212 protein-coding genes and 1 pseudogene (1 of these 213 running past the window's edge) are annotated in these 227,477 nt (G+C 60.9%); 111 read left to right on the plus strand and 102 right to left on the minus strand.

Annotated elements, in window-relative coordinates:
* Positions 1-349 precede the first annotated feature (349 nt).
* On the plus strand, positions 350-2,572 hold the full coding sequence (locus CLV41_RS00815) for a putative bifunctional diguanylate cyclase/phosphodiesterase (protein WP_103220392.1): 2,223 nt from the start codon (positions 350-352) through the stop codon (positions 2,570-2,572).
* Positions 2,573-2,649: 77 nt separating this feature from the next.
* On the opposite strand, the gene preA is transcribed toward CLV41_RS00815, so the two are convergent.
* The 5 genes from preA to CLV41_RS00840 all read right to left on the minus strand — a co-directional run bounded on the left by preA (position 2,650) and on the right by CLV41_RS00840 (position 10,018).
* Complete coding sequence (gene preA / locus CLV41_RS00820; protein WP_103220393.1) at positions 2,650-3,963, minus strand: NAD-dependent dihydropyrimidine dehydrogenase subunit PreA; 1,314 nt, start codon at positions 3,961-3,963, stop codon at positions 2,650-2,652.
* Positions 3,964-3,998: 35 nt separating this feature from the next.
* Positions 3,999-5,345: an NAD(P)-dependent oxidoreductase gene (locus tag CLV41_RS00825; RefSeq protein WP_103221450.1), complete on the minus strand. Its 1,347-nt coding sequence runs from the start codon at positions 5,343-5,345 to the stop codon at positions 3,999-4,001.
* A gap of 301 nt (positions 5,346-5,646) precedes the next feature.
* Positions 5,647-7,320, minus strand: a complete 1,674-nt coding sequence (locus tag CLV41_RS00830; RefSeq protein ID WP_103220394.1) for a CRTAC1 family protein — start codon at positions 7,318-7,320, stop codon at positions 5,647-5,649.
* Positions 7,317-8,756 (minus strand): di-heme oxidoredictase family protein, encoded by a 1,440-nt coding sequence (locus CLV41_RS00835; RefSeq protein WP_103220395.1) that lies wholly within the window; start codon positions 8,754-8,756, stop codon positions 7,317-7,319. The genes CLV41_RS00830 and CLV41_RS00835 overlap by 4 nt, the downstream gene beginning before the upstream one ends.
* Positions 8,753-10,018, minus strand: coding sequence for an ROK family protein (locus CLV41_RS00840; protein WP_103220396.1), 1,266 nt, complete (start codon positions 10,016-10,018; stop codon positions 8,753-8,755). Before CLV41_RS00840 ends, CLV41_RS00835 begins: the two co-directional genes overlap by 4 nt.
* Positions 10,019-10,290: 272 nt before the next feature.
* On the opposite strand from CLV41_RS00840, the gene xylF reads away from it, so the two are divergent.
* From xylF to xylA, 5 genes are all read left to right on the plus strand, one after another.
* Positions 10,291-11,322, plus strand: coding sequence for a D-xylose ABC transporter substrate-binding protein (gene xylF / locus CLV41_RS00845; RefSeq protein ID WP_103220397.1), 1,032 nt, complete (start codon positions 10,291-10,293; stop codon positions 11,320-11,322).
* Between the two features lie 178 nt (positions 11,323-11,500).
* Positions 11,501-12,790 (plus strand): sugar ABC transporter permease, encoded by a 1,290-nt coding sequence (locus CLV41_RS00850; protein ID WP_103220398.1) that lies wholly within the window; start codon positions 11,501-11,503, stop codon positions 12,788-12,790.
* Between the two features lie 3 nt (positions 12,791-12,793).
* The gene (locus tag CLV41_RS00855) at positions 12,794-13,582 is read left to right on the plus strand and encodes an ATP-binding cassette domain-containing protein (RefSeq protein ID WP_208987221.1); all 789 of its coding nucleotides are present in this window, start codon (positions 12,794-12,796) and stop codon (positions 13,580-13,582) included.
* Between the two features lie 152 nt (positions 13,583-13,734).
* The gene (xylB, locus tag CLV41_RS00860; protein WP_103220399.1) at positions 13,735-15,186 is read left to right on the plus strand and encodes a xylulokinase; all 1,452 of its coding nucleotides are present in this window, start codon (positions 13,735-13,737) and stop codon (positions 15,184-15,186) included.
* 12 nt (positions 15,187-15,198) lie between these two features.
* Positions 15,199-16,518, plus strand: a complete 1,320-nt coding sequence (gene xylA, locus CLV41_RS00865; protein WP_103220400.1) for a xylose isomerase — start codon at positions 15,199-15,201, stop codon at positions 16,516-16,518.
* Positions 16,519-16,734: 216 nt separating this feature from the next.
* Here the strand turns inward: xylA and CLV41_RS00870 are convergent, their stop codons facing one another.
* Positions 16,735-17,244 carry an MmcB family DNA repair protein gene (locus CLV41_RS00870; RefSeq protein ID WP_103221452.1) on the minus strand — a complete coding sequence of 170 codons (510 nt, stop codon included), beginning with the start codon at positions 17,242-17,244 and terminating at the stop codon, positions 16,735-16,737.
* A gap of 170 nt (positions 17,245-17,414) precedes the next feature.
* On the opposite strand from CLV41_RS00870, the gene CLV41_RS00875 reads away from it, so the two are divergent.
* The gene (locus CLV41_RS00875) at positions 17,415-17,900 is read left to right on the plus strand and encodes a hypothetical protein (protein WP_103220401.1); all 486 of its coding nucleotides are present in this window, start codon (positions 17,415-17,417) and stop codon (positions 17,898-17,900) included.
* A 14-nt stretch (positions 17,901-17,914) separates the two neighbouring features.
* Here the strand turns inward: CLV41_RS00875 and CLV41_RS00880 are convergent, their stop codons facing one another.
* The 6 genes from CLV41_RS00880 to CLV41_RS00905 form a co-directional block, all read right to left on the minus strand.
* A complete protein-coding gene (locus tag CLV41_RS00880) occupies positions 17,915-19,699 on the minus strand; it encodes a SulP family inorganic anion transporter (RefSeq protein ID WP_208987222.1) in 1,785 nt (594 codons plus the stop codon).
* A gap of 301 nt (positions 19,700-20,000) precedes the next feature.
* Positions 20,001-21,671, minus strand: coding sequence for a TIGR01244 family sulfur transferase (locus CLV41_RS00885; protein ID WP_408013347.1), 1,671 nt, complete (start codon positions 21,669-21,671; stop codon positions 20,001-20,003).
* Positions 21,672-21,801: 130 nt separating this feature from the next.
* Positions 21,802-22,695, minus strand: a complete 894-nt coding sequence (locus CLV41_RS00890; RefSeq protein ID WP_103220403.1) for an MBL fold metallo-hydrolase — start codon at positions 22,693-22,695, stop codon at positions 21,802-21,804.
* A 62-nt stretch (positions 22,696-22,757) separates the two neighbouring features.
* Positions 22,758-23,192: a DUF6691 family protein gene (locus CLV41_RS00895; protein WP_103220404.1), complete on the minus strand. Its 435-nt coding sequence runs from the start codon at positions 23,190-23,192 to the stop codon at positions 22,758-22,760.
* Positions 23,193-23,196: 4 nt separating this feature from the next.
* Positions 23,197-23,625, minus strand: coding sequence for a YeeE/YedE family protein (locus CLV41_RS00900; protein WP_103220405.1), 429 nt, complete (start codon positions 23,623-23,625; stop codon positions 23,197-23,199).
* A gap of 143 nt (positions 23,626-23,768) precedes the next feature.
* Complete coding sequence (locus CLV41_RS00905) at positions 23,769-25,823, minus strand: bifunctional DedA family/phosphatase PAP2 family protein (protein ID WP_103221454.1); 2,055 nt, start codon at positions 25,821-25,823, stop codon at positions 23,769-23,771.
* A gap of 185 nt (positions 25,824-26,008) precedes the next feature.
* Here CLV41_RS00905 and pap point away from each other — a divergent pair, with 185 nt between their 5' ends.
* Complete coding sequence (gene pap, locus CLV41_RS00910) at positions 26,009-27,475, plus strand: polyphosphate:AMP phosphotransferase (RefSeq protein WP_103221455.1); 1,467 nt, start codon at positions 26,009-26,011, stop codon at positions 27,473-27,475.
* A gap of 20 nt (positions 27,476-27,495) precedes the next feature.
* Here the strand turns inward: pap and CLV41_RS00915 are convergent, their stop codons facing one another.
* Both CLV41_RS00915 and CLV41_RS00920 read right to left on the minus strand, forming a co-directional pair.
* Complete coding sequence (locus CLV41_RS00915) at positions 27,496-29,220, minus strand: Na/Pi cotransporter family protein (protein ID WP_103220406.1); 1,725 nt, start codon at positions 29,218-29,220, stop codon at positions 27,496-27,498.
* A gap of 58 nt (positions 29,221-29,278) precedes the next feature.
* Positions 29,279-30,457, minus strand: a complete 1,179-nt coding sequence (locus tag CLV41_RS00920; RefSeq protein WP_103220407.1) for a pyridoxal-phosphate-dependent aminotransferase family protein — start codon at positions 30,455-30,457, stop codon at positions 29,279-29,281.
* A gap of 391 nt (positions 30,458-30,848) precedes the next feature.
* On the opposite strand from CLV41_RS00920, the gene CLV41_RS00925 reads away from it, so the two are divergent.
* The gene (locus tag CLV41_RS00925) at positions 30,849-31,871 is read left to right on the plus strand and encodes an N-formylglutamate amidohydrolase (RefSeq protein WP_103220408.1); all 1,023 of its coding nucleotides are present in this window, start codon (positions 30,849-30,851) and stop codon (positions 31,869-31,871) included.
* Between the two features lie 154 nt (positions 31,872-32,025).
* On the opposite strand, the gene CLV41_RS00930 is transcribed toward CLV41_RS00925, so the two are convergent.
* Both CLV41_RS00930 and CLV41_RS00935 read right to left on the minus strand, forming a co-directional pair.
* Positions 32,026-33,207: an NAD(P)/FAD-dependent oxidoreductase gene (locus CLV41_RS00930; RefSeq protein ID WP_103220409.1), complete on the minus strand. Its 1,182-nt coding sequence runs from the start codon at positions 33,205-33,207 to the stop codon at positions 32,026-32,028.
* Between the two features lie 98 nt (positions 33,208-33,305).
* Positions 33,306-34,523 (minus strand): acyl-CoA dehydrogenase, encoded by a 1,218-nt coding sequence (locus CLV41_RS00935; RefSeq protein WP_208987223.1) that lies wholly within the window; start codon positions 34,521-34,523, stop codon positions 33,306-33,308.
* 157 nt (positions 34,524-34,680) lie between these two features.
* On the opposite strand from CLV41_RS00935, the gene gcvA reads away from it, so the two are divergent.
* Both gcvA and yegS read left to right on the plus strand, forming a co-directional pair.
* The gene (gene gcvA / locus CLV41_RS00940) at positions 34,681-35,604 is read left to right on the plus strand and encodes a transcriptional regulator GcvA (protein ID WP_103220410.1); all 924 of its coding nucleotides are present in this window, start codon (positions 34,681-34,683) and stop codon (positions 35,602-35,604) included.
* A 64-nt stretch (positions 35,605-35,668) separates the two neighbouring features.
* Entirely contained in the window at positions 35,669-36,577 is a 909-nt protein-coding gene (yegS, locus tag CLV41_RS00945) for a lipid kinase YegS (protein ID WP_103220411.1), read from the plus strand.
* Between the two features lie 28 nt (positions 36,578-36,605).
* Here yegS and CLV41_RS00950 read toward each other — a convergent pair whose 3' ends face one another.
* The 8 genes from CLV41_RS00950 to CLV41_RS00985 all read right to left on the minus strand — a co-directional run bounded on the left by CLV41_RS00950 (position 36,606) and on the right by CLV41_RS00985 (position 43,375).
* Entirely contained in the window at positions 36,606-37,397 is a 792-nt protein-coding gene (locus CLV41_RS00950; protein ID WP_103220412.1) for a cephalosporin hydroxylase family protein, read from the minus strand.
* Complete coding sequence (locus CLV41_RS00955; protein WP_170107078.1) at positions 37,394-38,221, minus strand: NAD-dependent epimerase/dehydratase family protein; 828 nt, start codon at positions 38,219-38,221, stop codon at positions 37,394-37,396. The genes CLV41_RS00950 and CLV41_RS00955 overlap by 4 nt, the downstream gene beginning before the upstream one ends.
* A complete protein-coding gene (locus CLV41_RS00960) occupies positions 38,218-38,709 on the minus strand; it encodes an acyltransferase (protein ID WP_103220414.1) in 492 nt (163 codons plus the stop codon). Before CLV41_RS00960 ends, CLV41_RS00955 begins: the two co-directional genes overlap by 4 nt.
* 101 nt (positions 38,710-38,810) lie before the next feature.
* Entirely contained in the window at positions 38,811-40,052 is a 1,242-nt protein-coding gene (locus CLV41_RS00965; protein ID WP_103220415.1) for a class I SAM-dependent methyltransferase, read from the minus strand.
* Entirely contained in the window at positions 40,052-40,594 is a 543-nt protein-coding gene (rfbC, locus tag CLV41_RS00970; protein ID WP_103220416.1) for a dTDP-4-dehydrorhamnose 3,5-epimerase, read from the minus strand. The genes CLV41_RS00965 and rfbC overlap by 1 nt, the downstream gene beginning before the upstream one ends.
* On the minus strand, positions 40,591-41,637 hold the full coding sequence (gene rfbG / locus CLV41_RS00975) for a CDP-glucose 4,6-dehydratase (RefSeq protein ID WP_235867031.1): 1,047 nt from the start codon (positions 41,635-41,637) through the stop codon (positions 40,591-40,593). The genes rfbC and rfbG overlap by 4 nt, the downstream gene beginning before the upstream one ends.
* Before the next feature lie 6 nt (positions 41,638-41,643).
* Entirely contained in the window at positions 41,644-42,408 is a 765-nt protein-coding gene (gene rfbF / locus CLV41_RS00980; protein ID WP_103220418.1) for a glucose-1-phosphate cytidylyltransferase, read from the minus strand.
* 97 nt (positions 42,409-42,505) lie between these two features.
* On the minus strand, positions 42,506-43,375 hold the full coding sequence (locus tag CLV41_RS00985; RefSeq protein ID WP_103221457.1) for a glycosyltransferase family 2 protein: 870 nt from the start codon (positions 43,373-43,375) through the stop codon (positions 42,506-42,508).
* A gap of 275 nt (positions 43,376-43,650) precedes the next feature.
* Here CLV41_RS00985 and CLV41_RS00990 point away from each other — a divergent pair, with 275 nt between their 5' ends.
* Genes CLV41_RS00990 through CLV41_RS01000 form a run of 3 tightly spaced genes read left to right on the plus strand, consistent with a single transcriptional unit; the run spans position 43,651 to position 46,282 of the window.
* On the plus strand, positions 43,651-44,391 hold the full coding sequence (locus CLV41_RS00990; RefSeq protein WP_103220419.1) for a sulfotransferase family protein: 741 nt from the start codon (positions 43,651-43,653) through the stop codon (positions 44,389-44,391).
* A 23-nt stretch (positions 44,392-44,414) separates the two neighbouring features.
* On the plus strand, positions 44,415-45,566 hold the full coding sequence (locus CLV41_RS00995; RefSeq protein ID WP_208987224.1) for a glycosyltransferase family 2 protein: 1,152 nt from the start codon (positions 44,415-44,417) through the stop codon (positions 45,564-45,566).
* An 8-nt stretch (positions 45,567-45,574) separates the two neighbouring features.
* Positions 45,575-46,282 (plus strand): FkbM family methyltransferase, encoded by a 708-nt coding sequence (locus tag CLV41_RS01000; protein WP_103220420.1) that lies wholly within the window; start codon positions 45,575-45,577, stop codon positions 46,280-46,282.
* A 40-nt stretch (positions 46,283-46,322) separates the two neighbouring features.
* Here CLV41_RS01000 and CLV41_RS01005 read toward each other — a convergent pair whose 3' ends face one another.
* Positions 46,323-47,387, minus strand: coding sequence for a glycosyltransferase (locus tag CLV41_RS01005; RefSeq protein ID WP_103220421.1), 1,065 nt, complete (start codon positions 47,385-47,387; stop codon positions 46,323-46,325).
* Complete coding sequence (locus CLV41_RS01010; RefSeq protein WP_103220422.1) at positions 47,377-48,324, minus strand: glycosyltransferase family 2 protein; 948 nt, start codon at positions 48,322-48,324, stop codon at positions 47,377-47,379. The genes CLV41_RS01005 and CLV41_RS01010 overlap by 11 nt, the downstream gene beginning before the upstream one ends.
* 172 nt (positions 48,325-48,496) lie before the next feature.
* Between CLV41_RS01010 and CLV41_RS01015 the strand changes: the two genes are divergently transcribed.
* The 4 genes from CLV41_RS01015 (at position 48,497) to CLV41_RS01030 (ending at position 53,330) form a co-directional block, all read left to right on the plus strand.
* Positions 48,497-50,119: a long-chain fatty acid--CoA ligase gene (locus CLV41_RS01015; protein WP_103220423.1), complete on the plus strand. Its 1,623-nt coding sequence runs from the start codon at positions 48,497-48,499 to the stop codon at positions 50,117-50,119.
* A gap of 11 nt (positions 50,120-50,130) precedes the next feature.
* Positions 50,131-50,952, plus strand: a complete 822-nt coding sequence (locus CLV41_RS01020) for an SDR family oxidoreductase (protein WP_103221459.1) — start codon at positions 50,131-50,133, stop codon at positions 50,950-50,952.
* 108 nt (positions 50,953-51,060) lie between these two features.
* Positions 51,061-52,296 carry an acyl-CoA dehydrogenase family protein gene (locus CLV41_RS01025; protein WP_103220424.1) on the plus strand — a complete coding sequence of 412 codons (1,236 nt, stop codon included), beginning with the start codon at positions 51,061-51,063 and terminating at the stop codon, positions 52,294-52,296.
* Between the two features lie 2 nt (positions 52,297-52,298).
* The gene (locus tag CLV41_RS01030) at positions 52,299-53,330 is read left to right on the plus strand and encodes a phosphotransferase family protein (protein ID WP_103220425.1); all 1,032 of its coding nucleotides are present in this window, start codon (positions 52,299-52,301) and stop codon (positions 53,328-53,330) included.
* A 45-nt stretch (positions 53,331-53,375) separates the two neighbouring features.
* Here CLV41_RS01030 and CLV41_RS01035 read toward each other — a convergent pair whose 3' ends face one another.
* Positions 53,376-55,541, minus strand: a complete 2,166-nt coding sequence (locus CLV41_RS01035; protein WP_328590027.1) for a 3-hydroxyacyl-CoA dehydrogenase NAD-binding domain-containing protein — start codon at positions 55,539-55,541, stop codon at positions 53,376-53,378.
* A 60-nt stretch (positions 55,542-55,601) separates the two neighbouring features.
* The gene (gene tsaA, locus CLV41_RS01040) at positions 55,602-56,066 is read right to left on the minus strand and encodes a tRNA (N6-threonylcarbamoyladenosine(37)-N6)-methyltransferase TrmO (RefSeq protein ID WP_103220426.1); all 465 of its coding nucleotides are present in this window, start codon (positions 56,064-56,066) and stop codon (positions 55,602-55,604) included.
* Positions 56,067-56,648: 582 nt separating this feature from the next.
* On the opposite strand from tsaA, the gene CLV41_RS01045 reads away from it, so the two are divergent.
* The 16 genes from CLV41_RS01045 to CLV41_RS01120 all read left to right on the plus strand — a co-directional run bounded on the left by CLV41_RS01045 (position 56,649) and on the right by CLV41_RS01120 (position 74,554).
* On the plus strand, positions 56,649-57,743 hold the full coding sequence (locus CLV41_RS01045) for an ABC transporter ATP-binding protein (protein WP_103220427.1): 1,095 nt from the start codon (positions 56,649-56,651) through the stop codon (positions 57,741-57,743).
* A gap of 84 nt (positions 57,744-57,827) precedes the next feature.
* A complete protein-coding gene (locus tag CLV41_RS01050; RefSeq protein ID WP_103220428.1) occupies positions 57,828-58,928 on the plus strand; it encodes an extracellular solute-binding protein in 1,101 nt (366 codons plus the stop codon).
* 72 nt (positions 58,929-59,000) lie between these two features.
* Positions 59,001-60,266 carry an ABC transporter permease gene (locus tag CLV41_RS01055; protein WP_103220429.1) on the plus strand — a complete coding sequence of 422 codons (1,266 nt, stop codon included), beginning with the start codon at positions 59,001-59,003 and terminating at the stop codon, positions 60,264-60,266.
* A gap of 8 nt (positions 60,267-60,274) precedes the next feature.
* A complete protein-coding gene (locus CLV41_RS01060) occupies positions 60,275-61,129 on the plus strand; it encodes an ABC transporter permease (protein ID WP_103220430.1) in 855 nt (284 codons plus the stop codon).
* A 237-nt stretch (positions 61,130-61,366) separates the two neighbouring features.
* Positions 61,367-62,596, plus strand: a complete 1,230-nt coding sequence (locus CLV41_RS01065) for a M24 family metallopeptidase (RefSeq protein ID WP_103220431.1) — start codon at positions 61,367-61,369, stop codon at positions 62,594-62,596.
* Between the two features lie 107 nt (positions 62,597-62,703).
* The gene (locus CLV41_RS01070) at positions 62,704-65,898 is read left to right on the plus strand and encodes a DUF2169 family type VI secretion system accessory protein (protein WP_103220432.1); all 3,195 of its coding nucleotides are present in this window, start codon (positions 62,704-62,706) and stop codon (positions 65,896-65,898) included.
* Positions 65,895-66,968: a pentapeptide repeat-containing protein gene (locus CLV41_RS01075; protein ID WP_103220433.1), complete on the plus strand. Its 1,074-nt coding sequence runs from the start codon at positions 65,895-65,897 to the stop codon at positions 66,966-66,968. Before CLV41_RS01070 ends, CLV41_RS01075 begins: the two co-directional genes overlap by 4 nt.
* 76 nt (positions 66,969-67,044) lie before the next feature.
* Entirely contained in the window at positions 67,045-67,446 is a 402-nt protein-coding gene (locus tag CLV41_RS01080) for a hypothetical protein (protein WP_146048469.1), read from the plus strand.
* 20 nt (positions 67,447-67,466) lie between these two features.
* A complete protein-coding gene (locus CLV41_RS01085) occupies positions 67,467-68,342 on the plus strand; it encodes a hypothetical protein (protein ID WP_103220435.1) in 876 nt (291 codons plus the stop codon).
* A 21-nt stretch (positions 68,343-68,363) separates the two neighbouring features.
* Positions 68,364-69,269 (plus strand): hypothetical protein, encoded by a 906-nt coding sequence (locus tag CLV41_RS01090; protein ID WP_103220436.1) that lies wholly within the window; start codon positions 68,364-68,366, stop codon positions 69,267-69,269.
* Positions 69,270-69,281: 12 nt separating this feature from the next.
* Positions 69,282-70,130 (plus strand): hypothetical protein, encoded by an 849-nt coding sequence (locus CLV41_RS01095; RefSeq protein WP_103220437.1) that lies wholly within the window; start codon positions 69,282-69,284, stop codon positions 70,128-70,130.
* A 49-nt stretch (positions 70,131-70,179) separates the two neighbouring features.
* Entirely contained in the window at positions 70,180-70,791 is a 612-nt protein-coding gene (locus tag CLV41_RS01100) for a DUF3540 domain-containing protein (RefSeq protein ID WP_103220438.1), read from the plus strand.
* 39 nt (positions 70,792-70,830) lie between these two features.
* On the plus strand, positions 70,831-72,681 hold the full coding sequence (locus CLV41_RS01105) for a tetratricopeptide repeat protein (protein WP_103220439.1): 1,851 nt from the start codon (positions 70,831-70,833) through the stop codon (positions 72,679-72,681).
* 76 nt (positions 72,682-72,757) lie between these two features.
* A complete protein-coding gene (locus CLV41_RS01110; protein ID WP_103220440.1) occupies positions 72,758-73,153 on the plus strand; it encodes an SH3 domain-containing protein in 396 nt (131 codons plus the stop codon).
* Positions 73,154-73,301: 148 nt separating this feature from the next.
* Positions 73,302-73,721, plus strand: coding sequence for a hypothetical protein (locus CLV41_RS01115; RefSeq protein ID WP_146048470.1), 420 nt, complete (start codon positions 73,302-73,304; stop codon positions 73,719-73,721).
* Positions 73,722-73,780: 59 nt separating this feature from the next.
* Positions 73,781-74,554, plus strand: a complete 774-nt coding sequence (locus CLV41_RS01120; RefSeq protein WP_103220442.1) for a MinD/ParA family ATP-binding protein — start codon at positions 73,781-73,783, stop codon at positions 74,552-74,554.
* A gap of 130 nt (positions 74,555-74,684) precedes the next feature.
* Here CLV41_RS01120 and CLV41_RS01125 read toward each other — a convergent pair whose 3' ends face one another.
* The 4 genes from CLV41_RS01125 to CLV41_RS01140 form a co-directional block, all read right to left on the minus strand.
* On the minus strand, positions 74,685-76,235 hold the full coding sequence (locus tag CLV41_RS01125; protein ID WP_103220443.1) for a serine/threonine-protein kinase: 1,551 nt from the start codon (positions 76,233-76,235) through the stop codon (positions 74,685-74,687).
* Positions 76,236-76,342: 107 nt separating this feature from the next.
* Positions 76,343-77,944 (minus strand): sigma-54-dependent Fis family transcriptional regulator, encoded by a 1,602-nt coding sequence (locus tag CLV41_RS01130; RefSeq protein ID WP_170107079.1) that lies wholly within the window; start codon positions 77,942-77,944, stop codon positions 76,343-76,345.
* Positions 77,945-78,070: 126 nt separating this feature from the next.
* Positions 78,071-80,719 (minus strand): type VI secretion system ATPase TssH, encoded by a 2,649-nt coding sequence (tssH, locus tag CLV41_RS01135; RefSeq protein ID WP_235867032.1) that lies wholly within the window; start codon positions 80,717-80,719, stop codon positions 78,071-78,073.
* Between the two features lie 249 nt (positions 80,720-80,968).
* Positions 80,969-81,484, minus strand: a complete 516-nt coding sequence (locus CLV41_RS01140) for an Hcp family type VI secretion system effector (RefSeq protein ID WP_103220446.1) — start codon at positions 81,482-81,484, stop codon at positions 80,969-80,971.
* A 494-nt stretch (positions 81,485-81,978) separates the two neighbouring features.
* Here CLV41_RS01140 and CLV41_RS01145 point away from each other — a divergent pair, with 494 nt between their 5' ends.
* The 3 genes from CLV41_RS01145 (at position 81,979) to CLV41_RS01155 (ending at position 85,710) form a co-directional block, all read left to right on the plus strand.
* Positions 81,979-83,508, plus strand: coding sequence for a type VI secretion system Vgr family protein (locus tag CLV41_RS01145; RefSeq protein WP_103220447.1), 1,530 nt, complete (start codon positions 81,979-81,981; stop codon positions 83,506-83,508).
* A 137-nt stretch (positions 83,509-83,645) separates the two neighbouring features.
* Entirely contained in the window at positions 83,646-83,996 is a 351-nt protein-coding gene (locus CLV41_RS01150) for a hypothetical protein (protein WP_103220448.1), read from the plus strand.
* Positions 83,997-84,000: 4 nt separating this feature from the next.
* Positions 84,001-85,710: a type VI secretion system contractile sheath small subunit gene (locus CLV41_RS01155; protein ID WP_103220449.1), complete on the plus strand. Its 1,710-nt coding sequence runs from the start codon at positions 84,001-84,003 to the stop codon at positions 85,708-85,710.
* Here CLV41_RS01155 and CLV41_RS01160 read toward each other — a convergent pair.
* The 14 genes from CLV41_RS01160 to tssA form a co-directional block, all read right to left on the minus strand.
* On the minus strand, positions 85,686-86,666 hold the full coding sequence (locus CLV41_RS01160; protein ID WP_170107080.1) for a serine/threonine-protein kinase: 981 nt from the start codon (positions 86,664-86,666) through the stop codon (positions 85,686-85,688). The genes CLV41_RS01155 and CLV41_RS01160 overlap by 25 nt on opposite strands.
* A complete protein-coding gene (locus CLV41_RS01165; protein ID WP_170107081.1) occupies positions 86,659-87,357 on the minus strand; it encodes a PP2C family protein-serine/threonine phosphatase in 699 nt (232 codons plus the stop codon). The genes CLV41_RS01160 and CLV41_RS01165 overlap by 8 nt, the downstream gene beginning before the upstream one ends.
* A gap of 11 nt (positions 87,358-87,368) precedes the next feature.
* Entirely contained in the window at positions 87,369-88,121 is a 753-nt protein-coding gene (gene tagF, locus CLV41_RS01170) for a type VI secretion system-associated protein TagF (RefSeq protein ID WP_103220452.1), read from the minus strand.
* A gap of 128 nt (positions 88,122-88,249) precedes the next feature.
* Entirely contained in the window at positions 88,250-91,813 is a 3,564-nt protein-coding gene (gene tssM, locus CLV41_RS01175) for a type VI secretion system membrane subunit TssM (protein ID WP_103220453.1), read from the minus strand.
* A 9-nt stretch (positions 91,814-91,822) separates the two neighbouring features.
* Positions 91,823-92,728, minus strand: coding sequence for a type IVB secretion system protein IcmH/DotU (icmH, locus tag CLV41_RS01180; protein WP_103220454.1), 906 nt, complete (start codon positions 92,726-92,728; stop codon positions 91,823-91,825).
* A gap of 8 nt (positions 92,729-92,736) precedes the next feature.
* Positions 92,737-94,074: a type VI secretion system baseplate subunit TssK gene (tssK, locus tag CLV41_RS01185; protein ID WP_146048471.1), complete on the minus strand. Its 1,338-nt coding sequence runs from the start codon at positions 94,072-94,074 to the stop codon at positions 92,737-92,739.
* Positions 94,075-94,203: 129 nt separating this feature from the next.
* Positions 94,204-94,689, minus strand: a complete 486-nt coding sequence (gene tssJ, locus CLV41_RS01190; RefSeq protein ID WP_170107082.1) for a type VI secretion system lipoprotein TssJ — start codon at positions 94,687-94,689, stop codon at positions 94,204-94,206.
* Between the two features lie 2 nt (positions 94,690-94,691).
* Positions 94,692-96,554, minus strand: coding sequence for a type VI secretion system-associated FHA domain protein TagH (gene tagH, locus CLV41_RS01195; protein WP_103220457.1), 1,863 nt, complete (start codon positions 96,552-96,554; stop codon positions 94,692-94,694).
* Positions 96,551-97,675 (minus strand): type VI secretion system baseplate subunit TssG, encoded by a 1,125-nt coding sequence (gene tssG / locus CLV41_RS01200; protein ID WP_103220458.1) that lies wholly within the window; start codon positions 97,673-97,675, stop codon positions 96,551-96,553. Before tssG ends, tagH begins: the two co-directional genes overlap by 4 nt.
* Positions 97,672-99,420 carry a type VI secretion system baseplate subunit TssF gene (tssF, locus tag CLV41_RS01205; RefSeq protein WP_103220459.1) on the minus strand — a complete coding sequence of 583 codons (1,749 nt, stop codon included), beginning with the start codon at positions 99,418-99,420 and terminating at the stop codon, positions 97,672-97,674. The genes tssG and tssF overlap by 4 nt, the downstream gene beginning before the upstream one ends.
* Before the next feature lie 24 nt (positions 99,421-99,444).
* Positions 99,445-99,858, minus strand: a complete 414-nt coding sequence (gene tssE / locus CLV41_RS01210) for a type VI secretion system baseplate subunit TssE (protein WP_170107083.1) — start codon at positions 99,856-99,858, stop codon at positions 99,445-99,447.
* 87 nt (positions 99,859-99,945) lie between these two features.
* A complete protein-coding gene (tssC, locus tag CLV41_RS01215) occupies positions 99,946-101,430 on the minus strand; it encodes a type VI secretion system contractile sheath large subunit (protein ID WP_103220461.1) in 1,485 nt (494 codons plus the stop codon).
* A gap of 75 nt (positions 101,431-101,505) precedes the next feature.
* Positions 101,506-102,027, minus strand: a complete 522-nt coding sequence (gene tssB, locus CLV41_RS01220) for a type VI secretion system contractile sheath small subunit (RefSeq protein WP_103220462.1) — start codon at positions 102,025-102,027, stop codon at positions 101,506-101,508.
* A 153-nt stretch (positions 102,028-102,180) separates the two neighbouring features.
* Positions 102,181-103,890, minus strand: coding sequence for a type VI secretion system protein TssA (tssA, locus tag CLV41_RS01225; RefSeq protein ID WP_103220463.1), 1,710 nt, complete (start codon positions 103,888-103,890; stop codon positions 102,181-102,183).
* Positions 103,891-104,076: 186 nt separating this feature from the next.
* Between tssA and CLV41_RS01230 the strand changes: the two genes are divergently transcribed.
* Positions 104,077-104,442 carry an STAS domain-containing protein gene (locus CLV41_RS01230; RefSeq protein WP_146048472.1) on the plus strand — a complete coding sequence of 122 codons (366 nt, stop codon included), beginning with the start codon at positions 104,077-104,079 and terminating at the stop codon, positions 104,440-104,442.
* A 303-nt stretch (positions 104,443-104,745) separates the two neighbouring features.
* A complete protein-coding gene (locus tag CLV41_RS01235; protein ID WP_103220465.1) occupies positions 104,746-105,174 on the plus strand; it encodes an ATP-binding protein in 429 nt (142 codons plus the stop codon).
* 1 nt (position 105,175) lies between these two features.
* Here the strand turns inward: CLV41_RS01235 and CLV41_RS01240 are convergent, their stop codons facing one another.
* Entirely contained in the window at positions 105,176-106,102 is a 927-nt protein-coding gene (locus CLV41_RS01240) for a PP2C family protein-serine/threonine phosphatase (RefSeq protein ID WP_103220466.1), read from the minus strand.
* Between the two features lie 323 nt (positions 106,103-106,425).
* On the opposite strand from CLV41_RS01240, the gene CLV41_RS01245 reads away from it, so the two are divergent.
* From CLV41_RS01245 to CLV41_RS01280, 8 genes are all read left to right on the plus strand, one after another.
* Positions 106,426-106,890, plus strand: a complete 465-nt coding sequence (locus CLV41_RS01245) for a ubiquinone biosynthesis methyltransferase UbiE (RefSeq protein WP_146048473.1) — start codon at positions 106,426-106,428, stop codon at positions 106,888-106,890.
* Complete coding sequence (locus tag CLV41_RS01250) at positions 106,887-108,065, plus strand: class I SAM-dependent methyltransferase (protein WP_103220468.1); 1,179 nt, start codon at positions 106,887-106,889, stop codon at positions 108,063-108,065. The genes CLV41_RS01245 and CLV41_RS01250 overlap by 4 nt, the downstream gene beginning before the upstream one ends.
* Positions 108,062-110,446, plus strand: a complete 2,385-nt coding sequence (locus CLV41_RS01255; RefSeq protein WP_103220469.1) for a SpoIIE family protein phosphatase — start codon at positions 108,062-108,064, stop codon at positions 110,444-110,446. Before CLV41_RS01250 ends, CLV41_RS01255 begins: the two co-directional genes overlap by 4 nt.
* Before the next feature lie 3 nt (positions 110,447-110,449).
* On the plus strand, positions 110,450-110,995 hold the full coding sequence (locus CLV41_RS01260; RefSeq protein WP_103220470.1) for a slr1658 superfamily regulator: 546 nt from the start codon (positions 110,450-110,452) through the stop codon (positions 110,993-110,995).
* Between the two features lie 31 nt (positions 110,996-111,026).
* Positions 111,027-111,365, plus strand: coding sequence for a slr1659 superfamily regulator (locus tag CLV41_RS01265; protein ID WP_103220471.1), 339 nt, complete (start codon positions 111,027-111,029; stop codon positions 111,363-111,365).
* Between the two features lie 32 nt (positions 111,366-111,397).
* Positions 111,398-111,850 (plus strand): hypothetical protein, encoded by a 453-nt coding sequence (locus CLV41_RS01270; protein WP_103220472.1) that lies wholly within the window; start codon positions 111,398-111,400, stop codon positions 111,848-111,850.
* A 103-nt stretch (positions 111,851-111,953) separates the two neighbouring features.
* The gene (locus tag CLV41_RS01275) at positions 111,954-112,940 is read left to right on the plus strand and encodes an amidoligase family protein (RefSeq protein ID WP_103220473.1); all 987 of its coding nucleotides are present in this window, start codon (positions 111,954-111,956) and stop codon (positions 112,938-112,940) included.
* The gene (locus CLV41_RS01280) at positions 112,937-113,650 is read left to right on the plus strand and encodes a gamma-glutamyl-gamma-aminobutyrate hydrolase family protein (protein ID WP_103220474.1); all 714 of its coding nucleotides are present in this window, start codon (positions 112,937-112,939) and stop codon (positions 113,648-113,650) included. Before CLV41_RS01275 ends, CLV41_RS01280 begins: the two co-directional genes overlap by 4 nt.
* Positions 113,651-113,664: 14 nt before the next feature.
* On the opposite strand, the gene CLV41_RS01285 is transcribed toward CLV41_RS01280, so the two are convergent.
* From CLV41_RS01285 to CLV41_RS01310, 6 genes are read right to left on the minus strand one after another with little or no spacing between them, the layout of a single operon-like run.
* On the minus strand, positions 113,665-115,536 hold the full coding sequence (locus CLV41_RS01285) for a CocE/NonD family hydrolase (protein WP_235867033.1): 1,872 nt from the start codon (positions 115,534-115,536) through the stop codon (positions 113,665-113,667).
* Between the two features lie 5 nt (positions 115,537-115,541).
* Positions 115,542-117,113, minus strand: coding sequence for an ABC transporter substrate-binding protein (locus CLV41_RS01290; RefSeq protein ID WP_103220475.1), 1,572 nt, complete (start codon positions 117,111-117,113; stop codon positions 115,542-115,544).
* A gap of 2 nt (positions 117,114-117,115) precedes the next feature.
* Positions 117,116-118,147 (minus strand): ABC transporter ATP-binding protein, encoded by a 1,032-nt coding sequence (locus CLV41_RS01295; RefSeq protein WP_103220476.1) that lies wholly within the window; start codon positions 118,145-118,147, stop codon positions 117,116-117,118.
* Entirely contained in the window at positions 118,147-119,109 is a 963-nt protein-coding gene (locus tag CLV41_RS01300; RefSeq protein ID WP_103220477.1) for an ABC transporter ATP-binding protein, read from the minus strand. The genes CLV41_RS01295 and CLV41_RS01300 overlap by 1 nt, the downstream gene beginning before the upstream one ends.
* Positions 119,106-119,999, minus strand: a complete 894-nt coding sequence (locus CLV41_RS01305) for an ABC transporter permease (protein WP_103220478.1) — start codon at positions 119,997-119,999, stop codon at positions 119,106-119,108. The genes CLV41_RS01300 and CLV41_RS01305 overlap by 4 nt, the downstream gene beginning before the upstream one ends.
* Positions 119,996-120,967: an ABC transporter permease gene (locus CLV41_RS01310; RefSeq protein ID WP_103220479.1), complete on the minus strand. Its 972-nt coding sequence runs from the start codon at positions 120,965-120,967 to the stop codon at positions 119,996-119,998. Before CLV41_RS01310 ends, CLV41_RS01305 begins: the two co-directional genes overlap by 4 nt.
* 139 nt (positions 120,968-121,106) lie before the next feature.
* Here CLV41_RS01310 and CLV41_RS01315 point away from each other — a divergent pair, with 139 nt between their 5' ends.
* From CLV41_RS01315 to nifA (CLV41_RS01325), 3 genes are all read left to right on the plus strand, one after another.
* A complete protein-coding gene (locus CLV41_RS01315) occupies positions 121,107-122,021 on the plus strand; it encodes a LysR family transcriptional regulator (protein WP_103220480.1) in 915 nt (304 codons plus the stop codon).
* A gap of 296 nt (positions 122,022-122,317) precedes the next feature.
* Entirely contained in the window at positions 122,318-123,127 is an 810-nt protein-coding gene (locus tag CLV41_RS01320; RefSeq protein ID WP_103220481.1) for an SDR family NAD(P)-dependent oxidoreductase, read from the plus strand.
* 338 nt (positions 123,128-123,465) lie between these two features.
* Positions 123,466-125,247 carry a nif-specific transcriptional activator NifA gene (gene nifA, locus CLV41_RS01325; protein ID WP_408013368.1) on the plus strand — a complete coding sequence of 594 codons (1,782 nt, stop codon included), beginning with the start codon at positions 123,466-123,468 and terminating at the stop codon, positions 125,245-125,247.
* Between the two features lie 201 nt (positions 125,248-125,448).
* Here the strand turns inward: nifA (CLV41_RS01325) and nifV are convergent, their stop codons facing one another.
* The 9 genes from nifV to CLV41_RS01370 form a co-directional block, all read right to left on the minus strand.
* Positions 125,449-126,669 (minus strand): homocitrate synthase, encoded by a 1,221-nt coding sequence (gene nifV / locus CLV41_RS01330; RefSeq protein WP_103220483.1) that lies wholly within the window; start codon positions 126,667-126,669, stop codon positions 125,449-125,451.
* A gap of 211 nt (positions 126,670-126,880) precedes the next feature.
* Positions 126,881-127,423 carry a peroxiredoxin gene (locus CLV41_RS01335; protein ID WP_103220484.1) on the minus strand — a complete coding sequence of 181 codons (543 nt, stop codon included), beginning with the start codon at positions 127,421-127,423 and terminating at the stop codon, positions 126,881-126,883.
* A 130-nt stretch (positions 127,424-127,553) separates the two neighbouring features.
* On the minus strand, positions 127,554-128,000 hold the full coding sequence (gene irrA / locus CLV41_RS01340) for an iron response transcriptional regulator IrrA (RefSeq protein ID WP_103220485.1): 447 nt from the start codon (positions 127,998-128,000) through the stop codon (positions 127,554-127,556).
* Positions 128,001-128,062: 62 nt separating this feature from the next.
* Positions 128,063-128,356, minus strand: a complete 294-nt coding sequence (locus CLV41_RS01345; protein ID WP_235867076.1) for an iron-sulfur cluster assembly protein — start codon at positions 128,354-128,356, stop codon at positions 128,063-128,065.
* Positions 128,357-128,430: 74 nt separating this feature from the next.
* Positions 128,431-129,660, minus strand: coding sequence for a cysteine desulfurase (locus tag CLV41_RS01350; protein WP_103221462.1), 1,230 nt, complete (start codon positions 129,658-129,660; stop codon positions 128,431-128,433).
* 19 nt (positions 129,661-129,679) lie between these two features.
* Positions 129,680-130,972, minus strand: coding sequence for a Fe-S cluster assembly protein SufD (gene sufD, locus CLV41_RS01355; RefSeq protein WP_103220487.1), 1,293 nt, complete (start codon positions 130,970-130,972; stop codon positions 129,680-129,682).
* 13 nt (positions 130,973-130,985) lie between these two features.
* Positions 130,986-131,735, minus strand: a complete 750-nt coding sequence (gene sufC / locus CLV41_RS01360; RefSeq protein ID WP_103220488.1) for a Fe-S cluster assembly ATPase SufC — start codon at positions 131,733-131,735, stop codon at positions 130,986-130,988.
* A gap of 2 nt (positions 131,736-131,737) precedes the next feature.
* Positions 131,738-133,204: a Fe-S cluster assembly protein SufB gene (sufB, locus tag CLV41_RS01365; protein WP_103220489.1), complete on the minus strand. Its 1,467-nt coding sequence runs from the start codon at positions 133,202-133,204 to the stop codon at positions 131,738-131,740.
* 199 nt (positions 133,205-133,403) lie between these two features.
* Entirely contained in the window at positions 133,404-133,928 is a 525-nt protein-coding gene (locus tag CLV41_RS01370; protein WP_103221463.1) for a hypothetical protein, read from the minus strand.
* Between the two features lie 326 nt (positions 133,929-134,254).
* On the opposite strand from CLV41_RS01370, the gene CLV41_RS01375 reads away from it, so the two are divergent.
* From CLV41_RS01375 to CLV41_RS01385, 3 genes are all read left to right on the plus strand, one after another.
* Positions 134,255-134,488, plus strand: a complete 234-nt coding sequence (locus CLV41_RS01375; protein WP_103220490.1) for a BolA/IbaG family iron-sulfur metabolism protein — start codon at positions 134,255-134,257, stop codon at positions 134,486-134,488.
* A gap of 72 nt (positions 134,489-134,560) precedes the next feature.
* Complete coding sequence (gene grxD, locus CLV41_RS01380) at positions 134,561-134,950, plus strand: Grx4 family monothiol glutaredoxin (RefSeq protein WP_103221464.1); 390 nt, start codon at positions 134,561-134,563, stop codon at positions 134,948-134,950.
* 35 nt (positions 134,951-134,985) lie between these two features.
* Positions 134,986-135,339: a (2Fe-2S) ferredoxin domain-containing protein gene (locus CLV41_RS01385; protein ID WP_103220491.1), complete on the plus strand. Its 354-nt coding sequence runs from the start codon at positions 134,986-134,988 to the stop codon at positions 135,337-135,339.
* A 56-nt stretch (positions 135,340-135,395) separates the two neighbouring features.
* Here CLV41_RS01385 and CLV41_RS01390 read toward each other — a convergent pair whose 3' ends face one another.
* Together CLV41_RS01390 and CLV41_RS01395 are read right to left on the minus strand one after the other, a co-directional pair.
* A complete protein-coding gene (locus tag CLV41_RS01390) occupies positions 135,396-135,764 on the minus strand; it encodes a rhodanese-like domain-containing protein (protein ID WP_103220492.1) in 369 nt (122 codons plus the stop codon).
* 42 nt (positions 135,765-135,806) lie between these two features.
* A complete protein-coding gene (locus tag CLV41_RS01395) occupies positions 135,807-136,241 on the minus strand; it encodes a response regulator (RefSeq protein ID WP_103220493.1) in 435 nt (144 codons plus the stop codon).
* 452 nt (positions 136,242-136,693) lie between these two features.
* Here CLV41_RS01395 and nifH point away from each other — a divergent pair, with 452 nt between their 5' ends.
* The 10 genes from nifH to CLV41_RS01445 all read left to right on the plus strand — a co-directional run bounded on the left by nifH (position 136,694) and on the right by CLV41_RS01445 (position 146,084).
* Entirely contained in the window at positions 136,694-137,578 is an 885-nt protein-coding gene (gene nifH / locus CLV41_RS01400) for a nitrogenase iron protein (RefSeq protein ID WP_103220494.1), read from the plus strand.
* Between the two features lie 87 nt (positions 137,579-137,665).
* Positions 137,666-139,168: a nitrogenase molybdenum-iron protein alpha chain gene (gene nifD, locus CLV41_RS01405; protein WP_103220495.1), complete on the plus strand. Its 1,503-nt coding sequence runs from the start codon at positions 137,666-137,668 to the stop codon at positions 139,166-139,168.
* A gap of 74 nt (positions 139,169-139,242) precedes the next feature.
* Positions 139,243-140,802 carry a nitrogenase molybdenum-iron protein subunit beta gene (gene nifK, locus CLV41_RS01410; RefSeq protein ID WP_103220496.1) on the plus strand — a complete coding sequence of 520 codons (1,560 nt, stop codon included), beginning with the start codon at positions 139,243-139,245 and terminating at the stop codon, positions 140,800-140,802.
* A gap of 114 nt (positions 140,803-140,916) precedes the next feature.
* The gene (gene nifE, locus CLV41_RS01415; protein ID WP_103220497.1) at positions 140,917-142,593 is read left to right on the plus strand and encodes a nitrogenase iron-molybdenum cofactor biosynthesis protein NifE; all 1,677 of its coding nucleotides are present in this window, start codon (positions 140,917-140,919) and stop codon (positions 142,591-142,593) included.
* 11 nt (positions 142,594-142,604) lie between these two features.
* Positions 142,605-143,993: a nitrogenase iron-molybdenum cofactor biosynthesis protein NifN gene (nifN, locus tag CLV41_RS01420; RefSeq protein ID WP_103220498.1), complete on the plus strand. Its 1,389-nt coding sequence runs from the start codon at positions 142,605-142,607 to the stop codon at positions 143,991-143,993.
* 19 nt (positions 143,994-144,012) lie between these two features.
* A complete protein-coding gene (nifX, locus tag CLV41_RS01425; protein ID WP_103220499.1) occupies positions 144,013-144,429 on the plus strand; it encodes a nitrogen fixation protein NifX in 417 nt (138 codons plus the stop codon).
* On the plus strand, positions 144,422-144,892 hold the full coding sequence (locus CLV41_RS01430) for a NifX-associated nitrogen fixation protein (protein ID WP_103220500.1): 471 nt from the start codon (positions 144,422-144,424) through the stop codon (positions 144,890-144,892). Before nifX ends, CLV41_RS01430 begins: the two co-directional genes overlap by 8 nt.
* A gap of 16 nt (positions 144,893-144,908) precedes the next feature.
* A complete protein-coding gene (locus CLV41_RS01435; RefSeq protein ID WP_103220501.1) occupies positions 144,909-145,106 on the plus strand; it encodes a CCE_0567 family metalloprotein in 198 nt (65 codons plus the stop codon).
* Between the two features lie 16 nt (positions 145,107-145,122).
* Positions 145,123-145,428, plus strand: coding sequence for a ferredoxin III, nif-specific (gene fdxB, locus CLV41_RS01440; protein WP_103220502.1), 306 nt, complete (start codon positions 145,123-145,125; stop codon positions 145,426-145,428).
* 23 nt (positions 145,429-145,451) lie between these two features.
* On the plus strand, positions 145,452-146,084 hold the full coding sequence (locus CLV41_RS01445; RefSeq protein WP_103220503.1) for a nitrogen fixation protein NifQ: 633 nt from the start codon (positions 145,452-145,454) through the stop codon (positions 146,082-146,084).
* Between the two features lie 18 nt (positions 146,085-146,102).
* On the opposite strand, the gene CLV41_RS01450 is transcribed toward CLV41_RS01445, so the two are convergent.
* Both CLV41_RS01450 and CLV41_RS01455 read right to left on the minus strand, forming a co-directional pair.
* Positions 146,103-146,417 (minus strand): hypothetical protein, encoded by a 315-nt coding sequence (locus tag CLV41_RS01450; RefSeq protein ID WP_103220504.1) that lies wholly within the window; start codon positions 146,415-146,417, stop codon positions 146,103-146,105.
* Positions 146,418-146,517: 100 nt separating this feature from the next.
* Complete coding sequence (locus CLV41_RS01455) at positions 146,518-146,976, minus strand: hypothetical protein (protein ID WP_103220505.1); 459 nt, start codon at positions 146,974-146,976, stop codon at positions 146,518-146,520.
* A gap of 186 nt (positions 146,977-147,162) precedes the next feature.
* Between CLV41_RS01455 and CLV41_RS01460 the strand changes: the two genes are divergently transcribed.
* On the plus strand, positions 147,163-148,773 hold the full coding sequence (locus tag CLV41_RS01460) for a flavin monoamine oxidase family protein (RefSeq protein ID WP_103220506.1): 1,611 nt from the start codon (positions 147,163-147,165) through the stop codon (positions 148,771-148,773).
* Positions 148,770-149,201, plus strand: coding sequence for a Rieske (2Fe-2S) protein (locus CLV41_RS01465; RefSeq protein ID WP_235867034.1), 432 nt, complete (start codon positions 148,770-148,772; stop codon positions 149,199-149,201). The genes CLV41_RS01460 and CLV41_RS01465 overlap by 4 nt, the downstream gene beginning before the upstream one ends.
* A 76-nt stretch (positions 149,202-149,277) precedes the next feature.
* Here the strand turns inward: CLV41_RS01465 and CLV41_RS01470 are convergent, their stop codons facing one another.
* The gene (locus CLV41_RS01470) at positions 149,278-149,868 is read right to left on the minus strand and encodes a hypothetical protein (RefSeq protein ID WP_103220507.1); all 591 of its coding nucleotides are present in this window, start codon (positions 149,866-149,868) and stop codon (positions 149,278-149,280) included.
* Between the two features lie 325 nt (positions 149,869-150,193).
* Between CLV41_RS01470 and CLV41_RS01475 the strand changes: the two genes are divergently transcribed.
* The 29 genes from CLV41_RS01475 to CLV41_RS01615 all read left to right on the plus strand — a co-directional run bounded on the left by CLV41_RS01475 (position 150,194) and on the right by CLV41_RS01615 (position 169,774).
* The gene (locus tag CLV41_RS01475) at positions 150,194-150,514 is read left to right on the plus strand and encodes an iron-sulfur cluster assembly accessory protein (RefSeq protein ID WP_103220508.1); all 321 of its coding nucleotides are present in this window, start codon (positions 150,194-150,196) and stop codon (positions 150,512-150,514) included.
* Positions 150,515-150,592: 78 nt separating this feature from the next.
* Positions 150,593-150,886 (plus strand): NifU family protein, encoded by a 294-nt coding sequence (locus tag CLV41_RS01480; RefSeq protein WP_103220509.1) that lies wholly within the window; start codon positions 150,593-150,595, stop codon positions 150,884-150,886.
* Positions 150,887-150,903: 17 nt separating this feature from the next.
* Positions 150,904-152,124 (plus strand): cysteine desulfurase NifS, encoded by a 1,221-nt coding sequence (gene nifS / locus CLV41_RS01485; RefSeq protein WP_103220510.1) that lies wholly within the window; start codon positions 150,904-150,906, stop codon positions 152,122-152,124.
* 109 nt (positions 152,125-152,233) lie between these two features.
* Positions 152,234-152,983: a serine O-acetyltransferase gene (gene cysE / locus CLV41_RS01490; protein ID WP_235867035.1), complete on the plus strand. Its 750-nt coding sequence runs from the start codon at positions 152,234-152,236 to the stop codon at positions 152,981-152,983.
* A 37-nt stretch (positions 152,984-153,020) separates the two neighbouring features.
* Positions 153,021-153,374, plus strand: coding sequence for a nitrogenase stabilizing/protective protein NifW (nifW, locus tag CLV41_RS01495; RefSeq protein WP_103220512.1), 354 nt, complete (start codon positions 153,021-153,023; stop codon positions 153,372-153,374).
* A 184-nt stretch (positions 153,375-153,558) separates the two neighbouring features.
* A complete protein-coding gene (locus CLV41_RS01500; protein WP_103220513.1) occupies positions 153,559-154,437 on the plus strand; it encodes an electron transfer flavoprotein subunit beta/FixA family protein in 879 nt (292 codons plus the stop codon).
* Positions 154,430-155,524 carry an electron transfer flavoprotein subunit alpha/FixB family protein gene (locus tag CLV41_RS01505; protein WP_103220514.1) on the plus strand — a complete coding sequence of 365 codons (1,095 nt, stop codon included), beginning with the start codon at positions 154,430-154,432 and terminating at the stop codon, positions 155,522-155,524. The genes CLV41_RS01500 and CLV41_RS01505 overlap by 8 nt, the downstream gene beginning before the upstream one ends.
* Before the next feature lie 11 nt (positions 155,525-155,535).
* Positions 155,536-156,840 carry an FAD-dependent oxidoreductase gene (locus tag CLV41_RS01510; RefSeq protein WP_103220515.1) on the plus strand — a complete coding sequence of 435 codons (1,305 nt, stop codon included), beginning with the start codon at positions 155,536-155,538 and terminating at the stop codon, positions 156,838-156,840.
* Positions 156,837-157,142, plus strand: a complete 306-nt coding sequence (locus CLV41_RS01515; RefSeq protein ID WP_103221466.1) for a ferredoxin family protein — start codon at positions 156,837-156,839, stop codon at positions 157,140-157,142. Before CLV41_RS01510 ends, CLV41_RS01515 begins: the two co-directional genes overlap by 4 nt.
* 288 nt (positions 157,143-157,430) lie before the next feature.
* Positions 157,431-159,185, plus strand: coding sequence for a nif-specific transcriptional activator NifA (nifA, locus tag CLV41_RS01520; protein WP_103220516.1), 1,755 nt, complete (start codon positions 157,431-157,433; stop codon positions 159,183-159,185).
* Between the two features lie 416 nt (positions 159,186-159,601).
* Complete coding sequence (locus tag CLV41_RS01525; protein WP_103220517.1) at positions 159,602-159,796, plus strand: 4Fe-4S dicluster domain-containing protein; 195 nt, start codon at positions 159,602-159,604, stop codon at positions 159,794-159,796.
* 41 nt (positions 159,797-159,837) lie between these two features.
* Positions 159,838-160,338: a hypothetical protein gene (locus CLV41_RS01530; RefSeq protein WP_103220518.1), complete on the plus strand. Its 501-nt coding sequence runs from the start codon at positions 159,838-159,840 to the stop codon at positions 160,336-160,338.
* Complete coding sequence (nifT, locus tag CLV41_RS01535; RefSeq protein WP_103220519.1) at positions 160,335-160,556, plus strand: putative nitrogen fixation protein NifT; 222 nt, start codon at positions 160,335-160,337, stop codon at positions 160,554-160,556. The genes CLV41_RS01530 and nifT overlap by 4 nt, the downstream gene beginning before the upstream one ends.
* A 2-nt stretch (positions 160,557-160,558) precedes the next feature.
* On the plus strand, positions 160,559-161,431 hold the full coding sequence (locus tag CLV41_RS01540) for an SIR2 family NAD-dependent protein deacylase (protein ID WP_103220520.1): 873 nt from the start codon (positions 160,559-160,561) through the stop codon (positions 161,429-161,431).
* 317 nt (positions 161,432-161,748) lie between these two features.
* Positions 161,749-163,311, plus strand: a complete 1,563-nt coding sequence (nifB, locus tag CLV41_RS01545) for a nitrogenase cofactor biosynthesis protein NifB (protein WP_103220521.1) — start codon at positions 161,749-161,751, stop codon at positions 163,309-163,311.
* Positions 163,312-163,350: 39 nt separating this feature from the next.
* Positions 163,351-163,575, plus strand: a complete 225-nt coding sequence (locus tag CLV41_RS01550; RefSeq protein ID WP_103220522.1) for a 4Fe-4S binding protein — start codon at positions 163,351-163,353, stop codon at positions 163,573-163,575.
* 23 nt (positions 163,576-163,598) lie between these two features.
* On the plus strand, positions 163,599-163,916 hold the full coding sequence (locus CLV41_RS01555; RefSeq protein ID WP_103221467.1) for a HesB/IscA family protein: 318 nt from the start codon (positions 163,599-163,601) through the stop codon (positions 163,914-163,916).
* A 24-nt stretch (positions 163,917-163,940) separates the two neighbouring features.
* A complete protein-coding gene (locus CLV41_RS01560) occupies positions 163,941-164,486 on the plus strand; it encodes a hypothetical protein (protein ID WP_103220523.1) in 546 nt (181 codons plus the stop codon).
* Positions 164,479-165,246, plus strand: coding sequence for a 4Fe4S-binding leucine-rich repeat protein (locus CLV41_RS01565; protein ID WP_103221468.1), 768 nt, complete (start codon positions 164,479-164,481; stop codon positions 165,244-165,246). The genes CLV41_RS01560 and CLV41_RS01565 overlap by 8 nt, the downstream gene beginning before the upstream one ends.
* Positions 165,243-165,581, plus strand: a complete 339-nt coding sequence (locus CLV41_RS01570) for a nitrogen fixation protein NifZ (RefSeq protein WP_103220524.1) — start codon at positions 165,243-165,245, stop codon at positions 165,579-165,581. Before CLV41_RS01565 ends, CLV41_RS01570 begins: the two co-directional genes overlap by 4 nt.
* Positions 165,578-165,853, plus strand: coding sequence for a nitrogen fixation protein NifZ (locus tag CLV41_RS01575; protein ID WP_103220525.1), 276 nt, complete (start codon positions 165,578-165,580; stop codon positions 165,851-165,853). The genes CLV41_RS01570 and CLV41_RS01575 overlap by 4 nt, the downstream gene beginning before the upstream one ends.
* A gap of 15 nt (positions 165,854-165,868) precedes the next feature.
* The gene (locus tag CLV41_RS01580) at positions 165,869-166,228 is read left to right on the plus strand and encodes a DUF3024 domain-containing protein (RefSeq protein WP_103220526.1); all 360 of its coding nucleotides are present in this window, start codon (positions 165,869-165,871) and stop codon (positions 166,226-166,228) included.
* A gap of 22 nt (positions 166,229-166,250) precedes the next feature.
* The gene (locus CLV41_RS01585; protein ID WP_103220527.1) at positions 166,251-166,520 is read left to right on the plus strand and encodes a DUF6129 family protein; all 270 of its coding nucleotides are present in this window, start codon (positions 166,251-166,253) and stop codon (positions 166,518-166,520) included.
* A complete protein-coding gene (locus CLV41_RS01590) occupies positions 166,517-167,710 on the plus strand; it encodes a DegT/DnrJ/EryC1/StrS family aminotransferase (RefSeq protein ID WP_103220528.1) in 1,194 nt (397 codons plus the stop codon). Before CLV41_RS01585 ends, CLV41_RS01590 begins: the two co-directional genes overlap by 4 nt.
* 35 nt (positions 167,711-167,745) lie before the next feature.
* Positions 167,746-168,051 (plus strand): 2Fe-2S iron-sulfur cluster-binding protein, encoded by a 306-nt coding sequence (locus tag CLV41_RS01595; protein ID WP_103220529.1) that lies wholly within the window; start codon positions 167,746-167,748, stop codon positions 168,049-168,051.
* A gap of 82 nt (positions 168,052-168,133) precedes the next feature.
* On the plus strand, positions 168,134-168,352 hold the full coding sequence (locus CLV41_RS01600) for a hypothetical protein (protein ID WP_408013377.1): 219 nt from the start codon (positions 168,134-168,136) through the stop codon (positions 168,350-168,352).
* Positions 168,353-168,534: 182 nt separating this feature from the next.
* On the plus strand, positions 168,535-168,990 hold the full coding sequence (locus CLV41_RS01605; protein ID WP_103220530.1) for a Rieske (2Fe-2S) protein: 456 nt from the start codon (positions 168,535-168,537) through the stop codon (positions 168,988-168,990).
* 4 nt (positions 168,991-168,994) lie between these two features.
* Positions 168,995-169,306: a DUF6156 family protein gene (locus CLV41_RS01610; RefSeq protein ID WP_235867036.1), complete on the plus strand. Its 312-nt coding sequence runs from the start codon at positions 168,995-168,997 to the stop codon at positions 169,304-169,306.
* Positions 169,307-169,345: 39 nt separating this feature from the next.
* The gene (locus tag CLV41_RS01615) at positions 169,346-169,774 is read left to right on the plus strand and encodes a group II truncated hemoglobin (protein WP_103221471.1); all 429 of its coding nucleotides are present in this window, start codon (positions 169,346-169,348) and stop codon (positions 169,772-169,774) included.
* 26 nt (positions 169,775-169,800) lie between these two features.
* Here the strand turns inward: CLV41_RS01615 and CLV41_RS01620 are convergent, their stop codons facing one another.
* The 16 genes from CLV41_RS01620 to CLV41_RS01695 form a co-directional block, all read right to left on the minus strand.
* A complete protein-coding gene (locus CLV41_RS01620) occupies positions 169,801-170,040 on the minus strand; it encodes a hypothetical protein (RefSeq protein WP_103220531.1) in 240 nt (79 codons plus the stop codon).
* A 30-nt stretch (positions 170,041-170,070) separates the two neighbouring features.
* On the minus strand, positions 170,071-170,316 hold the full coding sequence (locus tag CLV41_RS01625; RefSeq protein WP_103220532.1) for a hypothetical protein: 246 nt from the start codon (positions 170,314-170,316) through the stop codon (positions 170,071-170,073).
* Between the two features lie 105 nt (positions 170,317-170,421).
* Positions 170,422-171,570, minus strand: a complete 1,149-nt coding sequence (modC, locus tag CLV41_RS01630) for a molybdenum ABC transporter ATP-binding protein (protein ID WP_103220533.1) — start codon at positions 171,568-171,570, stop codon at positions 170,422-170,424.
* Positions 171,567-172,244, minus strand: a complete 678-nt coding sequence (modB, locus tag CLV41_RS01635; RefSeq protein ID WP_103220534.1) for a molybdate ABC transporter permease subunit — start codon at positions 172,242-172,244, stop codon at positions 171,567-171,569. Before modB ends, modC begins: the two co-directional genes overlap by 4 nt.
* A gap of 31 nt (positions 172,245-172,275) precedes the next feature.
* Entirely contained in the window at positions 172,276-173,043 is a 768-nt protein-coding gene (gene modA / locus CLV41_RS01640) for a molybdate ABC transporter substrate-binding protein (protein WP_103220535.1), read from the minus strand.
* 39 nt (positions 173,044-173,082) lie between these two features.
* Positions 173,083-173,898 (minus strand): TOBE domain-containing protein, encoded by an 816-nt coding sequence (locus CLV41_RS01645; protein WP_103220536.1) that lies wholly within the window; start codon positions 173,896-173,898, stop codon positions 173,083-173,085.
* Between the two features lie 415 nt (positions 173,899-174,313).
* Positions 174,314-175,777, minus strand: coding sequence for an NAD-dependent succinate-semialdehyde dehydrogenase (locus CLV41_RS01650; RefSeq protein ID WP_103220537.1), 1,464 nt, complete (start codon positions 175,775-175,777; stop codon positions 174,314-174,316).
* 12 nt (positions 175,778-175,789) lie between these two features.
* Positions 175,790-176,767 carry a phosphate acetyltransferase gene (gene pta, locus CLV41_RS01655; RefSeq protein ID WP_103220538.1) on the minus strand — a complete coding sequence of 326 codons (978 nt, stop codon included), beginning with the start codon at positions 176,765-176,767 and terminating at the stop codon, positions 175,790-175,792.
* A gap of 95 nt (positions 176,768-176,862) precedes the next feature.
* Positions 176,863-177,885, minus strand: coding sequence for a YeiH family protein (locus CLV41_RS01660; RefSeq protein WP_103221472.1), 1,023 nt, complete (start codon positions 177,883-177,885; stop codon positions 176,863-176,865).
* 58 nt (positions 177,886-177,943) lie between these two features.
* Positions 177,944-179,728 carry a sulfoacetaldehyde acetyltransferase gene (gene xsc, locus CLV41_RS01665; RefSeq protein WP_103220539.1) on the minus strand — a complete coding sequence of 595 codons (1,785 nt, stop codon included), beginning with the start codon at positions 179,726-179,728 and terminating at the stop codon, positions 177,944-177,946.
* 215 nt (positions 179,729-179,943) lie between these two features.
* Complete coding sequence (locus tag CLV41_RS01670) at positions 179,944-180,711, minus strand: SDR family NAD(P)-dependent oxidoreductase (protein ID WP_103221473.1); 768 nt, start codon at positions 180,709-180,711, stop codon at positions 179,944-179,946.
* Between the two features lie 196 nt (positions 180,712-180,907).
* On the minus strand, positions 180,908-181,756 hold the full coding sequence (locus CLV41_RS01675; RefSeq protein WP_103220540.1) for an IclR family transcriptional regulator: 849 nt from the start codon (positions 181,754-181,756) through the stop codon (positions 180,908-180,910).
* 70 nt (positions 181,757-181,826) lie between these two features.
* Positions 181,827-183,539, minus strand: coding sequence for a thiamine pyrophosphate-binding protein (locus tag CLV41_RS01680; RefSeq protein WP_103220541.1), 1,713 nt, complete (start codon positions 183,537-183,539; stop codon positions 181,827-181,829).
* 385 nt (positions 183,540-183,924) lie between these two features.
* Positions 183,925-184,656, minus strand: coding sequence for an IclR family transcriptional regulator (locus CLV41_RS01685; RefSeq protein ID WP_170107084.1), 732 nt, complete (start codon positions 184,654-184,656; stop codon positions 183,925-183,927).
* Between the two features lie 365 nt (positions 184,657-185,021).
* Entirely contained in the window at positions 185,022-185,960 is a 939-nt protein-coding gene (locus CLV41_RS01690) for an NAD-dependent epimerase/dehydratase family protein (RefSeq protein WP_103220543.1), read from the minus strand.
* 396 nt (positions 185,961-186,356) lie between these two features.
* Entirely contained in the window at positions 186,357-188,054 is a 1,698-nt protein-coding gene (locus CLV41_RS01695; RefSeq protein ID WP_103220544.1) for a thiamine pyrophosphate-binding protein, read from the minus strand.
* 237 nt (positions 188,055-188,291) lie between these two features.
* Here CLV41_RS01695 and CLV41_RS01700 point away from each other — a divergent pair, with 237 nt between their 5' ends.
* The 3 genes from CLV41_RS01700 to CLV41_RS01710 are packed head-to-tail and all read left to right on the plus strand — an operon-like array spanning position 188,292 to position 191,007.
* On the plus strand, positions 188,292-189,272 hold the full coding sequence (locus CLV41_RS01700) for a LacI family DNA-binding transcriptional regulator (RefSeq protein WP_170107085.1): 981 nt from the start codon (positions 188,292-188,294) through the stop codon (positions 189,270-189,272).
* Between the two features lie 26 nt (positions 189,273-189,298).
* The gene (locus tag CLV41_RS01705; protein WP_235867037.1) at positions 189,299-190,249 is read left to right on the plus strand and encodes a 3-hydroxyacyl-CoA dehydrogenase family protein; all 951 of its coding nucleotides are present in this window, start codon (positions 189,299-189,301) and stop codon (positions 190,247-190,249) included.
* Positions 190,246-191,007, plus strand: coding sequence for an SDR family NAD(P)-dependent oxidoreductase (locus tag CLV41_RS01710; protein ID WP_103220546.1), 762 nt, complete (start codon positions 190,246-190,248; stop codon positions 191,005-191,007). The genes CLV41_RS01705 and CLV41_RS01710 overlap by 4 nt, the downstream gene beginning before the upstream one ends.
* 68 nt (positions 191,008-191,075) lie before the next feature.
* Here the strand turns inward: CLV41_RS01710 and CLV41_RS01715 are convergent, their stop codons facing one another.
* The 4 genes from CLV41_RS01715 to CLV41_RS01730 all read right to left on the minus strand — a co-directional run bounded on the left by CLV41_RS01715 (position 191,076) and on the right by CLV41_RS01730 (position 196,468).
* Complete coding sequence (locus CLV41_RS01715) at positions 191,076-192,161, minus strand: acyl-CoA dehydrogenase family protein (protein ID WP_103220547.1); 1,086 nt, start codon at positions 192,159-192,161, stop codon at positions 191,076-191,078.
* A 12-nt stretch (positions 192,162-192,173) separates the two neighbouring features.
* Positions 192,174-193,334 (minus strand): acyl-CoA dehydrogenase family protein, encoded by a 1,161-nt coding sequence (locus CLV41_RS01720; RefSeq protein ID WP_103220548.1) that lies wholly within the window; start codon positions 193,332-193,334, stop codon positions 192,174-192,176.
* Positions 193,331-195,538: an acetate--CoA ligase family protein gene (locus CLV41_RS01725; protein WP_103220549.1), complete on the minus strand. Its 2,208-nt coding sequence runs from the start codon at positions 195,536-195,538 to the stop codon at positions 193,331-193,333. Before CLV41_RS01725 ends, CLV41_RS01720 begins: the two co-directional genes overlap by 4 nt.
* Before the next feature lie 132 nt (positions 195,539-195,670).
* The gene (locus CLV41_RS01730) at positions 195,671-196,468 is read right to left on the minus strand and encodes an IclR family transcriptional regulator (protein ID WP_170107086.1); all 798 of its coding nucleotides are present in this window, start codon (positions 196,466-196,468) and stop codon (positions 195,671-195,673) included.
* A gap of 224 nt (positions 196,469-196,692) precedes the next feature.
* Between CLV41_RS01730 and CLV41_RS01735 the strand changes: the two genes are divergently transcribed.
* From CLV41_RS01735 to CLV41_RS01745, 3 genes are read left to right on the plus strand one after another with little or no spacing between them, the layout of a single operon-like run.
* On the plus strand, positions 196,693-197,094 hold the full coding sequence (locus CLV41_RS01735) for a Zn-ribbon domain-containing OB-fold protein (protein ID WP_103220551.1): 402 nt from the start codon (positions 196,693-196,695) through the stop codon (positions 197,092-197,094).
* A complete protein-coding gene (locus tag CLV41_RS01740) occupies positions 197,091-198,254 on the plus strand; it encodes a thiolase (protein WP_103220552.1) in 1,164 nt (387 codons plus the stop codon). Before CLV41_RS01735 ends, CLV41_RS01740 begins: the two co-directional genes overlap by 4 nt.
* A gap of 20 nt (positions 198,255-198,274) precedes the next feature.
* Positions 198,275-200,329, plus strand: coding sequence for a 3-hydroxyacyl-CoA dehydrogenase NAD-binding domain-containing protein (locus CLV41_RS01745; protein ID WP_103220553.1), 2,055 nt, complete (start codon positions 198,275-198,277; stop codon positions 200,327-200,329).
* Positions 200,330-200,406: 77 nt separating this feature from the next.
* Here CLV41_RS01745 and CLV41_RS01750 read toward each other — a convergent pair whose 3' ends face one another.
* The 3 genes from CLV41_RS01750 to CLV41_RS01760 form a co-directional block, all read right to left on the minus strand.
* Positions 200,407-201,693, minus strand: a complete 1,287-nt coding sequence (locus CLV41_RS01750) for a TRAP transporter large permease (protein WP_103220554.1) — start codon at positions 201,691-201,693, stop codon at positions 200,407-200,409.
* Positions 201,690-202,208, minus strand: coding sequence for a TRAP transporter small permease (locus CLV41_RS01755; protein WP_170107087.1), 519 nt, complete (start codon positions 202,206-202,208; stop codon positions 201,690-201,692). The genes CLV41_RS01750 and CLV41_RS01755 overlap by 4 nt, the downstream gene beginning before the upstream one ends.
* 149 nt (positions 202,209-202,357) lie before the next feature.
* Positions 202,358-203,395 carry a TRAP transporter substrate-binding protein gene (locus tag CLV41_RS01760; RefSeq protein WP_103220556.1) on the minus strand — a complete coding sequence of 346 codons (1,038 nt, stop codon included), beginning with the start codon at positions 203,393-203,395 and terminating at the stop codon, positions 202,358-202,360.
* A gap of 676 nt (positions 203,396-204,071) precedes the next feature.
* On the opposite strand from CLV41_RS01760, the gene CLV41_RS01770 reads away from it, so the two are divergent.
* A complete protein-coding gene (locus CLV41_RS01770) occupies positions 204,072-205,466 on the plus strand; it encodes a tyrosine-type recombinase/integrase (protein WP_103220558.1) in 1,395 nt (464 codons plus the stop codon).
* Here the strand turns inward: CLV41_RS01770 and qatD are convergent.
* The 7 genes from qatD to CLV41_RS01805 form a co-directional block, all read right to left on the minus strand.
* Positions 205,463-206,212, minus strand: coding sequence for a Qat anti-phage system TatD family nuclease QatD (qatD, locus tag CLV41_RS01775; protein WP_103220559.1), 750 nt, complete (start codon positions 206,210-206,212; stop codon positions 205,463-205,465). The genes CLV41_RS01770 and qatD overlap by 4 nt on opposite strands.
* Before the next feature lie 2 nt (positions 206,213-206,214).
* Complete coding sequence (gene qatC, locus CLV41_RS01780; RefSeq protein WP_103220560.1) at positions 206,215-207,582, minus strand: Qat anti-phage system QueC-like protein QatC; 1,368 nt, start codon at positions 207,580-207,582, stop codon at positions 206,215-206,217.
* A complete protein-coding gene (qatB, locus tag CLV41_RS28320; protein ID WP_103220561.1) occupies positions 207,579-208,460 on the minus strand; it encodes a Qat anti-phage system associated protein QatB in 882 nt (293 codons plus the stop codon). The genes qatC and qatB overlap by 4 nt, the downstream gene beginning before the upstream one ends.
* Positions 208,460-210,388 (minus strand): Qat anti-phage system ATPase QatA, encoded by a 1,929-nt coding sequence (gene qatA / locus CLV41_RS01790; protein ID WP_103220562.1) that lies wholly within the window; start codon positions 210,386-210,388, stop codon positions 208,460-208,462. The genes qatB and qatA overlap by 1 nt, the downstream gene beginning before the upstream one ends.
* Positions 210,385-213,366 carry a TrlF family AAA-like ATPase gene (locus CLV41_RS01795; protein ID WP_103220563.1) on the minus strand — a complete coding sequence of 994 codons (2,982 nt, stop codon included), beginning with the start codon at positions 213,364-213,366 and terminating at the stop codon, positions 210,385-210,387. The genes qatA and CLV41_RS01795 overlap by 4 nt, the downstream gene beginning before the upstream one ends.
* Positions 213,367-213,427: 61 nt before the next feature.
* Entirely contained in the window at positions 213,428-214,297 is an 870-nt protein-coding gene (locus tag CLV41_RS01800; protein WP_103220564.1) for a nucleotidyl transferase AbiEii/AbiGii toxin family protein, read from the minus strand.
* A complete protein-coding gene (locus CLV41_RS01805) occupies positions 214,290-214,907 on the minus strand; it encodes a type IV toxin-antitoxin system AbiEi family antitoxin domain-containing protein (RefSeq protein ID WP_103220565.1) in 618 nt (205 codons plus the stop codon). The genes CLV41_RS01800 and CLV41_RS01805 overlap by 8 nt, the downstream gene beginning before the upstream one ends.
* Before the next feature lie 389 nt (positions 214,908-215,296).
* Between CLV41_RS01805 and CLV41_RS01810 the strand changes: the two genes are divergently transcribed.
* Complete coding sequence (locus CLV41_RS01810; protein WP_103220566.1) at positions 215,297-216,493, plus strand: DUF932 domain-containing protein; 1,197 nt, start codon at positions 215,297-215,299, stop codon at positions 216,491-216,493.
* A gap of 69 nt (positions 216,494-216,562) precedes the next feature.
* On the opposite strand, the gene CLV41_RS01815 is transcribed toward CLV41_RS01810, so the two are convergent.
* The 3 genes from CLV41_RS01815 to CLV41_RS01825 form a co-directional block, all read right to left on the minus strand.
* Entirely contained in the window at positions 216,563-216,916 is a 354-nt protein-coding gene (locus CLV41_RS01815) for a VOC family protein (protein ID WP_103220567.1), read from the minus strand.
* Positions 216,917-217,027: 111 nt separating this feature from the next.
* Positions 217,028-217,522, minus strand: coding sequence for an SRPBCC family protein (locus CLV41_RS01820; RefSeq protein WP_103221475.1), 495 nt, complete (start codon positions 217,520-217,522; stop codon positions 217,028-217,030).
* The gene (locus CLV41_RS01825) at positions 217,515-217,886 is read right to left on the minus strand and encodes an ArsR/SmtB family transcription factor (protein WP_103220568.1); all 372 of its coding nucleotides are present in this window, start codon (positions 217,884-217,886) and stop codon (positions 217,515-217,517) included. Before CLV41_RS01825 ends, CLV41_RS01820 begins: the two co-directional genes overlap by 8 nt.
* Before the next feature lie 233 nt (positions 217,887-218,119).
* Between CLV41_RS01825 and CLV41_RS01830 the strand changes: the two genes are divergently transcribed.
* From CLV41_RS01830 to CLV41_RS01850, 5 genes are all read left to right on the plus strand, one after another.
* Positions 218,120-220,177 carry a ParB/RepB/Spo0J family partition protein gene (locus tag CLV41_RS01830; RefSeq protein ID WP_103220569.1) on the plus strand — a complete coding sequence of 686 codons (2,058 nt, stop codon included), beginning with the start codon at positions 218,120-218,122 and terminating at the stop codon, positions 220,175-220,177.
* Between the two features lie 97 nt (positions 220,178-220,274).
* Complete coding sequence (locus tag CLV41_RS01835) at positions 220,275-221,315, plus strand: DUF7146 domain-containing protein (RefSeq protein ID WP_170107088.1); 1,041 nt, start codon at positions 220,275-220,277, stop codon at positions 221,313-221,315.
* A 320-nt stretch (positions 221,316-221,635) separates the two neighbouring features.
* Positions 221,636-222,574, plus strand: coding sequence for a DUF2493 domain-containing protein (locus CLV41_RS01840; protein WP_103220570.1), 939 nt, complete (start codon positions 221,636-221,638; stop codon positions 222,572-222,574).
* A gap of 121 nt (positions 222,575-222,695) precedes the next feature.
* The gene (locus tag CLV41_RS01845; RefSeq protein WP_103220571.1) at positions 222,696-223,160 is read left to right on the plus strand and encodes a hypothetical protein; all 465 of its coding nucleotides are present in this window, start codon (positions 222,696-222,698) and stop codon (positions 223,158-223,160) included.
* A 538-nt stretch (positions 223,161-223,698) separates the two neighbouring features.
* Complete coding sequence (locus CLV41_RS01850; RefSeq protein ID WP_103221476.1) at positions 223,699-224,031, plus strand: DUF736 domain-containing protein; 333 nt, start codon at positions 223,699-223,701, stop codon at positions 224,029-224,031.
* Between the two features lie 64 nt (positions 224,032-224,095).
* Here the strand turns inward: CLV41_RS01850 and CLV41_RS01855 are convergent, their stop codons facing one another.
* The gene (locus CLV41_RS01855; RefSeq protein WP_146048476.1) at positions 224,096-225,013 is read right to left on the minus strand and encodes a hypothetical protein; all 918 of its coding nucleotides are present in this window, start codon (positions 225,011-225,013) and stop codon (positions 224,096-224,098) included.
* A 45-nt stretch (positions 225,014-225,058) separates the two neighbouring features.
* Entirely contained in the window at positions 225,059-225,280 is a 222-nt protein-coding gene (locus CLV41_RS01860) for a helix-turn-helix domain-containing protein (protein ID WP_103220573.1), read from the minus strand.
* Positions 225,281-225,452: 172 nt separating this feature from the next.
* On the opposite strand from CLV41_RS01860, the gene CLV41_RS01865 reads away from it, so the two are divergent.
* The 4 genes and pseudogenes from CLV41_RS01865 to CLV41_RS01875 form a co-directional block, all read left to right on the plus strand.
* Positions 225,453-225,728, plus strand: a complete 276-nt coding sequence (locus CLV41_RS01865) for a DNA -binding domain-containing protein (protein WP_103220574.1) — start codon at positions 225,453-225,455, stop codon at positions 225,726-225,728.
* A gap of 131 nt (positions 225,729-225,859) precedes the next feature.
* Positions 225,860-226,012 (plus strand): annotated as a pseudogene (locus CLV41_RS28370) (transcriptional regulator domain-containing protein); the annotation flags it as partial.
* A 112-nt stretch (positions 226,013-226,124) separates the two neighbouring features.
* On the plus strand, positions 226,125-226,574 hold the full coding sequence (locus tag CLV41_RS01870) for a DUF2285 domain-containing protein (protein ID WP_170107089.1): 450 nt from the start codon (positions 226,125-226,127) through the stop codon (positions 226,572-226,574).
* Positions 226,575-226,717: 143 nt separating this feature from the next.
* On the plus strand, positions 226,718-227,477 hold the 5' portion of the coding sequence (locus CLV41_RS01875; protein WP_103220576.1) for an abortive infection family protein. Its footprint extends 20 nt past the window's final position; only the first 760 of its 780 coding nucleotides appear in the window; the start codon lies at positions 226,718-226,720; its stop codon lies beyond the right edge, outside the window.

A 227,477-nucleotide genomic window follows, 5' to 3' on the forward strand; every position in this document is an offset into this window, starting at 1 on the left:
GCAGGACATTGTCTGAACGGTTTGGTGAAGGCTTCGATGAAAGGCTGACGGTACGCGGGCGAACATCGGGAAGAAGTTGCTGAAACCACTACCGGACGGAGGCCTGGGTCCGGTTATCGCCAAGGAGCCGGAAAGTGCGGCGACAACTATTGTTACAGAAAGAATATAGTTAAAAATACCTACAAAAACGGAATTCCCGGTCCAGTTTCTTTTCGAGTTAACGTATTTAACCCTCCAGAAATTATTTCATGGTTCTCTCCAAAATAGATATGCAGATCTAAACTGTGAATATGATTTTGGAAGGCGCGTTTTGTCTGAAAAAGCAGACATCCTTAACTTGGCGGAAGGGATGGATAAGCGGGCTCTGACCGGGCAAAAGCATCCAAAGCCAGCAATTCTGGGCATTCCTTCCGGCTTCATCATCTTCCTCATGTTCTGTGCGGTCATTTTCTCTTTCGGAGCCGTTCTGTTCAAAGTCCTGGTGGCCGAAAGGCAAGCGGCGGCCCGGGAAATCAAGTCGGTTTCGCGCGTCTTTGAAAATCACAAGCACGCTCTCCTGAAGGAAATGGAGCGCTACGCCGCTTCGAACGCGGCTTATGAAAACACCGAGACCCACCCTTCGATCGATTGGATCGGGTCCCGCTTCGGTGTGGATATGGCGCTGGATTTCAAGCACGATTACACGGCGGTCCTGGACAAGGACCGGAACGTCATATTCGCGACTGATTTACATGGGCACACGAATGCGGACATTTACACCCGCCAGATCGACGAGCAACTGGAAGCTACGTTAACCGTCATCCGGAAAAAATACCGGCAGGGCCTGGTCCGGTCCGCGGGTCAGGTCCGTTTTGCAGGTGAGCTGAGCGACATCTCGGGCGTCGACATCGTCGAAATCGACGGCAGACCCAACATCGCTGCCGCATTTGCGATCGTGCCGGATCCGGGCGGGATCGACATGACGTACGGCCCGCCGAACATTCTGCTCACCATCTTCAAAATCGACACGGTTCATCTCGGCAACCTGCTGGCGAGCCTGTCGCTGGACAACCTGAAATTCGTCACCGAAGTCCCGGACGAAATGATCTCGGTTCCACTCGCCAACAATGCGGGTGAGGTTCTTGGCTACCTTGCCTGGTATCCCATGAGCCGGGCGTCCTCGATTATCCTGTCCTCGATCCCGATCCTGCTGATCTCGCTCGGCATCATACTGACGATCGCGCTGGTCACGATGCGCCAGAATGCGCATGCCCGGCGGAGCCTTGCCCGGCGGGAAAAGGAAGCACGACACACGGCAAATCACGATTCCATGACCGGATTTGCATCCAGGGGCTATTTTCACACCTTGGCCGCGAACTGGCTGATGGTGCGTGCAGCGCTGCGCAATCGCGCCTCCGTCATTTATCTCGATCTCGATAATCTGAAGCAGGTGAACGATATTCATGGCCACGCCGCCGGTGACCAATTGATTGTCGAACAAGCACGCCGTATTCGCCAGGTGCTGGGTTCGAACGGGCTGATCGGCCGTATCGGTGGTGACGAATTCGTCATTCTGACCGACCGGTGGGGTGCCGGGAAACCGCAGCAGTCGGAAATCGAGGAACTGTTCCGGATCCTGAGCTTGCCGGTCTCCTTTGAAGACAAGCAGATAGAAACCTCGTGCAGCGCCGGCATCGCGCGTTTCCCGGAACACGGACGCAAGCTGCCCGAGCTGATCCGCGCGGCGGATATCGCCCTCCACCGATGCAAACAGGAACAGAAAAACTCTTTCCGTTATTATGACGAACGCATGGATGACCAGTTGCGCGAGCAGCGCGAACTCCGGATAGACCTGGTTTCCGCAATTCGGGAAAACGAGCTTGAGCTTTTCTATCAGCCGATCGTCACGGCCCGGACCGAAGTAGCCGTCTTCTATGAAGCCCTGATCAGGTGGCGTCATCCAAGGCGCGGGCTGGTTTCTCCCGGTGTCTTCCTGCCTGTTGCCCGTAACGCGCGCATGATGCCGGAAATCGGCACCTGGGTGCTTGAGCGCGCCCTTGGCGAGGCTCGTGGCTGGGAAACCGCCGGGGTGTCCATAAACGTCTGCACCAGCCAGATCCGGATGCCTGGCTTTGCCGAACAGGTCGGAGACCTGTTGGCGCGAAATGAGTTTCCCGCCGACCGCCTGATACTGGAAATCACCGAAGACCTGTTGATGGAAGAAGGCGCTGAGACGCTTCGCACGATCCGGAAACTCCGCGATCTCGGGGTCCGGCTTGCCATCGACGATTTCGGAACCGGATACTCAAGCCTGAGCTATCTGCACAAATTCCGGTTCGACAAGATGAAGATCGACCGCAGTTTCGTCTCCCGTATCGGTCAGGAAGACGAAGCCGACACGCTAGTCCGCTCCATGTTGGGACTTGCGAAGGCAATGGGCATGCAAACCGTCGGCGAAGGGGTTGAAACCACCGCGCAGAAGGAATTTCTCGTCGATGCCGGTTGCGAATATCTGCAGGGCTATCTGTTCGGAAAACCCGCGCCTCTGAGCGAACTGGACCTTTCGCAATTCCGCCAAAGTGCCACCGCCTGACGGTTGGCGCCTTTGCGTCTGAAAAAGACGCAGGCAGATCCCGGCCTGCCTGCGGCCCCTATTGAGTACAGCCGGTATTATTCGGCGGCTTCTTTGACGGCCATCGGGTTGTTCGGATGCGTCGTCCAGTTGGCATAGTCTTTCTCGACCGGCCGCTTTGTGCGCGGATCGATGCTGCCCGCGGCCATCGGCTCCAGGGTAATGCAGTTCTCGACCGGACAGACATTGACGCAGAGATTGCAGCCGACGCATTCCTCGTCGATCACCTCGAACTTGCGTGCACCGTCCACCATGCTGGTGATCGCCTGGTGGGACGTGTCCTCGCAGGCGATGTGGCAGCGGCCGCATTTGATGCACAGATCCTGATCGATCTTGGCCTTGGCGATGTAGTTGAGGTTGAGATATTGCCAGTCGGTTACATTCGGCACGGCAGCACCGGTGAACTGATCGACGGATGTGTGGCCCTTCTCGTCCATCCAGTCGCCGAGGCCGTCGATCATGTCCTGAACGACCTTGAATCCGTAGGTCATGGCCGCGGTGCAGACCTGAACCGTGCCGGCGCCGAGCGCCATGAACTCGGCGGCGTCGCGCCATGTGGTGACGCCGCCAATGCCGGAGATCGGCAAGCCGCGGGTTACCGGATCGCGGGCGATCTCCGCCACCATGTTGAGCGCGATCGGTTTGACGGCGGGACCGCAATAGCCGCCATGAGCTCCCTTGCCATCGACAGTCGGAGACGGCGACATCATGTCGAGATCGACACCCGTGATCGAATTGATGGTGTTGATCAGCGACACAGCGTCCGCCCCGCCGGCGTGGGCGGCCTGGGCAGGCTTGCGGACATCGGTGATGTTCGGTGTCAGCTTGACGATGCAGGGCATGCGCGAATGCTGTTTCACCCAGCGTGTCACCATCTCGATATATTCGGGAACCTGACCGACGGCCGAGCCCATGCCGCGTTCGCTCATGCCGTGGGGACAGCCGAAATTGAGCTCGACACCGTCCGCGCCGGTGTCCTCCACCTTGCGCAGGATGTCGATCCAGCTCTGCTCCTCGCACGGGACCATCAGCGAGACAACCAGCGCCCGGTCCGGCCAGTCGCGCTTGACCTGCTTGATCTCGCGAAGATTGACCTCCAGCGGCCGGTCGGTGATCAGCTCGATATTGTTGAGACCGATCAACTGCCGGTCCTTGCCGTGGATGGCGCCATACCGTGGTCCGTTGACATTGACGACGGGAGGATCTTCGCCCAGCGTTTTCCAGACGACGCCGCCCCAGCCGGCCTTGAAGGCCCTGACGACGTTGTATTCCTTGTCGGTCGGCGGCGCGGAGGCCAGCCAGAACGGGTTCGGCGATTTGATGCCGATAAACTCTGTTCGCAAGTCAGCCATGTCGGCTCTCCCTCAAATGCGTAACGCCGGGCGCTTCAGGCGCTCAGGGCGGCGTTGATGCTTTCAGCGGCAATCTTTCCGTCTTCGACGGCGGCGACCGTCAGGTCCTCGCCGCCAAGCACGCAATCGCCGCCGGCCCAGACATCGGCGAGGCTCGTCTTGCGGTCCGCGTCGACCACGATACGGCCCTTCTCGAGGGACAGGGCACCGCCCAGATCCGCCTGCACCAGTGTCTGGCCGACCGCCTTGAACACCATGTCCGCGGGCAGGGTGACGGTCTCGCCGGTGCCGGTGAGGGAGCCATTCTGCTCCCGGGTCCGCTCCAGTTCAATGGAGGTGACGGCGCCGTTTTGTGCGACGAGCGCCTTCGGCTGCATCCATGTCATGATCCGCACGCCGCTGGTCTGAGCCAGGTGCTGCTCATAATCGGAGGCATTCATCCGGTCCTGGCCGCGCCGGTAGGCAATGGTGACATCCTCCGCCCCGAGCAGCTTGGTCTGAACGGCGATATCGACCGCGGTCATGCCGCCGCCGATCACGACGATGCGGCGGCCCACCGGAAGGGTGGAGAGATCGTCCGCCTGGCGCAGGTCGGCAATGTAGTCGACCGCATCCAGGGAGCCGCTCTTGTCTTCGCCGTCGATGCCGAGTGCATTGACGCTGCCAAGGCCGATGCCGAGAAACACCGCGTCAAAGCCGGCCCGCAATTCGGCCAGGTCCAGATTTGCGCCGACGCGCATCCCGGTCTTGAGCTCGATGCCGCCGATGGAGAGGATGAAATCCACTTCGCGGGCAGCGAATTCGTCGACCGATTTATAGGAGGCGATGCCGTATTCGTTCAGGCCGCCGGCTTTTTCCCTGGCGTCGAACAGGGTGACGTCGTGACCGTGAACGGCAAGGCGGTGAGCACAGGAAAGACCCGCCGGCCCTGCTCCGACCACGGCGACCTTCTTGCCCGTCGGCGCGCCGCGCGTGAAGGGCGATGCCCCGTGTTCGCCCATATAATGATCGGTGGCGTAGCGTTGCAGCTCGCCGATCTTCACCGGCTTGCCTTCCGCCACCTCCCGCACGCACACCTCTTCGCACAGGGTTTCCGTGGGGCAGACTCGGGCGCACATGCCCCCGAGGATATTCTGCTCGAAGATTGTCTTTGCCGAACCGGTGGGGTTGCCGGTCGAAATCTGGCGGATGAATTGCGGAATGTCGATACTGGTCGGGCAGGCCTGCATGCACGGCGCGTCGTAGCAGAAGTAGCAGCGGTCGGCTTCCACCAGGGCTTCATGCGGGTCCAGCAGTGGGTGCAGGTCGCTGAAATTCTCTGCGTACGCGTCGTCGGGCAAACGCCCGGTGGCAATATCCGGACCGGCGGTGGTCTGGGTCATGGAGATCTCCGGAAGGTTGGCGATCATTTTCGGATGGCTTCCTTCATTTGGCGAGGGAGCTCGAAATCCATTGGAAGAAAATTTGAACAGTTAGTCAAATATTTTTAGAACGATTATAAAGTTGAGGGAAAAATTCAGAAATAAAATTGCTGAAAAAACAGAAAGTTAGACCTAAAAGGCAATGTGATTAAAATAGCATCATGGTGCAAAATAGGGCCATGAGGAGCCTGCGGCACGTTGAATTCCGTCCGTGGATGTCTCGTCCGGGCGGCAGCAGGCGCGTCTTCAGCCGCCGCGTGGCTTATTCCGGATACCAGAGCCGGGCTTTTTCAGCGCCGCGATCGATAATCACATGGCCGTTGGCGAACACCCGGTAAGTGTGGCTCCAGTCCCCGTCGGGCCATTTGATGCGCACATTGGCGCGCTCCGCGACCCCAAGGCCGAAATGAACGAAACCCGACTGGCCCGATGCGTGACCCGCGCCGACCTGAACGTCCTTCACCATCGAGCGCGTTCCGGTCCGGACGCTGATTTTAGCTCCGACCGCGCGGCGGTTGGGCTTGCCCGGCTGACGGATATCGACGGCGAGCCAGTTCCCGAGCGGTTTCGGATTGTCCGCCGTTCCCTGCCCGAGATTGCGGAACAGGCTGACCGGAGCCCCCCTGTTGACCACGACGATGTCCAGTAACCCGTCGGCGTTGAAGTCCGCAAGGCCCGCACCGCGGCCCCGCCGGTTGAGGCCTATCCCGGCCTCGCCGCCGGCTTCCGTGAACCTGCCGTCCCACTGGCCCATCAGCAGGTTGTCCGGGTCATAGGCGGCAAAATCCGGCATGGCTTCCACATTGCCCTTGGCGATGAAAAGGTCCCACAGACCGTCATTGTTGACGTCCTGAAATTCCGAATGCCAGCCCGTGGACGGCTTCAGGTCCTCGCCCGCATAGGGGCGGTGCGCGGTGATCCCGAGATCGAAGGCAACGTCCTGATAGACGGGAACCGTCTCGTCGGAGCCCGCGTCCAGCTTCTGCAGCTTCGTGTCGCCCATGCTGGTCAGCGCGTATTCCGGGAACCCGTCGACATCGAGGTCGATGGAGGCGATGCCCATGCCCCAGATCTTCAGATGCTGCCAGCCGTCAGACTTGCGGTAGGGGCGCGGCGGACGGCCCGGGGGTACGGCCCAGAGCTGCTCTTCGCCACCGCGGTAATACTGCCGGTCGTTGGAAATCCGCAGCGCCGGTTCTCCGGAGCGGTTCCAGTCGGTGAACAGCATCGACAGGCTGCAATATCCGGGTGAAAGACGGGTCGCTTCGCGATAGCTGACATCGCCATCCCCGGTCTTTTCGGGCCGGAACAGAAAGTTGTCGTGGCAGGTGCCCCAGGGCGAGCCGGGAGCGGACCGGTCAACATAATTTCCGAACGCCAGCGTTGGAAAATCCAGGTCCGGTTCGAAGACCGCGGAAAAGGCGGTCGTCCATTCCCGCCCGCCGTCAAAGGCAAGCGCGCGGTTGGCCACGTCGAAACGGCAGGAGCCCTTGCCTTCAAGAAGGAGGTTTTCACCAAGGCGCAGCAGAACGAGATCCAGCACGTCGTCGTTGTTGAAATCAAGCGGGTAGGCGCCGAGAATGCTGGCGGATTGCCTGTCGCTCAGTCCGGTGTCCACGGGCTCGAATTTCAGCGGCCCCGCCGTCGGGCTGGCATTGCGGAAGAGCTGCGCCGGATTTTTGCCGCCGGCCAGGAAAAGGTCCGGCCGCCGGTCGCCGTCGCAGTCGAAAATGGCGGTGCCGCCGCCGACAAAAAATTCCCACGCCCCGTCGTAAACGTGGTTGATCCCGGCGGATTGCGCCTCTTCGACGAAGACCGGCACCGGCGCGACGGAGCCCCCGCCCGAGGTATCGCCCGAACTATCGTCGGCAAACGCCGCACAAGCGGGCATGGCTACTGTCAGCAGGGTACGGACAAGGAAACCGGCCTGTCTCATTCGGCAATCTCCAGGCTGCGCAGGAAGGCGATGATCGACTTGCGGTCCGGCTCTTCCAGGCCGGAATAGGCCTTCCGGCTCTCCGTCGCTTCACCGCCATGGGCAAGGATCACCTCGTTGAGGGTGGTCAGGTCTCCCCGGTGGCCATAGGGGGCCGTGCTGCCGATGCCCCACAGTTCGGCGGTCATGAAAACGTCCCGGGCGACGAAACGCTGGGCCAGCAATTCGTTACCGAAAGTGTCGTTGGCGGCGTCCGCGATCTTGTGGCGTTTGAGATCGCCGAACAGCGGCACAAGGACCCGGCCCTGATCGTCGCGCGGCAGCGCCTTGACCCAGTCCAGTGTGCCGAGGTCAAGGGCCAGAGGGCCGGCAACATCGCTTTGCCTCAAGGTACCGGCGGTGTCGAAGGGGCCCGGATCCTGAAAAACCAGACTGTCCAGCGGAAGCTCCGGAATATGGCACGAGCTGCAGCCGACCTCGCCAAACAGCGTCTCTCCCCTTTGCGCGGCCTGTCGCCAGGTTTCCGGCAGGTCGGCCCTGCGGGTCGGCGCGGGCAGTGTGGCCTGCCAGGCGACAAGCGCGGAGACCTGTCCCGGTGTCAGTTCGTCCGCATGGCCGTCGCCATCGAAATCGTCCGTGCCGGTCCAGGCGGCCCCGAACCTTTCGCTCGCCTGCATGCCGTGATGATCGTTCATGGCGTTGACGGTGAACTGGCGCAGGGAGGCGAACACCCCCTTCTGGCTGAAGGGGCGCAAGGTCAGGTCGTCATCGATTCCGTCGAGCCCGGAAACATCCAGCGTACCGTCCGCATAGGCGGTCAGGGATCCGAAGGATATCCCTTTGGTCTCCAGCAGGACCTTTGCCGCGTCGCCGCTGCCGCGCGCCTTTGCCAGCACGTCCTGCCGTTGCCGGCGCAGGTCGGCCGTCATTTCCCGGGCCAGCAGTTCGATCAGTCCGGCGCCCTGGATCGCATTGGTGTTGCGTTCGTTGGAAAATTGCGGGTCGATCGTGTCGAAATCCGCGCTTTCGAAGCCTTCGGAAACGAACACATTCGCGGTGAAGGCGCCGGCGCCGCCGTCGACCGGTTCGTTGTGGCAGGAGGCGCAGGCATTGGCGTCCATGCCCGCGAGCCGCTGAAAGGGCAGATGAGACCGGCGGCGGGCCTTGGTCGGCACGATGGCGCCGGTCGCATCCGGACGCCCGGCACCGTCCAGAGTGGTGAACTTGGCGGCAAACAGCCGTTTTCCAAGCGGTTGCAGAACCGCAATCGGGTCTTCGCCCGAAGCGGCAAGGGCGGTTATGTCCACGTCTTCGCGAATGGCGCGTTCGCTCCACGGCTCAGGATCCGGATCGGCGAGAACGGCCGCCGGCAGGGGGATCGACAGGGCGATTGCCAGCGCAAATGGGATGACCGCCGGTCTGAAAATCTGGATCATGCTGTCAGCTCCGGCGTGTCGGGCCGCGCGCCGCGGTCGGACTTCGGCGTTGCGTTGCCCAGAAAGTCCTTGTCGAGACGTTCCATCGACTGCGCGATCAGGCCGCTGCGGATGAAATCCTCGTTCCAGGGCATCACGTCGAGCGAAAAATTGTTGCGCAGGTCCGCGACCAACGCCTCCTCCAGACCTTCCCGCATGCCATTTTTCATGAAGGTGAAGGCCCGCACGGCAGCACCTGTCAGCACCAGACGTTTCGGGTCGATCATGGCGATCACCCGGGCGATCCCGTATCCGAGCACACGCCCGGCCTCGTGAAATGTCTTGCGCGCATCGTCGTCGCCGGAACCGGCACGCTCGATCAGCCGGGCGAGGCCGCTCACGCCGGCCTCGATCGTGCCCGGATCCGTATCCTCCGGCAGATGCGTGGCGGCCCGCACAAGGGCATAGTCGGAAAGATAGGCTTCCAGGCAGCCCTTCTTGCCGCACCGGCAAAGTGCGCCGCCGGGAATGTGGTTGGCGTGGCCGAATTCGGCTGCCCTTCCACTCGCGCCGGAAAACAGCCGGCCGTTGAGATAGAGCCCCATGCCGACACCGTAGTCGAGCATGACCACGGCGAAGGTGCCGTTGTACCGGTTCGGATCGGACCAGTGCAGGGCTTCGGTGATCATGTTGGTGTCGTTGGAGATGTAACAGTCGGCGCCGAAAGCCGACTGCAGCGGCTTGACGATCGGAATCTTCCGTCCGGCAAAGGCCGGGCTCCAGGCGACAAGGCCGGTTTCGGTCTCCACGACCCCCTGAGCCGCGACACCGATTTCCCGGACCTGCGACGGCTCGACTCCGGCTTCGTGCAGAAACTGCCGGATGGCCTCTACAAGCGTCTGGGGAAAGCTGTCCGCGTCGGCGCAGGCGCTTTCGAAATGGACGCGCGTATCCCGTGTGACCTCACCGGCGAAATCCACCAGCGACAGGTCGATATTGTTGACCGACAGCCGGACGCAAAGCGTGAAGACCGCATCCGGATTGAGCTTCAGCAAGGTGCGCGGCCGCCCGCGCGCCTGGGGTGTTTTCGGCTCCTCGCTCTCCAGACTGAGGATCAGTCCCTGGTCCAGAAGGTCGGAGGTGATGGCCGTCACGGTTGCCGGACTTAGCCGTGTCGTCAGGCCGAGATCGATCCGTGCCGTGGGACCGTTCCGGCGCAGGGCCTGGAGTATGATACTTCTGTTTTGCCGCCGGATCTGATCCCGGTCCGCCTTGCGTTTCATGCTCGCTCAGCTCTTCCCAAGGTGTTTCCTCTGTCCCGGGTTTCTCCCGGTTTTTCCGCCCTCATCCGGGTTTTTTCGATCCCGCGGAGCAGAGTTTTGCAAAACCATGTTGACAGGAGCGGCGCTTTAGAGCAACTTTTTTTCGGACGCCAAAAAAAATAACAACAAGGTTGTCCTAATTTTAAGGCGCCTCGAAAAGGTGCCGGTCGAACAGACGCATATTCAGGTGCAGCCGCTTGACGCGGGTTGTGCCAACTGGAGGAAAAATCGCAATGCGTAAAATCACCACTTTGCTGGCGGGCGCCCTGCTGTCCGCGACCGCTCTTAATGTCGCCCATGCGGCAGATCTAGTTGTCGGTGTGAGCTGGTCCAATTTTCAGGAAGAGCGCTGGAAAACCGATGAAGCCGCCATCAAGGGCGCTTTGGAGGCTGCCGGTGCGAAATACATTTCCGCTGACGCGCAGAGCTCGTCCGCGAAACAGCTTTCCGACATTGAAGCCCTGATCTCGCAGGGCGCGAACGCCCTGATCATTCTGGCGCAGGATTCCCAGGCGATCGGCCCGGCTGTCCAGGCCGCTGCCGACGAAGGCATCGCGGTTGTCGGCTATGACCGTCTGATCGAGGATCCGCGCGCCTTCTACCTGACCTTCGACAACGTCGAAGTCGGCCGCATGCAGGCCGCCGAGGTTCTGGCTGCGGCGCCGAAAGGCAACTACGTCATGATCAAGGGATCTCCGACCGACCCGAATGCGGATTTCCTCCGCGGCGGTCAGCAGGAAGTCCTGCAGGCCGCGATCGACACGGGCGACATCAAGATCGTCGGTGAAGCCTACACCGATGGCTGGCTGCCGGCCAACGCTCAGCGCAACATGGAACAGCTCCTGACCGCCAACGACAACAAGGTCGATGCGGTTGTGGCTTCCAACGACGGTACGGCCGGCGGTGTTGTCGCGGCTCTGACCGCTCAGGGCATGGACGGCATTCCGGTGTCCGGCCAGGATGGTGACCACGCTGCCCTGAACCGCGTCGCCAAGGGAACCCAGACCGTTTCCGTCTGGAAAGATGCCCGTGAACTCGGCAAGGCTGCCGGTGAAATCGCGGTGTCCCTGGCAGGCGGCACCAAGATGGCCGACATCGACGGCGCGGCTGCCTGGACGTCTCCGTCCGGAACCGAGCTGACCGCCAAGTTCCTGGCTCCGATGCCGATCACCAAGGACAACCTGACCGCTGTTGTCGATGCTGGCTGGATCTCGAAGGCAGACCTGTGCCAGGGCGTCGAAAACGGTCCGGCTCCTTGTAACTGATAACAATACGCATGACGCAGGGCCCCGGTTATAACGACCGGGGCCTTTGAGCAGGGATTTCGCAGTGGAACGGTTTTTGAGGGTGCGGTTTCCGTATTCCCAAGGAGTGTTCCGGCAGTTCCCCGGGATAGGCCGCCCGATGCGTAAGCGTGATGGTCTCCAAGCAGGAGTGACCTTGATGTCCGAAACCGCTCTGTCCGGGCAAAAAAGCCCGACAGCACGTAGTATTTTTGCCGCTTTGCAGCTCGACACCCGCTTTCTGGGAATGATCGGGGCGTTCATCGTCCTGTGTCTGGTTTTCAATGTGTTCACGGACGGCCGGTTCCTGACACCGCGCAACGTTTTCAACCTGACGATCCAGACCGTGTCCGTCGCCATCATGGCGACCGGAATGGTATTCGTCATTGTGACCCGCCATATCGACCTGTCGGTCGGCTCGGTCCTTGCCACCATCGCGGCGGTCATGGCGGTCGTGCAGACCGACGTCCTGCCCGACATCCTGGGTCTCGGGCATCCCGCCAACTGGATCCTGGCGATCCTGGCCGGGGTCGTCGTCGGCGTCCTCATCGGGGCGTTTCAGGGCTGGATGATCGGCTACCTGAGCATTCCGGCGTTCATCGTGACACTCGGTGGCTTGCTGGTCTGGCGAAACGTCGCCTGGTTTATCACCTCCGGTCAGACGATCGGTCCGCTCGACGACACCTTCACCATGATCGGCGGCATCGGTGGCACCATGGGTGAAACCGGTTCCTGGATTTTCGGCATTGTGGCCGTTGCGGCCGCGTTGTGGCTGCAGGTGGCCTCGCGCCGCCGCAAAGCCTCCCACGGTTTTCCGATCAAGCCGGCCTGGGCCGAGATTACAATGGCGACGATTACCATCATTGCGATTTTCGGTTTTGTCTGGGTGCTCAACTCGTATGACATTCCCAAGGCGCGGCTGATGCGCATTTTCGAGGCCAGCGGTGAAACCCTGCCGGAGGGCCTGACCATGGGCTACGGCATTCCCTATTCGGTGGTTCTCCTGATTGTCGTGGCGATCGTCATGACCGTGGTCGCCCAACGCACCCGTCTCGGCCGCTACATCTTCGCAACCGGCGGCAATCCGGACGCGGCTGAACTCTCCGGCATCAACACCCGTCTCCTGACGGTCAAGGTCTTCGCCATCATGGGCGGTCTGGCGGCGCTGGCCGCCGCTGTCGCCGCGGCCCGGCTCGGATTTTCAACAAACGACATCGGCACGCTCGACGAGCTGCGAGTCATCGCCGCCGCTGTGATCGGCGGGACCGCCCTGGCAGGCGGTGTCGGCACGATCTACGGCGCCATTCTCGGCGCGCTGATCATGCAGTCCCTGCAGTCGGGAATGGCGATGGTCGGCGTCGACGCGCCGCTCCAGAATATCGTGGTCGGCACCGTTCTGGTCCTTGCCGTCCTGGTCGACATCATCTACCGCAAGCGCACGGGAGACTGAGCGATGGCAACACCTCTCGTAGAACTGAAGGACATGTGCATCGCCTTTGGCGGCGTGCAGGCCGTGGATCGCGTCTCCGTCGATCTCTTCCCTGGCGAAGTGGTCGGCCTGCTCGGCCATAACGGTGCCGGAAAGTCGACGCTGATCAAGATGCTGTCCGGCGCCTACAAGGCCGATGCCGGCGAAATCCGCATCAACGGCGAGCAAGTCCACATTCACTCGCCTCGGGACGCGCGGGCGCATAACATCGAGACCATCTACCAGACACTGGCGCTGGCGGACAATCTCGATGCCGCGTCCAACCTGTTCCTCGGCCGTGAACTCACCTCGCCGCTAGGCTTTGTCGATGACGATGCCATGGAAGCGGAAACGCGCAAGATCATGGGCCGGCTCAATGCGAACTTCAGCAAGTTCCATGCGCCGGTAAAGGCCTTGTCCGGCGGTCAGCGGCAGTCGGTTGCCATTGCCCGCGCGGTCTATTTCAACGCCAGGATCCTGATCATGGACGAACCGACCGCGGCGCTCGGGGTTCATGAAACCCAGATGGTGGCGGAACTGATCCAGGAGCTGAAGAAACAGGGCCTCGGCATCTTCCTGATCAGCCATGACATTCATGACGTGTTCCAGCTTTGCGACCGGATTGCCGTGATGAAGAACGGCCAGCTTGTCGGGACGGCGCTCACCGCGGATGTGACCGATGACGATGTGCTCGGCATGATCATCCTCGGTAAATGCCCTCCGGGGGCGGTCCCCGGTCCGGGCGCTTTCGTGGAAGGCGTTCCGGCCGGCTAGAGACCTCGTGCTCCTGCGGGCGGTCACCCGCGGGAGCCTCCTGTTTGCGCAGGAGCGGGCAACCAACGATGGTCAGTCAGTGCGACGGACACCGAGCCGAATCTCCTGACGGGGACCGGCATTCTTTTTCAAGAAGTTGAGGAACGCACCTCATGTATATCGGTCTCGATATCGGCACGAGTTCGGTCAAAGCCATTCTCCTGAACGAGGACCAGTCGCTGATCTCCTCGGCTACGGCTGAACTGTCAGTACAGCGTCCTCACCCCGGTTGGTCGGAACAGGACCCGGACAGCTGGTGGACGGCGTGTCAGACGGTCCTCGATGCGTTGAAAACCCAGGCGCCGAAGGAAATGGCCGCGGTCCGGGGCATCGGGCTTTCAGGCCATATGCACGGTGCGACCCTGCTGGACGATGCCGGCCGCCCCCTGCGCCCGTGTATTTTGTGGAATGACGGCCGGTCCGGCAAACAATGCGCCGAACTGCAGGCGGCCGAACCGAAGTTTCTGACGCTGGGGGGCAATCTGGTGATGCCCGGCTTCACCGCGCCGAAGTTGCAGTGGGTGCGGGAAAACGAGCCGGACATCTTTGCCAGGACGGCGATGGTCCTGCTGCCGAAAGACTATGTCCGCTTCAAGCTCACCGGTGAATATGCGGGTGATATGTCCGACAGCGCCGGTACGCTCTGGATGGATGTCGCGAAGCGGGACTGGAGCGACGAACTGCTGGCCGCAACGGGGCTCACGCGCAAGCACATGCCGCGCCTTGTGGAAGGCTCGGAAAGTTCCGGCATTCTGAAACCGGGCCTGTGTGCCCGTTGGGGTGTCGATGGCGCTCCCGTCGTTGCCGGCGGCGGCGGCGACAACGCCGCCTCGGCCTGCGGCGTCGGTGCGGTTGACCCCGGTTCGGCCTTCGTGTCGCTCGGCACGTCCGGCGTTCTGTTTGTCACCAACGACAGATTCTCCCCGAATGTGGAGGGCGCCGTGCATGCCTTCTGCCATGCCGTGCCGGATACATGGCACCAGATGGGCGTCATCCTGTCGGCGACCGACAGCCTGAACTGGCTGGCCGGGACCTTGAAAAAATCTCCGGCGGAACTGACAGGGCTGCTGGACAAGGTGTCCGGCCCATCGGCGGTTTCCTTCCTGCCGTATCTCGGCGGAGAGCGCACGCCGCATAACGATGTCGATATCCGCGCCGGCTTCATGGGTATTTCGCATGAAACCGACGACGCGGAATTGACCCATGCGGTGCTCGACGGCGTCGCCTTCGCACTGAAGGACTGCCTGCAAGCCTTGAGTGTTGCGGGTACGAAAATCGACCGGGTGCTTGCCGTCGGCGGTGGATCGCGGTCGCAACTCTGGCTGGAGATCATTGCCAGCCTTCTCAACGTCACTGTGGATGTGCCGGTGGATGGCGATTTCGGAGCATCGCTCGGCGCCGCCCGGCTCGGTCACGCCGCGGCGCTCGGCACGACGGAAGGGATTTTTTCCAGGCCGCGGCTCAAGGCCAGCATCGATCCCGTTCCGGCCCTGACTGAAACCTACGCCGAAGCCTATGGCCAATGGCGGAAACTGTATCCGGCGCTCAAACATGCCGGTTTTTGAGGAGACAAAAAGATGAGCACTGGGTTCTTCGGCGATCTGCAGCCGATTCCTTTCGCCGGTCCCGATAGCCGCGATCCCCTGACCTACCGCCACTACAACAAGGACGAGATCGTTCTCGGCAAGCGCATGGAAGACCATCTGCGCCTGGCCGTCTGCTACTGGCACAGTTTCTGCTGGCCGGGCACCGATCCCTTCGGCGGCGAAACCTTCAACCGCTCCTGGATGGCCGCCGGCGGCGACCCGATGGAACAGGCGAAACTGAAGGCGGATGTCGCCTTCGAAATGTTCCAGATCCTGGGGATGCCGTTCTTCACCTTCCACGATCGCGATATCGCGCCGGAGGGCGGCACCCTGGCGGAAAGCAACGCCAATGTGAACGCCATTGCCGATATCTTCGAAAGGAAGATGGACGATACCGGCATCAAGCTGCTCTGGGGCACGGCGAACATGTTCTCCAACCGCCGGTTCATGAGCGGCGCGGCGACCAATCCGGACCCGGACGTTTTCGCCTATGCCGCGGCGCAGGTGAAAAACGCCATGGACGTCACCTACCGCCTGAAAGGCCAGAATTATGTCCTGTGGGGCGGCCGGGAAGGCTATGAGACCCTGCTCAACACCAGCATGAAGCACGAGCTGGACCAGCTCGGCCGTTTCCTCAACATGGTGGTCGAGTACAAGCACAAGATCGGGTTCAAGGGAACGATCCTGATCGAACCCAAGCCGCAGGAACCGAGCAAGCACCAGTATGATTTCGATGTCGGCACCGTCTTTGGTTTCCTGAAGGCCTATGGTCTGGAAAACGAAGTCAAGATGAACATCGAACAGGGACACGCGATCCTGGCGGGCCATTCCTTCGAGCACGAACTGCACCACGCCCGTTCGCTGGGTATTCTCGGTTCCGTCGACATGAACCGTAACGACTATCAATGCGGTTGGGACACGGATCATTTCGCCATGAACGTGCCGGAACTCGCGCTGGCCTACTACGAGATCCTGATGGACGGCGGCTTCACGACCGGCGGCACCAATTTCGACGCCAAGCTGCGCCGCCAGTCCATCGATCCGGTCGATCTGATCCATGGTCATGTAGGCTCGGCGGACGCCCTTGCCCAGGGTCTCAAGGCCGCCGCCGCGATCATCGAGGACGGCCGCCTGAAGGGATTTGTCGATGAACGCTATGCTGGCTGGTCCCGGCCGGAAAACGCTGAAATCCTGAACGGCGGCTCCTCGCTCGAAGCACTGGCTGACCGGGTTCATGCAAGCGATCTGGAACCGCAGCCGAAATCCGGCAAGCAGGAATATCTGGAAAGTCTGGTGAACCTGTTCGTCTGAACCGGCGCGTGTTCCGCCTGGCCCGGATGACCCGGTTACCTGGCGAAAACGCAACTATACCCCCGTGCTGTCCCGGCCTTGAGCCGGGACCTGAGATGCGGCCCCGGCTCAAGGCCGGGGCGGTGAGCCGTCAGTGGTTCGTCTGAAGCAGGAAGACTTGGGGTGAAGACGCCCTGAAGGGTCGCCCATAATTGAGAGCAACTGGCGGCCGACACGTCAAACTCGGTCGAAGAACCGCAGGCCATCTGGATCGGACAGGTCATGCAGCCGGTTTGCGGCATTGCGGGCGAACCGCAGGGTCACCGATTTGCGGGTTGCGGCGGCGAGTTTGTGTTCCGGGGCCTCCCTGAGGATTTCCGCACCGAATCCATCGGCAAGAATGAGCCCGGCGTCGTCGGGGAAAATGTCGGCCGGCACATCCGGATGGGTGGCGAAATAAAGCCGGTCGCAATGCAGGCGGTAGTCCGGCCACTTCGTGTCCGCCCTGAAATCGGCGATCGAGGATTTGACCTCGATAATCCAGAGCTCGTGCTTCGGTCCGAGCGCCAGAAGGTCCGCCCGGCGGGCGGAGGCAAGCGTCACTTCCGGCATGCACGCGAAATCGAGCTGGCGCAGCAGCCGGGCGGTGCCGCGCCAGACCTTGAGCGCGGTTTCCGATTGCCGGCCGTCTTTCAAAGGATCGTCCAACTGAAGACGGCCGGAAGGCTGCTGGATCCTGTTGGTCATCGGAATTTTGTTCCACATTTGTTCGTTATTGACAAGTCGCTCAATGCAAAAGTTGACGCCGGGCCGGAAATTGCGTGTTCTATCGGAAGCGATTGAACATCCAGAAGTTGATCGATCCGAAAGTGGTTGAGCAACGCTGGAAAACGGACCGGGCAATCCGGGAGGGGTGAATGAGGCTGGAATTGTTGAGGGGATACGTCTTGCTGGCCGCACTGTGTGCTGTCGCCGGTGGGCCTGCATATGCGGAAAAGGGGGATCTTAAATTCCAGGTTCCCAAGTCCGCACCACTCCTGCAGGGAAAAACGCTCGATCTGAGATTCGCCAAATTCGCGCAAGGGATCTGGGTGACGGATCTCGACTATTGTCCGGCGCCGAGTATCGACCGGAGCGTTCCGGGCACAACGCTCGCGATTTACCGCGGTCTGCTCGAAACGCCTGGCCGGATCTGCCAGGTCTATGGCGCTGAACAAAGCGACGGCAGAACCCAGCGTGCCGCGATCAACTGCCTGCTCACCGACGGCGGAGAAGCGATCGAACTGGTGACGGTTCAGCCCCGCGGGACGAATGTGCTGATGGTGCAGGAGGGGGAAGATCCCCCTGTCCAGTTTCGCTTCTGCCGGAAGATAATCCCGATTCTGCAGGCGGCCAGCAACTGATCGGAAAATGTTCTCTAGATTTCCGGGCCGGACCACATGTTGGATCGGGCCGGTTTTTTTGGTGTCCGTGATTCCGAAATATGCGTGGTCTCCGGGTCCAGCGTACACAGGGCTTCATACTGGCTGAGGAAGATACGGCCGGTCAGGTGTTTCAGGAAATCCGTTTTCTTCAGCCGGTCCATCACCGGACCCTTGATCTCCGACAGGTGGAAGGTCACGCCGGAATCCGACAGACGGTGATTGATTTCCTCAAGGCTTTCCAGCGCGCTGGCGTCGATCTCGTTCACCGCTGTGCACATCAGCACCACATGTTCGATATTTTCGCGTTCCGCCACAAGCGCATAGATGCGGTCTTCCAGAAACCGGGAATTGGCGAAGAACAGGCTTTCATCCACGCGAAGGGAAAGCACGCGCTCGCCCGTCACCACGGTGTGCCTGTCGATATTGCGGAAATGCTCGCTCCCCGGCACGATGCCGACGATTGCCATATGCGGGCGGCTGCTGCGGTAGAGATAAAGCGCGATGGAAAGCGCGACTCCGGAGACCACGCCCTGTTCGACACCGAAAAACAGAGTGATCAGGATCGTCGCCGCCATGGCGGCGAAATCGCTTTTCGAATAGAGGAAGGTGCGCTTGACCGCGCCGAGATCCACCAGCGACAGCACCGCGACGATAATCGTCGCGGCAAGCGTTGCCTGCGGAAGATGTGTCAGAAGCGGGGTCAGGAAAAGCGTGGCCAGAGCGATGCCGACGGCCGTGAACGCGCCGGCCGCCGGGGTGGCGGCACCGGCGTCGAAATTGACGACCGAACGCGCGAAACCGCCGGTGACGGGATAGCCACCGGAAATGGCCGAGGCGATATTCGACGCCCCGAGGCCGATCAGTTCCTGATCGGGTTCGATCCGCTGGCGCTTCTTGGCGGCCAGGGTCTGGGCGACGGAAACGGATTCCACGAAACCGATAACGGAGATCAGCAGCGCGGGACCGGCCAGCGCCAGCCACAGCTCGCTGTCGAAGGAGGGCAATTGCGGCATCGGCAGGCCGGAGGGGATGTCACCGACGATCCGCACGCCCTTTGCGCCCAGATCAAAAAACGCGGCGATGAGAGTGGTGACGGCAACGGCCGCCACGGGACCGGCCTTGGTCAGGATATCCGCGAGGAAAGGTTTGAAACCGAGGCTCAGCAGCAGCTTTTTCAGGCCCTTGCGCACCCAGAATAAAAACACCGTCGCGGAGCCCCCGATGGCGAAGGTGATCCAGTTTATCTCCGCCAGATTGCCGCCGATCGATACCAGGATGTCGTAAAGCGTGTGCCCCTGCGCGGGAACGCCGAGAATATGCTTGAGCTGACTGGAGGCGATCAGCAGGCCCGACGCGGTGATGAAGCCGGATATCACCGGATGGCTGAGAAGGCTGGCGAGAAAGCCGAGCCGGAACAGCCCCATGGCGACCAGCATCAGGCCGGACAGGAAGGCCAGCACGATCGCCGCGCCCAGATATTCCGGGGTGCCCTGCTGGGCGAATTCGCCCACGGCGGAGGCCGTCAGCAGCGACACGACCGCCACCGGACCGACCGCCAGCGCCCGGCTGGTGCCGAAGATCGTGTAGGCTACAAGCGGCAGGATGGAGGCGTAAAGCCCGACTTCCGGCGGCAATCCGGCCAGCAGCGCATAGGCGAGCGATTGCGGGATCAGCATGATGGTGACGATGATCGCGGCGACCAGATCGCTGGTCGCCGTTTCCTTGTCGTACTGCTTCCCCCAGGCAAGAATGGGCAGATAGCGCTGAAGCCGGATCATTGCATGACCTTTGTCTTGTTTGACGAATTACGAGCCGGGAAGCCGCTTCGACAGATCGGGATCATTTGATCTCTCTATCGTCATCCCGGTCAAGCGTAGCGCGAACCGGGATCGGAGAGCCCCACACCTTGCCGTTAAATCGAATTGCGGCAGAGAAGCCTCGGCTCACCGGTCCCGGATCTCCGCGTAGCGTCGTCCGGGATGACCGATGGAGGGTCTGTCGGTTGCCCAAGCCGGTCGCCCGGCTTGGGGATTTTGTCTTGGTGTCCGTGTGTTCGGGCCGTCCAGATCATCTGGCGATTTAGGACGCCGAGATTTTTTCAGGTTTCGCCAGCCATTCCTTGCCGCGCAGCATGGCGCGCCAATAGATGGGGGGCAGGATGCGTTCCTTCAGGAGCCATGCGGCCCGCGTTGGCCTGGTCCCGTCCACCAGCCAACGCGGGAAGCTCGGCAACAGCGTTCCGCCATAGCCGAATTCAGCAAGAACGATCTTTCCGCGCTCGACGGTGAGCGGGCAGGACCCGTAGCCGTCATACTGCGCCGTCGCACTGTGGCCGCGAATGTCGGAAACAATATTTTGAGCGACGACAGGCGCCTGCTTGCGCGCGGCGGCGGCGGTTTTGGCATTGGGTGCGTTCATCACGTCGCCCAGCGACCAGATGTTGTCATAGGTCGTGTGGCGCAGCGTCGACTGGTCCACATCGACCCAGCCGGCGGGGTCGGCAAGCGGCGAGACACGGATGAAATCCGGTGCGGTCTGGGGCGGCGTCACATGGATCATGTCGAAATCGACCTCCATCCGACGGATGTCCTTGTCCGGTTCCTTGACTTCAAACACCGCTTTCTTCGCGGGCCCGTCGATGGAAATCAGATTGTGGAAGAAGTTCAGGTCGATGCCGTAGCGCTCCACATATTCCATCAGCGCCGGGACATAATCCTTCACCCCGAAGAGGACTCCACCCGCATTCATGAACTGGATGTCGATATTGCCGAGGCTGCCGGTTCTCGTCCAGTGATCGGCCGAAAGATACATGGCTTTCTGAGGTGCGCCGGCGCATTTGATCGGCATCGGCGGCTGGGTGAACAGCGCCCGCCCGCCCTGCATCTCCTGAACGAGCTGCCAGGTATAAGGCGCCAGGTCGTAACGGTAGTTGGATGTCACGCCGTTCTTGCCGAGGGTCTCGACGAGTCCCTCGACGCGGTGCCAGTCCAGCTTCAGCCCGGGGCACACCACCAGACGTCCGTATTTGACCACTCGGCAGCCGTCCAGAATGACGGCATTGTCCTTCGGCTCGAACGCGGCGACCGCCGACTTCAGCCAGTGCACGCCCTTGGGGATGAGCGATCCCATTGTCTTGGCGGTGTCCGCGGCGTTGAAGATGCCGCCACCGACCATGGTCCAGCCGGGCTGGTAGTAGTGCACGTCCGCCGGGTCGATGATGGCGATGTTCAGATCGGTCTTGCGCGCCAGAAGACTGGAGGCGACCGAAATGCCGGCTGCGCCGCCGCCGACGATGACCACGTCGTAGCGGGCGTCTTCGGCCGTTTCCGTCGGTGTACGCCCGCCATTGGCGATGCGGCGCACCACGCCCGCCATGTCGTAGCCGGCGGCTTTGGTCTGTGACAGGATATCCGCCAGAGGCTGCTTTTCCGCCTGGGAGAGGGACCAAAGCGTCGCCGAGCGCGTTCCTGTCCTGCAGTAGGCCAGAACAGGTTTCGGCAGCGTCTCCATAAGCGCGCCGAAGTCCGTTGCGTCCTCGTCCCGGACCTTGCCGGCGACAATGGGCAGATACCGGATTTCAAGGTCGAATTTCTTGGCCGCCGCTTCGATTTCCTCGAACGTGGGCTGGTCCGCGCCTTCCCCGTCCGGCCGGTTGCAGATGATGGAGCGGAACCCCTGCTGGGCTATCTCCGCCAGGTCCTGCGGGTGGATCTGCGGAGACACGAATATCTGTGTGTTGATTGGCTTCATATTCACAGCCGTTTCCTCCCGGCGGGTTCAATTTCCGGATCGCTTGTTGGGCTGACCCGCTCCCGCGTCTTGCGGCGTGGGGCGGGTCAGTCTTCCTCCCGATCCTGCTATGTTTTGGGGAACGTTTACGTCAGAGGGTGTTTACCGGCACCTTCAGGAAGGTCTTGCCGTTTTCGTCGGCAGGCGGCATCTTGCCGCCGCGCATGTTCACCTGCAGCGAGGGAATGATCAGCTTCGGCATATCAAGCTGAGCGTCTCGCTCTGTGCGGAACTTGACGAAGTCTTCCTTCGTCTTGCCGCCGCCAACGTGGATATTATGCTCCTTCTCGGCGCCTACCGTGGTCTCCCAGGCGATGTCTCGGCCGTTGGGGCCATAGTCGTGGCACATGAACAGGCGCATCTCGTCCGGCAGGGCGAGCACCTTCTGGATGGAATCGTAAAGCGTGGCGGCGTCGCCGCCCGGGAAGTCGGCGCGGGCCGAACCGCCATCCGGCATGAACAGGGTGTCGCCGACAAAGGCGGCATTGCCGATCACATGCACCATGCAGGCGGGCGTGTGCCCGGGGGTATACATGGCAAAGGCCGTCATTCCCCCGACCTGGTAGGTGTCGCCGTCCTTGAACAGCCGGTCGAACTGGCTGCCGTCACGCTGGAACTCGGTGCCTTCGTTGAAGACCTTTCCGAACGTATCCTGAACGACGGTGATCTTGTCGCCGATGCCCAGTTTGCCACCGAGTTTCTGCTGGATATAGGGCGCGGCGGACAGATGGTCGGCATGAACATGCGTTTCGATCAGCCATTCCACCTCAAGGCCCTTGTCCCGGACATGGGCGATGATGGCATCGGCATGGTCATAGGTGATGCGGCCGGCCGCATAGTCGATGTCCATGACACTGTCGACAACGGCGCAGGAATTGGACGCCGGGTCCTTGACCACATAACTGATCGTGTTGGTCGCCGGGTCGAAGAATGCTTTGACATCCGGCTTGACGGTCATATCGACCGGGTAATTCGAACTGCTCATTCGTCTCTCCCTGGTTTCAGTTGGTGCCTGAAAGTACAATTTTATGTGTCCGTACCCTAGTCTCAAGCTTCAGCAGCTGTCTTGCGATAACTCAATTGGATCATCCATCTGGCCGCCAGAATGCCGGCCAGAATGGCGGCGCCGGTCATGAGGGGGGCCGTTCCCAGACCGAGGACCGGGACGAGCCCGCCCGGGCAGAAACCGGTCAGCGCCCAGCCAATCCCGAAAACGGCGGAACCGCCGATCAGCCTGATATCCAGATCCTGTTTCGTGGGCAGGCTGAAGGAGCTTGCAAGCAGCGGCCGGCCCATCCGGAAGGCGAGGCGGTAGCCGATGGCGGTCACCAGTAGGGCGCCGCCCATCACGAAGGCAAGGCTCGGGTCCCATGTACCGGCGATGTCGAAGAAATTCAGGACCTTGGCCGGGTTGCCCATGCCGGAGATCAGGATGCCGCATCCGAACACAAGGCCGAAGGCGAATGCGAGAAGAGGTTTCATGCGATCAGCCTCCGAAAACGTGACGGGTCAGGAAAACGGTCGCTATGGCCGTCGTCATGAAAGTGAGAGTGGCGACGATCGAGCGAGCCGACAGGCGCGATATTCCGCACACCCCGTGGCCGCTTGTGCAGCCCGAGGCGTATGTGGTGCCGATCCCCGTCAGAAATCCACCGATCAGAAGAAGGGGAGCGGGCGAGGGGACGGAGATTTCGGGCATCTGGCCGCTCAGCACGAGCAGGACCAGCGGGCTGGCGATCATTCCGCCGAGAAAGGCGGCGCGCCAGGCCCAGTCCTGATTGAACTGCGTGGTCAGGAAGCCGCTCAAAATACCGTTGATACCGGCGATCCGTCCGTGCACGGCCATCAGGGCGACAGTGGCAAGTCCGATCACCATTCCGCCTGCGAAACTGAGTAGAGGTGTGAATTCAGTCATGATAGGCCTCTTGTTACTATATATTCGAATATATGAATATAAAAGAAAATATCAAGGGTGATCTGCTCGAACCATGCGCGAAAATCTTCTGGTCGGACCGGGAGAAAATATTTGGGAAAGACTCCCGGCCGGCGCGGCCGTTTCTATCGGCTCCGCGAGGCGGCGGCGCCGGTCTCAGGGCCGGCGGGCGCGGGAGCGCCGGGTCCGGAACCGAGCACAACTTCGGTGCCGTCAGCGCGTTTTCGGGTCACTGCCCCCGCCATCAGCAAGCCGGGATTGTCCGACGGGCCGGGGACATCGACATTTGTTCTCGGACCTGAAAACTCGCCCATCGGCCGCAGGATGTTTTCATGAACCACGCTGCCGAGATATAACGCCTGCAGCTTTCCGTCCTGCACGATCTCGTAGCGGCTGGGCCAGAGGCGCAACACCCATCGGCCGCCTTCGCTGCCATCCGGGTCCTGGCGGATCAGCACCAGGGCAGGCTGGCGCCCGTTCTGGGTGCGCGGCAGGATGGGCAACGAGCCCGGGGATGTCTTGCCTTCCACGAATCCGGTTGCTGTCGACAGCGACCATTTCGGAGGCTGCTGCCATCCGGCCTTGCCGGCAGTGTCCGCGAACCGGTTCAGTGCCCCGGCATACTGGATGACAAGCGGTTCTTCGATGTCGCCGTTGAGCTCGATCCGCCGCGCGGGCAGCAGCCGCCAGCTCCCTTCCTTCCATCCCGAAGCCGTCAGGACTTCCTTGCTAGAGCGGGGTTCGTAGGTCTTGAGCGCCTGCTGATAGGTTTCCGAAAGATGCCAGCCGCCGAAAAAGGTGAGCGTCAGGACGGCAATGGCCGCAACTGTCGCCCGCCCGATTTTCTCGTTGTGAATGGGACCGAAGACGAAGGCGAAGGCGGAGACCATAGCCGTTCCGAAGAATAGTCCCGCCAGAACATCCGACATCCAGTGAGCGCCCAGATAAACACGGGAAAAGCCGATGGCGATCACCAGCGTCGTGGTGACAGTAAAGATGCTCGCCTTGGCCCATCGGCTGAGGTCGTGGGCAATCAGCACAGCGCAGATACCGAAGAGGACGGCATTCAGCGTCGCATGGCCGCTCGGGAAACTGTAGGCGTCCGCTCCGGCATAAAGCTCGATCGGCCGCGACCGGTGCAGAACCAGCTTGAACAGCGGCACGAAAAGCGCCGTCCCGGCCATGGCGATGACAAAACCCGTCCCCCGCCTCCAGGCCTTGCGCAGGAACAGATAGGCGGCAACCGCCACTGTTACGGCCGTCACGACGATCCCGTCGCCCAGCGTGGTCAGGAAGACCATGATCCTGTCCCCAAGCGGGGTGCGCAGGCTGTCGAACATGTTGAGGATGGCGAGATCCGCCCGCACCATCGGCTCGCCCGGCGCGACCTCGCCGACAATCCAGAAAAAGGCAGGCATGGAGATCAGCAGCAGCAGGGCGGAGGCAAGCATGCCGACGGAGCGGGGATGGGCCGGATCGAAATTGCGTGCGATCCATTGCGAGATCCGGTCCGGACGTTTGACGAACCAGGAGACGATGGCCGCATGCGCATTGGGAAACAGCGGCAGGATGATCACGATCAGCCACCGCCCCAGCATAACCGTCAGGAAGACGATGAGCAGCAGGGCGCCGAGGACCAGCGCCAGGCGTCCGCTGATCTGGCCGATGGCACCGAGGGCCGATCCGGCGAGGATGCCGGGCCCCAGATGGGCAATTGTCCAGGCGAAGGCGGAAGTGATGTTTACGACCGAGAAGCGGGAGAAATTCATGCCCGCCATGCCGGCGATTCCGGGAACGACGGATTTGACCCCCGGTACGAAGCGGCCGAAGAAAACGCTCTTGCCGCCGTGTTTGGCGAAGAATCTCTCACCACTTTCGATCATGTGGGCATATTTGCTGAGCGGCCACATGTTCTTGATTTTGTCCTTGAACGTGTAGCCGATCCAATAGGAGACCGCATCGCCCGCCGTCGCGCCGAGTGTTGTCCAGATGAAGATCGGCGCAAGATCGAGTTTGCCGAGACCAACCAGCGTTCCCGCGCCCACCAGGACCACCGTGGACGGCACGAACAGGCCGATGAGGAACAGCGCTTCGCCCATGGCGGCCAGGAAACAGATCAGGCCTGCCAGCGACGGGTTATCTGCGATGAAAGTCAGGACAGGGTCAAAATATTCGGTCACGGATATCGGTCGGTTGATGAAAAAAGGCGTTTCCACGGTCAATTGCCGGGCGGTTCGATCACCCGATTTATTTGATTACCGCTTCATATAGGCGTGCATCCTTCCATCCAATAGCGAAAAAACGGTTTCTCCGGGCCTTAAGCTGTTTCACAATGAGAGAGGCATTGCGTCTCATGGAGGTTTTTATGTTTGAATCGGCCCGGTTGCCGCAGAAAATGAACAAGAAGACCTTCAAGAAGCTCGAACCGGAACTCAGGGAAGCCTTGTTGGCGGCGCAACTGCCAGTGATCGAGAAGCAGCCGTTTTCAACGCTGATCCTGGTGGACGGTCTCGACGGCGCCGGCAAGGGCGAGGCCGTTGCCCGGCTTTACGGATGGATGGATGCGCGCCATCTCGTCTGCAACGCCTATGGCGAGCCGTTGGACGAGGCGCGCCGGCGGCCGCCGCTGTGGCGCTACTGGCGGGACCTGCCCGCCAAAGGCGATACGGCGATCGTCTTCGGCAGCTGGTATCAGTCGGTCCTCAGGGACTGGATCTACAAGAAGATCGATGAAGACGCCTTCGAAAAGGCGCTTGTCCGCATCCGCCGCTTCGAGGAAATGCTGGCCAATGAAGACGTGCTGATCCTGAAATTCTGGTTCGTTCTGCCGAAGGAGGTCCAGGAGGAACGGCTGAAGCACATCGAGAAAAAACACGCGGCCCGTCACGTGCTTGCGGACTGGGCCGCCTTGAAACATCACAAGAAGGCCAGTGAGGCGGGCGAGAAGATCATTCTGGAAACCAGCAAGGGATCTGCGCCCTGGTTCGTCATACCCTCTCAGGACCCGGAGTACCGCGACGCCGCGCTCGCCCAGACGGTGGCGGGCGCCATGAAGCTGAAACTGGAAGACGGAGAGACGCATTCCGTTTCCGCTCCGCCCGTTGTCGGCGGCCTGAAACGGGAAACCGCGGTCGATATGATCGATCTCACCGAAAAACTGGGCAAAGCCGAATATGAAGAGCAGCGGGACAGATACCAGAAGATACTGTCCGACCTTTCCGACCGCAAATCCATGTCGAAATCCGGTGTTGTGCTGGTGTTCCAGGGCAATGACGCAGCCGGAAAGGGTGGGGCAATCCGGCGGGTGATCCGGCCGCTTGATCCGCGCATCTACAAGGTCCATCCGATTTCGGCGCCGACCGACGAGGAGAAGGCGCGGCCCTATCTGTGGAGGTTCTGGCGCCGGGTCCCGGCCAAGGGGCATATCGCGATTTTCGACCGGTCCTGGTATGAGCGCGTGCTGGTCGAACGGGTGGAAGGTTATGCCGGGCATGAAGACTGGCTGCGGGCCTATAACGAGATCAACGAGTTCGAACAGGAGCTGACGGATTTCGGCTATATCGTCTGCAAGTTCTGGCTGGCGATTTCCGAGAAAGAGCAGCTGCGCCGGTTCAAGGCCCGGGAAGACACCGCCTACAAGCAGCACAAGATCACCGACGACGACTGGCGCAACCGGCTGAAATGGGATCAATACGCCATTGCCGCGGGCGACATGATTGACCGGACCTCGACCCATTACGCTCCCTGGACGCTGGTTTCCGCCGAAAACAAGCGCCATGCCCGCATCAAGGTTCTCAGGACACTTTGCGACAACCTTGAGGAAAGGCTCTAAACGCGATTGGCTGCGGGCCGTCAGGCCGGGATGCTGTGAAAATCGCTGTAGAGTGTACGGGCGGTCTTCACCAGATCGCGCGACATATGTTTACAGATGGAGCTCGCGTTGATGAGCGTTGCGCCTTCCGCGGGCGTGATCTTCCGGCTGCGGATCAGCTCGTCCGCTTCACGGAAGATTTTCCCGTCAAGGAATCGCGCATCCCGCCGCAGCGCCTTGAATGCCTCCCGGGTCCGCAATTCCGGATCCTGGCTGAACAGCTCGAAAAGCGAGCGCAGCAGCTTTGCGATCATCAGACGGATCGAATCCATTTCCTGACGAAATTCCGGGCTCCTTTCTTCCGTTGCCCGGGTCGCGATCATGTTGAGAACGGCGCTGTTCTTGACGATGTCCAGCATCCGGCGGTCGGCGAGCCGGATGGCCTGGATCTGGTGATCCTGATCCTCCGACAGATCGTGATTGGCCAGAATTTCCGACGAATAACGCAGCATCTCCTCAAAAAGCGGCTCGATCCGGCTCAGGAAATGCGCTTGCGTGTCATAGGGCTGGATGGGGCCTGCCTGCCTGAGCCAGGGCTCGAAGGGGTCCTTTGACTGTATCTGCCGCCGCGACAGGGACAGACTGTGCGCGACGCTCTCAAAGAGGGCGTTGTTGAAGAGCCGCCGGGATTCCTTCAAAAAGGCATCCACGGCTGTTTCAGGATATTTGATCGCGGAAGCGGTGAGATATTTCGGAACCACGAACTCCAGTCCCGGCTGGGGCTTTTCCTGAATGATCCGCGTTACCAGGTCTGCGAGCCGGGTGACGAACCCGATCTGCAGCGAGACGTTCAGTATATTGAAAATGCTGTGAAACAGGGCGAGACCGAGCGGAATGGCCGCCGGGTCATGGAGGGGCGACCCGCCGCCGCCCCAGATCACCATCTCGTTCACTAGGCCGATCAGCGGCCGCAGCAGCAGCAGCGCCCAGGTCACGCCGATGACATTGACGAAAAAATGCGCAAGAGCGGCCCGTCTGGCATTTGCGTTGGCGACCAGTGCGGCAAGATTTGCGGTGATGGTGGTGCCGATATTTTCGCCCAGGATGATCGCGGCGGCTGCCTCGAAGGGCAACCAGCCCTGGCTCGCCGCGACGATGGTGATCGCCATCGTCGCGCTGGAGGATTGAAGACCGACGGTCAGTGCCGTTCCGATCAGGAGAAACAGCAGCGTCGAGAAGAAGCCGTAGCCGGAGACGGTTTCGATGAACGCATAGACGGCGGGATTGTTCTGCAGATCCGGCACCGCGTCCTTCATGAATTCAAGGCCGATGAACAGCAGGCCGAAGCCGATGATGATGCCGCCCCATTTGCGCGCCTGGCCGGCCGGCGTTGAAAACAGCGCGAAGCCAAGCGCCATCAGCGGGATGGCAATGGCGGTCATGGACACACCGAAGCCCAGAAGGGCGATCAGCCAGGCGGTGAAGGTGGTGCCGATGTTGGCGCCCATGATGACCGGGATCGCCCCCGTCAGCGGCAGCAGTCCCGCATTGACGAAGCTGACGACCATCACGGTCGTCGCCGACGAGGACTGGATGACGCAGGTGATGAAGACGCCGATGGAGAGCGCCTTGAAGCGGTTGGAGGTCAGTTCGCCGAGTGTGGTCCTGAGGCCCCGGCCCGCAAGCTCCGACAAGGCGTCGCTCATGACCTTCATTCCATAAAGGAACAGTCCGAGCGCGCCGGCCAGGTTCAGCAGTACAGTCATGTCTCACCCGGGTTCAAGGGACATGCCCTTCTAGCACGGTTAGGCGTTCCGTTTGTTGTCAAACGGCTTCTGCCAGGTAATCCATGGCGGCCTGAACGCCGCCCCGGCCATGCGGGATGTGCAGCTTGGTCAGCCCGAGTTCGATGGCGGCAAGCGTGCCGAGCAGCATGACCGCGTTCACATGGCCCATATGGGCGATCCGGATGCCCTTGCCGGACAATTCGCCGATGGTGCCGCCGATGGTGACGCCGCAGACTTCCTTTGTGAAGCTGCGCAGCGCCGCGACGTCGCCCTGGTCGATGCGCACCACGCTTACGCTGTTGGAGCGGGCATGCGGTTCGCTGATGCTGAAGTGAATAGCGCCGTCCCGGGACCACTCGGCCACGGCCCGGCGGGTGGCTTCGGCCAGCAGCGCGTGCCGGTGCCAGACCTTCTCCAGTCCTTCCTCGAACAGCAGTTCCAGCGCCCTGCGAAAGGCGAACAGCAGGTGCTCGGGAGGCGTGCCGCAGTATTTCTGGTAATGCTCGGGGCCCTGACGGAAGGTCCAGTCGGTGTAATTGGTTCTCAGGTCGGCGGTTTCATGGGCCTTGTCGGCCTTGGGTCCTGCCGCGACGAAGGAAAGACCGGGAGGGCACATCAGCCCCTTCTGCGAGCCGGTCAGGGCGACGTCGACACCCCATGCATCCATCTCAAAGGGCATGCAGCCGAGCGATGCGATCGTGTCGACCATGTAGAGTGCCGGATGACCGGCGGCGTCGATCGCCTTGCGAAGCGCGGCGATATCGTTCCAGACACCGGACGCCGTGTCGACCTGGACGACGAGGATCGCGGCAATCTCGTGGGCGGTGTCCTGTTTGAGCCGCGCTTCCAGGCGGGCGGGGTCGACACCCTTGTCCCATTGGCCGGGCAGGACCTCGACGTTGAGACCGGCGATGCCGCCGGCCTCGCCCCAGCCGAGCGCGAAGCGGCCCGATTCCAGCACCAGGATCCTGTCACCCCGTTTCAACGTGTTGCACAGCGCCGCGTCCCAGGCGCCGTGGCCGTTCGCTGCGTAGATGTAGGTTTTGCCTTCCGTGCGAAACAGCCGCCTGAGGCTGCCGATGCAAAAATCGGTGGTTTCGAGAAGCGGCCCCTCGTAAATGTCGACAGCGGGCCGGTGCATCGCCCTGAGGACTTCGTCGGGGACATTGGTCGGCCCCGGAATCATCAAAAACTCTTTGCCATTGCGAAGGGACATGGCGGGTTCCTTGTTCAAAGTGCGTATCTGGGGCTGGAAGGATGGTTCGGCACTGCCTGCCGCAAGAGGGGTTCAACCGGAAAATTGCCTGCTATGCCATTTCCGTCAAGCAGGGAAGGTGAATTCTCCGGCATTGGCGGGTCGCCCGCCGTCTCCGACACTGCGGTGGCCGGGACAATAATTAACGTTGCGGCAGAAAAATCGGTGGTTGCAGGCGCGATTGCAGCCTAGGGTTAATTTCGATAGTGTGTTGATTTATATGGTAAAAATTATCCTTATCGATTACAGTATGCATTGTTGTGTCACTCAAAGAATCAGAAAATGTCTTGTTTCCGTTAAGTAATTTCGCCAAGTTAGCCGTCAATCGCTATCGTCGGTTAGGCGTCGTAACATGATCCTGGTTGAAGAAGGACAAAGTCCGCTCATTCTGTGCCTGCCTCACAGCGGGACAGAAATCCCGAATGCTGTGCTCAACCGGCTGAACGCAACGGGGCGGCTCCAGACCGATTTGTCCTGGCGGCTCGAGCGCGTCTTCGGGTTTCACAAGGATCTGGATGCGACGCTGCTGCGCTCCTCGATTTCCCGGTATGTCATTGACGTCGACAAGGATCCCCAGACGCCGGTCAGCGCGGCTCGGGACCCGGCGGTTGCCCTGTGCCCTGTCACCACTCTCGACGGCAAGAGGATCTACCAGCCAGGCGAGGAACCCGGCCCGACGGAGATCGAACAGCGCTCGCTGCTGTTTTGCATGCCGTTTCACCGGGCCTTGCGCAAACAGATCGACCGGCTGCTGCGCAAACACCGCAAGATCGTCATCATCAACTGCCAGTCCATGCGCTCCCACATCAAGGGCGTGACGGACACGGGATTGCCCCTGATCAGCATCGGCAGCGCCCACGGAACGTCCTGCGATCCGGACCTCCGCAATCAGCTTGTCGGCACCTTCAGGGGGCTTGAGGACTATTCTGTCGGTGTGGACGGATTTGCCGGTGGCGGCTTTATCGAACGCTCTTACGGCCGGCCGGACCGGGGCATTCATGTGGTGACCCTGCTTCTGGCGCAGCGGGCCTATCTGCGCCATGAATCCCCGCCTTTCGAGCCGGACAAGACTAGGATAGCCCGATTGAGCGCGGTTCTCGCGGAAACGATGTCCGGCGTTGTCGACTGGACCGGGCGTCCGGGAACGGCCGGTGCGACGCCTGCGTCCTTGCGGCCGGAAATGGCTCCGGACACGGCGCTGGATACCGGTGGGCCGGAGAAGACCGTTCAGCATGAGGCCGGCGCGAGCGGCGTCCCTGCGGACCGCAAGGCGGAGATCATACCCGTCGATCCCATGACGCTGCCGAAGGTTGCCGGCCTGCGGCTCGCGGATGTGAACGAAGGTCCGGTTACACCGCTTCTTGTCGCTGAATAAAGCGCAAATCTCTTCGAGACGCGGCGGATTTCGGTCCCGACTGCGTCGGAAAGTCCTTGTGGTGGGCGGCACCACTGCGGACTTTCCTCCTGTTCGGATACCGAAATCCGGCTCGCGCCGCGACCCAAACCTAATTGTCCCCAGACCCTAGTGATCAGACGACATTTCTTTCAATGATCGGCCTTCGCGCCGCAAGCCGCTCGATTGACAGGGGCGACAGATCCAGGCTCTGGTAGCCGCCGGTCGCGATAAGTTCCGCCAGACCCCGGCCGACGGCCGGTGACTGCTGCAATCCGTGACCGGAAAATCCAAGCGCCAGATAAAAGCCCCCCAGGCCAGGTACCGCACCGATGAAGGCATTGTGGTCGAAGAGGTTCATGTCATAGCTGCCCGCCCAGGCCGGGCCTGGACGGATGGCCTCGAAAGCGGGGACCCGCGCGGCAAGAACAGGCCAGATATGCTCTTCGAACAGGACATGGTCGACCTCGAAATCGGAACAGTCCGGATCCCGGTCTGCGGGTGGAGCCGACCCGCAGATATAGCCCGTTCCTTCCGGACGCACATAGGTGCCGGACGGGTCGATCAGCAGCGGGAAATTTTCCAGCTTCTCGCGGCAGTCGAAGGTGAAGACGCAGCGTTTGCGCGGTACGACCGGAACCTTCAGTCCCGCCTGTCTGCAGATCTCCGCGCCGCCCGACGCCCCGGCGCAATTCACGACCACCGGAGCCGATAGGGTTTCTCCGTTCGACAACCTTATGCGCCAGCCCCCGGCCCCGCCGGCTTCCACCGAGGCTTGCGCCGCGACATATTCTGCTCCGAGGGCGCGCGCCTTCTTCCGGAAGGCCTGCATCAGGCCGTAGCCGTCGAACCAGCCTTCCCCGGTCAGTCCGTGACAGCCGGCGGCAAGGTCGGAGACTTCCAGCCACGGGAATTTCCGCTTGAGCCCGGCTGGATCGTAAAAACCGATATCCGCACCGAGGTCCTGCTGCAGCCGGTGGTTCTCTTCAAGGATGCGGATTTTCTCCGGCGTTGCCAGGAACAGATAGCCGCCCTCGTGCAGGTCGATTGCAGGGCGCTCCGCGTTCACCTCGAGCGTCGAGCCGATCTCCCTCAGGAAACGGATGCCATACAGCGAGATTTCGATATTAATTGCCGTGGAGAACTGCTGCCGGATGGACGCCGCGGACCGGGCGGAGGCGCAGGTCTCATAGGCTGGATCGGCTTCAACGACGATTATGCGGCCGGTGAAATCATCGCGCCCGGCAAGGTGGCAGGCAACGGAGGAGCCCATGACGGCTCCGCCAATGACGACGACATCCGCAGTCCGCTCTGCCATGCAGCCTCCGTGGGCATCCCGCGTTCAGGACAACGCTGAAAAGGTGGGGCGGACGGGAACCTGGCCCGTCCGCCGGGTTTTCCGGATCGGAAGCCCGATCAGAAGAAAGCCTGCAGGCCGGTCTGGGCGCGCCCGAGGATCAGCGCATGAACGTCATGCGTGCCTTCATAGGTGTTGACCGTTTCCAGGTTCTGGGAGTGGCGCATGACATGATATTCCTCCTGGATGCCGTTGCCGCCATGCATGTCGCGCGCCTGGCGGGCGATATCCAGCGCCTTGCCGCAATTGTTGCGCTTGATCAGCGAGATCATTTCCGGCGAGGCCTGACCGGCGTCGAAGAGCTGGCCGACCCGCAGGGCGGCCTGAAGCCCGAGCGTGATCTCGGTCTGCATGTCGGCGAGCTTTTTCTGGAAAAGCTGCGTCTGCGCCAGCGGGCGCCCGAATTGTTCGCGGTCGAGGCCATACTGGCGGGCCCGCATCCAGCAATCCTCCGCCGCACCCATCGAACCCCAGGCAATGCCGTAGCGGGCGCGGTTGAGGCAGCCGAACGGCCCCTTGAGGCCGGAGACATTCGGCAGCAGCGCGTCCTCGCCGACCTCGACGCGGTCCATGACGATTTCGCCGGTGATCGAGGCGCGCAGAGAAAGCTTGCCGCCGATCTTCGGTGCGCTGAGGCCCTTCGTGCCCTTCTCCAGCACGAAGCCGCGAATGGCGCCGTCATGGGCTTCAGACTTCGCCCAGACCACGAAGACATCTGCGATCGGCGAATTGGAGATCCACATTTTCGAACCGGTCAGCCTGTAGCCGCCGTCGATTCTCTCCGCGCGGGTACGCATCCCGGCCGGGTCGGAGCCCGCGTCCGGTTCGGTCAGGCCGAAACAGCCGACGAATTCGCCGGAGGCCAGTTTGGGCAGGAATTTCTGACGCTGTTCCTCCGACCCGTAAGCATATATCGGATACATGACCAGCGAGGACTGCACACTCATCATCGAGCGGTAGCCGCTGTCGACGCGTTCGATTTCACGGGCAACCACGCCATAGGCGACATAGGAGGCGCCCGCACAGCCGTAATCCTCCGGCAGGGTGACGCCCAGCAGGCCGAGCGCGCCCATTTCGTTGAAGATCGACCGGTCGGTCTTCTCTTCCCTGTAGGCCTCGACAACGCGCGGCTGCAGCTTTTCCTGCGCATAGGCCCGGGCGGTGTCCTGGATGAGCTGTTCGTCTTCCTTGAGCTGGTCGCGCAGGTGGAACGGATCCTGCCAGTCGAATGTTCCGCCGCCGGAGGGCGAGGATTCTATATGTGCCGGAGCGTTCATGAGTTCTCTCCCGGGCCCGTCGCTTCAGCCCATGTCTGTCGGCCTGTCACCAGCCTGGGTCATTCTGTATTCTCCAATCTTGCCGCAATTTCAATTGCGGAAAAGCGAAAGCTGCTCCATCATTCATGACAAAATGGAATGAAGTGGAGGAGAATTCGTGCGACGCGCCTTCGTCCCGCCGGCGGACACCCTGATCGCTTTCGAGTGCGCTGCCCGGCACTTGAGTTTCACCCGCGCGGCGGAGGAACTTCATCTGACGCAAGGGGCGGTGTCCAAACAGGTCCGCCATCTGGAGGACCGGCTCGGCGTTGAGCTGTTCCGCCGTGTGCGCCAGCGCATCGTCCTGACCGATGCCGGCCGGATCTATCTGCATGACATCCGCGGCGCGCTGGAGCAGATGACCGCCGCGACACGGCAGGTGATGTCTTATGCCGGTAGCGCCGATGTTCTGAACCTGGCCGTCCTGCCGACGTTCGGGACCCGTTGGCTGGCGCCGCGCCTGGCGGATTTCGCCCGCCGCCATCCGGATGCGGGCCTGAACCTGAGTGTCCGTCTGCAGCCCTTCGATTTCGAGGAGGAGCCGTTCGACGGGGCCATTCATCACGGCGATCCGGTCTGGGCCGGAGCCATCGCGGAACGATTGTTCGACGAAGAGGTTATTCCAGTATCCTCGCGCGCTTTCCGCGACAGGCACGAGATCCGGGCGCCGGCCGATCTGGCGCGCGTTCCGCGCCTGCAGTTGGCAACCCGGCCGCTCGCCTGGCGGCAATGGTTCGATCTGGCGGGTGTTGAAACGGACACGGCATTCCAGGGAGCGCGGTTTGAGCAGTTTGTCATGATCTCCGAAGCGGCCATCCATCACGCCGGCGCGGCGCTGATCCCGAGGTTCTTTGTCGAAACCGAACTGGCCTCGGGACGTCTGGTGCGTCTGTTTGATCTGTCGCTGGATCAGCAGACGGCCTATTATTTCGTTTATCCGGAGGGACGGACCATCCGGCCCGTGGTGGCGGCCTTCCGAAAGTGGCTGATGGAAGAAGCCAGAACGGCCCGGGCAGGCCGCGAAGCCATGCTGCCGGGTTGAGCGATTTGAAAGTGGTAGAACGTCCGCTGTTCATCCGAGCACGGGACTTTCCAGGGAGAAGCAATTGGACAAGCAGCATTTGCGCCTGATCCTCAACGGCAAGTCGGCGGGCCGGAACGATGTGCGTGAGGCCGTCGATGCGGTGCGGTCCATGGGACACGAAGTGTCCGTGCGGACGACCTATGAGCCGGGGGACATTCCCCGTCTTGTCAGGGAGGCGTTGCGCGATCACGCAAGCGAGCGGATCGACACGCTTGTGAGCGGTGGCGGCGACGGCACCTTGAACGAGGTGGTGGATGCGACGCTGCATGAATTGGGCGAGGGCGAAAAACCGCCCTTCGCCTTTGCGGTGCTTCCCCTCGGCACGGCCAATGATTTCGCCGGCCAGATAGATCTGGATGCCGACGACATTCTGTCCTGCCTGCGCTTTGCCGCGCGTGCGGACGCCAAGCCGACGGATATCGGCGAGGTGAACGGCTGCGTGTTCGTCAATATGGCCACCGGCGGTTTTGGGACACGCGTCACATCAGAGACCGATCCGAGTCTCAAGAAGGTTCTGGGTGGGGCCGCCTATCTGTTCACCGGCCTGCAGCGCTTTTCCGAACTGGCGGCCTGTGAAGCCCGGATCGAGACTGAGGATTTCACCTGGGAAGGCGCTTTCCTGGCGCTGGCCGTCGGCAATGGCCAGCGTGCGGGCGGCGGCATCCGGCTGTGTCCCCGCGCCAAGCTCGACGACGGCTTCCTGGACCTGACCATCCTGCCGTTCCCCACCTCGGGCCGGGCGATCGACCTGCTGACCATGTTGCTGGACAGCGGCGCGGAGGGCCTGAACAACGCCCTTATTCAAAAGAAGGTGCGCAAACTGACCATCCAGACCCAGGAAAGCGTGCAGTTCAACCTGGACGGCGAGCCGATGAACGGCCAGTCCTGGGAAATCGGCATCAGGCACCACCAGATCGACCTGCGGCGCTGACGCGGATCCCTCTGTCTGTTTCGCCCGTCTATTTCACCCGTTTCAGCCAGCCGTCGGGAGCCGCCGAGATCAGCAGCTTGTTGTTGATGCTCTGGTCGATTGAAAATTCCGGATGCGATTTCAGGAATTCGTGAACGGCTGTCTTGGCATTGTTGCCCGGCGCCCACGGCCGGTCCGGAAAAGTCCCTGCCGGCAGATCCTCGATCACCGTATCGAAGACGAGACAATAGCTGTCTTTCGTGGCCAGTCCGGCATAGGCATTCATTTCGGCCAGCACATGCTCATGGGTGTGATTGCTGTCGAGGCACACCAGGACGCGCTCGTAGTCTCCGGCATATTTGGCCACCCGCTGGATCATCGCGTCTTCAATGGAGGATCCTTCGAACATGTCGATCTTGGACGACATGGGATGTGCCTCGATCGCTTCCCTGTTATGCGGCCTGATGTCGATATCAATCCCGAGTACGCGCCTTTTGGCGGCTTTGGGATCGACGACACCACCGGTTTCAACCGCCTCGCAATAATCCAGCATCGCCAGCAGCGAGGCACTCATGATCAGCGAACCGCCATGTGCGATCCCTGTCTCGATGATCAGATCCGGTTTTGTCGCCCAGACGATTTCCTGGAAGACGACCATGTCCGTCGGAAGCTGTATGATTGGCCGCCCGCCCCAGGCGAAATTGTACATGTATTTTTCGTCGAAGGCGGTCTTCATCCAGTCGCGGGAAAGGGTCTTCCACTCTTCCTGTCCGGCATAGCCGGAAATCCGGTTTTCCCGCTCGCTCTCGAATTCTGTGACCGGATTGTTGTCGTTGTTCATTGTTCAACTCCTGAATAGGTCGGGCCGTTGCCCGCCGCGCGCAGCAGCGAAGGCAGGTCCTCGATGAGTTTTCTTGGCGAGAAATCAAACTCGCTCTGAAGTCTGGCGATGTTGATCGCGGGAAAGGCTCTGCATTCGCCGCCGTGCCGGAAGGAGCAGGAATAGCCTTCCTGCTTGAGTGTGCGGGCAATGTCGCCGTGACGGGTCTGCGTGCCGCTGGCGATATTGTAGATCCGCTGCCGGCCCGATTGCGCGATCCTCTCGGCCATCGCCACGACGTCTTCGACGGAAACATAGTCCTTTGAAGATCCGGCGGATTCCAGAATCTCCGCACGTCCCGCCGTTACAAGATCCCGCAGAAGGGATCCGAGGAAAGTGCTTTTGCTCTGGTCCGGTCCGTAGACATTCGACAGACGGACAACGCGAACCCCCGGCGTGGCAAGGCAAAGTGCCTCGCCCAGCATTTTCGAAAGGTCATAGGTCGTATCGGCCGACGGCGTCACGCCGATCGGGGCGTCTTCCGCGGTCTCTTCGCATCCGCTGGCCTGGCCGTAGATCCGGGTGCTCGAAAAATAAAGGAACGACTCAAACGACGTCGTTTCCAGCAGCCTTGCCAGAAGACCCGCGTGGGCCTCCACCGTTGCGAGAGGGTATTTCCTGAAATTGCCGGTCATGCCGATGCAGTAAAAGACATGGCCCAGATCGCCTGTGAGCGTTGCCAGCTCCGCCCGTCCCGGCATTGTCACGTCATAGCTCTTCCCCCGAAGATGCCGGACGATATTTCGGCCGATGAATCCGCTCGCGCCTAAAACAGTGGCCTTCATGTCCTCGTTCCGATTGTGCGCATCGGATTGCCGGTAACGATCGTATAGGCCGCAACGGTGCCCCTGACGACGGTTCCCGCCCCAATGACACATCCGCTGTTGACGACCGCGCCGTCGAGAAAGACGCAGTTCGCACCGATCCACACGTCGTCGCCGATCGTGATGCCGCCACGGCTCGGCTGAAAGCCCTGCTCGACAATCAGCCGGCTGCGGTCCGCAAAGGCATGATTGACCGGTGCGAACGTGCAGTTGGCCGCGATGGCGACATTGTCGCCGATCTTGAGGCCATGGCCGGTATAAATCACACAGCCGGAATTGAGGGTGACATTCTCGCCGATCTCGACGTCGCCGGAGCCTCCGGCTGGTTTGATCTTCACGAAACTGTCAACTGTGGAACGGGCGCCGATCCGTATGACCGAGCCGCGCACGCTGTCTTCGATATCGGCCAGTTTCGATATTCGGGCTGTCGGGTCGATCTCTAGGGTCATGGAACGGTGTCGCAAGCTTCTTTCAGGAGGTCTGTGTCTGTCGCAGCAGCATGCCGGAAGTCCGCGCCCTGTCAAAGGCGCGTTTGCCGCGAACCGGTGCGTCAGGGGCTGCCTTCAAGCACCCGCACTTCGGGAATGAAGGTGACGAACCTGGTGCCGGATACGGCGAGATCCGCGTTCTGCTTTCTGATTTCCTCCGCGATGTTCCACGGCAGTATGATCAGATAGTCCGGCCGCCGGTCTTTCAGCGCCTCCGGCGGCAGGACCGGAATGTGGCTGCCCGGCAGGAACTTTCCCTGTTTTGCCGGTGCCCCGTCGCAGACGAAGGGCAGCAGATCAGGTCTGACGCCCGCAAAGTTCAAAAGCGTGTTGCCTTTGGCGGCCGCTCCGTAACCGGCCACGGTCCTGCCGTCCCGTTTGGCGTCCAGCAGAAAACCCAGGAACCCGTTTTTCACCTGTTCCGCGCGCTGCTGGAAAGAGGCGTAGAATTCCGGTGTCTCCATGCCCCGCCGCCTTTCTTCCGACAGCAGGTTCGCAACCGCGCCGCTTTCCGCATGCGGGGCGTCCTCGAGGCAACCATAGACCCTCAGGCTGCCGCCGTGGGTCGGTAACTCCTCGACATCGAAGACCCTGAGGCCCGCGGTGGCAAAGATGCGGGAGACGGTTCCTAGGGCCAGATAGGAGAAATGCTCGTGATAGACCGTGTCGAACTGGCAGAACTCCACCAGGCGCATGAGATGCGGAAATTCCAGTGTCACGACACCGGAAGGTTTCAGCAGCCGGGCGAGGCCAAGTGTGAAATCATTGATATCCGGGACATGGGCATAGACATTGTTGCCGATAATGAGATCGGCCTGCTTTCCGGAAGCCGCGAGCTCTTCTGCCAGAGCCGCACCGAAGAATTCGCGCATCACCGGAACGCCGAGAGCTTCCGCCGCCGCGGCAGTGGAATCTGTCGGCTCGATGCCGAGACAGGGGATTCCGGCCGCGACGAAATTCTTCAGGAGATAGCCGTCATTCGAGGCGGTCTCAACCACGAAGCTGTTGTCGTCGAGGCCCAGCCGCGCGGTAATCTTGCGGCAATAGTCGGCCGCGTGCACCAGCCAGCTTTTCGATGTCGACGAGAAATAGGCATAGTCCTTGTCGAACAGGCTGCCGGCGTCGGTATAGTCCTGTGTCTGCACCAGAAAACATCCGTCGCAGACCATCAGGCGCAGCGGATAGGTCAGTTCCGGAGCCGAGAGATCCTCTTCCGCAAGATAGGCGTTCGACGGCGGTGCATAGCCGAGGTCGAGGAATTGCCGGGTCAGGTCGCGTCCGCAATGACGGCAGGTCTGGCTCATTAAATCGGGTCCACATTCTTCAGGGGCGGCAGGGTTCGGTCACGTTCGGAAAGCGTGCCGATTTCCAGAGGCCAGGCGATGGCGACGTCCGGATCTGCGTGATGCAATCCGCCTTCATGTTCGGGGCTGTAGCTGTCGGAGTGGAAATAAAGCAGCTCCGCATCTGGCGTCAGCGTCTGGAAGCCATGCGCGAACCCGGCGGGGATGTAGATCATCTCTCCGCCATTGGCCGTGAGCGTCACCGAAGCCCATTGCCCGAAGGTCTCCGATCCCCTGCGAAGATCGACGATCACGTCGAAGACAGTGCCGCGCATGCATTTCACCAGCTTGGCGTCCGCTTTCGGCGGCCGCTGAAAATGCATGCCGCGCAGGGTGCCTTTTTCCGCGCTATAGGACACGTTGCACTGGGACCAGGCCTCGGACAGGCCGAGCTGGCGGAACTCATCGCGGCAGAACAATCGCGCGAAAAACCCCCGGCTGTCGCCCCTGCGCTCCAGGTCGACGCGATAAGCGCCGTCAAGGGTAAGCGGCGTGAACTTCATCTGTCGGCCTCGAACGCGGCGATCTGGTCGCGGGTAACCTGAAGCGGATCGGCGCCTTCCGCGACCTGGCGGTACCAGGTAACTGTTTTTTCAATCGCGTCCGCGAACCGCCAGACAGGTGCCCAGCCGAGGTCGCAGCGCGCCTTGTCGATCGACAGCGACAGGCGTCCGGCCTCGTGGACGGCACCGGTTTCCGACGCGCCGGTCCAGTCTCCGGGCCAGTGCTTCAGGATGGTATCGGCCAGGTCCCGGACGGAAAAGACATCGGCCAGTTCGGGGCCGAAATTATAGCCGCTCTGGAACCGCGCATCCGCCGCCAAGTGCACGCGCTCGGCCAGCGTGAGATAGCCTTCAAGCGGATCGAGAACATGCTGCCAGGGACGGATTGAGGCGGGATTGCGGATTTCCGCCGGCTTTCCGGCTTGCAAGGACCGGATGATATCCGGAACCAGACGATCCTCCGCCCAGTCTCCGCCACCGATGACATTGCCAGCCCGGGCCGTCGCGATCTTCAAACCAGCGCCGCCGAAGGACCGGCGCCAGCTTGAGGACACGAGTTCGGCGGCCGCCTTGGAGGCCGAATAGGGATCGTAACCGCCCAGAGGGTCGTTCTCCCGGTAGGCATACGCCCATTCGTGATTTTCGTAGACCTTGTCGGTGGTCACGACGATGGCCGTCACCTGCCGGTCAAGCCTGTGCAGCGCGTCCAGAAGATGGACGGTGCCCATGACATTGGTCGCCCAGTTGCCGACTGGATCCTTGTAGGAGCGCCGGACCAGGGATTGGGCGGCAAGATGGAGAACGATGTCCGGGGCAATCGCGGCGACTTCCTTCCGCAACGCATCCGCATCGCGGATGTCGAGAAGGGTGCTTCTCATCCGGGTGTCAAGTTTCAGATCGGCGTAAAGGCTGCTTTCTCCTTCCGGGGGAAGCGCGATGCCGGAAACCTCGGCGCCCCGTCCGACCAGCAGTTCGCTCAGCCAGGCTCCCTTGAAACCCGTATGCCCGGTCAGGAGAACTTTTCTGTCTTGCCAGAAGCTCATCGCCATCTACCAGATCTTCCAGGGCGCTGTTCCGGACTGCCACAGCTTTTCAAGCTGGTTCTTGTCCCTGAGCGTGTCCATGGCGGCCCAGTAGCCGTCGTGACGGAAGACGCCCAGTTGGCCGTCTTTCGCAAGACTTTCCAGAGGGCTCGCCTCCCAGGGGGTGTCGTCGTCGTCGATACGCGAGAGAACGGAAGGCTCGCAGACAAAATAGCCACCATTGATCCACTGGCCGTCGCCAAGGGGCTTTTCAAGGAAGTTGACCACACGGCCATCCGATATTTCCAGAGATCCGTAGCGTCCCGGCGGCTGAATGGCGGTCACGGTCGCCTCAAGGCCGCTGGTCTTGTGTTGCGCGACCAGCCGGTCGACCCGGATATCGGCGACGCCGTCCCCGTAGGTGAGGCAGAACGTGTCATCGATATAATCCGCCACCCGCTTGATGCGCCCGCCCGTCATCGTGCTTTCGCCGGTATCGACCAGCGTGACCTTCCAGGGTTCCGCCTGACGGCGATGCACTTCCATGCGGTTCTCGTCCATGTGGAAGGTGACGTCCGACATATGCAGGAAGTAGTTGGCGAAATACTCCTTGATCACATAGCCCTTGTAGCCGCAGCAGATGACGAATTCGGTGATCCCGTTGGCCGCGTAGATCTTCATGATGTGCCAGAGAATGGGCCGTCCGCCGATCTCGATCATGGGTTTGGGTTTGAGATGCGATTCCTCGCTGATGCGGGTTCCCAATCCACCGGCCAGAATAACTGCTTTCATTTTTATACACCGTCAAAGGACTGAAATAAGCACGCCGGCCCGGTTATTGTTTGCGACGTATCTATCAAGGTCGGGACCGGCTGCAAACAGGTTTGGCTTACTTTCTGAGTCTCATGGCTTTCAGAAAATGATCTTCCAGATCGTAGCGGGTCTTTATCCTCGAGTCGCGCCAGAGCCTCCGGAACAGTTTTATCCGGGTGCGCAGCGAGACGCCCGGCAGCTTGTGGACGACCTTGTAGCAGCCAATCGTGTAGTTCAGCCGCTGCTGCAGTTTGCCAAGGAAGGTTTTCGCGCCGTATTTTTCGAACGATCCCGAGCCTTCGACAAAGATGAACTCGGCATCCTCGGCCCAGACAGCCAGATCGCGCATCACGAATTCCGCAACCACATAGGATGCGACGCACCAGGCATGCGGATATTCACTCCAGCGCCGGATGAGTATATCCGCGCCGCCCTCGGCACGGCAGAGCCCGTAGCACCATTCCGAAGGATAGGCGAGGCTGCGCGGCACAACGCCTCCAGCGAGTGACTCGGTATATCCGAAAATGATCGGGTCGGGCCGCAGAACGCGTTCGACGTCTCCATTGACCCTTCTGACTGTCGTCGCCGCAAGCAGCTTGTCCGGATTGTCATCCAGCGCTTTCACCAGCTCGGACAGGAAGTTCGCGCTCGACAGGTCGTCGCAGGCACGCAGGCAGAAATAATCCGCGTGCTCCTTGCCGTATTTCATGCAGAAAATGAAATTGTCCACCGCGGAAAGATGCTCGTCCTGCGTCAGCACCTCGAAGCGGGGATCCTTTTCGCAATAGGCCCGCGCAATCTCCGCGGTTCCGTCCGTCGACTTGTTATCGACGATGACTGCCCGGAAGTCCGTGAAGTCCTGATTGGCGATGCAATCGAGGCTTTCCCGCATGGTTTTTTCGCCATTATAGATGGGAAACAGGACTAGGACTTTGGGTTTGCTCAACGGTTCCATCCGTAATTCGTCGTCTGGCGATACAGCCGCAGCGATCCCGATTCAGGAAAAGCGTGCTGTTAATTAGACTCGCTGACTTGTGCGGTCAACGAAACGCGAAATAGCGCGGCCGAGCTGACCCGGCTTCCCGCTTGAAAATTGGACAGGCTCTGCGCTTTCCGATAAGGCACCACCGGGTCGGCCGCCGCGATGAGATCCTCGAGTTAAAGTGTTCCGGATTTGCAGTCGCGTTCCGGCAGGCGGGGCCAAGTGGTAGCACGGAAAGCATGGACGAATATCAGCTCAGGAATTTTCTCAAGTTCGCACCCGCGCGGCTGGGGCTGACGCCCAGGAAACACCTCTTCATCCATATTCCCAAAAATGGCGGGATGGCCATTCGCGAAGCTCCCCAGCTCCAGGGAAAACTGGTGCTCGCCAACCGCAGGCGTCTCAAGAGCAAGGCCTATGCGGATGGGCTCAAGAGCCACATGGAGCAAAAAGGCGCCAACCCGGGATACGAACACGCCAGGTTGAGGGATGTCGATCTTTCGGTCCGCAGGGCAACGAAAGCCTTTGCAATTGTGCGTAATCCGTGGTCTCGCACAGTTTCAAGGTTCAAGTTCGCGCTGCAGACGCGGGAATATTCCGGCGTGGCGCCGGAGTTTTCGAAAGATGAATTCGAAACATTTCTGGAGGAGCGCCACCAATGGGGCGCTGAGCCGTATTTCTGGCACCGTGCGGTCGGAGGCTGGTATCCGCAGGAGGACTATGTGCTGGACGAGCGCAATGAAGTTGCCGTCGATGTCCTGCGGCAGGAGCGGCTCGGCGTGGAACTGAAAGACTATTTGAACTTCGAAAGCGAGCTGGAGAGACGCAACATCAGCAAGGCCTCCCGCGCGGACTACCGGGACATCTATAACCCCCGCACGATCCGCATCGTCGCCGACTGGTACGCGGCGGATATCGATCGCTTCGGATTCGATTTCGACACACCGGCGTCGAAGAACACGTATTTTTCAGACACTTGAAACCAGGTGAAGGCAGGACGGTGGTGAACCAGATCAGCGACCGGTTGATGGAAGCGTTCGGCACGCCGATCGCGGACAGTTTGAAGCTGCCCGCGGATGGCGTGATCGCCGTGATCCTCGCCTACAACGAAGCGCTCCGGTTTCCGTATTTCCTGGAGCACTACCGGGCGCTGGGCGTTCGTCATTTCATCGTCATCGACAACAATTCAACGGACGGAACGGGCGTTTTGCTGGCGAACCAGTCCGATGTCAGCGTCATCCCGACGGAAAAGCCCTACAAGGACCACAAGTCCGAATGGCGGCAATTGCTCTGCGACCGGTACCTTGAGGATCGCTGGGTTCTATTTCCCGATGTGGACGAGCTTTTCGTCTATCCGGGATGGCCGGATCTTCCGGTCGGAAGTCTCGCGGCCTATCTGGATGAAGGCGGCTACAGGGCGCTCTTCTGTCCGATGGTGGACATGTATCCGCAAGGCCCGCTGAAGGAGCTTTCCTACCGGGCGGGCGAGAGTTTCCTGAAAACATGCCCCTGGTTCGATGCCGAGGGTTACCGTTACAATCCGCTGAAGGGCAGTCACGCCAAGCGCTACAGGACGCCTGAAAGGCACGTCTTCGGCGGCACGCGCGAGCGGCTGTTCCATCAGGCCGCCAAACGGCCGAAGACCCTTCTCGACAAGCTGCTGCTGTCGACGTTCTTCTCGCTTCGCGCCACCGCGCCTCAAGGAGGGGCAGGCAGGAAGCTCGACCACCTGCTGTTCAAGCCGGTCAAGAACGCTCTCCCGAGCCCGGCGGCCGTACAGAGCAAGATCCCTCTGCTCAAATGGGAGAAAGGTTACAGGTTCTCCGGCGGCGTCCACGGCATCGACAGACAGATCGCGGTAGCCCCCGATTGGGGCGCCCTGTTGCACTTCAAGTATCTCGACGACTTCGAAAGCAAGGTTTCAGAAGCCCTGGAGCGCAAGCAGCACACCGACAATGCCGGGCATTATCTCGACTACAACGCCCAGATGAGCAGGTTGCTCACCGAAGGGCTGCATTATTCCGGCAGTGCCTTGTTTTCCGGCGATCAATCCCTTATCGGCTGTGGTCTGATGCGCGAAAGCGACGCCCTCAGACGCTGGCGGTCCGAAAACTCTTCGGCCTCTGACCAAGACCCGGACATTGAAAATCTTTGAAACAGGTAATGACCCACATGCTCGGACATTTCGGACGTCGGCTCGCCTACAAGATCAGGCGGAAACTCGCGCCAAAAACGATCAAGCTGCACGGTATTACGCTGACAGCTGACCTGCAGGACGTTCCCAAGGGCATCCGCAAGCAGCTCTACCAGAAAAACTACGAGCATCAGGAGTTCCTTCTTGTCCGCGAGGCCTTGATGCCGGCAGACCGGGTTCTGGAAGTTGGGGCCGGGATCGGCTTTATCGGCATTGCCTGCGCCCGCATATGCGGTCAGGACAACATCCTGTCCTACGAACCCAACCCGGCCATGAAGCCGGTGATCGAAAAGAACTATGCCCTCAACGGCATGCGGCCGAATTTGCGCAACAAGGTTCTCGCGACGAAGCCGGGCGAAGTCGAATTCTTCTTTGACGAAGGGGTGCTGTCATCCTCGCTGATCGACCGCAAGCATGGCGGCGCGACACGGGTTGCCGCCGACGCGATTTCCGAAGTGGTTGAAAGCTACGGCCCTTCGGCTCTTGTCATGGATGTCGAAGGGGCGGAGGTCGATCTGCTCAGAAACTGCAATCTGCGCAAGATAAACAAGATCATCATAGAGATGCATCCGCACGTCGTGGGCGCGGACAAGATCGAGGATCTTTGCAATTATCTGTCCGGGAACGGTTTTTCGATCGTAAGGCGCATCGGCAAGAGCTACTATTTTTCAAAGTGAAGGCCTGGGTCCGTACCCTGGGCCGGTCGGTCTTGGGCCGCTAGCGCGAAACGCCCTGCCTGAATAAATTCAGGTACGAATCCACGATGGCGTCCTCGGAATAATTTTCTTGAAGAAACGCGCGCGCGTTCGCCGCAAGATCGTTTCGAAGGTTCCCCGCCTCCAGGATACTGAGAACGGAAGCGGCCAGTTCCTCGGCATCCCCGCACGGCGACAAAAGCCCCGTTTTTCCGTCTTCTATCAGCCAGCTCGGGCCGGGGGAAGCTGTTGCGACAACGGGCAGGCCTGCGTTCCAGCCTTCCAGGACGACATTGCCGAGCGGCTCCGCGTCGGTCGGGCACAGCAGAATGTCGGCGGCCTTCAGAAAAGGCGCGGGATCGCGCTGCCAGCCGAGAAAATGAACGCGTCTTTCGACACCTTCGGTTTTCGCGAGCGCCTTCATGTCGTCCAGAAGATCTCCGTCACCGATCAGCCAGGCGTGCACATGCTCCGGCAGGCGCGCCACCGCATGGATGGCCAGATCGAAGCGCTTGCGCTCGACAAAGCGGCCCAGGTGAATCAGCACGGTGGCGTCTTCCGGCGTGTTGTAATTCGCGCGTGTCACCGGTTTGAGATCTTCCGGCAGCGGATCGACGAAATTGCTGATCACGTGTGCCCGGGTCTCGGGCCAGCCCATCTCGACCGCCTGCCGGATGATTTCCGGCGTGTTGCCGATCAGGTCCTCGACATTGCCGTAGGTGTGAAAGCCGTCCGGCCAATCGCCGAGACGCAGGAAGGTGCGCATCGAGGGGCCGGGTTTCGGCATCCATTTGCTGGCCGGGCTCATCCAGCCCAGGGTGGCGGTGGCGCCGAAGGCGCGGATCTGCCGGGAAATGCTCCAGCGGACGAAATGGCGCTTCAGATGTGAGCGGCTGAAGCGGATCTCGCGGACGTCGCAATGCCGCGCCAGCTCGTCCCGCCAGGGCCGGTCCTTGCGGACGAAGGCGACCTGCTCGACCCCCCGGCGCGCCAGGGCGGCTGAAAGGCGCACGAAAAAACGTTCCGCGCCGCCGTCGACACCCAGATGGATATGCGCGAGTTTTCCGGGCTTGCCGTCAGTGGCCATCGATCACATCGTAGTAATTATGCGCCCGGCCGAAGAGGCCGCGCAGGTTGCCTGAACCCTTCATCAGCCGGATCAGGCCGTAATAAAAAAGTTTCTCTCCCCGCTTGCGGGCGAAAGGTCTCACAACGAAGCCGATGACGGTCGCCAGCAGGCCGAAGACCATCCGCCGTGTGCTCTTGGGGATGAAATGCAGCGCCGACTGCAGCCGGCCCTCGCGCAGCACCATGTTGAAGGCGCCCGATGTCGCCGCCATGTGCATGCGGCTCAACAGCCTGCCGGTGGTGACGCGGGAGGCGGGGATATCCTCTTCCACGAAAGCGTCGTCCACCCAGATCATCTTTGCGCCGGCCGCATGGGTGCGGCGGAAGAAGTCGATGTCTTCGCTGCCGAAGGTCAGCCGCTCGTCGAAACGCAGGCCCAGCCCGTCCTTCGAGACGATCCGGGCACTCATCAGAATATTGTTGGTCGGGGCCTCGGTGATCACCGTGCCGGTTGGGCGGGATTTCAGAAGCTGGGATTTCCACCAGTGGGGCGCGGGCTTTTCATAGATCCGCCGTACGGGGCCGTTGGCGACTTCAGCATTATGTTCGGTGCAGGCCGTCAGAAGCTTTTCGATCCAGTCGGGTTCGGCGCGCTCGTCGTCGTCGATCAGCGCGACCCAGTCCGGATCGTGCTCAAGCGCCGCCTCCAGGGCGGTGTTGCGGGCAAAGGGAATGCCCTTGCGCCTTTCATGATGGAAGAACACCGGCAGCGACAGCCGGGTTTTCACCTCATCGGCGGCCTTGCCGGCAAAATGCGGTTCCGGATCGTTCTCGACAACGACGATGGACAGCTCGGTGTTTTCCGGCTGGTTCAGATTGTCGAGGCTTTCAAGGCAGGACTGCAGCATTTTCGGCCGCTGCGCCGTGCAAACGGCAATGACCAGTTTCTGGGTCATCAAGGGGTCTCGGTCTCTTCATTCTGCGGCGGATCGGATCCGGCAGGGTTTGGCGCAAGTCCGCTGCGCTGTCAAAGGGTTTCGCGGAAAGGGGCCTTTCCTCGCCTTGTCAGCCGCGCTACGGTTTACCGCTAACCCTTTGAAGGGCTAGCCGTGTTCTGGGAGGAAACACATGAAGGGAATGATGATGCACCGTCCGCTGAAAATCGCGGACCTGATCACGTTCGCGGCAGAAAAATATCCCTCGGGCGAAATCGTCTCCGTGCGCACGGAAGGCGATATCCACCGCACCACATACCGGGAAACGGCCAGACGCATCGCCCGGCTCGCGCATGGGCTGAGGAAGCTTGGCGTGAAGGAAGGCGACAGGATCGCAACGCTTGCCTGGAACGGCTACCGGCATTTTGAACTCTACTACGCGATTTCCGGTATCGGCGCGGTCTGCCATACGATCAATCCCCGCCTGGCGGCGGCGGAAATGACTTATATCGTCAATCATGCGGGAGACAGCCTGCTTTTCTGCGATCTCACCTTCGTTCCGCTCCTGGAAAAGCTGCGCCCTCAACTGCCGGAGAATCTTCGGATCGTCATCATGGCCGATCCGGGCCACATGCCGCAGACCTCCCTGGACGGTGTGCTGTGTTACGAAGATCTTCTGGAAGGCCAGCCGGAAGAGATCGACTGGCCGGATCTGCCGGAAGATCAGGCGGCGGGGCTCTGTTACACCTCCGGTACGACCGGCCATCCCAAGGGTACGCTCTATTCGCACCGCTCCACGGTGCTGCATGCCCTCAGCATGTGCGTGACCATTCCCGATGCTCTGAGGGAAGGCAGGCGGATCCTGCCCGTGGTGCCGCTGTTTCATGTCAACGCCTGGGGCCTGCCCTACGGCGCGCCGCTTTCCGGCGCCAGCGTGATCTTTCCGGGCGGGGCGCTGGACGGCAAAAGCCTGTTCGAACTGATGGACAGCGAGAGGGTCTATTCCGCCTGGGGGGTGCCGACCGTCTGGATCGGACTGATGGCGGAAATCAACCGGCGCGGCCGCTTGCCGGAAGGTTTCGGCGACGTTGTAATCGGCGGGTCCGCCGCCCCGCGCTCGCTGATCGAGGCTTTCGAGACGAAAGGGATCAATGTCTGCCATGCCTGGGGCATGACCGAGATGAGCCCGCTTGGAACCCAGTGCAACCTATCGCCGGATCTTGCCGGCCTTCCCCTTGAAAAGCGCATTGACCGCAAACAGTCGCAGGGCCGCCGGATATTCGGCGTCGAGATGAAAATCGTCGACGACGCCGGCAACCGTCTCCCGCATGACGGCAAGACACCCGGGCATCTCCATGTGCGCGGCAACACGGTGACGTCCGGCTATTACGAAAACACGGAAGCGTCGAAGCCGGCCTTTGACGGCGAAGGCTGGTTCTGTACCGGCGATATCGCGTCCATCGATCCCGATGGCTTTCTGATGATTACCGACCGGTCCAAGGATCTGATCAAGTCGGGGGGTGAATGGATCAGTTCGCTGGCTCTGGAAAACATCGTCATGTCCCATCCGGGCGTCGCCAATTGCGCGGTGATCGCCGTGCCTGACGCCAAATGGGATGAGCGTCCGCTGCTGGTCGTGCAGGCCAAGGACAGTGGGGAACCTCGTAAGGAGGACCTCCTGGATCTGCTGGCGGAGCACGTCGCCAAGTGGCAATTGCCCGATGACGTCGTCTATGTGGAAGCGCTGCCGCTGACGGCGACCGGCAAGGTGTCCAAACTGACCTTGAGAAAAGAATTTAAAGGGACGCCCGCATGACGACAGAAAGCATGAGACCGGACAGATTGTTCAGCCTTTCAAGCAAGACCGCTCTTGTGACCGGCGGCGCGACGGGCATCGGCAGGATGGCCGCCGAGGGCCTTATCGCCGCAGGGGCCCGGGTCCTGATCGCCAGCCGCAACGAAGACACCTGCAAAAGCGCCGCCGAAGAGCTGAATGCCCTGGGCTATGAGGGAAAGGCGGAAGGCTTCGGCGGCGATGTCGCCAGCGAGGAAGGAATTACCGCGCTGGTCGAGGGCGTCGGCGAACGCTGCAGTCGTCTCGACATTCTGATGAACAACGCCGGGACAAGCTGGGGCATGCCGCTCGGCGAATTTCCCTATGCCGCCTGGGATCGCGTGATGCGTGTCAATGTCACCGGGCTATTCCAGCTGACTCAGGGCCTGTTGCCGCTACTGGAACGGGCGGCGAGCGACGACGACCCCGCCCGGGTGGTCAATGTCGGCTCGGTGATGGGTGAAACGCCTCATGGTGACAGGGCCTACAGCTATGCGGCCTCCAAGGCCGCCGTGCATCATCTCACCCGGATACTCGCCGGCGAACTCGCGCAAAGACGCATCACGGTCAATGCGCTGGCGCCGGGACCGTTCGTCAGCAAGATGACCGCATTCGCCACCGCGGACGAGGAGGTCCGCTCCCGTGTCGGAGCGCAGGTGCCGCTCGGCCGTGTCGGCCGGCCGGAGGATATCGCCGCCGCGATGCAGTTTCTGTGCGGACGCGGCGGTGCCTATGTCACCGGCGCGATCCTGCCGCTCAGCGGCGGGATCAATGTCGAAACGGGGCCGGATCTGTTCCAGGAAGCCTATGAGTGAGGGCTCATGCCGCAGTCCGGGCGCCCGGATTGCGTGAAAGCGTATACACGCCGGTATCCGGCGGATGCGCCGAAGAATTTTTGAAGGGACAAGCACTTGGGAGAAAACATGGATCTTGGTATTTCGGACAGGGTGCGCCCGCTTGTCGAAAAGGTCCGGCATATGGTCGAGACCGAGATCGCACCGCTGGACGTCGAATTTCACCGTGAGGTGGGCCGTCATCCCTCCGGGGACCGCTTTCAGCTGACAGACAGGCAAGTGGAAATTCTCGATGGGTTGAAGGCGAAGGCCAGGGAACGCGGCCTTTGGAATTTCTGGCTGACCGGCAGCGAACGCGGCTACGGACTGACAACCGTCGAATACGCCTATCTCGCGGAGGAAATGGGCAAGGTCGGCATCGCGGCGGAGATTTTCAACTGCAACGCGCCGGATACCGGCAACATGGAAGTGCTGGAACGCTACGGTACCGAGGCGCACAAGGAACGCTGGCTGAAGCCTCTGCTCGAAGGCGACATCCGCTCCGCCTATCTGATGACCGAACCCGACGTCGCCTCGTCCGACGCGACGAACATATCCCTGACCGCCGTCAGGAGAGGTGGCGACTGGGTTCTTAACGGCGAGAAGTGGTGGTCGAGCGGGGCGGGCGACCCGCGCTGCAAGCTCTATATCGTCATGGCTCTGACGGATCCGCAGGCGCACAAGCACAGCCGTCATTCCATGTTCCTGCTGCCGGCGGGCACGGAAGGGATAGAGGTTCTGCGGCCGATGCAGGTCTTCGGGTCGGACGATGCCCCGCACGGCCACATGCATATCCGCTTCACCGATGTCCGCGTGCCGCGGGAGGATCTGGTCCTGGGTGAAGGCCAGGGCTTTGAAGTGGCGCAGGGCCGGCTTGGCCCCGGCCGCATCCACCACTGTATGCGCGCCATCGGCCAGGCGGAAAAGGCGCTTGAGATCCTGTGCGCGCGGGCACTGAGCCGGGAAGCTTTCGGAAGGAAGCTTGCCGAGCTGGGGGGCAATTACGACATCATTGCCAATGCGCGTATGGAAATCGAGATGGCTCGGCTGCTGTGTCTGAAAGCCGCCTGGGTGATGGACACGCAGGGAACCCGCGCGGCCCAGCCCTGGATCAGCCAGATCAAGGTGGTGGCGCCGCTGATGGCGTTGAAAATCGTTGACGAGGCGATGCAGCTTCACGGCGCGGGCGGCATCAGCCAGGACTTCCCGCTGGCGGCCATGTGGACGAATTTGCGCACGCTCCGCTTTGTGGACGGTCCGGATGCGGTGCACCGCCGCCAGGTGGCACGCATGGAGCTGCGCAAATATGCAAATACCGGGACCTGACCATGAAAGCAGGCGCGGCGGATCCGGACCTTGAGGCTCTCGATACCTGGCTCGAAGTGCACTTGCCCGGGTTCCGTGGCCCGCTGCGGGCGGAAAAATTCGACCGTGGCCAGTCCAATCCCACCTACAGGCTGCGCGCCGCATCCGGCGACTATGTCCTGCGCCGCAAGCCGCCCGGCGTGCTGCTGAAATCCGCCCACGCCGTCGAGCGGGAATTCCGGGTCCAAAAGGCGCTGGCCGGGTCGGACGTTCCTGTCGCCCGGATGCATGTCCTGTGCGAGGACGAAAGCGTCATCGGCTCCGCCTTTTACGTGATGGGCCTGGTTCGGGGCCGCAACTTCGACGATCCGCGTCTGCCGGAAACCGGTCTTGAGATGCGCGCGGCCATCTATGAGGAGATGAACCGCGTTCTGGCGGCCATTCACAGCGTGGATCTGCAGGCGCGCGGCCTGTCGGATTTCGGGCCGGCGGGCAACTACTACCGGCGGCAGATCGATCGCTGGACCAAACAGTACCGGGCGAGTGAAACCGGAACGATTGCGGCCATGGAGGAATTGATCGCCTGGCTGGACGCCAACGTACCGGCGGAGGATGGCATGCGGACCCTGGTTCACGGCGATTACCGCATCGACAATCTGCTCTTTGCCGAAGATGGCCCAGCCTGCGTTGCCGTTCTCGACTGGGAACTTTCAACCATCGGCCATCCCTTCGCCGATCTCGCGGCGCTGATCATGCAGTGGCGGCTCCCGCCCGGTCCGGAGGGACGCGGCCTCGCCGGGGTCGACCGGAAAGCGCTGGGAATTCTGGAGGACGAAGCCTTCATCGACAGCTACTGCGCCCGCACGGGTCTTTCCGGTATTCCGGATTTCGGCTTCTATCTCGCCTTCTGTTTCTTCCGCATGGGCGCGATCCTCCAGGGTGTTGGCAAGCGCGCGCTCGACGGCAATGCCTCCAATCCGGAGCAGGGCCTTCGCCTCGCGGCCGCCGTGCCGCGGTATGCAGCGGGGGGGCTGGAAGCTGCGAAAAAGGTTTAGCCGCGGGCATGCCTTTAAGAACAGCCGAGAAGGAATTTGCTCCCGTTACCCTCTGTCGTTCATATACGCGAAGCTCTCGCCGCTTTCGGCCATCTTGCGAAGCAGGTCCGGGACGCGCCAGTAGTAGGAATCTTCGGCCGCATAGTCCTCGATCCGCCTCACCAGCTCCCTGGCGCCGATAAGGTCGGCCACATGCATCGGCCCGCCGCGAAAGCGCGGGAAGCCGTAGCCGAAGAGGAACACTGCGTCGATATCGATGGGCCTCAGAGCAATGCCTTCTTCCAGCACGCGGGTCGCCTCCAGGATCATGGCGGTCATGAAACGGCTGACGATCTCGTCGGAGGTAAAACCGCGCGGCGCGATCCGGGCCCTGGCGCGTTCCTCTTCGATGATCTCGAGCGCAGCCGGGTTGGGGCGGCTGCCCTCGCTGTCATATAGATAAAATCCCTGACCGCTCTTGCGGCCGAACCAGCCATTTTCACACAGCCGGTCGGCAATCGGAATATAGCGCTCCTGCGCCGGACGCGTGGCCGCGCGACGCTTGTTGGCGGCCCAGCTGATGTCGAGACCGGCAAGATCGGCCACCTGATAGGGGCCCATTGCAAAGCCGAAACCGGTCATCGCCCGGTCGATCTCTTCCGGTGATGCGCCGTCCATCATCATGTAGTCGGCGGACTTCTTGTAGAAGGTCATGATGCGGTTGCCGATGAAGCCGTCGCAGACGCCGGAGCGAACGGCGATCTTCTTCAAGGCCTTGGCAAGCGCAAAGCCCGTCGCGACCGTCTCCGCGCTGGTCTTCTCCGCAACGACGACTTCCAGAAGCCGCATCACGTGGGCGGGGGAAAAGAAATGCAGGCCGATGACGTCTTCCGGCCGGTTCGTCATCGCCGCGATCTCGTTGATATCGAGATAGGATGTGTTGGATGCCAGCACGGCTCCGGGTTTGGCGATCCTGTCGAGGGTTTCGAAGATCTCGCGTTTGACGCTCATCTCCTCGAAAACCGCCTCGATGATCAGGTCCGCCTGTGACAGGGCGGCAAGATCGGTGGAAGTCACGAGTTTCGACGCGAGGATCGCCTCGCGTCCTTCCGGCGAGAGTTTGCCGCGCTTCACGGCCCCGTCCAGATTGCGGCTGATAGCAGCCGTGCCGCGATCCAGCCCTGCCTGATCGCGTTCGCTCAATGTGACCGGAAAACCGGCCAGCAGCGCCGCGGTCGCGATGCCCGAGCCCATGGTTCCCCCGCCGATCACGCCGATGGACGCGATGTCCCTGGGTTTGGCGGCTGCTTCCGGGATCTTGGCGACGGCCCGTTCGGCGAAAAACGCATGGATCAGGCCCGCGCGCTGGGGGCTATCCATACACGCGTCGTAAAGACGGCGTTCTTCCTTCAGACCCTCGGCGATGGGCAGCCTGCTCGCCTCGACGGCGTCCACGCATTTGTGCGGTGAATAAAGAAGAGGCTGGGATCTGGCGAGTTTCTCCCGCATGGCCTGACAGGCGGCATCGTCCGGCACGACGTCCAGGTCGCCGGTCTTGCGCACCGCCAGCTTGCCGTCGATCAGGTCCTGCGCCGCCTGCAGCGCAGACTCGCGCGGATTGTTCTCGCTCAGCCTGTCGACAAGGCCGTATTTCAGAGCCTCTTCCGCGCTGATCTGTCTGCCGCTGGTGATCATGTCGAGGGCGGCGGGGATGCCCGCCAGCCGCGGTGCCCTCTGGGTTCCGCCGGCGCCGGGCAGAATGCCGAGGGTCACTTCCGGAAAGCCGGCTTTCGTCCCCTTGAGTGCGACACGGGCGTGGCAGGACAGCGCGACTTCCAGGCCGCCGCCAAGCGTTGTCCCGTGCAGAATGCAGGCAATGGGTTTGGCCGAGTTCTCCAGAAAATTGCAGACCTCGGGCAGCCAAGGGTCGAGCGGCGGCTTGCCGAATTCCCTTATGTCCGCACCGGCGATGAATGTCCGGCCCTTCGCGTAGAGCCCGATGGCCGCAATGTCCGGATCGTCCTGCAGGCGCTCGATCGCCTGACACAGGCCCGTGCGCAGGGCATGCGAAGCGGCGTTCACCGGCGGATTGTCAAGGGCGACGAGCGCGACCGGCCCGTGCCGTTCGATGGACACGACTTCATTGACACCGGTCTCGCCGGTTTCAGGATTTGTCTGCATGTAGGTCTCCCAGGGCCGCTTCGCACGAGCGGTTTCGCCGTCGAGTGTCATTTCCGCACCGGGCTTGTCAAGCGAACCTGCTTTCGCGATCCCGTCCCGGAGGTCGCACCGTCAGGAAGCAGGAGGTGTTTTGGGAGTAAAGGTGCAGCGGTCGGGTTTCAGGTCGATGAGCGGTGTCCCGTTCAGGCAATCGAGCCCGCGAACGATCAGGTTCGCTCCCTCGACCGAGACGAGCCTGGCGATAACGGTTCCGATCGGATTCGGCCGCACGGGAGAGCGCAGGGCGAAGGTGCCGGAGGTCCCCTCGCTATGATCCGGATTCTGGATCACCAGGTCCCGCCGCGACTTGTCGAGCCAGTAGAGCACTTCGACACGCTCGAATTTTTCGATGCCCTCGAGCGCCTGGACCCAGGGCTCGAAAATCTCGATCCGGCATTCAGGGCCGTCGATCTTGCCCTGGTGCGGGCACTCTTTTCTGTCGTTCCAGGGCGTGTGGATGCGCCCGATGAAATGCAGACGGGCATCGTCGGGCTGGGGGGCCGGAACGGAAATCTCATGTGGACGGATATCGGTCATGGTCGGATGTCCTGTGAGTGACTGTTGTTTGTCCGACTATACGCTTGGGATCTGCGTTCACCAGAACCTGCTTCTTATTCAGGCAGATGCCAAGGCCGGGTTGCTGGGGGAGCTTTAATCGCAGAAAGGTGCCGCTCAGGAATCATTTTGTGACGTTCCCGGACAACTGAAACAAGAAATTATAAGGTATACTCCTCGTGAAGATCGCCGGTGGGCCGTGGCTGTTGAACCTTCGTTACGCGGGCGAACGCAGATACAATGGCGCTGACGCTTCAAACCGGTCAATCTTACTGCTTTTCCCGGAAAGCAGGTTGATCTAGAGATACTTCCATCCGGAAGAAGATATTCCTTTCTCCGGGGGATTTGTCTTGAGTAAAAATTCCGCCAGGCCGCTTCAGTGCAAAATATTAATTCACCGGCTGATCAAAAAAAATCCATTTTTTTTCAATGCCCCCTTTCAATGCGGCGGCAATTTTGTTTTTCTATGCAGGTTCGTGTCAATCGATAGCTCTAGGGGGATGATCGTCACCTGAGGGTTGTTGGCTACGCGCCTAATAATAATGAACCGGACTTGGGGACAAAATGGCGAACACAAGGGGCGCTGCTGTTAAGTATGACGGCGTTCAAAAGAGCTATGACGGGGAAACCCTTGTCGTAAAGAACCTCAATCTCGACATCCCACCTGGCGAATTCCTGACCATGCTCGGGCCGTCGGGATCCGGAAAAACCACCTGCCTGATGATGCTGGCGGGTTTCGAGCCGGCGACCCACGGTGAGATCTTTCTCAACGACCGGCCGATCAACAACGTTCCGCCGCACAAGCGCGGCATCGGCATGGTCTTTCAGAACTACGCTCTGTTTCCGCACATGACGGTGGCCGAAAACCTGGCGTTTCCGCTTCAGGTTCGCGGCGTTGGCAAGGCGGATCAGCGTGAGAAGGTGCAGCGGGCGCTTGAAATGGTCGAGCTCGGCGCATTCGGAAACCGCCGTCCGGCGCAACTGTCCGGCGGTCAGCAGCAGCGTGTCGCCGTGGCCCGCGCGCTGGTTTTCGACCCGGAACTTGTGCTGATGGACGAACCGCTCGGCGCGCTCGACAAGCAGCTGCGCGAGCAGATGCAGTATGAAATCAAGCACATTCACGAGAATCTCGGCGTTACCGTGGTCTATGTCACGCACGACCAGACCGAGGCCCTGACCATGTCAGACCGGGTAGCCGTGTTCAATGACGGCATCATCCAGCAGCTGTCGACGCCGGACGACCTTTACGAGGAACCCCAGAACTCGTTCGTCGCCCAGTTCATCGGCGAAAACAACAAGCTGAACGGCAAGGTGATCGAGGTTCAGGGAGGCGAATGCCTCGTCGAACTCGATGACGGCAGCCAGCTCAAGGCGGACAGGGTCAACGTGTCCGCTGTGGGCGACAGGACGACCTTGTCGCTGCGGCCGGAACGGGTGGAGTTCGACACCAACACATCGATGGACAATCTGGTCAATGGCCGGATTGAGGAACTCATCTATCTCGGCGACCATATCCGCGTTCGCATGAACGTCGCCGGCAATAACGAGTTCATCGTCAAGGTTCGCAACCGCGGAGAGAAGCGCAAGCTGAATGTCGGTGAGACAGTCCAGGTGGGCTGGGCTCTGAACGACTGCAAGGCACTCGACGCTGTTGTCTGAAATCGCCCGGCGGCCGGGTCCCGGCCGTCAGCGACCAAAACGGAAGAGCATCCGTTAAAATCCTAAAAGAGGGAGCTAGAATCCATGAAGCTCAAAACCGTAATTCTTGCAGGCACCGCTCTGGCTTTTGCCGGCGGCGCTGCCGTTGCTGAAGACATGACCCTGGTCTCCTGGGGCGGCGCTTATCAGGCGTCCCAGAAGGCTGCCTACGCGGATCCCTATGTCGCGGACCATCCGGACATCAACGTGATCTGGGACGAGTCCTCCGCTGAAGCCGTTGCGAAACTGCGCGCAATGAACGAAGCCGGTAACGTCACCTGGGACCTGGTTGACGTTGTTGCGTCCGACGCCATTCGTCTGTGCGACGAAGGCCTGGCAATGGAAATCGATCCGGACACGGATCTTGCGGCAGCTCCGGACGGCACCTCTGCGGCGGACGATTTCGGCGACCTGCTGGTCTCCGAGTGCTTCATTCCGCAGATCGTCTATTCCACCACCTTCGGCTACCGCTCCGACGTTGCGGACTGGGGCGGCAAGGAGCCGGACGACATTTGCGACGTGTTCGATCTGGAAGCCTTCCCGGGCAAGCGCGCCCTGGAAAAGCGTCCGATCAACAACATGGAATGGGCACTGCTGTGTGACGGCGTTGCAAAGGACGACGTCTACGAGGTTCTGGAAACCGAAGAAGGTCAGGACCGTGCGTTCAAGAAGCTCGACACCATCAAGGACAGCGTCGTCTGGTGGTCCGCAGGTGCGGAAACGCCGCAGCTTCTGGCTGACAGCGAAGTCGTGATCGGCTCCACCTACAACGGTCGCCTGTTTGCTCTGATCGAAGAGCAGAAGCAGCCGGTGAAGATGCTGTGGGACGCCCAGGTGTTCGACCTTGACGGCTGGATCATCCCGGCCGGACTTCCGGAAGACCGCCTTGCCCGGGTGAAGGACTTCCTCAAATTCGCCACGGACACTCAGCGTCTGGCGGATCAGGCGAAGTACATCTCCTACGGCCCGGCCCGCAAGTCGTCCGCTCCGCTGGTCGGCAAGCATGCTGATCTCGGCATCGACATGGCTCCGCATATGCCGACCGATCCGAACAACGCCAAGAACACCTTCCTCTATAACTATGAGTGGTGGGCGGATTACCGTGACGACATCGACGCCAAATTCCAGGCGTGGCTGTCCCAGTAAGCCATTGAGGCTCCGGTCCGGGTGGGTGAAGTCCCGCCCGGACCTTCAAATTGATTTGCGGAAGACTGTTTCATGAGCGATACCACAGCCGGTCAGGTTCTCACCACGAAGGACGGAAAGCCGCTCAAGGCGGCCCTTGCCAGGGCGCTGCGCAGGGAAAAACTGCGTTCCCTCGCGCTGATCGCACCGTTGCTCATCTTCGTGCTGCTGACCTTTGTCGCACCGATCGTGGACATGCTCTTCCGGTCCGTTGAAAACGGCATCGTCGAGGAGACGCTTCCCAGAACCGTGGCCGCCCTGCGTGTTTGGGACCCGGAGTCCGCACAGGTGCCCGACGAAGCGGTCTTCGCCGCTCTTTACGGGGATCTGGCGGTCGCCGTCGAGGAAAAGAAACACACCCGCCTCGGCTCCCGGCTGAACTACGAGGAAAGCGGTATTTCCAGCCTGTTCCGCAAGACCGGACGGCGCGTCAACCGCATGGACGAGGCCGGCCCGTTCAAGGAACAGTTTCTTGATGCGGACGACAAATGGGGCGAAGTCGCCACCTGGCAGGTGCTGCGGCAATTCTCGCCGCGTTACACCGATGGCTATTTCCTGAACGCCTTCGACGCGCAGAGAACGGCCGATGGTATCCAGATGAAGCCGGAAGATGAGCGGATCTACATGCTCCTGTTCGGCAGAACCCTGTTCCTGTCGATCGTGATCACCGTTTCCTGCCTGCTGCTCGGCTATCCGATCGCGTTTCTGCTCGCGGCTTTGCCGCTGCGCAGTTCGAATCTCCTGATGATCCTTGTGCTGCTGCCCTTCTGGACCAGTCTCCTGGTCCGCACATCGGCATGGAAAGTGCTTTTGCAGCAACAGGGGGTGATCAACGACTTCCTGGTCTGGACCGGTCTGATCAGTGACGCGAGCCGTCTGGTGATGATCAACAACCAGACCGGCACGATCATCGCCATGACGCATATTCTTCTGCCCTTCATGATCCTGCCGCTCTATTCGGTGATGAAAACCATCTCGCCGACCTACGTGCGCGCGGCAAAGAGCCTTGGCGCCAATGACTGGACGGCGTTCTGGCGGGTCTATTTCCCGCAATCCGTACCGGGGATCGGCGCGGGCGCGGTGCTCGTCTTCATCCTGTCGATCGGCTATTACATCACACCGGAACTGGTGGGCGGCACATCGGGCATCTTCATCTCGAACCGGATCGCCTATCACATTTCCTCGTCGCTGAACTGGGGGTTGGCAGCCGCTCTGGGTACCCTGCTCCTCGTCGCCGTGATGGTTCTCTTTGTTGTCTACGACAAGATCGTCGGCATCGATAACGTGAAACTGGGCTAGGCCAAGATATGAGCGCACTCCCCCCCTATGCGTCCCCCTTGCAGCGGACCTGGTACTACTCCTTCCGGGTGATCTGCGGACTGATCTTCTTCTTTCTGATCTTTCCGATCCTGGTGATCCTGCCGCTCAGCTTCAACGCCCAGGATTTCTTCACCTTCACCAAGGAAATGCTGGCGCTGAATCCTGCCGGCTATTCCTTCAAGCACTATCAGGACTTCTTCACCAACCCCGACTGGCAGCAGGCCCTCACCAATTCGGTGATGATCGCGCCTGTGGCAACGCTGCTGGCAACATCCTTCGGCACAATCGCCGCGGTTGGCCTGTCCCAGTCTCATGTGCCCTACAAGCCGGCCATCATGGCCGTGCTGATCTCGCCGATGATCGTGCCGCTGATCATCTCCGCTGCCGGCATGTATTTCTTCTATTCCCGTATCGGCCTGCAGGGCACCTACTGGGGCGTTGTGCTGGCCCATTCCGCACTCGGCACGCCCTTCGTGATCATCACGGTGACGGCGACGCTGGTCGGTTTCGACCGGTCCCTGGTGCGGGCATCGGCGAGCCTTGGCGCGAACCCGGTCACCACTTTCTTCAAGGTACAGATGCCGCTGATCATTCCTGGCGTCGTTTCCGGCGCCCTGTTCGCCTTCATCACCTCCTTCGACGAAGTGGTGGTGGTGCTGTTCCTGGGGTCGGCCGGTCAGAAGACCCTGCCCTGGCAGATGTTTACCGGGCTGCGCGAACAGATTTCTCCGACCATTCTGGCGGTGGCATCGCTGATGGTGGCAATTTCGATCGTTCTTCTGACCGTGCTGGAGATGCTGCGCCGCAGGTCGGAACGACTGAGGGGACTTACGCCGGGTTGACCCGGTAAGGAGCCTTATCGGCTCCGCTGCATTCCACAGGAGCCGGTGGCGGAACGCCAGCCACCGGGGGACGGGTCCGAAGGACTTTCCCGGCAGCAGACAATCTGATTACGGGCCTGGCGGGCCGGCTTCTTTTTCGGAAGCCGGCCCGTTTTGCGTTTCAGGCCCAAAAACCGGAAACCTGCAACGGCCAAAGGCCATCCGGGTCGGGGACCCGAAGGGAAAAGGAGACATCCGATGAGTGACGACATGATCCGTATCTACGAGATGAACAACGGCGAAAAGGCCTTCTCGCCCTTCTCGCCCTCAGAGATGGACCGCAGGCAGAACGGGCTCAGAAAGCTCATGGCGGAGCGGCGGATCGACGCCTGCCTGTTCACCTCCTACCACAACATCTGTTATTACTCCGGCTTCCTCTACTGCTATTTCGGCCGAAAATACGGCTTCCTCGTTACCCAGGAAAAGGCGGTCACCATTGCCGCGGGCATCGACGGTGGCCAGCCATGGCGCCGGACGCATGGCGATACGGTCATCTATACGGACTGGCGTCGCGATAATTATTTCCATGCCATCCAGTCGTTGCTGGAGATGCCGAACCCGTCGGTGAAACGGATCGGCATCGAGTTCGATCATGCCTCCCTCGATTTTCTGAAGCAGCTCGAAGCGGCCCTGCCGGGCGTCGAGTTCGTGGATATCGCCGCGGACGCCATGGCGCAGCGCACGATCAAGAGCGCGGAAGAACATGTGCTCATCCGCGAAGGCGCCAGAATCTGCGATGTTGGTGGAGCCGCCCTTGTGGAGGTGGTCGCGGCCGGCGTTCCCGAGCACGAGGTAGCGATGGCTTCCACCAACGCCATGATCCGCGAGATCGCCGGGTCCTTCCCCTTCGTCGAACTGATGGACACCTGGACCTGGTTCCAGTCGGGCATCAACACGGACGGTGCGCACAATCCGGTCACCAACAAGCGGGTCGAGGCAGGCGACATTCTCAGCCTCAACTGCTTCCCGATGATCTTCGGCTATTACACCGCTCTGGAACGCACGCTCTTCTGCGAATACGTCCCCGACGCGCATCTGCGTCTCTGGGAAATCAACTGCCACGTTCACCGCGAAGGCCTGAAACTCATCAGGCCAGGCGCAAAGTGCTCTGATATCGCCGCCGAACTCAACGACATCTACCGCGGCCATGATCTGCTCAAGTACCGCAGCTTTGGCTATGGCCATTCCTTCGGTGTCCTCAGCCACTACTACGGCCGCGAGGCCTCGGTGGAACTCAGAGAGGATGTCGAAACCGTGCTTGAGCCGGGCATGGTGGTCTCCATGGAACCGATGATCATGGTGCCTGAAGGCCGGGCCGGGGCGGGCGGTTACCGCGAACACGACATCCTGATCGTGACCGAGACCGGCGCGGAAAACATCACCTGTTTCCCCTTTGGACCCGAGCATAATGTCCTTCCGAAACGGTAAGAAAGCATAGCTTTTCCGCGAGTTTTTCAGCTGTCGGGACAGATAAATAATGCCTTCACAAAAATGAAGACGAGAGGTGGTTAATTGGCTGAAAATAAGGTTCGCATATGCCCGACTTATATAAGCCTTTTCGCCTCTCGTGTATTCAGAACGTACAGCCGCTTGCCGACAAGCATGTTCTGTATGCAACGGTCTATTTCGGCTTCAGTCTGAGCGAGCCGGGGAGCCTGCTTTCCGAAGCTGAATATATGGAAAAGTCCACCGGACATTTCCCTGACGGCGGCTTCCTGGACATGGGGTTTCCGAAGGAATGCCCGGAACTTCTGATCGCCGGGGAGGCGAGGGCACCGTCGGGCACCAGCGTAAAGGCGCAGGATCTTCTTGTCCGCGTCGGTCCGATAGAAAAAAGAGCCACTGTTTTCGGCGACAGACACTGGGTGAAGGAAACCGACCGGATCGTACTGCGCGATGCCGAACCCTTCGAAGCTATGCCGCTGACCCCGGCGCATGCTTATGGCAGTGAAACCCATCCCCTCAATCCGGACGGGCGGGGGCATGATCCGGCCTATATTCTCGACCATTTCGGACATGCCGCGCTACCCAATATCGAAAATCCGGACAAGCTGATCCTGCAGCCGGCCGACCGGCCTGAACCTGTTCTTTTTGGCCCGCTCGGCCACGAACATCCGCTGCGCAAATCGAAACTCGGCGACCCGCGGGCGCAGTGGCTGACCACGACCTTCCCCGGTATGCCGCCGGGCTTTGAAAATGCCTATTTCAACGTCGCACCACTCGATCAGCGCACGTCTGGCAGCCTGACCGGTGACGAGCCTGTCACTGTGGTGGGAATGTCCGGCACAGATCCGGTAATCAATTCCGCGCTTCCCGGTTTGCGTCCGAGGCTTGTGGCAATCCACGACAGGAAGGCGGAGCGTTTCACCGATCTGGACCTGCGTCTGGAAACGGTCTGGATTTTCGGAACAGGCGGATTTGGCGGCCTCTATTACCGGGCGGCCATCCGCGCGGATGACGACAAGGTTTCCAATGTCGTGGCGCTCGTCGTCGGAGCCGAACGCCTGAGCGACGCGCCCCGTCCGGCCGAATACTACGCGGAAGTTTTCAGGCTGCGGTCCGATCCGGCGGAAGGCGCCCTGCATACGCTCAACGATACGCAGCTCATGCCGCCGATGTCCCAGGCCGAAGCAGAAGAGCTGAAACTGCGGTCTGACGCATACAGCGAGTCGATTGCCGCGAAATTCGACAAGCAGTTTCAATTTGCCGCCGACAAGATGATAAAGGACAGCAAACTGCCTGCGATGTTCCTGCCGAAGGAAACCCTGCCGAAAGCGCCGCGCCTGCCTTTGCCGAACCCCAAGGATCTTGCCGCCGGCAAGATCGATCTTGCAAAAACGGTCAAGGATCTGCTTGCCGCCATGGGAGCGGCCCATGCCCAATTCGATGCGTTGCGCACAACGGAGTTTGCAAAACTTTCCGCCAAGGGCATTCCGGTTCCCAAGGATGCGACGGCAGTCATTCAAAAGGCGATTGAGACCAACGACCCGAACGCGAAACAGCTTATCGAGGCGGCCGCCAGGCTGGACGATCTGGGATCGAATTTCGGCAAGATCGGCAAGAAGCTGCTTAAGGACGAGGAGGCCAGGACAGCAACCTCGATCCAGCCGCTCGCCGAAATGGACCCGGAAGTGGATCAGGCGGCGTTGGACAGCATCGACGAGATCCTGAAGACACTGCCGGGCAGCTCCGCAGGCGGCGAGGACGTGTTCCATCTCGCAAAGGCGCGTGCGCTTGCCTTGCCTGAAGCCGATCCGTTCTACGAGATGCAACAGCGCCTGAAGGAGTTTTCCCAACAGGCGAGCGACGCTCCGCTGGCTCCGCGAGGCGGCGAACAGGTTGCGCCGGACGACGCTTTGTCCGATCCGAAATTTCTGGAGGCAAAACCTATCGATGTGGCGTCTATCGCTGCAGGCATGAAGGAAATGAGTGCGGCTGCCCAGAAGGGCGCTCAAAAGATCGATGCACTGCTGGCGGACATCCTGCCCTCCAGTGCCGGTGGTGAACTGCCCCCGGTGATGGAAGCGCTGAAAGCGCGCGCCAAAATGCCGGTGCCGAAACCCGATGTGAAATCGGTGGCCGATATTCTCAAAAAGGGCCAGGACGCGGCTGAAACCACGGAAGAGATCTTCTTTGCGGAGCTGGACGAAGAAGCGCGCGGATTTCTTTTGTCCGGCGATCACGAGCGTACCTACATTCCCGAACCGGTCTATCCGCTGGAGAACTATGCCCAATCGGTGCGGGACCGGCTGGGTCGATTGATTGTCGACCATGTTGCTGCCGGTACGTCCTTTGCCCGGCGCGACATCGCCAACGCCAATCTTGCCGGTGCGGATTTGCAGGGTCTGGATCTTCAAGGCGTGCTGATGGAGCAATCCGATCTGACCTCTGCAAATATCCAGGGCTCGAATTTTTCCGGCGGTGCATTGACCGCGGTGGTGCTGGCCAACGCCAACGCGTCGGACTGCGACTTTTCAAGGACAAACTTGGCCAAGGCGAACGCGGTCAATGCGAAACTCGACCGCAGCCGGTTTTCCGACCGCCTTCTTCTTGAGGCGAATTTCGCTTCCGCCTCAATGAAACAGGCCAGCTTTTCCGGTCTTGTCGCACAGAATTGCAGCTTTTCGGATGCCGATCTGAGCGGGGCGATATTTGAAAATTGCGTCTTCAACACCTGCAATCTGACCGATGCGCGGTTCGATGGGGCAAAATTCGTCAAATGCATGTTCATCGAATGTGCAGCGGAAAACTCTTCCTGGGCCAAAGCAGGTTTCGACCGGCAATTGTTCGTCAAACTCTCCGCGCGGTCCTCCCGCTGGGACGAGGCGGTATTCGACAGGTCCACATTCGTCGGAAAATCCCAACTGCCGGAAAGCAGCTTCAAGGGTATCAGAATGCTGGTGTCTTCGTTCCTCGAAGCAAACCTGAGCTTGTGCTGTTTCCGGAAATCGGATGTGCGCGACGGTCTGTTCCTGGGCTGCAACATGCAGTCGACGGACTTCAGGGTCTCGCGTGCCCGCAAGGCCGTCTTCAATGAATCGGATCTCAGGCATTCGGATTTCTTCGGCACCGACCTCATGGAGGCGCAGCTCAATTCGAGCGATGCCCGGTTCACGAGCTTTCGCGGTGCAAGCCTCTATTCGGCCAATCTGCGCGGCGCACAGGTTGCCTCCGCCGACCTGACCCATGCAAATCTGGGTCACACGCTTCTGGAGTTGCCCGCGTCATGACCCTGGAGGAGCTGCTGATACAAATCGAGTTCGGCGTGTCCTTGAACAGGGAGGATTTCTCCCGGCGAACCTTTGAGGATGCCGAATTCACCGAAGCAAAGTTTGCGGACTGCAATTTCACCCGCTCCCGCTTCATGCGGTGCCGGTTCAACGAAAGCGTCCTGGCATCATGCGATTTTTCCGGCGCGGCGTTCCTCGAATGTGTGTTCGAAGAGAGCGAGTTTCTGATCGGCAAGGGCGAGCACGCGCAATTTCACGGCTGCAGTTTCAAATCGACCTACTTCATGAAAACAAATCTGGCGAATGCCCGGTTCCATGAGATCGGCATCGACGAAGGGGCTTTCATGTGCTGCGACCTGACCGACGCCTCTTTCAGGGGGGCAATGTTGGAACGGGCGTCATTCGCGGAAAGCACGATCGATCGGATCGATCTGGAAGGCGCAAGTCTTTTCAGGGGCGTCATCAGCGGTGCGGACCTGCGGCAGGCAAATCTGACCGGCACATCCTTTCATCAGATCCTGATGACGGATGCGAACCTGAGCAACAAGGATCTGTCCGGACAGCGGTTTCGCGAATGCGCACTCGTCAATGCGCAGGTGGAAAACGTCAATTTTCAGGGCTGCGACCTGACGCAGACCTCGTTTGTGAACAGCAATGTGACTAGGTCGGATTTTCGCGATACGGAATTTCGTTTCGCCATGCTCGCAGGCTCGGATATTTCCGGGGCGCGTTTTGAAAAGGCGAACATGAACAATGCCGTTTTGGCGAACGCAACGGTCAAGGCAGCCAATTTCACCGGCACACAACTGAATATGGCGGTGTTCGACAGTGCCGACTGCCAGGCTGTGATGTTCGAAAAGGCGAAACTGGATTTTGCCGATTTTTCCAATGCGGACTGCAGCGCGGCGAATTTCGCGGCGGCGCAATTCAGCATGACCAAGTTGCACGCGACCGATTTGTCCGGAGCTTTGCTGTCCGGCGTCACCGGCAGCACCGTACCCACGCTGGAGCCCCGGCTGATCGCGCAGGCTTATCGTCCGGATCAGGTCAGGCTGGAAGGCGAAATGTAATCTGCAGCACACTTTGCCTGCGCGCGCGCTGGTTGGGTTGAAGCAACTCCTTGATTTGAATTGAAAGGAACAGGCCGTGCCGTTTTTGAATAGCTCCGGACCGATCCCCTCGGTGGATTTGTCGCCGGTTGACCCATATCTTCAGGTAACGCCTGTGGGCCCGGTGCCGATGGTTGTTCCGGCAGCGGGATTTCGCGCTTCCACCATTCCATCGCAATTCGCGTTTTATTACATCGCGTTTTTCATTCACACGATGCTTTCCATTATTCCCGCCTGCATCGCAGGTCCCGGCCCGGGCCTGATCTCCGGCCTGCCGATGAGTGCGAGCCGGTCCGGCAAGGGATCTATACGGCTGCTTGTCCAGGGCCAACCGGCGGGAAGGTCGCTGATGGATATGCCATTTGAAAACGGACTGACCGTGAATTCGGTCGGCATAACGTCTCCAGGTCAGCCGACCGTCTTGAATCCGACGGGCTGACTGAAGCGGGAGGGGCAGTGATGAGCAGCAATGTCAATACGCGGTCTTCGGACTGGACGTCCAAGCATATCTATATCGCCGTTCCCCGGAATGGCGGTTCCGATCCTTTCAGCGGGCAGTATCTGCGTTTGGAAGAATATGTCGGCGGCGACGAGGACAGCCATCTGCCGAACGGCGTTGCAACCTCCGGCCTGACGGGTATTTCCATTTCCTCCACCGGCCATTTCCTTCTGAAATCCGGCCTGGGCGTTTACGAGACATTCGCCAAGGGACTGAGGGAAACGGTGAGTGGTGCCGGTCACACGATCACCATCGACAAAGGCGACTGGAAGCTTGTCGCCGACAATGGCTCGGTCACGATCACGACCGGCAATACCGGTGTCGGCGTCGGAACGATGAAGTTCAAATCGACCGGCTCGGACATTGAGATCAAGGCGCTGAAGGGGATGTACTACTCCTCCGACAAGCGGGACATCAAGACAAGCGAATCCGACTCGGTCAAGTTCATCGCGGGCTATGAATATTCAGGCGTTCTCGGTCACACCAGAAAGATCAACAGCGGCTTCGCGATGAGCATCAACGTCATCGGCGACCTCTATATCAAGACGTCCGACGTCAAATTCACCGGAATTGCGTTGAAGATGACGGCCTTCTCCCACTCGTTCGTCGTTGCGTCCATCAAAGGTGTGATCGTCAATTTCAAGATCGGCGTCATCATGGGCAAGAAGATGATCGTCTACAACAAGCTGACTGCCTGGCAGGTCTATTTCGAGATGGCGAAGGACGAGAAAAAGGCCTTCCAGGTCGATGCAGAACTGAACGGAATGGAAACGGCGGTCGCCCATGCGGAGTCGGCGGCGATGAATGTCAGCATGTGGCAATTGATCAAGATGTAGTCCGGCTCAGGGGAGCGTAGCATGGCATATACCTATTTGGGCGTTCCGCCCCGGTCGGGCCAGTCAGCGGCAATTGAAACAGGTGTCTATCTGCGCATGGGCACCTATGTCGACGATGCGTCCGTGAACGAAGCCGGCGAATTTCCGGGCCACTTCTATACGGCGCCCGACACGAACGACGCGGCGGTGATGGCAACCGCCGAAAACGCCGCGCTTTCCACCAGCGAAGGCATCTTCATCACAACGGTCGGCACCTATGTCGTTCAGGCCAGAGACGCGGCCACGGTGGAAATCCAGAATGGCGTGAACCAGGACCTCACCGGCGATGCAGGGACCTGGTCGACCACGGTCGAGAGCGGCGACATTGCAATCGACATCCGGAACGGTGCCTTCAATGTTACGGGCAAGACGTCCTATCTGATCGAATCCGATACGTCCGACGTCAAGTTTACCGCGTCGAACGGCAAGATCTCGACATCCGGCAATTACATCTACAATCACACTTACGGCAGCTACATAAAGTGGGTCGACGCCAATTCGACGTCCGGGGTTCAAGGCACAAAGACCAATGTCAGCATTGCCCTGGTGATGAGTTTCTACGGCGCGCTGGTCCTGTCGGCGAAAGTTTCCAGCTTGTCGATGAAGGTTGAAAGCGCCAGCGCGACGGGTGTGAAGATCGGCGGAGGCGGTATCTCGCTCGGTATGACCTGGTACGCCCATGACATCGTCGCAAACGATATCAAGGTGGCCTGGATGTACATCAAATATCGCGGAGTGCAGTTGGAAAGCACCGCCGCGCAGACCGACACCACCGGCCTGATGAGTATTGACGGGCACACGGTGTCTTTGAACAAGGCCGCGGCGATCGCGAACACCTCAACCTTGAAGGGGGCGTTCGGCATCACATCCACGCTTCCGGGCAGCTAAGGAGACCGTCTGATGTCTTACGTATTCTATTGGGCTCCCGGCAATAGCGACAATTATTTCCACCAGGGCCACTACCTGCGGCTTGGCGCTTTTGAAGGGCAGTGGGAACCGGACAGCGTCAATATCGAGGATGGCTCCGGCAATGCCCAGGGCATCTATTTCCATACGGCCGGCCAATACACCCAAAAAGCCACCGGCTGCTATTATCAGGCCGTCAACGGACCGGTGAAACGCACTATCGAGAGTGAAGACTACACCTATACCAATACCGGCGGTGACTACGACGCAACCACCCAGGGCGGCGTGAAGATACGGGCCAGGAATTCGGTCAGCGTATCTTCCTCGGAAGTGACACCCGACGATGAGACCCACACGTCCATCAAGATCGATGCCGGCGACAAGGACGTTTATTACAAGCAGGGCAAATACAACAAGGAAACCACGACTTACAAAAAGAAGATCGTGAAAGCCCATTCCCACAAAACCAATATCGGCCCGGTCGTAAAGACACATGGCGGCACCGGCGTGCACACCTATGTCAGCTTCGAGCTCGGCTACAAGACGATGAGCGTCGGCATCAAGGTTTCCGAAGTCAGTTTCAAAGGGTTGTCGCTATCCATGGGTGGCACCAAGAACGGCATGACCCTGTACACCTCGGTGGGATTTTACGTCATCGACAGCAAGAAAGTCTGGCTCGATGAAGAATTCAGCTGCGTGAAGAACGAAGTCAAAACCTTTCGCTTTACCGGAGGCATCGCGCAAGCCTGGAAATATCTGGGCGCGGTTCGAAGCGAAATCGCAAGCGGCACAAGCGCCAAGAATATCGAAATCACATCAAACGGGATGCAGATCAACCTGTAGCCTCGTGCCGGGGCTGAATACTTTCCAGGCTTGGTCAGGGGGACCTAAAATGAGTGAAAACAAAATAACGGGCGAACCGTCTGCACTTCCCGGCGTGGCCGCCGCAATGCCTGCCATCGCCGGGGCCGGCTCCGTGGAGCAAATTGTTGCAGGCAAAAAAGGCGGTCTGGTCCTTCGGGACCAGGGTGGCGGGGAAAGGACATTCCGCAAGGCTGTCAGCTGTCTCGTCACGCCGCAGGTCAATGACCGGGTTCTGACGGCCGGCATCGGCGGCCAGACTTATGTGCTTGCAATTCTCGAGCGTGAGGCAGGCGAAACACTGAAAATCGAAAGCTCGGGCGCTCTCGAATTCTCCGCAAAACGGATCGCGTTCAAGACCGGCTTTCTGGATATTCTGGCGGAAACGGTGACCATGGCCGGCAACGCCATTCATTCGCTGTTCCGCCGTTCCAGACGGATTGTCGGTCATGATGAAACGATGGCCAATTCCTCTTCGCTCAAGGCGAATGACCGCGCCGTTGTCATTGCGCAAGCAGATGTTTCCCATGCAGGTCTCGTGAGCCAGAAGGTCGACGGTCCGTTGGCTGTCAAATCCAGGACCGCCATCTTGAGTTCCGATGGCGATATCCGCCTGAACGGCGAACGTGTGAATGTGGGGTAGGTCCCCTCTTGGGACCGGAGTGGGGAAAAGTTCCGACTGATGGCAAGTGTGAATGAATTGCTCCAGGCAGCGGGAAACCTGCTTGACGAAGGTGAAGTTGAAAGCGCGCTGGAACTGACGCGTCAGGCCGGAGCGAAGGCGCCGAATTCAGCGCGTGTCGCCAAGGCGCACGGCGCCTGTCTGATTGCGAACGGCGACTTCGAAAACGCGGCGAATTGTTTCGAACTCGCCTTGAGCATCGATCCGGATGACACGGCGGCTTGCCATGATCTTGGTGTGGCCAATCAGGCAACCGGCAACAGGGAAACAGCGCGGCTTCATTTCGAAAGGGCCCTGACGCTCAACCCGGAGAACATGTCCACCCATGAAGCGCTTGCCGCCATCCTGGTGGAGGACGGTGAGTTTGACGATGCCATCCGCCATCTGCAGATCGCGCTCAATGCCAATCCGGAAGACGCAAACACGATTGCCAATTTCGCCGCCATCCTGATGCGTGTCGGCGCTCTTTACGATGCACGTGTTCATTTCGAAAAAGCCTATGGAATCGCGCCGGACAACCCGAACATCACCGTGCCGCTGATCCACATTCTTCAGGAGCTGGGTGAGCTGGGTGAAGCGCATATGCTGGCGGAAAAACTCTATCTGCGCCGGCCGCGTGATCCGGTCGCTCTTGCGCCGTTTGCAAGTGCACTCGCCCAGACCGGCGATCTGGACCAGGCGAGAAGACACGCGGAAACCTGCCTCAAACTCGCTCCCGACTTCGTTCCGGCACTGGATGCCTTTGCTCTGGTGACGGCCTACCAGGGCGAGCCGGAACTCGGCATTGCCAGACTTTCCGAAGCCTTGAAAAAGGCTCGCTCCAATCCGCATCTCTATCTTTCCATGGCCGCTGCCCTGTTGCGGATCGGGCGGTTCGATCAGGCTGTGGCGATGGCTGGCGAGGCGCTCAAGGACGGCACGGCGCGGGCCAGTGCCTATCTTCTTCTGCGGCAGTGCCTGAGCGTCAGCGGCAACCTGGAGCAGATGGTGGAGTTGAGCCGCGAATTGGCCTCCGATCAGGCGCTTGGCGGGGCAAAGGAGTTGCTGAAAGGCGATCTTGTCATACCCTTCGAAACCAAACCGCTCGAGGCTGTGCTGCTGTCCCGCTTCGCCTCAAGGCCTTACCGGGTAAACGGCGAAGTAGCTGCCAATGTCAGCGCACCCGAACCGTTGTTACCGCTTTTGAAGCGAATGCCTCTGGCAGGGGAGCTCCGCCAGATCCAGGCTGAGGATCTGGCGAAAGCCTCCGTGAACGAAGATGCGCATTTCATCACGCAGCTCGCGCTGAACCAGAGGCTGTTGACCTATTCTCCGGACAAGTTTCAGCCTTACCTTTTTGGCGATCCGCAGAACGATGATTTCTGGCGAGGCTCCCTTGCGCCGCTCAAGCCTCCCTTCGCCGGGGTCGTCTGGTCGAAATATCCGCCGGCGGCCCGTTTGCAGGATATCGACGTGGCGCTGGCCGATTGGCCGGGTACGATCGTCAGCCTTGTCTGGGACGACCAGCGGATGGAGCTTGAAGGCAACAGGCGGATCATCGACGCCGGCCGTCACCTCGCCTCGCTTGAGGCGCTTGTCGATCTCATCGGCAAGATGGACCTGGTCGTGGGTACGGACAGCCTGGCGTTGCACATTGCGGGCGCCATGGGCGTTCCCGGCGCGGCCTTGGTCACACAGGAGAAGTCCTGGTACTGGTATCACAGGGAAGGAAAGTCCTTTTGGTATCCGAGTTTCCAGGTTGTCGAACGGCTGTGGCAGGAAACGGACGAGGCCTATCGCGACAGGGTTTCAAAGGTTGCGTCAACCTGCCTGAAAGATGCCGGGCCTGTAGAAAATTCCGCCTCGGCCTAGCTGCTGGCGGGGCTTGTTTCCGTTGGGCGGGAACTTTGCCGGGATCACGGAAACGAACAACCTAGTCGGGCGCGAGATGCCAAGATTTCTTCCTTATGTGATTGTGGTCGGGCTGTTTCTCGCGGCTCTGATGATCATTCAGATCCGCGACCGCTCCTATCTGGAGGAGGCGGCGCGCGCGGCCTATCCGCCTCCGCCTGTCTCACGGGTCATTTTTCCGCCGTCCCCGGAGCCCTCGGAGCCTCGGGGCCCGCTTCTGTTCATAGCCGGCGACCGTGTCGCGTTCCGCTCCGGTCCGGGATTGCGGGAACCCGTCATAGAACGCTTCAACAAGGGCAGGAACGTCCGCCAGACCGAGGTGGAGGGCGACTGGGTCCATGCCCGCGATGTCGATACCGGCCGGGAGGGCTGGATAGCAGGCAAGTACCTGACGCCGACAAATCCCCTGCAGACGGCGGCTTCGGACGAATGACGGGCGTGGCAGGCACCGGACCGGATAACCGCCTTGGCTTGTCTGCCGCCGTATTCACTCATGCGGACGCCGACCGCTTGAAACATTTCCGCTTTGCCATGATCGGCGGAAAGCCATTGGATCATTGTCCTGACATTGGAGGCCGCGCATGAGCTCGCCAGATACCATGAAACCGGCCCTCGCCAGCCTGGCGCGCACCTGCGAGGCCATCGCCAATGGCCGGTTTGACGACGTCGAGGATCTTTACGGGGTCATCACCGATGATGCGGTGGAAGAGGACATTCGCGCGCTTGCGGAAACCTTTTCCGGCATGGTGGTTCAGGTGGAGGCCCGCGAGTTTCATTCAAGCCAGCTGATCGCCGAACTGACGGAGACCAAGCGCCGGCTGGAAGCGGCGGAAGCCAGGCTCCGCAAGGAAAACGCCGACCTGAAAACCCGGCTCGACAAGTTCGAGGTCACCTATGACCAGGAACAGGCAGAGATGGAAATACGCGAGGTCAGCGACACGGATTATTTCCGCTCCCTGCAGTCCCGCGCCAAGGATCTCAGATCCAGATACAAGCCCTGACCCGAAGCCTTGCACCCCGGTTTTTCTTCAAGTCCCACCAGTCCAATTCGAGTTGATCCGTGACCAAAATCATTTCCACTCATTCCTACCGGGGCGGGACGGGCAAATCCAACGTCACCGCCAATATCGCCGCGGCCCTGGCCCTGCGTGGTCACCGGGTCGGCATCGTCGATACCGACATTCAGTCGCCGGGGATCCATACGCTGTTCAAGGTGGACCTGAACGCTGTCACCCATACGCTGAACAATTACCTCTGGGGACATTGCAGCGTGACCGACACCGCCATCGACGTCACGCAGAGCGTGATCGACGGGGAGGGACAGCCGGTAGTGCCGGAGGGCGGGCGGGTGTTTCTCGTCCCCTCCTCCATCAAGACCGGAGAGATCGCGCGGATCCTGAAGGAAAAATACGATGTGGAGGATCTCAACCGCGGTTTCGTCGATTTGTGCGGCGGCCTGGAACTGGATTATCTGCTGATCGATACCCATCCGGGCGTGAACGAGGAAACGCTCCTGTCGATCGCGATCTCCGATACGCTACTGCTGATCCTGCGGCCCGACATTCAGGACTATCAGGGGACGGCGGTGACGCTGGAGCTGGCGCGCAAGCTCGAGGTGCCGCAACTGTTCCTGTTGGTGAACAAGGCACTGGAAACGTTCGACTTCAGCGAACTGGCGCAGCGGATCTTCTCCAACTACCGCACGCCGGTGGCGGCCGTCCTGCCGCTCTCCACGGACCTCATCCAGATCGGCAGCACCGGCCTGATCCGCACGCTGCATCCGGACCACCTGTTCACCAGGGCCATCGAAACCGTCGTGGACGCCATAGAATAACCGGCAACCGAAACGCCTTGGAGCATGTTGCGTTAAATTGAATTCAGGAAATCGCCCGAACGCGTTTGCAAAGCAAACGCTGCCTCGGGCGTCTTTCTGAAACCATGAATCCGCTTGAACGCAACACGCGCTAATCGCTGGTTTCCTCGAATATGCCGGTCAGAAAGCTGGCGACATCGGGCAGGCGCTTGTCCCGATCGAAGCAGAGCGCCTTCTGGAGCGTGTCCCAGGCCTGCGGGTCGAGACCGTCGATCGGGTGGGCGGCCAGTCCCTCCCGGGCGACATCCGAGATCGGTCTCGAGCTGAACGGATGGCCGCCTGTCAGAACCTGATAGGTAATGCAGCCGAGCGCGAAAACATCATCCCTCGGGTCGCGCGGAGCCCGTTCGAATTGCTCCGGGCTGGCATAGGCCGCCGTGAGGCTGTCTTGAATGGGGTGATCGGCGCTGGCGCTTGCGGCGGCGGCCAGACCGAAATCCAGAAGCTTGACGGTGCCGTCTTCCAGCAGATGGATATTGCCGGGTTTCAGGTCGGAATGGACCACGCCGCGGCTGTGGGCGTAGCCAAGCCCGGCGCACATGCCGCGTAAAATACGGGCGCATTCGCCCGTGGGCAGCGGCTGGCCCATCGAGCGCCCCAGACGCCGGTCGAGACCTGTGCCTTTCAGCAGTTCCATCACGATGAAGACATCCGCCTTGTCCCGGTCGAAGTCATGGACGGTGGTAATGTTGGGATGGGCGAGTATCTGCGACTTGCGGGCTTCGGCTTCAAGCAGGCGAAGCGCCTCGGAATCGTTGTGAAAGTTCTCGTTCAGGAGCTTGACCGCCACATAGGGCTGATCGTGACCTGCTTCCAGGCGCCGCCTGTCGACGGCCGAATAGACATATCCCATGCCGCCGCGGCCGATTTCCGTGTCGAGGATGAACCGGTCCCGCAAGATGGAGCCGACACCCGCGCGCTTGATCCGAGGCGTTGCCAGCTTGTTGAAATCGAGGCCTTCGCCCTGCCGGCCGCCGGCGGCGCGCCGTGCATCGGACCGGAACCGGGCGCTTCTGAAATTCGTGAGGAACTTGTCGAGCTTGCCGCTGTCTTCCTGACCGGCCTGCGGCTCCCCGGTGACCGCCCGCTTCTGGCGATAGTCCGCGTATCCGGACACCAGAGACGTCAGAATGGCGTCGTCCACCTTGCCGCGCATGTCGCCGCCGTCCTGCTCGGTCGTTTGCGTGAGAAAGGGCAAGGGTGGCAATTGCGGCGAAACCGGCTGACCGGCCGGGGGAACGCCTTCTTCGGGACCTGGATCAGCCGGCTCCTTATGCGCGACGGGCAGTTCCGGCGCCGGACCGGAAAGTGCATGCGGCAGGGTGGGCTCGTCGAACTCCTCGTCCGTTCGCCGCGGCGATGCGGCGGGAGACGTCGGAGCCGTAATCTCGCTGTCCGTCCGCTGGGTGGCGTCTTCAACAGGGGCCTGGGGCTGGTCGGGAAGCTGGTTCAGCAGGATCTGTCCGAGATCTTGCGGAAGACGGCCCTCTTCGACAAAGGTCCGGATGGTCTGACGCGCGTCCGGCAGGGAGCCCGGCGAGGAGCCGGCCAGCGTCCGGAGCTGCCTGGACAGCTTGTCGTAAGACAGCCGGCCGGACACGAAACCGTTAATCAGGGCGGCAAAGGACGTTTCTGTCGGCAAAGTTGCGGTGCCCTTCACTTTCTTGTCGGCCGATGGTGCGCGTGACCTCGTTCAGCCTGCTTTCATGAAAGCAGAAAACTCGATCGGCCCCAAGCTGCTCTTGCGGTTCATGAACGCTCAAAACCCTCGGGCCGGGTGATGTTGTAGCGGTTGAGCTTGTCGATGATCGTGCGGCGGCTGACATTCAGGACGCGGGCGGCATTGGTCTTGTTCCAGTTGACCTCGCGCATCTTCGCTTCAATGACCATCGCCTCGTACTGGCCGACAATGGTTTTCAGGTCCCCGTCGGGAATGAGCACCGGCACGCGGTTGCCGGCCTCATACCGGGCACCGGCCAGTTCCGGCGGCAGATGGGCGAGCCCGATCGGGAAGCCCGGTCCCGCCATGAGCCTTGCCCGGTCGAGGATATTCTTCAGCTCGCGGACATTTCCCGGATAGCCCCAGCACAAAAGCGCCTCGAGAGCTTCGGACGCCAGAACGGGGACGGGGTGCCCGGCCTTTTGCGCCGCCGAGCGCAGGAAGTGGTCGATCAGCAGCGGAATGTCCGACGGGCGCTCGCGCAGGGGCGGCAGAAGGATCGGAAAGACATTCAGCCGGTAATATAGATCCTGGCGGAATTCTCCGGCGGCGATCTGTTCTTCCAGATTGATGTTCGTCGCGCCGACGATGCGCACATCGACCTTTTCCGTCTTGGTCGAGCCCACCCGCCGGACTTCTCCTTCTTGAAGCAGGCGCAGCACCTTGGCCTGCAGCGCCAGCGGCATGTCGCCGATCTCGTCCAGGAAAAGTGTGCCACCATGTGCTTCGTGGGCAAGACCCAGCTTGCTGGTATTGGCCCCGGTGAATGCGCCCCTGACATGGCCGAAGAGTTCGCTTTCCAGAAGCGCTTCGGGCAGGGCGGCGCAATTCTGCACCACAAAGGCCTTGCCGGTCCGGTCGCTGGATTGGTGGATGAAGCTCGCCATCAGTTCCTTGCCGGTCCCGGTCTCGCCGCGCACGAGGATCGGGACCGTTGAGCAGGCGGCCTTGCCGACCAGCTCGATGGCATGTTCGATCGGCGGGCTCTCGCCGATCAACCCCTTCGGCCGGAGCGGCGCGGGGGATTTTCGCCCCGGGGGTTTACGGATCTGTTTGGGAAGCTCGGCCAGATGCCGGTCGAACTGACGTTTCAAACGGGAGGTGTCTTCCAGGAGCCGGGCATTCCACATATAGAGCGCCGCCAGGCCGGCGAGGCTGTGCAACTGCCGCAGGCAGGTTTCGGACACCGCGGAGACAGTCTGATGTGAAGCCCCCGGATTGACGACCTGCAGGATGCCGATCGTCCGGTTGGACTGGATGGTCAGGGGCAGGATCACCAGCGCGCGGGTCCGCAGCCCGCCGAACTTGTCGTCTTCGCGGATACGCTCGAAATCGTAGCCGATGACCTTGTCGATGTCCGGGAGATTGAGCGTGGTGCCGGTGGAAACCACAAAGGCCGCCGGTTCCTTCAGGTTCGGCATCTGGTCCGCACCGTAGAGCGTGACCTGTTTGCCCGCGGGCATGGCCTTGATATAGCCGCGGTGCCGCGAACAGGCTCTGTGCAGGGTCTGGCCGAACGCGTCGAGAATGAAAATCGACGCTTCTTCGGCTCCGGTCAGGTTCAGAGCGGACTCTATGACCTGATCCATGACGGCCTCGACCTTGACGCCTGCTGTCATGGCGACGGTCAACTCAATCAGATCTCCCAGAACCATAGCGTCAGAAACCGTCTTTCATGGACGTCTCCCGGTGGGGGCTCTGCATGATGCGGCAGCCCTCCGGGTTTGGCGGATGTGAGCGGGAAACGCTCCAGGTGCTCAAACGAGGGCGTAGCTGAAGCGCCCGCCTTCACCCAAGCCGATTTCAACCTTCGAGAATTCCACCTCTTCCGCACCCATTTGGGTCAGAAGTTCGGTGGAGAGTTCCGGCAAAATGGTGCGGTTGACGATGTGGTCGATGTTACGCGCGCCGGTTTCGACTTCCGTGCAGCGCGCGGCAATGGACTGAACGACGCCGTCGGAATAGTCGAGTTCGAGCTTCTGGTTCTCGCGCAGGCGTTTGCCGATCTTGTTCAGCTTCAGGCGGACGATTTTTTCCAGCGGTTCGCCGATAAGCGGATAAAACGGCACGATCTGCATCCGCGCCAGCAACGCCGGTTTGAAATGCGCGCTCAGGATCGGTCGGCAGGCGACCACCAGTTCATCTGAATTCGGTCTCTGCGGCAGGGCGCCCATTTCGGTCAGGACATCCGTCGCCAGATTGCTGGTCAGGATGACGATTGTGTTCTTGAAATCGATCTGCCGGCCTTCGCCGTCGGACAGAACGCCCTTGTCGAACACCTGATAAAACAGGTTCATCACCTCAAGGTCGGCTTTTTCCACCTCATCGAGCAGAACGACGGAATAGGGACGCTGGCGGACGGCCTCGGTCAGCACGCCGCCCTCGCCATAGCCGACATATCCGGGAGGCGAGCCCACCAGCTTGGAAACGGTGTGTTTTTCCTGAAACTCGGACATGTTGATGGAGATCAGGAAACGCTCGCCGCCGAAGAGCTGGTCCGCGATCGCGGTTGCAAGTTCCGTCTTGCCGACGCCGGACGGCCCGACGAACAAAAACACGCCCATCGGCGCATCGGGGTTCTGCACCCCGGCCTTGGCGGTCCGCAGCGCCTGGTCGACAGCGTCGATGGCATGGTTCTGACCGATCACACGGCCCTTCAGTTTGTTGCCGAGGGAAAGGATGGATTCCGCGTCGTCCTGAACCATCCGGCCGAGCGGCACACCGGTCCAGTCGGCAATCACCTGGCCGACGGCCTCTTCGGTAACCTCGAAGGAGATCAGCGGATCGCCGGCCTGAACGGCTTTCAGTTCCGCTGCTATTTTCGCATAATCCTCGGGGCTGATTACGACATCGGCCGCCTCGTCAGACACATCTTCCGCTGTCTCTGCGCCGGCGCTTTCCTCAACGCCGGAACCATTTGCGGCTTCGGGTTCCGGCGCGGGGTCGTCTTCAAGGCTCAGCCCCAGCTCGTGGCGTATTTTGAGAAGCTTCTCGACCAGGCTCTTCTCCGCTTCCCAGCGGCCGGTCAGCTCTGCGATTGCGGCTTCTTCCGAAGCGATTTCCGTTTCGATATCCGACACTTCCAGGTCGTGCGAGGCGAAATCGGCCTGGTGGTCGCGTTTCAGGGACTCGAGTTCACGCCGCAGTTCGCCCAGCCGTTTTTCCTTGAGCTCGATGACGAAGGGCTTGGAGGAAAGCGAGAGTTTCACCCGCGCGCAGGCGGTATCGAGCACATCGACGGCCTTGTCCGGAAGCTGGCGGCCGGAAATATACCGGGCGGAGAGCCTGGCGGCAGCGACGACCGCATTGTCGCGGATATAAACGCCGTGGTTTTTCTCGTAGGCGCCGCGCAGCCCGCGCATGATGGTGATCGCCTGGTCCGGGCTCGGCTCGTCCAGCTTGATAAGCTGGAAACGCCGTTCCAGCGCCGGATCCTTTTCGATATATTTCTTGTATTCGCTCCAGGTCGTCGCCGCGATGGTCCTGAGTTCGCCGCGGGCGAGCGCCGGTTTGAGGAGATTTGCGGCGTCCGCGCCTCCGGCCGAACCGCCGGCTCCGATCAGCATATGCGCTTCGTCGATGAACAGGATCACCGGTTTGGCGGAGGATTTGACCTCGTCGATAATGCTCTTCAAGCGGTTTTCGAACTCGCCCTTGACGCCGGCCCCGGCCTGAAGCATGCCGAGATCCAGCCCGATCAGCTCGACATTCTTGAGCATGTCGGGAACGTCGTGTTCCGAAATCTTGCGGGCCAGACCCTCGACCACGGCTGTCTTGCCGACGCCCGGGTCGCCGACACAGATCGGGTTGTTCTTGCGCCGCCTGCCCAGGACGTCGATCATCTGCTGGATTTCACGGTCGCGGCAGAAAACCTGGTCGATCTTGCCGTCACGGGCAAGCTGGGTGAAGTTGGTGCAAAAGCGTGCGAGAGCGCTGTCGGGATCCATGCCCGGCGCGACGGAACCGCTTGCGGCGGAAGCCTCGCCCGCCGGACGCGGCGTCAATCCGGACGTGGTTTCCTCGGACTGGCTGATGATGTCGGCGAAATTCTTCTTCAGCTCGACGAAGGACATGGCGTCCAGAAGGCCGAGCCAGCGGTCATCCGCGAACCGGTTCGGCTTGGCGAAGATCGTCGCAAGCAGGCTTCCCGAGCGGACCTGATCCAGGTCGAGTTCGACGGAACTGATGAGCCAGGCGTCGGAGATCCATTCGATCAGCAATGGGGAAAAGGCCGGCCGGCCCTGATTGCCGCGCTTCAGGCTTTCCAGTGTCGCATCGAGTGCTTTTTTCAGGGTAGCGGGATCGATCTCGAAGTGGCGGCAGGCGCTTTGCAGGTCATGCTGACTGGCGTCGGTAAAGACGTGCAGGAGATGTTCGATCGTGACCTCGTAATGGCCACGCGTCACGGCAAGTCCTGCAGCGGCTTCAAGGGAACGGCGGGAATAATTGTTCAAACGTCCGATCAAACGGCGGAGATCGAGATCTATCAAGAGCCTGCCCCATCCCTAATTAAATTTGCTTGTGAATATGTGCTTAATGGCAATTCATGACAGTAATACTATGCAGGAGAAGCACAGGTTCACTCGTCATGCCGGCGGCGGAATAGCAGTGACCGCCCCGGTGATCCGGGGCGGTCCCGATGCCGTCAGGGCAAGTTAGCCGGTCACCGGAGCGCGGTAGTCGTCGGAGGCGTTGGTACCGGCGACTTCGTGGGTCCAGATCGCCTTGCGGTAGGTGAAGGACCACTGGTCCAGATCGCCGCGGCTGGAATTCTGCTCGTCGTTGACGTCCGGCTGCATGGTCTTGCCTTCAACGAAAACGGCGTCTTCGAACTCGATTGTGAAATAGTGTTCCTGAACGCCCTTCGTGGAGGTCCGCCAGAATTCGACCTTGATCTCCATGGCTTCACCGGTGGCCAGGGCCTGCCACATCAGCGGCGTTGACTTGTCGAGGGGCTTGATGAAGGTGGTCGGCATGTGGCGGCGCGTTGCGATGATGGAGCCGGACTGCGGGTCGCGCGGAACGATCGCGTTCTGCTCGAACTTGTAGACCATACACTTGGCCTCGTGACCTTCCTGCCACAGGTTGCCGATGCTGTCGGCGGTGGTTGCGTCAGAACTGATGTCGCCCTGCGTGGCGCCCTTGATCGTCATGTAAGCGATATTCGACATGATAGCCTCGTCTCTTGAAAAAACCGAAATTCCGAGCTGCCGGGAGCTGTGCCGCCGACTGAAACGATTAGCGCAAGGGGTATGCCAGTTTCATGGGTAAGCAAAAAATACCAATAATATCAAATTGTTGATCTGATAATCAGAGCTATTGTAAATTATGACACTGTGCGGAATTTCTCACGCTCTCCTGGAGACTGCGCGAAAGAGTCCACACTGAACATGTGATTGCCGTGACAACAACCGGTGCTTGGCCCGCTGACGGCGCCACCTTGACCCGCAAATGCCGGTTCTGGCGGTGGAACGACCGCTTTTTCGCCATGTGCCGTGACGGCTGTGCAGAATTCGGAGAATTGACCGGCGCCTTCCCCTCGCACAGGCTTTCTTACCATGAAGTCCGGCTGCCGGGTTTTGCGCAAGCGTCACATAACTCAGGCAAAACTCGAAATTGAAAGCGCAAGGCGGTCCGGTCAGGCCAGCTCCAGGAGGAATTTCCGATGAATACCGATTCATCTCACGGGCACATGACAATCGAATTGCCCGGCGCGGCGGGCGAGGAAGTCTATGTCGAAAGCCTCGCCGGCAGGGAAGCCCTGGGCCGGACTTACCGGTTCGAGATCTCTCTGCTGTCCAAAAAGCCGATAGACCTGGAAAGCATGCTCGGCAAGGCCGCGAAGCTGACATTGCAGCGGGCGGGCGAAAGCGTGTCTTTTCTCGGTGTGATCGGCTCGGCACGCACCGGCGACCCGACCAGCAATCGCGAGTTCAGCTATCATGTGGTTATCGAACCGGAACTGGCCATGCTGCGCCACAGCGCACAGAACCAGGTCTATGGCACCGACAAGGACGTCACCGTTGTCGATATCATCCAGGGCGAGCTGGCCGATGCCAACAAGGCCGGTTCGAATACAGCTTCCAGCCGGGTAGCCCGCCAGATCCAGTCGGAGCTTCTCATTGCGGCAGCGGATTATCCGAAACTCGATTTCGTGTTCCAGTACCGGGAGAACGATCTGAATTTCCTGTGCCGGATGTGCGAACGGTTCGGGATCTATTTTGCCTTCGACCATTCCGAAGACCGGGAAAAAGTGGTCTTCGGTGACCGCAAGGAACATTTTTCGAAACTGAGCGGCAGCCGGGTTACCGATGAACTGGCCTATCGCAGCAGGAACCAGGCTCTCGGCACGGATTCATTCGGAATCTGGTCCTTCAACGCTCATTATGAAACCAGCAGCGGCACAGTCGCGCTCAGGGAATATAACGAGGACACGCCCAAGGTGTCCCTGTCGGTCTCGGAGGACGCTTCTTATGCCGGTCAGGGCGTGACCACCTGTTACGGCGAAAACTATCCGGTGGTGCCGGACGGTCAGTTCATCGCCAGGCGCCGCGTCGATCAGTTTGAAGGCCAGCGTCTGCAGTTCCGGGGGGAAAGCAACGTTCCCAATCTGCGCCCCGGTCTGTTCTTCCGGCTGAAGGATCATCCTGTCTCCGGTCTGGACGGGCTTTATACCGTCATCTCGGTCGAGCATGCCTGCACCACGTCAACCCCGATCGGCTTCAGCTCCGCCGAAAAACAGCCTGCGCCTTACACAAACAGGTTTGTCTGTGTGCCGTTCGACAAGGGCTACCGTCCTCCGATGGTCACGCCGAAGCCGGTCGTGTCCGGCTATATGGTGGCCTTCGTCGATGGGGAAGCCGACGGAAGCCGCGCGGAGCTCGACGACAGCGGGCGGTACAAGGTCAGAATTCCGGATGAGGAAAGCGGGCTGCTCAACGGCAAGGCCAGCCATTTTGTCCGCAAGATGGAGCCCTATGGCGGCGGTGACGGATACGGCTCGCATTCAACCCTGCTCAAGGGCACAGAAGTCCTGATCGGGTTTCTCCAGGGGGACCCTGACCGCCCGGTCATCCTGGGCGCTGTCTCCAACGGCGAACAGATCAATCCGGTGACTTCGGCGAACCAGACCGTCGCCCATCGCATGAAAACCGCCTCGGGGGTCGTGTTCCAGATCAATGACGGCCCGGCCTGACCCGTTCCGGGGAAATCCTGCGTGGCTTGGGCAAACCTGGCGCTGGATCTTCCGGAAACCTGTCGGTCGATTTTAAAGTGGTAGAGCCCTGAATGGGCGATTGGGCCGGTGCCGCCGGTGGAATGATGAGGATAGGTATGGCAACCTGGAAACCGGTTCAGCGTGAACCTGACGCGTTGCGCGCTTGCATATACGATTATCTGAGAACACGCGCCCGACAGGTCTATCAGTCGGGGACAAGCGCGCCGACGCCGCTCGGACTGTCACGCGAGACCATGTGCAACGGCGGCATGCTCAATATCGATCTGACCATAACGCCTGTCGGGCTCACTCTGGTCAATTCGAGAAGCGCGCTGGTTTTCGGGGTCACGGGTCATGCCGCCGACAAGGGGACGGGGTATCAGGTTGAGGGGCGCGTGGTGATCGACAAGCAGACGCTGGCGTTTCTGTCGATCGAAGCCGATCTTACAGTGTTAAACCGGAGTTAGGACAATGACCGGGCAAGACGAACCAAAGGGCGGGATCAGCAATTTTTCGATTGGCCTGGGGAGCGGCACGCCTCGGGCGGAACCGGTTTCCCCCGCACCGCCATTCCGCGTCCTGATTGCCGGTGACTTCGGCATGAACGACCGGCCGGAGCTGCTCAATATCACCGGCCTCGACAGTGCGGAACTGCTCGAGGCGCACCGGCCGCAATTCACCGCGAGGGCGAAAAACTGTCTTGGCTCCCATCCCGCCGAACTGGAGGAGCGCATTTCGTTCAGCACCCTGAAGGATTTGCGCCCGCCCGAAGTCGTTCGGAGCTTTCAGTTCGTCCGGCAGGTAGACGAAGCGCAGGCCGACCGCGGCAAACTCTCGTCCCATGGGCAGCTTTACGACAAGCTTGTCGAAGCTCTTCGCCCTGAACCCCTTGAGGACCTGCAGGCCGCACGGGAAGAAAGCCCTTCGGAGGCATCCGACGGACTGGACGCCCTGTTTTCCATGATCAACACGCCCGGCAACACCGAAAAAGCAGATGACCCCGGCAGCCGGGCGAAGTCGGCCGTTGACGCCTTTGTTCAAAGAACGCTTCGGGAGGAGCGGCGGAAGACCGAAAAACCGGAACCGCCCACGGAAAATGCCCAGGTTCAGGCGCTCGTCGATGCGCAGGCCCGTTTGTTCCTTGAAAGCACCAGACTGCGGACCGTGCTGCAGAACTGGCACGGCCTGAATTTGCTGTTGAGCGAAGTTTCCTTCTCTCTGCCCATGGAGCTTCATCTTCTGCAACTCGATGACGACCTCGACAGGGAGTCCTTGTACGGCCTCCTCGGCGGTCCTTCGGGGGCCTTGCAGGCGGACCTCTTCGACGTGGTGCTGTTTGCGAATCCGGTTGGAATCGCCGGGCAGGAAGCCGACGCGCTGAAGCTCGTCGCAAGGGAATGCGCCGACTCCGATACGGTTGGACTGATTGCCCTGGAGGCAGGGTTCGCCGGTGTGCCGGGTGAACGGCTGGCTTCCATGGAAGCGGCTCACCAGCTTCTTGAGGAGCCCGGATTTGAAGGCTTCCGGGGGCTTCGGGAAACGGACGCCGCAACCCATCTGGCCTTGTTCTGGAACGAGGCCCGGCTGTCGGTGGAAGAGGAGGCCTGTCCGGCGGTATACGCCTCGGCGGTCTGGATCGCGCTGGCCGGGGTTCTCACCGGGCTGGAGAAGGAAATCTTTCCGTGCCTTCCGGTCGGGGTCCCATCCGATTTCGACGCGCTTGAGGTCGCAGAAAGCCTGTCCATGGGAAGAGCCGTCGCGACAGCCTGCCGCTTTCTCGCCGGGCCGGGAGCCGCGCCGTCTCTGGCGCAATACGGCATCAATGTGCTGGAGGGCGTCGCCAATCGCACCAGCCTCGTCTTCCGGCGCGCCGTGACCCTGAAACCGGGGAAGGAAGGCCGTGGATCGCTGGACCAGGCGCTGCTTGTGTCGAGGCTGTTCTCCCTGTTCCAGGAGGCGCTGGGCGGGGCGATCGTGTCTGGGCAGGCGGCTGATGTCCGCGAAGCTGCGGTCAGGGAAAATCTCGACCGGCTGAGCACCTCTCTTGGTGGCGAGGTTTCGTTCCAGGTGCAAAGAACCGTTGTGGACGATCAGGATCTGATCGGCGTCACCGCATCCGTCCTCGGCGGCTGGGCCACCGGGCAGACGCATTCCTTCTATCTGCCTGCCGCGGACAGCTGAGCTGCAACCAGAGAGCGGACCAGCGCCATCGGGTTCGGCTGGCAAAAGCCTTCGCAGAATTGCCGGACAGAAGGCGTTCTGCCGCTGTCGCTGAGCGAAAGCCCGGCGCGCAAGGCGCGCCATCGTAGCCAGGACAGATCCGGTAGCCTGCTGACTTTCACGTCTTCCTCGCGCGCCTCCAGCGCGTTTTTCTGACCGAACGGCCGCGTGCCGCTGAGCGCGAGATAGGCGATCATCGCGAGGGAAAAGACATCGTCGGCCTCGCAGGGTTCGGCGCCCTTCAGCCGCTGCGGCGAGGCATAGGCCGGTGTGACGGCGCCGAAGCGCGCCAGAATGACGATCGTGTCCTCTTCGCGGGTCTTGACCGGACGGGCGATCGGATAGGCGATGTTGAAGTCGATCAGCTTGGCGCCGCCGCTGTTGAGGACAAAAACGTTGCCCGGTTTCAGGTCGGCATGAATGATGCCGGTCTTATGGGCATAAGCGAGGGCGCTCGAAAGATCGCGCACCAGCCGGAACAGCCGGGCAGGCGGCAGGCGGTTGTCGGTCGCCTCGCGTAGGACCCGGGACAGCGGACGCCCCTCAAGCAGCTCCATGATCATGAAGTGGACATCGCCCTCCCGGTCCATGTCGTAGACGCGGACGATGTTCGGATGGACAAGTTCCCTCAGCCGCCGCGCCTCCCTGTGCATCAGGGAAATGATGTCGGGATCGACACCGGGCGCGGCCTGGATGATTTTCACGGCCACGTTGGGATCGGAAAGACCGGCTTTGGCGGCAACGAGATCCCGGGCCTTGTAGACGGTGGAAAGTCCGCCCTGGCCGATTTCCTTCAGCAGCAGGAACCGGTCCTTCAGGACCGTTCCCGCTCCGATTCCGGTGCTCTGGACATCGGTGTCCCCCTGGCTGTCTTCTGTGCCGGGGGCCTCGGCTGCCGGTGCATCCGCGTCACCCATAAGCATCCGCCCAGACCGTAATCACCGTGATATCGTCCGACGATCCGCCGGCAATGGACCTGGCGGTCAGCCGCTCGGCGAGGCCATATGTTCCTTCCGCCGCCATATTGGCGAGCATGGTTTCGTCCATGCCCTTCAAAAGCCCGTCCGTGCACAGGATGAAAACGTCACCCGGCATCATTTCCAGGGTTCGGCGGCCGAAGGCGATGGCGTCGGCGATTCCGATCCCGGATGTCAGCCGTCCGGATTCATCGGCGTGATCCTCCGATATCAGGAAGAGATGATGTTCGCGCAGGAGATACAGCCGCGAATCTCCGGCCCAGATACAGCTCGCATAGGAGCCGCTGATCACCAGGGAGAGGCTGGTTGCCCCGCTGACATCCAGCTCGGGCGCGGCAAGATAGCTCGCGTAAAGGGCGCGATTGACCTGGGAAAGGACCGCTTCAAGGGCGATGAGCTGCTTTTCGTGGGACGTTGCGGGTTGCGTCACCAATTGGGAAACAGACTGAACCGTGGCCTGGCTGGCAAGTGCGCCGTCGCGGTGTCCGCCCATCCCGTCGGCCACCGTGAACAGGCCGCTTGCGGCATCGGAAAAGTGGCAATCCTCGTTCACGATGTGTTTCGTCCCGCGCCGTGTCACGGCTTCGGATCTCAGCGGCGGCTGCAGGCCCGGTGTACCGAAAGTGTTCAAGCCGTGCTCTCCTATGGCCGCAGGATCCGGTCCGGATCGATTTGCCCGCGCTTCCAGCCGAATGTCCGCCATTCGCCGGAAAAGAAGCCGCCGGTTCCCTCGCCCCTTGGCAATCCCTTCCAGACACAAAGCTCTGGCGGCCGCGCCGTGCCACCGTCCTGCCACCAGTAGGACAGCGGCAGATCCGGGGAAGCGGCCTGCGGCCCGCGCAGGCTCATGGCGTCATCCGCGAGGATGGCCTCGCCGTCCGTTCGCGCAAAGCTCACGCGCAACGCCCGCTCGCCCGCGTCCGGCTCGAGCCGGCTTGTGGACGGGATGCCCTCTTGCAGCCGGACAAGGCTGTTGCCGTGCTCGGCGATGGCGGACAGGAACTGCTTGCGCGTTATCTGAGCCTCGATGAACGCCATGAGCTGAAGTTCCAGACTGTCCAGTGCCTTCTCCGCGGATCTGTCGAAGAGTAAACGGCGGACCGGCCCGCCTGTCTGCATCAGCGCCGCCAGCGGGAAACTGCGCCCGACAGCGTCCACAGAAGCGGACAGGAGCCCGCACCAGGCTGTGCCGCCGATCAGGCCCGGTCCGATTGCAAATCGCCAGGCGGGACCTTCGAAATAAAGCTTTTTCCAGGTCGCCGGCAGCGTCGTCTGCACGCTGGCCAGCCAGTCGGACATCAATCCGGCCCACACGTCCGTCATCCCCGCGGCAAGGCCGTCGAAAACGAAGTCACGCTCCAGAGGCCGCTTGCCGAAATACCCGCAGTGTTCCATTTTCGCCTCCGTATCCAAGAGCGTGTCGCGTTAAATTGACTTCAGGAAATCGCCCGAGCGCATTTGCAATGCAAACGCTGCCTCGGACGTCTTCCTGAATCCATGTATCCGCTTAGACGCAACACGCTCTAAAGCGCCGGCGGACAGCGGAATGAGGAATAAAGCCCCAGATTGAAGGGATTCATGATGCTCCCTGCATTCAGGGAAAAACTGGCCGTCGTGTTGTCTTTCGAAACCGAGAACTCGAACTGGTCACGGCCGCGCACCGAAGACAGGCCGGAAGCGGTCAGGAGCCTGAAGATGGCCCAGGTTCCCGTTCTCCGGATTGTCTCGCTGGAATTGTCCAGAAGCGTCACGGAGATTTCCGCGCTGCTGCCGTCGGCCTGGCTCGGCCAGGTGAAGTCCGTCGCCCGGACCGGCCCGTGCCGGTAGGTGATCGTTGTGTCGTCGATCTTCAAGGTGGATTTGAGCGCATTGGGATCGAGCAGTGCCGGCCTGATCGTGAATTTGGCTTCCGGGTTCGGTGCATCGTTCGGGAAAAACGCATCCCGGATGGTCTGGGCGGTAGCAATCTGGCGCAGGGAGACCTCCGACAGACCCAGATTGGAGCCTTGCGTCTGGCTCTCGACAAGCTGGCGGCCGCGCACATTGACGAACGGTGAGATATAATCCTTGAAGAACGTATCCACGATACCGGCCGGACCGAGGAGGTCGGTGAAATCCTGCAGCGAGATGTCGTCTTCGGCCTCGGGAACAAACGGATATCTGCCGGCCATGATGCTGGTGCAGGCCGGCACGATCTCGTTCTGCCAGGTCCGGTTCATGTGAAGATAGGTCGCCTGGTTGAGCAGGCCCCAGGTCCGGTTGACGATGGACAGCACGAGCGTGCGCACCGGCTCGGGTTTGGTCGCCGCTTCCGCCCGCAAGGTGGTGAAGGAATCGTTCTGCGGATTTTCCGCCCGGCTCTTCACATAATCGAAGGCCGCCTTGCCGGGATCCGGCGCTGACACGATCCCGGAAATATTGCCGTAGAGGTCGCCGAAGAGCTGCAGCACCCTGTCGAGCGATGCCTGGCTGTTCGGGTCGACCAGATCGTTGAGCGGCCGGAACGCGTCCTCGATTGCCAGCCCCGGCCACGGGCTGTCGCCGAACGCGGTTTCGACCGCCGCTTTCTGCGCTGCTTCGGACGCGGAGGCGACAAGGCCGCCGGCGGGATCAGCACCGGAAGCCGCGCCATCCGCGCCTTCCTGATCGCCTGGCAGGGGCAGCTGCGTATTGTCCTTGAGGATGTTCAGGATATTCAGCAGCGGCGAGCTTGGACTGGAAAGCTCCTCCAGCACGATTTGCGAGCGGCTCAGCGAACCGATTTCCACGACCCTGATATAGGCGACGCCCTCCCGCCAGGCCTTGATGTAATCGTCGGTGTAGAGTTTGACGATCTCGTTGGCGAGCTGGTTGTAGGCCGTGTCGTTGAGGCCGCTGTTGCCGAGCACCCAGTCGCTGCCGATCGAATTGCGGATATATTCCGGCAGGCGGTCCAGGAAGAAGTTGTAGAAGCCGGTCTTTGTATAAAGGCCGGGAATGATCGTTCGCCCGCCGGCGGTCGCGGTATCGACGTAAAGCGAGCTGGAGCCGAGCGTTCTGACGATGTTGATCGGCGGCAGCCGGTAGCGCTGCGCGGCATCGGAAACCATCCGGCGATAGATGTCGGACGCTTGCGGCGCCTGCTGAATCCGGTTGCGCGCCGCCTCAAGGACGGGCGCGGCCGTCGCCGCGGATCCTCTTATCGGCAGCAGATCCATAAGGTTGTCCATATGGCGTTGCATGTCGGCGCGGTCTTCCGGATTGAGCAGAAATGTCGCTTCGTTCTGGGCGCGCAGCGCCGCGCGCACCTTGGCGGCATCGTAATTCTGCCCCGTGGTCAGCATGAGAAAGGTTTCGAGCTGATCCCTCAGCAAGGCGCTGTTGCCGTTGGAGGCTGTCGACACGAGCTGGATCTGCGCTTCCAGCCTGGAACTGACGCTTGGCAGCAGATAGTCCTTGAGCAGTTCGTCATAAGTCTTCTCCGCAGCGGGATAAAGCACCGACTGGGCCTCGATGCTGATCGGTGTCGAGGACAGCCAGTTCGACTGGTCGCGGATGTTGTCCCGCATGGTCCGGGCGGCGTTCAGCGTCGGCAGCAGATTGATCAGCGACCGGTTCCGGTCGGCTTCCGTCTTGAGGATACGGACCCGGTCCGCGTCCTTTTCAGCCTGTTCGGCGACACTTATCCCCTCGCCGAGACCGCCGACCCAATAAAGCGACAGGCCGACGACAATGGCGGCGAAACCCGCCACCGCGCCGCCGTAAAAGGCTGCGAGGCGGCGTTCCAGCCTGCGGTTCTTGCCGACGAGGTTCTGCTCGGGAAAGACGATGTCGGTCAGGAGCTTCTTGATGAAAAACGCCTTCGACTGGCCGCTCAGCGCCGGTTGCTGGCTGGCGGCGAGCGAGAAGCTGCGGCCCATGGCGCCGAGAAGTCGGTCGAAGGGCGTGCCTTCCTGGGTTCCCGAAGTGAAATAGACACCGCGCAGGAGGGGTTGGGCCTCATAGCGCGTTGCGCGGAATATGTCGGTGATGAAATCCCTCAAGACAAGGCTGAGGCTGCCGAACTCATGCGGGAAACCGTAGATGCGGCAACGCCGGCCGTTGTTGCGTTCCTCGGCGAGTTTTTCCGGCAGGTGCTGTTCCAGCCGACCGACCAGATCGACAAATCCGGTTTCGAATGCGGGGCCGATGGAAGCCTGCTGTTCGTCGAAGGGAAAGGTGACGCCCCACACCTGCTGGCGGTCGGCCTCGCGCAGGGTATCGAAATATTCGTCGAACCCGGCAATCAAGTCGCATTTGGTGAAGAGCAGATAGACGGGCAGGCGCATGCCGAAGGCGCGGTGCAGTTCCCGCAGGCGCTGGCGCAGGATTTCCGATTGCTGCTTGCGGGCGGCCTCGCTGGAGAGCGCCACTTCCTCGATGCTGACGGCGAGCAGGACACCGTTGATGGGCCGCTGCTGCCTGTGTTTCAAAAGCAGTTTCAGGAAGCCGTTCCAGGCGGCGCTGTCGATGCCCCTGTTGACATCCTGCGTGGTGTAGCGGCCGGCGGTATCGATCAGGACCGAGTCGTTTGAAATCCACCAGTCACAGTTCCGGGTTCCGCCGATCCCCTGGATGGCTTCATGGCCGCCTTCCGCCAGCGGGAAGTCCAGGCCGGAATTCCGCAGGATCGTCGTTTTACCCGTGCCGGGCGGTCCGATGATGATGTACCAGGGCAGCTCGAACAGGTAGTTGCGGGACTGGGCTCCGTGCAGCGGGTTGTCGCGCAGGGTCGTGAGCGCGTTTTCAAACCGCTCGCGGATCAGTTCGACTTCGTCCGCCGTCAGATCGCTGCCCATCGACACAAGCTCGTCGTTCGCCATCATCGAGTTGATCAGCTTGGCATTTGCCCGGCGCGTCAGCAGGTGACGCAGGAAGGTGATCAGGAAAAAGCCGAGCAGCAGGAAAACCGCCAGGATCACGCGCGGTGCGGATTTCTCGAACGGTGTGATGCCGGCAACCGTAATCAGGCCGCCCCAGATCAGCACGAGCGCCGACAGGACGATCAGGATCAGCAGGATCAGCAGGCTGGCCGGGCGCAGCAGGGAGGAGAGATAGGTCCGCAGCATCTCTTTCCCCTACAGCCTGTTCAGTGAATTGATGGCGCCAAGCGCCGGCACCAGTTCACCGTCCAGCATGAAGTCGCTGTAGCCGCGCACGACAATAAGAAGCAGCAGACCGATCGCCAGAAGAACCCAGAACGGAGGCAGGGTCCGGACGTTTTTCCCTTTCTGGGCACCCTTGGCGTTTTTCGACAGGGGGGTATCCGCCTTGTGGCTGCTGTTGCGCCGGATCAGCCGTGACAACTCGTTGCGAAGATCCTCAAGCTGGTTGCGTCCGCCTTCCAGGACCCGGTAGCGGCCCTCGAAGCCCAGCATCAGGCAGGTATGCACCAGGATCAGCAGCGGCAGTTTGGTCTTCGCGTCGCCGCGGATGCGGTCCAGGATGCTGAAGACCTTTTCCCCGCCCCAGGTTTCGTTGTGAAACTGGTTGAGCAGGCTGTTGGAACTCCATTCGCTGCGGCTTCCCCAGGGCGTCATCAGCACCGTTTCGTCCAGGGTCGCGCACAGGATATATCGGGCGGCAATGATGTCGCCGGCGGCAATGCCGTTGCGCTGCGCCAATTGCTCGAACCGGTCGATTTCATCGACCGCCTCCTGCCGCAGGGAATGCACATCCGCCTGCTCGATGGAGTTGCGCAACTGCGAGATGATCAGCAGAAGCGGCGCCGCGGCCCTGACGACGGCCCGCTCGGGATCCGGGTCCAGTTGCCGGACGATCCCGGCCGCCGATTGCAGGCCGCCGGACATGGCCTCGCCGGAACCGGCCACGGCCATCGCCGCTCCGGCCGTCGGCGAAATGAACGCTACGGTGGGTTCGTCGTCTTCGTGGCCAGCCATTCCCTCGGCCTGGGCCATCGAGGTCCGGGCTCGCGGGCTCAGTGTCTGAGCGACGGTCGGCTGGTCCAGGTCGTCATTGGTCATGGTTCGGGTCAATGGCCTTTCTGAACAGCCCAAAGCTCCAGACCAAGACCTGGATAGTCACCGCTCAGATGCAGGGCGAAGGCGGCGGAGTTCTGCATTTGCGGCCAGAGGTCGTTCTCGATGTCGAGCGCGAAATAAACGGCGTTCTGGACATAGGGAATTTGCCTGGGCGCCACGGACAGGGGGGCGATGGGGACCCCCGGAAGCTGCAGGTTCACGAGTTCGCGGATTTTCTCCACCGGACCGATCTTGATCTGGATCGGCATCTGCGTCCGCAGGACCTCCAGGCTGACATTGGCATGGGCGATCAGGACGAAACTGCGGTGCTCCGAATAGATCATCTTGTTCGTCGTTTCGCCGAGCCACACCCCGTAGTCGCGTTTGGAAAGCGGAATGCTGACGGCGTTCTGTTCGATCACGAAGCTCAGGAGACCTTCCAGAACGCTCACCAGCTTCTGGAACGTCAGGCGCAGATCCAGATGGTCGTAGGCCGGCAGCTCCGGCGGTCGCCGGTTGTCCGCGCCAAAGGCGGCAAACGCCCCGATCAGACTGATGAATTCCCGGTAGACCAGCTCCGGCGTGTGCCGGCCGGAAGCGGAAAGATGTCCGAACAGGACCTCGTAGTGGTTGGTGACGCTCAGGGCCATCAGGTCGACGATCCCGGATCTGGTGCTTTCGCCCTGACCGGAGGTATTGGAGGCGAGCATTTCCCCGCGTTTGCGCAGCAGGCTGCGGACCTGCTCGATCTGCTGGATCAGGCGGAGGCTGGCCCGCGCGGTCAGCACCGGCGGGATGAAACTGTCCGAGAGCCTGATTTCGCCCTGGGTCGAAACGGTCTCGATTTCCGCGATCGGCAGATGGGCGGTTTCATCGAGGCCTTCGCCTTCCAGGACGATCCGGGCGGTGAGCGTGCCGACAGCGATCGCGGCCTGGGGCTTGTCCGCCTCGTTGGTGTTTCGCACCTCACTGGTCCGGCGCGCATAGCGGCGTGTGTCCTGGACGGTGTCTCCCAGTTCGACCTGCCCGGCGGACCTGAGCGGCAGGGCGAGAAAGACCTTCTTGCCCTGGTCGTCGACGGTGATCTGCCGCGCGCTTGAAATCACGCCGTTTTTTTCCGTCGAAAAGACGGCCCCGTCCGGAAACACCGCTTCGGCGGAGTTGATCCGCAACTGGCCAATCTCCAGCGCGTCCGCGCCGATTTCGAGACTGCGCAGACCCCAGGCATAGGGTTCAAGATCCTGCACCCGCTGTTCGAGGGTGGACTCAAGCCAGCGGTCATGTTGTTGCAGGTGTTGCGGCCGGAGAAACATTCCCTCAAGCCAAAGAGGTTTCAGGCTTTCATTCAAGGCCCATCTCCGCTGGTTTTTCTATTGCCTCAGGCTCCCAACACATTTGCGGGCATCCGCTGTGAAACCGCCGTTCGCCGGCAATTTGTTTCCAGAACACGTCTCAAAGATCATGGAAAACCGGCCGGATCAGAAAACCCCAAGCCGGCGGTTTCTCAGTTTCTGTATTCGTACGGCAAGACTTGTCAGATAAATGACAAACTCGTTTTTCTTTTCTTGTTTCAACTCGATGGAGTCGCGCCACTGGGCGGAATTGATGTCACGGAAACTTGCCACGACCCCGATGTGGGTGGCTTCGGAAGAGACATCCCGGTTGTAGTCCTTGGTAGCGCCGGGCGTCAGTTCGAATTCCTGAACGCCGATCAGGTCTCCGCCGAGAACCTTGTTGTCGTCATCGGCCAGTTCGAAATAATCCGCGTTCTGAAAAGCGGTGATTTCCTTGAGCTGGTAAACGCGCACCACAACCGGCGCCGGGTCGCCGTTCTCGTTCGGATTGGTGAATTCGTCGGCCTGGAGCTGCAGCTTGATCGGCGTCGGCGGGGGGACTCTTGAGCAGGCCGTCAACGCGGCAAGCAGGCTCACGCCCGAAACCTCAAGGAAATTCCGCCGGTTCATTGTCATTTCTTTCTGTTCTCCCAAAATGTCTTTGACTGCTGGCGGACCTGTTCCTCCTCGATCTGGACAAAGGCTTCGGCAATCGTCTGCCGGATGACCGCGTCGAAATCGGCCCGCAGGCGGTCGTGCTTTTCTTTCGCCGCGTCCCATTTGCCGCGCCGTGACCCGAGACCCTTGAGACGCAGACCGCCGTCATCCTCCTCGCCCGCCAGCGTTTCGGGAGACAGGCTCTCGAACAGCAGCCGCATGGCGCGTTGTGTCGCCGCGACGGTGAGCATGGTGTGGGACTGCAGATCCTTGAACGCTTCGCGGGCGGCTTCCGCCGGAGCCAGGAAGCCGCCCTGTCGCGCGAACAGCATCTCGTCAAGGGCGAGTTCGCCAACGTTGAAATGCTTGAAGGGATTGTTTTCTTCCGGCTGTATTCGCGTCTCGTACATCCGGAATTCCGTTTTCAGCGATTTGCGCGCGTTCAGGAGCGCAATCAGCCCGTTGGCCAGTTCCTGAACCATTTCCCCGGCCGCGCGGGCGATTTCAGCCTGTTCGTCTTTGTCAATGGCCGCATCGGAAAATCCGAGGCCGGCCAGCAGGGCCTGAAAGACCGCGGGATCCGATACCGTGCCGGATGAAGCCGCCGGGCCCGGAATAGCCTGATTTCTTGCAGGCATCGCGGACCGCGGTATCGGGCTTGCCATCGCGGGATTTGGCGGAACGGAATTTACCGGCCCGGCGGGCAGGTCTTGTGATCTGGCTTTTTGCGCAAGTTCCACCTCCCGCTGCTCGCGGCGTTTGCGGAGCGCATCCACAGGATTGAGCGGTGGTTCGGCGCTCTCTTCGTCCGGGTGCGGCGCTGACGGGCTGCGTACGGGCTGCGGCAGCGGAGGAACGGCGGATGCCGAGGCGGCGGATTTCAAGCCGGGATCGATATTTCCGAGAATACGGGCCGGTTGACCTTGCCGGCTTGCACCGCCCGTCGGTCCGGCCGGAAAGCCTGAATACGGGCTTGCGGCGGGCACCGGCGGGTCTCCAAGATCCGCCAGATTCGGTAAAACCGGGGCGGAGGGCGTGGGTGGTGCCGGTGTTCGGGCACCGGTCAGCGCGGACAGGAAATCCTCCGGGATAAAGTCGGATGGCGTTTGCGCCGCGGCCGGCGTTTCCACCCTCACAGTTGGCTGCGGAGCGGGAATGGGCGGCAGGGCCGACACGGGCAAGCCGCCCGGTATGACGGGGTCCGGCGCGATCGGCGCAGACAGCTGCGGCACGGCAGGAAGCTCCGGGCCGGAGTGCCCGGCGGGTTGGAAGCGGGTCATGTCATGCGCGTGCGGGGGGGAAACCGGCGCGGCATAGGCAACCGGCTCGGGAATGCCAGCCTGGGGAACCTGTACCGAGGCTACCGGCCTCAGGGTTTCCGCCTGGCCGCCGCCAAGATGATCGAGCGGATCAAGAGAGGCGCTCTGCGCATGACTTGCCCCGGATGTATCGATCCGCAGGGGAACGGCGGCGGCCGTGGTCTGCTTCGCCGGCATGGTGGTGAAGGGACTGGTCTGTGCCGCGGCGCCCGCGCGAATGCTTTCCACCCCGATCTGATAGGGGCCGGCGCGCAGCTTCATGCCCGGGGAAAGACTGACAGCCCTGCCCCGTCCGACCGGCGCCGGCTGGCCCTCCAGAAAGGTGCCGTTGGTGCTTTCATCCACCAGAACGAACGTATCGTTCTGGTAAAGGATCCGGGCATGGATCGAAGACAGGTGCCGGTCCGGGTCCGGCAGCACCCAGTCGCATTTCCGCGACCGGCCAAAAGCGCCGCCATTCGGCCCGAATTGATGGCGGGACCCGATCGGTTCGCAAATCAGTGTCAGGGAAGCGCTCATGACGATGCCAGGCTCCTTTCCGCGGCTGCGCGGGCAGGGAAGGGCATGATCGGATGATCGCCGGCGATGTCCGGAACAGGCGGGATCTCAGGACTGTCCGGGTAGGTTCCACCGGTGCGCACCGGTGCGAGGTGAACCTTGTTCTCCAGAGGGCCGCCCTCGCCATCAGACAGCCAGAGATTGTTGCCGAGCCGCGCAGCGCCGAGCTGCCCCGCCTCCATTCCCTCGGTTTCATAAAAAAACTCAAGATCCCAGTCGATGGGATCGCGGACCACCATGGTCAGGAGATCGGTCAGCACCGCATGTTGTTCGCCGCCGGGAAGAAAGTCCTTCAGCACCTCGTATGGCGCCGGTCCCAGCCTGAGCCGGAACTTGCCGAGATCGTCTTCGACCTGCTCTCCCAGAACCATGTCCGCCCCCAGCAGCGAATTGCCGAGACCGAGCGACATGCGAGATTGAGGCGGGACATCGACGATCCGGGGCACGAATTCGATGATTTCGGAGGGGATGCCGAAAAAACTCGTCAGCATCGACGCGATTGCATCCGGTGAATTGGCGTAATGGGACATCAGCCCCACATGGGGCAGGATGGCCGCGCGCGAGATATCGCCGAGCTTTTCCCGCTCATCGACCGGAAATCCGCAAAGCGCCAGCAGGCATTGCGAGGTGGTATCCAGCCCATGACCTTCATAGCGCATGAAATGCCTGGACTTGCGCCAGATGTCATTGAGCAGCGTGATGAAGCGGTGATTGAACAGATCGAGCAGGTCCTCCACCGCGGAAGGGGTCTCGTCCTGTTCGATGATCCGCTCCGTGACATAGGGCGGGAGTGGGGAGGAGGGGCCGTAGAGCCCGAAAAAATTGACCCTGACATCGTAGCGGCCGGACTGCCCGTCATAGGCAAGGGCGGACACGTCGCTCGGGCCGAAGCTGAGCGAACGGCTTGCCCGGAACCGCATGACTTCCCGCTCCGGATCGAAGCCCGGACCCATCTTGTGGATCTGCGGATGCTGCAAGCCGATCAGGTAGAGAGCCTGATAGAACTGTGTGCGCTCGAGCGTCTCCGCCAGCGCCATGTCGGCCGGTTTCGCGACCGCTTCGGGGGAAGAGAGAACGGTCATACCAGCGCGGCCTCTCCGGACGAGGGTGACCAGCGGTGAATGACATTCGCATCCGTCCCGACGACGGTCAGTTGATGCAGGCTGTTGATGCTTGCATAGGATTTCAGGAACCGGTTGAGGACGGTGCCGAAGAGAAAGAGTTCGGACTCGCCGCCCATGGCTGTTTCGGAAAGCGACAGGATGATTTCGTAGGCGCGTGTCGGACGCCCCTGGCGGAAGATATCGACGGACCTGCGCTCGAATTTGTGAAAATTCTGCAGCAGCAATTCCCGCTGAAGGGCTGCCTGCTTGTCGACATAGGCCCGGAAATCATAGGCTCCGACCACGGTTTTCAAGGCTTCCACATCGATCAGCGACGCGTAATTGCGGGACAGATTGGCAATCAGCGTCCACAGAACCTGATTGTCCAGAGGCGGCGGCACCTCCGTCTGGATCGGCGTGATGTTGCGGAATTCCAGTTTCGCGGGCGTGGAGGACGTCGGCTGATTGACCGTCCCCAGGCCGAACCGTGCCGCGTGTTCGCCGTTGGAGCACAGCAGCTTGAGGGAAACGGTCTCCGTGGGCGGCAGGCCGTTTTCATTCAGGCGCGTGACGAACGAAATATAGTGGTCGACACCGTTTCCAAGCACCGACGGCCGGATGCCCGTGCGGTAGTAGAGTGTCTGTTCATCCCGGCTGACGCCGTCATGGGTGAAGCTCTCGAAAGCCTGGTAGTCGACTTTCCTGCTGCTGCCCTGAACCCATCCGGTGACGTCCGTAACCTCGTGGACGCTGAAAAGGGAACGGCTGCCTGACGCCCGGACCGGATATTCCGTGCGGTCGTGAGCGACATGCAGCGCCTGTCCCTCCGCTTCGAACAGATTGATCGCCGGCACGGTGTTCAGCGAAAAGGCGTCCCTGGTGATGCGGTCCTGATTGTTGAACCGTTGCGAAAAATTGAAAACGAGCTGGAACTCGTCGACAGTCTGGCCGGCAAAAGCCTCCAGGCCGTGCAGGCGCACATACATGAATTTGTCCGGGCAGGCGAAATACTCCTGCATGATGCGGAAGCCGTCGAAGGCCCCGTCCGGATAGGGCAGTGTGGACTGGGACCGCTCGAATCCGACCGGTTCCACGCGGATCCCGGTTCTGAGGGCACCGCCGCTGTGCGGAACGAATTCCACCGAGCTGAGCCGCTCCATGAGCTGAAGGTAGAGCTGGCGCGACAGGTTGACATCGTCGCTGGCGCCGAGGAACACCTGCAGCGGCGCTTCGCCCAGGACCTGCAGGCCCTTGCCGGCCAGTTTGCGGAAGCCGAGCGTGAGCCTGGCGCTGTCCCTGCGGTTCTCCAGATCCGACGACGTCAGCTCTAGCGGCAGAACCTTCAGCTCGCAGCGGGTCTGGAACCGGACGGCGCTGCCTTCCAGCGGTCTCGTCTGAACGAAGGTTCCCCTGGGTACCCTTGTCGACAGGTCGGAGGTTTCCGCGGCCTGTTTGAATTCAATATTGGTGATCGGCGGAACAGGTCTGAGGTAATGCGGCCAGACGAGCTTCAGGAGGTTCAGCGCAACTTCCGGCATTTCCGCGTCGAGACGCTGGCGCAGCCGGCCGACCAGAAAGGCGAATCCTTCCATCAGCCGCTCGACGTCCGGGTCCAGGGGATCGTTGGCGAGAAATTTCGACAGCCGTGGATTGGCCTTGGCGAAAACCCGGCCCATCTCTTTCAGGTAGTTCAGCTCGTCGCGATAATAGGAATTGACCGCCATGATCGAAGATTGCCCCTGGTGCCCTTAAGCGGTCACCCGTATTTGTCCGCTGTTGTCCAGAATGGAATCGAACCGGATCCGCTTTGAACTTCCGCCGAGATCCAGTTCGGCTTCCACGTTGAAAAGGAAGTCGAGCGGCTTGTCGGCGTCCTCGACCGCCCGGACGACCGGATTGCGCAACCGCGGTTCGAAGCTGCGGATCTGGCGCTCGATGTCCCGGCAGATTTCCGAAGCGGTGTCCTTGTGCGACGTGGAGACCGAATTGAAGTCGCTCAGACCGTAGTCCGGACAGGTTTCGCAGCAGCCCGCGGAGCTGTTCAGCAGGATCCGCAGATCTTCCAGAACACTTTCCAGAACAGCGGCTTCGAATTCGTCGGCATTCCGGTAGTGCAAGCCCGTGACGTCATTTTCCAGCCGTTGAAACAAACTCACAGCCATTTTGGGAAACTCTCTTCCATGCAGCACAGGTGCCAGCCGCTGGCTGGCACCTGTCATGGGTGTTGAAGCGGGGAGCAAGGACCGCTATCAGGCCTTGTCCAGCTTGCCTTTCAGCGACAGCGTGAAGTCCGCGCCCATGTATTTGAAGTGCGGCTGCACGCCCATGGAGACGCTGTACCAGCCCGGTTCCCCCTCGACATCCGACACGGTGATCTGGGCCTTGCGCAGCGGCCGGCGCGAACGCACGTCGGCGGACGGGTTGTCCTGATCGGACACATACTGCCGGATCCAGCTGTTCAGTTCCGATTCAAGCTCGCCGCGGTCTTTCCAGCTGCCGATATTCTCCCGCTGAAGCACCTTGATGTAATGCGCCAGGCGGTTGATGATCATCATGTAGGGAAGCTGCGTGCCGAGCTTGTAGTTGAGCTCCGCATCCTTGCCTTCCGGCGAATTGCCGAAGAATTTCGGCTTCTGCACGGAGTTGGCGGAGAAGAAGGCGGCATTGTCGCTGCCCTTGCGCATGGTCAGCGAAATGAAGCCCTGTTCGGCGAGCTCGTATTCCTTGCGGTCGGAGACCAGAACTTCCGTCGGGATCTTGGATTGAAGCTGACCCATCGCCTCGAACGAGTGAACCGGCAGGTCTTCCACCGCACCACCCGACTGCGGACCGATGATGTTCGGGCACCAGCGGTATTTCGCGAAACTGTCCGTCAGCTTTGTCGCAAGGGCGAAGGAGGCGTTGCCCCAAAGATAGTTGTCGCTGTTGCTGGTGGCATCTTCTTCGTAGTTGAACGCTTTGACCGGCGAGGTTTCCGGTCCGTAGGGTGTCCGCAGCATGAAACGCGGCATCGCCAGGGCGAAGTAACGCGCGTCTTCCGATTCACGGAAGGAGTTCCACTTGGCGTATTTCGGCCCTTCGAAAATGGACTCCATGTCCTTCAGGTTCGGAATTTCCTCGAAACTGTCGACGCCGAACATGGACGGCGCCGTGCCCGCGATGAACGGGGCATGCGCCATGGAGCCGACGCTGGCGCAATACTGGGCCAGCTTGATGTCGGGGGCGTTCGGGCCGAAGTCGTAGTTGGTGACGATGGCGCCGACCGGCTGTCCGCCGAACTGGCCGTATTCAGCGGTATAGACGTGTTTGTAGAGGCCGGACTTGACCACTTCGGGGCTGTCTTCGAAATCCTCCAGAAGCTCGTCCTTCGAGACGCTCATCATCTCGACCTTGATGTTCTGGCGGAAGTCGGTCCGGTCGATGACGAACTTCAGGCTGCGCCAGGCGGATTCAAGGGTTTTGAAATCGTCATGATGAAGGATCTGGTCGACCTGTGTGGAAAGTTTCTGGTCGATTTCCGCGATCATCATGTCGATCGCCGCACCGTTGACCTGCGTGTCTCCGGCCGCCGGCTTGAGCAGTTCTGAAATAAACGCGGCCACGCCCTTGCGGGCGACATCATAGCCGTCATCGGCGGGCGTCAGTTTGGTTTCCTGAAGAATCTGATCCAGTAGGGATGCGTCGAGTTCTTCAGTCTGGCCTGCAGCGCCCTGCTGTGCGTCAAGGTCTGTCATGTGTCATCTCGTCAATTGGAAGAAGTCGAATAGGCGTGATCGAAACCGTTCGCGGCTACGCCATGGCTTGCCGGATCACTCCGACCCGTCTTTGCCGCCGTCCGCCGCATTGGTCAGTTCGGAAAGAAGCTTTTCGCGCGCCGCTTCGTCACCAAGGACGCCCTGGATGGCCTTGCGGAATGCCGGGACGTTGCCGAGCGGCCCCTTCAGGGCGACGAGAGCTTCGCGCAGTTCGAGAAGCTTGTTGAGCTCAGGGGTCTGGCGGACGATCGATTCCGGTGTGAAATCACCCAGATTGTCGAATTTCAGGGAAACGGACAGATTTTCCGGCTCGCCGCCTTCCGGCGTATCGGCGAGCTTGTTTTCCGTGGACATGTCCAGGGAAAGGTCATGGCTCTTCATGACTTCGTTGAAGTTGTCCTTGTTGATGTTGATGAGTGTCCGGTCTTCGATCGGAGTGTCGTCAGCCCGCAACGTATAGTCGCCGAGCATGACCATTTTCAACGGCAGCTCGACTTCCTCTTTCGCATCACCGGTTGCCGGTTTGTATTTGATGTTCACCCGTTCCTTGGGTGCTACCGAAGCTTCCTTTGCCATCACGTCCCCCGTAGTCAAACAGACTTGATTTGGCCGGGATACTGTTTCCCGCGCCCTTGAATTGAAAATTCCAATCATTCCTACTGGCTGTATGTGTCAGTTCTATTTAGTCGGCTGAAAATTCTGATCTTTCTTCGCGCAAAACCTTGTCGGCTACTTCCGTCCGGCGAGTTCCGCCGCCTCTGCAACGTCAAGCAGGGACAGGGTTTCCATCAGGTTTGCCCGCAGCTTCAACGCATCGGCGTCCGGCAGCATCTGTTTCGCGTTCTTGTGGCCAAGGCTCTGCCAGGACAGTCTGGCAAGGGCGATGGCGAGCTCCGGCTCCCAATGCGCAAGGTCTCTTTCCACCGCAATGGCGCGCAAGGAGCCGAGCAGCGCGAACAGGGGGTGAACCAGGTCGAACCGCAGGCAGAATTCGCCGATCTTGAGCTGCGCCTTGAACCAGTCGCGGCCGGCACCGCACCCCGACACGTGGTTCTTGAGCACCGTAAGTCCGTCGGCGGGTTTTCCCGCAAGCGCCTGCTGGACGGCGGCCGAAAAGGCCTTGTCGAGGTCCGATCCTGAGGGAACCGATCCTCCGCCTCCGCCTGCCTGGACTTCCCGCGCCACCCACTCCCGCGTCTCCATGCTGGCGAAAGCCGTGCCGTCGCTGAAGGTCAGGCCCGCGATATCCGGCACGCGCCGCAGAAAGGCGGACAGCTCGCTGACGACCAGCAGGCGGGCGGCCTCGTAGGCTGGCCCTGCCCCGGTCATGGCTTCGGCCAGAAAAAATTGCGTATCCAGCCAGAAGGGAGACGTGACAAACGCGGATTCCGCCGAATTGATCAGACCTTCCGTGTTCCCCGCCGATTTAAGCGCGGCGATTTCGGCGATCTTGTTTTTCTGAGGCGGCGGCAGCGCGGTTTTGCCGTTCTGGTGCGGGGGCGGACCCTCAACCGTACCCCAGAGGGCGAAGCGGGCGGCGTGATAGCCCCTGGCGTCGGTAAGAGCCTCGCGCCGGAGGGTTGATGCGGCTTTGGTGGCAGCATTGAAAACACTCTGGATCGCGGCACTGGCGTTCGACGTATCGACCTCGATAGGCGCAACGGACGTCACCGGCGCGGGGGCCGGAGGCGCCGGGGTGGCTGCTGCGGGGGCGGCCGCCGCAGGTTGAGGCGTCTCGACCGCCGCACTTTGTGCCGATCCGTCCGCCGCTGCCTGATCGGCCTGTGCCGATGCCTCTTCTGCCGGAGGCGGGGGCGCCGCCGCTGCCGCTGCCGCTTCCGCCGCCTTCCTGACTTCTTCCAGGGTGGCCTTGGCATCCCTTGCATAGGGGCGGAGCGCGCGTACCAGCGGACCGAGCGCAACCTGGGATTTGGTCATCTTCTGTTCAAGGCTGTTGTCCAGTTCGAGCAGGGCTTCGTGCGCGACATGGACTTCGGCGTTTGCCTTGCCGTCCGGCTTCTTCGCCTCGACCATCGGCGCCAGTTTTTCGGCGAGCCAATCGAAAGCGCCCGCCCTGCCGCGCTCCCGCCGGACGGGCGGGATCATCGTTTCCCAGTGAGCGCCGGTCATGTCGCGCAAAATGACGAGCCCCACCGCCAGACCCCGGTAGCCTTCCTCGACGAAGAGCCCGAAAGCCAGCCGGGTGGCCAGCACCAGATCCTTCGACGACGATTGCAGCACCTTGACGGTGTCGTCGTTCAGCTGCTTCCACCTCACCGCGTTCGGGCCGCCGGTTTCCATCTTGCGGAATTCGCTTTCCAGGGACTCGAATTCAGCGCTTTCGCGAAAATCTTCCTGCGTTTCCGGATTTTCGAGCGCGGCAAGACCCACGCCGATTCTGGGATCTTCAAGTGTCGCCAAGGGATCTTCACCGGCCATGAGGGCACTCCGGGTCGTTGAGATGCGGGAAACGGCGGTCGAAAACTGTGCCGATTCCCAATCTCGTAACGGCTTGCGTGTGACACCTTTATAAAACTTACAAGATTCAGGCCGAGATTGCGGTGATGCGCATCGGCGCAGCGCTTGAAGACGGATGCCTCCGGTCCGTCGGTTTAGGGATTGGCAATGACAGCAGATACGTCTGAAATCACGATCGAACACCGGACAGAAGAAGGATTTGCCGTCGTATCTCCCGCGGGCAAACTGGACACGCTCAGCGCCAGGACCTTCGAGGCCTATCTCAAGAGCCTTGTGGAGCAAAAGTCCGGGACGCTGCTGATCGATATGGAAAAGGTCGATTATGTGACCAGTTTCGGGCTGCGGTCGCTGCTCATAATCGCCAAGCTGCTGGCGCCGTCCGGGGACAAGCTGGTCCTGTTCCAGGTCAACCCGTCCGTATACGAGGTCCTGAAAATATCCGGCTTCCTGAAGATCCTGAAAGTGGCAGATACCCTGGCCGAAGCCGGGGAAATGGCCGGCCGGACCGGATAAGGGACGGGCTTTTCAAAAAATCCAGACCGGCAGGGCTAGAGCACTTTAAAAGAATACGGAGTCGCTTGATGGGATTTTATCAGCCTATATCCAAGACGCGGATCGCAGCGCGATGCGGGGCATCGGGCAAGATCCGCAGCGCCGGAGATGGGCTGATAAAATCCACCGAAGGTTCGTTTTTCACGCCGGCCGGACAGCGTTGCGGTCAGCTTGTGGCCAGAAAGGCCACGGTTCTGAGCGCGCCTTGCCGGCAGACCCGAAAAACGGGTCAAGCGGCTCCGTATTCTTTTAAAGTGCTCTAGTATGGCTGCGGATGTCGAAACGGTAATTGTTCGAAACGATATTGCGGAACTTCCCGCGGTCTATGCCGCCCTGGAAGCCTTTGCCGGAACAGTCGGGCTGACCGACGCAGTCCGGCGCACGCTGCTTCTCGTCGTCGAGGAACTGTTCAGCAACACGGTGTCCTATGGCTATCCCGACGGCGGCAAGGACGAGATCGAAGTCTCGGCGGCGCTCGGACCGGACCATGTCGAACTGACACTGGCGGACAGGGCCTTGCCATTCGACAGCAGCGCCCCGCCGGCGGGGCCGGCTGAAGTTGACGACCTTGACGCGATGGGGATCGGCGGCCTCGGCCTGTTCCTGGTTCACCAGTTCGCCGATACGGTCGTCACCGAAAGGACCGGCGGGGTCAACCGGACACGGGTGTTGCTGCCGACCCGTCCCGATTGACCTAAAACGAAAATTCCACCATGGAAAAATCATCCGGCAGCGGAGCGGTGTGGTTGAAGGCGGCAAGCCAGTCATAGATGGCTCGCGGGACGGCGCCGTTCACCGCCCGGACTTTTTCCGCAAGCCGGTCCCATGTGAGCGTCGCCCCGGTTTCGTCCTCGATCTCGTAGGTGCCGTCGCTGATGACCAGCAGCCGGTCTCCCGGCTGTATCTGGAAACTCCCGCCATCAAACGGCATGTCCGCGAGCGCGCCGATGACCATTCCGTCCGGCGTACCGAGGCCGGTCACCTCCTCGCCGTCCGGTGTGCGTCTCAGGTGTATCGCCGCGGGATGACCGCCCGAGGCGTAAAAAAGCCTTCCCGTGGAGCGTTGAAAGACGCCGTACCAGATGGTGAAGAACATGTTGTTCTGCCGGTCCATCGGAAAGGCATTGTTGAGTTTCGCCAGAACATCCGGCGGATCGCGAAAATCGGTGGCGGCCAGCGCATTGGTCCGCAGCACGTTGATGATGGCGACGGACAACAGGGCAGCGCCGACCCCGTGACCGCACACGTCGATGAGATAGATCGCGAAATGATCCTCATCCAGGTCGTGATAGCCGAACGAATCGCCACCCAGTTCGGTTGACGGCACGAGCAGCCAGTCCGCCCGCGGCCCGGCGGATCTTTTGTCCGGCAGGATGGAATGCAGGTAGTTTCCGGCGTCGCGCAGCTCCGCTTCCAGGCGTTCCTGGGTTCTGGTGAGCAGGATATTGTATTCGGCCAGCTGATCCTCGACAGCTTCTCCGTGCTCTATCGTCGCCTCGTAGAGCAGTTGCAGGTCTTCATGGTCGGCCCGGAGCTCTTCAAGGTCCCGTCGCAATTGGCGGACCTCCTCCTGCGGATCGGTCGAACGGCAGACGGCGCTGGAAGAATTTTTGCTGGTCATGGTCCACTCATGATGCCCTTGGTTGCCTGGCCCGGCCCCGGGCGCAAGGAGGCAAGTCGAAGATTAAGCTCGGCTCTTTTGCCGATAATGAAGGAAATCGACGTGAGCGTTTGCTGTTGATAAATCCTTGGCAATGAGCGACACCGTATTGTTAAATACATGAATTACCGATGACACGAATGATAACGGCGTAATTTCCAGGTTCATTGTAAAACCGCATCCCACTGCACAGGGGTGCAATGGATTACGCCAACGGGGGAATAGAAATGCCTGCAACTTCTGAAGGCTCATTGCCGCGGCCGGATTTGCCGCAGATGCTTCAGATGGATTTGGATATCGGGGATTTTTGCTCAAACTGGGCACATTGCGATCTTCTCTCGGCATATCTGGCCCGGATGGTCAGCCACAACCGGCTTGATTCCCTCCTGTTTTCAAATCTCTACTCGTCCGCCCTGAACGAATTGCTGGAAACCGTCTTCAGGGTTCACGGCAAGTCCGGCAAGCTGGAATGCTCGGTTCGGCGGCGGGACGGCCTGGACCGGATCGAACTGGTTTTTCCGGCGGACGAAGAGACCTTCCGGGTTTACCGGGAAGCGATCGAAAAACTGTCCGGCGGCAATGCGGAAAAGCTGTATCTGGAGGCGTTGTTCACCGAGGACGAACCGGATGCGAGCCTCGGACTTCTGGAACTCGGCGTCGACTACGGCGCCAGGCTCTCCATCGACCGGACCGCGGACGGCCGGATGTGTTTGGTTGCCGAACTCGCGCTTGAGGACGAAAAAGAATGATTGCGGAAAAAACCACCCAGGCGTTTCAGTGGACCTATAACGAAAACGATCAGGAGTTCGCCCTGCACGGCAGCCTTCGCCCGCAGAACGCGGAAGAGCTGAGCGGCTGCATTTCAGAGCTCGAGCATTCGGTCGCCAATGTGAGCGGCAAGTTCTACGTGAATGTCCGCCGTCTGGTACGGATGAACAATGTCGCCTTCCAGGCCTTCGCCTGCAAGATCCTGGATCTGGTGCACGGCCGCAGCGATCTGAATGTCCACGTGACCACGTCGAGTGTGGTTGGCTGGGCGACCCGGAAATTCGCGGTTCTCGAAACCATGTCAGACAAGATCACGGTCAGCGAATACGACAGCGAGTTCTACCCCGGGCAGTCCTTTGTCGAGGACAGCGAGTTCATCCACGTTCTGCGCACCCAGACGAAACTGACGTGGCATCATGAAAAGGACCTGCTGCGCAAGCACGGCCTGAAGCCGGGTATGCAGGTTGCCGACATCTGCTGCGGGATCGGAGATTTCGCGGTCCTGATGCAGAAGGAATTCAGCCCGGACCGGCTGGTCGCACTGGATCATTCCAAATCGAGCCTCGACTACGCGCGCCAGGTCGCGGCGGATTTCGGCATCAAGGGGATCGACTATGTTTTCGGCGATGCCGCCGACATGCTGCTGGAGGACGATCAGTTCGATTTCGTGACCTGCAGGCATTCCCTCCAGGTGTTCGACCGGCCCGAGCTGATCCTCAAGGAACTGTTCCGCATCTGCAAGCCGGGCGGCCGCGTCTACGTCAGCAACGAGAAGAATTCCCACTGCCTGGGCGAACCGCGCGGCGAGTCGATCCAGTGGACCTATAACGAGGTCGCCAAACTCTGGCACCATTTCGACATGGATATCGAAATCGGGCCGAAAAGCCGGCGCCTGATGCTTGAAGGCGGGTTCGAGGACGTGACCATCGGATCCTTCATGGTCACCAGCACGGATGGTGACCCGCAGGGCTTCGCCGATGTCATTGCATCGTGGAAAAACCTCTTCGCCGGCAAGATGGCAAGCGAACGCGGTGACGACGCGGCCTTCGTCGAACGCTTCGCCAAGGGGTTCGACGACCACATATTCGCGGCGCTTCACCCCAAAGGTTATGCCGGCTGGCCGATCTGGGTGGCCTCGGGGCGTAAACCACTATGACAACACCGGCAACCACTTCACCGAACGAAAGGCAGATCGGCCGCTTTTCGCTGCGCAGCTTCCGCGCCAAATTCATGCTGGTCGTGGGCGCCGCCGTGCTGTTCGACCTTGCGCTCGCGGGCGGGATCGGCATCTGGAACGTCCAGCGGCTTTCCAGGGACGCCACGCAGCAGGTCGGTGACGGTCTCACCACCGCGACCGAGGAATATCTCCAGACCTATATCGACACGACGGCGTTCCGGGCCGATCTGCTGATCGAGCGGGTGCACTCGGAGCTCGCGACGCTCGCCACCACCATGCAGACGCTGATCGATCATCCTGAAATCCAGGACGCGGTCGGCGATACCGTTGCCGGCAGCCCGGAATTTTCCTCGCCCCTGGCCTATGACGCCAAGGGAGGCTGGGCCCAGAACGGGGCCGGTGTGCCCTCGGCCGTCAGCGTCTGGGGGTATCTGCTCGACGAAAACAGGCAACCGGTGCCGAAAGCCGCCGAGGAGCTGAAAAAGAGTGCCTTCCTCAGCCTCGTCGGACCTTCGATGATGGCAACGGGCGCGCCGAAGCTGCAGATCTATTATGTCGGCCCGAAAGACGCCTCGATCATGCGGGCGACACCCTATTCCGAACAGGCGCAGACATTCGATCTGCTCTATCCGGGGCATAACGAAGGCCCGAATTTCTGGGATTTCTTTTTCCCCGGCGTCTACGAGGGTTGGCAGGGCTGGATCGACGACCCGTCCTCGAAACCGGTCGACTCCAACATCGTCACCACGGCGCCCTATGTCGACGCGATCACCGGTGAACTGATCGTCAGTTTCTTTCATCCGCTGTGGAGCGGCGACCGCAAGGAACTGGCCGGCATGGTGGCGGTCGACATCACCCTTGAACAGCTCACATCGCTGGTTGAGAGCCTTGAAATTTCCGAGACCGGATTCGGGTTCCTGGCCATGTCCGACGGCAATGTTGTGGCGACCAACAGCATAGGCGAGGAAACGCTGGGCCTCGTCTCCACCGATGTCAGCGGCCAGGGCGTTACCGGGGTCAACCGGAACCTGAAGGAAAGCAGCCAGGGCGCGATCGCCTCGCTTGAGCTCAATGCCACCCATGACACGGTCATCGAACATATCTTCCTCGATCAGGGCGGCGAGGAAGTGCCCTATCTCCTCGTGCTCAAGCAGCTCAATCCCACCAATCTGTGGGATGGCGCGGGCATCACCAGTGAGACGATGACCCTCGGGTTCGTCGTCTCGGAGCGGGAGATCTACCAGTCCCTGATCGACGCGACCGACAATATCTCCGCGGCGACAGCACGCATTTTGAACTACCAGATCATCGCGTTCTTCTTCAGTATCGTCGTGGTCTTCCTGGCTGTCTATGCGATCTCGGGCCGTATCACCAAGGGCCTGTCACGCCTGGCCGATGCCGCAAGGGCCCTGCAGAACAAGGACTATTCCGTCCGGGTTGAAATCCCCACGCGCGACGAGGTGGCGGCCGTCGGACTGGCGTTCAACCGCATGGCGGAAGAGATCAGCTATCACACCGAAAACCTGGAGAATCTGGTCGAGGAACGCACCAGGAAGCTTGAAACCGCCAACAGCGAGATCGTTGCGCTCAATGCGCGCCTGAAGTCCGAAAACAGCAGGCTGGGCGCGGAACTCGACGTTGCCAGGCGTATTCAGGAAATGGTGCTTCCGCGCCGCAGCGAGCTGGAGGTCATCCCGCAGATCGAGATCGCCGCCTTCATGGAACCGGCGGACGAGGTCGGCGGAGACTATTACGACGTCCTGTTCGACGGCGAGCACATCAAGGTCGGCATCGGCGACGTGACCGGGCACGGCCTGGAAAGCGGCGTCCTGATGCTGATGGTCCAGTCGGTCGCCCTGGCGCTGCAGGAAAAGGGTGACAGGGATCCAGTCGCCTTCCTCGATGTCCTGAACCGGGCGGTCTACAAAAACATCACCAGAACCCGCTCCGACAAGCACCTGACACTGGCCTTTGTCGATTACTTCGAGGGCAAGGTGACATTGTCGGGCCAGCACGAAGAGGTTCTGATCATCCGCGCGAACGGCGAGACGGAACGCATCGACACGATCGATCTCGGCTTCCCTGTGGGGCTTGAAGAGGACATCTCGCCCTTCGTGGCCACGCTGGTCATGCCCTTCGGCCCGGAGGACATTCTCATCCTGCACACGGACGGCATCACCGAGGCGGAAAACGAAAAGGGCGAGATGTTCGGCATCGATCGGCTCAGCGAGAGTGCACACGAAAACCGGCTGAAATCCGCAAAGGGTATTGCGGAAGCGGTCATAACTGATGTCAAGTCGCATATCGGCGGATACAAAGTATTCGATGACATCACGCTTGTCGTTCTGAAGCATAGGTAGGGTATGGTCGAGGATTACGGAATAACGGCTGCAGTCAATGGTGCCGATGCCAAGCGCTTTGCCCTCAAATTAATGGCGGAGCCGCTGGAGCTGAGCTGGCATCACTGCGGTGTCACCTCCGATTTCATCGGTGAGTATTTCAGCCGGGCGTGTGACGGGAACGTGGATCCAGTGGACGCCCGCCATAGCATCAGCTACATGATCAACGAAATCCTGGAAAACGCCATCAAGTTCCGAAAAGGCGGCGATATCGAAATTGTCGGCAGTCTGGATGGCGGAACGTTTGAAATCCTGATCAAGAACCGGATCGATGCGCGGACAGCGGAAAGCTTTAAAGGGCACCTGACGAAACTGCTCGAACGCGAGCCCGGAGAGCTGTTGCTGGAACGCATCGAGGAAAATGCCCTTGATCCGGACTCGACCGGTTCGGGACTTGGAATCCTCACGCTCATGAGCGATTACGAAGCCAAATTGGGCTGGTCTTTCGCGTCCGAGCATGTAACTGAAGGCGTTGAGTTGACGACTTATGCGTCTTTGCGACTTTCCTGATCGCTGAAATATTCCGAAGGAAGATACCAAAATGGAAATCAGCACGAACGATTACCGCGTTTGGACTGAAGGTTCGACCATCCACTATGAAGGTACGATGCGGCTTTCCGGCACGGATGCCTATGCACCGATCCTGGAAGCCATGAATTCCATTCTCGCCTCCAAGCCGGAACTCATCACACTGGATCTGACCAGCCTGGAGTTTCTCAACAGCTCGGGCATCAACCTGCTTGCCAAATTCACCATTGAAATCAGGAAGCAGCCTGAAGTCGGCGTCCGGGTACTCGGATCGAAATCGATCCCCTGGCAGTCGAAATCCCTCCGCAACCTGCAGCGTCTGCACCCCGCGCTGGAACTGACCATTTCCTGACGTCACACGGCCAGTCGCCCGGAGGTGTCCGGATGCAACCTCACCTGGAACGCCTGCTGCGGAACAGTCTTTTCCTGTTCAAAGCCTGCGCGGGCGCAGCACGTCATGCCGCCCTGCCGTTGGCGCTTCTGACCGGGGCCTGCCAGTCCGATGCGCATAATGCCCGGCTTGAAAGCGAATTTATCGGCCGGACGACCGCGGCGTTTTTCGCCGAATACGGCCCGCCCGACCAGGTGATCGCCCTGGAGCAGGACCTCAAGAGAGATGCCACCGACCGGGTTCTTGACCGCGAAGACCCGAAGGAACTGGTTTATTACTGGTCTTCCGGCAAACGAAAATCCGCGAAAGCTCCTGTCCCCTCCGCCGATGTCTGCGACCTGGCAATCCTCACCAGCGCCGGGGGCGAGATTCTCGTGATCGAAGCCCAGGACAAGGGCGGCGGCATCGAAGCGGCGAAGGCCCGCTGCGCGGCACATATCAGGTAGGAATACCCCGCTGCCGCAGCGGAGCTGAGAGCTGCGCGTCTTCCCGAAAGTTGGAACGGATCTCCATTTCAGGCGTTTTCCCCGCAACAGCGGGGTAAAGCGCATGAAGTTTGCTGAATTGAACAAGACAGAGCGGCCCGGACTTTCCGGCGCGGCGCAATCCGGCTCACAGATCACACCGGAATGCGCGCGGCGCGTCGGTGTCGAGATTGAATTCGGCGGCCTGACCGCGCTTCAGGCTGCCGAATTCATCCGTGCGGACCTGGGCGGAAGCATCGAGAAGAAGGACAGTCATCGCTACCGGCTCACCGGCACCGAACTGGGTGACCTCACGGTCGAACTCGACAGCAAATATGTGCACAGCGAGGACGACGCGTCGGACCTGGAACGCAAGGTTCGCAGTCTCGCCGGCGACATGACCGGTTCTATCGTTCCGACCGAACTGGTCACCGACCCTTTGCCGGTCTCGCGGATCGCGGACATCGACGCGCTGCTTGACCGTCTCGTTGCCGCTGGCGCGCTTGGTACGCAGCATCTGCATCTTGCCTGCGGGCTGCATCTCAATGTCGAGTGGACCGGCCGGGAGGTCCTGCCGATCCTGCGTATCCTGCAGGCCTATCTGATCAGTGCACCGGACCTGCGCCGGGAGATCGCACCGGATCGTGTGAGGACTTTGCTGCCGTTTATCGGCCGGTTTCCACAGGACTACGAAGCCAGGATACTGGACCCGGACTATCAGCCGGATTTTGCGCGCTTTGCCGCCGATTACTGCCGGGCCAACCCGAGCAAGAACAGGGAACTGGATCTGCTGCCACTGCTCGCATCGATAGATGAAGGCGCTGTCGCCGATGCGCTCGGTCATCCGCCGGAGGCGGTGCGCCCTGCGTTTCACTACCGTCTGCCCAATGCCTCCCTTGGCGCACGCAACTGGTCGATCGAAAAGGAATGGGATCGCTGGCTGTCGGTCGAGGCACTGGCAGCGGATGAGGACAGACTGGCGGCTGCTCTGTCTGCAAGGCAGGAGCGTCAAAGAGCGCCGGAATCAGGCGGAACACTCACCCAGATACTCAATCGGGTGATCGGCAAATGAAACCGCTGATCGGAGTTTCGACCTCCGCGCGCGGAGGCTGGCGGTCATTTCTGGCGATCCGCTTCGCGCTCTGGCGCGCCGGGGCGACCGCAAGGCGCATCACCGCCGGAAAACCCTATGACCTGGACGAGCTCGACGGCGTCATCGCCGGCGGCGGCGACGATATTTCGGCGACGCTCTACGGTGGGGCCCTGATACCGGATGTCCGGCTCGATCCGCAGCGCGATGCGCTGGAGTTGCAGCTCATCCGCTCGGCGGTCAGCCGCGGACTGCCCGTTCTGGGGATCTGCCGCGGCGCGCAGATGATCAACGTTGCGCTTGGTGGCACTCTTCACGCCGACGTATGGGAGGCGTTCAAAAGCGCACCGGAAATGCGAACCGTGCTGCCGCGCAAACGGATCACGGTTTTGGAAAGCTCCTGGCTCGACACGATCCTGGAGTGCGACGGCTGCCGCGTGAACGCCTTGCACCACCAGTCGGTGGACAAGATCGGACACGGCCTCAGAGTGAGTGCCAGGGACGACTACGGCATCATTCAGGCAATCGAGTCGGTCTCCCGGCCGCAAGTCCTCGGCGTCCAGTGGCATCCCGAACTGATGCCTTTCACCTCCAATCAATTGCGGCTGTTCTCCTGGCTCGCGGACACCGCCGGAAACCGCAAGCCCGAACCCGGGCACTTCATGCCCGGGTTCGGGCGCCAGGCCGGTTGATCGCGCGGGGCGCCTTAAAGCACATGAAGTCTCAGGACGGATCCGTCCGGGCCGAAATGAATGGTGTTGGTCGCGGTGCGCATGTGCCGGGACTGACCTTCCGGCTCGCCCGTGTTGGGATTGACGTCATATTTCGGAAAGTTCGAGGAGGAAATGTCGAGCCTCAGGCGATGCCCTTTGGCGAAACGGTTTGCCGTCGCGAAGGGCGTGATCTCGATGCTGAATGCACCGGTCGCCGCATCGACCGGCTTCGGCTGTTCGAAGCCGTCGCGGTAGCGGACGCGGAAAATGCCGTCGGTTATGTTGAGCGCATAGCCGTTCGGATAGTCGCGTGAAGGCGGGTAGACATCGATCAGCTTGGCGGTGAAGTCCGTATCCGGCGCGTCGGTGGAGACCAGAAGGCGTACGGTCACGGGGCCGACGACGATGAGATCCTCTTCCAGTGGATCGGCTTCGAAGCACAACACGTCGCGCCGCGCCTTCAGAGGCTGGCCTGGGTTGCGGCATCCGAAAAACTCCGGCGCTTCGATCTGGTCGAAGCCGCCTCCGGTGAAGATCGGTTCGCCTGAGGTGAGCGCGCCACCGATGGTGGGCACCGGATCGCGCGGATCGAAATCGTAGGAAAGCCTTTCGTCCAGGACAGGTGGCCGTTCATCGAGCCGCATGCCGGGATGCAGGTGAAGGTCGAGCGGCACCGCTCCCGGCACAGGCCAGTCCGGCGCCTCGCACCACATGCCGCCGTGATCGAGATGACCTTCGGCCGTCTTCCGGCCGGAGCCGCCGCCCATGAGGAAATAGTGGACCCGTCTCTCCTGACCCGTCCCGGCCTCTCCCTTCAGCCAGTGTGCGAACCAGCGCAGACGGTAAGTCAGCCAGTCGGCGTCGATCTGCCCGTCGAGCGTGGCGGCGGGACCGAAATCGACATCGCCGAATACGCTGCGCGAACGGTTGCCGTGGGTCCACGGACCCATGATCAGGGCGCTCGGCCGCTCGGCCTTCAGGCCGGCATGATTTTCCAGCGCGGTCTGGACATAGGTGTCGTACCAGCTCGACATGAAGACGATCGGGATTCTCGGGATGGATTGATAGTGCCCGGCCGCCCACAGGCCAATCTTCTTCCAGAAGCCGTCGAAGGTTCCGTTCTGCCACTGATCGAGCAGATACCGCTCGTAATCGGGATCCCACTGCAACGGCGAGCGTCCGGCCGTCCACGGCATGCGCCCCATCCATCCTTGCAGGTCCTCCTGGGACAGAGCGTCGCGGATGGTCGGGTCGCGCAGGGCGGCCGGGCTTTCCATTGCGTGGTTATAGGCCCAGATCGCCTGCTTCAGTTCGAAGGCGCCACCCTGGCGGATGCCGCAGGTGAACGCGTTGGAAAAGCCGCCGGAATCCAGAACCATGCAGGCAAGTCCCGGCGGGTTGAGACAGGCAAGCGCCATCTGGGTATGGGCGGCATAGCTGAGGCCCATGGTGCCTATCCGGCCGGAGCAAAAGGGCTGGCCGGTGATCCACGCCATGGTGTCATAGCCGTCCTCGCCCTCATGCACATATTTGGTGAACGTGCCTTCCGAACCATGGCGGCCGCGGCAGTCCTGAAAGACGGCCGCATAGCCTTCCCGCACCAGCCGGGTCGCAAGCGCCTCCCGTGTCATCGGCACCGGGTCGTCCACGGAGAATTCGGTCCTGGGCGTGCCGCTTTTGTTGTAGGGCGTGCGCTCCAGGATCACCGGGCGGGAATCCTCCGCCACCCGGCCGCTTGAGGCCGGGCGGTAGATATCCGTCGCCAGCCGGACGCCGTCGCGCATCGTCACCATGACGTTGCGATGCACGGCGACATCGTCGGCGAGGAGAACCGCCGGCCCCAGGCCGGCGTCTGCTTCCGGCATTTGGCTCACTCGACTTTTTCCACTGCTTGCGGCAGGGTGGCTTCGGCCAGTCCGCCCTTGATGGAAAGGCCGTCCTTCATCGCCCAATGCACCTTCTGCCAGTACAGCGGTACGACGGGTTCGCCGGCGAAGACCATGACAGTGGCATCGGCCAGCAACGCGTTGCGCTTGGCCGGATCGAATTCCTGCATGGCAACGTCAAGGGCTGCGTCGAACTCCGGATCGGAGAACCGTACCCGGTTGAAGGAACCCTTCTTGGCGTCCTTGTCGTAGGTGTGCAGCAGGCTCAACAGAAGCGGCGCGGTGGTCGGGGTCGAAGCCCCCAGCGAGAAGACAAATGCGCCGTAGTCGCCATTGGTCGCGGCCTTGGAATAAACGTTGTAGGGCAATGCCTCGACGCCGTTCACCTTCAGGCCGCCTCGCGCCAACATCTGTCCGAGCGCCTGAACCAGATCCGCGTCGCCCGGAAAACGGTTGTTCGACGAGGAGAGAGTGATCCCGAATCCGTCCGGATATCCGGCCTCCGCAAGCAGTTGCGCCGCCTTTTCGACGTCACGCCCGTCGGGGCCAAGATCGTCGGCATGGCCGCCAAGCCCCGGAGCGCCGATCTGGCCCGCCGGAATGCCGGACCCGCCGAGAATGCGGTCGACGATAAGCTCGCGGTCGATCATCAGCGAGATCGCCTTGCGCACGCGGGCATCCCTGAACGGATTCTCCGGCAGCGGATTGCCTTCCAGGTCCGTGACGCCCGGCGCCTGGTCCCCGCGCATGGACAGGCCCAGATAGATGACGCGCCCGCTCGCCGTTGAGACGACATGCATGCCCTCCGTCTTGGCGAACCAGCCGATATCCTCCGGTGGAACCGCGTCGATCAGGTCGACGGCGCCCGACAGCAGCGCGGAGACGCGGGCCGCGTCGTTGGAGATGAAGCGGATTTCGACATCCTTGAAATCGGGCTTGTCGCCCCAGTAGCCGTCATAACCTTCCAGTTTGAGCGCCTCGTTCGGCGACCAGCTGATGAACTTGTAGGGACCGGTACCGATCGCGGCCTTGCCGGAGTTGAAGTCGTCGGAGGTCATGCCGTCCGTTGCCGCTTTCGAAACCATGAAGACGCGGCCGATATCCTCCATCAGCGTCGGCGCCGGGGCGTTGGTGGTGATCCTGATCGTGTGGTCGTCCAGCTTCTCCATGGCGGCGATCGCCGAGACCATGTCGGTGAACGGAGCCGGGCTGTTGGGCACTTCGTCCGTGCGCTCCAGCGAGAAGATCACGTCATCCGCCGTGAAGGGCGACCCGTCATGGAAGGTGACGCCGGGCCGCAGGCTGATCTCCCAGGTCAGCGGATCGAGGTTTTTCCAGCTTTCGGCAAGACCCGGCTGCATCTGCAGGTTCTCGTCGAAATCGGCCAGCCGCCCGAAGATCATCGTCGCGGTCATCTGGTTGTTGCCAGTCCGCGAGAACTGCGGGTCGATCGAGCTCTGCTCGCTGGCGCGGCCGATGGTCAGGTCCGCCGCCTGGGCGGGCAGGGCCGCTGCCGCCAGAAGCGCCGCAAGGGCTGTACGTCTAAGGAATTTCATGGTCACTCTCCCTGTCTGGATGGGGTGTCGATAAGTCCGTTTCCGTCATTGAGGTGGCAGGCCACGTCCTGCCCGGCGCCGACCTGCTTCAAGGCCGGCCGCTCGAGGCGGCAACGGTCGAAGGCGTGCGGGCAACGGGGATGGAAGTGGCAGCCCGGGGGCGGGTTCACGGGCGAGGGGATTTCACCCTTGATGGCCGTGAACCGCCGGCCGCGGCGGTCGAGCCGTGGAATTTCTTCCAGAAGCGCCGCGGTATAGGGATGACGCGGCGCGTCGAACACGGTGTCGGCGGGCGATATTTCGACCACCCGGCCAAGATACATGATGACGACGCGGTCCGAGATGTGGCGCACCACCGAAAGATCGTGGCTGATGAACAGCAGCGTCAGGTTGAACTGCCGGCGCAGGTCCATGAACAGATTGATGACCTGCGCCTGGATCGAAACATCAAGCGCCGCGATGCTTTCATCGCAAATGAGGAAATCGGGATTGACCGCCAGCGCACGGGCAATGCCGATGCGCTGGCGCTGGCCACCGGAAAACTGATGCGGGTAACGGTCGGCCATAGTGGGATCCAGCCCGACCGTCGCCAGCAGTTTTCCGACCTCGGCGCGAACCTCCCTGCGCGGTATCAGCCCGTGCACGCGCGGTGCCTCGCCGATGATCTCCGACACCCGCTTGCGCGGGTTCAGCGATGACATGGGGTCCTGAAAAATGATCTGCGTGGCAAGGCGCATCTTGCGGGCGTCCGCGCCCCTGAGCGCGCGGATATCCTGCCCATCGCGGGTGATACGGCCCTCCGACGGCGGCAGCATGCCGGCGATGACGCGGCCCAGGGTCGATTTTCCGCAGCCGGATTCGCCGACGAGGCCGACCACTTCTCCGCGATGAATGTGCAGGTCGACCCCATCGAGGGCGTGAACGGTCGCCGGTTCGGTGGCGGCGCCCAGCCGGATGGCAAGCCGTTCGGCGAAGTCGGGCTTGTGACGGAAGCGTTTGGAGACGCCCTCGGCGGCGGCGAGAATATCGGTCATCACGAGCTCCCCAGCGGATAAAAGCAACGCCAGCGCCTTGGCGCCGCGCAGGTTTCCGGAACGTCGTTCACACAGAGATCGCCCGCATGGTCGCAGCGCGGCCGGAAGGCGCAGCCTTCGGGCCGGTGGAGGGCGGACGGCGCGCTGCCGCGGATCTGCCGCAGGGGTTTGCCGCGTTCGTTGGCGATGGGCGCCGAGGCGACCAGCCCGCTGGTATAGGGATGGCGCGGAGTGTCGAGCACGTCGTCCCTCGGTCCTTCCTCGACGATCCGGCCGGCATACATGACGGCGATCCGGTCGGCGAGGCCGGCGACGACGCCCAGATCGTGGCTGATCCAGATGAGGCCCATGCCCATTTCGGCGGCCAGGCCCTGGACCTCGGAGAGGATTTGCGACTGGATGGTCACGTCGAGCGCCGTGGTCGGCTCGTCGGCGATGATCAGGTCCGGCTCGTGCAGCAGGGCGGTGGCGATGGCGACGCGCTGGCGCATGCCACCGGAAAATTCATGCGGATAGGCGTCGAGCCGTTCCTCCGGGCGCGGAATACCGACCCGGCCGAGGGCATCGCGCGCCTTCGCGCGGGCGTCCGCGCGGGACATGCGCCGGTGGGCCAGGACGGTCTCGACCATCTGCGTTCCGATGGAAAGTACCGGGTTGAGGGTCATCATCGGATCCTGGAAAATCATCGCGATCCGGTCGCCGCGCAACGCGCGCAGCCGGGCTTCGGAGGCGGCGCGAAGGTCTTCGCCATTGAAGCGGATGGTGCCGCCGACCACTTTTCCGGGCGGATCGACGAGACCGAGTATCGAAAATCCTGTGATCGATTTGCCCGAGCCGCTTTCACCGACGAGACCGATGATCTCGCCCTTGGCGAGAGAAAAGCTCACGCCGTCCACCGCCTTGACCGTACCGGCCGGGGTTTCGAACCAGGTCTTGAGTTCGCTCACTTCCAGAAGGGTCATGCCGCAAGCCTCGGGTTCAGGACGGCCCGCAATCTGTCGCCGACGACATTGATCGAGAAGATCAGCGTCAGCAGCAGCAGGCCGGGAAAGACGCTCATCCAGTAAAGCCCGGCCAGAAGGACGTGATAGCCGTTGGCGATCAGAAGCCCGAGCGAGGGCTCGGTGATCGGCAGGCCGATGCCGAGAAAGGAAAGCGTTGCTTCCGCGGCGATGGCATGCGCCACCTGGATCGTGCCGACGATGATCAGCGGCGGCAGGCAGTTTGGCAGCAGGTGATGAAAGAGGATGCGCGGCGAGGAAAGTCCGAGGCATCGGGCCGCCTCCACGTAGTCCTTGCCGGTCTCCACCATGGCTGCGGCCCTCACGGTCCGGGCGAAGAATGCCCACTGAACGAAGACGAGGGCGAGGATCACCTTCCAGGTGCCCTGGCCGAAGGCGACCATGATCATCAGCGCGACGAGGATCTTTGGAAAGCCCAGCATCAGGTCGACGAGGCGCATGATCAGCGTGTCGAGCCACTTGCCGAAATAGGCGGCGGCAAGACCGAGCGTGGTGCCGATCGTCAGGGCGATAACGCCGGCCGTGACGCCGACGGCCAGCGACGTGCGCAGGCCATAGAGCATGGCCGACAGCATGTCGCGGCCCTGGGTGTCCGTCCCCAGGAGATAGGTCATGCCGTTATAGCCGACCGAGCCCGGCGGCAGCTTGGCGTCGAAAATATCGATTTCCTTCAGGTCATAGGGGTTCTGCGGCGCGAGCACCGGCGCGAAGATTGCCGCCAGAACCAGCAGCACGCAGATGACCAGGGCGATCGCGGCCTTTGGGCTGGCGGCGATGCCCCGACCAGCGCGTGCGATCAGGCTTTCGCCCGGGAGCCGGAGAAGGGTCATGCGGCGCGGCTCCGGATGCGGGGGTCGAGAAGGGAGTAGGCAACGTCGACCGCCAGGTTGATCGCGATGAACAGCGTCACCATCACCAGGATGTAGGCGACGACGACGGGCCGGTCCAAGGCGTTGATGGAATCGATGATCAGCTTGCCGACGCCCGGCCAGGCGAAGATGGTCTCCGTTACCACCGCGAAGGCCACCAGCGTGCCGAACTCGATGCCGATGACGGTGACGATCGGGATCAGGATGATCTTCATCACGTGAACCAGCAGAATGCGGCGTTCGCTGAGGCCGCGGGCGCGGGCGAATTTCACGAAGTCGAGCGGCAGGGTCTCCTGAACGCCCGTCCGCGTCAGCCGGATGATCACCGCCATGTTGCCGAGCGAAAGGTTGATCGCCGGCAGGATCAGGTGGCGGATGCCGTCCCAGGAGGCGAAACTCGTGGTGATGCCGAAGATCGTCCCCGGCTCGCCGCGTCCGGTGGAAGGCAGCCAGCCGAGCCAGACGGCGAAAATCATGATCAGCATCATGCCCTGCCAGAAATGCGGCAGGGAAAAGCCAAGGATTGACCCGGTCATGACGCTTTCGTCGACCATTGTTCCGGGGCGGTTTCCAGCCCACAGACCCATTGGCAGCCCGATCAGCAGCGACATCAGCAAAGCCGTGATCGTCAGCTCCAGAGTCGCCGGCAGGCGCTCGAAGATCACCTCCATCGCCGGCCGGTTATAGACGAAGGAATTGCCGAAATCGCCATGCAGCGCGGCCCACAGGAAGCGGCCGTACTGGACGGGAAGCGGCAGGTCGAGACCGAGAGACCGCGCGACCTGGGCCCGTTCCGCCTCCGAGGCGTCGGAGGGAAGCAGGATCTCCAGCGGATCGCCGATGGCATAGACCGCGACGAACACGATCAGCGACGTCGCGAACAGCACCATGACGGCCTGCATCAGGCGGCGGATGACGAAAGTCGTCATGGCGCGCCGCGCCTTGTTTTCAGTTTCGGTGACATGCTCCCTCCAGCGTCCTGTGCGGTCACCTTGACCAACTTGCGGAAGCGATGCAAGATTATGAATAAACAAGCGCAGCCTATGCGCAAAACGCATAAGGTTAGCGATGCGCATCGATCTTCTGGAAACCTACCGCGCCATTCTCGCCATCGGCACCACGCAGGGCGCGGCCCTGGAACTGGGGGTCTCGCAATCGGCGGTCAGCCGGCGTCTCGCGCAACTGGAGGAAACGCTCGGTCTCACGCTCTTCATCCGCGACAAGACCCGGCTGATCCCGACGCGCGAGAACAGGATGATCCAGGGTCAGATAGAGGGGCTGCTGGACCGCAGCCACCGCCTGAGCGCCCGGGCGCAGGAACTGCGCAACGGCAATTCCTCCTCCATCACCCTCAGGGTGGCCTTTCCCTCAAGCCTGACACTGTCCGTGGTGCCGCGCATCGTGGCGGAGTTTCTGGCGGAAAACGACCAGGTGAAGCTCGAACTGCACAATGGTCCCTATGACAGCATCGAGCGCATGCTGCTGGACGAGCGGGCGGAAATCGGCTTCCTGCGCCATCCGGTGCAACGATCCGGCCTGAAGACCGCGCCGCTGGTCACCTCGCGCACGGTCTGTGTGGTGCCGCGCGGCCATCCGCTGGAGGCGCGCGGCACGGTCAGCGTCCGGGATCTGCGCGGCCTGCCGCTGATCCTGCTCGGCCGCGCCCGCTCCGTGCGTCAGGAATTCGAGGACCTCTTCCGCCGATCCGGCCTGCGGCCCGATATCCGCGTCGAGGCCCATTCGGTCTGCTCCGCCTGCGCGCTCGTCGCCGCCGGCCTCGGCGTCACCCTGGTGAACGAGCTGATGGCCATCGACCAGAAACACCTGCCCATCACGCTCCTCCCTCTGGCCGAATCCTTCCCCCACGCCTTCGCCTTCGCCATGATCGACGACACCCCGCCAAGCATCTCGGCAACCAAGTTCATGGAAAAAACCACCTCCATGCTCGCCGATTTCCTCAGCGCGAAGATTTCACCGGTGTGAGGGGAGGGGCGTGCAAGGGAAGTTGCCATGCCTCTGTCGGGCCGGTTCAGGCATGGTGTCTGATACTCGCCAACACGGGTGGAAACTGTCGGACCTCCGACACTTTTGTCGACAGCGTTTGGTCCAGACAACGGAAAGGCGGACACGGAGACGCTGGCACAAGGATTGCTATCTTTACAGCGCGGAAACCCTCCTTGCTCCGGTGAAGCCGAGCGCCCCGCCGGTCGCCTTGGGCCTGTGGCCAAAGCCACGGGCCCAAGGGCGGAGATTTGGATGACTGTTTGAACGGGGAGAGCATGTCGGACACCACGCTTCAAGAACCGCCCCGGTGCCCGGTCGATCATGGCGCGTCCAGCGTGCTGGACCCGGCCCGGCGGCGGACTGTCGTCGTGACCGGCGCAAGTCGCGGCATCGGCCACGCGGTCGTCAAACGGTTTGCCGAGGACGGCTGGCGGATTATCACCTGCTCGCGTCAACCCTTCGACGCGGTGCGGTGTCCCTGGGACGCGGGACCCGAAGACCACGTGCAGATCGATCTGTCGGATCGCAAGCGGACGGCCGTGGCGATTGAGGAAATTCGCGGCCGGCTTGAAGGCGGGCGGCTCGACGCACTTGTCAATAACGCCGGAATTTCACCCAAGGGCATGGAAGGTGAGCGGCTCAATTCGCTCACGACACCCGAAATGCTCTGGATGGGGGTGTTTCACGTCAATTTTCTGGCGCCTTTGCTCTTGGCTCGCGGCCTGTTTGCGGAACTTGCCGAGGCAAGCGGCGCGATCGTGAATATCACCTCGGTCGTCGGTTCCAGGGTGCACCCCTTCGCGGGCTCGGCCTACGCGACATCCAAGGCGGCTCTTTCTTCGCTGACGCGGGAAATGGCGGCGGATTTCGCACCGCATGGTATCCGGGTCAACGCGATTGCTCCGGGAGAGATCGTGACCGACATCCTGTCGCCGGAAACCGAGGAGCGATTCGTGCCGCTCATTCCCATGCGCCGCCTCGGCCAGCCGGAAGAAGTTGCGACCGTCGTGGCGTTCCTGTGTTCGGGGGCCGCGAGCTATGTGACCGGCGAAGAGATCAATATTAACGGTGGTCAACTGCTGTAAGATACATAAGTATTTCTATGTATTTGCGATGCGATTGTGCATTTTTTGCCGGAGAGTGATGATAATTGACGCAAGACGAAATAATGGTTCCCTGCTATATTCGAAGCATGAGGTGATCCATACCTGTTCCGCAAGTTGTTCAGATTTGGATGTTGAGAAATAACGCTTTGCTGGTGCCTTTGAAGCGCTGCCTGCAAAAGTTAGACGCGAAAAATTACCTTCCGAATACGCTTCAGGATGTTCCATACGCTCGGAATGTAAGAATACTTGCGCCTTTTTGCAGGGCGGATCTGCCCTTCGATGCGCTCCGGCTGGTTTCCATAATAGGGGCGCCGGCAATGAACCATTTCGTGACGATCTCAAAGACAGACCAGCCTATGGGCTCCGGCGATGGTTCCGGGGAAGCACTTTGGCATGGGACCAATGGCAAGTCGGACATCGGTCTGTTCGGTATTTATGAAATTTCCAAACTTCTGAATGAGCCGGCGCGGTTGGAAAGCGTGCTGGCAAGCGTTGCCAACGTGCTGAGTTCGTTTCTGCAGATGCGCCTCAGTATGATCGTCATCCTTGACGAGGCAGGCGACCCGGAAATCGTTGCGACCGCCGACGGGGTGGATGGAAGCGGGGCGCGCCGGACCGACACGCTGCCGCAGGTTGTCATCGACCGTCTGGTTGCCACCCAAACACCGCTGGTGGTGCAAAACATCGCTTCCGATCCCCTGTTCGCGGAGGTAGCGGAGCGAATTACCGAGGGCCTGAGTGGTGGCGTGGCGTTCCTGGGCGTGCCGATCAAGGCAGGCAATCAGGTTGTTGGCACCTTGTCGATAGACCGGGTGCGTGACGGCGCCACGACCTTCCGGATCGACGAGGATCTCCGCTTCCTGAAGATGGTGGCCAATCTGATCGGTCAGTCGGTGCGACTGCACCGTATCCTGTCGGCCGACCGGCAGCGACTGCTGAATGAGCGCAGCGCATTGGAAAAGGCGCTGAACCAGGAGCTTGCCGACAAGGGACATCTGCCCAAGCCCAGGATCGGCGGGATTGTCGGCGAGAGCGACAAGGTCCGCAAGGTCATGGAGAAGATCGCGGTGGTCGCACAGTCGAATTCCACCGTGTTGTTGCGCGGCGAAAGCGGAACCGGCAAGGAACTGTTCGCCCGCGCGATCCACGACATGTCGCCACGGAAATCGAAGCCTTTTGTGAAGTTGAATTGCGCGGCATTGCCGGAAAGTGTGCTTGAATCGGAACTCTTCGGACATGAAAAAGGCGCCTTTACCGGCGCCGTCGGTCAGCGTCAGGGGCGCTTCGAAATGGCCAATGGCGGCACCCTGCTGCTGGATGAAATCGGCGAAATTTCCGCGAATTTTCAGGCTAAATTGCTGCGCGTGCTGCAGGAAGGCGAATTCGAACGGGTCGGTGGCAGTAAAACGCTCAAGGTGGATGTCCGTTTGGTCTGCGCCACCAACAAGGATCTGGAGGCTGCCGTCAGCAAGGGTGAATTCCGCGCCGATCTTTACTATCGCATCAACGTGGTTCCGGTCTTTCTGCCGCCGCTGCGCGACCGGCCGGGCGATGTCAGACTGTTGGCGAGAAACTTTCTGGATCGCTTCAACAAGGAAAATGGCCGCAAGTTGCGTCTTTCCGGGACGGCGTTGAATGTACTTGAGCGCTGCTATTTTCCCGGCAATGTGCGCGAGTTGGAAAATTGTGTCCGCCGCACCGCCACGCTCGCCGCCAGCGAGGTGATTGACCGCTGTGATTTTGCCTGTGCCAGCGGCGATTGCCTTTCGGCGTTGTTGTGGACTGGCGGCGGCCGGTCCAACCCGGCCGAAATGGCAGTTTCAACCGCGGGCTCGACCGTCCCGGAGGCCGGACCGGCAGGCGCGGCATTTGCTTCAGCATCGGAGTTGCCGGTATCGCCATCGCAAGGGTGCAGCCATGCCGGCGAAGGAAGTTGCCCCGCGACCGCCGGTGGGCGACCCACGGACCGGGAACACCTGATCGAGGCTATGGAACGCGCGGGCTGGGTCCAGGCCAAGGCGGCCCGCCTGCTTGGTCTCACCCCCCGGCAGATCGGCTATGCGCTGAGGAAGCAGGGCATCGAGGTGAAACGCATTTAGAGACCTTCCCGACAAGGGCTCTAGAAAAATATCGCAGCCGGGAGCGACTTGGGTTTCGGCTGCCGATTGCGGCCCGCAGGATGCGCACCAGCCGCAATCGAGAAGGTTTGGATGACTCTGTTTCGGCGCGGCGCCATCGGTGCGAATGTAGCTAACCGGGAGTCGGATCGGGCCTCGCTATGGTCCGCAAACAGTAAATTCTCAGCTGTGCAATCGCCGATGAAATTCGATGACGTGACCGGTGCTTCGATCGTCACTCAGCGGAGCGATCAATGGATCGCCGCCCAGCCCCAGAAACCCTTCCGCCGCCACGAGGAGACGTTCCAGTTCGGCGCTACCGACCGGTCCCTTGTGCTTCGTCGCATGGTGGCGAACGAGCGAGAGCAAAACAGGCGCGACTTCAGGGTCAAGGACCCGGCCAAACGCTTCGACCGCGTTGTTGAGAGCCGCTGTGCCCGAGTGCTTGCCGACAACAATGGTGTGCCTACGGCCGAAGTCCGCCGGATCCGGCCCCTGATAGGTCTCGGGGGCCTTCAAAATGGCAGCGACGTGAATGCCTGATTCATGACTGAAAACGTCGCTTCCGACGATGGGCTTGCCATGTGGGACCGGACGCCCGGAAGCCGCCGCGACCCGCGCGGAAAGCAAGGACAGTTGCTTCCAGTCGATGCCGGTGCCGATGCCGTTCAATCGTCCCAAAGCTACGGCGATTTCCTCAAGCGGCGTGTTGCCCGCTCTCTCGCCAAGGCCGTTGACGGTCGCCGAGATATGCTGCGCGCCGGCGCGCACGGCAGCCAGACTGTTGGCGGTCGCCAGACCGAGATCGTTGTGACCGTGAAATTCCACCGCGAGACCGCCAACCGACACCACCCGCTCGACCATTTTTGCAGTCGAGAACGGATCCAGGATGCCGACCGTATCGGCGAGCCGAAACCGGAAGGCTCCCGCCTCCGCGGCTACGTCCGCCACACGAGCCAGGTGGTCCGGGTCTGCGCGCGAGGCATCCTCGCCACCGATGGCCACCTCGAAGCCGGCATCGAGGGCCATCGAGACAAACCTTCGTATGCGGGCCAGCGCTTCGTCCGGCCCGATTCCCAGTTTTGTCGACAACATGAGATCGGACATCGGAATCGACAGGTTCACCGCGTTGGCGCCACTTCGTTGCGCGGCCTTCAGGTCGCTCTCCATCATCCGGCACCAGGCAAGCACACGGAAGTCCCTGCTCAGCCGCGCGATGAGGCGAATGCTCTCGATTTCCTCATCGCCCATGGCCGGCGTTCCCGCCTCGATTTCCGGCACGCCGGCAAGGGCGAGCGCTTCGGCGATGTCGATTTTCTCCGACAGGGAAAAGGCGACCCCGGGGGCCTGCTCACCGTCACGGAGCGTGGTGTCATTCAAATAGACGAAAGGTGGGCGTTGCATGGCATGTTGCCTTTTGGGTCCGAAAACAGGTTCGCAGCCTACAGAGCAAAGGTCATGCCATGGTGTAAATTATTGATTTAATTAAATATTTTAAAATAAGATCTGTGTCGCAAACCGGACAGGGTTGAGTTTGCGACACAGGCTGCGAACCTTCGCGGGGTCCGGACGCATTGCCTGCTCCGGATTGGATCCGGTTGCGGGGGCGCCGTTCTCAGGCGGCCTCCGTCTTCTTCACTGCCCTGAGATTTTCCAGGATGTTCTGCGGCGAGGAGATGCCATAAGGGTCCGTCTCGCAGTTGTCCGAATAGCCTTCTTCCTCGAACCACATATCGATGACGCCGTTGTCGATCACGGCGCCGTAGCGCCAGGAGCGCATGCCGAAGCCGAGATTGTCCTTGGCAACCAGCATGCCCATTTTGCGGGTGAATTCGCCGGAGCCGTCAGGGATGACCTTCACCTTGTCGATACCCTGCGCCGAGGCCCAGGCATTCATGACGAAAGCGTCATTGACGGAGACGCAGTAGATCTCGTCGACACCTTCGGCCTTGAAATCGTCATAGAGCTTTTCGAAGTCCGGTAACTGATAGGTGGAGCAGGTCGGGGTGAAAGCGCCAGGTAAAGAAAACAGTATGACGCGCTTGCCCGCGAAGTAGTCGTCGGAAGTCTTGTCTTCCCAGCGAAAGGGATTGGGGCCTTCGATGGTTTCGTCACGCACACGGGTGCGGAAGGTTACGTTTGGAACTTTCTTCAGCATTGATCTTCGTCTCCTTGATCAGGTGCCGACCAATCCGGGGAGGCGGATGACCGGCCGGTTCGCCGTGCTTGGCAAAAGGGGAAATGAAATTGTGCGATTGGAGCGCGCGGTCGCTGTCCGCCGTCCAGGGTCAGGGTTTGATTTTCCTCAACCGGACGATGACGTCGATATGCGTCACTTCCATCCCTTCGGGCAGTTCCAGGTCGCGCTCGAGGCAGACCGAGCCGGTTGGAATATCCAGCACCTGCTTGTCGTCCTCGACGAAGAAATGATGATGGTCGGAGGTGTCGGTGTCGAAATAGTTGGATGTCGCATCCATGGTGACTTCCCGCAACAGGCCCGCCCGGCTGAACTGGTGCAAGGTGTTGTAGACCGTTGCCAGCGTGAGGTTGGCGTTGGCCGCAATTGCCTTCTGGTGCAGTTCGTCGGCATTGATGTGTTGATGCTTGCCGGTAAAGAGCAGTTCTCCCAACGCCAGGCGTTGTCGTGTCGCCCGCAGGCCATTCATGCGCAGGATCGCTTTCAAACTGGCCTGCTGTGAGGATGGCGGATAGTGGGGTGTGCTGAGGTCTGACATGTCACTCTCTCCAGGAACACGGAATTGAATGGGAAGCCTTCAACCAGGTGCCGGCCAGCGGATTACATGAAACCAAGCTCCAGTTTGGCTTCCTCGGACATTTTCGACTGGTCCCATGGCGGTTCGAACACCAGGCGCACGACGACCGCGTCGACGCCGGCCACGTCGTTGACCGCCTTTTGCACCCAGCCGACGATCTCGCCGGCAACCGGGCAGCCCGGCGCCGTGAGTGTCATTTCGATTTCTGCGATGCCGAGTTCGTTGACGGTGATGTCGTAGATCAAGCCGAGATCGTAGATGTTGACCGGGATTTCCGGGTCGAGCACTGTCCGGATCGCGGCGACGATCTCCTCCATCCGCTCGTCCCGTTCGGCTCCGGACGGTGTGACCGCTGCCGCTGGCAGCTCAAGGTTCTGCAACCCCCTGCCGGTCATCCGAAAAACTCCTTGACCTTGCGCACGCCCGCCACCAGCGCTTCCACGTCCGCATGGGTGTTGTAGAGAGCGAAGGAAGCCCGTGTCGAAGCGGTCACGCCCAGGTGATCCATCAACGGCTGGGCGCAATGGCTGCCCGTCCGCACGGCGACGCCGGACCGGTCCAGCAGCATGGAAATATCGTGCGCGTGGAAGCCTGCGAGATCGAAAGTCACCAAAGCGCCCTTGTCCGGCGCCGTTCCGAAGATCCGGAGACCGTCGATGCGGCTCAGTTCCTCCGTCGCGTGGGCGAGGAGATCGGCCTCGTGGGCGATTACCGCTGTCCGATCCAGATCTTCAAGGTATTCGAGTGCCGCACCGAGGCCGATGGCCTGGGCAATAGCCGGCGTTCCAGCCTCGAAGCGGTGCGGCGGGACACCGTAGGTGATCTTGTCCCGCGTCACCGTTTCGATCATCTCGCCGCCGCCCTGATAGGGCCGCATCGCCTCCAGATGTTCGAACTTTCCATAGAAAAATCCGATGCCGGTTGGGCCATAGAGCTTGTGGCCCGTGGCAACATAGAAATCGCAATCGAGAGCCTGGACGTCGACCGTCTCGTGGACCGCGCCCTGGCAGCCGTCGACCATCACCTTGGCCCCGGCAGCGTGCGCCAACCGGATCACTTCCGGCAAGGGCGACAACGTGCCGAGCACATTCGACATATGGGTCACGGCGACGATTTTCGTTTTCGGCGAAACCAGTTTGGCGAACGCGTCCAGATCGAACGACCCGTCCGCAGTCACGGGGACCCATTTCAGCACCGCGCCGTTGCGCTCGCGCAGGAAATGCCACGGCACGATGTTGGAGTGGTGCTCCATGTCGGTGACGATGATCTCGTCGCCCGGACCGATGTCTTCGCCAAGGCTTGAGGCTATCAGGTTGATCGCCTCCGTCCCGCCCTTGGTGAAGATGATCTCCTCCACCTGCGCGGCGTTGACGAAGCTGCGCGCCGTTTCGCGTGCCTTCTCGAAAGCGGCCGTGGATTCGCTCGACAGGAAATGGATGCCGCGATGGACGTTGGCATAGGTCTCCGCATAGGCGCCTGTGACGGCGTCCAGAACGGCTCGTGGTTTTTGTGCCGATGCGGCGTTGTCGAGATAGACGAGCGGTTTGCCGTGCACTTCGCGGGTGAGGATCGGGAAATCGGCTCGAACGGCATCGACGTCGAATGCCGTCTGCGCCGGCATGGCCCTCAGCGTCTGCGGGTTATCCGGCATGGGTCACCTCCGTTGCGTGAAGCGAGAGCCAGTCCGTGATCGTTCCGGCGGCCACATCCCGCAGGTCCGCCCTTTCGATCGTGTCCAGGGCTTCCTGGAGGAAAGCCTCGACCAGCATCGCACGGGCCTCCTCTTCCGGGATGCCGCGGGTGCGCAGGAAGAAGAGTGCGTCCATATCCAGTTCGCCCGCCGTTGCGCCGTGGCTGCATTTCACGTCGTCGGCGAAAATTTCCAGCTCGGGTTTTGTCGCGATTCGCGCTTCCCGGGAGAGCAGCAACGCGCGGCTCATCTGATAGGCGTTTGTTTTCTGGGCTTCGGGACGCACCTTGACGCATCCCTGGTAGGCGCTTTTCGAACTGCCGGAAAGCACGCCCCGGAAGGCCTGCCGGCTCGTGGTGTGGGGGGCTGCATGGGTGATGACGGTGGTGTTGTCGCAGTGACTTTCGCCGGTCACCAGAAACGCCCCGTCGATTTCCACGTTGGCGTTGTCGCCGGTCAGCTCGAACAGGGCTTCGTGACGGCAGAAATGCCCGCCCTCGGAGAGATAGAAGCCCTTGTATTGTGCGGCTTTTGACACATCGCCCAGGGTGATGGCTGTCTGCCGTGAGGCGCCGCCGAGCTGGTCGATCCGCACATGGGTGAGCTTGGCGGTTTGAGCCAGACGAAGTTCCGTCACGACCGTGGCAAACCCCGGCGTGCCTCTATGGGTTTCGAGAATGGTCGCCTCGGCGCCTTCTTCCAGCTCAACCAGAAGCCGGACATGCCGGCCGTCGACGTCGGCGGTCTCCTCCGCCGGCCAATTGAAGCGGATATGCAGGGGATTGGACAGGGTCTCGCCCTTGGGGATGCGCAGGACAAAGCCTTCTTCCATCCGCGCGGTGTTGAGGCCCAGGATCGCATGGCCTGTCTGTTCCGCGCCGTTGATCTGGCCGAGTGTTTTCGCGAAAGGCGAAGCGCTGTCGGCAAGCACGGCGGCTAACGGAACGATGCAGTCGGCCGGCAGCTTGGACCGCGCGGCGTCGAAAACGCCGTTTTCGAAGACGGCCAGATAGGACCCGTCCAGAGCGAGCGGTACCCGGGAAACGGACGTTCCCTTTGGCGCCTTGGTCAAGGCCAGAGCCAGATCGGAGTATTTCCACGATTCCCGGCGGCGGTCCGGAATGCCGAGACGGCTGAATTTCTCCCGCCCCTGTTCGCGGAGCGCTCCGGCCCAGGGCGCGGTGCCCGTCTGAAGTGCGGAGGCCGACTTCAACAGACGGTCGATGGATATGATCTCTCCCATAACGCCCTCTCTTTCACGCGGCCTGACCGATCACGGCATCGTAGCCCTGATCCTCGAGTTGACGGGCCAGGGTCTTATCGCCGGACTTGACGATGCGGCCGCCGGCCAGGATGTGCACCACGTCCGGTTCGATATAGTCGAGCAGGCGCTGGTAGTGGGTGATCACCAGGAACGAGCGCTCCGGGCAACGCAGGGCATTGACGCCCTCGGCGACCAGCCGCAGCGCGTCGATGTCGAGGCCGGAATCCGTTTCGTCGAGAACGGCGAGCGACGGCTTCAAAAGTGTCATCTGCAGCACCTCGTTGCGCTTCTTCTCGCCGCCGGAAAAACCGACATTGAGTGGCCGGCGCAACATGTCCTCGGTGACATTGAGCTTCTTCGCGGCCTCGCGGAGCATCTTCAGGAACTCGACCGCGGTCGGTTCCTTCTCGCCGCGCGAGCGGGCCTGCGCGTTCACGGCTGTCTTGAGGAAGTTCATGCTCGTCACGCCGGGGATCTCGATCGGCGACTGAAACGCCAGGAACATTCCCTTGGCGGCGCGCTCTTCGGGCGGAAGGTCGACGAAGTCCTCGCCCTTGAAGCGAATGGCGCCCGAGGTCACCTCGTAGCCCTCCCGCCCGGCCAGCGTGTAGGACGTGGTCGACTTTCCGGCGCCGTTGGGGCCCATGATGGCGTGAACCTCGCCGGCCGGAACGGTCAGCGACAGGCCTTTCAGGATGTTCTTGTCCTGAACCGATACATGCAGGTCTTCAATTTCAAGCATGGCTAGCCAACGCTCCCTTCCAGACTGATTCCGACAAGCTTCTGCGCCTCGACCGCGAACTCCATCGGGAGTTGTTGCAGCACGTCCTTGCAGAAGCCGTTGACAATGAGGGCGACGGCCTCTTCCGCGTCGATGCCGCGGGAGAGGCAATAAAACAGCTGGTCTTCGCTGATCTTCGAGGTAGTCGCCTCGTGCTCGATCATCGCCGAGCGATTGCGGCTCTCGATGTAGGGCACAGTATGAGCACCGCAGTCCGAGCCCATCAGCAGGCTGTCGCACTGGGTGAAGTTGCGCGCGCCGTCGGCCTTGGAATGCATGCGAACCAAACCGCGATAGGTATTTTGCGAATGCCCCGCCGATATTCCTTTCGAGATGATCCGGCTCTTGGTGTTCTTGCCGAGATGGATCATCTTCGTGCCGGTGTCGGCCTGCTGGTAATTGTTGGTGATGGCGATGGAGTAGAACTCGCCCTGGCTGTTCTCGCCGCGCAGGATGCAGGACGGATATTTCCAGGTGATCGCCGAGCCGGTCTCGACCTGGGTCCAGGAGATCTTGGAATGGTCACCCCGGCAGTCGCCGCGCTTGGTGACGAAATTGTAGATTCCGCCCTTGCCGGTCTCGTCGCCCGGATACCAGTTCTGCACGGTGGAATATTTGATCTCGGCACCCTCGAGCGCCACGAGCTCGACAACTGCGGCATGCAACTGGTTCTCGTCGCGTTGCGGCGCCGTGCAGCCTTCCAGGTAGCTGACGTAGGAATTCTTGTCGGCGATGATCAGCGTGCGTTCGAACTGGCCGGTGTTGGACGCGTTGATGCGGAAATAGGTCGACAGCTCCATCGGGCAGCGCACGCCCTCGGGGATATAGACGAAGGAACCGTCGGAAAAGACCGCGGAGTTCAGCGTGGCGTAGAAATTGTCTGTGACCGGAACGACCGTTCCGAGGTATTTCTGAACCAGCTCCGGATACTTCGAGATCGCTTCCGATATCGGGCAGAAGATGACGCCGGCTTCCTCAAGGGTCTCCTTGAAGGTGGTGACCACGGAAACACTGTCGAACACCGCATCGACCGCGACCCGGTTCTTCGGCTCGACGCCCGCCAGGATTTCCTGTTCGGAAAGCGGAATACCGAGTTTTTTGTAAGTCTCCAACAGCTCCGGATCGACCTCGTCCAGGCTCTTCGGGCTGGTCTTGTCGCTCTTCGGCGCCGCGTAGTAGTAAAGATCGTCGAAATCGACCCTTGGATAGTGCAACTTGGCCCAGTCAGGCTCGCGCATCGCCTGCCAGCGCTTATAGGCGGCAAGACGCCAGTCGAGCATCCAGTCCGGTTCGTCCTTCTTTGCGGAAATAAAGCGAATGACGTCCTCGGACAGGCCTTTCGGGGCGAATTCGCTTTCGATGTCGCTGACGAACCCGTACTTGTATTTCTGGCCGGCGAATTCTTCCAAAGTTTCCATTTCCTGGGTCATGTCAGGTTCCCGACGTTGGCGTGAATCGAACATGGCGGCAGTGCGACATCGAGGATGTCTTGAGGAACCTCGCGACGGCATCGACCCCGCTGGAGGCCTGGAAAACCGCTGATTTTTACGATTTCTTTGCGAAGCTCGCTGCTGCCGGTCACGGGGTTGGTCCTAAAGGTCGTCTGGTTGGAACTCTCTTGGAATGGTTCTAAGCAAGGGGTATGCCACTTGTTCCCGCTACCTCCGGCGCGGGGGTACCGAGCCCGGCGGCGAGGGCTGAAATGACCGGCCAGCCAGTCGACCCGGTCGGGTCGAGCTTTTTCAATGCCGCAAGCATTTCCAAAGCCATTTGGATGTCGTCTTTGCGCAGATGGATGAAGGCGAGCGCCTTCAACGTGTAGAGCGCGAAGCGGCCCGGGCCCTTCGAGGCAAGCGGAGCGGAACTCCACTGGCGCCAATCCAGGTCCCAACCTGCCTGTCGTGCTGCTTCTGCCAGGCCGCCTTCAGCCGCCGCCAACGCCTGATCCAGATGGCCTTGATAGGTGTGGATCTTATAGAGACAGAAATAGACCGGCAGTTCCGAGGGTGCCGCGTCCAACGCCTGCCGGAACAGGCGGTCGGCTTCCGTGTGGTCGTGCCGATAGGCCCGGACGCCCTGCTGCAGAAGCGTGTTCACTGCATCCGGCAAGGCGCCGAAGTCGATCGGGTCGGGTTCGAGATGAAGATCGGTCATGAGGTCCTTCCTGCGGTGCCTGAAACATTCGAAGCAGTTCCAGCCAAGCAAAAGCCGGACCGCGCGGGAAAAGCCTGAAAAGGCCCGCAAATACGATGTTTCCCGATCGTCAATCCTGTCTGTTTCAAAACACGGCGCACATTGGATGTCGGGAAGGCGACAGGACAGGCCGGATTGCATGGGAGTGACGCGAGTTGTCGCGAGGACCGGCGCGGCCCGGAAAAGCCTTGAATCTCTGTGCCTTGCGGCTGCAGTGGATGAAGTGGTTCCTAACTTGCATTGAACTGGAAAATGCCTGCCACCCCAAAGCAGAAGGACGTGCAATCATGGCTATGGACGGGTCGGAAATCGAACGCCTCATCAAGAACGCCTTGCCGGACGCCCGCATCGTCATCGTCGACCTTGCCGGCGACGGCGATCACTACGCGGCCAAGGTCAGCTCGGAAGCATTTCGCGGCAAGTCGAGGGTGCAGCAGCACCAGATGATCTATGCCGCCTTGCAAGGAGAAATGGGCGGCGCTCTTCACGCGCTCGCTCTGGAGACTTCCGTTCCCGGTTAAACCTGTCCGCCCATGCGGTGGCGCCACCAAATCATCGTTCACCACATCAATCCCGAAAGAAAGGAGACATCCATGTCCCAATCCGTATCCGACCGCATCAATGGCATCGTTGCCGCCGATGGTGTGCACCTGTTCATGAAGGGAACGCCGGCCGCCCCGCAATGCGGGTTTTCCGGCGCCGTTGTCCAGTTGTTGACCCAACTGGGTATTCCATTTGCCAGCACCGATGTCCTTGCCGACCTGGAAATTCGCGAGGGCATCAAGGCCTATTCGAACTGGCCAACCATCCCGCAGCTCTATGTGAAAGGTGAATTCGTCGGTGGATGCGACATCGTCCGCGAAATGGCGCAAAGCGGCGAACTGGAGACGCTGGTCAAAGAGAAAGGTGTCGCCCCGGCGTCTGCCGGGACCGCTCAAGCGTCCGTCCGGGCGCAGTTCCACCGTGCAAGTCCGGATGCCTGAGGCTTCGGTCCGAAAAATGTGAGGAGAGGCACGAAATGGACAGTCAGGTCACCGACTTCTCGGAAGTCCCGCAGCTTTACAAGCGCCATGTCTTCGCTTGCCATACGCAGCGGCCACCGACCCATCCGCGCGGCAGCTGCGGTGCGGCCGGGGCGCAGCCGCTCTGGGAGCGCCTTGGCAACAGGATCGGCAACGATGGGCTGACGGACGTCGGCTTCACGGTGTCCGGCTGCCTCGGTTTCTGTTCGGCCGGACCCTTGATGGTGGTCTATCCCGAAGGGATCTGGTACCGGCCGACGACACCGGAAGATATCGATGAGATCGTTGAGACACATCTGAAGAACGGTGAGCTGGTCGAGCGGCTTGTCATGGTCTTTGCCCGGGCCTGAACGATATGGACCCGAAGGGTCACGCTGGACGGACGCGGTGTCCGCGCCCGTTCACGTCAGACGAGGGCCATTGTCTTGAGCGTGAGATCCTGGGCGTCCAGGTCCTGGGCTTCGATCTCGCTTTGGTGCCAGGCATCGTAGCCACCATCCAGGCTGTAGACCTCCTGAAAGCGAAAATCCGAAAAGGCCCGGGCATAATCCTGGCTGGCATAGCCGCGGTAGCAATAGATCAGGACCGGCATGTCCCGTGGTGCGGAATCGAGGATTGCCGCCAGATTGTTGATCGAGACATTCCTGGCCTCCGGAATGTGTTGCTTTTTGTAGGCCTTGACATCGCGGACGTCGATAATCAGGACGTCGTCGCGCGAGGCAAGCTCGCGGGCGGTTTGAACATTGATCCTTTGGAAGTCCTTGCGCGGGATCATGATCGATACTCCTTGGACTGAGTGGATGTGCCGGGTGGGTTCCTAGGTAGGCAAGCCGAGCTGCACGAGCGGCGCGGCGCCGCCGCGACCAAGGATCGTATCCACCTTGGATCGCACGGCATCGAGTATCAGGGGTTTTACAAGGGCTCCGTTCGCGCCGGCCTTGATGGCGTCCACCGCGACGGCTTCATCGGCCTTGTCGCAGACGACAATGACCTGGACGGAGGGAAATCTGGTCTTCAAGTCGTCGACCAGTCCACTGCCTTTTTCTTTGAGAAAGGAGACGCCGAGCAGGACGAGGTCGGGCTTCAGCCAGTCGACACCCTTCTCATAGGCTTCTTCCAAAGTAGCCAGTTCATGGGTTTCGATTTCATCCTGCAACATGAACTGCAGGGCCGTGCGGGTGATGTCATCGTCATCAATGACGAAAACGCGCCGCTGATCGACTGCTTTGGAAGTTTCCACACCGATTTGCATATCGCCCTCGCTTGCCTTCGGAGAATGGTCGCGCCTATCGCGGCCTTAAGACGACGAAGCAAAAACCGTTCCGAATGGGTTCTGTCGTTGAAAAAGAAGCGGGACCGGTGGTTTTCAGGCCGTTGGGCAATCGGGCGTGGCGGACGCCGACAGACAGGATTGTTGTTTTGTTTGTCGCAGCCGACACACCAGTGTCGTGTTCTTCACACGCCTCGTCGCAACGGGGAGTTATATAAATTACCATGTAAATCAGATACTTAACGATTTTTCGCAATTTGGCACGTTCGATGCAATTACCGAAGGCGGAACGGCTAGTGAGGGCTGAGCGCACGCCTACGCTTCGACGAGCGATGTGCTCCTTCCCATGAAACCGCGAGCTCGTTTCCTGGAATGAGGCCTGTCCACGCGAGGGGCGGGACAGTCACTAACCAACGGTTCTAAGGAGACGTACCATGTCGTCACTGCGACAGATTGCTTTTTACGGAAAAGGTGGCATCGGCAAGTCCACCACATCCCAGAATACCCTGGCGGCTCTGGCTGATCTGGACCAGCGCATCATGATCGTCGGCTGTGATCCGAAAGCGGATTCCACCCGTCTGATGCTGCATGCCAAGGCCCAGGACACCATCTTGAGCCTGGCGGCGGAAGCCGGCAGCGTCGAGGATCTCGAGCTCGAGGACGTACTCAAGATCGGCTACAAGGACATCAAATGTGTTGAGTCCGGTGGACCTGAGCCCGGCGTTGGCTGTGCTGGCCGCGGCGTGATCACCTCGATCAACTTCCTGGAAGAAAACGGCGCCTATGACGACCTGGACTACGTCTCCTATGACGTTCTTGGCGACGTTGTCTGCGGCGGCTTCGCAATGCCCATCCGCGAGAACAAGGCGCAGGAAATCTACATCGTCATGTCCGGCGAGATGATGGCCATGTACGCTGCCAACAACATCTCGAAGGGCATTTTGAAGTATGCCAATTCCGGCGGCGTCCGTCTCGGCGGCCTGATCTGCAACGAGCGTCAGACCGACAAGGAACTGGAGCTTGCCGAAAACCTGGCGAAGAAGCTGGGCACCGAGCTGACTTACTTCATCCCGCGGGACAACATTGTTCAGCACGCCGAGCTGCGCCGCATGACGGTGATCGAATATGCGCCGGACTCCCAGCAGGCCGATCACTATCGCAACCTTGCGAAGAAAATTCACGGCAACGCCGGCAAGGGCATCATCCCGACTCCCATCACGATGGATGAGCTTGAGGACATGCTGATGGAGCACGGCATCTTGAAAACCATCGACGAGACCCAGGTCGGCAAGACTGCCGCCGAACTGGAAATCGCCTAACCCGCCTGAAGGCGCGTTCCGGCCCACCCTTTCAGGTGGGCCGGAACACCCGGAGGACGCACACCGCACTGGAGCGAGGTAAGAGATATGAGCTTGGCCAAAACTGAGGGTGTTGGAGAGGTCAAGGCCCGCAACAAAGAACTGATCGAAGAGGTTTTGAAGGTTTATCCGGCAAAGGCCGCGAAGCGGCGGGCCAAGCACCTGAATGTCCATGAGGAAGGCAAATCCGATTGCGGCGTGAAATCGAACCTCAAGTCCATTCCCGGTGTCATGACCATTCGCGGCTGCGCTTACGCGGGTTCGAAAGGCGTGGTCTGGGGGCCGATCAAGGACATGATTCACATCAGTCACGGCCCGGTCGGCTGTGGCCAGTATTCCTGGGCCGCGCGGCGCAACTACTACATCGGCACGACGGGCATCGACACCTTCGTGACCATGCAGTTCACGTCCGACTTCCAGGAAAAGGACATCGTCTTCGGCGGCGACAAGAAGCTTGCCAAGATCATGGACGAGATCCAGGACCTGTTTCCGCTCAACAACGGCATCACGGTTCAGTCCGAATGCCCGATCGGTCTCATCGGTGACGATATTGAAGCGGTGTCAAAGCAGAAGTCGAAGCAATATGAGGGCAAGACGATCGTGCCCGTCCGTTGCGAAGGTTTCCGTGGCGTGTCCCAGTCCCTCGGCCACCACATCGCTAACGATGCGGTTCGCGACTGGGTCTTCGACAAGATCGATCCGGATGCACCGGCGCGTTTCGAGGAGACCCCCTACGACGTCGCGATCATCGGCGACTACAATATCGGTGGCGATGCCTGGTCCTCGCGCATTCTGCTTGAGGAAATGGGTCTTCGCGTCATCGCCCAGTGGTCCGGCGACGGCACTTTGGCCGAACTGGAAGCGACGCCCAAGGCGAAGCTCAACGTTCTCCACTGCTACCGCTCGATGAATTACATCTCACGGCACATGGAAGAAAAATACGGCATTCCGTGGTGCGAATATAACTTCTTTGGTCCGAGCAAGATCGCGGAATCCCTGCGCAAGATCGCCAGCTTCTTCGATGACAAGATCAAGGAAGGCGCCGAGCGCGTCATCGCCAAGTACCAGCCGCTGATGGATGCGGTCATCGCCAGGTACCGGCCGCGGCTGGAAGGCAAGACCGTCATGCTGTTCGTCGGCGGCCTGCGTCCGCGCCACGTCATCGGCGCCTATGAGGATCTCGGCATGGAGGTCGTCGGGACCGGCTACGAATTCGGCCACAATGACGATTACCAGCGCACCGCCCAGCACTACGTCAAGGACGGAACGCTGATCTACGACGATGTCACCGGTTACGAGTTCGAGAAGTTCGTCGAGAAGATCCAGCCGGATCTGGTCGGTTCGGGCATCAAGGAAAAGTATGTCTTCCAGAAGATGGGTGTGCCGTTCCGGCAGATGCACTCCTGGGACTACTCAGGCCCGTACCATGGCTATGACGGCTTCGCGATCTTCGCGCGCGACATGGACATGGCGATCAACTCACCGATCTGGAAGATGGCGCAGACCCCGTGGAAGCGGAAGCCGGTTCCGACAATGATCGCGGCTGAATAAATGCCACGCCCCCCTGGCCCGGCAAAGGGCCAGGGGAGGCCGATGCAATCACTCAGGATGCAAAGGGCTTCATCATGACGCAGAATGCAGACAACGTGCTCGATCACTTCGAGCTATTCCGTGGCCCGGAATACCAGCAGATGCTGGAAGCCAAGAAAAAGATGTTCGAAAACCCGCACGATCCGGCTGAAGTCGAGCGCGTTCGGGAGTGGGCAAAGACCGAAGAGTACAAAGAGAAGAACTTCGCTCGCGAAGCTCTGACGGTGAACCCGGCCAAAGCCTGTCAACCGCTCGGCGCGGTCTTCGCCGCCGTCGGCTTTGAAGGGACCATTCCCTTCGTGCATGGCTCTCAGGGCTGTGTCGCCTATTACCGCAGTCACCTGTCGCGCCACTTCAAGGAGCCGAGTTCCTGCGTGTCGTCATCGATGACCGAGGACGCGGCCGTGTTCGGGGGCCTCAACAACATGGTCGACGGGCTCGCCAACACCTACAATCTCTACAAGCCGAAGATGATCGCCGTGTCGACCACCTGCATGGCGGAAGTGATCGGCGACGACCTCAACGCCTTTATCAAGACGGCGAAGGAAAAGGAATCCGTTCCGGCGGAATTCGACGTTCCCTTCGCCCATACTCCGGCCTTCGTCGGCAGCCATGTCACCGGCTATGACAACGCCCTCAAGGGCATTATCGAGCATTTCTGGGACGGCAAGGCCGGTACTACGGAAAAGCTTGAGCGCAAGCCGAACGACACGATCAACTTCATCGGCGGTTTCGATGGCTACACCGTCGGAAACATGCGCGAGATCCGGCGCATCTTCGATCTGATGGGCGTCGAGCACACAATCCTGTGTGACAATTCCGACGTCTTCGACACGCCGACGGACGGCGAGTTCCGGATGTATGACGGCGGCACCACCCTTGAGGACGCGGCCAACGCGATCCACGCCAAGGCGACCATCTCCATGCAGCAATACTGCACGGAGAAGACCCTGCCGGTCATCAAGGCGCATGGCCAGGAAGTGGCATCCTTCAATCACCCGGTCGGCGTTGCCTCCACGGATGCCTTCCTGATGGAAGTGGCACGTCTCACGGGCAAGGAAATTCCGGAAGAGCTCGCCAGGGAACGTGGCCGTCTGGTCGACGCCATCGCCGACTCCAGCGCTCACATTCACGGCAAGAAATTCGCCATCTACGGCGATCCGGACCTCTGCCTCGGTCTGGCCGCCTTCCTTCTGGAACTCGGCGCGGAACCGACCCACATCCTGGCGACCAATGGCACCAAAGGCTGGGCGAAGCAGGTACAGGAATTGCTGGACTCCTCCCCGTTCGGCCAGGACTGCCATGTTTATGCGGGCAAGGACCTTTGGCACATGCGCTCGCTTCTGTTCACCGAGCCGGTCGATTTCCTCATCGGCAACACCTACGGCAAGTATCTGGAACGCGACACCGGGACACCGCTGATCCGCATCGGTTTTCCAGTGTTCGACCGGCACCACCATCATCGCCGGCCGGTGTGGGGCTATCAGGGCTCGATGAATGTGCTGATCACGATTCTCGACAAGATCTTCGACGAGATCGACCGCAACACCAATGTACCGGCGAAGACGGACTACAGCTTCGACATCATCCGCTAAGCGGATGTGAAAAACCGGCTTCGCGCAAAGCGCGGAGCCGAAAACTGCGACGCTATCGAGGCCGCCGGGACGCTGGCGGTCCGTTCTTCCGGTTTCAGCTGACAGGAGAGACGCATGAGTTCGCTTTCGGCCACCATTCAGGACGTGTTCAACGAGCCCGGCTGCGGCAAAAACGCGGACAAGTCGGAGGCCGAGCGCAAGAAGGGCTGTACCAAGCAGTTGCAGCCCGGTGGCGCGGCCGGCGGCTGCGCCTTCGACGGCGCCAAGATCGCCCTGCAGCCCTTGACTGACGTGGCGCATCTGGTCCACGGACCGATCGCCTGCGAAGGAAACTCCTGGGACAATCGCGGCGCCCGTTCCTCAGGCTCGCAGATCTGGCGAACCGGCTTCACGACCGATATCAACGAGACCGACGTCGTCTTCGGCGGCGAGAAGCGCCTGTTCAAGTCCATCCGCGAAATCATCGAAAAGTACGATCCGCCGGCCATTTTCGTTTACCAGACCTGCGTGCCCGCCATGATCGGCGACGACATCGACGCGGTCTGCAAGGCGGCGAAGGAAAAATTCGGCAAGCCGGTGATCCCGATCAACGCCCCCGGCTTCGTCGGGTCGAAGAACCTCGGAAACAAGCTCGCCGGCGAGGCGCTGCTGTGCCACGTGATCGGCACCGAGGAACCGGAATACACCACACCCTACGACATCAACATCATCGGCGAATACAATCTCTCTGGTGAGCTTTGGCAGATCAAGCCGCTGCTCGACGAACTCGGCATCCGTATCCTTGCGTGCATATCGGGCGACGGCAAATACAAGGAAGTCGCCTCCGCCCACCGCGCCAAGGCCGCCATGATGGTGTGTTCCAAGGCCATGATCAACGTCGCCCGCAAGATGGAGGAGCGTTATGGCATTCCGTTTTTCGAAGGCTCCTTCTACGGCATCGAGGACACCAGCGACGCTCTGCGCGAGATCTCCCAGCTTCTGGTGGAGCGCGGCGCGGATCCGGAATTGCTCGACCGCACCGAAGCGCTGATCGCGCGCGAGGAAGCCAGGGCCTGGGCGGCGATCGCGCCGTTCAAGCCGCGCTTCAAGGGCAAGAAGGTCCTTCTGATCACCGGCGGTGTGAAATCGTGGTCGGTGCTTGCCGCGCTGCAGGAAGCCGGGCTGGAGTTGACCGGCACCAGCGTGAAGAAGTCCACCAAGGAGGACAAGGCCCGCATCAAGGAACTGATGGGCCAGGACGCGCACATGATCGAGGACATGACCCCGCGCGAGATGTACAAGATGCTCAAGGATGCGCAGGCCGACATCATGCTGTCCGGCGGCCGCTCCCAGTTTGTGGCCCTCAAGGCGTCCATGCCCTGGCTCGACATCAACCAGGAACGCCACCACGCCTATATGGGCTACGTCGGCATGGTGAAGCTGCTTCAGGAGATCGACAAGGCGCTCTACAACCCGGTCTGGCAACAGGTGCGCAAGCCGGCGCCGTGGGAGGCCGAGGGCGACACCTGGCAGGAGAGGGCCATGGCCGAGGCGGAAGCCGAAGAGGCCATCCTTGCCGCCGATCCGCAATTGGCCGAACAGAAACGCCGCGAAACCAGGGTCTGCATCTGCAAGTCCGTCGATCTGGGGACCATCGAGGATGCCATCCTGTCGCGCAACCTGACGACGGTGGACGAGGTCCGCGAGCTGACGAACGCGTCCGGTGGTTGCTCCGACTGCACCAGCCGGGTGGAGGATATTCTGGCGTCCCTCACCCAATCCGCTCCCGCGCTCGCCGTGGCGGCGGAATAGGAGGCGTGACGATGGCCGAGGTCAAGACCAGCAAGAAGTCCTGCTCTGTAAACCCGCTGAAGATGAGCCAGCCGATCGGCGGCGCGCTCGCCTTCATGGGGCTGCGTGGCGCGATGCCGCTTCTTCATGGCTCACAAGGATGCACGTCCTTCGGGCTGGTGCTGTTCGTGCGCCATTTCAAGGAAGCCATTCCGATGCAGACGACGGCCATGTCCGAAGTGGCGACGGTGCTCGGCGGGTTCGACAACGTCGAACAGGCGATCCTCAACATCCACAAGAAGACCAAGCCGGAGATCATCGGCATCTGCTCAACGGGCGTCACGGAGACCAAGGGCGATGATGTCGAGGGTTACATCAAGCTTGTCCGGGAAAAGAACCCGGACGTAAAGGACCTGCCGATGGTCTACGTCTCGACGCCGGATTTCAAGGACGCGTTTCAGGACGGCTGGGAGAAGACCGTCGCGCGGATGGTGGAAGTGCTCGTCGACACGCCGGCGGAAGGCGCGGCCACGGATCAAAAGCGTATCAATGTGCTGCCCGGATGCCATTTGACGCCGGGCGATCTCGATGAGCTGCGCTCCATCATCGAGGATTTCGGCCTCGTGCCGACGTTCCTGCCGGATATCGCCGGCTCGCTTGACGGCCATATTCCCGACGACTTCACGCCGACCACCATTGGCGGCGTCGGCGTGGACGAGGTGGCGGCGATGGGCCAGGCGGCCTGGACGATCGCCATCGGCGCGCAGATGCGCCGCGCCGCGCAAGCCATGGAAAAGAAGACCGGCATTCCATTCAAACTGTTGGAGCGCCTCTGCGGCCTGGAAGCCAATGACAAACTGATGAGCTTCCTCAGCAAGATCAGCGGACGCCCGGTTCCGAAAAAATACCGGCGCCAGCGCGGTCAACTGGTCGATGCCATGCTCGACGGACATTTCCACATCGGTGGACGCCGGCTGGCCATTGGCGCCGAGCCGGATCTGCTCAACGATCTTGGCGGATTTTTGCACGAAATGGGCGCGCATATGGTGGCGGCCGTCACGACGAACCACTCGCCGGTGCTGGAACATCTACCGACCGAAGACGTGTTGATCGGCGATCTGGAGGATCTGGAAACCATGGCGAAAGAGCGCGGTTGCGATTTTCTGGTCACCCATTCGCACGGCCGTCAAATGGCGGCGCGGCTGAACATTCCGTTCTACCGGGCAGGGCTGCCGACGTTTGATCGGATTGGCGCCGGTCATCAGCTCTCCGTCGGCTATCGCGGCACGCGCGACATGATCTTCACGATCGCCAACCTGCTGATTGCCGATCACGAGGAAAACCACGAACCGACACCGGATACCTGGCGCGAAGGCGCCGGGCACGGTCATGGCGCCGCAGCGTCAGTGTCGGCCCATTGAAGACGGAGGTTGAACGCGCATGAAAGTCGCCTTTGCAACGCAGGACCTCAAAAGGGTCGACGCCCATTTCGGCTGGGCCAAGCATATCGCCATCTACGACCTGGAGCCGGAAGGCCACAAGTTTCTCGAGGCCGTGGAATTCGAGGGCGATCTCAAGGAAGACGGCGATGAGGACAAGCTGGCCCCGAAGATCGAGGCGATCAAGGACTGCGCCATTCTCTATGTCGCGGCTATCGGCGGCTCGGGCGCGGCGCGGGTCGTGGCCAACAACATCCACCCGATGAAGGTCAACCAGCCGGAGAACATCCTGGAACTGCTCGACAAGCTCCAGGAGGTGCTGAAAGGAAATCCGCCGCCCTGGCTGCGCAAGGTCATGCTGAAGGGTCGGGAACGCAGTTTCGATGAGTTCGACGATGAGGAAGTGGTCAATGGCTGAAGCAGCAACGACGCTCACTGAGGAACCGGCGGCGGATGCGCCGTTCATAAAGGAACTGATCAAGATCTGGCGCGCCCAGGACAGTCATGGCACCTGGGAGAACAAGGCCGATCTCGACCTGATCGCGCCCTACATCTTGAGCAAGGAAGAAAGACGGGCCCTGCCGATCGTCGGCGATCCCGATCCCGATACGATCTGGCGCATGGAGTTGCTTTTCAACGCGGTCGCGCTGTCGATCGAGAAGGAAACCGGCGTCATGGTCTCGCCGATGTTCAAGATGCACCACGAGGGCTTCGGCAGGATGGTGCTCATCGGCGGCCGGCTGATTGTCGTCAACAAGCAACTGCGGGACATGCACCGGTTCGGCTTCGACAGCCTCGCCAAGCTGGCCGAGCAGGGTGACAAATACGTCAAGGAAGGCGTGGACACGATCAACCGGTTCCCGGACGTGGCGAAATACTAAATACTGAGGTGATGCAATGAGCGATGTGGAAACGCTGAAAGCGGAAGTGAAGAAGCTCTCGTCACGGGCGGTAGCCTTGAAGATGGATCTTCACGATCTCGCGGAGGACTTGCCTGTCAACTGGCAGTCCATCCTGGATGTCGCGCAAAAGACCTACAGCACCTACGAGACGCTGGAAACCAAGCGCGCCGAACTGAAGCAGCTTGAGGCTTAACGAAAGGAAACCCATCATGGCCGCCCCCCATTTGACTCGAGATGGCCGGGACTGGACACCGGATTTTCTGATCTCCATCGACGGCGACGTCTGTATCGGCTGCGGCCGCTGCTACAAGGTCTGCGGCCGCGAGGTCATGACGTTGAAGGGCCTCAACGAGGACGGCGACGTGGTCGAACTCGATGACGACGAGGATGAGGAGGTCGAAAAGAAGGTCATGGTGATGAATGACACCGGCGCCTGTATCGGCTGCGGCGCCTGCGCCCGGGTCTGCCCGACCAACTGCCAGACGCATGCGTCTCAGATTGCCGAGGCCGCCTGAAACCCGAAGAACGAGAGGCTCATATGACCGGTGACGAAGCCTATCGCTGGCTGATCGACGCATCTGCTGCCTCGGATTGCGACGCGTTCGACATTCACGTGGCCGCATCGATCCTCGCACTTGCCCTGTCCGAAGAGGAGGCGGGTGTTTTCTCCGGTTTCGGCGACGGCTCGGGGCTTTCGCAGACAGAGTTGCGCGGACTGGCGGGGCGGATGTTTCCTGCCATCGTCGAAGAACTGGTGAAATTGTCTCAAGGTGCCGGTCCGCAGGTTGACGACGAGGAACAGTCGGTTCGCGATATCCTGTTGATGTATGCGACCGGCGCGAACGATCTGGAAAAGACCTTCGCAGCCATGATCGCCCGGCGCTGCAAGGCCCCACACCACCTCTGGCAGGATCTCGGGCTGCGCCACCGCGGCGAACTCTCGCAATTGATGGATCGGCATTTCTCCCGGCTTTCGGCCCGAAACCGCGAAGACATGAAGTGGAAGAAATTCCTCTATCGCATGGTCTGCGGCTCGGCCGGCTTCACGCTTTGCACGGCGCCGGTATGCACCGATTGCGATGACTTCGACACGTGCTTCGGCGACGAAACGGGCGAAGCGCGCCTTGCCCGTATCGCAAATAGTGAAGAAAACGCCAGTCAGCCCGGCTGACGTTTCCGCCTCGCGGATTTATTCGATACCTTCCGAGCAGGTCCGTCGTTTCACGGCGAGGCGGAAGCGTTCGTTGATCGCGGCAGGACTCGCCAGGATCTGCTTTTCGGTTTCGGCGAAAGCCTCCTCGACCTTCCGCACGTCCTCGCGCGTCAGCGCAATGCGCCCGGCCATGTGAGTGGCGTCGGACATGATCTCCACGATTGCCCTCCGGTTCGGATGCATGGCGACTTCGATCAGTTCGAAGGCCTCCAGCTTGCCGTCGAGGCAGATGGCGAGCCCATTGACCTCGACCTTGCGGCCGTCTTCAGTCGTCTTGATCAGTGTTGTCATTGTTGTTCTCCAACGGTTGGATCGAACGTGTTCGGGTTCCGACAAAATGGCGCGTTTGAAACGCGCTGCCGGGGTCCTGCCCCAAGGAACCGTGTCCGGTTCAGAGCGTCGACGGCATCTGGTAGCCCGGGCGTGGCCGGCTGTCGAAATAGTCCGGGCGCTCCGGCCAGCCGTCCTCTTCCTGGATCTGGAACGAGACGACCTTCACTGGTGCATCCTTGGAGCAGGATACTTCCGCGAACTTGATCTCCCGGTTTCCCGGACCGGCGGAGAAGTCTGCAACCACCGCGCCGTCCGCCGAGCACGCCCGGGCGAAACCGGGCGTTCCGACACTTTCAGCCGTGGCTGTTTCCTCCACGAAAACAGGAGCTTCACCACCATCGACGGGCGCGCCGAAGGCTGGAGAAGAAAATCTGAAGACGGCAAGCACGCCGCTTCGGTCGACCGGCAGGTTCGCGGTCAACGGACGGGCGACGGAATAGACGGTCAGGGTACCGCCGGCGAGCGCCGCCTTGATGTCGTCCAGACCGGATGCGGCAAAAGCCTCTGCAACCTTCATGGGGGATCTCCTTTTCTTTCATGTCGGGTCGTTCAGGTTGGTTAGCTCCAATCAAGTTCCGTGCCATTTCGGGCGCTCTCTCCGGAGCGAATTGGGCGGAAGGGGAATTGTGCGCGATTCTTGCATTGCGCTGCCCAGGGACAGACCGGACCCGGAACCGGGCCCGAACTTGAAAGGAGAGTGAACATGCTTGAGATTGCGATCGTTGGTGGCGGCCTGTGCGGTTTGGCTCTGGCGGAACACTTGCGCCGGGAGGGAAGGGACTTTGCCCTTTTCGAAGCGCGGCCCCGGCTTGGCGGCCGTATTGACTCACAATGGAGTGCGCGTTCCGGGATGCGTGTCGATCTGGGCCCGGCCTGGTTCTGGCCGGGTGCGCAGCCGATGATTGCCGGTCTCGTCGAAGATCTGGAACTGGCTACCTTCGACCAGCACGAAACGGGGGAAGTGCTTCATTTACAGGATGTCAACAAGGTTCCGGACGTCCAGACGGCAGCCGTTCACGCCGGCGCCCGGCGGCTCACGGGTGGCATGGCCTCGCTGGTGGACGCTCTCGTCGCCCGTCTACCGCAGGAACGTATCCATCTGACGCATGAGCTGGCCAGCGTGAAGGACTGCGGCGACTATGTGCAACTCTTGTTTCTGCGCGACGGCCAACTCGTCAAGGTAACGGCGCGGACCGTCGTATTGGCGGTGCCGCCGCGTCTGCTGGAAGACCGTGTTCTGTTCGAGCCGGAGCTTTGCGAGGATGTCCGCACGGCCATGGGCGAAGCGGCCACCTGGATGGCGGGGAGCGCCAAGGTCGTTTTGGGATACGATCGCCCATTCTGGCGCGACGCCGGACACGCGGGCAATGCATTCGTCAGTCATGGCCAAACGGTTGTCGGGGAAATTTTCGACGCCTGCGATGCGACGGGGAACAAGGCGGCGCTAGGCGGTTTCCTTGCTCTCGGTCCGGACGATAGGGAGCGGTTCAACATCGGTCTGCCCATGCTCATGGGAAACCAGCTGGCACAGGTTTTCGGGGCCGAGGCCGAACGGGGCGAGCTTCTCTACCGCGACTGGGCCACGGAACGCCTCACCTGCTCCGCGCGGGATCGCCGCGAACCACCGACCGGCGAGCACGCCGGCACCTCCAATCCGCTCCTCCGGCGGTCGCTCTGGGGCGGTAGACTGCATCTCTCCGGATCGGAGACGGCGGCCCGCGGCTGCGGTTATCTGGAGGGAGCGCTTGAGGCCGCCGCTCACGCTTTGGCAGCTGTCGGAAGCGCAAGGGAGAGTGGCGCAACCGGCGAGCTGTCGGGCAATGCGGCGCAGTTGGCGCAATTCGAAACCTGGGTTCGAGCGCGGAGTGGTCCGGCCTTCGACAGCTATCGGCGTAACCTGACAGCGCGGTTGTCCGAACAGGAACGCGATCAACTCACCCAGCTGTCCCTGCTGGAAACCGTGGAGGAGATGCTGGACGAGGCCTTGGTCTATCTGGGAGAGCTCGATTTCGATATTGCGAGAATTCCGGTCGAGAACGGTCGGTCGGCGTTGATGTCGGACATCCAGTCGCCATTCCGGGATTTTCTGCAAATCCTGATGGACGACGTGATCGCCTTTAATCGAACCTCCTGTGCCCTGTCCAACTTCCCCCACGAGCACCAGCTGTCCAACGACTACAAGCAGACGATCCTCAGGGATGTGGCCGCGGCCTGGCGGGCGTTTTCGCTGGCCGCCAATCGCCTGCTTCTGTCCAAGACGGATGCGCTGGGCGCGGACTTGTCTGGAAGTCATTCAATCGGAAAACTGTCATGATGGAAACGCAAACGCACGAGGAGACCCCGTATGTCGTCTGCGGTTTGAACGACATCCCGAGCAAGCGGGCCTACGGCTTCTGCCTGATCCGCCTCGACGAGCATGGAACCGAGCAACCCTGGCCAATCGTGATCATTCGTTGGGGGCTCCAGGCCTTTGGGTATGTCAACCGCTGCCCGCATGACGGTGTCAATCTGGATTGGGAGCAGGACCAGTTCCTGGATGCCTATGGCACCCGGCTGATGTGCGGCAAACACGGGGCGCTCTTCGACATTGGAACAGGGGACTGTATCGACGGACCTTGCAAGGGTGAAGGTCTGCAGCCGATCGACGTTCGGGTGATCGAAGGCGACATCTGCGTTCTCGGCGTGGAACTGGCCGGCTATGGCGAGGATGGCGAAGAGGCGGGAGCGGACGACACCGAATGAGGGGAGCTGTTGCGGGGCGGCTGCGTCCTCGACCCGGAGCCGAGGACGCAGCCGGCCGAAAACGCTTGGCTTATCCTCAGACGGGCCGGTTTTCGTTGCGGTTTCGCACCGGCTCCATCAGCTCGAGGCCTTTTTCGTAGGTGATCTCGTCGAACCCGTTGCTAAAGCCTTTGACGGCATCTAGGACGTAGTCGGTCTTGCCGGCGGTGTTCAGCTTCTTGATATCGTTTTTGTCGATACTCATCAGCTCGAGGGTTTCCTTCCAGACCGTCGATTCATCGCAGGGCAGGATGTGGAACGTGATGTCGCCCATCTTCACCTTGTACTGGGATCTCAGGTCGATGTTGTTGCAAAACAGCAGGTAGGTTCCGTTCGGGCTGAGCAGGTCTCCGAGCACGTCCAGCGCCGAGCGCAGATATTCGAAGGAATGCAGATAGCCGATCAGGATGGGGATCTGCGGGTCGTTTCCCTCGGAGTAGGTCAGAACCTGTTCGATGGAATAATCCGGCGGGCGCATTTCGTCCGCGACCTTTGGCTGGAACTTCAAGGCAATGTCGCCGCGGAAGCCGAAGCGGCCGTCCTTGGTGGTCGGCCCTTTCAGGACAGCGTTGAAAAGGCGGCCTTCGCTTTCCAGGCGTGCCAATGGGGTTTGTTCGATCGTCGTCATGAAAGTGTCCTAACTAGCGATAATACGCGCGCTCTCAGGCGCATGGCTGTTGTTAGGCAAGTCGTGTGCCGTTTCGTGTTTGGAGCGGGTGAACCGGCGCGGATCCCTGATTTCAGCCGGTTCTGCCGTTCGGCCCTGGCTGGGAATGTCCGAACCCGCCGACGTGCCGCGTCATGGTTGGAACCAGCCTGTCGCAAACCCGACAAGCGTCGCAAAGGCAACAGCCACTTTAAGCGAAAACGGCAGATTTCTAACGTTTTTCTGAATGGCACGCCACTTGCTCACTTTGCTGTAACAGAGACCCTCAGCAGGGAGAAAGACAGCGATGATTAATCTCACCGACAGCGCCATGGACGCCGTCCGCACTGCGATTTCCGGTGCCAAGGATCCGGTTGGAGGCCTGCGCATCATGGTCGAGACCGGCGGCTGCGCCGGCTACAAATACATGATGGGTCTCGTCGATGAGGCCGGCCCGGACGACACGGTTATCGAGCGGGACGGGGTGAAGGTCTTCGTCGACACCACGAGCCATCAATTGCTGAATGGGACGACAATCGACTTTGTCGTCGCGCTCGAGGGCTCGGGCTTCACTTTCGACAATCCGAATGCCAATTCGAGTTGCTCCTGCGGCAAGTCCTTCGGCTGACCGGCGCCGGTCATCGAGGATAGCGGCGGACTCAAGGGACGCGACCCAGTCAAAAGAACCCGAGGACAAGGAAACGACATGCGAGCCGAAACAGCAACGACCCTGGAACAGCCGCACCCCTCCGCAGCGGAGGAGAAGCGCCTGCAGGTCATCACCAAGGTGCTGGAGGAGATCAGGCCCAATCTGCAGCGTGACGGCGGCGACTGCCAACTCGTCAAGGTCGAGGACAAGAAGGTCATGGTGCGGCTCACCGGGGCCTGCGTGATGTGCAAGCTGTCAAGTATGACCCTGGAAGGCATCCAGTCGCGGCTCGTCGAGGAACTCGGCGAGCTTGTCCGCGTCATCCCGGTCATGGGTGGTGTGTCCGCCTGAACTTGAAGGAACATCAGGTGCGAGCGATCTATCTCGACAACAACGCGACGACCCGCACCGACCCCGAAGTCGTGGCCGCCATGCTGCCGTTTTTTACCGAGCAATTCGGCAACGCCTCCTCGACCCACACCTTCGGTTCCGAGGTCGCAGGAGCGGTCAGAGAGGCCCGGCGGCACGTGCAGAACCTGTTGGGAGCGGCGCATGATCATGAGGTGATCTTCACCTCCGGAGGGACGGAGTCCGACAACGCGGCGTTGCTGTCGGCGTTGGAAAACCAGCCCGAGCGCAATCAGATCGTGACGATGGCGGTCGAACATCCTGCGGTCCTCTCCCTTGTTGCCTATCTGCGGCAAAGCCGTGGCATCGAGGTCACGACCGTCGGTGTGAATGAAAACGGAGAACTCGATATCGAGGCCTACCGCGCGGCGCTTGGGCCACGAACGGCGGTTGCCTCGGTGATGTGGGCCAACAACGAGACCGGAACGATCTATCCGGTCGAGCTTCTGGCCGGCTACGCTCATGAAGCCGGAGCGCTGTTTCACACCGACGCGGTCCAGGCCGTAGGTAAGATCCCGATAGACCTTTCCTCAAGTGCGATCGACATGCTGTCGCTATCCGGCCACAAGTTGCACGCCCCCAAGGGCATCGGCGCGCTTTATGTCCGCAAGGGCGTAAAGTTCAAGCCCCTGCTGCGCGGCGGCCGTCAGGAACGCGGCCGGCGCGCGGGAACGGAGAACATTCCGGCGATTGTCGGACTTGGAAAGGCCGCGGAGATCGCTGCCGTGCGGATCGAGGAGGAGCAGACGAAAGTCCGCGCCCTGCGCGACCGGCTGGAGCAGGGCGTTCTCCAGCAGATCGGCAACTGCAGCGTTGTCGGCGGCAACGCGGAGCGGTTGCCCAACACCTCCAACATCGCCTTCGATTGTCTCGACAGCGAGGCGATCCTGCACAAGCTGGAGCAGGTTGGAATTGCCGCGTCCTCCGGGTCTGCCTGCGCGTCGGGATCCATGGAACCGTCGCATGTGTTGCGTGCCATGAACGTTCCGGCGACGGCGCTGCAAGGCGCGATCCGGTTTTCGTTGTCGCGGGACAACACGCCTGAAGACATCGGCCGCGTTCTCGACGTCATGCCCGGCATCATTTCGAAGCTGCAGTCCATGTCGCCGCTGTGGCGTGACCGTCATGAAACGAAGGCCGCGACGAGCGGAGACGGGGAATATGTCTTTGCAAGGTCTTGAGGATCTCGAAAGGCGGTTGGCCGAGCCGGTAGACCGTATTGCGATTGCATCGCCCGGTCAGCGGTCGCCGAAGCCGCGGTCCGCACATGCCGGGTCCCCGGCAGAGCCTGTGGCCAAGACACGCTTGAAGTGGACAGATCCGCCAACACGCAGAACGCTTTGGTCGCAGCTCGGCGAGGATATTGGTTGCGTCAAGGCCCGCGATCCCGCCGCCCGGCATACCTACGAGATCGTGCTGACCTACCCGGGTGTGCACGCCGTGATCGCCCACCGGCTCGCCAATCGGCTGTGGACGAAAGGCCTGCGCTTTCCCGCCAGGTTTCTGTCCTGGTTCGGCCGGGTTCTCACAAATGTGGATATACATCCAGGCGCCACGATCGGGCGCAGGTTCTTCATCGATCACGGTGCTTGCGTCGTCATCGGAGAAACGGCGGAAGTCGGCGACGATGTCACGCTCTATCACGGGGTGACCCTGGGCGGGACCAGCTGGTCAGCCGGCAAGCGGCACCCGACGCTGGAAGACGGCGTTCTTGTGGGCGCGGGAGCCAAGATTCTTGGCCCGATCCGGGTTGGGGCAGGCTGCCGGATCGGAGCCAATTCTGTGGTCGTGGAAGATGTGCCGCCGGGCATGACCGTGGTCGGCATTCCGGGAAAGGTGGTCAGGGACCGGCGTGAGCACCGCCGCCAGGACGGACGGATCGACCTGGACCATCACCTGATTCCCGATCCCGTTGGCGACGTGCTGACGGTTCTGATCGACCGGGTCGAGTTTCTGGAGACGCGGGTCAATCACCTGCAGAGCCGGCTGCGCGCCCGCGCGGTCTCGCCGTCCCCCGAAGAGGGGGAAACGGAAAATTAGCGCGGCCATCGGGCGGCAACGAGGGAGAATCTGGATTATGAGTGTTCTTGACGACCTGTCGCAGCTGTCCGCGGCCGAAGAATTTTTCACCTATCTCGACGTGGCTTATGAGCCCTCGGTGGTGCATGTCGCCCGCCTGCATATCCTGCGGCGCATGGGCCAGTACCTGCGCACGAGCGAGAGCGACGGGGCGTTCGATGCCTTGAGCGATGACGATATCAGAGCGCTGTGCCGGACCCATCTGGAGCAGGCCTACCTGGACTTTGTGACATCCTCCCCCATCGAGGAGCGTCTGTTCAAGGTGCACAAGGATGCCGTCGCGCCAAAGGCTGAACCGGCCAGACAGTTTGTCGCCTTGTCCTCCATCTCGGGTGGGAACACCGACATATGACACTTTGTCGGCAAGCCGACAGATGCGTTGCGTTTATCGCAGCCGTGTATGGCCACTCTTCGCGGAGGGTGGGCACAATGGCGGACTTCCGCCATCCTTCGCTGCGCTAGGGGTTGGCACGCTAATTGCGGAGAGGATTGGAACAGAAAACAAGTCCAATTGATCAAGGAGCAGGTGAGGTCCGATGCACATCGTCGTTTGTGTGAAGCAAGTTCCCGACAGCGCCCAGATCCGCGTTCACCCGGTGACCAATACGATCATGCGTCAGGGCGTGCCGACAATCATCAATCCGTATGATCTGTTCGCTCTCGAAGAAGCGCTTCGCCTCAGGGACAAGTTCGGCGGCGAGGTGACCGTCCTGACCATGGGACCGCCCATGGCGGAGGATTCCTTGCGCAAGGCCATGACTTTCGGCGCCGATCGAGCGGTTCTCTTGACCGACCGTTTCTTTGCCGGGTCGGATACGCTGGCGACGAGTTTTGCTCTTGCCGAGGCGCTGAAGAAAATCGGCACTGACTTCGGCGAGCCGTCTATCGTCTTCACCGGCAAGCAGACAATCGACGGTGACACGGCCCAGGTCGGACCGGGCATCGCCAAGCGGCTGAAGCTCAACCAGCTGACCTATGTGGCGAAAATCTCGGATCTCGATCCAGACAGGGAAACCATCACGGTGGAGCGCCGCGCCGAAGGCGGCATTCAGGTGTTGGAGACTAGGTTGCCGGTGCTCGTCACCATGCTTGAAGGCTCCAACGAAATACGGCGCGGATCGCTGGAGGACGCCTTGCGGGCGGCCAAGGCCGACGTTGTGAAATGGAGCGCCGCCGACGCGGGCATCGAGGATTTGACGAAATGCGGTCTGCGCGGATCGCCGACGATCGTCAAGAAGATCTTCTCGCCGGATCCGCGTTCCGAAAAGGCTCATCCCATCGACACCACCGATCTGTCGATGGACGACATTGCGCAAGCCTTGATGGATGAGCTTTTTCAGCGCCAGCCGGAGTTGGAGGGAGAATTCCTCCGTTTTGCCGCAACACAATTTGGACAGGAGGTCGGTCATGGCTGAAGCACCGAAAGCCAAGCCGGCCGCCGGCCGTGCCGGAACCAAAAAAGAGCTGCCGGACCATTTCAAGGCCTACAAGCATGTCTGGGTCGCCATCGAGTGCGAGCACGGCGCCGTGCATCCGGTATCTTTCGAACTCCTCTGCGAGGGACGCAAGCTCGCCGACAAGCGCGGTGTGGAGCTTGCCGGTGTCGTTATGGGCGGTAGCGAGGACGCGATTGCCGAGGCGGTTGCCCAGACCTTCGAATATGGCGCAGATGTTGTCTATACGGTCGTGGACCCGGTGCTGACCCACTACCGCAATGAGCCCTACACCAAGGCGATGACGGATCTGGTGAACACCTATCAGCCGGAAATTCTGTTACTCGGGGCGACAAATCTCGGCCGCGATCTGGCGGGTTCCGTGGCGACCACGCTGCTGACCGGCCTGACGGCGGATTGTACCGAATTGGCGATCGACGACGAAGGGTCTCTGGCGGCGACCCGTCCGACCTTTGGCGGCTCGCTGCTCTGCACGATTTTCACGCTGAATTACCGGCCGCAGATGGCCACCGTCCGCCCGCGCGTCATGTCGATGCCAGAGCGCCAGGAGGGCAAGCGCGGCAAGGTCATTTCCCATCCCCTGGGCATGGGAGAGGACGATGTCGTCACCAAGGTTCTGCAATTCGTAGCCGACCGGGAAACCGACAAGGCGCAATTGCCCTACGCCGACATTGTCGTGGCGGGCGGGCTGGGTCTGCGGTCTGCGGAAAACTTCCAGCTTGTGAAGAACCTGGCGGCGGTACTTGGTGCCGAATACGGCGGTTCGCGGCCGCTGGTGCAAAAGGGCTGGATCAGCGCAGATCGTCAGATCGGCCAGACCGGCAAGACCATCCGGCCGAAGCTCTACATTGCCGCCGGTATTTCCGGCGCAATTCAGCATCGCGTCGGTGTAGAGGGCGCGGACCTTATCGTTGCCATCAACACCGACGCTAACGCCCCGATCATGGATTTCGCCAATCTGGCGATCATCGCCGACGCGGTGCAGGTTCTGCCGGCGCTGACGGAAGCATTCCGCAAACATCTTTCGGTCAACCGGATGGCGGGTTGAAGGAGGCTCCCATGAGTGACGAACATTTCGATGCAATCGTTGTCGGCGCCGGACCTTCGGGAAACGCCGCGGCCTACACCATGGCCAAGGAAGGCCTGAAGGTTCTGCAACTCGAGCGCGGCGAATATCCCGGCTCCAAGAATGTTCAGGGCGCGATCCTTTATGCAAGCGCGCTTGAACAGATCATTCCCGACTTCCGCGAGGACGCTCCGCTGGAGCGGCACGTCATCGAACAGCGCATGTGGACGATGGACGACGCGTCGCATGTGGGCATGCACTACCGGTCCAACGACTTCAACGAGGAAAAGCCGAACCGGTACACGATCATCCGCGCCCAGTTCGACAAGTGGTTCAGCCGCAAGGTCCGGGACGCCGGCGCCACTTTGCTCTGCGAGACCACCGTGACCGAATTGCTTCGCGATTCCAGCGGCAAGGTGATCGGGGTTCGGACCGACCGCAACGCAGGCAAGGTCTTCGCCGATGTCGTTATCCTGGCGGAAGGGGTCAATGGGCTGGTCGGTCAGCGATCGGGTCTAAGATCCGAAGTCGCCCCGGACACCGTCGCGCTTGCGGTCAAGGAAATGCATTTTCTGCCGCGCGAAGTCATCGAAAGCCGCTTCAATCTGAAGGGCGATGAGGGCGTCGTGATCGAAGCCATGGGCACGATCACCAAAGGCATGACCGGCACCGGCTTCCTCTACACCAATGAGGAATCCATTTCCGTCGGGATCGGCTGTATCGTGTCCGACTTCGCGGAGAATGAGACGACGCCCTACGGGTTGCTCGAGGCATTCAAGAACCATCCGAGCATCAAGCCCCTCCTGGCGGGTTCGGAGTGCAAGGAATACGCCTCGCATCTCATCCCCGAAGGCGGCTACAACGCCATTCCCAGGCTGGTTGGAGACGGCTGGATCGTGGTCGGCGATGCCGGTCAGTTTGTCAACGCCGTGCACCGCGAAGGCTCCAACCTGGCCATGACCACCGGTCGTATCGCCGGGGAGACCGTCGTCTGGCTGAATCGTCGCCGGGACGAAATGACGAAAGCCAACCTGACGGAATACACGCGACGCCTGGAGCAGACCTTTGTGATGAAGGACATGAAAAAATACCGGAAAATTCCGGATTTTCTCCACGGCAACAAGCACGTTTTCACGCTTTATCCAAAACTGTTCACCAACGCGGCGCAGTCCTGGTTCCGTGTCGACGGTGTCGACAAGCGGTCGAAGGAAAAGCAGATCATGAGTTCTTTCCGCAAGAGCCGGAGCATTCTTGGACTGCTTGGTGACGCATTCAAACTCGCGAGGGCATGGCGATGATCGAAACGACGCACGCAACCGGGATGAAGGTCGAGGAAAAACTCTTCCAGAACCGCTACCTCGTCGATGCGGGACGGCCGCATATCAAGGTTCTGCCGCACGACAAACCATCGAAAGCCCTGTTGGCGCTGACCCATGCCTGCCCGGCGGGATGTTACGCGGAGAACGAGCGGGGCCAGGTGGAGATCACCGCTGACGGCTGCATGGAATGCGGCACCTGCCGTATCATGACCGCCAAGACCGGCGAAATCGAGTGGAACTATCCGCGCGGCGGGTTCGGGATTCTCTACAAATTCGGATGATGGCACCGGGCCTTTTTGTTCCAGAAGTCCGTAACGACGGGAGCATACCTTCGTCGATTGCAGAATTTATTTTGAATACCGGGAGAACTCTTCTCTGGCGTGCCGCGCTGTCGCCAAAGAAACTACAGGATCGCAGTAAATTGGCAGAATCTGACACGTTTACTGTAAAAAATGCTTGTTGTTTTTTGCTGCACCTGCGAAGGTTGAAAAAAACGGGCTGCGGCGGAAAAGCCAGTTCAAGGCCCGTGGTTTTTGGGGAGGCGCCCTCCAGTCAAGCGAGTTGGTGCCATGCCTACTGAATTGATCCCGGAGCTTCACAAGCCTGTTACGCCGGCCGGCCTCTTTACGACGCGTGCGGAAGTCGCGTTGCACGGAATGTATGAGATTTCCAAGGTTCTGGCGATCCCGGCGCGACTTGAATCGACCTTGTCGAATGTCTTGACCTTGCTCTCCAGTTTTCTTGAAATGAGCCATGGGCTGATTGCCCTGCTGGACGAAAACGGCGAACCGAATGTGGTGGTCGGGTCCGGCTGGACGGAACGCAATGCCAAGAGCCATTTCGAGCTTCTGCCGCAGCTCGCCATCGGCCAGATCGTGGCGACCAAGATGCCGCTGGTGGTCGAGAACGTCGCCAACGATCCGCTGTTTGAGGATTGGGTTGCCGCCGAGCACTGGGGCGATGCGCCGCGGATTTCCTTTATCGGTGTGCCGATCAAGGAACGTGAGAAGGTCATCGGCACGCTGACCATCGATCGGATTTCGGACGGTCGCACCAGCTTCAAGTTCGACGAGGACGTCCGTTTTCTGGCGATGATCGCCAATTTGGTCGGTCAGACCGTTCGCCTGCACGATGTCATCAACCGCGACCGCCAAAGATTGATGGGCGAGCAGCGCCGGTTGGAAAAAAAACTTTCCGAAACCGTCAAGCCGACCCGCGATCCCGGTATGCGGATGCGCGGAATCGTTGGCGAAAGCGATGCCATTCATTCGGTTCTGGACAAGATCAAGGTGGTGGCGCGCAGCAATTCAACGGTTCTGCTGCGCGGTGAATCCGGAACGGGAAAAGAGCTCTTTGCCCGCGCCACCCATGATCTGTCGGAGCGGAAGAAAGGTCCCTTCGTCAAACTCAACTGCGCGGCCCTGCCGGAGTCCGTGCTGGAGTCGGAGCTTTTCGGTCACGAAAAGGGCGCCTTTACCGGCGCGGTCACACAACGCAAGGGACGCTTTGAGCTCGCCAACGGCGGGACGTTGTTCCTGGATGAGATTGGCGAGATTTCGCCCTCCTTCCAGGCCAAGTTATTACGCGTGCTTCAGGAAGGCGAGTTCGAGCGCGTTGGCGGCATGAAGACCATCAAGGTCGATGTCCGGCTGGTGGCGGCGACCAACAAGAACCTGGAAGAGGCGGTCACCAAGGGCGAGTTCCGGGCCGATCTCTATTATCGGATCAACGTCATCACCATTTTGCTTCCTGCCTTGCGCGAGCGGCGGGAGGACGTGTTCCCGCTGGCGCAGGAGTTCCTCAAGCGCTTCAATACCGAACACGGTACGCAGTTGACATTCACCGGTTCGGCCAGGGGCGTTCTCGAAGGTTGTTTCTTTCCCGGAAACGTACGAGAGCTGGAAAATTGCGTGCGCCGGACGGCGACCCTGTCCCAGGAGGCAAACATCGTCGCGGACGATTTTGCCTGCCGCAACGACGACTGTCTTTCTTCGACCCTGTGGAAGGGGGCTGTGGAAACCGCGGCCCCGTTCAATATCATCCATCGTCCGACCGTTTCGGGTATGCCGGGACCAGGCCGGATGGCCGACAGCGTGGCGTCCGCCAGCGTGAATACCCCGGCCGGCATCTCGCCGGCGTCCTGTCCGGAAGCCGAGACCTGCACGGTCTTGAACGGCGACGGGCAATCGGAACGCGAGCGCCTTGTGGATGCGATGGAACGCGCCGGCTGGGTGCAGGCAAAGGCAGCCCGGATTCTTAATCTGACGCCACGCCAGATCGGCTATGCGTTGCGCAAGCACAAGATCCCGATCAAGAAATTCTAGCGTCGGCGTCCTGTCGCTGACACGGTGCCCGCAAAACGGAAGCGATCGATCCGATTGGCGGCGCGGCATGGTCCGGCGCATCCTTTGCCCGAAAGCTTTCGAAACACGCGGCTCAGCTTTCCGACAGAAAATGTTGGAAGTCCGACACTCCTCAGCGAAAGAACGGCGCGCGCGGCTGTTCAGGCCTCACAACGAGTACTCGCTCGCCAGCAGAGTATTGATGTCACCAAACTAAGTCGCTGGAATTAAATAATAATAATTCAAAAATAAATTGCTCCGGCTTTCTTTTTCATTCGCGTGGAAGCTTGATGCGAGCATGGCACGATGCTTGCTCCAACAATCCTGAGCGCAGCTTTTTGCTGCAAGGCCGCCGGCCTTCCCCGGCGCCGTTCTGGTCTGATTAAAGGAGCGAAGTCATGGCCTACAAGATCATCGTATCGCAGTGCACGGTTTGCAGCATGTGCGAATTCGAATGCCCGAATGCCGCCATTTCCATGAAGGGCGACACATATGTGATCGATCCGAAAAAGTGCACCGAATGCGAGGGCTCTTACGATACGCCGAAGTGCGACGAAGTTTGCCCCGTGCCAAATACCTGCGTTCCCGCCTGAGGCGGGATTGTTTTCAATCTCCAGATCCTGAGGGGGCGGTCATGAATGACCTCAGCCACGCTGCCGCTTGGAGCGAAATCGAACAGAACTCCTTGAAATTCGCGGCGGATCTTTCAGTCCTGCATGATCCGTCGGCTTGCGGGGTGGATTGCTACGTCCAACAGCAGTCGTCACGCAGGAAATGGTGCTTTTGCGACTATCTCGCCTCCGTGGGTGCCTATCTGCAAGAGGGCCAGGCAACCGGAGCCCGGAAATGGCAATTGACCGGTGATGGGGAGGGGGAAATGCGCGTGACAGCCCAGGCCGGCGAGTCGGGCGCATTCTCCGCCGCTGCCATTCACCCCGATCCGAATATCCGGCTGTCCTACGCAAAGCGGCTTTCGGAAAGCGATCTGGCGCCTTTTCTCGACGATCCTGACGGCGAAATTCGCGAACTTGCCTATGACCGCTTGCTCGCCGTTTCCAGAAAGCAGGTCAAAAGGCTGATGAACAAGCGCCAGGGCAAGAGTGATTTCTCTCACGCGAAGGATTGCAATCAATGAAGATCATGATCCGCCGGTCTCCGGAAATCGGCCTGTCGATATACGTCCCTAAAAAGGACCTCGAAGAGCCGGTCGTCGAGATGGAGCACGAGGCCATGTGGGGCGGGTGGATCAGGATCGCCAACGGCTGGGTGCTCGATCTTCCCGAGATGGACGAGGACACACGGCTCCCGATCACCGTGAATGCGCGCAAGCGCGCCGAAGCGGAAGAGGTGTAGACATGAGTGCTCTTCTTGCCGACGTATCGGACTTGAGCTTCGCGAATGCGGAAGACACGCTGCCCAGGCTGGCCGATGGGCTACGAGCCGGGCAGGTGGTGCCCTATCTCGGCCCGCAGCTGTTGAGTTCGGACAATCCCGACCTGCCATCGACCCCGGAAGCGCTTGCGAAATTCCTCGAAAGCAAGGTGGCTCTGCCTGCCCGCGCCCGCGGCAACGTCTGGGCGGCGGCGCAATATATCGAGAGTACCCGGCACCGGGCGACGGTGACGACGTTGATGGCCGAGGCCTTTTCGGTGCCGGCCAAGCCATCCGGGTTGCACCGCATGCTGGCGTCGCTCAACCTGCCGCTCATCGTCGACAGTTGGTACGATGGCGCCATGCGCTCCGCGCTGCAAGCCACGCAAGGCTGGGGCGAGATCCAGGGGATTACCCGCGCCGGCATCGGTGAGGACCAGTGGTATCGGTTCTACGACCGGTCCGGTGAAGAAACGGAGGCCGCGGCCGCGGCTGGATGGAAGACCATACTCTACAAGCCGAATGGCGGCATCGTTCCGGCGCGCAATTTTCTGATCACCGATGCGGATTATGTCGAGGTTCTGACGGAGATCGACATTCAGACGCCAATTCCGGACATGGTCAAGGACCGGCGCTCCGACCGTGGCTTCGTGTTCCTCGGCTGCAGGTTCCACGACCAGCTTCTGCGCACTTATGCACGCCAGATCATGAAGCGGTCCACCGGCCCGCACTATGCGATCCTTGATCCCGCGGACACTTTGACTCGGAACGAGGTACGCTTCCTGGCGGCACAGGAGATCGTTCCGATTTCCGCGTCGGTCGATACGGCAGCGGAGATCATGCTGGAAGTGGCTTGAGGGCAAAGCAAACTGAGGCAAGCCCGGTATCGGGCCAGGTATTGGGAAAACAAACGGCGCGGCTTTGTCCGCGCCGTTTTGCGTTTGTGTCCGCCTCTTCTTGTCACCGGACAATGGATGTCCGGCATTTACGAAAGACAACAATCTGTGTTGGCAAGACGACAGATGTCGGCAACGGAACACAAGCGGATCATCGAAATAACGATCTGAATTATATAAGTAATTTCACGTTTATTCAATCTGGCACGCGAGTTGCTCAGGTGAACTCAGATTACTTTAGAACGGTTACAGCTCAGGCGAACAGCGAGGACGGACGGATGGATACACCGGTACAGCACGACGGCGCGCAAGTCGAAAGCTCCGTTGATTTGGAAGCGATCATGCAGCAGGCGGCCGAGCACAAGGGATGCGGTACGGACGGCGGCAACAGCAAGCCCAGCTGCGGATCTTCCGCGGGGCAGGGCGACATGCCGACCGAAATCTGGGAAAAGGTGAAGAACCACCCCTGCTATAGCGAAGAGGCGCATCATCACTACGCCCGCATGCATGTCGCGGTCGCACCTGCCTGCAACATCCAGTGCAACTACTGCAACCGCAAATACGACTGCGCCAACGAATCCCGGCCGGGCGTGGTCAGCGAGCGGCTGACGCCGGAGCAGGCCTCCAAGAAGGTGCTGGCCGTTGCCTCCACCATTCCACAGATGACTGTGCTCGGCATCGCGGGCCCCGGTGACCCGCTCGCCAATCCGGCGAAAACCTTCAAGACCTTCGAGCTGATCTCGCAAACGGCTCCCGACATCAAACTCTGCCTGTCGACCAATGGGCTGACGCTGCCGGATCATGTCGACGAGATCGCCAAGTACAATGTCGATCACGTGACCATCACCATCAACATGGTTGATCCGGAAATCGGCGCCAAGATCTATCCCTGGGTGTTCTACAAGCACCAGCGCTACACAGGCGTTGAAGCCGCGCAAATCCTCACCGACCGCCAGCTCCAGGGCCTGGAGATGCTTACCGAGCGCGGCATCTTGTGCAAGGTCAACTCCGTCATGATCCCCGGCGTCAACGACCAGCACCTGGTCGAGGTCAACCGGGCGGTGAAGTCGCGCGGTGCCTTCCTGCACAACATCATGCCGCTGATTTCCGCGCCCGAACACGGCACGGTCTTCGGTCTGAACGGCCAGCGCGGGCCCTCGGCGCAGGAACTGAAGGCGCTGCAGGATTCCTGCGAAGGCGAAATGAACATGATGCGTCATTGCCGCCAGTGCCGCGCCGATGCTGTCGGTCTTCTCGGGGAGGACCGCAGCGCGGAATTCACCACCGACAAGATCATGGAAATGGAAGTCGACTACGATCTGGATACGCGCAAGGCCTATCAGGCCCAGGTCGAAGAAGAACGGGTGGCCAAGGTTGCCGCGAAGCAGGAAGAGCTCAAGGCCCTTGCCGGCGAAGTCAGCGACATCAAGGTTCTTGCTGCCGTGGCGACCAAGGGCTCGGGTTTGATCAACGAGCATTTCGGCCATGCCAAGGAATTTCAGGTTTACGAACTGTCGACCGATGGAGCCAAGTTCGTCGGCCACCGCCGCGTCGATCTTTACTGCCAGGGTGGCTTTGGCGACGAAGATTCGCTGTCGACGGTGATCCGCGCGATCAACGACTGCCACGCGGTGTTCGTCTCCAAGATCGGCGGATGCCCGAAGAGCGACCTTCAGGCCGCAGGCATCGACCCGGTCGACCGGTATGCGCACGAATACATCGAGAAGTCGGCGATCACCTGGTTCAAGAACTACCTGGAGAGAGTCCGCAGCGGCGAGATCGAGCACATCGAACGGGGCGATGCGGACATCCGACAGGGTGCACTGATCGAGGTCGCCTGACGGCGGCCTAGGCAACCTTCTATTCAGGAGAGGTGACCCATGGCTTTCAAGATCATCGCGTCCCAATGCACCAACTGCACGGCTTGTGAGGCGGAGTGCCCCAATCTGGCGATTTCGGAGAAGGGCGGAACCTTCATCATCGATCCGGAAAAATGCACCGAGTGCATTGGGCACTTCGACTCGCCGCAATGCGAGGCGGTCTGCCCGGTCGACGATACATGTGTCATCGATCAGAACTTCCCGCGGTATCAGGCCGCGCAATAGGGGCCATGCAACAGGGGACGAAAATGGCTTTTGAAATCACACCGAAAGCGGAACGGTTCATCCGGATGATGCTGATGTCCGACGGCGGTCCGCAAAGCGGCTTCCGTCTCGCAGTCAGCCCGGGCGGATGTTCGGGGCTGAATTCCGACGTCACCGTCATCGACGTGCCAGAGCCCGGTGACGCGGTCGTCGAGCGCAACGGCGTCCGGCTATTCCTGCCGGCGGAAAGCCGTCTCCTTCTGGACGGCGTGACGATCGACTTCATGGACACTCCGGCGCAGACCGGCCTCGTCTTTCACGATCCCAAGGCAACCGGAACCTGCGCTTCGCAGGCAGGCTAGGCAAGGAGCAGGAGGGAGAGCAGGATGATCGGGCCGGTGGCAGAGGAAAGCAGGTGGATTCCCGCCTCGCAGGATACGATGCTTGCCGAAAGCCTCTTGGGCGGCGGTCTGCCCCGGGAGGCTGAGCATCATCTCGAACAGGCGGGACTTTCCTATCACCTGGATGAGGTTGCCGAAGCGCATCTGTCGCAGGCCTTCATGCTTGCGCCCGATCATGCCGCTGTTCTGATCGGTCTCTACCGCTTTTATTTTTACAAGGGGCGCTTGCGCGACGCCCTTCATATCGCCGGGGTCTGTCTGAAAAAGGCCACGCGTGAAAATAGCCTCCCTGAAGACTGGCGGCAGGTGAAACCCGGTGATGCGGCCTTCGACCGCTACGAGGAGATCCTGCCGCGCTTTTTTCTCTTCACTCTGAAGGGGTACGCCTATTTGAACATGCGTCTCGGCAACGCCGAGGAAGGCAAGACAGCGGTCCTGAAACTCCTGGAACTCGATCCGGGCGACAAGATCGGCGCCAAGGTGCTGCTCGATGTCGCGACAAGGGCGGGGCGCGACGATGACGATGATTGACGACATCGACGAAGCCGTCGACTGGAGGGGCAATCCGGTCGATTGCGGCGCATGCGACCATCAGGCGCTGCTGGCGACCGGCAGATGCCAGATCAAGCGCGCCTGCGTTCATGATCGTTATGCGCGGCGCATCGACCGCTTCTTTGACTGGAATTCGGGTCTTGCCAACGACTATTTGAGCCACCCGCATTTCGAGGTGCGGGCGATCGCTGCCAAGCGCGCGGATGTGTTCCGCCTGCCGCCGCTGCTCCGCGACAACGAGGAAACCGTTCGCTGGAATGCCGCGCGGCGCCTGCCCAAGCGGTTGATCCTGGACTTGCGTGCGGATCCGCACCGGGAGGTCCGCATCCGCATCGCCAATCTGCTCGATGACGCGGAACTGGCGCCGATGATGACGGATACGGACTACTATGTCCGTCTTGTTGTTGCCCGGCGCATAGCCGCGCCCCTGCTGTCACGGATGATGCGCGACGAAGAGGCGGAGGTCCGCCGCGTTGTCGCCCGGCGCATTCCGGAAAACTGGCTCACCGGAATGATGAACGATCCCGACGCGTCGGTGCGCTATGACATCGCGCAGCGTCTGCCGCCCGATCTGCTGATCCGGCTCCTGGGCGACGAGGACTGGCGCGTCCGCTACGAGGTTGCCAACCGGGCGAATGTGGAGCGGATCGGTGACCTCGCCCGGGACGCTGACGATTTGGTGAGAGAGGCCGTTCAGGCGCGCCTTTCCAGGCCGCTCATTCAGGAGACGTCGATATGAGCAATATCGTACGCGACAGCGACGTCGTGGAGCTTTCCGGACCGCCGATTTACAATTTCGGCGACAAGGTTCGCGCCAAGCGCACCGTTCGCAACGACGGAACCTATGCCGGCAAGGAGATCGGCGACATCCTCGCGAAGAAGGGCGAGGAGGGCTACGTGGTGCACATCGGCACCTTTCTGCAGCAATTCTACATCTACGGCATCGAATTCATGGAAAGCGGCAATCGTGTCGGCATGAAGCGCAAGGAGCTCGAGGCGGTCCATGCGCCCGAGGACGAGGACATCGATCTGCCATTGCCAGGGAGAGATCGATTGCCAGGGAGACATCAATGAGTGACAGCCAGAATCCTTTTATCGGCAATCTGCCCATCGAACCCAGAACGCCGAAATACGACTGGGGCCAGCGGGTGCGGGCCATGGTCGACCTGCAAAATGACGGCTCCTATCCGGACGCGCCGGAAGACGCGCTTCTGGTTGCGGTCGGCGATTTGGGCGAGGTCGTCCAGGTGGGGATGCACACCGATACCAACACCCCGGTCTACATGGTCGAATTCGATGGGCCGAAGGTGGTCGGCTGCCTCGAAGAAGAGATTTCCCTGGTCTGAAGCGAGTGCCCGGTCATGCAAGTCGCCGCGCTGAATTCCCCGTCGCAGATGCCCGCCGCGCAGCCGAACGAGTTCGACCTGCGCCGGATCGAGCGCGCACTGCAGGACCGGGTCCGCTACCGCTACGTGACGCCGGCGATTATCGGCGTCAGCGGCGGCTATCGGATCCAGGCGCCGTGCTGTTCCCGCAATGTCGATCCCGAGGGCGGCATCGTGGACATCGCCCTGTTGCTTTTTAACGGCCTGAACGGCGAATGGCGGCTGTTTGTCAAGGATCACACGCGCCAGAGCTGGGAACTGCACAGTGCCCATTCGCGGCTCCAGGAGTTGCTTGACGATCTGAAGGCGGATCCGAACCGGGTGTTCTGGCAGTGATCGAGACACGGGAACCGAGACCATGACGGTAAATTCGAACGACCTGGCCGAGATCGGGAAAGAACTCACCGCGGCCGGCGTGGACGGTGCGCTCTTTGCGACCTTGCGGGGAAGGTTTCCCCACTTGTCCTGGACGCGGTGCGATGCGTCGGATGTCGTCGAGGAGCCGTTTCAGACCATCGGCGGGTTTGACCTGCATCTCATCGACACGAGAGATCACTGCGTTCACATCGTCAGCGATCCGGAACACGCGACAGGAATTATCCTGGCAACACGGAGTGCGACGGCATGAGCGAACCCTTGATAGAAGAGATCGAAATCGCCGATCTCGCGGAGGACGCAGGCATCATTCCGCTGTCCGACCCGGACATGACTGTCGCCGATCTCTCGGCCGTGGACACGGTTCTGCGCTCCCCGTGGATTTCAAACGGGACGGCGGTGGATGCGTTCGAGGATGCCTTTGCCGCGTATCTCGGCCGGAAATACGCCATTGCCTTTCCCAGCGGGGTGTTTGGCCTGCTGCTCGCCCTGGAGGCGTTGGGGATAGGGCCCGGGGATGAGGTGATTGCATCTTCCCTTTCCTTCCGCGAGACGGCACATGCCATCAGCGTGCGCGGGGCCCGTCCGGTCTTTGCCGATATCGACTATTGGTCCGGGACGATCGCGGTTGCCAAGGTCGAGGCCCGCCTCACGGAAAAGACCAGGGCGATCGTTGCCGGCAACACCAACGGCCATCCGGCGCAATGGAGCGAACTGCGCGAATTGGCCGACAAGCATGGCATTCCTCTGATCGAGGACTCCACCGAGGCAATCGGCTCGACCTACAAGGGTGCGCCGGTCGGAACCTTCGGGGATTGTTCCATTTTCGATTTCTCGCAGCCCATGGCGATCACCTGCGGCGAGGGCGGCATGGTGGTAACGGATGACATCGATCTGGCCGTGGTGCTGCGCCGGCGGCGGTCGCACCGTCCGCAAGACCGGTCTTCCGTCGTGATCACGGCAACGGCCCCTTATCAGGCGGCCATGAGCGACCTGACTGCCTCACTCGGAATGTCTCAGTTGCAGCGGATCGACGAGATCCTCGCCAAACGCAAGCAGGTTGAAGCCTTCTACCTCGCGCATGTCGAAACCTTCGAAGGTATCAAGCCGCCCTATATCGGACCCGATATCACGGACGTGCACTGGTTCCTGTATGTCGTGCATCTGGGCACGCGTTTTTCCCGCTCCAGCCGGGATGCCATCATCGAGGATCTCAAGGTGGAGCAGGTCGAGGCGTCCGCCTACAGCTCCCCGCTTCACCTGCAGCGCCATTACTACAATCTCGGGTATCGCCGCGGCGACTATTTCGTCACCGAAAAGGTCGCCGATCGGGCCATCGCCCTGCCGTTTCATACCCATCTGGACGAAACCCAAGTCGAATTTCTCGTCGAAACCATGAAGGACGCCTCGATCAACGTTGGGGCCGGTGCGGCGATTTACTAGGCCCGGACGGGCCACAACGTGCCAAGGAGTAATAGATGTCTCTGATTACCGTAATGCCTTCCGGAAAGACCGTCGAAGCGGCGGAAGGAACTTCTCTGATGCAGGCCATTTCCCAGATCGACGGCGACTTCAAGCACAAGTCGGGCGACACCTGCGATGGCTCTTGTCACCTCTTCCTGCTGGAAGGCCGCAAGGGCGTTTCCAAAGTTAGCCGTGAAGAGAATGAGAAGCTCGACATGATTGTCGGCGTCGGTTCCAAGTCGCGGCTTGCCTGTCAGGCGACTGTGTTGGGCACGGAAGACATCAAGGTCGAAGTGCTGGACTTTGCCTCGGGTTTTTGAGGCCGCGCCATCGCATTGAGACGTCTGGAAGGAATTCCGGAGGGACTCCGGAATGCGTACCTCAAGAGGTAGGAGACGGACTATGGGTATGGAAAGCACGGTTATTCACGTTCGGTTCGCGCCGAACGGCACCGTTGTCGAAATTGGCGAACGGCCGGAGGCGCTGTCGCCGCAACAGTGGTTCAATTGGCTCAGCCTCAATGTAGCGAACCACTATCGCTCGCTGGCCGGCGGCAGGGGCGTCTTCAAGGTCGCGGCGAGCGACATTGACATGCTGCGGAAGACCGCGAACGCCTCTTGAAATTCGAACGCCACGGGAGGAGCACTTGGCAGGTCCGCAATGCAGCGCGGATCTGCTCTTCTTTGCGAGAGGCTCGATTCCGGCACGCAATATGCAAGTTTCGCTTTGACCCGGTTTACCGTGGTTCGCTGAAGTGAAATTGTCGGGTTCAAGACACACCCGCAACGAGGAAAGGTCAAGATATGCAGGACGATGCGGATCTCTACGTCATTTGCCATAGCGAGGATATCCCGAGCGGAACGGCCAGGGCTTTCAGCTTGTCGCGTCTGAACGAGGCCGGGGAGAGCCGGCCGTTTCCGGTGGTGATCGTTCACACCGACGCCGATGTTTTTGTCGGCTATGCCAATATCTGCCCGCACAATCGCCTCTGGCTCAATATCGGCGACGGCGCGTTCTTCAACGACGACAACAGCTTCCTGGAATGTGGCCGGCATGGCGCCCGCTTCGAGATCTTGTCCGGCCAGTGCGTTACCGGGCCCTGCGCCGGATCGAGCCTGGAACCTGTGCCGCTGATGCTGAGCGATGGCGAGGTCTGCATCTATGGAATCAGGTTGGCGGAGGACACGCCGTATCCGGATCCCTTTGGGCCTCATGCGGATTATGACGAGACCATGGAAATCATGATCCATCCGGACTGAGGGGATGCCGACCGAAGATATGAAAGTGTCCCGGGACTGCCGGTATTTTGTGACCTACGCCGGGGTGAAACTGCCTTTTCGTCTGGTCAATCCGATCGATCCGGATAGCTTGTCCAACCGGAATACCTACATCCGGGCGTATTTCGAGGGTCCGGATATCCTGGTCGGATTCGACAAGGTGGTTTATGGCGAGATCGAGTTATCGCACCGCTATACGTATCACGCCGGGGGTATGTTGAAGCAGGTGGAAATCACCATGCTTGAGGACGACCCGGTCGTTCTCGACTTTGATGAAACCGGGCAACAATCTCGCTGATGTTGCCCGCACGATAGAGAGAAAACCGCGGGGATGGCAATGCAGGACGCCGGGCACAAGGGCACGATTTTCGAACACATTGGCGGCGCGGAGGTCATCGACCGTCTGGTGGATCTGTTTTATGAGCGGATGGATACGCTTGCGGAAGCAAAGGATATTCGAGCCATACATGCGGCCGATCTCGGTCCGACCAAGGATGTCTTGAAGCGCTATCTGTGTGAATGGACCGGCGGACCGAAACTTTATTCGCCGGAGAAAGGCCATCCCCGCCTGCGCCAGCGGCATCTGCACGTCGCGATTGGCGAGGCTGAGCGGGATGCCTGGCTTGTCTGCATGCGGGGCGCGCTGGAGGAAGTCATAAGCGACGCCGAGGCCCGCGCCGGACTTTACGAAAACATGGCCAAGCTTGCCGACTGGATGCGCAACCAGCCTGGCAATCCGCACGATGCGCGTGGCCAAGCGACCTGATTTGTCTGGTTGCCCGGGTCCGTACCCTAAAGCGGCACGCCGAAAAACTCGTCCTCGTCGCCGCCGCCGGTCTTGTGCAGGGCGAAGGCGTCATTCCAGCGGGCAAGCTCCGGTTCGGTGGCGTCCCTGTGTGTGACCGTGGCGTCCTGACGCTCACCCAGAAGATAGCTCTTCCCGTTGCGCAAAAAGCGGCTCAACGCCTTTCGGTCCGTGGGACGGACGATGCAGCGCGGTGTTTCATCGATGAGAATGGTCGTCGGTAGCATGGTCGAACTCCTTGCCGTTCTGAATGCCGCTCAAAACCCGTCCTTCTTCGTTCCCCAGGGATGAGACCCGTCGACAAGAGGCGCCGAAATGCCGGCCTTGGTCACGTCGTTCAGGTTTCGGTAAAGCGTCGCTTCGTGAACCAGGATCCCGGTTTTTGTCGTAACCGCGACATAGCGGGCGGCTCGATCGATATCGCACAGGTAGCCGCCACCTGGATCGGCGGCCGGGCGAAGATTGCCATCCCAATCGATAAAATAGCCCTCTGTGTCCGGCATCGACTGTCTCCTTTTTCAAATATCGTCACGGCGGTTTTGTCGCCCCACGGGGACAAATGATATGTGAAGCAAACTCCTTGCCATGTGACCGTGCCGGCGGAACGTTCATTCCAGAACCGCTGCCGATTTGATATGCGCCCACACCGGCTTTCCCGGAGAAAGCGCCAGCGCCTCCGAGGATCGCGCGGTGAGACGGGAGATCAGCGGTGTCGTGCCGTCGATGTGTTTGATCGTGCGATCGTTCTGATTGGCGGGAATGCCCGTGTTTGAGCCCGGCAGCGGGTGGCCGAGGCGGACCTGTGTGAGCACCACCGCTGGATGATCCGTCGGCACGGAGCCGGTCACCGTCGCCGGCAGGATGTTTAAAATGCTGCTTGCGTCCTGACGTTCCAGGGCGAGGCTCACGTCGCGGGCAAGCACGCGCATGCGTACCTTCTGGCCGATCGCCTGACCATGATCGCGGATCCAGAGACTGCCGCCGGGAAAGGCCACCCGCATCAGGTGCCAGCGCGCGTCCCGTTCGACCACCTTGGCTTCCAGTGCGATCCCGGTGTCCTCGTCCTGACCGATCGGGAGGTCCAGCCGGGCGAGCGTTTCCGTCAGGTGACCGTTCGCCAGCACCCGGCCTTTGTCCAGAACCACGAGGTGATCGGCGAGGCGGGCTACCTCGTCGGGAGAATGGGTTACATAAAGGATCGGGATCGACAGCGCGTCGCGCAGATGTTCCAGATAGGGCAGGATTTCCCGCTTGCTCTTGTGATCGAGTGCCGACAGCGGCTCGTCCATCAGGAGAAGGCGGGGGCTGGTGAGCAGCGCCCGCGCCACGGCCACCCGTTGCCGTTCACCGCCCGACAGGTTGGCCGGCCGGCGGTCAAGCAGGGCGGAAAGGCCAAGCCACTCCGCGGCCTGACCGAATTGGATCCGCCGGTCCTGGTCGGGAATCCGCCTCGCACCATACTCCAGGTTCTTGCGCACGGATAAATGCGGGAAGAGGCTGGCTTCCTGGAAAACATAGGCAAGGGGACGCCGGTGGACGGGAAGGAAACGTTTCTTGTCTTGCCAGGTCTCGCCATCGACGCGCAATGTGCCTTCCGCCCGATTGAGCCCGGCGATGCAGCGCAAGGTCGTGGTCTTGCCGGAGCCGGAATGGCCGAACAGCGCGGTCAGGCCCGCCGCCGGCAGGCGCAAATCGATGTCCAGTGAAAAGCCGCCCTTGAACCCGGTCCGGAAGCGCGCCTCGATGATCCCGCTCATGACTTTTCCGCCACGGCGATGCGGCCGTTGACCGCGTAGAGAACCAGAAGCACGGTGAAGGCGAATACCAGCATGCCCGCCGACATCACATGTGCCTGATCGTATTCCAGAGTTTCCACATGATCGTAGATGGCGACAGAAAGTACCTTGGTCTGACCGGGTATGTTGCCGCCGATCATCAGCACCACCCCGAACTCGCCGATCGTGTGTGCGAAGGAGAGAACGGCGGCCGTAAGAAACCCCGGTCTGGCGAGGGGAACCACCACCGTGAAGAAACGGTCCAGGGGCGTGGCCCGCAAGGTCGATGCGACCTCCAATGGCCGCTCGCCGAGGCCCTCAAACGCGTTTTGCAGCGGCTGGACGGCGAATGGCAGCGAATAGAACACCGATGCGATGACCAGCCCTGGAAAGGTGAAGGGGATGGTTCCAAGACCCATGCCTTTCACGATCTGGCCGACGAAGCCGTTCGGCGCGAGTACCAGCAGCAGGTAGAATCCGAGCACGGTCGGGGGCAGGACGAGCGGCAGGGCAACCAGCGAGACCAGCGGTTGCTTGATCCAGTGGCGCAGCCGCGCGAGTCGCCAGGCAATCGGCGTTCCGACGATCAGCAGGACAAGCGTCGTGATTGTCGCCAGTTTCAAGCTCAGTAAAACAGGACTCCAGTCGAAGGTCATTCGCTTGTCTCCGCTCGAATGATTGGCCCGCTCACTCCACCGCGTAGCCGTAGCCGGTAGTGATGTTCCGGGCGGTGCCGCCCTTGAGGAAGTCGATGAAGGCCAAGGCGGCCGGGTTGGTCTCGCCCTTCTTCAAAAGGACGGCCTCCTGCACGATGGGTTCGTAATAGGTTTCGGGGATTTCCCAGTTGCTGCCGGTTCCCGCCGGGAGAGCCAAGACCTGCGAGAGGGCGAGTAGGCCGACGTCCGCATTGCCGCTGGCCACGAACTGGAAGGCCTGGGCGATGGTGTCGCCGCGCACCAGCCTGTCGGACAAAGTGTCCCACAGGCCCAGGCGCTCCAGCACCTGGCGGGCCGCGAATCCGTAGGGGGCGGTCTTCGGATTGGCGATGGCGGCATGGGAAAAGGCGCCGGTTTTCAGATAATCTTCCCCGTCCGAGAACAGGTTCTCCGTTGCGCTCCACAAGGCAAGCTTGCCCTTGGCGTAGGTGAAGCGGGAGCCAGGCACCGCAAGGCCCTCGGCCTCGGCCTTTTGCGGGCGCGCCGCATCGGCGGCGAGGAATACCTCGAAGGGAGCGCCGTTCTGTATCTGGGCGTAGATCTTGCCGGTCGAGGCAAAGCTCACGACAGCTTTATGACCGGTCGCCGTCTCGAACGCCCGGGCGATGTCGCGCATCGCGTCGGTGAAATTGGCCGCGACCGCCACCGAAACCTCCCCGGCGCCAGCGGCGGATGCACACGCCATGGCGGTCGTCAGTCCGACGACGGCAAGTTTTGCGAACCTGGTCAACATGCGCATGGGTTGGATCCTTGTCTCTGGTGGGAAGTGGAAGGAGCCTTATTCGACGCCGAGAATGATCTGCGACGCCTTGATCAGCGCGCCGCAGCCGGTTCCGGGCTCCAGCGCCAGCTCCTGTGCGCTGTCATTGGTAATGACCGCCGCGAGCGTCTTGCCTGCGCCGATGTCGAGAACCACGTCCGTGTTCACGGCCCCTCTTTCGATGGAAAGCACCGAGCCGTGGATCCGGTTGCGGGCCGACAGGCGCAGGCCGTCCATGTCCCGGGCGAGGATCGGTGTGCTCGCATTGACCAGGGCGCAGGCGGATTGCCCTTCGTGAAGCGCGAGCATGTTGGCGCTCTGATTGGTCAGGATCGCCGTCAACGTCGTGGTCGCCGAAATCTTCAGCGCCACCTCGGTGCTGACCGACCCGGTCGTTACGCTGGTGATGATGCCGTGGAAGCAGTTGCGGGCGCTGGTTCTCATCAGAAAGCTCCAGAGCGGGGGAACAGGGATGTCCGGACCGCCGTGTCCGGCTGCCAGGGACATTTGCAGTTCGCCGATTAGATCGCCAAGGCCTTCCATCAGCCGGCGGTGGGCGTGCAGGGTACAGCGCCCGGCCGCCGTTACCTCGGCACCGCCGCCGTGCCGTCCGCCGGGTCGGGCCTTCACGAGAGGTTGCGCGAACAGGTTGTTGAGGGCGTTGGTCGCATCCCAGGCGGCCTTGTAGCTCAGGCCCGCTTCCCTGGCGGCTGCCGAAATCGAGCCGAGCCGGCCAATCGCCTCGAGCAACCGGAACCGTTCCTCGCCGACGCGCAGTCCGGTTTCGTTCGTCACGGCAAGAACCGGTTTGAGTACGGCGGCGGTCTGGTCCATCGTTATGTATCTCGACTGCATATCGGTTGGAACGGATTTGCAGACTGAAAAGCAACGATGATGCCAGATTTAATTTGATATATTTTTCAATTATTTAAACGAATTTCAAGTCATCCCGCCACATTCAGTCCACCGTTTGCCGGATTTTGTCGCGTCGGGTTTGTCGGTCTTTGTTCGCATTTTGTCGCGTGTGGACCAGAATAGGCTGTGGTTTCGACGCAGCCACTGTTCGCCGACGCGGCCCCACCGCCAAGCGATTTTCCGAAGGGACCCAAAGCACATCAAGAATACCGATGCGCTGCTGGTGACGTACTGTCGGTGTATTGCTTGGCTGTAGGTTCCAGGAAGTGTGTTCATTTATTTCGGGTCACCAGAAAGAGGACTGCGCTTCGCAGCCTCTCCAGAAACGGATATTTTACACAATCTCGCCCATGCAGAGATACTTGATTTCCAGGAAGTCATCGCTGCCGAATTTCGACCCCTCGCGGCCCAGCCCGGATTGCTTGATCCCGCCAAACGGCGCGACTTCCGTTGATATGAGCCCTGTGTTGATACCAACCATGCCTGTTTCCAAAGCTTCCGCCACGCGCCACACGCGCGCATGGTCGCGGCTGTAGAAATATCCGGCCAGGCCGAACTCGCTGTCATTCGCCATGGATATGGCCTCGGCTTCATGCTCGAACCTGATGAGCGGCGCGACGGGACCGAAGGTCTCTTCATGTGCGACGCGCATGGTCTGGGTAACACCGGTCAGCACGGTGGGCCTAAAGAAGGTGCCGCCGAGGTTCGAGCGCGTACCGCCTTCCACAACCTCGGCTCCCTTGCCCACTGCGTCCGCGATATGTGCCTCCACCTTCTTGACGGCGGCCTCGTTGATGAGGGGGCCGATTGTAACCCCCTCCTCAAATCCGTCGCCGACGCTCAGCGCGCGCGTCCTGGAGGCCAGTTTTTCGGCGAAAATGTCGTAGATCCCGGTCTGCACATAAATGCGGTTGGCGCACACGCAGGTCTGGCCGTTGTTGCGATACTTGGCGATCATGGCGCCTTCGACCGCGGCATCGATGTCGGCATCGTCAAAAACGATGAACGGGGCGTTTCCGCCCAGTTCGAGAGACATCTTCTTGATCGTGTCGGAGCACTGCTTCATCAGGATCCGGCCAACGCGGGTGGAACCGGTGAAGGTGATCTTGGCCACCTTCTCATTGGCGCAAAGTTCCTTCCCGATGGCGGACGCATCCGACGATGGAATGACGTTGAACACCCCCGCCGGAATCCCAGCGCGCTCGGCCAGTACCGCCATGGCCAATGCCGACAAAGGGGTCAACTCGGCCGGCCGCGCGACGAATGTGCACCCGACGGCGAGCGCCGGAGCAACCTTGCGGGCGATCATGGCGTTGGGGAAATTCCAGGGCGTGATCGAGCCGACGACCCCGACGGGCTGTTTCAGGACCACGATCCGTTTATCGCGCTGGTGGCCCGGTATCACGTCGCCATAGACGCGCTTGGCTTCTTCGGCGAACCATTCGATGAAACTGGCCCCATACAGAATTTCACCTCGTGCCTCAGGCCACGGCTTGCCCATCTCGGCAGTCAGGATCCTTGCCAGGTCATCGGCGTTTCCGATCATCAGGTCGTACCAACGACGCAGGAGCGCGCCGCGTTCCTTGCCGGTCAGCACCGCCCAGGCGGGTTTCGCCGCATAGGCTGCGTCGATTGCTCCGGCTGCGTCGGCGATCCCCAGGTCCGCCACCTCGGCGATCTGTTCGCCGGTAGCCGGATTATGAACGGCAAAGGTCTTGCCGGCTTCAACCCATTCTCCGTTCACGTAGGCGCGGGTTTCCAGCAGCGACGGGTCAGTCAGCTTCAAAGTGCTTGTCATCAGGCATTTTCCTCAATCAGGTTTGTCGCCGCGGGAAGCTGCCTGCACGGCGGTCACGGCGGTTGTAGCGATAATGTCGTCCACGGAGCAGCCGCGGGACAGGTCGTTGGCGGGTCTGGAAAGGCCTTGAAGAATCGGACCGATAGCGATCAGCCCCCCCAGTCGCTGGGCGATCTTGTAGCCAATGTTTCCCGAGGCCAGGTCGGGAAAGATGAAGACGTTGGAGCGCCTGGACAGACGGCTGCCCGGTGCTTTCTTTGCGCGGACCGCATCGTCGAGGGCGGCGTCAAACTGCATCTCACCGTCAACTTCCAGATCGGGCTCCGCCGCGTGGATCAGGTCCAGCGCGTCATGGATCTTATTCAGACTGTGGTGGCGCGCCGACCCAGCGGTGGAAAACGACAGAAGCGCGACCCGGGGCGTTTCATGCAGCAACCGCCGGCAGGATTGCGCGGCGGAAAGCGCTATGGTGGCAAGTTCCGCGGCATTGGGCTCAATCACAAGGCCGCAATCGGCAAAGATCATGCCGCCCTTGATCGGCGCGTCGGGGCCGCAAGACAACATGATGAAGAAGCTGGAAACGATCTTGGCATCCGGAGCGCGGCCAATAATCTGCAGTGCGGCGCGTACCGTCTGCGCGGTTGTGGCAACCGCCCCGCCCACCGTACCGTCCGCCTGGCCCAGCCGGACCCGCATGGCGGCCTGCCGGATCGGGTCGCGCATGTCCTCAAGCGCCTTTTCCGCCGTCATCCCTTTTGCGGCGCGCATTTTGTGCCAATGACCGCCAAGTTCCGGCAGATCCGGTGCCTCCGCGGGGACAAGGGACGTAACCTGGGCAAGATCGGGCCCGTTCATCAGCGTGACCTGGGCGAGGCCGCCGGCGGCGAGACGGGCAGCGGCCTCAGCCACAAGAGGATTGTCCCCCTCTGGCAGGATAATGTGGCGCGGATTTGCCCGCGCGGCGGCCAGGATGCGGTCGAGCGGTTTCATCGCGCAGCCCTGTCCCGATGAGCGGGGCGGAGATCCGCCGGGAAGCGCGGAGCTGCCGCGCGGCGTCCATGAATGGGTCGGGCGAAACTCATCGGTCAGACCAGGACATGGAGACCGACGACGATGAAAATGCCGAGGAACAGCGTTTCGACGACCACCAGAGCGATGGCGGTCGCGCCGACTTCAACCATGCGGCCAAGGGACGTCTTGATGCCAACCGCGGCGACGGCGATGAGCAGGGCCCAGCGGCTCAAGGACCCGACCCAGTCGGCCAGCACCTCAGGGATCAGACCGACGGAATTGAGCGCCGCCAGCACCAGAAAACCGATCACGAACAGCGGCATCAGCGGTGGCCGGTCCTTGGGATGGGCTTCGGAAAGGCCGGCCTGACGGATGACCAGCGAGAACACCAGCACCACCGGCGCCAGCATCGAGACCCGGATCAGCTTGACCAAAGTCGCGGTTTCGCCCGTTTCCGGACTGATCGAGAAGCCCGCGCCCACAACCTGCGCCACATCGTGAATGGTGCCGCCGAGAAACAGGCCGGAATCATGGGCGTCGAATTCAAAAAGCTGCGCCAGCATCGGGTAGATCACCATGGCGATTGTCGACAGCACCGTTACGGACAGAACCGTGAAGACGAGATCGCGTTCGGATTTCTCGTGCCGCGGGAGAACCGCCGCGATGGCCATCGCGGCCGAGGCCCCGCAGATGGCAACCGATCCGCCGGTCAGAAGCGCGAATCGCCAGCCGCACCCGATAAAGCGGCTCGCCAGCAAGGCGAAGAGAATGGTCAGGACGACCCCGGTCACGACCAGGGTCACGGACAGCCCTCCCAACTGGATCAACAGGTCCACACTGATGCGCGCGCCCAGAAGCGCCACCCCGATCCGCAACACGCTGCGCGCGGTGAATTCAACGCCCCTGGCGGTTCTGGTCCCTGGTTCGGAGAGGAAATTCAGCGCCAGACCGAGCAGCAATGCCATCAGCATGGCGGGAGCGCCGTAGTGTTCTGACAGAAACTGCGCGGTGGCAGCCGCCAGAACTGAAACCGCGAATCCGGGAAAGACCGCTGTCAGCGACTGGATATCAGGCAGCCGAATGCCTTTGCTTGTCATGAAGTGCTCCCGTGCGGACGGGCCCGGCGGCAAGAAACCGCCGGGCCGACTGTCCTGATCAGGCAACGCCCTTTTGAGGGCACATGTCGTCCTTGCTGATACCGGCGACTTTGACGGGCTTCTTCATCGCGTCGCGCCGGAAAGGTTCTCCCAGCTCCTGGTTGATCAGGGCCTCGATCAAGGTGGTCACGCCGTTTTCCATCTGGTCGGTGACCGCTTGTGCCAGGGCGTCCGTCAGTTCCTCCATCGTGCGTGCCACAACGCCCTTCAGCCCGCAGGCATTGGCGATGGCGGCATAGCTGACGCCCTCGTCCAGCTCGGTGCCGACGAAGTTGTCGTCGTACCAGAGGGTCGAGTTGCGCTTTTCCGCACCCCATTGGTAGTTGCGGAAAACAACCTGGGTGATGGCCGGCCATTCCTCGCGGCCGATGGCCGTCAGTTCCGTGACCGCGATGCCGAAGGCGCCGTCGCCTGAAAACCCAACAACGGGCGTGCCGGGGCAGCCGATCTTGGCGCCGATAACGGCGGGCAGACCATAGCCACAGGGACCGAACAGACCGGGTGCAAGGTACATCCGGCCGGTATCGAAGCTCGGATAGGCGTTGCCGATAGCGCAGTTGTTGCCGATGTCGGAAGAAATGATCGCTTCCCTCGGCAGACCTGCCTGGATCGCGCGCCAGGCCATACGCGGGCTCATCCACTTGGGTTTGTCCGCGCGGGCGCGTTCGTTCCAGGTCGTGCCCGGATCGTCGTTTTCGTGATCCATCGAGGTCAGCTGCTGCGCCCAGCGGCTCTTGGTCTCGGCGATGCGTGCCTTGCGCTCCGACCGGCCCGCGTCGCCGGCGTTCGATGACAGTTGGGTGAGGATGCCCCTGGCCACCCTTGTGGCGTCACCAACGATGCCGACGGAGATTTTCTTGGTCAGGCCGATGCGGTCCGGATTGATATCGACTTGGATGATCTTCGCGTTCGCCGGCCAGTATTCCATGCCGTAGCCCGGCAGGGTCGAGAATGGATTGAGGCGGGTGCCCAACGCCAGCACAACATCGGCTTCCCTGATAAGCTCCATGGCGGCCTTGGAGCCGTTATAGCCGAGCGGACCGGCAAACAGCGGATGCGATCCCGGAAAAGCGTCGTTGTGCTGATAACCGACGCAGACAGGCGCATCGAGCCGTTCGGCCAGTTCCATGGAAGCGGCAATACCGCCCTCGGCCAGAACCACTCCGGCGCCGTTCAGGATCACCGGGTTCGTGGCCTCGCTCAGAAGGCGGGCCGCTTCGGTCACGGAAGTTTCACCACCGGAGGACCGCTCGAAGAGGATCGGGTCCGGAATTTCGACATCCACGACTTGCGTCCAGAAATCGCGCGGCATGTTGATCTGCGCCGGCGCAGATGCCTGCCTGGCCTTGGCGATCACACGGGTCAGGACCTCGGCGACACGCGTTGGATCGCGCACTTCCTCCTGATAGGCGACCATGTCGCGGAACAGGGCCATCTGCTCGACTTCCTGAAAGCCGCCCTGCCCAATTGACTTGTTCGCCGCCTGGGGAGTGACCAGAAGCAGTGGCGTGTGGTTCCAGTACGCTGTCTTCACGGCGGTGACGAAATTGGTGATGCCGGGGCCGTTCTGGGCGATCATCATCGACATCTTGCCGGTGGCGCGCGTGTAACCGTCCGCCATCATCCCGCCGGAGCCTTCATGGGCGCAGTCCCAGAAGGCGATGCCTGCCCTGGGGAACAGATCCGAGATCGGCATGAACGCCGAACCGATGATGCCGAAGGCATGTTCGATGCCGTGGCGCTGCAGTGTTTTCACAAAGGCTTCTTCGGTGGTCATCTGCATGGCTGGAACTCCTGTCAGTCATATGGGCCGCCTCGGCGGCAGAAAGGGATCAGCCCGCCGGCCGGAGCCCTGCAGGCACACGCAATCCTTTCCAGGCGAGCCATTCATTCGCCTGGTTTCTTTTTGGATGTACGGGAAAGTCACGCCACCGGAACTTGAGGATCGATTTTCACCCGGCCCGGCGGCACGAAGACGCGACGCGTGTAGGGTCTAGATCATGATGCCATCCCCTGTCCGCCATTCACGTCAAGCAATTGTCCGGTGATGAAACCTGCCTCGTCAGAGGCGAAAAACGCGACCGCAGCCGCCACATCCTCAACCCGGCCGTGGCGGCGCACCGGGATGGACGCCAGCACGCCGGCCCGTTCTTCCGGAGACTGCCGCTCGCTCAATAGCCGCTCGACCCGTGGCGTCAGGATCGCGCCTGGGCAGACCGCGTTGCAGGTAACCCCGTGCGGTCCGAATTCCTGGGCGAGCTGCAGGGTCATGGATTGCACCGCGCCCTTGGCGGCAACATAGTTGGCGCCGGTAAACAGGCTGCCGTATCGCCCGGCTTTGGAACCCAGATTGATGATGCGGCCATAACCACGTTCGACCATGCCCGGGATGACTGCACGTGTCAGACGGACCGCGGCCGTCACGTTGAGGTCCATGACCCGCGCCCAGTCCTCATCGGTTTCCTCGACGAAGGCACGCGGCGTGTGGAGCGAACCGCCAGCGTTGTTGATCAGGATATCGAAAGCAAAACCGGCCTCTTGAAGCCGCGTCATCGCGGCGGTGATCCGATCGGCATCGGAGAGGTCCACCTGTTCGAAATGCACGCCCGACATTTCGGGACGTGATGACGAGCGCTCGATCGCCTCGGCGCTGCGGTCAAGAACCGCGACACGCGCGCCTTCCGAGGCCAGACGCGCGGCAATAGCCTCTCCGAGGCCGTCCGCCGCGCCGGAAACGAGAGTGGTCTTTCCCTCCAGGTTTTTCACGATCAGCGGCCCTCCCAAGCCAAATTCCGACGGCTCGCGTCGCCTTTTGGTAATTGTATATATCGGACTTTAATTCCGCAATATATTATTATTAGAAAAATGCGCAAGCCAAAAACTCCGCCGTTCCGTTAGCGGAAGCCCTTGATCTGCAATGGAATATGAAGGTTGTGGCGCCGTCAGTCGTCAGAGCGTATCGTCAAAGAGATCCGCCACCGAGGGCCGCGATATCCTGCGTGGCGCTCAGCAATTTCGGCAAGTGCTCCCGGCGCAGCCTTTCAGGAGACAAAATGGAGGCGTTGCCCCCGACGCTGAGTGTGTAAATGTCCCCGGTCAAGGGATCGTACAAGGGAATTCCGATGGCGTTGTGATCGGGTTTCCATTCCCCGAAGGAATCCGAGTGGCCCTGCCGCCGCATACGCTCAAGAGCCGACATGAGCGCCGCTTCCTTGCCATTCGACCAGGCCTCGCCGTGATACTGCGCGAGTTCCGTCAAGACGGCATCGCGTTCCTTTTCCGGCGCAGCGAAGAGATAAGCTCGACCTGGAGCGGATTCCGCCAGGGGAATCCGCGAGCCGACATTCAGCGACAGATAGATTGCGGTGGGCTCGCGGATCAGTTCAACGAACATCATGTCCAATTTGTCGCGCACGCTCAGAGCAACAACGCAATCGCCCTGGGCCGCAATCTCTTCCATCCGCCTGCGCACCAGTTCGCCGAAGCCGAACCGGCCCATGACCGCGAAGCCGAGCGTCAGTACCTGGTTCGAAACGGCGTATTTGCCGTACTCAGGCATGTAGCGCAGATAACCGAGCTTGGTGAGGGTGCCCAGAAGGCGCGACACCGTCGTCTTGTGCAGGCCGGTGCGTTCGGCCAGGACCTGGGTTCCGAGCATCCGGTCCTCGGCCCGAAAGGCGCGCAGGATCGACATCCCCCGGGCGAGTGAACTTACGAAAGGGCGGTCGTCATTGAAGTCGCCCGCGTCAGTTCCCTGACGCGGCCTTCCCCGGCGGCGTTTCACAGGCTCTTTCGGAGGATTGTCACTCATGATTGCCGTTTACAGCAGCAGCATGGCCGTGTCACCCGCAATCCGCCATCTCTCGAGGGGTGAAAGGCCGTCAAGCCCGCCCACCAATATCGGGAAGATCGGCGTAATCCGAACAGTCGCGATGGCTTGCGGCCGGGTCTACCTTGACGTCGACGACCACCGGGCCGCCGCGGCTGTGAGCCTCGCGCAAGGCATCGCCGATCTGATCCGCCTCGGTGACTGTAACGCCGGAGCCACCGAGGCCCTCGGCCACCTTGGTGAAATCGTGATCGTTGAAATCAACGCCGATGGCCTGATTCCCAAGGTTGTCGCGCACCATGCCGAGACCGGCGTTGTTGGCGACAACATAGACCACGTCGAGACCGCGTTCCGCCGCCGTGGCGATCGCATCCATCGTCATGACGAAGCCGCCGTCACCGACCAGGCCGGTGACCCGTTTTTCCGGACACACCACCTTGGCGCCGGTCGCCGCCGGCGTACTCCAGCCCATTCCGCCGATTCCGCCGGGTGCCACCAGTTGATGCGGATGGCGGAGCGGCAGACGCGAGGTGGCCCAGATCCGGTTGGTGCCCGCATCGAGTGTCAGGAGATCGTCTTTGGTGAGGAAATCGCCGAGCGCCCGCATGATGTCCGCGTAATGCACGGTACCGGGACGTGTCTTGTATTCCGGCAGAACACCGTAGTCGTTGTCCGCCTTGATCTGGGCGATCCGGGCCTTGCGCCTGCTGATTGTGATCGCATCCTGCGCGGGCTTGGTCAGCAGATAGTCGAGAACGTCGGAGACGTCAGCGGTGACGGCCTGATCCACCGGCAGAACCCAGCCCGCGTGCAGAGGGTCGATGTCCACCTGGATTATGGTCTGGTCGCCGGGGCGGAGCATTTTCTCATCCCGGAACCGGGTGTATTCCGCGCCGAGGCTGCAGCCGAGAACCAGGATCACATCGGCTGCCTGCACCATGCGGTTGGCGGCCGCGGAAGCCCAGGTGCCCATCATGCCGACGGCGATGTCCGAGGTTTCGTCGATCGTGCCCTTGCCGTGATAGCTGGACGTTACCGCGATCCCTTCACGGCTGGCGTACTCCTGCAGCTTCTCGCCCGACCGGCTCATGTAGATGCCGTTGCCCGCAATGATCACCGGAGACTTGGCGCTTGCCAGCGCCGTGACGATTTTTTCCAGGGCGGCCCAGTCCGGGACCATCGGCGTGTAACGCAGATAACCTTCGGTCGGATAAAGCTTCGCGCGCAGATCGTCGGGTACTTCCTGCTTGATGATGTTGGTGCGCATGATCATCGCTGCCGGTCCCTGGCGCGGGGTCATGGCATGCTTTATGGCCATTTGCGTTCCGTAAATCGCCTCGGCCGGCGTCGTCGCGAGGGTTGCGTATTTGGTCATGGTCTTGAGGACGGCGAACGCGTCACCCGCACCGTAGTCTCCCGTCATCGTCTGATAGACACCCTGCTGGGCGAAGCCGTCGTAGCAGGAGGTGTCTGTCATGATCACCATGGGCGAGGAGGAGAAATAGGCTTCCAGAATGCCGAAGGCGCCGGTCGTTGTCGCGAAAGGACCCTGTGCCATCAGAAGGCCGGGCTTGCCCGTCAGTTTGCCCGCCACCTGGGCCATGACCGAAGCCGACTGCTCGGTGCGCGCCAGGACAAGATCAAATTCGGACTGGCGGTCGTGAAAGGCCGGCAGCGACCAGGTGATGCCGAGACCGGGCAGCGTAAAGCCACGCGTGATGCCTGCCTCGATGAACGTCGAGATCACGCCTTCATTCGTTCTCATTCCAGTTTCCTCCAACTTCACAGGCCAGCAGGGGCCCGTCAATGCTTGTTATTGCCATCAATTAATTCTGCTATACGCAATTAGATTTTACAATAAGCATTTTTAAATTGAATGAAAATCTCCCGGGCAGGCGAAAGAAGCCCCTGTGCGGATGCGGGAAATTCGAGCTGAATGAGAGATGCTTGAAGCGCAAAACGCTTTAAGAGGTGTAGAGATTCAGGCGAAGGGGAGCTGAGAGGCAAGACGGAACGCATGCCTTCGGTCCTGCCAAAAGGCAGGGCGAAACCTGTCGCGGCGGTAGCGTTATCCGTGGCCTAGTGGTTTGATTCCAACATTTGAGCACGAGCCAAAAAGAAAACGCGTATCAAATGTCAAACTCGATCCGCTAGAGCATGCCCCGGGCGACCATTTCGATCTTGCGGGTGACGCCCAAAAGACGTGGGGCGAGATCGTTCATGAGCCGGTCCGTGGTGATGATCGACCGCAGCCCGCCAACATTGACCGCATAGACCGGATAGCCGTCGGCACGACAGACGGCGGCTCCGGCGGAATTGGCCTCTGCGATCCAGTCGCCACCACTGAGCGCGAAACCGTTTTCTGTGGCAAAGGCGATGGCTTTGCGCGCCGATTCTTCGATCGCGGGCCATTGCTCATCGCTATATCCCTGGCGGATCAACGCCAGGCGCTCTTCCCGCTCGGGACCCGGCAGCGCGGCGAGAAAGGCGCGGCCCATGCCGGTGCTGATCATCGGAATGCGCGAGCCGACACCCAGCCGGATCGCCATGGACGCCGGCGTCCGGCAGGCTTCGATATAAATGATTTCGATGCCGCTCGGAGTGCCGAGATAAACGCTGGCATCGGCATATTCCGCCAGTTCCTGCATGTAGGGACGGGCGATGTCGCGGATTTCCATCTGCGCCAGAACGTCATAGCCGAGCGTCAGAACCTCAGGCCCGAGCGAATAACGGCCGGTGCCTTCATCGTAGTTGAGATATCCGAGCTCGGTCAGCGTGAAGGTCAGCCGTGAAACGGTGGCCTTGGGCAGTTTCACGCGCGCCGCGATCTCCGCATTGCCGACGGGACGATTGTCCGGTCCGAAAGCCTTGAGAACGGACAATCCTCGAGCCAGTCCTGAATTGACCCTGTAGTCTTTCTCCCCGCTGTCTTCAGAGGGGGCAGCTTTCCGTTTGACCAATTCGACACCTGTCCAGCGCTAGTTGGAAATCATCAACACACAAACTCTCACCTATGGGGAATAGCGAAAACAGTCCGGTCTCCACAAGCGGAAATCATGAAACGGCGGTCAATTCCCTGAAAACCTGGGCCGTGTGGACGAATTGGAGATGCAACTCCCGGACCTTCGGGTGAGACAAGAGGCTTCGATCTGACGCGAAAAAATCCCGCCGATACGCTCCGCGGTTCTTTCCCCGTCATCTCTCGCCTCTTTTTTCACGAAATGCGCCTCCAAGTCGTCCACACAGCCTAGACATCTGACAGGCAGTGCCGTTCCGCGATCTCACAGTAAAGATTGACGGTTTCCCGGATCCCCTCGACCAGGGGCCGTTCCTGGAAATCACCGATGATCTCTTTGAGCGCGGAGGTATCGAACCCGTCACTCGGCGAGACGCGAAGGATGTCCGCGCAACTCACCGCCGCTTGGGGAACGACCTCTTTGATCGCGGCGACAACATCGTCTGTGGAATGAACGGTATCCGTGACATCCGACAGCAAGGCCCCATCCCAGGACGACACGGCGGCACGGACGAAGACATCCGCCACGTCGGCGGCATACTGGAAACAGCTGCGGGTTGTGAAAGGGATCTCATAAGATTTGCCAAGGGCAGCCGCCTCGATGGCCCTCGTGATGGCTGAAGTTTCCCCGTCATCACGACCGACACCGAAAACGACATACGGCCTTAGCCCCAGACTTGGCAGCTTGTGGTCTTCCCAGTAGATCCGGGCGATCTCCTCATCGGTCTTCTTGAACACACCGTAGAAATTCGAAGGTGCATTCGCCTTACCGCGCGGCTTGGCCGCGATGGAACTGGTGTAGATGATCCGGTCGATGCCGTGCTTGCCGGCAGCTTCGAAGATATTGATATGACCGCCGATATTGATCGCCGCTCCGAGCGCCGGGTTAGCCCGGCACTGCGGGATCTGCAAGGCCGCCAGATGAATGATGCCAGTCGGGCGCGTCTCCGCGATCTGGGTATTCAGCGTCTCGGCATCCCTGACATCGCAGATACGGAAATCGATCAGGTCCCTGGGCAGATCGGGTTTCAGGAGTTCCAGCCGGCGGTGATCGTCGCTGATATCCGTCGCGACCACCTGGATACCCCGGTCGATCAGCCTTGAAATGATCCAGGAACCGAGAAACCCCGTCGCGCCCGTAATGAAGATCTTTTCCGTCGAAGGGGTCATTTCCTACCTCGCATACCACCAGGATTCAGCGGCCTCCTCCCGCCGATCTTCATCAACGCAAAGCCTCTTTGGTTTCTTTCGGCAAACCCTGTCGCTTGCCCTCCGCCGATGCGAATTTCTATTTTTAAAACACTATTTCAAAAAGTATTGCAAGCGATATCGGCAATCCCGTATTCCACTGCCTACACGTGTGAAAACCGGTTGCAACGGAGAATGAGGCGGCGTTTTCTCAGAATCGAGGGGATGAAAACACATGATCAATCGACTGAAGACGCAAGGGCAGACAGGTGAAAGCGCATTAAAAGCAGCAGGCGCCAGACCGGATAGACCGGCCTGACGCCCAAGGGTGTCATTTCAGGACGGCAAGCCCGTTTTGACTTGCCGGATACGCATGAGTCAGGCCGCCGATGGCTCCCAGGCTTCCGGCGCGCGCGGGTGAATATCCGTCACCACATCGATCAAGACAGGCTTGCGTGCCGCGATGGCGTCTTTCAAGACAGGACCGAGTTCAGCCTGGTCCTCCACGCGAATGCCCTCGACACCGAAATCGCGCGCCACGGCGGCGAAATCCGTCGGCCCGAAGCGGTTGATCTCCGCCGGATTTCCACCCTCGCGTCCCGCGTAGAAGGAGGCCACCTTGGGTGTGCCCTGGCCGAATCCGGAATTGTTGTTGATGACGGTCACGACCGGGAGGTTCCAGCGTTTCTGGGTCTCCAGCTCCGTCAGATGATAGTAGAAGGCACCATCGCCTGAGAAGCAGACCACCGGACGGTCCGGTGCGCCGCACTGTGCCCCGAGCGCTGCCGGAAAAGCCCACCCCAGGGAACCGGCCGCGCGCAGGTAGCTCTGACCCGCATGCGGCAGATCGAGCATTGTCGCCGTCCAGATGCCGGAATAGCCCGTGTCCGCGACCAGAACCCCGTTCTTGGGAAGCGCTTCGGAGATTTCCCGGCACAGCCGTTCGACGCGGATCGGCGCGGCGTTCGATTGGCTGAGCGGTTCCATATCCGCCCGCCATGCGCCGACAACCTCGGCGACGTGGTTGGCCCAGTTCAACCACTCCGGACGAGCAATGTTTTTTTCGGCCAGGTCCGCCAGCGCCTGGCGCGGACAGCCCCAGACACCAGTGACATCCGGGTAGTTCCGGCCGATTTCCTGACCATCGAGATCGATCTGGACGATCGGCGTTCCCTGGGCCGGAACCTTGTAGTTGTTGGTCGGCTGATCGCCGGCATGACACCCAACGAAAATGACCAGATCAGCCTCATGGACCAGCCGGTTTCCGGGAGGGGCCGAATAGGTGCCGACTGTACCGATGTGACGTGGATGGGTTGTCGGGATAATTGTCCGTCCACCCAGAGAGGTTGCCACCGGAATGTTCAGTTGTTCCGCGAAGGCAAGCACTTCCTCATAAGCCTCGGCTTGGATGGCTCCCGTGCCGACCACCAGCACCGGCCGCTCGGATTGCGAAAGACGGCTGGCAGCCTCCGCGATCGCACGCGGCGTCGCCAGAGGACGATCCACGGGTAGACGGCCCAGCGCGGCGGGGGGAAGGTTCGGATTTGTCACTTCGCCCTTCTCGATGATCTCGCCTCCGAGGCCATTCAGGTCGAGATGCACCGGACGGGGCGAACAGTCAGTGGCCTGGCGGAAAGCCTGAGCCAGCAGATGAGGCAGTTCGCGCGCCTCGGCCACGTCCATCGAGGCCTTGGTCACGGAGGCGTAAAGCGGCGTATGGGGTACTTCCTGATAGGCGTTGCGATAGCGCAGCATCGGTTCCTTGCGGCCCGTCAGCGCCACGACCGGCGCGCGGTGAAGATAGGCATCCTGCAGACCGGCCGCGAGATTGGCCGCGCCGACCGACTGCGCCATGCAGACGCCCACGCGGCCACTCACCCGCGCATAGCCATCGGCCATATAAGCCGCGGACTTCTCGGAGTGCGTGAGGATACGCTTGATCCCCAACTCCTCCATTTCGACAAGCGTCGGCCGCAAGATCGCGTCCATGAAGAAAACATGGCTGACCCCCAGTTGCTTGAAGGATTCGGCGATATAGCGCGCGCCATTCTTGGGCGCTGAACGGTTCTTTGTCATGCGGGACCTCCCGATCTGTGTAATTTATGTAAGCGCTTTCATTTGGGTTGATTTCACATTTCTCCCCTGTTTTCAATTAATTTTTCATTTTTGAAATCAAATTCCAATTCAATTTTGAAATCGCTTGCAGAAAATTTGTACAGGCCATATGTTCACCTGAACATGCTCAGGCAACTGGAAGGCCGATCGCGCGTGCCCCAACAGGAAAAGACACACACTCCGCCCCGGAAGGTCCGGATGGAAGAGGTCGCCAAGGTCGCCGGCGTCTCGCTCGCCACCGTTTCGCGGGCGCTGCGGACACCTGAGGCCGTGTCACCGAAACTGCGCACGCGCATCGAGGAGGTGTCGCGGCGGCTCGGTTATGCGCCCAACCGGATCGCCGGCAGCCTCGCGGGAGCGCGCACGCCCCTGATCGGCGTTATCGTTCCCAGCCTGACCAATTCCTTCTTCGCGGGCACGCTGGAACAGATGACCACGCTGTTCGAGGCCAAGGGCTACCAGTTGATGATCGGTCAGCACGGATACGACACGGACCGCGAGGAGCGGATCGTCGCGGCCTTTGCCAGCTGGAACCCCTCCGCCCTGGTCGTGACCGGACGTGCCCACACGAGGAATACCCTCAACACCCTGTCCTCATCAGCCTGCCCGGTCGTGGAGATGTGGGATCACGGTGAGCGCCCGCTCGATTCCGGCATCGGCTTTTCCAACCGGGCCGCCGGTAAACTGGCCGCGCGGTTTTTCGCCGAACAGGGCATCGCCAAGGCGGCGTTCGTCGGTGCGATCCTGGACAAGGATGATCGCGCCCGGGCGAGGGCGGAAGGGTTCAGGCAGGAATTCCTGCACCTCACGAGGTTCGAACCCTTGATTGTCACCGCGAATAACCGCGAGCTGGGCGAAGGCGGATCTGCTCTTAAACGTGTCCTGGGGCAGCAGCCGGAGACCTCCGCCATTGCCTTTTCCGGAGACATGCTCGCCGTCGGCGCCATGTTCGAGGCTGACCGGATAGGCCTTTCCATCCCCGGCGATCTCAAGATCCTGGGCTATGGCGATCTCGACATCGCTCGCAACACAAATCCCCGGCTGACCACCATCCGGCCGCCGCACAACGCGATCGGTGAGGCCGTGGTTCGTCATGTTCTGGAAAGGCTCGAAGCCCCGGACACGCCGAGCGTCAACCTGGATCTCGGGGTCAAGCTGATCCTGCGGGAGACCGTTTGAGGGAATAACATCATGGGAGGAAGACATTGGAGATCCAGCGCGTTGCCGTAATCGGTGCGGGCACCATGGGCCATGCGCTGGCCCTCGTTCACGCCTTGGGCGGCTGCCGGGTAAATCTATTCGACAGCAACCCGGATGTGCTGAACGGCGCACCTGCAATGATCCGGGCTGCCTGCGCCACACTTCGTGAGGCGGAGGCAATCACGGCAGGACAAGAACACGATGCACTCGGCAGGATCGCTCCAGCCGGGACACTGGCCGAGGCTGTCCGGGACGCGGACCTGATCGTTGAGGCCGTTGTCGAGAAGGCCGGAATAAAACGGGGCGTCTTCGCCGAAATCGACCGGTTCGCGCCAGCCATGGCCATCCTCGCCAGCAACACGTCCTATCTCGACATCTTCCCGCTGATCCCGGAGGCCCGGCAAGCTCGTGCGGCGATCGCGCATTGGTACACTCCGCCCTACATCGTCGACCTTGTCGACCTCGCTCCGGGACCTCACACGGATGAAGAGATCATCCCGGCGCTGAAGGCGCTTTACGAAGGCTTCGGCAAGGCGCCGCAGGTGTTCAAGCATCTTGTGCCCGGCTACATCGCCAACCGGTTGCAGGCTGCGCTTAATCTCGAATGCCTGCGCATGATCGACGAATTCGGCGTTTCGGCGCAAGACATCGATTTTTCGATCCGCCACGGTTTGACCGAACGCCTCGCCGTTCTCGGGCACATGCGCAAGATGGATTACACCGGACTGGAAATGGTGCGCAACGGTATCGCCGGCGGCACCTATCAGCCGCCCCGGAACACGGGCGAAAGTCCGGTCCTCGACCGGTTGATCGAGGCCGGGCGCGGCGGTGTCCGCTCTGGCGCCGGTTTCTACGACTACGGCGGCGCGTCCGCCGAAGAGCTGTTCCAGGAACGCGATCTACGACTTCTGCGGCTCAAGACACAACTTCAAGCACTCATGGGGGAGGAACAATGATCCATGCTGATCTGACAGGAAAACGCGCTTTGGTGACGGGCGGTGCCTCGGGCATCGGGCTTGCCTGCGCGACAATGATGGCGGAGATGGGCGCAACGGTTGCCATCAACCATCTGGAGGACGACCCGATCGGTCCGGCGAAGGTGGCCGAGCTCACGGAAAAGGGGCTCAAGGTCCTCTCCGCACCCGGCAACGTCTCTGTTCCGGGCAACGCCGAAGCCATGGTCACGGCCGCCGTCGCGCAAATGAGCGGGCTGGACTATCTGATCAACAATGCCGGCACCGCCGGCACCCATGACAAGATCCCGCCTTCCGAACTCGACAAGATGACAGAGGATTTCTGGCGGCTCCTTCTGGGAACCAACCTGATCGGCCCGTTCAGATGCGCCCATGCGGCAGCCGGAGCCCTGAAGGAAAGCCGGGGCGCGATCGTCAACATGGCATCGATCGCCGGCATCGGGCAGCAGGGCAGCTCAATCGCCTATGCGGCAAGCAAATCCGGACTGGTGAGCCTGACCCGCAGTCTGGCGCGCGGGCTCGCGCCCGAGGTCCGGGTCAACGCGGTGGCGCCGGGACAGACGAAAACCCCCTGGACGGAGGACTGGCCGGAGGAGCGCAAGCAGTGGGCCCGGGATCAGGCGGTTCTGAAACGCCGGTCCTCTCCCGAGGATATCGCCGAGGCGGTGCTTTATCTCTGCGCCGGGGCCGCCATGGTGACCGGTCACGTTCTGGTCGTCGACGGCGGCATGACCCTTTGAACAAAAAAAGCCGGGGCGGACGCCCCGGCAAGTCACGGTTCTCTCTGGGAAGAGCTTCTTAAACTCTGTCAGGCCGCCGCGCGAAAACGCCGGAGACCGGCCATCCGGCCACCGTCGAGCCGGGTGAGCAGCAACAACCGTTTGACCATATGGCCCACCGGAAGTTCATCGGTGACCCCCATGCCGCCATGGAGCTGGACCGCATCGCGCAGCACGGCGCGCGCATTGTCGTAGATCTTGACCTGTGCCGCGCAGACAAGCTTCGAGCGGAAGGCCGTATCGTCGCTTGCCATCGCCTCAGCGGCCAAGAACACCATGGACTGCGCTTCCTCCCGCTTGATGAACATGTCCGCCATCCGGTGTTGAATGACCTGGAAGCGGCCGATCGGACGCCCGAACTGCTCGCGCAGCTTCATGTATTCGAGAGTCTCGCGGTAAAGCCGGTCGATCAGACCGGCCAGTTCCGCCAGTTTGCCAACCATCGCCAGATCATTGCCGTAGGCAAGGGCCTCTTCGCATCCGGCAATGGCTTCCGGCGCCGCGCGGCGGACGCCTTTGAAGGAAACCCTGGCGGCCGATTGCCCATCGACCACGCGATACGCTTCGACCGAAGCTTCACCGGCGGGAACCCTGACAAGTAGGGGCGCGCCCTCGCATTCCGCCACGACCCAGAAGGCCGCAGCCTGCGCGCCGCCGATCAGCAGGGGCACGGAACCTGTCAACACGAGGTCATCGCCCTCACGCGTAGCCCGGATAGGGGCATTGGCGGGACCGGCCGCGATCAATTCGATGCTTTCACCGGCCAGAACGGGCGCCAGCGCAGCCGCGGCCTTGTCAGATGGCAGCGCTCTGGCGAGCGTCGGCGCGCAATGCATGACCACGGGGCCAATCGGCTCCAGAACAAGGCCCGCGCCCAACACGCTCATGAATGGAACCACCTGCCTGGGCGTCAGACCAAGTCCACCGGCCTCCTCACTCACAGGAGCTGCGAGCCAACCGAGTTCGGCCATTTCGCCCCAGTGGGCAGGCAACTGGCCGGCGGAAGCGGTAAGCATTTCATTCCGCAGCGCCAACTCGTAATGATCCGCTATGAACCGCTCCGCCGTTGCTTTCAGCAGCAGCGTTTCCTCATCGGGCAGTTTGAAATCAATCATGAAACGCTCCGCTTATTTGAGGCCCAGGACCTGGGTCGCCAGGATGCTGCGCTGGATTTCATTGCTGCCGCCGTAGATCGAAAGCTTGCGCCAGTTAAGGAACTGATAGACGGCGTTCTCGAACGGCTCTTGCACTCCCGCGCTATCACGCGCCGCTAGGGCGGCCGGACCGGCGATATCAAGCATCACCTCGGTGAGCGCCTGCTGGATTTCCGTTCCCCGCACCTTCAGCAGGGAGGTCTCCGCGCCGATCTTCACACCCGCCTCGACAGCTGCGAGCAGGCGCAGCGTGGTCGCTTCGATAGCCATGATGTCGATTTCCAGGGTATCGAGCGCATTGGCGATCTCCGGTTCCCCCGCGCGGCCGGAGGCATCCGCGGCCTCGCGCACTCTTGCAAGGAGTTGCTTCGAGCGGCCTATACCACCGATGCCGAAGCGCTCATGTTCCAGAAGCGCCTTGGCGTAGGTCCAGCCCTTGTTGATTTCGCCGACAACAAGGTCATCAGGTACGTACACCTGATCGAGGAAGATCTCGTTCACCTCCTCTGTTCCGTCTATCAGCCGGATCGGACGGCGGGAGACGCCAGGCAGGGACATGTCGATCAGCATCATGGAGATGCCTTCCTGCTTCTTCACGTCCGGATCGGTCCGCACGAGACAGAAGATCCAGTTGGCGTATTGGGCGTAGGTCGTCCAGGTCTTCGAACCGGACACGAGCCAGCCGCCGTCCGTACGCACCGCCCTGGTCTTCAACGACGCGAGGTCGGAGCCGGCACCGGACTCGGAAAAGCCCTGGCACCACCAGTCCTCACCCGACAGGATACGCGGCAGGAACCGCTGCTGTTGCTCGAGCGCGCCGAACTGGATCAGGATCGGTCCGATCATCTTCAACCCGAAGCCCGGCAGCGGAGGGGTGTGCAGGCGGAACATCTCCTCATCGGCGATAATGCGCTGGCGCGCGGTCCAGCCCGGTCCGCCATGCTCCTTCGGCCAGGCCGGTGCGACCCAGCCCTTCGCGTGGAGGCTTTTCTGCCAGCGTGAAAAATCCTCGCGGGTCAGCGGCGCACCGCGCGAAACCCTGGCGCGGGTGTCGGGATGAAGCTCGCCGGCAACGTATTCCCGGATCTCTTCACGGAAGGCCTGATCCCCGGGGCTGTTCAGCAGGTCCGTCATGCCTGGTTCTCCGGCTTGATGATCAGCGCATCCACGGCGATGCAGCCCTCGCCTTGCGGCAGGACAATCAGCGGGTTGATGTCGATGCTGTCGATGCTGTCGGCATGGGCGACCGCGAAGGCCGACAGACGCAGCACGGCCTCTTCAAGCGCCGCGCGATCGGCACGCTCGGCGCCGCGATAGCCTTCCAGAAGCTGACTCAGACGGGTTTCGTCAATCATCTCGGCGACATCCGCCTGGCTCAACGGAGCGCGGCGGAGGGCGACATCGTTCATCAGCTCGGTCATGACACCACCCACACCCAGAAGGATCATCGGTCCGAAATCGGGATCGTTCTGCATGCCGAGGATCGCTTCCACGCCGCCTGTGACCATCTTCTGGACAAGGCAGGCGGCAGGCGCATCCCCGAGTTTGTAGCCGTCGATTTTTCCGCTCAGATCGGCGAAGGCGGTACGAACCGCGTCGGCATCGGCAAGGTTGAGCCGCACCAGACCGGCTTCGCTCTTGTGCTCCATGCCATCGGCCAGTCCCTTCATGACGACCGGGTATCCGATTTCCTCGGCGGCCGACAGGGCGTCGGCCTCGATCCGGACCAGCGTCTCGCCGACCATTGGCAGGCCGTAGGACTTCAGGGCTTCCTTGGCCGCGTGTTCGGAAAGGCTGCGCCCTGACGCTGCAAGCAGCTTCTCCACCGTCTCGTCCGCACCGGCCTCGATGTCCAGCAGTTTCCAGTCACTGTCGCCTTGTGAGGCTGACTTGCGTTTGTGGTACTCCACGAAGCGCTTCAGTGCCTTCAGCATTTGCTGGCTGCCGCGATAGATCGGCAGCGACTTGTCGGCGGCCAGGAAATCCCAGCCGGGCTCTACGATCTTGCCGCCGTCGTAGACGATCACGATCGGTTTGCCGGCGGTCTTGGCAAGTTCCAGAACCGGCTCGATCAGCCGTCCGCGCCAGGCTTCGCGCACCTGATGAATGAAGACGACCATGATGTCGGTGTTTGCATCCGCCAGAACCGCCTCGAGGGCCGCACCCCAGCGTTCGGGATGATTGTTGACGTTGCCGGAGAGATCGAGCGGGTTGACCGGCGGCGTGAAATCGAGCAGCGGCCTCAGCTTCTCAACGGTCTCCCCGGTGAAATCCGCCATCGGCAATCCGAGTGCCTCCGACTGGTCGGCCATGACGCCGCTCCAGCCGCCGGAGAAGGTGACCACGGAAATGCGCTCACCGTGCGGCGCGGGGCATTTCTCGAACAGCGCGGCAACATCCGCGAGCTCCAGCGGATCGTCGACCGAGACAATGTTGTTTTGCCGGAAGACGGCCTCATAGGTCCGGAAAGCGCCGGCCATCTTGCCGGTGTGAGCAAGCGCGGTGCGCGCGGCCCTCTGGCTGCGGCCCAGCTTCAGAACGATCAGGGGCTTTTCCACTTCCCGCGCCCGCTTGGCCAGGTCAAGGAAACGGTCCGGGCTGCGCAGGCCTTCCAGGGCCATGCAGACCGACCTGATCTCCGGATCCTCCAAAGCCCATCGGGCGTAATCGGCGGCCTCGACGTTCAGTTCGTTGCCGGTCGAGACCAGATAGCGCATGTGAACGCCCTGGTCGTGCGCCCGCGACAGCATCACCATCAAAAGCTGACCGCTCTGGGAAATCAGGGCCGTATGACCCGCCGACATGTCTTCCGGGAAGGTTGCGGCCGTCAGGCCCATGAAGCCGCTGTCCAGATTGGCAAGGCCGAGGCAATTGGGTCCGCAGATCGCGATCCGATTGCGGTTGGCGACCTCGCGCAGCGTTTCCTCCAGCTTTCTGCCTTCTTCGCCGGTTTCGGAAAAACCGGACGCCAGGATGACAGCGCCGCGTACGCCCTTCTGACCGCATTCCTCAAGAATGCCCGGCAGGACCCGCTGTGGTACGAACATCAGGGCGGCATCGACCGGTTCGGGGATCGCGGATACTGAAGGATAGCAGCGCAACCCGTTCAGCTCCTCGTATTTCGGGTTTACCGGAAAAATCTTGCCTCTGTAGCCAAGGCGCCGCAAAACGGGGACCGCTCCACCGCTCCAGCCTTGCGCGTTGGCGCTGGCGCCGATCACCGCAACACTGCGGGGCGCCATCAGGCCTGTGAGCCGGTCAAAGAGATCGCTTTTGTCATTTGTTTCGTCGGAAAGGTCCGCCGCTCCCTCGGCCGCCCCTTGAGCGCTCCCAGCCATTTACATCTCCTCCAGGCTCATCGTTGAGGTCTTTATCATTCAGGAGATCGGTCGGGTCAAGTATTTTTAAAACATTTGTCCGCATAGCGAAATTCAAGTGAGTGACTCAGATCGGAACTTCAATCGCCAGACCTACCGGTGAAAGGCTCTGCGCATACGGCTCTCGATCACTTGCGCCGAGTTCAAAAGCGCCGCCGCATATTCTCCCTTGAGGCGTTCGGCCGTGAGGACCGAGGACAGGCCGGAAATGGATAAAAGCAGAGGGTCTCCGTCGTCGACGAACCGGATGACGGTCGCCACGGCACTCAACTCCGGCCACCAGCCTCCAAACGAGCAGGCGAAGCCCTGCTTGTCACAAGCGGCAATTTCGGCTTTCACGCTGCCTTCCTGCGCGGCAAACAGGTCGGGGTCGTTTTCCGCGAGTCGGGCCAGAAGATCCTGCCGTTGTATTGAGGTGAGACTGGCGAGATAGGCTCTTCCGATGGCCGTTTGCAGCATTGGCACTAGGGCGCCGGCATCCAGATTGAGAACGATGGCCTCGGGCCGCCGCCGCAGTTCCAGATACCGGATATTCAACCCGCTTGGGACGCCCAGCGCCACTGAAAACGGCCCCAGTTCGGCCAGGGTTTCCATCACGGGACAAGCAATGTCGCGGATTTCGGTGGCCACGAAAGCCGCGCGCCCCATCTCCATGACCCGCGGCGTCAGGCTGTAGCGCCCGGTGTCGGGGTGATAGGCAAGATAGTTGAGGCTGCGCAGCGTATGGGTGAAGCGTGAGACTGTCGGCCTTGGCAAGCCGGTCCGTTCCGCCAGATCCTGGTTGCCAAGCGCGCGATCGTCCGGCTGGAAAGCCGACATGATCCTCAGTCCGCGCTCAAGGGACGCGACAAATTGGCGGTCCGTCTTGCCCTCTTTATCGCTGCTGCTCATTTCACACCCTCCATCGCGTCTTGCGCTTCTTGATAGAAAACATCCCGCCGGCGCACAAGCGAACAGAGCTTTTGCGCCAGCCATGCTCCGGTTGCCAGTCTGGTTTCGGAATGCTAGCATATATTGAAACATAGTTTCGCATTGCGAACACTTAGTTTAAATAACCCAGGAAAGATAAGTGACCGCCGCCGTCTAGCTGAGGTGGCGTACGAAAGGGAGGAAACATGGCCAGCTTACCCAAAGCCGGGCCCGATCAGGCTTTTCAGGAGCACGTCGCTGACGGACGCCTCTGGCTGCAATACTGCGACGATTGTGGTGAGGCAGTGTTCATGCCGCGCATCCTTTGCCCGCATTGTTCGTCGCTCTCGCTTGAGTGGCGTCCCGTCTCCGGACGCGGCACCGTTCACACACTGACCGTCCTGCACCGGCGCTCCAGACCGGGCGAACCTGAAAAGATCAACCATGCCATCGTCCTGGTTGATCTCGATGAAGGGCCGAGAATGATGAGCCATCTGCCAGGTACGGCGCCGGAAGACATCCGCATCGGCATGCGCGTCCGCGCCCGGTTCGAGGGTGAGGACGGTGCCCGCGCGGTCGTCTTCGATCGAGAGGAGGGCGCGGCATGAGCACTGCGAACGGATCTTCCCTGCGCGGCGGCGCGGCCATTGTCGGTGTCGGTACGGCTGGCCTTGGCGAAGCCCCGGGCTTCAACGCCATGGATATCCAGGCGCTCGCGGTACGCGAAGCGCTGGACGACGCGGGTTTGAAACTGTCCGACGTGGACGGCATCTTCTGCGCCAACATGAGCCACACTTTCCCGGTGATCTCGACCATCGAATATCTCGGTATCCAGCCGCGCTGGATCGACGGGACCAATACCGGCGGCTCCAGCTTCGTGGCCCATGCGATGGCCGCGACCCTGGCGCTCCAGGCCGGGCTCTGCGACGTGGCGCTGATCTGCTACGGCGCCACCATGCGCTCGGGCGCGGGCCGGATGGTTCCGGCAACGGAGCAGCCGGTCTATGAAGTCCCTCACAAGCCGCGCTATCCGATGACCGCCTACGCCATGTCCGCGGCTAGGCACATGGCGCAATTCGGGACCACGCGTGAGCAGCTCGCCGAGGTGGCTGTCTCCGCGCGCCTGTGGGCGCGGAAAAACCCGCAGGCATTCGAACGCGGCCCGCTTTCCATCGACGATGTTCTGGGAGCGCGCATGGTGATGGAGCCGCTCACCGTACGGGACTGCTGTCTCCTGACCGATGGTGCCGGAGCCGTGGTCATGACCCGCGCCGACCGGGCGCGCGATCTGAGGAAAACGCCCGCCTATTTCCTCGGCGGCGGTGTGGCCTCCTACAATCGGGCGGTGTCCGAAATGCCGGACCTTACCAGCACGGCCGCGAAGGATTCCGGCGAAAGGGCCTACGCCATGGCCGGCATGAAACCGTCGGACATGGATGTCCTGCAGCTCTACGATGCCTTTACCATCAATGTAATCCTGTTCCTGGAGGATCTCGGTTTTTGCCCGAAAGGCGAAGGCGGTGCCTTCGTTTCCGGCGGGCGGATCGCTCCCGGCGGCGAGCTGCCGGTCAACACCAATGGCGGCGGGCTCTCCTTCTGCCATCCCGGCATGTATGGCGTCTTCACCCTGATCGAGGCCACCCGGCAGCTGCGCGGCGAGGCGGGAGACCGGCAGGTGAGTGATGTCGAGACCGTGCTCTGCCACGGTAACGGTATCACGCTGTCGCATCAGGCAACGGCCATTTTCGGCACCCAGGCCACGCTTTGACAGCGGAGACACAGGACATCATGGAAAATCTCATCGATACGCAAACCCGCGGTCCGCTCGGGATAATCCGCATGCAGCGCGCGCCCGTGAACGCTCTCGGGCACGCATTGCGCGGCGCTATTTCCGAGGCGCATCGCGGCTTCGAGGCCGACCCGGCAATCAGGGCCACGGTGCTTACCGGGAACGGCAAGTTCTTTTCCGCCGGTGCCGACATCACGGAATTCGACACCGGCCGCAAGAAGCCCTACCTGACCGACCTGATCGCGCGGCTCGAAGAGGGCACGAAACCGGTTGTCGTCATCATCAATGGCATCGCCTACGGCGGCGGTTTCGAACTGGCGCTCGGCTGCGACTACATTTACCTGCTTCCTCAGGCCAGGCTCGCCTTTCCCGAGATCAATCTCGGCAACATTCCAGGCGCCGGCGGTACACAAAAATTGCCGCGACTGATCGGCGGACCGAAGGCGCTGGACATCATCCTGACCGGCACACCCATCGATGCCTCCAGGGCGCTGGAACTGGGCATCGCCGAAACCATCGTCTCCGATGAGGAAGAAGCGCTCGCCAGGATCACGCAAACCGTGGAAGCGGGTCTGCCGCGCCGCCCGGTCCGGGACCTGACTGTCCCCGGCTCCGCGGATGAACTGGAGACCGCGGCGGAACCCCACCTGCGCCGTTCGCGCGGTGCTATGGCGGTGCTCAAGGGCGTTGAGGCCGTGCGCATGTCCTATTCGGCTCCGATCGACGAGGCGCTCGCCTGGGAACGCGACACCTTCCACGAACTCAACGCTTCTTCCGAAGCGCGTGCGCAGCGTCACATCTTCTTCGCCGAACGGTCCGCCCGCAAGATCGCGGATGTTCCAGCGGACACGCCGCTTCGCCCGATGGAAAGTGCCGGCATTATCGGGGCCGGCACCATGGGAACCGGCATTGCGATGTGTTTTGCCAATGCCGGCATTCCCGTCCGCGTCATCGAACAGGAGCAGGAGCGTCTGGACCATGGCCTTGCCAGGATCCGGCAGACCTATGAGACGATGCGGGACAGGGGCCGTATTTCAGCGGAAGAGGCGCAAGCCCGCGCTGGCCTGGTTACCGGCTCTGTGGATCTCGCGGCTGTGGCGAATGCGGATATTGTCGTTGAAGCCGTGTTCGAGGCGATGGACGTCAAGCACGAGGTGTTCGCAAAGCTGGATGCGGTCTGCAAACCGGGCGCGATCCTGGCCACCAACACTTCGACGCTCGACATCGACAAGATCGCCGAGGCGACCAGCCGTCCGCGGGACGTGATCGGTCTGCATTTCTTCTCGCCCGCACATATCATGAAGCTTGTGGAAGTGGTGCGCGCGCGGAAGACCGCAAAGGACGTGATCGCCACCTCGATGGCTCTCGGCCAGCGCATCGGCAAAATCCCGGTCCTTGTCGGTGTCTGCGATGGGTTCGCGGGCAACCGCATGTTCATCAACTTCAACCGCGAGGCCCAGATCCTGATCGAGGAGGGCGCCTTGCCCTGGCAGGTCGACAAGGTTTTCACCGACTGGGGTCTGGCCATGGGGCCTCTGTCGGTGATGGATCTCGCCGGTCTCGATGTCGGCTATCGCATCCGTCAGGCACGCGGGTCTCAAACTCCCTATCCTTTCACGACTGCCGATCGTCTGGCCGAGTCCGGAAGATACGGTCAGAAAACCGGTCGTGGCTGGTATCTCTATCCAGAAGGAGCGCGGCGCGGGGTCCCGGATCCGGAGGTGGAAAAGCTGATCGAGGATGTATCGCGCGAAAAGGGTATCAGGCGCCGTCCGGTGACGGATGAAGAGATACTTCGCCGCTGCCTCTGGCAGCTCGTGAACACCGGCTACCAGATCGTCGAGGAGGGAATTGCCCAGCGAACCGGCGATCTCGATGTCATCTTTGTCAACGGCTACGGCTGGCCCCGGACCCGGGGCGGTCCGATGTTCTACGCCCGGGAAACCGGACTTGCCCAGGTTGCCGCTGACGTTACCCGCTTTCACGAGGAAATCGGTCCACACTGGAAGCCTTCCGCCCTGCTGCTTGAAGAGGCGAAAGCCGCTGGCGCCTGACGCGGTAAAATAGCAATCTTGAAAAGAAAACGGCCGCCCCTGGGAGCGGCCGTTTTTTGATGTGGCGCCGTCCCGCGTCAGGCGAAGCCGAAGAGGCGCGGGAAGAACATTGTGAAGAAAGGCACATAGGTAATCAGCAGGAGAACGGCGATCTCGGCAGCGACAAAGGGCAAGATCGCCACGCTAAGTCGCGCCAGCTTCACTCCCGACACTCCGCAGGCGGCGAACAGCACCAGTCCGAATGGTGGCGTCACCAGGCCGATCGTCAGGTTCACGCAGGTGATCAGACCGAAGTGAATCGGGTCCACGCCGTACTGATAAGCGATCGGCGCGATCAGCGGTCCCAGCACGATGATGGCAAAGCCCATGTCCAGGAACATGCCCAAAACCAGGAACAATATGTTCACAAGGAGCAGGAAGACATACTTGTTTTCGGTCAGGTGAACGAAGGCGAGCGTCACATGTTCAACCAGATTGTAGTAGCTCACCAGCCAGCTGAAGGACTTGGCGCAGGCCAGAAGAAACATGATCATCGCTGTCGCGGTGACCGTGTGCTTCAGGACATGAACGATGTCATCCCAGCTCAGCGTGCGATAGACAAAAAGACCTATCCCCAGCCCGTACATCACGGCGACCGCGGAAGCCTGGGTCGGGCTGAAGAAGCCGCCCAGAATGCCGCCCATGATGATGGCCGGCAGGAGCAGGGCCGGAATGCCGCGCAGGATGGCGATCAACAGATTGACGAAACCGACAAAGGGAACGCGTTCGCCTATCCCTTTTCTGACGGCCACGAGATAGGCCGTTGCCATCAGGAACAGCGCCACCAGAATGCCTGGCAACAATCCGCCGAGGAACAGGCCGGCAATAGAAACGTTCATCACCGAGGCGTAGAGCAGCATCGGGATGGACGGCGGAATGATCGGACCGATCACCGAGCTCGAGGCGGTGACTGCCGCGCTGTAGTCCTCGTCGTAGCCGTTTTCCTTCATCGCCGGAATCATGATCCCGCCGACGGCCACCGTATCGGAGACAGCCGAGCCGGTGATGCCCGCGAAGAACATGCTGGCGATGATGTTTGTGTGGGCCAGACCACCCCGGATCCATCCGACCAGGGCGCCGGACAGCGTCATCAGCCGGTCGGTGATCTTGGCCCGGTTCATGATCTCGCCGGCCATGATGAAGAAGGGGATGGCCAGCAGCAGCAGGTTCTCCGTGCTGGTGAACATGCGCTGCGGAATTTGCAGGAAGAGAAGCGGATTGCCCATGTCGATGAAGACGAAAATCGTCATCAGTACGAGACAGAGTGCGATTGGCACCCCGAGCAGAAGCATCGGGATGAAACTGCCGACAAGAATACCGATCATAGCTCTGCTTCCTCAATCTTCAGCTTTTCTTGGTCAGGGGCACCTGGCAGAGCCGAACCGATGGCGTTGAGTCCAAGGATCAAACCGCCCGCGGGGATCGACAGGTAATAGTAGTAAAGGTTGATATCGAGGTAGAGAGAGGTCTGGGAACGGCCGACGAAGAGAGCCATCTTGTAACCGTAGTAGACCATCACCCAGACCACGATCAAAGTGAGTGCCGCGAACAGAACGCGCAGTGCGGCCATGACTTTCGGCGCAAAGAAATCGTGGAGAATATCAACGCCGATATGACCGCCCCGCCGGGCAATCGCCCCGGCACCCAGAAAGACGACCCAGGTGAACAGCAGGTTGCTGACTTCTTCCACCCAGACAAGGGAACTGCCCGTGACCTGTTCGGTTACAATGCCGGCGGCATTGATCAGGAACAGCCCAGCGACCAGTATCATCGCAACGAGGAGCGTGCCCCGTTCGAGGTAATCCAGAAAGAGCTGATACAGCTCCGCGACCCGTTTCATGTAGAGCGATCCAAGTGGTCCTGTGACGTTTCGGGCACGCATCAGCCGAAGCGGTTTACACCACCTTGAGCCTGATGAAGCCCTTGTTCGTCAATCTGACAGAAAACAAAAAGGGCGGCCATGGTCCGGCCGCCCTTATAATCGAGGGATCAGGAACCTTCGCGGGCAGCGTCCGCGGCTGCAAGGATCTTGTCGACCCAGGCCTGACCGTTTTCACCGATCTTGCGAACGATGGTATCGATATACGGCTGCTGTCCCAGTGCACGGAACTGTTCGGTTTCTTCCGCGGTGGGATAATAGAACACCGCCCCTTCCTTCTCCATGGCTTCCTGAACGACGAGGGAGCTGAGATAGGAATGCGCGTTGCCGACGCGGGTATAAAGATCCGCGGCCTGAAGAACGATGTTCTGATGTTCCAGAGACAGCGACTGGAAGAATTCTTCGTTCATCATCAACGGGTGCAGGTTGTAGCTGTGCCGGGTCACCGTCACATGCGGGTTCACCTCATAGAGCTTCTTGGAGTACATCGAATAAAGCTCGGTGTCGTGGCCCTCGGCCATGCCCGCTTGCAGAGCGGTGTAGAGTTCGCTCCAGGTGATCGTGACCGTCTTGCTGCCCCATGCGCGGAACATTGCCAGAAGGCCCGGGTTTTCCGGAACGCGCATGGTCATGCCCTCTAGGTCTTTCGGGCTGTGAACGGGTTTTTCGGAATAGATGTTGCGGAAGCCCGCACCATCGGCCCAGCCGAGCACGCGCAGGCCGGTGTTCTTCAGGAACAGATCTGCCAGCTCCTGACCGACGGGGCCTTCCATCACCTTCCATGCGGTGAGGTTGCTGTCGAAGACATAGGGAATCTGGGTGATCGCGATCTCGGGTGCGAAAGGCACCATGATCGACGTATAGGCGCCGGCCACCTGAATGATGCCAACCTGTGCCTGTTCGACAATGGCGCGGCCGTTGCCGAGTGCGCCGTTGGGATAGACCTCAACGACCATCTCGCCATGTGACTGGCTTTCAATATAGTGCTTGAACGCATTGACGCCGGCGGTACGGCCAGCGCCCGGCAGCATCGTTTCGGCTTCGGAGGAATGACCAACCTTGATCACGATCGGTTCCGCAACCGCGGCACCCGTCATGGACATCGCGGTCAGAGCCAAACCTAGAATACCGGCCTTGAATTTCTGCATTTGATGAAACCTCCCTTTCCATCACTGTGAACACAGGAGTAGGGCGTTCATCGCCGTCTCCATCTATTATTATTTTTGAAACTCTATTTCAAAAATAAAAGGCTGTCGATAGGTTTCTCGTCCAGGGCTACGTTTTGCGCCGCCGGAACACGAAAACCAGAGCCCCCTTGATGACTGTCCGTGCGGAGAAAATGAAAAATTTTCCCTTTTGTTTCAATTGTATGAAAAGCGCGTCCAAATTCACAAATTTTAGCATGAGCTGCATCGTATCAACGCGGTCCGCTGCTCCGGAAACCGAGGCTTCTCCGTCGCGCCTGCCTGGTACCGCCGCTTTGATCCCGGAAAACACGGATCGAGCCGACAGAATTCATTTGGATGGCGCGCGGTTACTTCTTCACAAGCCGGAGCCAGTCGAACATATCTAAAGTTTTGAAAAATCTGGCGCACCCGACAGGATTCGAACCTGTGACCTCTGCCTTCGGAGGCGATATCGATACCTTTCCTAAATGCACGATAGAACGCGACAGGGCACGATAAGACGCTGAATAACATTGTCTTTTCCGGTCGGCTCCCCGAAGCTTCTATCCAGAAACAGGTCGCAGCTTTCGCCCGGCTGATTACGCAATGCTTACGTGAGAAGCCAGTCTGAAGGCGGGCCGGAAAGGTTTACCTTCAGATGGCAAAACTCAACAAACGCTTCGTCGACACCGTGGAAATCCGCGACAAGGACTACATCGTCTGGGATGACGATCTGCCCGGCTTCGGGCTGCGAGTCTTTGCTTCGGGCAAGCGCAGCTACATTATCCAGTACCGCGCCGCCGGCCGATCGCGTCGCTACGCGATCGGATTGCACGGGGTCTGGACGCCGGAAACGGCCCGAAAAGAAGCGCGCGTGCAACTCGGTAAGGTCGCCCAAGGCGACAACCCTGCGGACGAGCGACAGCTCGATCGCAATGCGATGACCGTGAAGGAGCTGGCGGACCAGTATATCGAAGCCATGGAAGCAGGCCTCATCATGGGGAAAGGCGGGCGTCCCAAACGTCCCTCAACCGTCTCTGTGAACATCGGCCAGCTTCGCGGTCATATCGTTCCGCTGATCGGCAAGCGGCGCGTTCAAGATCTGACAAAGGCCGACGTCACTAAGATGATGAACGACGTTATCGCCGGGAAGACGCGCGCCGTGAGAAAGACCGGCAAGAAGCGGGGCGTATCGATCCTGCGCGGTGGACGAGGCACGGCGAGCAAATGCGTTGGCCTTACAGGTTCGATGCTCACCTATGCGATCAGCATGGGGATCGTCGAACAGAACGTTGCCCACGGAATTAGGAAACCCAAGGATCAGGTCCGCGATCGCCGGTTGAGCGAAGACGAATACCGCATTCTCGGGGTGATGCTGCGCAAGGCCGGCAACGATCCCGAACTCGCTCCAACAGTGGCAATCACGCGATTGCTGGCACTAACCGGTTGCCGCCGCGGGGAGATCCTCTCCCTCAAATGGAGCGAGGTCGATTTCGAGAATAGCTGTTTGCGCCTCGCGGATTCCAAGGAAGGCGCTTCGACCAGGCCGGTCGGCTTGCCCGTCATCGAACTCCTTGAGGAGCGCAGGAAACTGGTGGCGGGGGACTTCGTCTTTCCCGGGACACGAGGTTCGGACACCTTCGGCAGCTTCCCGAACCAATGGAACAAGATCTTCGGCGGTCCCGAACTTCCTGATTTCACCGCCCACATCCTCCGGCACAGCTTCGCCAGCATGGCGAACGATCTCGGTTTCACGGAGAGCACAATCGCCGCCCTTGTGGGGCATGCGACAGGATCCATCACGAGCAAGTACATCCACTCGCTCGACAGCGTGCTCATCATGGCGGCCGACACCGTCTCCGGTTACATTCAGGGCCTCCTCGCAGGCGTTGAATTCAAACACACCGCCTACGCGCTGGATCGATCCGCGCGACGCGAAGCCCTGTCGCGATTCATCGCGCAGTCGAGCGTGGCAAGCGCCCGCGCTGGAAAACACCGAGCGGTCCCGCCAAACTCTGAACGTACAACCAATGCCCCAGAAGGCGTCGCCTAGTCGTTCTGCACGAGACTCTTGAGATTTGAGAGTATCTGGGAGCGGACGCTCTCGATTGTCGAACCGACGGAGGAAGCAATCATTTCAACGGCACGACCAACATCGCCAGGGGTGATCGGCTTATCACCGCGAGTGAGGAAAGGGCCGTCCGTCTCGGTCAGTACACGGTGGATTGGTATTTCGCGCATTACGCGTTCGCCGGTCGCGGAAGCGAGCATGCCCTCGTTCACGGAGAAGTAGCAGCCGCGATCAACGGCCCTACGCACATCAGCCTTGCTGCCAGTGAACCAATGCAAGACGACGCCCGCCCGATCTGGCGGTAGATGCTCGTCGAGCATATCCAGGACCGGTTTCGTCGCCCTGACGCTATGCAGACTCACGATCTTGTCACCTTGCTGAGCGCAGGCTCGAAGAATTCGGCTGAAGACCGACTGTTGCAGCTCGAAAGAGCGATAATGAGCGGGTCCGCGATCAAGCCCGATCTCCCCGACGTAACGCGTCTGCGGCAAGAGTCTCTCGAACAGGTCGATCTCCAGGTGCCGATCGGCGACAAGCTGCGGATGCAGACCGAGTCCAACTCTTACGAAGTCGCTGTTTGCGGACAGTTCGACATTCCTTTCAAACGCCTTCGGGGTCGTCGTGACCGCCAAGGTCGCTACTCGCTCGCGTTCGCAGGCCGCAATCGCTCGCGCGAGGTCCGGATAGAGGTCGAGATGCGTATGGAAATCCACGTAGTCAGGCCGCATGGTCACCCGCCCGGCCGTGCCCGAACACCCTTCAGGAGCTCGGCGACTTCAAGGACACCACGTCGAAACACGTCGGCGTAGTCCGGTATCTCGTCGGTTTCGTCATGGAGTGGACCAGGCTTGTGGACCAGTATCTTCGCGAGGCCCGGTTTCGCCTTGATCCGCTTGGCCATCAGCTGGAAGGATCGGACGTGCTCCCCTTCGGGCTGGTCGGAGGCCAGGATATGTCCCTTCAGATTCTCAACCGTGTAGAGCGTCTCATCGTCTCCATCGAGACCGACTTCGAGCGAGGCTCTACGGATCAGGCACGGGACACAGTACCCGCAGTGCCGAGGGGAGAGCTTCTTGTAACGCGCCTTCGCCGGCGACGAGCAAGACATGGAGTTCGCCACGATCTTCTCAAGGAAAGGTTTGTCGGCGCAGTTCGCAACCATCTCGCCCTTCGTCATGTGCCTGTACGGGTTGTTCAGTTCGACATCGAGGGCGAGAGCGTCGATTAGCCTCTGCATGCTCGCGATGAAGTGCGGATGCGCCGTCCGCGTGCTCAGCGCCCCAAATCGCAAGGGATCAAGGGGCACATTGAGAGCGATGAGGCCGTTTTCCGGTATGTCGACCGTGGTCTGTCCGACTATCGCTGACGCTGCCAGTGTCGCCAACGAGTAGAAGAGGAAGGATCGTCCCCGCTGGGTGTTCTCCGTCTCCCCGGTGACGAGATGGTGCTTGTCGAAACCCAGCCGCACACGGAGACTTTTGAAGGCCTCTTTGCCGAACCGGGTTTCCAACTGGTTGAGGATGTAGGCTTGGGCTTTGGCAGTCTCGCTGTCCCAGTAATGACTGACGAACAGCGGGCGTTCACCGCCGCTCAGGAGATCGACCGCGCCAATGAGACTGTCCAAACCACCGGACAGGAGGCTGACCTTTGTCAGCTCGTCTATCGCCAAGCGTTTCGGAGCAACAGCGAGGGTTCTAGTCCTCTTCGTCCGGTCGCGGAAGAAGACACGCCACCGATCCCCCGAGAGAAAGCGCAACATCGACTCAATCGATCTCGCGCTCGCCGTCCAGGCCGCCGAGGTGGACACCGGAATGTAGAGATCGATCTCGCGGGTCCAACCATCTTGTGCGTTCAACTTTCGGGAAACTCTCGTGTCCCCGGCATTGACGAGCGCCGCGAGGACGACGAGGTCAATGGCCCTCTCCGAAGGTAGCAGCCCGAGGGAGGCGAGTTGGTCTAGCGCGTGACCGATACCGAAGCCCATGCGCAGGTCACCGTCCAGGAAATCGATCTCGAATACGTCGGAGTCGGACTGGACCAAGTTGACCTTTCTCTTGTCGTCGGGACCGAGCCGACCGATCAGACTGAACCTCCTCATCCGTCGTCTCCCAAGGCCTCGACCAAATCTAGTGCTGCGCCGTAGAGGTCGTCGACGAAGCTATCGATGGCAGCCGCCTCCAGGTCGCTCAGTGCGGTTCCGCGCGCATCGAACTCATCGCGCACACAACCTTCGATGAAGTCATGCAACATGGCTTGTGCGCGTTCGACCCCGCCGATGTCCGAAGGCGCCGCGATGGCGTTGGTCCCTACCTCGTTGAGAATTTTGCCTTCGATCGAGCGGCTCACCACCCCGATGAAGAACTCCCGCAAATCGTCAGCCGAGAGCTCATCGAAGTTCCCGACACCCGCGGCGGCTAGATCGGCGACCGTCTCAAGCATGGCGTCCCTCGCGATCGCTTCGTCAATGGTGCCGCCTGCAGGACACAGCATATCCGTCAAAGCAACGAACACGTCCTCGGCGGGTGCCCCCGCCATGCCCTCTAGATTGAATCGCCTCAGCGCCTCTGCCGGCCCCTGATTGACGAAGTTCCTCGCGAGGCCGGCCACGCCGCCTGCCACGGCGCGGGAGTTTGGCATACGGCTCGCCGCAGCACGTCCGCCACCGCTCGCACTTACATATCGGCCCGCGCCTCGCCGCAGGGCTCGCTCATCGGATGTTCGCGCACCCCTCGTTATGTTCCCGCGAGCGCCACCGAGACCCGAACTCTCCGGAACGGCAGGTATGGGCTGGTATGACTGAGCCGGTGTCGTCCCGGCCGGTGCCTCCCCGTTTTGATCCGGTCCGCCGGTCCCGTCGCCGTTGGTGGAGTCTGGCTCGCCGTTATCGGGTGCGGCCGCGGGCGGCGACGCGGGCTCGTCGACCCAGCTCGGAACCAGCCCGTTTTTGGAGCCGCCGAATGTTCCGGACGTTCCCATCAGCTACGCTTCCGCTTGCTGGAGAGTTTCATCGCCGCAGTCGCCGCCGCCTTTAGCGGCTTGTTGTCATCCTGATCGGCCCAGCCTTTAAGCGTCGTCGCAAAGTCCGACGCGACGTCGGCTTCACTAAACGCCGAAGCCCAACCGCTGACTACCCATGGACCAAGCTTCGAGACCGGCAGGTCCTGCACGAAAGAGAGCAGCGGCCGCTGCAGGAAGGGGTGCTGACGCGCCATCTCGGCCAGCCCCTTAACGCCCACAGGCTCTTGGGTCAGGTCCTCTGTATCCCGCACCTTGGCGCGGAGCGCGTCGAAGACCTGTTCGGCTTCGAGCGACTGAAGTCGAGCGATTTCTGCCGCGGCCTGTTTCACCTGTAGAGGCGAGCCTTGGAGCTTCGCGACTAGCTCGTCCAATTCGCCCAAGGACGTCACCGCGCCGAACACACTTCGCCGGTCGCGGGTTACGAAAACGTATGGCCTGAGGTCGTTCTCGGCGAGCGGCGGATCGATGGCGGCCCACTGCTTCGCCCATTCGAGGTTCGGCCAATCAGGGAGCGACGCCTCCGTGGACGGAGCACTCTCTTTCCCGTCTGCCGATTTCGTCTCCATGCCGGTGGGCCCGGCCGCGACCACGGCTTCGAGCGCTGCGAGCTCCTCGGATGCCCCTGTGTTCGCGGAGCCGCGCGCCATGGCGTCGTAGAGCTCCGGGGCGAAACGCTCAGCCAGCATGATTTTCGCCAAGACTGACATTTTGAGTTCGTCTCGGAACCCGCGTTCTTCTGCGATTGCGAGGCGGAGCATCATCGTGTTGATAAAGCGCTTGATTTGACGAGGGTTGCCGCGCGCACCGTCGGCGAGGATCGGAGCGATCCGGCCAGCTAGCTCCATCGAGCGCTCGACCTCCGTCGGCACGTTCCCCAAGGCCGTCTCGATAGCTTTCCGGTCGAGACCGGGGCCCTTCCACGGACGCCGCAGAACTTCGCGCGCGAGTTCCGCGAGTTTTTTGAAAGTCTTCGACTCTTCACCGCATTCATTCAGCACAAGGAGAAGAATCACATAGATTCTGGTCTCCGCGTAGCCGAGCGACGGCAGACGAAACGGGACCTGAATGAGCTTCTCAAGGTAGTTTCGTGCGTAGGTGGCCGGACCGGTCGCCACCGGGAGGTCAGGGAAGTGTTGGCGCACAGCATATTCGATCATCCCCTCGTCAGCGGCTATGACAAACGCCGCGCGCGGAACAAAAAGAAAGAGGCGTATCGCTTCCAGTGTTTCTATCGCTGTCTCGGGAAGGCATCGATCCAAATCGTCGACCAGGACAACCAAGCGATCGATTTCTGCTCGCTCCAGCAGTTCCGCGAACTCCTCCCGGAAGGCATGCATCTGCTCCGGTGCGCTGTCTTCCTCGACCTCGCGGAGAAACTCATTCGAACCCTCCACAATAGCCGCGATATTTTCAGGCGTCACATCGTTGGCTCCGCTCGCGATAAGGGCTCGCGCTGCCGTGCCCAGGTCTTTGATCGTCTCCGGATGTGGAATGCCGGTCGCAAGGGTGATGCCATAGGCACCAGCCTTGCGCGCAAGTTTCATCCAGTCGACTCGACGCAATACCTTCTTCGCCTGCTCCGCAACTTTGGCAGATGCAGGTCGCTTGCGACGCAACTCATCGACGATCGTCTCTATCAGGACGGCCTTCGCATCCTCAAATCCTTGGAAAAGCCAACCGTTGAACCGGACGCAGAGGACGCGATCATCTGCGGCGAATGCATCCTCCACCATCATCAGGACACTGGATTTGCCGGCGCCCCAATCACCGTGAATGCCTACGCTGAGAGGCTCGTCTGATTTCTCACATACGAGGCGTACTACGGTCCGTGCGATCGCCTCGTAATAGAGCAGGTCGACTGCGGTCTCATTGTCCGCGATGATCATCTGTCGAGCCTCACACGCAGACGTCTGGCCCGCTCCTGAAAGGCCCCTGCGCCGCCTTCAAGAATATCGCACACCATTTTTCTAATCTCTGCATTCTCCAATCCCCCGGAAACATAGGTAATCGGCGGGAGCGAATTGTGGGGATGTGGTCCAGCTTCCGCAATGATGATTTGGTCCGCGTCAGTATTTATGACCAAGTTAGCATTGTGCGTGACCATGATCACCTGGCGATGTGATTTGGCCTCTGTGAATAGCTGTACTAGTTCGTCAAATACCGATTTCGGGTCTAGATTTTCTTCTGGCTGATCGATGAGAAGTGGCCGGTCATCCTTGTCATCCAAGCCGAGATAGAGAAGCAGAAGGACAATCCCTCGCGTGCCTGGGGACAGCTTGCGGATATCAACACCATCGTATTCGATCCCGTATCGGATTTCGATATGATCGGTACTGAACAGCCATTGAGCGAAGCGTTTCGACCATACACGAAACTCGGCTTGGTCTGTTCTCGCAACCGGTGAATGTTCCAGCAGATCGTTCTGGTATAGCCGTCGGAATTCCGCCATTGCTGCAATAACCTCGGCAGAATCTCCGGTTTCCCAAGCAGTTTTCAGTACCTCATTTGCTTTTTGCTGAAGCGTTCCCTTCCCTCGGAAGGAGCCGGTCTTTCTCAGGTCAATAAGGCCGTCCTCGGCCACATCTGCCCATTGTTCCACGTCTGCTATGCGTGCGACGGAGAACGAGAGCTTCTTCAATGTGCCCGAAGATGCGCCAAGCCGCGCCATCAAGGGCGCGTATAGTTCTTCCAAAACGGATTGCTCAGCGACAAGCGCATCGAAAGCCCTGCCATAGGCTGCCTCACGATCGGCCTGTAGCTGGCGGGCGCGGCCCTTGGCGCCCTTGGCATCGTTCAATTTCTCCGTCAGCGTCTGCAGCGCCGCTGTTTCGGTTGCGATGTTGCTGGAGAGCGCGGCATAGCGACGTTGTGCATCCTTGTCGGCGTTGACCAGCTTTTCCAACCGCGCCATCTCGGCTTCCAGCACCGCTTGGGGTAGCGTGGTGAGATCGGTGTCGTCGGGAAAATAGGGCGTGTTCGGGTCGCGGGGCTGCGGTGGTGTGCCCTTGAGTTTGGCGATTTCGCCATCGACCCATTTCACATAGCCGCTCAGATTGTCATCGACCGGTCCCGTATAGTCCAGCAGGAAGGCGGCCCACTGATCGTCTGTCATGCCACTGTGCTCGTGGCGCGACTGAGCATGGCGAAGCGCTTCAGGCGCCTGGTTGCGGCGCATGTCTTTCACTTCATCTTGCATGGCGAGAAATGTTTGTCGCTGCCCTGTGTACCGGCGAAGATTTGCTCGGACCTGGTTAGCCGCACCGGCCAGTTCCGTGTGTCGCTGAGCTCTTTTCTCGCTGCCTTTCGACACCAGCTTGGCGCGGTCGGTCGTATAGGCATCAACCAGCTTCTTTTTCTTCGCTACCTCCGCCTCGTAGCTGGCGACGAGCTTCTCCTTCTCCAGCTCTGTACTGATGCGATCAGAGATCTGGGCGACAGCTTCGGCCTCCCTGGCGCGAGCGAGACGATGCCGTGATGCGCGCTGTTCCAACAGCTCCGCAAAATTTAGCGCGCCGTCCCGGGTTTCATCAGGATGCGCCTCGAAAATCACACGTTCCATTTCCCGGAGCAGCCCGTCGGTCAGGCCGTTTGACGAGCAGAGCTCCTCGACAAACTGCTGAGACAGATATCGCACGCGTTCATAGCTGAATGGCCCGTTGGCGTCGGAGCCATTAAGGGCGCGCGTTTCGGGGTCTCCAGCCGCCCACTTCACCCTCACCTTTGCATCATCCACAAGTGGGCGAGCGCGAACGAGGAAGGAGGGGTTTGCCCATTCGTCGGCTTTCCAGGCATCGTCCGGGATCGAGTCGCAGCCGGCTGCGATCATGTCTGCCAGCGCCGTCTTGCCAGAACCGCGGGCTCCGATGATCGCGACCAGGCCCGGATTGAGCGGTATGGTCGACGTCTTCATCCATGGCGCTTCGAGAACTTCGATCCCGGCAATCACCTGCGAAGGCGTTGCCGACGCTGGCGGCTCGCTCCCGACATGCACCCGGTCGCCCGGGTCGATACATGCTTGCCGCAACGCGTCGAATTCGAGCCCGCCCTTGATCCAGGAGAAGCGGTCCCCGAATGGTGAAGCGACACTCTCGAGGTCATGTGCGTCGCTTCCATGCAGGCACGGCTTGAGACCACCGTACACTTCGCGAATTTCATCGGCAGACATTGAAGGTTTGCGGCCTAGCCAGAATTCCCGCTGCGCCTCGCTGCTGGCGAATATCACATGGGCAAAACCTTCGATCTCGCGTCGGATGGTTTGATCGGCGGCCTCTCGAACACCCGACGTTCCGTCGTTCACCCCGCCTGCCACGCCGATCAGGATGTTCTTTTTCGCCCAACCGCTCTCCGCATAAACTTCCCGAAGCTGCTGGAAATTGACCTTGAACTGGCTAGCGCCATAGGCAAGTGCGGCTCCATCGTCAGCAATGTTCGGGTCCGCCCTCCTACCCAGCCTAATTAGATCGGCGCGCGTGCAGTCGAACCGATCCTGCATCGCGTTGAACTGCAAGCGCGACAATAGTCGTTGCAGCTCATCGATGTGTTGCGGGTCTTCGGGGCTCACGAATAGGTGCAGATTGACGAAGCCGCCCTTTGAAGTCGCAACATCGAGTCTCACCTCCACATTGGGAAAGATGAGCGCAGTGTTCGGGAGTCTACCCGCATCCCGGTGCCTTAAGACTTCCCGATAGGTGTTGGTCACGTAGTAGTCAGTGACAGCGATCGCCTCGATGACCGGGGTCGCTTGTTCAAGTGCTGTGAGATAGTCGTCCCATGCATTCGGCCCGCTGAACTGATTGTTCATGACGGTGCCGGGAGCGTGGATATGTGGCTCCCACCTCCGCCATTCCGATCCACGATTCAGCATGAGCCCCCCTTATTCCCTTTCTCCCTGAGTGTTTTCCTCAGTGCATTCTTCCACTTCACCACTATTGGCCCAGTTCGTTTGCTCGCTTGGCCCGTAGCATCAAAAAGCCAGCGAGTTCCTCAAGAACCAGCGCAAGAGGCCCTGGATCAGTTGCAACATCCTCGACGAAGGCGCGCCATTGCCGCTGCTTCTGTTCGTCCGCCGCAAATGCCGGCGTAAGCGCATCGGGCAACTCGGTCGGGATCGCCGTTTCGCGCCGCGCGAAGGTCGCGGCGATCGCCTGCGCAAGCCTGTCATCAGCGAAACTGAATGAGCGGCTGAGAATCCAGATGTCGTAGAAGTCCTTCATCCGGCTGTTCGCCCGGCCCAACGCCACCATCGCCTGGAACTTCTCGGCGATAACCGTCTCCCGCGCATAGGCGCGCAACCGCGGCGCGGGCAGGTCGAGCATGACAGGGTAGTCGACGACTTCCGCTCCGGGCTCCAGCGCATCGCCGAAGCCGATGTCGATTGTCAGATTGATCCGTGCACCGCCGACCGTAGCGATGGCGCGCAGCCGGAGGCCGCCATAGTCGAGTTCTTCGCGAATGCGATCGACACGCAGCGTGTCCGGATCGAACACGACGCCGTCTTCGACATCCTGAGACAGGATGTCCCGGAACGTCGTCAGCATCGCGTCTTCGCTCGGGTCGCCGAAACCCAGCAAATCGAGATCGCGTGTGCCGCGATGCGGATCGTCGAACCAGCTCATCATCAGCATTGCGCCTTTCAGGACGAAGCGGTCGGCATGGGGTGACTGGCTGAGCCGGAACAGAAGGCGCTCCAGCGCGAAGCGCGTGAGCACGAGATCGAAACTCTGCCCGTTCGCCTTGGAGAGCTTGAGAAGCCGGGCGCGCACCGAGGCGCCGATATTCTTGATCTCCTTAGCCATTGGCGGTCAGCGCCTCCAGATAAGGGCGGATCACCGTGCCAACCCCGCCTGTATCCGCCGCCCTGGCGATCTCGGCAGCCGTGGCTTTACGTTGACGCAGGGCTTCCTGTAGGCCTTCGAGCGCGACGGACAGACCGATCTTGCCGCGATGCCGGAAACAGTCGGCAACGGTTTTCGCTACGCCGAACACCTTCACCGATACGCCTTCGATTACATGGGTCTCGACGCTGTCTGTAAGCAGATCGTCTGAGAAACGGAGCGTGCGGATAGGCATATCGCTCGGCTTCGGCGTCCAGTAGTTCCGGCCGATCGCCATCCACACCTTCTTGGGAAGCCGATCCGTGATTCCATGAAAGGCGAGCGCCGAGACGAGGCAGATCACCCCTTTGGGGAAACGCTTGGCCGCTTCGGCGAGGCTATGGTTTGCGTCGAGTTCTGCATCGGGAAGCTGGTAGAGCCCGCGCGCCAGGCGGATGACCTCGCCATCCTTCTCCATGCGGCTGACGGTTGCGGCGGTTACACCAGCGTCCCGAAGCTCCGCAAGGCGCAGAATTCCACGCGCCGCGAGGAGTTCGTGGGCTATCTCGCGCTGGGACAGAGTCTTGGGCATCGATATATATTCTCGCACTATACCTTCCATAGTGTGAGGATTTGTATCACACACAGCGGTGAAGGAAAAGACAAAGCACTCTTTTCGATGGACTGCTGGCTTATGCGGTCCAAGTTCCATGAGGAGATTCGCGTCCCCCTCCGGGCCGAGCCGTCGGCTGATTGGAAGTCAATGGGCCACCAATTGGAACCGAACGGATCGCGATCTGGAGGGGATTTTTTTGGGGGGGGGAAGCCTTCCCCTGCGGCCGAGCCCAGGTCTCGGCCGACTCCTTCTGCGGGGAGACGCCGTGGGCGCCCCCAGAGAGTAAGAGTTCGGCGGCTTTCGCCGTGACGGGTTTGGAGGTCGAGAGAGAGTCTCCCGGCCGGCCCGCCCACGGAGATTGACCCATGACCAACCTTGAAACCCTGGACGGCCGGCGCGACCCGAGCGGCGGTTACAAAGTCGATATCTCGCGCGGAGAGCGAATCGGCCGCGTCTCCTCGGAATGGTTTTCCCGGCCGGATGACGAGCGCTATCTGTCCCTGTCGGAGCTTTACGCCTCGGTGAAGGGCCGCGCCGAGCGTAGCCGCACGCGGACGGTCGAGAGCGCGGCGATCCGCGTCGAGGCGCATCGCGACGATCCGGAAAACCTGGCGCTCATCCTGCCCGACGCCGCAGCGCCGATCGCGCCGACCCATTGGAGCTTCGGCCAACTCGCCAGCCTGGTGAGCGCGCCAGCGGCCTATCTGCGCCAGCTTCCGGCGCCGCTCGCGGGCATCAATCTGCAATACGGGCTCACCTCGCACCGCGCCGAGCAGATCAAGACGCTGGAAACCGAGGATGGGCGAACCGAGCTGCGCGCCGTCACCGGCCCGGATTATGGCCGCATCTATGACCACGAGCTCGTTGCCGCCGTGCAAAAGATCGCAGGCAACGGCACCGGCGATACGCGCTGGAAAGTGCCCGGCACGCTCGACTGGTCGAGCGGCGTCTACAACCCGATGATCGACATCAGCAAGGACACGACCACGCTCTACGCCTCCGACCGAGACGTCTTCCTCTTCCTGGTCGACGACATGAACCCGATCGAGGCGGGCAAGCTGCCGGACGGATCGCCCGATCTCTATTTCCGGGGCTTCTATTGCTGGAACTCGGAGGTCGGTGCCAAGACACTCGGTATCGCCAGCTTCTATCTGCGCGCCGTCTGCCAGAACCGCAATCTCTGGGGCGTTGAGGACTTCCAGGAAATCAGCATCCGGCATTCCAAATACGCCGCCAACCGCTTCGCGCACGAGGCGGCGCCGGCTCTGACCCGCTTCGCCGACTCCTCGCCGCGACCCTTCGTCGAAGGCATTCGAGCAGCGCGCGAGCGGATCGTCGCGTGCAACGATGACGATCGCACCGACTTCCTCCGTAAGCGGGGTTTCTCCAAGGCGGAGACGGCCAGGATCGTCGAGACAGTCCTCGCCGAGGAAGGCCGCCCGCCCGAGTCCGTGTTCGACTTCGTGCAAGGCATCACCGCCGTGGCCCGGTTAAAACCTCAGCAGGACGCCCGTTTGGTGATGGAGGGAAAAGCAAAGCGCCTGTTGGAGAAGGCTGTATAGGGGACGATGTCGGGTGGCGGCTCGGAGCGCCGACTGTCACCCGATGGCTCTGGGCCGAGGCGTGCGCGTCTATTCGGGGTGGGAAAGGATATTCAACAGCTTGCCTGCAGGATCACGGACAAAGAAGCGACGGACGCCCCAGGGCTCATTGGCGAGATCATAGGCGATGTCGTGACCGAGCGTTTTGGCCCTCGCATATACGGCGTCGATGTCATCCACCTCTATCGACAAGTCGGGCACTGGCGTGCCGGAGCCGCCTTCCGTGGCTATGCTGATCTGAACACCAGCCGTCTGCTCCGAGGCCAATGTCACGATCCAGCCATGGTCCATGACAATTTCCAACCCGAACAGGTCAGAATAAAACTTTTGAACAGGGGCGATCGACGCCGCGTCAATGTTCGCTACGATGCGTCGAACCGTCATTGGATGCTCTCCCGCGCTTATTGTACATTGCCCGTCCAGAAAAACTCTCAAAAAGCTCGCTGAGCGGCCATCCAGGGGGAGAAATTACGGCTTATTGTGCCACCACGGACATTAATTCTGCATTTCTGCAAGCAACTGTTCGAGCATTTCCATTCCCATGCCCCACCCTTTACCAAGCCCATCCATGGCCGCCGCAAAGCAAACTATTTCTTTTTCACTTGCTTCATGCGGCGACCAGACAAGGCGCATTTTCGTTTTTCCAGCCGTTTCGGCAAAGCTCACATCGGTGAGCAATACGCGCGGCCAGTCCGGCATCATCGGGTCGGCCGCAATGTTCCAACCGGCGTCGGTGTTGGCCATCAAGCCGACAAGGCGCTCGGGCGCGTCGACTTCAATATAATCCATGCGCTGATAATTCGAACGGTCACCCATTTTCATTTCATTTAGCCATTGCCCGCCTGGCCGAACGTCAAGTTTATGAATGACTGTTTCAACATTGGGACCGTACCATCGCACGAGTAGCTCTGCTTCAGTCCATGTCCGCCAAACCAGGTCGCGGGGGGCGTCAAAATCTCTCTCAAGTACATAGACCGGTAGATCAGCCATCATCATTTCCTCTTACACCCGATTGTTTCAATTCTTCCAGAAGGCCGTCCAACTGATCGAAGCTGCCAGCCCAAAATCTTCTAAACTCCTCAAGCCACTGCACTGCGTCGGCCATGGGTTCCGCTTTGAGGCGGGCGGGACGCCGTGTCCGGTCGATTGCGCGTTCAACAAGGCCGGCGCGCTCCAGCACCTTCAAATGCTTTGAAATCGCTGGTTGGCTCATATCGAAAGGTGCGGAAAGCTCAGCGACCGATGCTTCGCCGCTAGCCAGCCGGGAAAGAATCCTTCGCCGCGTCGGGTCGGCAAGCGCGCCAAATACAGCGTCTAGGGCACCGGATCCTGAATTATAACCAATTCGTTCCATAACTATATGGTTATTGTTTGGGCCTAGTTCTGTCAAGCTCTTAGTGCGATCAAATCACCCAAGAAATTGTCCTCAATGAACCTGATCCAAACCGGTGTCCCGTGGAGGCTCGCTCATTCTGAAGGACGTCCGAGCCGGTCCAATTCTTTAGAGGAAGAGGCGGGCCGGGTTTTTCGTGACGGGTTTGGAGGTCGAGAGAGAGGCTTTCGGCCAGCCCGTCGCGGAGAACTGATATGACCAAGTCTCAGAAAATCACCCTCAGCGCCTCGCGCGACATTCCCTTCAACAAGCTGATGCTGAGCCAGTCCAATGTCCGGCGCGTTAAGGCCGGCGTCTCGATCGAGGAGCTCGCCGAGGACATCGCCCGGCGCACGCTTCTGTCCTCGATCACCGTCCGGCCGGTGCTGGACGAGGACGGCGCTGAAACCGGCATGTTCGAGATCCCGGCCGGCGGACGCCGCTACCGGGCGCTCGAACTTCTAGTCAAGCAGAAGCGGCTGAACCGCACAGCGCCCGTGCCCTGCATCGTGCGCACGGACGGCCTCGCCGAAGAAGACAGTCTCGCCGAGAATGTTCAGCGTGCGCCGCTTCATCCGCTCGACCAATTCCGCGCCTTCCAGGCGATGCGCGAGAAAGGCAAGAGCGAGGAAGAAATCGCGGCGGCCTTCTTCGTCTCGGCGAATGTCGTCAAGCAGCGGCTCAAGCTCGCCGCCATCGCGCCGTCGCTTCTCGACGCCTATGCCGAGGAGGAACTGACCCTCGACCAACTCATGGCCTTCACGGTCAATCCCGACCATGAGAGCCAAGAGCAGGTCTGGGAGTCGATCAAACGGACTTATGCGAAACAGCCCTATGAGATCCGCCGTATGCTGACTGTAGGCGCTGTCCGCGCCTCCGACCGGCGGGCGCAGTTCGTCGGGCTCAACGCCTATGAGGCGGCCGGCGGCGCCATCCTTCGCGATCTCTTCCAGTCCGACGATGGCGGATGGCTGCAGGACGCAGGCCTGCTTGCGAAACTCGTCGACGAAAAGCTCGAAACCGATGCGGAAGCAATCCGCGCCGAGGGCTGGAAATGGATCGAGATCGGCACGGACTTTCCCTACGGCCATACCTACGGTCTGCGCCGGATCATCGGCGAGACCGAACCGATGAGCGAGGACGAGATCGCGAGCTTCCACGCGCTGAAGGCTGAATACGATCAGCTTGAGGACGAGTACGCCGACGCCGAGGACTTCCCGGAAGAGATCGACAGCCGGCTTGGCGAGATCGAAACGGCGATGGAAGCCTTGCAGGAGCGGCCCATCCGCTTCGAGCCGGATGAAATCGCCATGGCCGGCGTCTTCGTCAGCATCGGCCATGACGGCCGTCTGCGTGTCGAACGCGGCTATGTCCGTCCGGAGGACGAACCTTCCGTCGAATCCGACGGGCAGGATGCGGTCGACGGGATCGACGCGTCTGCCGAGGAGAACGTCGACGACGTTCCGACCCCCGACGCCAGCGAAGAGACGGAAGAGGAAGACGATGGCCTGAAGCCGCTCTCCGACCGTCTCATCATAGAGTTGACGGCGCATCGCACGCTCGCCCTTCGCGACGCGCTCGCCAACGATCCGCAGACGGCGTTCCTCGCCGCCCTGCACGCGATGACGCTGCGGCTCTTCTATCACTATCCGCTGGATAGCTGCGTCGAGATCACCCCGCACAGCGCCGGTTTCGGCGCCCAGGCGCCGGGTCTCGGCGACACGGCTTATGCGCTCAGTGTCGACGCCCGCACCGAAAACTGGCTCGCGGCACTTCCCAAGGCGCCTGAAGATCTGTGGGACGCACTGGTCGGGTTCGACAACGATAGCCGCGAGGCGCTGTTCGCGCATTGCGTCGCCATGACCGTCAACGCCGTCCAGGAACCATACAACCGCTGTCCGCGGGCGCTCGCCCATGCCGATGTGCTGGCGACGACGCTCGGGCTCGACATGGCGGCGGCGGGCTGGGCGCCGACGGGCGAGAGCTATCTCGCTCGCGTCACCAAGGCCCGCATTCTGGAGGCCGTGCGCGAAGCGAAGGGCGAGAATGCATCCGACCGCATCGCCGGCCTCAAGAAACCGGACATGGTCGCGGCGGCCGAAGAGCTTCTCGAAGGAACCGGTTGGTTGCCCGAAGTCCTGCGCATGCCGGCTCTCCCTGAAAGCGAAGCGCAATCGGCGGATAACGGCGGCGAACCGGCCATGGGCGATTCCGCCGTCATCACCGATGATGAACCTGTCACCGGCAACGCCTTCGCCACTGCGGCCGAGTGACCGGGAGCCAAGCCCCCCCAACGGCTCCCGCTGCCGCCCCTGGAGCCCGCCCACTGTGGCGGGCTCCTTCTTTTTTGCACGAACTATGGAGGCTTAGATGAGCAGCGTTGCATCCGACATCGCGCAGCGGCTCGGCCGCGAGGCGGAAGCCGTTTGTCGCCATTACCTCTCCAACGGCCGCAAGCAGGGCCGCTACTGGATCGTCGGTGACATCGAGAACACGCCCGGACGCAGTCTTTATGTTCGCCTGACAGGACCAGCCCATGGTCCGGGCGCCGCCGGGAAATGGACCGACGCCGCCACGGGCGAACATGGCGACCTGCTAGATCTTATCGCCGGCGCCCGGCAACTTCGCACCTTCGGCGAGACGCTTGATGAGGCGAGGATCTTCCTGAGCCTCCCACGACCTGCACCGCCAACTCGCGAACGAGCGGTCGCCCCTACAGGATCGCCGGAGGCTGCACGGCGCTTCTTCGCCATGGGAAGTCCGGTTGGTGAAACGCTCGCCGAGCGCTATCTTCATCGGCGCGGTCTTTCCGGGCTTGGCGACGCGCCAGCACTTCGGTTTCATCCGCACTGCTACTATTGGCGCGAAGGTCAGCCAAAAGACACTCCACCGGAGACCTGGCCTGCATTGCTCGCCAAGGTCACGGATGTGAACGGCAATCTCACCGGCGTTCACCGCACATGGCTCGATCCGGCGACGGCTCGCAAGGCGCCCCTCGATCCATCACGCAAGGCCATGGGGAACCTGCTCGGCCATGGCGTGCGGATCGGAACTGCGAGCGACATCCTCGCTGCTGGCGAAGGGCTGGAAAGCACGCTCTCCGTGCGCATGGCGTTGCCCAACATGCCCGTCATATCCGCGTTGTCGGCCAATCATCTCGCCGCGCTGATCCTGCCGACCGGGCTTCAGCGTCTCTACATCGCCGCCGACGCCGACGAAGCAGGCGACATGGCCACCGCCAATCTGACCGAACGCGCAGGAGCCGTCGGTATCGAGACGATCCGGCTTATTTCTCTTGGCGGCGACTTCAACGAAGACCTCCGCAATCTCGGACGGGACGACCTAAGGACGCATCTGGGTCAGCAACTGGCCGAGCCCGATCTATCGCGGTTGCTTCCCGACGAACACTGAGCGGCTGAGCAGGCCCGTCACTAGTCTGGTCGCCATCGTCAGATCACCTCCTAATTCGAGAGCCTCGCCTTCGGCCTTCCGAGAGGAGCGAGACGGAGCGGAGACTGGCCGAGCCGGCAACGGCTGCGGCGACACTCTTTTCCACCGCCGGGCGTAAAGGCCCGGCTTTGCATCGCGAAACAAAAGAGCGCCGCCTCCACCGTCCTCCGCCTCTGGCTCCGGCCGCCGTTAACGGCGGTGCAGTCCCGGCCAGCCCCCGCTTTCCCGTCGCTCGGGAAGGCCGCGAGAGGCGCGGCCCACGCCGAACAGGAGACGATCCCATGACCGCCGAGACCACCGAACCAATGGCCAGCTCCGCAACTGCGGCCGTACTCGAGGAATTGCAGCTCTATGGCTATCGGCCTTTCGCCGACGAGCCCGACCCGAGACCCTTGCCCAAAGCCGACGCCCTCCAGGGTGCGATAGCCGACATCTTCGAAGCGCTCGCCGCCACGCTGGAAGACACGCGTCTCGAACCGGATCTCGAAGACCTGCTCTGGTCATTGACGAACCTGTTCCATCGCACAGCCGCCCGTGTCGACCGCGACCTCGACGACAACGAGCAGGCCCAGAAACGCTCGCAGCGCGAACAGGACGGCTCGGAAGTACGCTCGGTCGAACTTGAAGCCCTGACGGCGCAGGGCGTCACGCTGATCGAGCGGCGCAACGCTTACGAGCTCATGCGCGATATCGCCGCCGATCACTTCGAGACCCATATCGGTCAGACCTGGCGACCGCACTCGGGATCACGGATCAGTCACCGCACGCTGACAGCGGCCATGATCGACAGCCGCGACTATCTCTCGGCAAAGCGACGCGCGGAGATCGAACCCCTGCTGCCAACCGGACCACGGGTCGCGTTCTCCGGCGGGCTCGACGTCACCGACCATCGGGCGATCTGGGATGCGCTGGACCGTGTGAAGGCCAAGCATGCCGACATGGTGCTCCTGCATGGTGGCTCGCCCAAAGGCGCCGAGAAGATCGCCGCGTGCTGGGCCGATAACCGCAAATGCCAGCAAATCATCTTCAAGCCGGACTGGAAGCGCCACGGCAAGGCCGCGCCGTTCAAGCGCAACGACGCCCTTCTTGAGGCGATGCCCATCGGACTCATTCTCTTTCCGGGCTCCGGGATCACCGACAATCTGGCCGACAAGGCCAAGAAGCTCGGCGTCCCGCTCTTTGATTTCAGGCCGAAGAAAAACACTGCGCAGGCAGCGTGATGTATAGAACGCATCACCTGATGCGCGCGCCGGAAGGTTCCGGCGCGCGCTCCATTGCGCTATACTTCGAGGAGCGCCGTGGCGGTTGGTGGAGGCGCTCCATCCATGAAGGAGACCGCCCATGTTTCTGTCCGCTTTGCTGAGCTTTGTCGGCCTCGGCTTCCTCTGCTGGTTGTTATTCAACCTGGCCGTCTATGCGCTTCCGTTCTTTGTCGCCGTCACGGTCGGCCACTATGCGTTTGAAAACGGCGCGGCGCCGATCGGCGCCATCGCCGTCGCCCTGTTCGCCGGCGCTGTCGCTCTTATTCTCGGGCAAGTCGCGTTCGCCACGATCCGGTCACCGACCATCCGCCTGGCGATCGGCGCGCTCTATGCCTTGCCGGCGGGGCTGGCCGGCTTTCACGCGGTCAAAGGGCTCTCTGAGACCGGCGGCACAGGCGCGGCGTGGACCCTCATCTTCGCGAGCATCGGTGCGATCATCGTCGGCGCGACGGCCTGGGTGCGCATCGCATCCTTTGCAGGATCGGAGACGCAGTCCGGCGGCGTCGACTCGCATCATGCTGGATACGCGGCCCGAGAAGGCTGAGTCGCTCAGGCCAATCTAACGTGTCGCTCTGCGATCAAGGCGCATCCGAGCGCATACCGGAGTCGCGCGTGACGCATTTCGTACCGACTCTCGCGCTTTGACAGGGAAGGCCCAATTAGGCTCCCAGCGAGAGCAACAATGACGGAGCGTTGTCGTTCCATCCTCTCCGATCTGATATCATCTTTCCGTCCGAAACAGTGTCGATGACACATCGCCTGACGCAAGTTGCCGGTAAGTCTCGGTCATCGCTGGCCACTGAAAAACTTCTCCTGAGCCTCATCACCCACGCCCAACACGGCCTCTCATGGACTGATCTGGCCGGGGACCGGCTGACGCCTCGACCGCCTTGGCCGCAACGGCGGAGCCGAACTTTCTTCCCCTGGGCTGCGCCCATTCCTCGCGGACCAAGAAACTCCGTCTCCGCCGTCCTTCGCATGCGCTGCGGGTCCTTCGGACTGCGTCGGCGGTCGTCCCGGCCTCGTCGATCGCCATCGAGGCCGCGAAGGGCGCGGGCTCGGAAGCCAAAAGGAGAACTGACATGGCCACCATCGGAACCTTCAAGAAGTCCGCCAACGAGTACGTCGGCGAAATCGTCACCCTCAGCGTTCAGGCGAAGAATGTTCGGATCATCCCGGAAGAGGATCGCGCGAATGACAACGCACCCAGCCACCGCGTCTTCGTCGGCCGCGCCGAGATCGGCGCCGCCTGGTCCAAGCGCTCGAGCGAGGGCCGCGACTATCTGAGCCTCAAGCTCGACGATCCGAGCTTCACCGCTCCGATCTATGCCAACCTCTTTGACGACACTGTCATCGAAGGCGAAGACAGCTACAGCCTCATCTGGTCTCGGTCGCGTCGCCAGAACGGCGACTGACGCCTCCGACAGCCCCGCCCGGCAAGACCGGGCGGGGCTGCCCAGCTTCTTCACGCAAGCCGCGTTAAGCAAACCGAAACGGATCGTAAATCGTTGCCGGATGATAATGTCCGACAATGCATTCGGCCGGAAGATTCTCTGTCAAACTCAACGCCGAACCAGCGCCGGGACTTAATGCGTGTGCTTCCAGCTCATCCACCAGCTCGCAAAAGAGGTACTCAAGGATAGAGCCCGCGAACTCTTCGAGTGCGCCTGATCGGATCATGACCATTGGTATATCGCATACGAACATTGTCGGACTGCCGATCCCTGTCAGCGCCTTCTTCGTTTCCCAGGAACTCGCTACGCGGGTGCCTAGGCAATACAGATACTCGCTGCCATAGGTTAGATAGTGCCCGGCGCCGCCGGCCCTACTGAATAGCTCTTCCTCTCGGGCACAGTAATACAATCGCCCCTCGCGACCACCGGCAGGATCGCGCGCTTTGATTTCATCAATGGCGTTCTGAAGACGCTCTTCTGTCGCATGCTTGAACTGGCCGTTCAGAAAGACTGATCTGGCGCGATCTTCAACTTCGGCGGCGTTCAAGACCTTCAATCCATTCTGATAGAACTGAGCCAGGTCATTTGTTCTGGTGGCGTGGCCTGCCCGAAAAGCTCGGTACTCCTTCCGCAACCGGTCGGCAGTAAGCGTCTTGATGTCGGTGATCTCGCCCGTGACACCGTTGATCAGGTCGTCCAGCCAGGAAAGATCATCTGAGACGACGTACTCGGGCGGATGACGGACAAATTCAGCCCTCACCTCATCGGTGATTAAATCGCCAAGCATACGCCAGATGCGTTCGCGCCACGTCTCAACGAGGGGGTAGCAGAACACGTCGTCTCGAGGCTGCGGGCGCTTAGAAAGGCTGGCGGCTATCTCTCGGTCCTCGTAACCCGGCAGCATACTGCCGGGAACCAGCCCGGACGGAGGATATGTGCTCATTGTATCGTTCCCCTCATCGACCGTTGGGATAGCAAGAACGATACTTCAGTCCTTTTCCCGATCATCATCCAGAAGCGCAGCGGGTTTCACGTCGAGCGCTTCGGCCACATGCCAGAGCGTGATGATGGTCACGTTCTGCTGGCCGCGCTCCATCGCGCTTATATGTGCGCGATCGACGCCCATCCTGTCGGCTAAAGCAGCTTGGCTAAGGCCGGCTTTTTCCCGAAAAAACTGTAGGTTCGCACCAAATACTTCCCGAATATCCATCCGCCAGTAAAATGCGGATCGCGTATTTTAATGCGACGTACTATAATACGCGGAACTGGGGCAGACCCGCCAGCCCTGTCGCAGCTGGATCTGGAAATTTCAACCGACCGACGCTTGCGTCAAACATGGTTTCCGGTTCATTAATAAGAGCGCCAGACCCGTAAGGACTCCGATGCCCGCCAGCCAGCTCATGATCGCCGACACACCGCCGAACGACGCGGCCGTGACCGTCTATGACCGTGACCATTTGAAGCTCTACATGCGTCTTCTGGACGCCAATGACGCTGGCGCAACGCTCGAAGAAGTCGCCTCGACTCTCCTGGGTATCGACGCTACACAGGAACCGGAACGCGCCCGTCAGGTTCACGACAGCCATCTGTCCCGCGCACGATGGATGACTGAACAGGGCTACCGCGACCTTTTAAGGAGCGGGCTTCCAACCGCTTAGACCGCGCGCCGATGCACGAAGTGCATCACGCGATGCCTGCAACCATACTATGCAACCACAGATTTGCATTGAAACATCCCAAGCAACTGACGCCGTTCAAATTTTCGGCGCGTTGTTGGGAGGAAGTCGCGATGTCCAGCGATTGGCGCGATGACGACGAGTACGATCATTTTGATGATCTCGGAATCTCGGGACTCGCCTGGGAATGCCTTCGGCGAAACGCCGACTATCGCAAAGAATACGATCTGATGAGGGAGGGAAGCGGCGCCCCTGCCGACTGGGGGTTGCGATTTCCCAGCGGATCCCAAACTCAACGCACTCAGCGCTCCTGTCTTCTGGCTGCCTTCCGCAGCCCCTGCTGCGGTCCACCTGATCGCCTCTCTTCCCAACCTCGGATTGGGCAGCGCCATTCTCCCCGAGGCCGTCACGGACAGCAGAACCGGCGCCGATGGATTGTCATGGGTTCGGCTGCATATTGGCGACATTCTTGTCGGCGATACGATCAGAGATCAGCCAATTGGCATCCTGCTGCCGCTTGATGGCGACTGGCCCGTGCGGCTTGGCGCCGCTGACAGACTTTATCATCAACTAATCAGCCGACACGCTGATCCACCGCTCACGCCACAACGGCGAGAACGCTTGAAACGCGCTCTGCGCACCATAGATGGTCGACAAAGCGGGGCAACCTATCGCGCCGTCGCTACGGCCTTCTACGGCGCCAAGCGCGTCGCCGCCGAACCGTGGAAAACAAGTTCACTCAAAGCGCAAATTGCAAGACTTGCCGCCTACGGTCGCATGATGATCGATCACGGATACAAGCAGCTTCTTCGGGGCAGGAACCGTTGAATTCGCCACCCGGACCCACGCCACTGTGCCATTTGAGCAGTTTCCGTTATGTTCGTCGAATGACGCAGCCATCGCAGCCACTTACCCCCAACCTTCCCAAGATTATGGGACGCACGCGTCGATTGCCTTCGCAGCAAAGAGCCGTGTTCGACCAGATTTTTCACAGTGGCGGTGGTTATGTCCTCGATTTCTCCGACCGAACCATGGCCGAGTGGTTTGAGGAGAATTTCGATATCCAGATTTTCCAACAGCGCTTCCAAGTCGAAGGCGCCAGCAAAGGCAAGACACTCCGAGGCTTCGTCGAGGTCGCCGAACCGCGTCTCGTCGCCCAAATTCTCCGCGTCTTGTGGACGTATCGCTGCGGTCTTGACGGATATCTGGAGCCCGATCCTGCCACGGAAGAACGCCTGAAAGCATGGCTTGAACAGTTCACGAACGAGTTGGAAAACGCGTCTGCGCTGAACCTCGACGACGCGTTCAAAGATTTCTCGCGCGACACCACGCTTCCCAAACTGCGTGCGTCCATCGCCGCCGATCTCGTCGCGGAGAAACCGGATGTCGCGTTGGACCGTGTGCATACCTATTGCGTCAAACGCTTCCGCGATCTGCTCGCCTCACGCAATCAGGCCGTCGATGCAAAGACCCCGCTCGACGCCATATTCGGCGCATACGGCAAGGCGTTGCGTGATGAAGGCGCCGTCAGTGAGTTCGCGCTGCCAACGCTGCGCGTCCAGCACAAACTGTTCGACGGTCTAAACCAGGCGCGCAACAAGCGCTCTTTCGCCCATGACAATGAGCTCCTCGACGTCTCGGAAGCGCAATTCATCATCGACAGCGTCCTCGCATCGCTGGCGTTTATCGAACGCATAGAAGCTTCGCGACAGACACCGGCCGAGGATTCGG

Origin of the sequence: Roseibium marinum (assembly GCF_002906165.1) — a bacterium.
Lineage (GTDB): Bacteria > Pseudomonadota > Alphaproteobacteria > Rhizobiales > Stappiaceae > Roseibium > Roseibium marinum.

What these genes read in the sequence shown, in the direction of transcription:
- CLV41_RS01645 (WP_103220536.1), bottom strand. Translation starts at nt 173,898, where the DNA reads ATGGACCAGACCGCCGCCGTACTCAAACCGGTTCTTGCCGTGACGAAC.
- tssF (WP_103220459.1), bottom strand. Translation starts at nt 99,420, where the DNA reads ATGGCGGTCAATTCCTATTATCGCGACGAGCTGAACTACCTGAAAGAG.
- CLV41_RS01035 (WP_328590027.1), bottom strand. Translation starts at nt 55,541, where the DNA reads ATGACACTCGACGGCGAAACCGCTCGTGCGAAGCGGCCCTGGGAGACC.
- CLV41_RS00915 (WP_103220406.1), bottom strand. Translation starts at nt 29,220, where the DNA reads ATGACTGTACTGCTGAACCTGGCCGGCGCGCTCGGACTGTTCCTTTAT.
- tssE (WP_170107083.1), bottom strand. Translation starts at nt 99,858, where the DNA reads ATGGCTGTGAGTTTGTTTCAACGGCTGGAAAATGACGTCACGGGCTTG.
- CLV41_RS01445 (WP_103220503.1), top strand. Translation starts at nt 145,452, where the DNA reads ATGACCGGTGACGAAGCCTATCGCTGGCTGATCGACGCATCTGCTGCC.
- CLV41_RS01140 (WP_103220446.1), bottom strand. Translation starts at nt 81,484, where the DNA reads ATGTCGAATATCGCTTACATGACGATCAAGGGCGCCACGCAGGGCGAC.
- CLV41_RS01800 (WP_103220564.1), bottom strand. Translation starts at nt 214,297, where the DNA reads ATGGCTAAGGAGATCAAGAATATCGGCGCCTCGGTGCGCGCCCGGCTT.
- CLV41_RS00875 (WP_103220401.1), top strand. Translation starts at nt 17,415, where the DNA reads ATGAGGCTGGAATTGTTGAGGGGATACGTCTTGCTGGCCGCACTGTGT.
- CLV41_RS01305 (WP_103220478.1), bottom strand. Translation starts at nt 119,999, where the DNA reads ATGACCCTTCTCCGGCTCCCGGGCGAAAGCCTGATCGCACGCGCTGGT.
- tssA (WP_103220463.1), bottom strand. Translation starts at nt 103,890, where the DNA reads ATGGCCGGTGAAGATCCCTTGGCGACACTTGAAGATCCCAGAATCGGC.
- qatD (WP_103220559.1), bottom strand. Translation starts at nt 206,212, where the DNA reads ATGCGGCCTGACTACGTGGATTTCCATACGCATCTCGACCTCTATCCG.
- CLV41_RS01650 (WP_103220537.1), bottom strand. Translation starts at nt 175,777, where the DNA reads ATGACAAGCACTTTGAAGCTGACTGACCCGTCGCTGCTGGAAACCCGC.
- irrA (WP_103220485.1), bottom strand. Translation starts at nt 128,000, where the DNA reads ATGTCAGACCTCAGCACACCCCACTATCCGCCATCCTCACAGCAGGCC.
- CLV41_RS01475 (WP_103220508.1), top strand. Translation starts at nt 150,194, where the DNA reads ATGATTAATCTCACCGACAGCGCCATGGACGCCGTCCGCACTGCGATT.
- CLV41_RS01555 (WP_103221467.1), top strand. Translation starts at nt 163,599, where the DNA reads ATGGCTTTTGAAATCACACCGAAAGCGGAACGGTTCATCCGGATGATG.
- nifE (WP_103220497.1), top strand. Translation starts at nt 140,917, where the DNA reads ATGAGTTCGCTTTCGGCCACCATTCAGGACGTGTTCAACGAGCCCGGC.
- nifA (WP_103220516.1), top strand. Translation starts at nt 157,431, where the DNA reads ATGCCTACTGAATTGATCCCGGAGCTTCACAAGCCTGTTACGCCGGCC.
- CLV41_RS01230 (WP_146048472.1), top strand. Translation starts at nt 104,077, where the DNA reads ATGACAGCAGATACGTCTGAAATCACGATCGAACACCGGACAGAAGAA.
- CLV41_RS00855 (WP_208987221.1), top strand. Translation starts at nt 12,794, where the DNA reads ATGGCAACACCTCTCGTAGAACTGAAGGACATGTGCATCGCCTTTGGC.
- CLV41_RS00880 (WP_208987222.1), bottom strand. Translation starts at nt 19,699, where the DNA reads ATGATCCGGCTTCAGCGCTATCTGCCCATTCTTGCCTGGGGGAAGCAG.
- CLV41_RS00850 (WP_103220398.1), top strand. Translation starts at nt 11,501, where the DNA reads ATGTCCGAAACCGCTCTGTCCGGGCAAAAAAGCCCGACAGCACGTAGT.
- CLV41_RS01565 (WP_103221468.1), top strand. Translation starts at nt 164,479, where the DNA reads ATGATTGACGACATCGACGAAGCCGTCGACTGGAGGGGCAATCCGGTC.
- CLV41_RS01580 (WP_103220526.1), top strand. Translation starts at nt 165,869, where the DNA reads ATGCAAGTCGCCGCGCTGAATTCCCCGTCGCAGATGCCCGCCGCGCAG.
- CLV41_RS01590 (WP_103220528.1), top strand. Translation starts at nt 166,517, where the DNA reads ATGAGCGAACCCTTGATAGAAGAGATCGAAATCGCCGATCTCGCGGAG.
- CLV41_RS01515 (WP_103221466.1), top strand. Translation starts at nt 156,837, where the DNA reads ATGATCGAAACGACGCACGCAACCGGGATGAAGGTCGAGGAAAAACTC.
- CLV41_RS01250 (WP_103220468.1), top strand. Translation starts at nt 106,887, where the DNA reads ATGATTGCGGAAAAAACCACCCAGGCGTTTCAGTGGACCTATAACGAA.
- CLV41_RS01290 (WP_103220475.1), bottom strand. Translation starts at nt 117,113, where the DNA reads ATGAAATTCCTTAGACGTACAGCCCTTGCGGCGCTTCTGGCGGCAGCG.
- CLV41_RS01430 (WP_103220500.1), top strand. Translation starts at nt 144,422, where the DNA reads ATGGCTGAAGCAGCAACGACGCTCACTGAGGAACCGGCGGCGGATGCG.
- CLV41_RS01060 (WP_103220430.1), top strand. Translation starts at nt 60,275, where the DNA reads ATGAGCGCACTCCCCCCCTATGCGTCCCCCTTGCAGCGGACCTGGTAC.
- CLV41_RS01680 (WP_103220541.1), bottom strand. Translation starts at nt 183,539, where the DNA reads ATGAGAACGAATGAAGGCGTGATCTCGACGTTCATCGAGGCAGGCATC.
- CLV41_RS01480 (WP_103220509.1), top strand. Translation starts at nt 150,593, where the DNA reads ATGCGAGCCGAAACAGCAACGACCCTGGAACAGCCGCACCCCTCCGCA.
- CLV41_RS01610 (WP_235867036.1), top strand. Translation starts at nt 168,995, where the DNA reads ATGCCGACCGAAGATATGAAAGTGTCCCGGGACTGCCGGTATTTTGTG.
- nifB (WP_103220521.1), top strand. Translation starts at nt 161,749, where the DNA reads ATGGATACACCGGTACAGCACGACGGCGCGCAAGTCGAAAGCTCCGTT.
- CLV41_RS01805 (WP_103220565.1), bottom strand. Translation starts at nt 214,907, where the DNA reads ATGCCCAAGACTCTGTCCCAGCGCGAGATAGCCCACGAACTCCTCGCG.
- CLV41_RS00930 (WP_103220409.1), bottom strand. Translation starts at nt 33,207, where the DNA reads ATGGCAGAGCGGACTGCGGATGTCGTCGTCATTGGCGGAGCCGTCATG.
- CLV41_RS01830 (WP_103220569.1), top strand. Translation starts at nt 218,120, where the DNA reads ATGACCAAGTCTCAGAAAATCACCCTCAGCGCCTCGCGCGACATTCCC.
- CLV41_RS01160 (WP_170107080.1), bottom strand. Translation starts at nt 86,666, where the DNA reads ATGGGTGACGCGGATGCACCGGCAGCCGAGGCCCCCGGCACAGAAGAC.
- CLV41_RS01335 (WP_103220484.1), bottom strand. Translation starts at nt 127,423, where the DNA reads ATGCTGAAGAAAGTTCCAAACGTAACCTTCCGCACCCGTGTGCGTGAC.
- CLV41_RS01815 (WP_103220567.1), bottom strand. Translation starts at nt 216,916, where the DNA reads ATGACGGTTCGACGCATCGTAGCGAACATTGACGCGGCGTCGATCGCC.
- CLV41_RS01550 (WP_103220522.1), top strand. Translation starts at nt 163,351, where the DNA reads ATGGCTTTCAAGATCATCGCGTCCCAATGCACCAACTGCACGGCTTGT.
- nifX (WP_103220499.1), top strand. Translation starts at nt 144,013, where the DNA reads ATGAAAGTCGCCTTTGCAACGCAGGACCTCAAAAGGGTCGACGCCCAT.
- CLV41_RS01300 (WP_103220477.1), bottom strand. Translation starts at nt 119,109, where the DNA reads ATGACCCTTCTGGAAGTGAGCGAACTCAAGACCTGGTTCGAAACCCCG.
- icmH (WP_103220454.1), bottom strand. Translation starts at nt 92,728, where the DNA reads ATGACCAATGACGACCTGGACCAGCCGACCGTCGCTCAGACACTGAGC.
- CLV41_RS01345 (WP_235867076.1), bottom strand. Translation starts at nt 128,356, where the DNA reads ATGGAGGAGATCGTCGCCGCGATCCGGACAGTGCTCGACCCGGAAATC.
- CLV41_RS00815 (WP_103220392.1), top strand. Translation starts at nt 350, where the DNA reads ATGGATAAGCGGGCTCTGACCGGGCAAAAGCATCCAAAGCCAGCAATT.
- CLV41_RS01860 (WP_103220573.1), bottom strand. Translation starts at nt 225,280, where the DNA reads ATGGATATTCGGGAAGTATTTGGTGCGAACCTACAGTTTTTTCGGGAA.
- preA (WP_103220393.1), bottom strand. Translation starts at nt 3,963, where the DNA reads ATGGCTGACTTGCGAACAGAGTTTATCGGCATCAAATCGCCGAACCCG.
- CLV41_RS01100 (WP_103220438.1), top strand. Translation starts at nt 70,180, where the DNA reads ATGAGTGAAAACAAAATAACGGGCGAACCGTCTGCACTTCCCGGCGTG.
- CLV41_RS01005 (WP_103220421.1), bottom strand. Translation starts at nt 47,387, where the DNA reads ATGGCCACTGACGGCAAGCCCGGAAAACTCGCGCATATCCATCTGGGT.
- nifT (WP_103220519.1), top strand. Translation starts at nt 160,335, where the DNA reads ATGAAGATCATGATCCGCCGGTCTCCGGAAATCGGCCTGTCGATATAC.
- nifD (WP_103220495.1), top strand. Translation starts at nt 137,666, where the DNA reads ATGAGCTTGGCCAAAACTGAGGGTGTTGGAGAGGTCAAGGCCCGCAAC.
- CLV41_RS01715 (WP_103220547.1), bottom strand. Translation starts at nt 192,161, where the DNA reads ATGATTGATTTCAAACTGCCCGATGAGGAAACGCTGCTGCTGAAAGCA.
- CLV41_RS01370 (WP_103221463.1), bottom strand. Translation starts at nt 133,928, where the DNA reads ATGACCGATCTTCATCTCGAACCCGACCCGATCGACTTCGGCGCCTTG.
- CLV41_RS01235 (WP_103220465.1), top strand. Translation starts at nt 104,746, where the DNA reads ATGGCTGCGGATGTCGAAACGGTAATTGTTCGAAACGATATTGCGGAA.
- tssG (WP_103220458.1), bottom strand. Translation starts at nt 97,675, where the DNA reads ATGACCGTTCTCTCTTCCCCCGAAGCGGTCGCGAAACCGGCCGACATG.
- CLV41_RS01020 (WP_103221459.1), top strand. Translation starts at nt 50,131, where the DNA reads ATGAGACCGGACAGATTGTTCAGCCTTTCAAGCAAGACCGCTCTTGTG.
- xsc (WP_103220539.1), bottom strand. Translation starts at nt 179,728, where the DNA reads ATGCAGATGACCACCGAAGAAGCCTTTGTGAAAACACTGCAGCGCCAC.
- CLV41_RS01865 (WP_103220574.1), top strand. Translation starts at nt 225,453, where the DNA reads ATGCCCGCCAGCCAGCTCATGATCGCCGACACACCGCCGAACGACGCG.
- rfbF (WP_103220418.1), bottom strand. Translation starts at nt 42,408, where the DNA reads ATGAAAGCAGTTATTCTGGCCGGTGGATTGGGAACCCGCATCAGCGAG.
- CLV41_RS00965 (WP_103220415.1), bottom strand. Translation starts at nt 40,052, where the DNA reads ATGAGCCAGACCTGCCGTCATTGCGGACGCGACCTGACCCGGCAATTC.
- sufD (WP_103220487.1), bottom strand. Translation starts at nt 130,972, where the DNA reads ATGGGAGAGATCATATCCATCGACCGTCTGTTGAAGTCGGCCTCCGCA.
- xylF (WP_103220397.1), top strand. Translation starts at nt 10,291, where the DNA reads ATGCGTAAAATCACCACTTTGCTGGCGGGCGCCCTGCTGTCCGCGACC.
- tssB (WP_103220462.1), bottom strand. Translation starts at nt 102,027, where the DNA reads ATGGCAAAGGAAGCTTCGGTAGCACCCAAGGAACGGGTGAACATCAAA.
- CLV41_RS01720 (WP_103220548.1), bottom strand. Translation starts at nt 193,334, where the DNA reads ATGACGGACCTGCTGAACAGCCCCGGGGATCAGGCCTTCCGTGAAGAG.
- CLV41_RS01825 (WP_103220568.1), bottom strand. Translation starts at nt 217,886, where the DNA reads ATGGAACGAATTGGTTATAATTCAGGATCCGGTGCCCTAGACGCTGTA.
- CLV41_RS01320 (WP_103220481.1), top strand. Translation starts at nt 122,318, where the DNA reads ATGTCGGACACCACGCTTCAAGAACCGCCCCGGTGCCCGGTCGATCAT.
- tsaA (WP_103220426.1), bottom strand. Translation starts at nt 56,066, where the DNA reads ATGACCGATATCCGTCCACATGAGATTTCCGTTCCGGCCCCCCAGCCC.
- CLV41_RS01605 (WP_103220530.1), top strand. Translation starts at nt 168,535, where the DNA reads ATGCAGGACGATGCGGATCTCTACGTCATTTGCCATAGCGAGGATATC.
- CLV41_RS01010 (WP_103220422.1), bottom strand. Translation starts at nt 48,324, where the DNA reads ATGACCCAGAAACTGGTCATTGCCGTTTGCACGGCGCAGCGGCCGAAA.
- CLV41_RS01095 (WP_103220437.1), top strand. Translation starts at nt 69,282, where the DNA reads ATGTCTTACGTATTCTATTGGGCTCCCGGCAATAGCGACAATTATTTC.
- CLV41_RS01155 (WP_103220449.1), top strand. Translation starts at nt 84,001, where the DNA reads ATGACCGGGCAAGACGAACCAAAGGGCGGGATCAGCAATTTTTCGATT.
- tagH (WP_103220457.1), bottom strand. Translation starts at nt 96,554, where the DNA reads ATGAGCGCTTCCCTGACACTGATTTGCGAACCGATCGGGTCCCGCCAT.
- CLV41_RS01150 (WP_103220448.1), top strand. Translation starts at nt 83,646, where the DNA reads ATGGCAACCTGGAAACCGGTTCAGCGTGAACCTGACGCGTTGCGCGCT.
- CLV41_RS01835 (WP_170107088.1), top strand. Translation starts at nt 220,275, where the DNA reads ATGAGCAGCGTTGCATCCGACATCGCGCAGCGGCTCGGCCGCGAGGCG.
- CLV41_RS00835 (WP_103220395.1), bottom strand. Translation starts at nt 8,756, where the DNA reads ATGATCCAGATTTTCAGACCGGCGGTCATCCCATTTGCGCTGGCAATC.
- CLV41_RS00890 (WP_103220403.1), bottom strand. Translation starts at nt 22,695, where the DNA reads ATGAGCAGTTCGAATTACCCGGTCGATATGACCGTCAAGCCGGATGTC.
- CLV41_RS01570 (WP_103220524.1), top strand. Translation starts at nt 165,243, where the DNA reads ATGAGCAATATCGTACGCGACAGCGACGTCGTGGAGCTTTCCGGACCG.
- CLV41_RS01530 (WP_103220518.1), top strand. Translation starts at nt 159,838, where the DNA reads ATGAATGACCTCAGCCACGCTGCCGCTTGGAGCGAAATCGAACAGAAC.
- rfbG (WP_235867031.1), bottom strand. Translation starts at nt 41,637, where the DNA reads ATGAGCTTCTGGCAAGACAGAAAAGTTCTCCTGACCGGGCATACGGGT.
- CLV41_RS01275 (WP_103220473.1), top strand. Translation starts at nt 111,954, where the DNA reads ATGAAGTTTGCTGAATTGAACAAGACAGAGCGGCCCGGACTTTCCGGC.
- CLV41_RS00885 (WP_408013347.1), bottom strand. Translation starts at nt 21,671, where the DNA reads ATGAAGCCAATCAACACACAGATATTCGTGTCTCCGCAGATCCACCCG.
- CLV41_RS01115 (WP_146048470.1), top strand. Translation starts at nt 73,302, where the DNA reads ATGAGCTCGCCAGATACCATGAAACCGGCCCTCGCCAGCCTGGCGCGC.
- CLV41_RS00950 (WP_103220412.1), bottom strand. Translation starts at nt 37,397, where the DNA reads ATGAACAACGACAACAATCCGGTCACAGAATTCGAGAGCGAGCGGGAA.
- modB (WP_103220534.1), bottom strand. Translation starts at nt 172,244, where the DNA reads ATGACCTTCGACTGGAGTCCTGTTTTACTGAGCTTGAAACTGGCGACA.
- CLV41_RS00900 (WP_103220405.1), bottom strand. Translation starts at nt 23,625, where the DNA reads ATGACTGAATTCACACCTCTACTCAGTTTCGCAGGCGGAATGGTGATC.
- CLV41_RS01510 (WP_103220515.1), top strand. Translation starts at nt 155,536, where the DNA reads ATGAGTGACGAACATTTCGATGCAATCGTTGTCGGCGCCGGACCTTCG.
- CLV41_RS01840 (WP_103220570.1), top strand. Translation starts at nt 221,636, where the DNA reads ATGACCGCCGAGACCACCGAACCAATGGCCAGCTCCGCAACTGCGGCC.
- CLV41_RS01700 (WP_170107085.1), top strand. Translation starts at nt 188,292, where the DNA reads ATGGAAGAGGTCGCCAAGGTCGCCGGCGTCTCGCTCGCCACCGTTTCG.
- CLV41_RS01045 (WP_103220427.1), top strand. Translation starts at nt 56,649, where the DNA reads ATGGCGAACACAAGGGGCGCTGCTGTTAAGTATGACGGCGTTCAAAAG.
- CLV41_RS01110 (WP_103220440.1), top strand. Translation starts at nt 72,758, where the DNA reads ATGCCAAGATTTCTTCCTTATGTGATTGTGGTCGGGCTGTTTCTCGCG.
- CLV41_RS00955 (WP_170107078.1), bottom strand. Translation starts at nt 38,221, where the DNA reads ATGAAGGCCACTGTTTTAGGCGCGAGCGGATTCATCGGCCGAAATATC.
- fdxB (WP_103220502.1), top strand. Translation starts at nt 145,123, where the DNA reads ATGGCCGCCCCCCATTTGACTCGAGATGGCCGGGACTGGACACCGGAT.
- CLV41_RS01315 (WP_103220480.1), top strand. Translation starts at nt 121,107, where the DNA reads ATGCGCATCGATCTTCTGGAAACCTACCGCGCCATTCTCGCCATCGGC.
- nifN (WP_103220498.1), top strand. Translation starts at nt 142,605, where the DNA reads ATGGCCGAGGTCAAGACCAGCAAGAAGTCCTGCTCTGTAAACCCGCTG.
- CLV41_RS01460 (WP_103220506.1), top strand. Translation starts at nt 147,163, where the DNA reads ATGCTTGAGATTGCGATCGTTGGTGGCGGCCTGTGCGGTTTGGCTCTG.
- CLV41_RS01660 (WP_103221472.1), bottom strand. Translation starts at nt 177,885, where the DNA reads ATGACAAGCAAAGGCATTCGGCTGCCTGATATCCAGTCGCTGACAGCG.
- tssM (WP_103220453.1), bottom strand. Translation starts at nt 91,813, where the DNA reads ATGCTGCGGACCTATCTCTCCTCCCTGCTGCGCCCGGCCAGCCTGCTG.
- CLV41_RS01845 (WP_103220571.1), top strand. Translation starts at nt 222,696, where the DNA reads ATGTTTCTGTCCGCTTTGCTGAGCTTTGTCGGCCTCGGCTTCCTCTGC.
- CLV41_RS01455 (WP_103220505.1), bottom strand. Translation starts at nt 146,976, where the DNA reads ATGAAGGTTGCAGAGGCTTTTGCCGCATCCGGTCTGGACGACATCAAG.
- CLV41_RS01465 (WP_235867034.1), top strand. Translation starts at nt 148,770, where the DNA reads ATGATGGAAACGCAAACGCACGAGGAGACCCCGTATGTCGTCTGCGGT.
- CLV41_RS01585 (WP_103220527.1), top strand. Translation starts at nt 166,251, where the DNA reads ATGACGGTAAATTCGAACGACCTGGCCGAGATCGGGAAAGAACTCACC.
- CLV41_RS01105 (WP_103220439.1), top strand. Translation starts at nt 70,831, where the DNA reads ATGGCAAGTGTGAATGAATTGCTCCAGGCAGCGGGAAACCTGCTTGAC.
- CLV41_RS01240 (WP_103220466.1), bottom strand. Translation starts at nt 106,102, where the DNA reads ATGACCAGCAAAAATTCTTCCAGCGCCGTCTGCCGTTCGACCGATCCG.
- CLV41_RS01675 (WP_103220540.1), bottom strand. Translation starts at nt 181,756, where the DNA reads ATGAGTGACAATCCTCCGAAAGAGCCTGTGAAACGCCGCCGGGGAAGG.
- CLV41_RS01350 (WP_103221462.1), bottom strand. Translation starts at nt 129,660, where the DNA reads ATGCCGGCGCAGACGGCATTCGACGTCGATGCCGTTCGAGCCGATTTC.
- CLV41_RS01015 (WP_103220423.1), top strand. Translation starts at nt 48,497, where the DNA reads ATGAAGGGAATGATGATGCACCGTCCGCTGAAAATCGCGGACCTGATC.
- CLV41_RS01855 (WP_146048476.1), bottom strand. Translation starts at nt 225,013, where the DNA reads ATGAGCACATATCCTCCGTCCGGGCTGGTTCCCGGCAGTATGCTGCCG.
- CLV41_RS01065 (WP_103220431.1), top strand. Translation starts at nt 61,367, where the DNA reads ATGAGTGACGACATGATCCGTATCTACGAGATGAACAACGGCGAAAAG.
- tssJ (WP_170107082.1), bottom strand. Translation starts at nt 94,689, where the DNA reads ATGAACCGGCGGAATTTCCTTGAGGTTTCGGGCGTGAGCCTGCTTGCC.
- grxD (WP_103221464.1), top strand. Translation starts at nt 134,561, where the DNA reads ATGTCCCAATCCGTATCCGACCGCATCAATGGCATCGTTGCCGCCGAT.
- sufB (WP_103220489.1), bottom strand. Translation starts at nt 133,204, where the DNA reads ATGACCCAGGAAATGGAAACTTTGGAAGAATTCGCCGGCCAGAAATAC.
- CLV41_RS01295 (WP_103220476.1), bottom strand. Translation starts at nt 118,147, where the DNA reads ATGACCGATATTCTCGCCGCCGCCGAGGGCGTCTCCAAACGCTTCCGT.
- CLV41_RS01310 (WP_103220479.1), bottom strand. Translation starts at nt 120,967, where the DNA reads ATGACGACTTTCGTCATCCGCCGCCTGATGCAGGCCGTCATGGTGCTG.
- CLV41_RS01070 (WP_103220432.1), top strand. Translation starts at nt 62,704, where the DNA reads ATGCCCGACTTATATAAGCCTTTTCGCCTCTCGTGTATTCAGAACGTA.
- CLV41_RS01260 (WP_103220470.1), top strand. Translation starts at nt 110,450, where the DNA reads ATGGTCGAGGATTACGGAATAACGGCTGCAGTCAATGGTGCCGATGCC.
- CLV41_RS01030 (WP_103220425.1), top strand. Translation starts at nt 52,299, where the DNA reads ATGAAAGCAGGCGCGGCGGATCCGGACCTTGAGGCTCTCGATACCTGG.
- CLV41_RS01375 (WP_103220490.1), top strand. Translation starts at nt 134,255, where the DNA reads ATGGCTATGGACGGGTCGGAAATCGAACGCCTCATCAAGAACGCCTTG.
- CLV41_RS01025 (WP_103220424.1), top strand. Translation starts at nt 51,061, where the DNA reads ATGGATCTTGGTATTTCGGACAGGGTGCGCCCGCTTGTCGAAAAGGTC.
- CLV41_RS01770 (WP_103220558.1), top strand. Translation starts at nt 204,072, where the DNA reads ATGGCAAAACTCAACAAACGCTTCGTCGACACCGTGGAAATCCGCGAC.
- nifA (WP_408013368.1), top strand. Translation starts at nt 123,466, where the DNA reads ATGAACCATTTCGTGACGATCTCAAAGACAGACCAGCCTATGGGCTCC.
- CLV41_RS01810 (WP_103220566.1), top strand. Translation starts at nt 215,297, where the DNA reads ATGACCAACCTTGAAACCCTGGACGGCCGGCGCGACCCGAGCGGCGGT.
- qatB (WP_103220561.1), bottom strand. Translation starts at nt 208,460, where the DNA reads ATGGGAACGTCCGGAACATTCGGCGGCTCCAAAAACGGGCTGGTTCCG.
- xylA (WP_103220400.1), top strand. Translation starts at nt 15,199, where the DNA reads ATGAGCACTGGGTTCTTCGGCGATCTGCAGCCGATTCCTTTCGCCGGT.
- CLV41_RS01560 (WP_103220523.1), top strand. Translation starts at nt 163,941, where the DNA reads ATGATCGGGCCGGTGGCAGAGGAAAGCAGGTGGATTCCCGCCTCGCAG.
- nifW (WP_103220512.1), top strand. Translation starts at nt 153,021, where the DNA reads ATGAGTGTTCTTGACGACCTGTCGCAGCTGTCCGCGGCCGAAGAATTT.
- CLV41_RS01750 (WP_103220554.1), bottom strand. Translation starts at nt 201,693, where the DNA reads ATGATCGGTATTCTTGTCGGCAGTTTCATCCCGATGCTTCTGCTCGGG.
- CLV41_RS00960 (WP_103220414.1), bottom strand. Translation starts at nt 38,709, where the DNA reads ATGACCCTAGAGATCGACCCGACAGCCCGAATATCGAAACTGGCCGAT.
- CLV41_RS01055 (WP_103220429.1), top strand. Translation starts at nt 59,001, where the DNA reads ATGAGCGATACCACAGCCGGTCAGGTTCTCACCACGAAGGACGGAAAG.
- CLV41_RS01730 (WP_170107086.1), bottom strand. Translation starts at nt 196,468, where the DNA reads ATGAGCAGCAGCGATAAAGAGGGCAAGACGGACCGCCAATTTGTCGCG.
- CLV41_RS00830 (WP_103220394.1), bottom strand. Translation starts at nt 7,320, where the DNA reads ATGAGACAGGCCGGTTTCCTTGTCCGTACCCTGCTGACAGTAGCCATG.
- CLV41_RS01090 (WP_103220436.1), top strand. Translation starts at nt 68,364, where the DNA reads ATGGCATATACCTATTTGGGCGTTCCGCCCCGGTCGGGCCAGTCAGCG.
- CLV41_RS01795 (WP_103220563.1), bottom strand. Translation starts at nt 213,366, where the DNA reads ATGCTGAATCGTGGATCGGAATGGCGGAGGTGGGAGCCACATATCCAC.
- tagF (WP_103220452.1), bottom strand. Translation starts at nt 88,121, where the DNA reads ATGGAACACTGCGGGTATTTCGGCAAGCGGCCTCTGGAGCGTGACTTC.
- CLV41_RS01745 (WP_103220553.1), top strand. Translation starts at nt 198,275, where the DNA reads ATGGAAAATCTCATCGATACGCAAACCCGCGGTCCGCTCGGGATAATC.
- CLV41_RS01540 (WP_103220520.1), top strand. Translation starts at nt 160,559, where the DNA reads ATGAGTGCTCTTCTTGCCGACGTATCGGACTTGAGCTTCGCGAATGCG.
- qatC (WP_103220560.1), bottom strand. Translation starts at nt 207,582, where the DNA reads ATGAGGAGGTTCAGTCTGATCGGTCGGCTCGGTCCCGACGACAAGAGA.
- sufC (WP_103220488.1), bottom strand. Translation starts at nt 131,735, where the DNA reads ATGCTTGAAATTGAAGACCTGCATGTATCGGTTCAGGACAAGAACATC.
- CLV41_RS01245 (WP_146048473.1), top strand. Translation starts at nt 106,426, where the DNA reads ATGGATTTGGATATCGGGGATTTTTGCTCAAACTGGGCACATTGCGAT.
- CLV41_RS01270 (WP_103220472.1), top strand. Translation starts at nt 111,398, where the DNA reads ATGCAACCTCACCTGGAACGCCTGCTGCGGAACAGTCTTTTCCTGTTC.
- CLV41_RS01385 (WP_103220491.1), top strand. Translation starts at nt 134,986, where the DNA reads ATGGACAGTCAGGTCACCGACTTCTCGGAAGTCCCGCAGCTTTACAAG.
- CLV41_RS01735 (WP_103220551.1), top strand. Translation starts at nt 196,693, where the DNA reads ATGGCCAGCTTACCCAAAGCCGGGCCCGATCAGGCTTTTCAGGAGCAC.
- CLV41_RS01725 (WP_103220549.1), bottom strand. Translation starts at nt 195,538, where the DNA reads ATGGCTGGGAGCGCTCAAGGGGCGGCCGAGGGAGCGGCGGACCTTTCC.
- nifH (WP_103220494.1), top strand. Translation starts at nt 136,694, where the DNA reads ATGTCGTCACTGCGACAGATTGCTTTTTACGGAAAAGGTGGCATCGGC.
- CLV41_RS01755 (WP_170107087.1), bottom strand. Translation starts at nt 202,208, where the DNA reads ATGAAACGGGTCGCGGAGCTGTATCAGCTCTTTCTGGATTACCTCGAA.
- CLV41_RS01740 (WP_103220552.1), top strand. Translation starts at nt 197,091, where the DNA reads ATGAGCACTGCGAACGGATCTTCCCTGCGCGGCGGCGCGGCCATTGTC.
- CLV41_RS01850 (WP_103221476.1), top strand. Translation starts at nt 223,699, where the DNA reads ATGGCCACCATCGGAACCTTCAAGAAGTCCGCCAACGAGTACGTCGGC.
- CLV41_RS01280 (WP_103220474.1), top strand. Translation starts at nt 112,937, where the DNA reads ATGAAACCGCTGATCGGAGTTTCGACCTCCGCGCGCGGAGGCTGGCGG.
- CLV41_RS01620 (WP_103220531.1), bottom strand. Translation starts at nt 170,040, where the DNA reads ATGCTACCGACGACCATTCTCATCGATGAAACACCGCGCTGCATCGTC.
- CLV41_RS01145 (WP_103220447.1), top strand. Translation starts at nt 81,979, where the DNA reads ATGAATACCGATTCATCTCACGGGCACATGACAATCGAATTGCCCGGC.
- CLV41_RS01470 (WP_103220507.1), bottom strand. Translation starts at nt 149,868, where the DNA reads ATGACGACGATCGAACAAACCCCATTGGCACGCCTGGAAAGCGAAGGC.
- nifK (WP_103220496.1), top strand. Translation starts at nt 139,243, where the DNA reads ATGACGCAGAATGCAGACAACGTGCTCGATCACTTCGAGCTATTCCGT.
- CLV41_RS01265 (WP_103220471.1), top strand. Translation starts at nt 111,027, where the DNA reads ATGGAAATCAGCACGAACGATTACCGCGTTTGGACTGAAGGTTCGACC.
- modA (WP_103220535.1), bottom strand. Translation starts at nt 173,043, where the DNA reads ATGCGCATGTTGACCAGGTTCGCAAAACTTGCCGTCGTCGGACTGACG.
- CLV41_RS01820 (WP_103221475.1), bottom strand. Translation starts at nt 217,522, where the DNA reads ATGGCTGATCTACCGGTCTATGTACTTGAGAGAGATTTTGACGCCCCC.
- CLV41_RS01710 (WP_103220546.1), top strand. Translation starts at nt 190,246, where the DNA reads ATGATCCATGCTGATCTGACAGGAAAACGCGCTTTGGTGACGGGCGGT.
- tssC (WP_103220461.1), bottom strand. Translation starts at nt 101,430, where the DNA reads ATGACAGACCTTGACGCACAGCAGGGCGCTGCAGGCCAGACTGAAGAA.
- CLV41_RS00895 (WP_103220404.1), bottom strand. Translation starts at nt 23,192, where the DNA reads ATGAAACCTCTTCTCGCATTCGCCTTCGGCCTTGTGTTCGGATGCGGC.
- CLV41_RS01500 (WP_103220513.1), top strand. Translation starts at nt 153,559, where the DNA reads ATGCACATCGTCGTTTGTGTGAAGCAAGTTCCCGACAGCGCCCAGATC.
- CLV41_RS01600 (WP_408013377.1), top strand. Translation starts at nt 168,134, where the DNA reads ATGGGTATGGAAAGCACGGTTATTCACGTTCGGTTCGCGCCGAACGGC.
- CLV41_RS01085 (WP_103220435.1), top strand. Translation starts at nt 67,467, where the DNA reads ATGAGCAGCAATGTCAATACGCGGTCTTCGGACTGGACGTCCAAGCAT.
- xylB (WP_103220399.1), top strand. Translation starts at nt 13,735, where the DNA reads ATGTATATCGGTCTCGATATCGGCACGAGTTCGGTCAAAGCCATTCTC.
- nifV (WP_103220483.1), bottom strand. Translation starts at nt 126,669, where the DNA reads ATGCAACGCCCACCTTTCGTCTATTTGAATGACACCACGCTCCGTGAC.
- CLV41_RS01435 (WP_103220501.1), top strand. Translation starts at nt 144,909, where the DNA reads ATGAGCGATGTGGAAACGCTGAAAGCGGAAGTGAAGAAGCTCTCGTCA.
- CLV41_RS01695 (WP_103220544.1), bottom strand. Translation starts at nt 188,054, where the DNA reads ATGACAAAGAACCGTTCAGCGCCCAAGAATGGCGCGCGCTATATCGCC.
- pap (WP_103221455.1), top strand. Translation starts at nt 26,009, where the DNA reads ATGTTTGAATCGGCCCGGTTGCCGCAGAAAATGAACAAGAAGACCTTC.
- CLV41_RS00925 (WP_103220408.1), top strand. Translation starts at nt 30,849, where the DNA reads ATGATCCTGGTTGAAGAAGGACAAAGTCCGCTCATTCTGTGCCTGCCT.
- CLV41_RS01575 (WP_103220525.1), top strand. Translation starts at nt 165,578, where the DNA reads ATGAGTGACAGCCAGAATCCTTTTATCGGCAATCTGCCCATCGAACCC.
- CLV41_RS01000 (WP_103220420.1), top strand. Translation starts at nt 45,575, where the DNA reads ATGACCCACATGCTCGGACATTTCGGACGTCGGCTCGCCTACAAGATC.
- CLV41_RS01075 (WP_103220433.1), top strand. Translation starts at nt 65,895, where the DNA reads ATGACCCTGGAGGAGCTGCTGATACAAATCGAGTTCGGCGTGTCCTTG.
- rfbC (WP_103220416.1), bottom strand. Translation starts at nt 40,594, where the DNA reads ATGAAGTTCACGCCGCTTACCCTTGACGGCGCTTATCGCGTCGACCTG.
- CLV41_RS00870 (WP_103221452.1), bottom strand. Translation starts at nt 17,244, where the DNA reads ATGACCAACAGGATCCAGCAGCCTTCCGGCCGTCTTCAGTTGGACGAT.
- qatA (WP_103220562.1), bottom strand. Translation starts at nt 210,388, where the DNA reads ATGATCATCGCGGACAATGAGACCGCAGTCGACCTGCTCTATTACGAG.
- CLV41_RS00990 (WP_103220419.1), top strand. Translation starts at nt 43,651, where the DNA reads ATGGACGAATATCAGCTCAGGAATTTTCTCAAGTTCGCACCCGCGCGG.
- CLV41_RS01625 (WP_103220532.1), bottom strand. Translation starts at nt 170,316, where the DNA reads ATGCCGGACACAGAGGGCTATTTTATCGATTGGGATGGCAATCTTCGC.
- CLV41_RS00840 (WP_103220396.1), bottom strand. Translation starts at nt 10,018, where the DNA reads ATGAAACGCAAGGCGGACCGGGATCAGATCCGGCGGCAAAACAGAAGT.
- CLV41_RS01285 (WP_235867033.1), bottom strand. Translation starts at nt 115,536, where the DNA reads ATGCCGGAAGCAGACGCCGGCCTGGGGCCGGCGGTTCTCCTCGCCGAC.
- CLV41_RS01760 (WP_103220556.1), bottom strand. Translation starts at nt 203,395, where the DNA reads ATGCAGAAATTCAAGGCCGGTATTCTAGGTTTGGCTCTGACCGCGATG.
- CLV41_RS01450 (WP_103220504.1), bottom strand. Translation starts at nt 146,417, where the DNA reads ATGACAACACTGATCAAGACGACTGAAGACGGCCGCAAGGTCGAGGTC.
- CLV41_RS01690 (WP_103220543.1), bottom strand. Translation starts at nt 185,960, where the DNA reads ATGACCCCTTCGACGGAAAAGATCTTCATTACGGGCGCGACGGGGTTT.
- CLV41_RS01595 (WP_103220529.1), top strand. Translation starts at nt 167,746, where the DNA reads ATGTCTCTGATTACCGTAATGCCTTCCGGAAAGACCGTCGAAGCGGCG.
- CLV41_RS00825 (WP_103221450.1), bottom strand. Translation starts at nt 5,345, where the DNA reads ATGACCCAGACCACCGCCGGTCCGGATATTGCCACCGGGCGTTTGCCC.
- CLV41_RS01395 (WP_103220493.1), bottom strand. Translation starts at nt 136,241, where the DNA reads ATGCAAATCGGTGTGGAAACTTCCAAAGCAGTCGATCAGCGGCGCGTT.
- CLV41_RS01050 (WP_103220428.1), top strand. Translation starts at nt 57,828, where the DNA reads ATGAAGCTCAAAACCGTAATTCTTGCAGGCACCGCTCTGGCTTTTGCC.
- CLV41_RS00935 (WP_208987223.1), bottom strand. Translation starts at nt 34,523, where the DNA reads ATGAACGCTCCGGCACATATAGAATCCTCGCCCTCCGGCGGCGGAACA.
- CLV41_RS01505 (WP_103220514.1), top strand. Translation starts at nt 154,430, where the DNA reads ATGGCTGAAGCACCGAAAGCCAAGCCGGCCGCCGGCCGTGCCGGAACC.
- CLV41_RS01525 (WP_103220517.1), top strand. Translation starts at nt 159,602, where the DNA reads ATGGCCTACAAGATCATCGTATCGCAGTGCACGGTTTGCAGCATGTGC.
- CLV41_RS01255 (WP_103220469.1), top strand. Translation starts at nt 108,062, where the DNA reads ATGACAACACCGGCAACCACTTCACCGAACGAAAGGCAGATCGGCCGC.
- modC (WP_103220533.1), bottom strand. Translation starts at nt 171,570, where the DNA reads ATGAGCGGGATCATCGAGGCGCGCTTCCGGACCGGGTTCAAGGGCGGC.
- CLV41_RS01390 (WP_103220492.1), bottom strand. Translation starts at nt 135,764, where the DNA reads ATGATCCCGCGCAAGGACTTCCAAAGGATCAATGTTCAAACCGCCCGC.
- pta (WP_103220538.1), bottom strand. Translation starts at nt 176,767, where the DNA reads ATGAAACCGCTCGACCGCATCCTGGCCGCCGCGCGGGCAAATCCGCGC.
- CLV41_RS00920 (WP_103220407.1), bottom strand. Translation starts at nt 30,457, where the DNA reads ATGTCCCTTCGCAATGGCAAAGAGTTTTTGATGATTCCGGGGCCGACC.
- CLV41_RS01615 (WP_103221471.1), top strand. Translation starts at nt 169,346, where the DNA reads ATGCAGGACGCCGGGCACAAGGGCACGATTTTCGAACACATTGGCGGC.